This window comes from Streptomyces changchenzhani (assembly GCF_039766235.1).
Classification (GTDB): domain Bacteria; phylum Actinomycetota; class Actinomycetes; order Streptomycetales; family Streptomycetaceae; genus Streptomyces.
Genome location: NZ_JBDHNH010000004.1, coordinates 286,643 through 515,487, shown reverse-complemented (window position 1 = coordinate 515,487; position 228,845 = coordinate 286,643). Strand labels below are relative to the sequence as shown.

The 228,845-nt window shown below is 69.0% G+C and carries 191 protein-coding genes and 19 pseudogenes (2 of these 210 running past the window's edge); 99 read left to right on the top strand and 111 right to left on the bottom strand.

Going from position 1 to position 228,845, the window contains the following annotated elements; translation table 11 throughout:
• The 4 genes from ABCR94_RS16610 to ABCR94_RS16595 all read right to left on the bottom strand — a co-directional run.
• Positions 1-4,002: the beginning of an SDR family NAD(P)-dependent oxidoreductase gene (locus ABCR94_RS16610; RefSeq protein ID WP_347120060.1), read on the bottom strand. It extends 5,085 nt beyond the left edge of the window; only the first 4,002 of its 9,087 coding nucleotides appear in the window; it begins with the start codon at positions 4,000-4,002; the stop codon falls past the left edge of the window.
• Complete coding sequence (locus ABCR94_RS16605; RefSeq protein ID WP_347120059.1) at positions 3,999-13,298, bottom strand: amino acid adenylation domain-containing protein; 9,300 nt, start codon at positions 13,296-13,298, stop codon at positions 3,999-4,001. Before ABCR94_RS16605 ends, ABCR94_RS16610 begins: the two co-directional genes overlap by 4 nt.
• On the bottom strand, positions 13,295-14,494 hold the full coding sequence (locus tag ABCR94_RS16600; protein WP_347120058.1) for an aromatic ring-hydroxylating oxygenase subunit alpha: 1,200 nt from the start codon (positions 14,492-14,494) through the stop codon (positions 13,295-13,297). Before ABCR94_RS16600 ends, ABCR94_RS16605 begins: the two co-directional genes overlap by 4 nt.
• Before the next feature lie 390 nt (positions 14,495-14,884).
• Positions 14,885-16,129 (bottom strand): NAD(P)/FAD-dependent oxidoreductase, encoded by a 1,245-nt coding sequence (locus ABCR94_RS16595; protein ID WP_347120057.1) that lies wholly within the window; start codon positions 16,127-16,129, stop codon positions 14,885-14,887.
• A 451-nt stretch (positions 16,130-16,580) separates the two neighbouring features.
• Between ABCR94_RS16595 and ABCR94_RS16590 the strand changes: the two genes are divergently transcribed.
• A complete protein-coding gene (locus ABCR94_RS16590; RefSeq protein WP_347120056.1) occupies positions 16,581-17,015 on the top strand; it encodes a transposase in 435 nt (144 codons plus the stop codon).
• Between the two features lie 504 nt (positions 17,016-17,519).
• Positions 17,520-20,492: a CARDB domain-containing protein gene (locus ABCR94_RS16585; RefSeq protein WP_347120055.1), complete on the top strand. Its 2,973-nt coding sequence runs from the start codon at positions 17,520-17,522 to the stop codon at positions 20,490-20,492.
• Between the two features lie 179 nt (positions 20,493-20,671).
• On the opposite strand, the gene ABCR94_RS16580 is transcribed toward ABCR94_RS16585, so the two are convergent.
• From ABCR94_RS16580 to ABCR94_RS16555, 6 genes are all read right to left on the bottom strand, one after another.
• Entirely contained in the window at positions 20,672-21,748 is a 1,077-nt protein-coding gene (locus tag ABCR94_RS16580) for an aldose epimerase family protein (protein ID WP_347120054.1), read from the bottom strand.
• Positions 21,749-21,797: 49 nt separating this feature from the next.
• A complete protein-coding gene (locus ABCR94_RS16575; protein ID WP_347120053.1) occupies positions 21,798-22,820 on the bottom strand; it encodes a LacI family DNA-binding transcriptional regulator in 1,023 nt (340 codons plus the stop codon).
• A gap of 43 nt (positions 22,821-22,863) precedes the next feature.
• Entirely contained in the window at positions 22,864-23,913 is a 1,050-nt protein-coding gene (locus ABCR94_RS16570; RefSeq protein WP_347120052.1) for an ABC transporter permease, read from the bottom strand.
• Entirely contained in the window at positions 23,910-24,881 is a 972-nt protein-coding gene (locus ABCR94_RS16565; RefSeq protein WP_347120051.1) for an ABC transporter permease, read from the bottom strand. The genes ABCR94_RS16570 and ABCR94_RS16565 overlap by 4 nt, the downstream gene beginning before the upstream one ends.
• Positions 24,878-26,497 (bottom strand): sugar ABC transporter ATP-binding protein, encoded by a 1,620-nt coding sequence (locus ABCR94_RS16560; protein WP_347120050.1) that lies wholly within the window; start codon positions 26,495-26,497, stop codon positions 24,878-24,880. The genes ABCR94_RS16565 and ABCR94_RS16560 overlap by 4 nt, the downstream gene beginning before the upstream one ends.
• An 84-nt stretch (positions 26,498-26,581) precedes the next feature.
• A complete protein-coding gene (locus tag ABCR94_RS16555; protein WP_347120049.1) occupies positions 26,582-27,667 on the bottom strand; it encodes an ABC transporter substrate-binding protein in 1,086 nt (361 codons plus the stop codon).
• Between the two features lie 613 nt (positions 27,668-28,280).
• Here ABCR94_RS16555 and ABCR94_RS16550 point away from each other — a divergent pair.
• From ABCR94_RS16550 to ABCR94_RS16540, 3 genes are all read left to right on the top strand, one after another.
• Entirely contained in the window at positions 28,281-30,725 is a 2,445-nt protein-coding gene (locus ABCR94_RS16550) for an RICIN domain-containing protein (RefSeq protein ID WP_347120048.1), read from the top strand.
• A 75-nt stretch (positions 30,726-30,800) separates the two neighbouring features.
• The gene (locus ABCR94_RS16545; protein WP_347120047.1) at positions 30,801-33,152 is read left to right on the top strand and encodes an AbfB domain-containing protein; all 2,352 of its coding nucleotides are present in this window, start codon (positions 30,801-30,803) and stop codon (positions 33,150-33,152) included.
• Positions 33,153-33,390: 238 nt separating this feature from the next.
• Entirely contained in the window at positions 33,391-33,708 is a 318-nt protein-coding gene (locus ABCR94_RS16540; RefSeq protein WP_347120046.1) for a hypothetical protein, read from the top strand.
• 66 nt (positions 33,709-33,774) lie between these two features.
• Here ABCR94_RS16540 and ABCR94_RS16535 read toward each other — a convergent pair whose 3' ends face one another.
• Positions 33,775-37,155 (bottom strand): LamG-like jellyroll fold domain-containing protein, encoded by a 3,381-nt coding sequence (locus ABCR94_RS16535; RefSeq protein WP_347120045.1) that lies wholly within the window; start codon positions 37,153-37,155, stop codon positions 33,775-33,777.
• Between the two features lie 372 nt (positions 37,156-37,527).
• Between ABCR94_RS16535 and ABCR94_RS16530 the strand changes: the two are divergent.
• Positions 37,528-37,814: pseudogene (locus ABCR94_RS16530) on the top strand (DDE-type integrase/transposase/recombinase); the annotation flags it as partial.
• 120 nt (positions 37,815-37,934) lie between these two features.
• Here the strand turns inward: ABCR94_RS16530 and ABCR94_RS16525 are convergent.
• Positions 37,935-39,137, bottom strand: a complete 1,203-nt coding sequence (locus tag ABCR94_RS16525; RefSeq protein WP_347120044.1) for a globin domain-containing protein — start codon at positions 39,135-39,137, stop codon at positions 37,935-37,937.
• Positions 39,138-39,443: 306 nt separating this feature from the next.
• Positions 39,444-39,731: an IS3 family transposase gene (locus ABCR94_RS16520; RefSeq protein WP_347120043.1), complete on the bottom strand. Its 288-nt coding sequence runs from the start codon at positions 39,729-39,731 to the stop codon at positions 39,444-39,446.
• Between the two features lie 5 nt (positions 39,732-39,736).
• On the opposite strand from ABCR94_RS16520, the gene ABCR94_RS16515 reads away from it, so the two are divergent.
• Positions 39,737-40,297 carry a hypothetical protein gene (locus ABCR94_RS16515; protein WP_347120042.1) on the top strand — a complete coding sequence of 187 codons (561 nt, stop codon included), beginning with the start codon at positions 39,737-39,739 and terminating at the stop codon, positions 40,295-40,297.
• A gap of 233 nt (positions 40,298-40,530) precedes the next feature.
• Positions 40,531-41,316 carry an IS5 family transposase gene (locus tag ABCR94_RS16510; RefSeq protein WP_347117076.1) on the top strand — a complete coding sequence of 262 codons (786 nt, stop codon included), beginning with the start codon at positions 40,531-40,533 and terminating at the stop codon, positions 41,314-41,316.
• Here ABCR94_RS16510 and ABCR94_RS16505 read toward each other — a convergent pair.
• The gene (locus tag ABCR94_RS16505) at positions 41,279-41,797 is read right to left on the bottom strand and encodes a zinc ribbon domain-containing protein (RefSeq protein WP_347117077.1); all 519 of its coding nucleotides are present in this window, start codon (positions 41,795-41,797) and stop codon (positions 41,279-41,281) included. The two genes, ABCR94_RS16510 and ABCR94_RS16505, sit on opposite strands and share 38 nt — an antisense overlap.
• Before the next feature lie 204 nt (positions 41,798-42,001).
• On the opposite strand from ABCR94_RS16505, the gene ABCR94_RS16500 reads away from it, so the two are divergent.
• The 3 genes from ABCR94_RS16500 to ABCR94_RS16495 all read left to right on the top strand — a co-directional run bounded on the left by ABCR94_RS16500 (position 42,002) and on the right by ABCR94_RS16495 (position 44,103).
• Complete coding sequence (locus ABCR94_RS16500; RefSeq protein ID WP_347120041.1) at positions 42,002-42,682, top strand: cytochrome P450; 681 nt, start codon at positions 42,002-42,004, stop codon at positions 42,680-42,682.
• Between the two features lies 1 nt (position 42,683).
• Positions 42,684-42,776 (top strand): hyalucidin A family RiPP precursor, encoded by a 93-nt coding sequence (locus tag ABCR94_RS39095; RefSeq protein WP_521977100.1) that lies wholly within the window; start codon positions 42,684-42,686, stop codon positions 42,774-42,776.
• Between the two features lie 796 nt (positions 42,777-43,572).
• Positions 43,573-44,103 carry a cytochrome P450 gene (locus tag ABCR94_RS16495; RefSeq protein ID WP_347120040.1) on the top strand — a complete coding sequence of 177 codons (531 nt, stop codon included), beginning with the start codon at positions 43,573-43,575 and terminating at the stop codon, positions 44,101-44,103.
• A gap of 290 nt (positions 44,104-44,393) precedes the next feature.
• On the opposite strand, the gene ABCR94_RS16490 is transcribed toward ABCR94_RS16495, so the two are convergent.
• The 4 genes from ABCR94_RS16490 to ABCR94_RS16475 form a co-directional block, all read right to left on the bottom strand.
• Entirely contained in the window at positions 44,394-46,436 is a 2,043-nt protein-coding gene (locus tag ABCR94_RS16490; protein WP_347120039.1) for a beta-galactosidase, read from the bottom strand.
• A 51-nt stretch (positions 46,437-46,487) separates the two neighbouring features.
• On the bottom strand, positions 46,488-47,825 hold the full coding sequence (locus ABCR94_RS16485; protein WP_347120038.1) for an ABC transporter substrate-binding protein: 1,338 nt from the start codon (positions 47,823-47,825) through the stop codon (positions 46,488-46,490).
• A 76-nt stretch (positions 47,826-47,901) separates the two neighbouring features.
• On the bottom strand, positions 47,902-48,858 hold the full coding sequence (locus tag ABCR94_RS16480; protein ID WP_347120037.1) for a carbohydrate ABC transporter permease: 957 nt from the start codon (positions 48,856-48,858) through the stop codon (positions 47,902-47,904).
• A 4-nt stretch (positions 48,859-48,862) separates the two neighbouring features.
• Positions 48,863-49,789 carry a carbohydrate ABC transporter permease gene (locus tag ABCR94_RS16475; RefSeq protein ID WP_347120036.1) on the bottom strand — a complete coding sequence of 309 codons (927 nt, stop codon included), beginning with the start codon at positions 49,787-49,789 and terminating at the stop codon, positions 48,863-48,865.
• Between the two features lie 216 nt (positions 49,790-50,005).
• Here ABCR94_RS16475 and ABCR94_RS16470 point away from each other — a divergent pair, with 216 nt between their 5' ends.
• The 6 genes and pseudogenes from ABCR94_RS16470 to ABCR94_RS39090 form a co-directional block, all read left to right on the top strand.
• Positions 50,006-51,070, top strand: coding sequence for a LacI family DNA-binding transcriptional regulator (locus tag ABCR94_RS16470; RefSeq protein ID WP_347120161.1), 1,065 nt, complete (start codon positions 50,006-50,008; stop codon positions 51,068-51,070).
• Between the two features lie 157 nt (positions 51,071-51,227).
• A pseudogene (locus ABCR94_RS16465) lies at positions 51,228-51,353 on the top strand (TetR family transcriptional regulator); the annotation flags it as partial.
• A 119-nt stretch (positions 51,354-51,472) separates the two neighbouring features.
• Positions 51,473-51,709 carry a hypothetical protein gene (locus ABCR94_RS16460; RefSeq protein ID WP_347120035.1) on the top strand — a complete coding sequence of 79 codons (237 nt, stop codon included), beginning with the start codon at positions 51,473-51,475 and terminating at the stop codon, positions 51,707-51,709.
• Positions 51,709-52,080, top strand: a complete 372-nt coding sequence (locus tag ABCR94_RS16455) for a fic family toxin-antitoxin system, toxin component (protein ID WP_347120034.1) — start codon at positions 51,709-51,711, stop codon at positions 52,078-52,080. The genes ABCR94_RS16460 and ABCR94_RS16455 overlap by 1 nt, the downstream gene beginning before the upstream one ends.
• A 300-nt stretch (positions 52,081-52,380) precedes the next feature.
• Positions 52,381-53,133: a VOC family protein gene (locus ABCR94_RS16450; protein WP_347120160.1), complete on the top strand. Its 753-nt coding sequence runs from the start codon at positions 52,381-52,383 to the stop codon at positions 53,131-53,133.
• Between the two features lie 33 nt (positions 53,134-53,166).
• Positions 53,167-53,385, top strand: a pseudogene (locus ABCR94_RS39090) (hypothetical protein); the annotation flags it as partial.
• A 17-nt stretch (positions 53,386-53,402) separates the two neighbouring features.
• Here the strand turns inward: ABCR94_RS39090 and ABCR94_RS16440 are convergent.
• A complete protein-coding gene (locus ABCR94_RS16440; RefSeq protein ID WP_347120032.1) occupies positions 53,403-53,894 on the bottom strand; it encodes an ArsI/CadI family heavy metal resistance metalloenzyme in 492 nt (163 codons plus the stop codon).
• A gap of 80 nt (positions 53,895-53,974) precedes the next feature.
• Between ABCR94_RS16440 and ABCR94_RS16435 the strand changes: the two genes are divergently transcribed.
• From ABCR94_RS16435 to ABCR94_RS16425, 3 genes are read left to right on the top strand one after another with little or no spacing between them, the layout of a single operon-like run.
• A complete protein-coding gene (locus tag ABCR94_RS16435; protein ID WP_347120031.1) occupies positions 53,975-54,376 on the top strand; it encodes an ArsR/SmtB family transcription factor in 402 nt (133 codons plus the stop codon).
• A complete protein-coding gene (arsB, locus tag ABCR94_RS16430; protein ID WP_347120030.1) occupies positions 54,373-55,485 on the top strand; it encodes an ACR3 family arsenite efflux transporter in 1,113 nt (370 codons plus the stop codon). The genes ABCR94_RS16435 and arsB overlap by 4 nt, the downstream gene beginning before the upstream one ends.
• Positions 55,478-55,891: an arsenate reductase ArsC gene (locus ABCR94_RS16425; protein ID WP_347120029.1), complete on the top strand. Its 414-nt coding sequence runs from the start codon at positions 55,478-55,480 to the stop codon at positions 55,889-55,891. The genes arsB and ABCR94_RS16425 overlap by 8 nt, the downstream gene beginning before the upstream one ends.
• Positions 55,892-56,224: 333 nt before the next feature.
• On the opposite strand, the gene ABCR94_RS16420 is transcribed toward ABCR94_RS16425, so the two are convergent.
• On the bottom strand, positions 56,225-56,962 hold the full coding sequence (locus tag ABCR94_RS16420; RefSeq protein ID WP_347120028.1) for an SAM-dependent methyltransferase: 738 nt from the start codon (positions 56,960-56,962) through the stop codon (positions 56,225-56,227).
• 473 nt (positions 56,963-57,435) lie between these two features.
• On the bottom strand, positions 57,436-57,909 hold the full coding sequence (locus ABCR94_RS16415; RefSeq protein ID WP_347120027.1) for a carboxymuconolactone decarboxylase family protein: 474 nt from the start codon (positions 57,907-57,909) through the stop codon (positions 57,436-57,438).
• Between the two features lie 126 nt (positions 57,910-58,035).
• Here ABCR94_RS16415 and ABCR94_RS16410 point away from each other — a divergent pair, with 126 nt between their 5' ends.
• Positions 58,036-58,521 (top strand): MFS transporter, encoded by a 486-nt coding sequence (locus ABCR94_RS16410; protein WP_347120159.1) that lies wholly within the window; start codon positions 58,036-58,038, stop codon positions 58,519-58,521.
• Positions 58,522-58,853: 332 nt separating this feature from the next.
• On the opposite strand, the gene ABCR94_RS16405 is transcribed toward ABCR94_RS16410, so the two are convergent.
• Positions 58,854-59,426 carry a TIGR03086 family metal-binding protein gene (locus ABCR94_RS16405; RefSeq protein WP_347120026.1) on the bottom strand — a complete coding sequence of 191 codons (573 nt, stop codon included), beginning with the start codon at positions 59,424-59,426 and terminating at the stop codon, positions 58,854-58,856.
• Positions 59,427-59,489: 63 nt separating this feature from the next.
• Between ABCR94_RS16405 and ABCR94_RS16400 the strand changes: the two genes are divergently transcribed.
• Positions 59,490-60,317 carry a DUF6597 domain-containing transcriptional factor gene (locus tag ABCR94_RS16400; RefSeq protein WP_347120025.1) on the top strand — a complete coding sequence of 276 codons (828 nt, stop codon included), beginning with the start codon at positions 59,490-59,492 and terminating at the stop codon, positions 60,315-60,317.
• Between the two features lie 372 nt (positions 60,318-60,689).
• Complete coding sequence (locus ABCR94_RS16395; protein WP_347120024.1) at positions 60,690-61,172, top strand: peroxiredoxin; 483 nt, start codon at positions 60,690-60,692, stop codon at positions 61,170-61,172.
• Positions 61,173-61,522: 350 nt separating this feature from the next.
• Here ABCR94_RS16395 and ABCR94_RS16390 read toward each other — a convergent pair whose 3' ends face one another.
• Positions 61,523-62,941, bottom strand: coding sequence for a DEAD/DEAH box helicase (locus ABCR94_RS16390; protein WP_347120023.1), 1,419 nt, complete (start codon positions 62,939-62,941; stop codon positions 61,523-61,525).
• Positions 62,942-63,162: 221 nt separating this feature from the next.
• Between ABCR94_RS16390 and ABCR94_RS16385 the strand changes: the two genes are divergently transcribed.
• The 10 genes and pseudogenes from ABCR94_RS16385 to ABCR94_RS16340 all read left to right on the top strand — a co-directional run.
• Positions 63,163-63,315: a hypothetical protein gene (locus ABCR94_RS16385; RefSeq protein WP_347120022.1), complete on the top strand. Its 153-nt coding sequence runs from the start codon at positions 63,163-63,165 to the stop codon at positions 63,313-63,315.
• A 692-nt stretch (positions 63,316-64,007) separates the two neighbouring features.
• The gene (locus ABCR94_RS16380; RefSeq protein ID WP_347120021.1) at positions 64,008-64,919 is read left to right on the top strand and encodes an SAM-dependent methyltransferase; all 912 of its coding nucleotides are present in this window, start codon (positions 64,008-64,010) and stop codon (positions 64,917-64,919) included.
• On the top strand, positions 64,916-66,022 hold the full coding sequence (locus ABCR94_RS16375) for a terpene synthase family protein (RefSeq protein ID WP_347120020.1): 1,107 nt from the start codon (positions 64,916-64,918) through the stop codon (positions 66,020-66,022). The genes ABCR94_RS16380 and ABCR94_RS16375 overlap by 4 nt, the downstream gene beginning before the upstream one ends.
• A 498-nt stretch (positions 66,023-66,520) precedes the next feature.
• On the top strand, positions 66,521-66,709 hold the full coding sequence (locus tag ABCR94_RS16370; RefSeq protein WP_347120019.1) for a hypothetical protein: 189 nt from the start codon (positions 66,521-66,523) through the stop codon (positions 66,707-66,709).
• Positions 66,710-66,717: 8 nt separating this feature from the next.
• Positions 66,718-67,431, top strand: a complete 714-nt coding sequence (locus tag ABCR94_RS16365; protein ID WP_347120018.1) for a hypothetical protein — start codon at positions 66,718-66,720, stop codon at positions 67,429-67,431.
• Positions 67,428-68,414 (top strand): DUF6895 family protein, encoded by a 987-nt coding sequence (locus tag ABCR94_RS16360; RefSeq protein WP_347120017.1) that lies wholly within the window; start codon positions 67,428-67,430, stop codon positions 68,412-68,414. Before ABCR94_RS16365 ends, ABCR94_RS16360 begins: the two co-directional genes overlap by 4 nt.
• Positions 68,411-69,346, top strand: a complete 936-nt coding sequence (locus tag ABCR94_RS16355; RefSeq protein WP_347120016.1) for a DUF6895 family protein — start codon at positions 68,411-68,413, stop codon at positions 69,344-69,346. The genes ABCR94_RS16360 and ABCR94_RS16355 overlap by 4 nt, the downstream gene beginning before the upstream one ends.
• Entirely contained in the window at positions 69,343-70,452 is a 1,110-nt protein-coding gene (locus ABCR94_RS16350) for a serine hydrolase domain-containing protein (protein WP_347120015.1), read from the top strand. Before ABCR94_RS16355 ends, ABCR94_RS16350 begins: the two co-directional genes overlap by 4 nt.
• A 181-nt stretch (positions 70,453-70,633) precedes the next feature.
• Entirely contained in the window at positions 70,634-71,806 is a 1,173-nt protein-coding gene (locus ABCR94_RS16345; RefSeq protein ID WP_347120014.1) for a barstar family protein, read from the top strand.
• Positions 71,807-71,828: 22 nt separating this feature from the next.
• A pseudogene (locus ABCR94_RS16340) lies at positions 71,829-71,924 on the top strand (mycothiol transferase); the annotation flags it as partial.
• Between the two features lie 319 nt (positions 71,925-72,243).
• Here the strand turns inward: ABCR94_RS16340 and ABCR94_RS39085 are convergent.
• The 3 genes and pseudogenes from ABCR94_RS39085 to ABCR94_RS16325 form a co-directional block, all read right to left on the bottom strand.
• Positions 72,244-72,669, bottom strand: a pseudogene (locus ABCR94_RS39085) (sortase domain-containing protein); the annotation flags it as partial.
• Positions 72,666-73,016 carry a sortase-dependent protein gene (locus tag ABCR94_RS16330; RefSeq protein WP_347120012.1) on the bottom strand — a complete coding sequence of 117 codons (351 nt, stop codon included), beginning with the start codon at positions 73,014-73,016 and terminating at the stop codon, positions 72,666-72,668. The gene ABCR94_RS16330 and the pseudogene ABCR94_RS39085, both read right to left, overlap by 4 nt.
• Before the next feature lie 196 nt (positions 73,017-73,212).
• A pseudogene (locus ABCR94_RS16325) lies at positions 73,213-73,448 on the bottom strand (metal-sensing transcriptional repressor); the annotation flags it as partial.
• A 59-nt stretch (positions 73,449-73,507) separates the two neighbouring features.
• Here ABCR94_RS16325 and ABCR94_RS16320 point away from each other — a divergent pair.
• On the top strand, positions 73,508-74,077 hold the full coding sequence (locus tag ABCR94_RS16320; protein WP_347120011.1) for a rhodanese-like domain-containing protein: 570 nt from the start codon (positions 73,508-73,510) through the stop codon (positions 74,075-74,077).
• Positions 74,078-74,466: 389 nt separating this feature from the next.
• Here the strand turns inward: ABCR94_RS16320 and ABCR94_RS16315 are convergent, their stop codons facing one another.
• From ABCR94_RS16315 to ABCR94_RS16295, 5 genes and pseudogenes are all read right to left on the bottom strand, one after another.
• Positions 74,467-75,171, bottom strand: coding sequence for a restriction endonuclease (locus ABCR94_RS16315; protein WP_521977150.1), 705 nt, complete (start codon positions 75,169-75,171; stop codon positions 74,467-74,469).
• A 552-nt stretch (positions 75,172-75,723) separates the two neighbouring features.
• A pseudogene (locus ABCR94_RS39080) lies at positions 75,724-75,819 on the bottom strand (TerD family protein); the annotation flags it as partial.
• A 53-nt stretch (positions 75,820-75,872) separates the two neighbouring features.
• A pseudogene (locus tag ABCR94_RS16305) lies at positions 75,873-76,268 on the bottom strand (LysR substrate-binding domain-containing protein); the annotation flags it as partial.
• Positions 76,269-76,360: 92 nt separating this feature from the next.
• Positions 76,361-76,633, bottom strand: coding sequence for a hypothetical protein (locus ABCR94_RS16300; RefSeq protein ID WP_347120009.1), 273 nt, complete (start codon positions 76,631-76,633; stop codon positions 76,361-76,363).
• A gap of 522 nt (positions 76,634-77,155) precedes the next feature.
• Positions 77,156-77,761 carry a TetR/AcrR family transcriptional regulator gene (locus ABCR94_RS16295; protein WP_347120008.1) on the bottom strand — a complete coding sequence of 202 codons (606 nt, stop codon included), beginning with the start codon at positions 77,759-77,761 and terminating at the stop codon, positions 77,156-77,158.
• Positions 77,762-77,820: 59 nt separating this feature from the next.
• Between ABCR94_RS16295 and ABCR94_RS16290 the strand changes: the two genes are divergently transcribed.
• The gene (locus tag ABCR94_RS16290; RefSeq protein WP_347120007.1) at positions 77,821-79,272 is read left to right on the top strand and encodes an FAD-dependent monooxygenase; all 1,452 of its coding nucleotides are present in this window, start codon (positions 77,821-77,823) and stop codon (positions 79,270-79,272) included.
• A gap of 393 nt (positions 79,273-79,665) precedes the next feature.
• On the opposite strand, the gene ABCR94_RS16285 is transcribed toward ABCR94_RS16290, so the two are convergent.
• From ABCR94_RS16285 to ABCR94_RS16270, 4 genes are all read right to left on the bottom strand, one after another.
• Entirely contained in the window at positions 79,666-81,492 is a 1,827-nt protein-coding gene (locus tag ABCR94_RS16285) for an acyl-CoA dehydrogenase family protein (RefSeq protein WP_347120006.1), read from the bottom strand.
• 913 nt (positions 81,493-82,405) lie between these two features.
• A complete protein-coding gene (locus tag ABCR94_RS16280) occupies positions 82,406-84,814 on the bottom strand; it encodes an ATP-binding cassette domain-containing protein (protein WP_347120005.1) in 2,409 nt (802 codons plus the stop codon).
• A gap of 133 nt (positions 84,815-84,947) precedes the next feature.
• A complete protein-coding gene (locus ABCR94_RS16275; protein WP_347120004.1) occupies positions 84,948-85,364 on the bottom strand; it encodes a VOC family protein in 417 nt (138 codons plus the stop codon).
• A 10-nt stretch (positions 85,365-85,374) separates the two neighbouring features.
• The gene (locus ABCR94_RS16270) at positions 85,375-85,794 is read right to left on the bottom strand and encodes a helix-turn-helix transcriptional regulator (RefSeq protein WP_347120158.1); all 420 of its coding nucleotides are present in this window, start codon (positions 85,792-85,794) and stop codon (positions 85,375-85,377) included.
• 294 nt (positions 85,795-86,088) lie between these two features.
• Here ABCR94_RS16270 and ABCR94_RS16265 point away from each other — a divergent pair, with 294 nt between their 5' ends.
• Entirely contained in the window at positions 86,089-86,442 is a 354-nt protein-coding gene (locus ABCR94_RS16265; protein WP_347120003.1) for a DUF8825 domain-containing protein, read from the top strand.
• Between the two features lie 174 nt (positions 86,443-86,616).
• Here the strand turns inward: ABCR94_RS16265 and ABCR94_RS16260 are convergent, their stop codons facing one another.
• Positions 86,617-87,444, bottom strand: a complete 828-nt coding sequence (locus ABCR94_RS16260) for an EamA family transporter (protein WP_347120157.1) — start codon at positions 87,442-87,444, stop codon at positions 86,617-86,619.
• A gap of 166 nt (positions 87,445-87,610) precedes the next feature.
• On the opposite strand from ABCR94_RS16260, the gene ABCR94_RS16255 reads away from it, so the two are divergent.
• Together ABCR94_RS16255 and ABCR94_RS16250 are read left to right on the top strand one after the other, a co-directional pair.
• A complete protein-coding gene (locus tag ABCR94_RS16255) occupies positions 87,611-88,480 on the top strand; it encodes a LysR family transcriptional regulator (RefSeq protein WP_347120002.1) in 870 nt (289 codons plus the stop codon).
• Positions 88,481-88,710: 230 nt separating this feature from the next.
• Positions 88,711-89,166 carry an aromatic-ring hydroxylase C-terminal domain-containing protein gene (locus tag ABCR94_RS16250; protein WP_347120001.1) on the top strand — a complete coding sequence of 152 codons (456 nt, stop codon included), beginning with the start codon at positions 88,711-88,713 and terminating at the stop codon, positions 89,164-89,166.
• Between the two features lie 4 nt (positions 89,167-89,170).
• On the opposite strand, the gene ABCR94_RS16245 is transcribed toward ABCR94_RS16250, so the two are convergent.
• Complete coding sequence (locus ABCR94_RS16245; RefSeq protein WP_347120000.1) at positions 89,171-89,422, bottom strand: hypothetical protein; 252 nt, start codon at positions 89,420-89,422, stop codon at positions 89,171-89,173.
• 185 nt (positions 89,423-89,607) lie between these two features.
• Here ABCR94_RS16245 and ABCR94_RS16240 point away from each other — a divergent pair, with 185 nt between their 5' ends.
• The 3 genes from ABCR94_RS16240 to ABCR94_RS16230 all read left to right on the top strand — a co-directional run bounded on the left by ABCR94_RS16240 (position 89,608) and on the right by ABCR94_RS16230 (position 93,623).
• Positions 89,608-91,011, top strand: a complete 1,404-nt coding sequence (locus ABCR94_RS16240) for a hypothetical protein (RefSeq protein WP_347119999.1) — start codon at positions 89,608-89,610, stop codon at positions 91,009-91,011.
• Positions 91,012-91,101: 90 nt separating this feature from the next.
• Positions 91,102-92,385 (top strand): AAA family ATPase, encoded by a 1,284-nt coding sequence (locus tag ABCR94_RS16235; protein ID WP_347119998.1) that lies wholly within the window; start codon positions 91,102-91,104, stop codon positions 92,383-92,385.
• Positions 92,382-93,623: a vWA domain-containing protein gene (locus ABCR94_RS16230; protein WP_347119997.1), complete on the top strand. Its 1,242-nt coding sequence runs from the start codon at positions 92,382-92,384 to the stop codon at positions 93,621-93,623. Before ABCR94_RS16235 ends, ABCR94_RS16230 begins: the two co-directional genes overlap by 4 nt.
• A gap of 63 nt (positions 93,624-93,686) precedes the next feature.
• On the opposite strand, the gene ABCR94_RS16225 is transcribed toward ABCR94_RS16230, so the two are convergent.
• Both ABCR94_RS16225 and ABCR94_RS16220 read right to left on the bottom strand, forming a co-directional pair.
• Complete coding sequence (locus ABCR94_RS16225) at positions 93,687-93,962, bottom strand: alpha/beta fold hydrolase (RefSeq protein ID WP_347119996.1); 276 nt, start codon at positions 93,960-93,962, stop codon at positions 93,687-93,689.
• Between the two features lie 97 nt (positions 93,963-94,059).
• On the bottom strand, positions 94,060-94,479 hold the full coding sequence (locus ABCR94_RS16220) for a TOBE domain-containing protein (RefSeq protein ID WP_347119995.1): 420 nt from the start codon (positions 94,477-94,479) through the stop codon (positions 94,060-94,062).
• Positions 94,480-94,759: 280 nt separating this feature from the next.
• On the opposite strand from ABCR94_RS16220, the gene ABCR94_RS16215 reads away from it, so the two are divergent.
• The 3 genes from ABCR94_RS16215 to ABCR94_RS16205 all read left to right on the top strand — a co-directional run bounded on the left by ABCR94_RS16215 (position 94,760) and on the right by ABCR94_RS16205 (position 98,153).
• The gene (locus ABCR94_RS16215) at positions 94,760-95,155 is read left to right on the top strand and encodes a TOBE domain-containing protein (protein WP_347119994.1); all 396 of its coding nucleotides are present in this window, start codon (positions 94,760-94,762) and stop codon (positions 95,153-95,155) included.
• 139 nt (positions 95,156-95,294) lie between these two features.
• Positions 95,295-96,101 (top strand): molybdate ABC transporter substrate-binding protein, encoded by an 807-nt coding sequence (gene modA / locus ABCR94_RS16210; protein ID WP_347119993.1) that lies wholly within the window; start codon positions 95,295-95,297, stop codon positions 96,099-96,101.
• A gap of 81 nt (positions 96,102-96,182) precedes the next feature.
• Positions 96,183-98,153 carry an ABC transporter permease gene (locus ABCR94_RS16205; protein ID WP_347119992.1) on the top strand — a complete coding sequence of 657 codons (1,971 nt, stop codon included), beginning with the start codon at positions 96,183-96,185 and terminating at the stop codon, positions 98,151-98,153.
• A 116-nt stretch (positions 98,154-98,269) separates the two neighbouring features.
• On the opposite strand, the gene ABCR94_RS16200 is transcribed toward ABCR94_RS16205, so the two are convergent.
• The 5 genes and pseudogenes from ABCR94_RS16200 to ABCR94_RS16180 all read right to left on the bottom strand — a co-directional run.
• Positions 98,270-99,931 (bottom strand): nickel transporter, encoded by a 1,662-nt coding sequence (locus ABCR94_RS16200; protein WP_347119991.1) that lies wholly within the window; start codon positions 99,929-99,931, stop codon positions 98,270-98,272.
• Positions 99,928-101,292, bottom strand: a complete 1,365-nt coding sequence (locus ABCR94_RS16195) for a tetratricopeptide repeat protein (RefSeq protein ID WP_347119990.1) — start codon at positions 101,290-101,292, stop codon at positions 99,928-99,930. The genes ABCR94_RS16200 and ABCR94_RS16195 overlap by 4 nt, the downstream gene beginning before the upstream one ends.
• Before the next feature lie 99 nt (positions 101,293-101,391).
• A complete protein-coding gene (locus ABCR94_RS16190) occupies positions 101,392-102,948 on the bottom strand; it encodes a DUF4331 domain-containing protein (RefSeq protein ID WP_347120156.1) in 1,557 nt (518 codons plus the stop codon).
• A 952-nt stretch (positions 102,949-103,900) separates the two neighbouring features.
• Positions 103,901-104,104: an acyl-CoA carboxylase subunit epsilon gene (locus tag ABCR94_RS16185; RefSeq protein WP_347119989.1), complete on the bottom strand. Its 204-nt coding sequence runs from the start codon at positions 104,102-104,104 to the stop codon at positions 103,901-103,903.
• Positions 104,101-104,691, bottom strand: a pseudogene (locus ABCR94_RS16180) (3-oxoacyl-[acyl-carrier-protein] synthase III C-terminal domain-containing protein); the annotation flags it as partial. The pseudogene ABCR94_RS16180 and the gene ABCR94_RS16185, both read right to left, overlap by 4 nt.
• A gap of 175 nt (positions 104,692-104,866) precedes the next feature.
• On the opposite strand from ABCR94_RS16180, the gene ABCR94_RS16175 reads away from it, so the two are divergent.
• Positions 104,867-105,741 (top strand): IS5 family transposase gene (locus ABCR94_RS16175; protein ID WP_521976805.1). Its coding sequence is split into 2 segments (ribosomal slippage): positions 104,867-105,257 and positions 105,257-105,741, totalling 876 coding nucleotides; the frame shifts between segments, so codons are not numbered across the junction.
• A gap of 200 nt (positions 105,742-105,941) precedes the next feature.
• Here ABCR94_RS16175 and ABCR94_RS16170 read toward each other — a convergent pair.
• Positions 105,942-108,026: pseudogene (locus ABCR94_RS16170) on the bottom strand (alpha/beta hydrolase); the annotation flags it as partial.
• A 276-nt stretch (positions 108,027-108,302) separates the two neighbouring features.
• On the opposite strand from ABCR94_RS16170, the gene ABCR94_RS16165 reads away from it, so the two are divergent.
• Positions 108,303-109,088, top strand: coding sequence for an IS5 family transposase (locus tag ABCR94_RS16165; protein ID WP_347117076.1), 786 nt, complete (start codon positions 108,303-108,305; stop codon positions 109,086-109,088).
• Here the strand turns inward: ABCR94_RS16165 and ABCR94_RS16160 are convergent.
• Complete coding sequence (locus ABCR94_RS16160) at positions 109,051-109,569, bottom strand: zinc ribbon domain-containing protein (RefSeq protein WP_347117077.1); 519 nt, start codon at positions 109,567-109,569, stop codon at positions 109,051-109,053. The genes ABCR94_RS16165 and ABCR94_RS16160 overlap by 38 nt on opposite strands.
• 98 nt (positions 109,570-109,667) lie before the next feature.
• Positions 109,668-110,381, bottom strand: coding sequence for a hypothetical protein (locus ABCR94_RS16155; protein WP_347119988.1), 714 nt, complete (start codon positions 110,379-110,381; stop codon positions 109,668-109,670).
• Positions 110,382-110,702: 321 nt separating this feature from the next.
• On the opposite strand from ABCR94_RS16155, the gene ABCR94_RS16150 reads away from it, so the two are divergent.
• Together ABCR94_RS16150 and ABCR94_RS16145 are read left to right on the top strand one after the other, a co-directional pair.
• Positions 110,703-111,485 carry a DUF1963 domain-containing protein gene (locus tag ABCR94_RS16150; protein ID WP_347119987.1) on the top strand — a complete coding sequence of 261 codons (783 nt, stop codon included), beginning with the start codon at positions 110,703-110,705 and terminating at the stop codon, positions 111,483-111,485.
• A gap of 566 nt (positions 111,486-112,051) precedes the next feature.
• The gene (locus tag ABCR94_RS16145) at positions 112,052-112,261 is read left to right on the top strand and encodes a hypothetical protein (protein WP_347119986.1); all 210 of its coding nucleotides are present in this window, start codon (positions 112,052-112,054) and stop codon (positions 112,259-112,261) included.
• Positions 112,262-112,306: 45 nt separating this feature from the next.
• Here ABCR94_RS16145 and ABCR94_RS16140 read toward each other — a convergent pair whose 3' ends face one another.
• Together ABCR94_RS16140 and ABCR94_RS16135 are read right to left on the bottom strand one after the other, a co-directional pair.
• A complete protein-coding gene (locus ABCR94_RS16140; protein WP_347119985.1) occupies positions 112,307-112,951 on the bottom strand; it encodes a M23 family metallopeptidase in 645 nt (214 codons plus the stop codon).
• Between the two features lie 257 nt (positions 112,952-113,208).
• On the bottom strand, positions 113,209-114,030 hold the full coding sequence (locus tag ABCR94_RS16135) for an alpha/beta fold hydrolase (RefSeq protein WP_347120155.1): 822 nt from the start codon (positions 114,028-114,030) through the stop codon (positions 113,209-113,211).
• A 105-nt stretch (positions 114,031-114,135) separates the two neighbouring features.
• Here ABCR94_RS16135 and ABCR94_RS16130 point away from each other — a divergent pair, with 105 nt between their 5' ends.
• Together ABCR94_RS16130 and ABCR94_RS16125 are read left to right on the top strand one after the other, a co-directional pair.
• Positions 114,136-114,474, top strand: coding sequence for an ArsR/SmtB family transcription factor (locus tag ABCR94_RS16130; RefSeq protein WP_347119984.1), 339 nt, complete (start codon positions 114,136-114,138; stop codon positions 114,472-114,474).
• Complete coding sequence (locus tag ABCR94_RS16125; RefSeq protein ID WP_347119983.1) at positions 114,471-115,184, top strand: cation efflux transmembrane domain-containing protein; 714 nt, start codon at positions 114,471-114,473, stop codon at positions 115,182-115,184. Before ABCR94_RS16130 ends, ABCR94_RS16125 begins: the two co-directional genes overlap by 4 nt.
• Positions 115,185-115,330: 146 nt before the next feature.
• On the opposite strand, the pseudogene ABCR94_RS16120 reads toward ABCR94_RS16125, so the two are convergent.
• Positions 115,331-115,593, bottom strand: a pseudogene (locus tag ABCR94_RS16120) (response regulator); the annotation flags it as partial.
• Between the two features lie 103 nt (positions 115,594-115,696).
• On the opposite strand from ABCR94_RS16120, the pseudogene ABCR94_RS16115 reads away from it, so the two are divergent.
• Positions 115,697-116,898 (top strand): annotated as a pseudogene (locus ABCR94_RS16115) (PP2C family protein-serine/threonine phosphatase).
• Between the two features lie 176 nt (positions 116,899-117,074).
• Entirely contained in the window at positions 117,075-117,623 is a 549-nt protein-coding gene (locus ABCR94_RS16110) for an EF-hand domain-containing protein (protein ID WP_347119982.1), read from the top strand.
• 84 nt (positions 117,624-117,707) lie between these two features.
• Here ABCR94_RS16110 and ABCR94_RS16105 read toward each other — a convergent pair whose 3' ends face one another.
• On the bottom strand, positions 117,708-118,571 hold the full coding sequence (locus ABCR94_RS16105; protein ID WP_347119981.1) for an alpha/beta fold hydrolase: 864 nt from the start codon (positions 118,569-118,571) through the stop codon (positions 117,708-117,710).
• The gene (locus ABCR94_RS16100; protein ID WP_347119980.1) at positions 118,568-119,191 is read right to left on the bottom strand and encodes a TetR/AcrR family transcriptional regulator; all 624 of its coding nucleotides are present in this window, start codon (positions 119,189-119,191) and stop codon (positions 118,568-118,570) included. The genes ABCR94_RS16105 and ABCR94_RS16100 overlap by 4 nt, the downstream gene beginning before the upstream one ends.
• A 346-nt stretch (positions 119,192-119,537) precedes the next feature.
• Here ABCR94_RS16100 and ABCR94_RS16090 point away from each other — a divergent pair.
• Positions 119,538-119,705, top strand: a pseudogene (locus ABCR94_RS16090) (helix-turn-helix domain-containing protein); the annotation flags it as partial.
• 92 nt (positions 119,706-119,797) lie between these two features.
• Here ABCR94_RS16090 and ABCR94_RS16085 read toward each other — a convergent pair.
• On the bottom strand, positions 119,798-120,202 hold the full coding sequence (locus ABCR94_RS16085) for a MerR family transcriptional regulator (RefSeq protein ID WP_347119979.1): 405 nt from the start codon (positions 120,200-120,202) through the stop codon (positions 119,798-119,800).
• 60 nt (positions 120,203-120,262) lie between these two features.
• Here ABCR94_RS16085 and ABCR94_RS16080 point away from each other — a divergent pair, with 60 nt between their 5' ends.
• Both ABCR94_RS16080 and ABCR94_RS16075 read left to right on the top strand, forming a co-directional pair.
• Positions 120,263-121,165, top strand: a complete 903-nt coding sequence (locus ABCR94_RS16080) for an NAD(P)-dependent oxidoreductase (protein WP_347119978.1) — start codon at positions 120,263-120,265, stop codon at positions 121,163-121,165.
• Between the two features lie 125 nt (positions 121,166-121,290).
• Positions 121,291-121,656 (top strand): YybH family protein, encoded by a 366-nt coding sequence (locus ABCR94_RS16075; protein WP_347119977.1) that lies wholly within the window; start codon positions 121,291-121,293, stop codon positions 121,654-121,656.
• Between the two features lie 126 nt (positions 121,657-121,782).
• Here the strand turns inward: ABCR94_RS16075 and ABCR94_RS16070 are convergent, their stop codons facing one another.
• The 4 genes from ABCR94_RS16070 to ABCR94_RS16055 form a co-directional block, all read right to left on the bottom strand.
• Positions 121,783-122,817 carry an MBL fold metallo-hydrolase gene (locus ABCR94_RS16070; RefSeq protein ID WP_347119976.1) on the bottom strand — a complete coding sequence of 345 codons (1,035 nt, stop codon included), beginning with the start codon at positions 122,815-122,817 and terminating at the stop codon, positions 121,783-121,785.
• 69 nt (positions 122,818-122,886) lie between these two features.
• Positions 122,887-123,543 carry a TetR/AcrR family transcriptional regulator gene (locus ABCR94_RS16065; protein ID WP_347119975.1) on the bottom strand — a complete coding sequence of 219 codons (657 nt, stop codon included), beginning with the start codon at positions 123,541-123,543 and terminating at the stop codon, positions 122,887-122,889.
• Positions 123,544-123,601: 58 nt separating this feature from the next.
• The gene (locus ABCR94_RS16060; protein ID WP_347119974.1) at positions 123,602-125,134 is read right to left on the bottom strand and encodes a DHA2 family efflux MFS transporter permease subunit; all 1,533 of its coding nucleotides are present in this window, start codon (positions 125,132-125,134) and stop codon (positions 123,602-123,604) included.
• A 340-nt stretch (positions 125,135-125,474) separates the two neighbouring features.
• On the bottom strand, positions 125,475-127,871 hold the full coding sequence (locus tag ABCR94_RS16055; protein ID WP_521977076.1) for a ricin-type beta-trefoil lectin domain protein: 2,397 nt from the start codon (positions 127,869-127,871) through the stop codon (positions 125,475-125,477).
• Positions 127,872-128,479: 608 nt separating this feature from the next.
• On the opposite strand from ABCR94_RS16055, the pseudogene ABCR94_RS16050 reads away from it, so the two are divergent.
• Positions 128,480-131,302, top strand: a pseudogene (locus ABCR94_RS16050) (PQQ-dependent sugar dehydrogenase).
• Between the two features lie 332 nt (positions 131,303-131,634).
• Entirely contained in the window at positions 131,635-131,781 is a 147-nt protein-coding gene (locus tag ABCR94_RS16045; protein ID WP_347119973.1) for a hypothetical protein, read from the top strand.
• On the opposite strand, the gene ABCR94_RS16040 is transcribed toward ABCR94_RS16045, so the two are convergent.
• The 4 genes from ABCR94_RS16040 to ABCR94_RS16025 form a co-directional block, all read right to left on the bottom strand.
• Positions 131,762-132,553, bottom strand: coding sequence for an ABC transporter permease (locus tag ABCR94_RS16040; protein WP_347119972.1), 792 nt, complete (start codon positions 132,551-132,553; stop codon positions 131,762-131,764). The two genes, ABCR94_RS16045 and ABCR94_RS16040, sit on opposite strands and share 20 nt — an antisense overlap.
• Entirely contained in the window at positions 132,550-133,542 is a 993-nt protein-coding gene (locus tag ABCR94_RS16035; protein ID WP_521977146.1) for an ATP-binding cassette domain-containing protein, read from the bottom strand. The genes ABCR94_RS16040 and ABCR94_RS16035 overlap by 4 nt, the downstream gene beginning before the upstream one ends.
• A gap of 59 nt (positions 133,543-133,601) precedes the next feature.
• Entirely contained in the window at positions 133,602-134,447 is an 846-nt protein-coding gene (locus ABCR94_RS16030; protein WP_347119970.1) for a DUF4097 family beta strand repeat-containing protein, read from the bottom strand.
• 86 nt (positions 134,448-134,533) lie between these two features.
• The gene (locus ABCR94_RS16025; RefSeq protein ID WP_347119969.1) at positions 134,534-135,055 is read right to left on the bottom strand and encodes a toxin-antitoxin system HicB family antitoxin; all 522 of its coding nucleotides are present in this window, start codon (positions 135,053-135,055) and stop codon (positions 134,534-134,536) included.
• 568 nt (positions 135,056-135,623) lie between these two features.
• Between ABCR94_RS16025 and ABCR94_RS16020 the strand changes: the two genes are divergently transcribed.
• Together ABCR94_RS16020 and ABCR94_RS16015 are read left to right on the top strand one after the other, a co-directional pair.
• Positions 135,624-136,088, top strand: coding sequence for a hypothetical protein (locus tag ABCR94_RS16020; RefSeq protein WP_347119968.1), 465 nt, complete (start codon positions 135,624-135,626; stop codon positions 136,086-136,088).
• Between the two features lie 180 nt (positions 136,089-136,268).
• Positions 136,269-136,916: a dienelactone hydrolase family protein gene (locus ABCR94_RS16015; protein ID WP_347119967.1), complete on the top strand. Its 648-nt coding sequence runs from the start codon at positions 136,269-136,271 to the stop codon at positions 136,914-136,916.
• Between the two features lie 426 nt (positions 136,917-137,342).
• Here ABCR94_RS16015 and ABCR94_RS16010 read toward each other — a convergent pair whose 3' ends face one another.
• Complete coding sequence (locus ABCR94_RS16010) at positions 137,343-137,537, bottom strand: hypothetical protein (protein WP_347119966.1); 195 nt, start codon at positions 137,535-137,537, stop codon at positions 137,343-137,345.
• A 96-nt stretch (positions 137,538-137,633) separates the two neighbouring features.
• On the bottom strand, positions 137,634-137,840 hold the full coding sequence (locus ABCR94_RS16005) for a superinfection immunity protein (protein WP_347119965.1): 207 nt from the start codon (positions 137,838-137,840) through the stop codon (positions 137,634-137,636).
• A 231-nt stretch (positions 137,841-138,071) separates the two neighbouring features.
• Between ABCR94_RS16005 and ABCR94_RS16000 the strand changes: the two genes are divergently transcribed.
• A complete protein-coding gene (locus ABCR94_RS16000; protein WP_347120153.1) occupies positions 138,072-138,467 on the top strand; it encodes a CbrC family protein in 396 nt (131 codons plus the stop codon).
• On the opposite strand, the gene ABCR94_RS15995 is transcribed toward ABCR94_RS16000, so the two are convergent.
• Positions 138,400-138,774: a hypothetical protein gene (locus tag ABCR94_RS15995; RefSeq protein ID WP_347119964.1), complete on the bottom strand. Its 375-nt coding sequence runs from the start codon at positions 138,772-138,774 to the stop codon at positions 138,400-138,402. The genes ABCR94_RS16000 and ABCR94_RS15995 overlap by 68 nt on opposite strands.
• 663 nt (positions 138,775-139,437) lie before the next feature.
• On the opposite strand from ABCR94_RS15995, the gene ABCR94_RS15990 reads away from it, so the two are divergent.
• Positions 139,438-141,405, top strand: a complete 1,968-nt coding sequence (locus tag ABCR94_RS15990; RefSeq protein ID WP_347120152.1) for an ATP-binding cassette domain-containing protein — start codon at positions 139,438-139,440, stop codon at positions 141,403-141,405.
• 177 nt (positions 141,406-141,582) lie between these two features.
• Here the strand turns inward: ABCR94_RS15990 and ABCR94_RS15985 are convergent.
• A protein-coding gene (locus tag ABCR94_RS15985; RefSeq protein ID WP_347119963.1) for an IS3 family transposase occupies positions 141,583-142,823 on the bottom strand; the annotation gives its coding sequence in 2 pieces (ribosomal slippage) (positions 141,583-142,550 and positions 142,550-142,823; 1,242 coding nt in all).
• A gap of 147 nt (positions 142,824-142,970) precedes the next feature.
• On the opposite strand from ABCR94_RS15985, the gene ABCR94_RS15980 reads away from it, so the two are divergent.
• The gene (locus tag ABCR94_RS15980) at positions 142,971-145,589 is read left to right on the top strand and encodes a family 78 glycoside hydrolase catalytic domain (protein WP_347119962.1); all 2,619 of its coding nucleotides are present in this window, start codon (positions 142,971-142,973) and stop codon (positions 145,587-145,589) included.
• 514 nt (positions 145,590-146,103) lie between these two features.
• On the opposite strand, the gene ABCR94_RS15975 is transcribed toward ABCR94_RS15980, so the two are convergent.
• On the bottom strand, positions 146,104-146,700 hold the full coding sequence (locus ABCR94_RS15975) for an alpha/beta hydrolase (RefSeq protein WP_347119961.1): 597 nt from the start codon (positions 146,698-146,700) through the stop codon (positions 146,104-146,106).
• A gap of 482 nt (positions 146,701-147,182) precedes the next feature.
• On the opposite strand from ABCR94_RS15975, the gene ABCR94_RS15970 reads away from it, so the two are divergent.
• Positions 147,183-148,271 carry a DNA glycosylase AlkZ-like family protein gene (locus tag ABCR94_RS15970; RefSeq protein ID WP_347119960.1) on the top strand — a complete coding sequence of 363 codons (1,089 nt, stop codon included), beginning with the start codon at positions 147,183-147,185 and terminating at the stop codon, positions 148,269-148,271.
• A gap of 205 nt (positions 148,272-148,476) precedes the next feature.
• Here ABCR94_RS15970 and ABCR94_RS15965 read toward each other — a convergent pair whose 3' ends face one another.
• The 4 genes from ABCR94_RS15965 to ABCR94_RS15950 form a co-directional block, all read right to left on the bottom strand.
• Positions 148,477-150,792 carry an MMPL family transporter gene (locus tag ABCR94_RS15965; RefSeq protein ID WP_347119959.1) on the bottom strand — a complete coding sequence of 772 codons (2,316 nt, stop codon included), beginning with the start codon at positions 150,790-150,792 and terminating at the stop codon, positions 148,477-148,479.
• Between the two features lie 241 nt (positions 150,793-151,033).
• Positions 151,034-151,987, bottom strand: a complete 954-nt coding sequence (locus ABCR94_RS15960) for a YihY/virulence factor BrkB family protein (RefSeq protein ID WP_521977070.1) — start codon at positions 151,985-151,987, stop codon at positions 151,034-151,036.
• Between the two features lie 395 nt (positions 151,988-152,382).
• Positions 152,383-152,538, bottom strand: coding sequence for a hypothetical protein (locus ABCR94_RS15955; RefSeq protein ID WP_347119958.1), 156 nt, complete (start codon positions 152,536-152,538; stop codon positions 152,383-152,385).
• Positions 152,539-152,983: 445 nt separating this feature from the next.
• A complete protein-coding gene (locus ABCR94_RS15950) occupies positions 152,984-154,954 on the bottom strand; it encodes an AfsR/SARP family transcriptional regulator (protein WP_347119957.1) in 1,971 nt (656 codons plus the stop codon).
• A 115-nt stretch (positions 154,955-155,069) separates the two neighbouring features.
• Here ABCR94_RS15950 and ABCR94_RS15945 point away from each other — a divergent pair, with 115 nt between their 5' ends.
• Positions 155,070-155,948 (top strand): alpha/beta fold hydrolase, encoded by an 879-nt coding sequence (locus ABCR94_RS15945; protein ID WP_347119956.1) that lies wholly within the window; start codon positions 155,070-155,072, stop codon positions 155,946-155,948.
• 532 nt (positions 155,949-156,480) lie between these two features.
• Positions 156,481-157,152: a formylglycine-generating enzyme family protein gene (locus ABCR94_RS15940; protein WP_347119955.1), complete on the top strand. Its 672-nt coding sequence runs from the start codon at positions 156,481-156,483 to the stop codon at positions 157,150-157,152.
• Between the two features lie 87 nt (positions 157,153-157,239).
• On the opposite strand, the gene ABCR94_RS15935 is transcribed toward ABCR94_RS15940, so the two are convergent.
• From ABCR94_RS15935 to ABCR94_RS15915, 5 genes are all read right to left on the bottom strand, one after another.
• Positions 157,240-157,662: an SgcJ/EcaC family oxidoreductase gene (locus tag ABCR94_RS15935; protein ID WP_347119954.1), complete on the bottom strand. Its 423-nt coding sequence runs from the start codon at positions 157,660-157,662 to the stop codon at positions 157,240-157,242.
• A 121-nt stretch (positions 157,663-157,783) separates the two neighbouring features.
• Entirely contained in the window at positions 157,784-159,865 is a 2,082-nt protein-coding gene (ligA, locus tag ABCR94_RS15930; RefSeq protein WP_347119953.1) for an NAD-dependent DNA ligase LigA, read from the bottom strand.
• Positions 159,866-159,955: 90 nt separating this feature from the next.
• Complete coding sequence (locus ABCR94_RS15925; RefSeq protein WP_347119952.1) at positions 159,956-160,150, bottom strand: hypothetical protein; 195 nt, start codon at positions 160,148-160,150, stop codon at positions 159,956-159,958.
• Between the two features lie 179 nt (positions 160,151-160,329).
• Complete coding sequence (locus ABCR94_RS15920) at positions 160,330-160,623, bottom strand: hypothetical protein (RefSeq protein ID WP_347119951.1); 294 nt, start codon at positions 160,621-160,623, stop codon at positions 160,330-160,332.
• Between the two features lie 72 nt (positions 160,624-160,695).
• The gene (locus tag ABCR94_RS15915) at positions 160,696-161,874 is read right to left on the bottom strand and encodes a M1 family aminopeptidase (RefSeq protein WP_347119950.1); all 1,179 of its coding nucleotides are present in this window, start codon (positions 161,872-161,874) and stop codon (positions 160,696-160,698) included.
• Positions 161,875-162,391: 517 nt separating this feature from the next.
• Between ABCR94_RS15915 and ABCR94_RS15910 the strand changes: the two genes are divergently transcribed.
• Positions 162,392-162,796 carry a YunG family protein gene (locus tag ABCR94_RS15910; protein ID WP_347120150.1) on the top strand — a complete coding sequence of 135 codons (405 nt, stop codon included), beginning with the start codon at positions 162,392-162,394 and terminating at the stop codon, positions 162,794-162,796.
• Positions 162,797-162,808: 12 nt separating this feature from the next.
• Here the strand turns inward: ABCR94_RS15910 and istB are convergent, their stop codons facing one another.
• Together istB and ABCR94_RS15900 are read right to left on the bottom strand one after the other, a co-directional pair.
• Positions 162,809-163,453, bottom strand: a complete 645-nt coding sequence (istB, locus tag ABCR94_RS15905) for an IS21-like element helper ATPase IstB (RefSeq protein ID WP_347119949.1) — start codon at positions 163,451-163,453, stop codon at positions 162,809-162,811.
• Positions 163,454-164,353: 900 nt separating this feature from the next.
• Positions 164,354-164,635 (bottom strand): hypothetical protein, encoded by a 282-nt coding sequence (locus tag ABCR94_RS15900; RefSeq protein WP_347119948.1) that lies wholly within the window; start codon positions 164,633-164,635, stop codon positions 164,354-164,356.
• A gap of 1,112 nt (positions 164,636-165,747) precedes the next feature.
• Here ABCR94_RS15900 and ABCR94_RS15895 point away from each other — a divergent pair.
• Positions 165,748-167,193, top strand: a complete 1,446-nt coding sequence (locus ABCR94_RS15895) for a glyceraldehyde-3-phosphate dehydrogenase (RefSeq protein WP_347119947.1) — start codon at positions 165,748-165,750, stop codon at positions 167,191-167,193.
• Between the two features lie 184 nt (positions 167,194-167,377).
• Here the strand turns inward: ABCR94_RS15895 and ABCR94_RS15890 are convergent, their stop codons facing one another.
• The 4 genes from ABCR94_RS15890 to ABCR94_RS15875 all read right to left on the bottom strand — a co-directional run bounded on the left by ABCR94_RS15890 (position 167,378) and on the right by ABCR94_RS15875 (position 171,441).
• Positions 167,378-167,809 carry a PPOX class F420-dependent oxidoreductase gene (locus tag ABCR94_RS15890; RefSeq protein ID WP_347119946.1) on the bottom strand — a complete coding sequence of 144 codons (432 nt, stop codon included), beginning with the start codon at positions 167,807-167,809 and terminating at the stop codon, positions 167,378-167,380.
• A gap of 261 nt (positions 167,810-168,070) precedes the next feature.
• The gene (locus ABCR94_RS15885; RefSeq protein ID WP_347119945.1) at positions 168,071-168,880 is read right to left on the bottom strand and encodes an NPP1 family protein; all 810 of its coding nucleotides are present in this window, start codon (positions 168,878-168,880) and stop codon (positions 168,071-168,073) included.
• Between the two features lie 396 nt (positions 168,881-169,276).
• Entirely contained in the window at positions 169,277-169,942 is a 666-nt protein-coding gene (locus ABCR94_RS15880; RefSeq protein ID WP_521977065.1) for a TOPRIM nucleotidyl transferase/hydrolase domain-containing protein, read from the bottom strand.
• 485 nt (positions 169,943-170,427) lie between these two features.
• On the bottom strand, positions 170,428-171,441 hold the full coding sequence (locus ABCR94_RS15875; RefSeq protein WP_347119944.1) for a helix-turn-helix domain-containing protein: 1,014 nt from the start codon (positions 171,439-171,441) through the stop codon (positions 170,428-170,430).
• 70 nt (positions 171,442-171,511) lie between these two features.
• Here ABCR94_RS15875 and ABCR94_RS15870 point away from each other — a divergent pair, with 70 nt between their 5' ends.
• The 3 genes from ABCR94_RS15870 to ABCR94_RS15860 all read left to right on the top strand — a co-directional run bounded on the left by ABCR94_RS15870 (position 171,512) and on the right by ABCR94_RS15860 (position 175,160).
• Positions 171,512-172,555: a saccharopine dehydrogenase family protein gene (locus ABCR94_RS15870; protein ID WP_347119943.1), complete on the top strand. Its 1,044-nt coding sequence runs from the start codon at positions 171,512-171,514 to the stop codon at positions 172,553-172,555.
• Positions 172,556-173,082: 527 nt separating this feature from the next.
• Complete coding sequence (locus ABCR94_RS15865) at positions 173,083-174,252, top strand: amidase domain-containing protein (RefSeq protein ID WP_347119942.1); 1,170 nt, start codon at positions 173,083-173,085, stop codon at positions 174,250-174,252.
• A 641-nt stretch (positions 174,253-174,893) separates the two neighbouring features.
• A complete protein-coding gene (locus ABCR94_RS15860) occupies positions 174,894-175,160 on the top strand; it encodes a hypothetical protein (protein ID WP_347119941.1) in 267 nt (88 codons plus the stop codon).
• Between the two features lie 57 nt (positions 175,161-175,217).
• Here the strand turns inward: ABCR94_RS15860 and ABCR94_RS15855 are convergent, their stop codons facing one another.
• The gene (locus ABCR94_RS15855) at positions 175,218-175,556 is read right to left on the bottom strand and encodes a hypothetical protein (RefSeq protein WP_347119940.1); all 339 of its coding nucleotides are present in this window, start codon (positions 175,554-175,556) and stop codon (positions 175,218-175,220) included.
• 118 nt (positions 175,557-175,674) lie between these two features.
• Between ABCR94_RS15855 and ABCR94_RS15850 the strand changes: the two genes are divergently transcribed.
• Positions 175,675-176,058: a hypothetical protein gene (locus ABCR94_RS15850; protein ID WP_347118891.1), complete on the top strand. Its 384-nt coding sequence runs from the start codon at positions 175,675-175,677 to the stop codon at positions 176,056-176,058.
• The gene (locus ABCR94_RS15845; protein ID WP_347119138.1) at positions 176,055-177,083 is read left to right on the top strand and encodes an IS3 family transposase; all 1,029 of its coding nucleotides are present in this window, start codon (positions 176,055-176,057) and stop codon (positions 177,081-177,083) included. Before ABCR94_RS15850 ends, ABCR94_RS15845 begins: the two co-directional genes overlap by 4 nt.
• Before the next feature lie 120 nt (positions 177,084-177,203).
• Here ABCR94_RS15845 and ABCR94_RS15840 read toward each other — a convergent pair whose 3' ends face one another.
• Positions 177,204-177,797, bottom strand: a complete 594-nt coding sequence (locus ABCR94_RS15840; RefSeq protein ID WP_347119939.1) for a TetR/AcrR family transcriptional regulator — start codon at positions 177,795-177,797, stop codon at positions 177,204-177,206.
• A gap of 91 nt (positions 177,798-177,888) precedes the next feature.
• On the opposite strand from ABCR94_RS15840, the gene ABCR94_RS15835 reads away from it, so the two are divergent.
• The 3 genes from ABCR94_RS15835 (at position 177,889) to ABCR94_RS15825 (ending at position 179,638) form a co-directional block, all read left to right on the top strand.
• On the top strand, positions 177,889-178,311 hold the full coding sequence (locus tag ABCR94_RS15835; protein ID WP_347119938.1) for a nuclear transport factor 2 family protein: 423 nt from the start codon (positions 177,889-177,891) through the stop codon (positions 178,309-178,311).
• Positions 178,311-179,189, top strand: coding sequence for an NmrA family NAD(P)-binding protein (locus tag ABCR94_RS15830; protein ID WP_347119937.1), 879 nt, complete (start codon positions 178,311-178,313; stop codon positions 179,187-179,189). Before ABCR94_RS15835 ends, ABCR94_RS15830 begins: the two co-directional genes overlap by 1 nt.
• A 98-nt stretch (positions 179,190-179,287) precedes the next feature.
• On the top strand, positions 179,288-179,638 hold the full coding sequence (locus tag ABCR94_RS15825) for a hypothetical protein (protein WP_347119936.1): 351 nt from the start codon (positions 179,288-179,290) through the stop codon (positions 179,636-179,638).
• A 162-nt stretch (positions 179,639-179,800) separates the two neighbouring features.
• Here ABCR94_RS15825 and ABCR94_RS15820 read toward each other — a convergent pair whose 3' ends face one another.
• From ABCR94_RS15820 to ABCR94_RS15805, 4 genes and pseudogenes are all read right to left on the bottom strand, one after another.
• A complete protein-coding gene (locus ABCR94_RS15820) occupies positions 179,801-180,109 on the bottom strand; it encodes an SCO5918 family protein (protein WP_347119935.1) in 309 nt (102 codons plus the stop codon).
• Positions 180,110-180,365: 256 nt separating this feature from the next.
• Positions 180,366-180,536, bottom strand: a pseudogene (locus tag ABCR94_RS15815) (helicase-related protein); the annotation flags it as partial.
• Positions 180,537-180,954: 418 nt separating this feature from the next.
• On the bottom strand, positions 180,955-181,158 hold the full coding sequence (locus tag ABCR94_RS15810; RefSeq protein ID WP_006604711.1) for a cold-shock protein: 204 nt from the start codon (positions 181,156-181,158) through the stop codon (positions 180,955-180,957).
• Positions 181,159-181,503: 345 nt separating this feature from the next.
• Positions 181,504-181,728, bottom strand: a complete 225-nt coding sequence (locus ABCR94_RS15805) for a sensor histidine kinase (RefSeq protein WP_347119934.1) — start codon at positions 181,726-181,728, stop codon at positions 181,504-181,506.
• Positions 181,729-181,807: 79 nt separating this feature from the next.
• On the opposite strand from ABCR94_RS15805, the gene ABCR94_RS15800 reads away from it, so the two are divergent.
• On the top strand, positions 181,808-182,791 hold the full coding sequence (locus tag ABCR94_RS15800) for an aminoglycoside phosphotransferase family protein (protein WP_347120148.1): 984 nt from the start codon (positions 181,808-181,810) through the stop codon (positions 182,789-182,791).
• Between the two features lie 76 nt (positions 182,792-182,867).
• Here ABCR94_RS15800 and tgmB read toward each other — a convergent pair whose 3' ends face one another.
• Positions 182,868-183,797 (bottom strand): ATP-grasp ribosomal peptide maturase, encoded by a 930-nt coding sequence (gene tgmB, locus ABCR94_RS15795; protein ID WP_347119933.1) that lies wholly within the window; start codon positions 183,795-183,797, stop codon positions 182,868-182,870.
• A 15-nt stretch (positions 183,798-183,812) separates the two neighbouring features.
• Positions 183,813-184,004 (bottom strand): putative ATP-grasp-modified RiPP, encoded by a 192-nt coding sequence (gene tgmA, locus ABCR94_RS15790; RefSeq protein WP_347119932.1) that lies wholly within the window; start codon positions 184,002-184,004, stop codon positions 183,813-183,815.
• Positions 184,005-184,411: 407 nt separating this feature from the next.
• Here tgmA and ABCR94_RS15785 point away from each other — a divergent pair, with 407 nt between their 5' ends.
• Together ABCR94_RS15785 and ABCR94_RS15780 are read left to right on the top strand one after the other, a co-directional pair.
• A complete protein-coding gene (locus ABCR94_RS15785; RefSeq protein WP_347119931.1) occupies positions 184,412-184,606 on the top strand; it encodes a hypothetical protein in 195 nt (64 codons plus the stop codon).
• 280 nt (positions 184,607-184,886) lie between these two features.
• Complete coding sequence (locus ABCR94_RS15780; protein ID WP_347119930.1) at positions 184,887-185,519, top strand: DUF4383 domain-containing protein; 633 nt, start codon at positions 184,887-184,889, stop codon at positions 185,517-185,519.
• A gap of 110 nt (positions 185,520-185,629) precedes the next feature.
• Here the strand turns inward: ABCR94_RS15780 and ABCR94_RS15775 are convergent, their stop codons facing one another.
• Positions 185,630-186,142, bottom strand: a complete 513-nt coding sequence (locus ABCR94_RS15775) for an SRPBCC family protein (protein WP_347119929.1) — start codon at positions 186,140-186,142, stop codon at positions 185,630-185,632.
• A 221-nt stretch (positions 186,143-186,363) separates the two neighbouring features.
• Complete coding sequence (locus tag ABCR94_RS15770) at positions 186,364-186,993, bottom strand: flavodoxin family protein (RefSeq protein WP_347119928.1); 630 nt, start codon at positions 186,991-186,993, stop codon at positions 186,364-186,366.
• Positions 186,994-187,189: 196 nt separating this feature from the next.
• On the opposite strand from ABCR94_RS15770, the gene ABCR94_RS15765 reads away from it, so the two are divergent.
• Positions 187,190-187,534, top strand: coding sequence for a MerR family transcriptional regulator (locus ABCR94_RS15765; RefSeq protein WP_347119927.1), 345 nt, complete (start codon positions 187,190-187,192; stop codon positions 187,532-187,534).
• Positions 187,535-187,562: 28 nt separating this feature from the next.
• On the opposite strand, the gene ABCR94_RS15760 is transcribed toward ABCR94_RS15765, so the two are convergent.
• Both ABCR94_RS15760 and ABCR94_RS15755 read right to left on the bottom strand, forming a co-directional pair.
• Positions 187,563-188,405 (bottom strand): aldo/keto reductase, encoded by an 843-nt coding sequence (locus tag ABCR94_RS15760; protein WP_347119925.1) that lies wholly within the window; start codon positions 188,403-188,405, stop codon positions 187,563-187,565.
• Entirely contained in the window at positions 188,398-189,297 is a 900-nt protein-coding gene (locus tag ABCR94_RS15755; RefSeq protein WP_347120147.1) for an NAD-dependent epimerase/dehydratase family protein, read from the bottom strand. Before ABCR94_RS15755 ends, ABCR94_RS15760 begins: the two co-directional genes overlap by 8 nt.
• 86 nt (positions 189,298-189,383) lie before the next feature.
• On the opposite strand from ABCR94_RS15755, the gene ABCR94_RS15750 reads away from it, so the two are divergent.
• Positions 189,384-189,947 carry an Lrp/AsnC family transcriptional regulator gene (locus tag ABCR94_RS15750; protein WP_347119924.1) on the top strand — a complete coding sequence of 188 codons (564 nt, stop codon included), beginning with the start codon at positions 189,384-189,386 and terminating at the stop codon, positions 189,945-189,947.
• A 118-nt stretch (positions 189,948-190,065) separates the two neighbouring features.
• Here ABCR94_RS15750 and ABCR94_RS15745 read toward each other — a convergent pair whose 3' ends face one another.
• From ABCR94_RS15745 to ABCR94_RS15740, 3 genes are all read right to left on the bottom strand, one after another.
• Positions 190,066-191,253, bottom strand: a complete 1,188-nt coding sequence (locus ABCR94_RS15745; RefSeq protein WP_347119923.1) for a D-alanyl-D-alanine carboxypeptidase family protein — start codon at positions 191,251-191,253, stop codon at positions 190,066-190,068.
• A 204-nt stretch (positions 191,254-191,457) separates the two neighbouring features.
• On the bottom strand, positions 191,458-191,577 hold the full coding sequence (locus ABCR94_RS39075) for a polysaccharide lyase (protein ID WP_521977142.1): 120 nt from the start codon (positions 191,575-191,577) through the stop codon (positions 191,458-191,460).
• Positions 191,531-191,995 carry a polysaccharide lyase gene (locus ABCR94_RS15740; protein ID WP_347119922.1) on the bottom strand — a complete coding sequence of 155 codons (465 nt, stop codon included), beginning with the start codon at positions 191,993-191,995 and terminating at the stop codon, positions 191,531-191,533. The genes ABCR94_RS39075 and ABCR94_RS15740 overlap by 47 nt, the downstream gene beginning before the upstream one ends.
• A 23-nt stretch (positions 191,996-192,018) precedes the next feature.
• On the opposite strand from ABCR94_RS15740, the gene ABCR94_RS15735 reads away from it, so the two are divergent.
• From ABCR94_RS15735 to ligD, 4 genes are all read left to right on the top strand, one after another.
• The gene (locus tag ABCR94_RS15735; protein ID WP_347119921.1) at positions 192,019-193,131 is read left to right on the top strand and encodes a hypothetical protein; all 1,113 of its coding nucleotides are present in this window, start codon (positions 192,019-192,021) and stop codon (positions 193,129-193,131) included.
• A gap of 885 nt (positions 193,132-194,016) precedes the next feature.
• Positions 194,017-195,813 carry a S8 family serine peptidase gene (locus tag ABCR94_RS15730; protein ID WP_347119920.1) on the top strand — a complete coding sequence of 599 codons (1,797 nt, stop codon included), beginning with the start codon at positions 194,017-194,019 and terminating at the stop codon, positions 195,811-195,813.
• 180 nt (positions 195,814-195,993) lie between these two features.
• Positions 195,994-198,921 (top strand): helix-turn-helix transcriptional regulator, encoded by a 2,928-nt coding sequence (locus ABCR94_RS15725; RefSeq protein WP_347119919.1) that lies wholly within the window; start codon positions 195,994-195,996, stop codon positions 198,919-198,921.
• 98 nt (positions 198,922-199,019) lie between these two features.
• Positions 199,020-199,973, top strand: coding sequence for a non-homologous end-joining DNA ligase (gene ligD / locus ABCR94_RS15720; RefSeq protein ID WP_347119918.1), 954 nt, complete (start codon positions 199,020-199,022; stop codon positions 199,971-199,973).
• Positions 199,974-199,992: 19 nt separating this feature from the next.
• Here ligD and ABCR94_RS15715 read toward each other — a convergent pair whose 3' ends face one another.
• On the bottom strand, positions 199,993-200,589 hold the full coding sequence (locus ABCR94_RS15715; RefSeq protein ID WP_347119917.1) for a dihydrofolate reductase family protein: 597 nt from the start codon (positions 200,587-200,589) through the stop codon (positions 199,993-199,995).
• A gap of 513 nt (positions 200,590-201,102) precedes the next feature.
• Positions 201,103-201,696: a hypothetical protein gene (locus tag ABCR94_RS15710; protein ID WP_347119916.1), complete on the bottom strand. Its 594-nt coding sequence runs from the start codon at positions 201,694-201,696 to the stop codon at positions 201,103-201,105.
• A gap of 460 nt (positions 201,697-202,156) precedes the next feature.
• On the opposite strand from ABCR94_RS15710, the pseudogene ABCR94_RS39070 reads away from it, so the two are divergent.
• Positions 202,157-202,240 (top strand): annotated as a pseudogene (locus ABCR94_RS39070) (MarR family transcriptional regulator); the annotation flags it as partial.
• 235 nt (positions 202,241-202,475) lie between these two features.
• On the opposite strand, the gene ABCR94_RS15700 reads toward ABCR94_RS39070, so the two are convergent.
• On the bottom strand, positions 202,476-202,817 hold the full coding sequence (locus tag ABCR94_RS15700; RefSeq protein ID WP_347119915.1) for a DUF5713 family protein: 342 nt from the start codon (positions 202,815-202,817) through the stop codon (positions 202,476-202,478).
• A 355-nt stretch (positions 202,818-203,172) separates the two neighbouring features.
• Here ABCR94_RS15700 and ABCR94_RS15695 point away from each other — a divergent pair, with 355 nt between their 5' ends.
• The 3 genes from ABCR94_RS15695 to ABCR94_RS15685 all read left to right on the top strand — a co-directional run bounded on the left by ABCR94_RS15695 (position 203,173) and on the right by ABCR94_RS15685 (position 204,474).
• On the top strand, positions 203,173-203,706 hold the full coding sequence (locus tag ABCR94_RS15695; protein WP_347119914.1) for a GNAT family N-acetyltransferase: 534 nt from the start codon (positions 203,173-203,175) through the stop codon (positions 203,704-203,706).
• The gene (locus ABCR94_RS15690) at positions 203,703-203,852 is read left to right on the top strand and encodes a hypothetical protein (protein WP_347119913.1); all 150 of its coding nucleotides are present in this window, start codon (positions 203,703-203,705) and stop codon (positions 203,850-203,852) included. Before ABCR94_RS15695 ends, ABCR94_RS15690 begins: the two co-directional genes overlap by 4 nt.
• A 127-nt stretch (positions 203,853-203,979) precedes the next feature.
• Positions 203,980-204,474 (top strand): HIT family protein, encoded by a 495-nt coding sequence (locus ABCR94_RS15685; protein WP_347119912.1) that lies wholly within the window; start codon positions 203,980-203,982, stop codon positions 204,472-204,474.
• Positions 204,475-204,502: 28 nt separating this feature from the next.
• Here ABCR94_RS15685 and ABCR94_RS15680 read toward each other — a convergent pair whose 3' ends face one another.
• The 3 genes from ABCR94_RS15680 to ABCR94_RS15670 all read right to left on the bottom strand — a co-directional run bounded on the left by ABCR94_RS15680 (position 204,503) and on the right by ABCR94_RS15670 (position 210,132).
• Positions 204,503-205,381, bottom strand: coding sequence for an oxidoreductase (locus ABCR94_RS15680; RefSeq protein ID WP_347119911.1), 879 nt, complete (start codon positions 205,379-205,381; stop codon positions 204,503-204,505).
• A gap of 357 nt (positions 205,382-205,738) precedes the next feature.
• Entirely contained in the window at positions 205,739-209,341 is a 3,603-nt protein-coding gene (locus ABCR94_RS15675; RefSeq protein WP_347119910.1) for an NB-ARC domain-containing protein, read from the bottom strand.
• Between the two features lie 467 nt (positions 209,342-209,808).
• Positions 209,809-210,132: a hypothetical protein gene (locus ABCR94_RS15670; protein WP_347119909.1), complete on the bottom strand. Its 324-nt coding sequence runs from the start codon at positions 210,130-210,132 to the stop codon at positions 209,809-209,811.
• Positions 210,133-210,306: 174 nt separating this feature from the next.
• On the opposite strand from ABCR94_RS15670, the gene ABCR94_RS15665 reads away from it, so the two are divergent.
• From ABCR94_RS15665 to ABCR94_RS15650, 4 genes are all read left to right on the top strand, one after another.
• A complete protein-coding gene (locus ABCR94_RS15665) occupies positions 210,307-211,890 on the top strand; it encodes a molybdopterin-dependent oxidoreductase (RefSeq protein WP_347119908.1) in 1,584 nt (527 codons plus the stop codon).
• Positions 211,891-211,972: 82 nt separating this feature from the next.
• On the top strand, positions 211,973-212,617 hold the full coding sequence (locus ABCR94_RS15660) for a fasciclin domain-containing protein (protein WP_347119907.1): 645 nt from the start codon (positions 211,973-211,975) through the stop codon (positions 212,615-212,617).
• A gap of 452 nt (positions 212,618-213,069) precedes the next feature.
• Positions 213,070-213,636 carry a sigma-70 family RNA polymerase sigma factor gene (locus ABCR94_RS15655; RefSeq protein WP_347119906.1) on the top strand — a complete coding sequence of 189 codons (567 nt, stop codon included), beginning with the start codon at positions 213,070-213,072 and terminating at the stop codon, positions 213,634-213,636.
• Positions 213,633-214,379 carry an anti-sigma factor gene (locus ABCR94_RS15650; protein WP_347119905.1) on the top strand — a complete coding sequence of 249 codons (747 nt, stop codon included), beginning with the start codon at positions 213,633-213,635 and terminating at the stop codon, positions 214,377-214,379. Before ABCR94_RS15655 ends, ABCR94_RS15650 begins: the two co-directional genes overlap by 4 nt.
• Positions 214,380-214,558: 179 nt before the next feature.
• Here ABCR94_RS15650 and ABCR94_RS15645 read toward each other — a convergent pair whose 3' ends face one another.
• The 3 genes and pseudogenes from ABCR94_RS15645 to ABCR94_RS15635 form a co-directional block, all read right to left on the bottom strand.
• Complete coding sequence (locus tag ABCR94_RS15645; RefSeq protein WP_347119904.1) at positions 214,559-215,254, bottom strand: L,D-transpeptidase family protein; 696 nt, start codon at positions 215,252-215,254, stop codon at positions 214,559-214,561.
• Between the two features lie 183 nt (positions 215,255-215,437).
• Positions 215,438-215,704, bottom strand: coding sequence for a hypothetical protein (locus tag ABCR94_RS15640; protein ID WP_347119902.1), 267 nt, complete (start codon positions 215,702-215,704; stop codon positions 215,438-215,440).
• 62 nt (positions 215,705-215,766) lie between these two features.
• Positions 215,767-216,539 (bottom strand): annotated as a pseudogene (locus ABCR94_RS15635) (hypothetical protein); the annotation flags it as partial.
• A gap of 370 nt (positions 216,540-216,909) precedes the next feature.
• On the opposite strand from ABCR94_RS15635, the gene ABCR94_RS15630 reads away from it, so the two are divergent.
• Both ABCR94_RS15630 and ABCR94_RS15625 read left to right on the top strand, forming a co-directional pair.
• A complete protein-coding gene (locus ABCR94_RS15630; protein WP_347119900.1) occupies positions 216,910-218,925 on the top strand; it encodes a transglycosylase domain-containing protein in 2,016 nt (671 codons plus the stop codon).
• Positions 218,926-219,010: 85 nt separating this feature from the next.
• The gene (locus tag ABCR94_RS15625) at positions 219,011-220,276 is read left to right on the top strand and encodes a polysaccharide deacetylase family protein (RefSeq protein WP_347119899.1); all 1,266 of its coding nucleotides are present in this window, start codon (positions 219,011-219,013) and stop codon (positions 220,274-220,276) included.
• Positions 220,277-220,307: 31 nt separating this feature from the next.
• Here ABCR94_RS15625 and ABCR94_RS15620 read toward each other — a convergent pair whose 3' ends face one another.
• Both ABCR94_RS15620 and ABCR94_RS15615 read right to left on the bottom strand, forming a co-directional pair.
• Entirely contained in the window at positions 220,308-221,111 is an 804-nt protein-coding gene (locus ABCR94_RS15620; RefSeq protein WP_347119897.1) for a maleylpyruvate isomerase family mycothiol-dependent enzyme, read from the bottom strand.
• A 94-nt stretch (positions 221,112-221,205) separates the two neighbouring features.
• Positions 221,206-221,715: a MarR family winged helix-turn-helix transcriptional regulator gene (locus tag ABCR94_RS15615; protein WP_347119895.1), complete on the bottom strand. Its 510-nt coding sequence runs from the start codon at positions 221,713-221,715 to the stop codon at positions 221,206-221,208.
• A gap of 100 nt (positions 221,716-221,815) precedes the next feature.
• Here ABCR94_RS15615 and ABCR94_RS15610 point away from each other — a divergent pair, with 100 nt between their 5' ends.
• Positions 221,816-222,229, top strand: a complete 414-nt coding sequence (locus tag ABCR94_RS15610) for an organic hydroperoxide resistance protein (protein WP_347120146.1) — start codon at positions 221,816-221,818, stop codon at positions 222,227-222,229.
• 102 nt (positions 222,230-222,331) lie between these two features.
• On the opposite strand, the gene ABCR94_RS15605 is transcribed toward ABCR94_RS15610, so the two are convergent.
• Both ABCR94_RS15605 and ABCR94_RS15600 read right to left on the bottom strand, forming a co-directional pair.
• On the bottom strand, positions 222,332-222,670 hold the full coding sequence (locus tag ABCR94_RS15605) for a thioredoxin family protein (RefSeq protein ID WP_347119893.1): 339 nt from the start codon (positions 222,668-222,670) through the stop codon (positions 222,332-222,334).
• 125 nt (positions 222,671-222,795) lie between these two features.
• Positions 222,796-223,008: pseudogene (locus ABCR94_RS15600) on the bottom strand (RICIN domain-containing protein); the annotation flags it as partial.
• On the opposite strand from ABCR94_RS15600, the pseudogene ABCR94_RS15595 reads away from it, so the two are divergent.
• From ABCR94_RS15595 to ABCR94_RS15585, 3 genes and pseudogenes are all read left to right on the top strand, one after another.
• Positions 223,007-223,234, top strand: a pseudogene (locus ABCR94_RS15595) (substrate-binding domain-containing protein); the annotation flags it as partial. The pseudogenes ABCR94_RS15600 and ABCR94_RS15595 overlap by 2 nt on opposite strands.
• A gap of 89 nt (positions 223,235-223,323) precedes the next feature.
• Positions 223,324-226,395, top strand: a complete 3,072-nt coding sequence (locus ABCR94_RS15590; protein ID WP_347119891.1) for a glycoside hydrolase family 3 N-terminal domain-containing protein — start codon at positions 223,324-223,326, stop codon at positions 226,393-226,395.
• A 734-nt stretch (positions 226,396-227,129) separates the two neighbouring features.
• On the top strand, positions 227,130-227,303 hold the full coding sequence (locus ABCR94_RS15585) for a hypothetical protein (protein WP_347119890.1): 174 nt from the start codon (positions 227,130-227,132) through the stop codon (positions 227,301-227,303).
• 128 nt (positions 227,304-227,431) lie between these two features.
• On the opposite strand, the gene ABCR94_RS15580 is transcribed toward ABCR94_RS15585, so the two are convergent.
• Together ABCR94_RS15580 and ABCR94_RS15575 are read right to left on the bottom strand one after the other, a co-directional pair.
• On the bottom strand, positions 227,432-227,710 hold the full coding sequence (locus ABCR94_RS15580; protein WP_347119888.1) for a hypothetical protein: 279 nt from the start codon (positions 227,708-227,710) through the stop codon (positions 227,432-227,434).
• Positions 227,711-227,884: 174 nt separating this feature from the next.
• Positions 227,885-228,271 carry a DUF5997 family protein gene (locus tag ABCR94_RS15575; RefSeq protein ID WP_347119887.1) on the bottom strand — a complete coding sequence of 129 codons (387 nt, stop codon included), beginning with the start codon at positions 228,269-228,271 and terminating at the stop codon, positions 227,885-227,887.
• Between the two features lie 58 nt (positions 228,272-228,329).
• Between ABCR94_RS15575 and ABCR94_RS15570 the strand changes: the two genes are divergently transcribed.
• On the top strand, positions 228,330-228,845 hold the 5' portion of the coding sequence (locus tag ABCR94_RS15570) for a LysR family substrate-binding domain-containing protein (RefSeq protein ID WP_347119885.1). Its footprint extends 246 nt past the window's final position; the window shows 516 of its 762 coding nt (coding positions 1-516); its start codon is at positions 228,330-228,332; its stop codon lies off the right edge, out of view.

Below are 228,845 nucleotides of genomic sequence, written 5' to 3'. Positions count from 1 at the left end.
CTCCTCCACGACGATGTGCGCGTTGGTGCCGCCCATGCCGAAGGAGCTGACACCCGCCCGGCGCGGCCCGTCCGAGGGCCACGGCTGAGGCTCGACCGGGATCACGAACGGCCCGGCGGACAGGTCCAGGTGGCTGCTGGCGGTCTCGAAGCCGGCGACGGGCGGGATCTCCCGGTGCCGCAGGCACAGCAGGACCTTGAGCAGGCCGGCAAGTCCGGCCGCGGGCTCCAGGTGTCCGATGTTGCCCTTCACGGTCCCGATGTGGCACAGCTCGGTGCGGTCCGGGTCGCCGCCGAACACCTCGGTCAGCGCGGCGATCTCGATCGGGTCGCCGAGTCGCGTCGCGGTGCCGTGCGTCTCGATCAGGGAGATGTCCGCCGGGGCCAGTCCGGCGTCGTCCAGAGCCGCCCGGACGACCGCGGCCTGGGCTTCGCTGCGGGGCACCGGCAAGGCGCTGCCGCGGCCCCCGTGGTTGACGGCCGTACCGCGGATGACGCCCCAGATCGGGTCGCCGTCCCGCTCCGCGTCCGCCAGCGGCTTCAGCATCACGGCCAGCGCGCCCTCGCCGGGGAGGAAGCCGTCCGCCCGCTCGTCGAAGGGCCGCGGCCGGGTCTCGGACAGCGCGCCGAGCTGGCTCAGGCTGCGGTAGTACCACGGAGTCAGGCCGACCTGGCAGGCCGCCACGATGGCGGCGGCGCAGTGGCCCGAGCGCAGCGCGGCGACCGCCTGCTGGATGGCGACGAGGGACGACGAGCACAGAGTGTCGACGGTCTGCGACGGGCCGGTCAGGTCCAGCGCGTACGAGATCCGGTTGGCCAGTACCGCGTTCATGGAGCCGAGCGCGGTGTGCGGCCCGACGGTCTCCAGCCCCTGCGCGTCGCGGTGGTGGGTGTAGGTGGCACCGACGAAGACGCCGATGTCGTGGCGGTCGGCGAGACCGCTGTCGTCCCGCACCGCCCAGGCGTGCTCCAGCAGCAGCTTCTGCTGTACGTCCATCTCCTCGGCCTCGCGTACCGAGATGCCGAAGAAGGCCGGGTCGAAGCGGTCGATGTCGGAGACGAAGGCACCGCTGCGACAGTAGGTGCCCGTCATACGGGGGCCGCGCGGCTCGAAGTGGGCGTCGATGTCCCAGCGTTCGGCCGGGACCTCGGTGAACGCGTGACCGCCGGAGCGGAGCAGGGTCCACAGCTCCGCCGCACCGCCGGCCGCGCCCGGCAGATCACCGGAGACGGCAACGATCGCGACGTCCGCGTCACGGCCGGCTGCTGCCGTCTGCCGCGGAATCGGACGCGGGCGGTCCGGGGATGCGGCCGGGAGCGGGTCGGAAGACCGACCGGGCTCGGAAGACTGGCCGGGCTCGGAAGACTGGCCGGGCTCGATGGGCTCGGCGGTCTCCGGCGCCGCGACCGCGACGGCCACGCCGTAACGGTCGGTCAGGGCCTGGACCAGCTCGGCGAACTCCCCGTACTCCAGGAAGAGCGTCGCCGGGAGGTGGATGCCCCACCTGCGGGACAGTTCCTCCGACAGCTCGACACTCATGATCGAGCTCATGCCGTAGTCGGACAGCGAGGTGTTGCGGTCGAAGGAGGCGACGCCCAGCCGCTCGGCGAGGAACCGCTCCAGTGCGTCCGCGACGCGTTCCCCGGCGCCCGCGCCGGTCTCCCCGGTCTCACCGGCCGCGTCCCGTACGCCGTCACGAGCCTCGGCCCGTACGGCGGAAGGCTCTCCGGTCTCCGCGCCCTCGTCCTCGAGCGCGATGACCACGTCGCCGGCGTCCGGGTGGGCGACGACCACCTGGCGGGGGTCCTCCTCCGACCCCAGTACCGCGATCAGGGCGTCCAGGCCCTCCGCGGTGCCGAGCGGCCGGACACCGCGCCTCCGCAGCTGCTCCGCGACGGCCGTACCCATGCCCACCTCGCCCCACAGGCCCCAGCCGATGCTCAGCCACGGCGAGCCGTACGCGTGCGCGAAGGCGTCGAGGTAGGCGTTGGCCGCGGCGTACCCGCCCTGCCCGAGGTTGCCGAACGTGCCGGAGACCGACGCGAACAGCACGGCGAAGTCCAGGACCTGACCGGCCACCGCGGCCGCCAGCTCGCGGACCCCGTCGACCTTGGGCCGCATCACCGCGGCGATGTCCTCGGCGGTGGCGCTGCGGATCAGCCCGTCCTTGAGCGTGCCGGCCGCGTGGACCACGCCGTGCAGCTCGCCGAACTCCGCACGGGCGCGTTCCACCACGGCCGCCAGGGCGCCGGGGGTGGTGACGTCCGCGCTGTAGGAGACGACCTCGCATCCGTGTGCGCGGATCGCGGCCGTCCGGTCCTGGTCTGCGGCTGCCGCTCCGGAGCGGCTGACCAGCGCAACGACGCCGGCGCCCTCCCGTGCGAACCGGTCGGCGACCTCCAGGCCCAGACCGCCGTGCCCGCCGAGGATGAGGTAGCGGCCGCCCTGCCTGACGGGCCCCGGCCCGGGGCGGGGCGCGGCGTGTGCCGACCGGTCGCGGACCCGGACGGGTACCTGACGGACACCCTGCCGGTAGCCGGCCTCGGTCGGGCCGTCGCTGTCGCCGAGCTCCGCCAGGAGTGAGCGGAGCCCGTCGTCGGAGGACCGGTCGATGTCGACGAGGCGCGGGCGCAGGCCCGGGTACTCGATGGCGGCGGTGCGGAGGAAGCCCCACAGGGCGGCGCGCGCGGGCGCCGGCCGGTCTCCGTCCGCGACCGGCTGCCCGTCCCGGGTCACCACGAAGAAGCGGGACTTGCGCTGCCGCTCGCCGAGGGTCCGCAGGGCGGCCAGGCAGCCGTAGAGGCCGAGGCGGAGCTCCGTCTCCTCCCCCTGGGCGCCGTCGGCCGCGTCGCCGGCATTCCACAGGTGCACCACACCCGCGACCGGGTCCCCGACCTCCTCCCAGAGCCGCCGGAACGCCTCCTCGTCCGGCTGCGCCAGCATCCGCTGGTCGCGGTCGTGCGCCTGCGGCCCGGACGGGCCGATGCCGACCTCCACCACGCGGGCGCCCTCGGACCGCAGTTGCCCGGCGGCGCGCGCGCCAAGGCCACCCGTGCCGCCGTCGTGCAGCACCACCCAGGTGCCGGTCACCGGCTCGGGCCGGGCGGCATCCGCCGGCGCGGGACGCCAGACGATCCGGCTGATGGGCAGCGCGGCCGGTCGCGCCGGAGCCGCGGCGGCGGCCGGTCGCGAGACGGCGGCCGGTCGCCGCATGCGGAGCCCCTCGAACTCCGCGGCGATCTCGTTCGAGGGCCCCAGCAGAGCCGCGTCGGCGGTGGCGTACGCGCCGTCGACGCCAGTGCGGCGTACCAGGACGGTCGCACCGGCCGACAGCGCCGAGAGGTCGGCGAGGACCCGGAACCGGGCGACGCCGATCGGCAGCATGGGGTAGGGGCCGTCCGATCCCGTGAGGTCCTGGAGCGCGCAGCTGACGACCTGGAACACCCCGTCCACCAGGAGTGGATGGGCGTACCAGGGCATGGGCTCGGCGTCGGACCGCAGCGTTGCCCTGGCCACGCCGTCGTCTCCGACCGAGAGGTCCCGGACGGTGCGGAAGTCGGGCCCGTACTGGAGGCCCTCGCGTGCCCAGCTGTCGTACAGCCGCTCCGAGCTGATGGCCCGTGCGCCGGTGATCTGCCGACCGGTATCGGTGTCGGCGGTGCGGGCCGGGGCGTCGCCCGGGAGCAGCAGCCGGCCGGTACCGGTGGACAGCGGCTTGCGGTCGCCGGCCACGACAGTGCTCAGCTCGAAGCGGGTCCGCGGCCCGAAGGACACGTCGAGCCGGACGGTAGCCGCCGCGTCGTCGCTGATGGTGAGGGGTCGCAGGAACGTTACGTCGGTGAGCTCCAGCGGAGCGAACGGCCTGCGTCGGGCGACCCCCACCATCGCCATTTCCAGCTGCACCGCGGCGGGCAGGAGCCCGGTACCGGCGGAGCGGTGCTGGGCGATGAAGGGCTCCTGGCCCGTGAACGTCTTCTCGTAGGTCTCGGGCGGGTGCGTCACTGTCCCTCGCTCTGGTGATCGTAGTGACGGTCGAACAGCGGATGGCTGACGGCGCTCGTCGTGGTGCTGCTGCGGCGTGCAGCGGGCACGACCAGCTCCTGTCGGTTGAAGGGGTAGGTGGGGATGGTGATCGTCCGCTGCCCCTTGCCCTGATGCAGACCCGACCAGTCCAGATCGGCCGACGTCCCGTTCACAAACGCAGCCACCGCCGCATGCACCTCAACCTGATCCACACCATCCCGCCGCAGAGTGCTCAACCACACCGGCTGCGACTCACCCCACGAAGCCCGCGCCAACGACGTCAACTGCGGATGAGAACCGATCTCCCACACCGCCCCCGCACCCAACCCACCCAACGCCGCAACCGCCTCACCGAACCGCACCGGCTCACGAATCGCCCGACCCCAATACCCCGGATCCACCACCGACTCAGCCGAATGCCACCCACCCAACACCGACGACACAAACGCCACCACCGGAGCCGAAAGCACCACCCCCGCCACCGCCTCCGCGAACGGCACAACCGCACCCTCCATCAGAACCGAATGAAACGCATGACTCACCACCAACGGCGCAGTCCGCAACCCCGAACCCCCACAGAACCCCGCCACCGCCTCCACCGGCCCCGAAACCGTCACCACCCGCGGCGCATTGAACGCCGCAACCTCCACACCCGCAAACCCCGGCAAAACCGCCAGCACACTCCCCGCATCCGCATACACCACAGCCATAGCCCCCCGACCCGGCTGCGACTCCATCAACCCCCCACGCAACACCGCCAAACGCAACAGATCCGCCAGCCCCAGCACACCCGACGCCCACGCAGCCGTCAGCTCACCCAGACTGTGACCCACCACCACATCCGCACACACCCCCACCGACTCCAACCAGCGCACCAACCCCACCTGCACCGACACAATCCCCACCTGCGCATACCGCGTCCGGTCCAACCGCCCCCGCACATCACCGAACAACACATCCAGCAACGGCACATCAAGATGCGGCACCAACAACTCGGCACACTCATCCAACGCAGCCCGGAACACCGGCTCCGTCACATACAAACCACGACCCATACCCGCATACTGCGAACCCTGACCCGAAAACATGAACACATTCGGAGCCGAAACACCCCCCCTACGAGAAACCACACCCCCACCCGCCGCAACACCCCTCAAACCAGCAGCCAACTCCCCCCCATCAACACCCCGCACCACCGCACGGAAACGATGCCCAGCACGCCCCACATTCGCCGTGAAAGCAAAATCCCCCACCACCTCCCCGGACGCACCGACCAACTCATCCGCATACCCCCCGGCCAAAGACCGCAACGCCCCCTCATCAGCCGCACTCACCCGCACCACATACGAATCCTGAACCGGCACACCACGCGCCGCCACAACAGGAGGCTCCTCGACAATCACATGAGCATTCACCCCACCCATACCAAACGCACTCACCGCAGCCCGCCGCGGCCCACCACCCCGCGGCCACACCACCGCACGATCCGCCAGATAAAACGGCGTCTCCTCAAACCGAATATGATCATTCGGCCGCACCACATGCAACGACGGCGGAACCACCCCATGCTCCATCGCCAACAACACCTTCACCAACCCCGCCAAACCCGCAGCCGGCTCCAGATGACCCACATTCCCCTTCAACGAACCCACCGCACAAAACTGCGACCGCCCCGTCACCCCACGCCACGCACGCGACAAACCCTCAATCTCAATCGGATCACCCAACCCCGTCCCCGTCCCATGAGCCTCCACCAAACCAATCGACTCCACAGACACCCCCGCATCCCCCAACGCCGCAGAGATCACCTCCTGCTGCGCCGCACTGCTCGGAACCGTCAACCCACTCGTACGACCACCGTGATTGACCGCACTCCCCTTGATCACACCCCGAATCCGGTCACCGTCACGCAACGCAGCCCGCAACGGCTTCACCACCACCGTCACCACCCCCTCCCCCGGAACAAAACCATCCGCGCCCGCATCAAACGGCCGAGAGGCGTTGGACGGGGAGAACGAGCGGAGGCGCGAGCCCAGTTGGAAGTACTGTGGCGACAGGGCCAGGTGCACGCCGGCGACGATCGCCTGCTCGCACTCGCCGTTCCGGATGCTGCGCACCGCCGTGTGCAGGGCGACCAGCGACGACGAGCACAACGTGTCGATCGTCATGCTCGGCCCGTGCAGATCCATGAAATAGCTCACCCGGTTGGCCAGGATCGCGTTGTGGTTGCCCAGGCCGGCCGCCGTCTGTACGACGTCCCCGACAACCGTGTCGCGGTAGTGCTGGTAGCTGGCGCCCACGAACACGCCGGTCGAGCGCTGGGGCTTCCCCGCCAAGCCGGCGTCCTCCAGGGCCCGCCAGGCGGACTGGATGAGATGGCGCTGCTGGGGGTCGATCCACTCCGCCTCTGCGGGTGACAGCCGGAAGAACCCGGCGTCGAATTCGGTCAGTCCTTGGACGAAGCCGGCGCGCCTGAGGTAGACGGTGCCGGGCTTGCCGTCCGTCCCGTAGTACGAGTCGATGTCCCAGCGGGATGCCGGCACCTCGGTCAGGCAGTCCTCGCCATCCACCAGGACCCGCCACAACTCCTCGGGGCTCACGGCGTTCGGGAACACCCCGTCGAAACCGATGACGGCGATGTCGTGCAGATCCACGTCACCGGGTACCGGGGCGCCGGGCTGCTCGACCGTCGGCACCAGGGCCTGGATCGGCTCCGGAACCGGGGCAGGAACCGGAACCGGCTCCGCGCGCTCCTCGGGCACGGTCGTCTGCGGAACACCGTCCGCGACCGGAAGGCCCGCGTCGGCGGGTACCGCGGTGACTCCGTACTCGTCCCTCAACTCGGCGGCCAGCCGGTCGACCGTGCCGACCTCCAGGACCAGCGTCACGGGGACGTCCACGTCCAGCTTGGCCCGGATGTCCTGGGCCAGCGAGACCGCGAGCATCGAGTCGAGCCCCTGCTCCTGCAGCGGACGGTCCGTTTCCAGTTCGTCGATGTCCAGTTCCAGGGCGTCCGCCACCCACCGGGCCAGCGTCGCGTCGAGACCGCCGGCCACCGGGCGGCCGGGGGCTGGCGCGGGACGGTAGCCGTGGGAGACCGGACCCGGGGCCGGGACCTGGGCCGGGACCGGGACCGGCGCGGGACGGTGGCCGTTGCGCGCGTCGCCTCCCGCCCCTCCCGGCGACGGTGCCGGGGAGAGCCGCTTCCAGGTGATCCCGCGGGCCTCCAGTACGGGTTCGTCGCCGTCGAGGACCACCAGGCTCGCGGTCAGCAGACCGGAGTCCGGCCCGCTGTCCCGGTCGCGCCGGGCGTACACCTTGGCGGTGTCGGGAAGCGGGCCGAGGACGGTGAGCCGCTCGACGGTGAACGGAACGTAGAGTCCCTGTGCACCGCACGCGGCGAGCGCGATCTGGAAGGCGCCGTCCAGGAGCCGGGCGTCCACCGCGCCGGCGGTCCGCCCGGCGCCGCGCAGCACACCGGTAGCCTGCCCGGGCGCCACGGAGAGCGCGGTCACGGTCCGAAAGCCTGCGCCGTAGCTGAGCCCGGCGCGCTCGAAGGCGTCGTACATCGCGTCGAGTGCCACGGCGGTGAAGCCGTCGGCGGTGGCCGGAGCAGTGAGCGACGGCTGCTCGGGCGCGGTCACCTCGGTGTTGGCGACCAGGGCTCCGGTGCCGTCGCGGAAGGCGACCGTGTCGTTGTCACGCTCGGCCGTGAGGGTCGCGGGGGTCTCGACGGCCGCCCGGAAGGTGAGGTCCCGCAGGCCGAACCGGCTGCGGCCGAGGAGTTCGGCGACCTTACCGGGGTACCCGGCGCCAGGCAGCGTCGGCTTGCCGAGGACCAGGTGCTCGGCGGCCTCCGGGTGCTCCGTCCACGTTTTCCCCGTACGACCGGGCACGGCCTCCTGCACGGCGGCGTCCCGCTGCTCGGCGGGCTCCAGCCACAGGTACTTCTCGGCGTGCGGCCTGGTCGGGAAGCGCACGCCCGACCGGCGTCGCTGCCCGGCGGGCAGGTCGGCGCCGACGACGAACGCGCGGGCCGCCGCGTCGAGCGTCTCGCGGCTCGCTCCGGCACCGATGGGCTCGTCATGGGTACGCGCCGCCCGGGACGCCACCCCCACATGGAGGGAGCGGGTGTCCCCGACCCCGGCCAGGAACAGCTGCAGCTTGTCCTCCAGCTGCTCCACACTGTCCGCCACGCACGCCAGCCGGTGTGCCCCGGCCGGGCGCTGCCGGCTCGCCTCGCTCAGCGCGTCCAGGGACGGGCAGTAGGAGGAGCGCAGCATCAGCACGAGCCGGTGGGCCAGCGTGCGCAGCGCGTCGTCCGATCCCGCGGAGAGGATCAGCAGCCGCGGGCCGGGCTCATTGCCGTCCGGTGTCGTGGCGGGGCCGGCCTCGACCACCGCGTGGGCGTTCGTGCCGCCGAAGCCGAAGCTGCTGATTCCCGCGACGCGCGGGCCGCTGCCCCACGGCTGCAGCCGGTCGGCCACGAACAGGGGCGAGCCGTCGAAGTCGAAGGACTTGTTCGGGGTGCTGAAGTTCAACGACGGCGGGATGTGCCCCGCTTGGAGCGACAGGATCGTCTTGATCAGTCCGGCGATGCCCGCGGCGGGTTCCAGATGGCCGATGTTGGTCTTCACCGAGCCCAGCGCGACCGGCTGCCGGCCGGCCGGCTCGCCCAGGACCGCGTGCAGGGCTTCGAGTTCGATGAGGTCGCCGAGCTGGGTGCCGGTGCCGTGCGCCTCGATGTAACCGATGTCGGCCGCGGTACGCCCGGACCCGGCCAGTGCCCTGCGCAGCACGGCTTCCTGAGCCGGCCTGCTGGGTGCCGTGAGGAAGCCGGCGCTGCCCCCGGTGTGGTTGACGGCGGTGCCGCGGATCACGGCGAGGACGGGATCGCCGTCGCGTTCGGCGTCGGCGAGCCGCTTGAGGATGACGGCGCCTGCGCCCTCTCCTCGTACGTAGCCGTCGGCCCCGTCGTCGAAGGCGCGGCACGTCCCCTGCGGTGACAGCATCCCGTTGCGGACGAAGGAGCGCGTCTTGGCCGGGGTGAGGACCAGATTCGCGGCCCCGACCACGGCGGCGTCCACCTCGCCCGCCCGCAGGTGCATGGCCGCCTGGTGCAGGGCGACGAGGGAGGAGGAGCAGGCCGTGTCGACGGCGAAGCTCGGACCCGACCAGTCGAAGACGTGCGACAGCCGGTTGGCGACCATGGCGGGGGCGGTGCCCGTCGCCACGTGCGGGTCGCCGTACCCGATGCTCCGCGCCACGATCTCCGGGAAGTCACTCGCGATGGCGCCGACGAAGACGCCGGTGGCGGCACCGAGGGAGGTGTGGTCGTGGCCGCAACTCTCCAGGGCCTCCGCCGTCACGCTGAGCAGGATCCGCTGCAGGGGGTCCATGCGGCGGGCCTCGCGGTCGGTGAGTCCGAAGCGGGCGGCGTCGAAGTACTCGACACCGTCCACCCAGCCCATCCGTATGTCGTCGGCATCGGGCTCGGACCACAGGTGGGCCCAGCCGCGCTTGCCGTCCGGGGCGTGCCCGACGCTGGACACCCCATCGACGAGGTTCTGCCAGAACTCGTCCGGTGTGGCGGCTCCGGGGAACCGGCACGCCATGCCGATGACGGCCAGGGCGCCGTCGTCGGCGACCGGCCGGGCGGGCTCCGCGGGCGCCGGTACCGCCGGGGCGGACGCCACCTGCGCGGTCACGACGGGCTCGGTCACGGGCGCGGTCACCACCGGTGCGGTCGCGACGAGCTCGGTCACGGGCGCGGTCACGACGGGCGCGGGCTCCGTCGACTCCCGCACGGTCACGGCGGCGCCCTCGGTCTCCGGGCCAGCGAGCAGCCGTACCACGCCCTCCGCGCCCAGCAGCCGGGCCAGCTTGAGCGGGGTACCGGAGGCGAAGACCGAAGGGGCGGTGATGTCGGCGCCCAGCTCACGACTGAGCCGGACAGCGGCGTATACGACGTTGACCGAGTCGCCGCCCAGGTCGAAGAAGTTGGCGTGCACGTCGAAGGCGGGGTGGTCCAGCGTGGCCGCGAACACCCCGGCGATCGACTCCGCGAGCGCTTCCGCCGTCACACCGGTCGCCGCCGGTTGTGCGGTCTCCACGGACTCCGCCGGTGTCTCGGCGGACCCGTCGGCGGCGCGGATGATGGTGTCGCGCGTCGGCAGCGGCAGCCGGGCGCGCGCCACCTTGCCGTTGTCGGTCAGTGGCATGGCGTCGAGGTTGACGTAGGCGTCGGGCACCATGTAGCCGGGCAGGCAGCTGCCGACGAACGCGTCGAGCCGGGACTTGGTCGGCGTACCGTCGCCCACCAGGTAGGCAGTCAGCCTCGGTTCGCCGCGTCCCTCGAACCGCGCCGCGACGACCACGGCGGCGGTGATCCCGTCGGACTTCTCCAGCACCCGCTCGATCTCCGCGGGCTCGATGCGGTGGCCGCGCACCTTCACCTGGGCATCGGTGCGGCCGAGCCACTCGATCGCACCGTCCGCGTGCAGATGTACCTCGTCGCCGGTCCGGTAGAGCCGCACACCGGTCACGGGGTGGACGGTGAAGACGTCGTTCGTCAGGTCCGGCCGGCCGGTGTAGCCGCGGGCGAGTCCGGTGCCGGAGAGGTACAGCTCACCGGTCGCTCCGGCCGCACACGGCTGCAACTCCCCGTTCAGGACGTGGAGTTCCATGTTCGGCAGGGGTTCGCCCAGCGGCAGGAAGGAGCCCACCGAGGTGACCCGGTGGCACGAGGTCCAGATGGTCGCCTCGGTCGGGCCGTACAGGTTCCACAGGGCACGGGCCGGCGCGTGCAGGCGCTCGGCGGTGGCCGGCGGCAGGGCCTCGCCGCCGGAGAGGACGGTGAGTTCCGCGTTCGGAGTCCAACCGGTGCCCAGCAGCAGGCGCCACATGCTCGGCGTCGCCTGAGCCATGGTCACATCGTTGGTGAGTTCGGCCAGGCGGTACGGGTCTCCTGCGGTCTCCCGGGAGGCCAGGACCACGGTCGCGCCGGTCGTGAGCGGGAGGAAGAGCTCCAGCAGGGAGATGTCGAAGGCCACGGTGGTGTGCGCGAGCACGGTGTCGTCGGGCGACACTCCCAGACGTTCGCCGATGCCGGTGAGGAAGTTGGCCAGCGCCCCGTGCTCGACCTCCACGCCCTTCGGGTTGCCGGTCGAGCCGCTGGTGAAGAGGAGGTAGGCCAGGTCGGGGGCGGTGACCTGCGGCGGCACGGCCTGTGCCGAGCCGTCCGCCTCGGGCACGCGCCGCGCGGGGCCCAGGGACGCACCCAGGGCGTGGGTGCGGTCGTCGGTGACGATGAGGTCGCACTGCGAGACCTCCACGTACCGCTGGAGCCGCTCCACGGGATATCCGGGGTCCAGGGGCAGGAAGGCCGCACCGGCGCGCAGGATTCCGAGCATGGCCGGGAGCAGCGCGATGTCCCGCTCCATGAGGACGCCGACCACCGAGCCGGACTCGATGCCCTCGTCGTGCAGGCGGGCGGCGACGGCGTCGGCCCAGGCGTCCAGGCCGGCGTAGTCCAGCGTGCGGGCGCCGCTGCGGACAGCGGTGGCTCCCGGCCGGTCGGCCGCCGTGGCCGCGAACAGTTCCAGTACCGTTCCGGCCTCCGACGGGGCGGTGGAACCGTCCGGCTGTGCCGCAAGCGGCTCGGCGGGCTGTGCCTCGGGCCGTGCTCCGGGGTCGGGCTCCTCGCCGTGGAGCAGGGCGGTCAGGACCAGGTCCTCGACCTGCTCGGTGAAGTCCAGCGCCTCGTCCTCGCCCATCGCGGTCTCGCGGACGAAGATCGTGGGCGGGCCGTCCTGCAGGCACAGCAGCGCGATCTCGGTGTGCGGTTCGGCGGACGCCTCTTCGCCCGCGCTGCGGTCCAGCACCATGACGCGGGTGAAGCTCGGCTCGTCGGAGCCGAGCGGCCGCCCGGCCAGGCCGAGCCGGAGTTCGAGGTCGCCGGCGTAGCCCTGGTGGGCCGCCGCCTCGTCCAGCTTGTCCTGCAGGGACCGGGTGGTGTCGCTGTCGAACCGTATGGGGAAGCGTGCGGCGGCGATGCCGTGGGTCCGCTCCGCGAGGACCCGCGCGGCCGAGGGCGACCAGGCGAAGTCGAAGACGTACTCGCCGGTGCGCTCGGCGACGACGGTGAGGAAGGCGCGGACGACCGCGACCGCCTCCTCCCGCGAGGCGGGGGTGAAGGCCAGCTCGTGGCGGCCGTAGTGGGCCGCGGCGGCGGAGAAGTCGTCGGCGGGCAGCGGGGCGGGGCGCAGCTGCTCCAGCCGTGCGCGCCACCACGGTTCGTGGGGCCGCAGCGCCTTCTGTGCGGCGGCGATGTCCGCCAGCCGCTCCGCCGAGGCCGCCGGCAGCGGCGCCCCCGGGGCGATGCCGAGCCGCTGCGCGGCCGCCTGGCCGCTCAGGGCGCTCCCGTCGACGGCGGTGCAGTCGCTCAGCACGAGGTCGGCGTCCGGGGCGGCCAGGGTGATGGCGGACGTGGTCACCGACAGCACGGTGGTCTGGCTACGGGTGTCGTCGCGCGGGATCAGCCTGACCTGCCGGGTGAAGACCGCGCCCTGTTCGGTGACGAGGATCGGTACGCCGAGCGGGTTCGGGAAGGAGCCGTAGTCCAGGGCCTTGGCGAGCCTTGCTGCCTCGGAGGCGGGCGTGCCGGCGTGGATGATGCCACCGGACGCCATGCGGTCGGACCGCCGGTAGAACCGCCGCTCGCGGTCGCCCGTGTCGAGCGGCTTCGGCAGGGTGCGCGCCACCACGTGCGGAACGAGATCGGCGAAGAGCTCTATGCCCACCTCAGCCGTCTCGTACGTCAGCGACAGGGCGGTGGAGTGTTCGCGGACCGGGAACCAGCGCTCCAGCAGCACGCCGCCGGCGTCCACGGCCTCCGTCATCCGGTGCCAGGTGGCCGCGTGCCGGGACGCGCCCTCGTACAGGGCCCAGGCGGGGACGTGGCTGCCTGAGTAGCGGGGCAGCGGCCCGTCGTGGAAGTTGATCGCGGCGATCTTCGGGAGGTCGAGGACCGGGGCGGTCAGGATCCGGAAGTTGACCATGCTGAACAGGTAGTCGAACGGCTGTGCCGAGAGGGTCTCCGCCAGGTCGCCGTGCGGGTCGAGCACCGGGATCGCGTGCGCGCCGGCCCATGCGGATACGGCGGGGTCGTCGCTGAGGACTCCCTCGATCCGCACGCCCGCGTCGAGGAGCTGGGCGGCGCACTGGGTGAGGACCCGGGTGCCGCCGATGATGTAGCAGTTGGCTGTCGCGTTCACTCTGCGGCCTTCCCGGGCTCGGCGGCGTCCTCGCCGTGCACGGCGGTGTCCGGAGCTTCGGCGCACTCGCGGGCGACCCAGGAGTCGATCTGGGAGACGACCTCCTCGTCGAGCGAGAGCTGCCCGGGCGTCCACAGCGGGTTCGACAGGCCGCGGTGTGTCCGCTCGCACATCCCCCAGTCCTCGTAGTTCGCCTTGTCCCACAGCGCGAACACGGCCTCGTGGGAGAAGTCGCTCTTGGCGGTCTCGGAGGGGTGGAAGAGCCAGAAGTGCCGGACGAAGCAGGTGCCGGGGCTCTCGGGCCAGACCCACTGCATCATCACGTAGTCGGCCGTGAACCCGAACAGGAGGTTGGGCAGGATGGTGATCCAGTTGATCTTCTGGCGGTCCCCTTCGGGAACCAGCTCCATGGGCGTCCGGCCGCTGCGTCCGGTCATGGAAACGGAGTTGTAGCCGCTGCGGATCGACTGCCACGCCCCGACGATGTCGCCCTTGAGGTCGTAAGTGCCCGCGTCGTCGAAGTCGGTGATGCGGTGCAGGTCCTTGTGGGCTGTCGGGAAGTGCAGGCTCTCGTTGACGTTGTGCGCGACGAGCTTCCAGTTCGAGGCGACCGGGTAGTCCTTCGCCTCGACGCACTCCAGGTCGGCAAGCTCGTAGACCTTCGCGAACTCGCCGAACTCGCCGAGCGAGGCGTCGAGGTCGGGAGCGTCGTCGGAGAGGGCGATGAACACGACCCCGAAGCGCACCTCGGTCCGCACCGGCAGCAGACCGTTCTTCTCCTTCTCGAAGAAGTGGTCCAGGTAGGTGCCGTTGAGGCTCTTGAGCTTGCCGTTGCGGTCGTACACCCAGCAGTGGTAGAGGCAGACCAGGCTCTGCCGCTTGCCGGTGGCCTCCTCCACGAGCTTGTAGCCGCGGTGCCGACAGTAGTTGTGGTACGCCTGGATCCCGTCGTCCCCGTGGATGATGAGGACGGAGCCGGTGCCGATGTTCAGGGTGCTGTAGGCGCCCTTCTCCTTCAACCGGGAGACGTGGTCCACCGGGAGCCAGCGCCGGCCGTAGATGCGGGACATCTCCTGCCGGTACTGCTCCTCGCCGGTGTAGAACTCGTGCGACCTGCCGATGCCGCCTGTTTCGAAGTAGGGTCTTTCCTCGTCCTGGTCACTGATGAGATCGAACATGCTGGACGCACGCGTCATCTGCTGGCTCCCTCAGAGGGTAAAGCGCACGGAATGCAGTGCCGGAATGCCATGGGACCGGGGCCTGCGAGAGGGCCGCACCGGGCCCCGCGAATGGTGGGACGGCATGGTGGCTGAACGGTGATGGGTGAGAAGTGGTGCCGGGCCGGCCGGGTAGGGCGCAGCGGGCGCGGCAGGCGGGCACACACAGAGAGCCTGGCCGGCGGGCGGCTGCCGGGGGTACCGGCTGGCGGGCGAGCCAACCATCTTCGAAAAGAAGCCACCTGGGCACGCACGGCTGCCTGTTGTGCAAGGGGGGGCGTGAAGCACCGGCGTGAGCGCCGGTAACGGCACACTCAACGCACGGCGCTTGGCATGCGTGCCTGGTCGGGACTGATGCGGCGAAGGTCGTCAGCCGGCCGGATCGTAGATCCGCTCCTCCTGCGGCGTGCCGGCGGCGTCGTAGAGCTGCTCAAGAGCGTCCGGCGCGTAGACCTCGTAGTCCGGGACGACTCCGCCGATCAGGCCGAGCATCTTGTTGGTCCACTCCTGCGTCTTGCCCATCGCAGCCATCGTCGCCCGGAAGAACGGGGGGAGTTCGGTGAGTTCGCCGAGCGTCGTCGTGAAGTCGTAGACGCCGGCGCTCTCCTCGTCGCGCAGCTTGTTGTACTCGGCCAGCGCCTCGTCCATCGGTCGCTCGCCGGTCAGGCCCTGGTGGACGCGCTCGGCGAGGAGCTCGCCGTGCACGAAGCCGTCGGTGATGCCCCACCCGGTGTAGGGGTCCTTGTGGTAGCCGGCGTCGCCGACCAGCGCCCAGCCGGGGCCGTACGCGCGGCGGTAGTAGTTGTCCGGGTAGCGCATGGGCCTGAAGTCCTCTTCGCGCCTGCCCTGGTCGCGCAGTTGTACGCCCATCTCCGGGGACACGTCGTCGAACACGCCCTGGAAGCCCGCCTCGACGTCCTGGCGGAACTCCTTCAGCTGACGCCGCGTGCAGATGACAGCCAGCATGTTCACGCCGTCGTTCGTCGGCCAGGTGCCGAACCACTTCTCGTTGAAGCCGGTCTTGTGGTGCAGGCCCCAGTCGTCGAGCCCGCTGTAGTACGAGTAGTAGATGAAGCCCGCCGCGGGGCGCACGTTGTACAGCTCCGCGCCGACCTTCTTGGCGACCGTGGAGTGGAAGCCGTCGGCGCCGATGACCACGGTGGCGCGGAACTCCCGCTCCGGCCCCTCCCCTTCACGTCCTCGGATGCCCGTCACGCGGCCGTCGGTGAAGACGAGGTCGGATACCGTGAACCCTTCGATGACCTCAGCGCCGGCCCGGCGGGCGGCGTTGACGAGGATCTCGTCCAGCACGGTGCGCCGCGGGCAGTAGACGGCATCGATGCCGTCCACCGGCTCGGCGAACCCGTTGAGCTCGATGCCCCGGTAGGAGTAGTGCATCTTCCGAAGCGCCGGGGTCTTGGCCGCGATGATCTCGTCGAGCAGGCCCCAGTCCTGGAGCCGCAGCAGCCCCGCCTGGTGGATGTAGTGGGTCGACACCGTGTCGCTGGGAAATGAGGCCCGGTCCACCACGAGGACCCGGTGGCCCTGTCGGGCCAGCAGCATCGCAACCGGTGATCCGGCGCAGCGGCCGCCCACAACAATGACGTCGTACATACCATCCCCCGTCAATCGGTTTGAGGTGCTGACGCACCGTTGGTCAGCGGCGCAAGCACGGGGCGAAGGCTATGAACATCGATAGTTGAAGGTCAAGCATCGGTAATGGCCGAGTAATGACCAGGCGTCAGGTTTTCGCCAATTGAATGTTCCATTCCGCTCGGACGACGCACGACATGCCCCTCTTTACGCCACTTCGAAGGGCGAGAATGTGCCATGCATCACACTCCCGCGCGAGGCGGGAACGAGCCAGTCATGGTGAAGGGTTCAATCAATCACACACAATGAAAGTTCTTCTATCTTGAACGAATGCGTTTGGCGTGAGCGGCGGTTGGATAATCCAGCAAGCCCGGCCGGCTACCCCTTCCGGGCGATCACCCGTCCCCGGGAGATCCCGGCATTCGCACATACCGATAACCCCAGTAGCCGCAGGGCGACGTGAGCGGTGTTCATGCAGAGCTTGCGCGGATCCACCAGTTCTTCGGGTCCGCGAAGCCGTGCCCGATCGGCGCTCACTCGCTGCCGAACAGCAGGTTTCCTGTGGGCGTGCCGCGCCGACCTCCTCGACACCACCCCCGGCTTCAACCAGGCCACCGCTGAAGTGACCGCCGCGGAGACCGGCGGGAGCATGACCCGGTTCGCGACGGCAAAGCACCTCGCGTCCTGGGCCGGGGCCTGCCCCGGGCATCACGAGTCCGCCGGCCGCACCAAGAACACGAAGGCCCGGTCCGGCAACCCCTGCCCCAAAGGCACCCTCGGCCTCGCCGCGTTCGGCACGGCGAGAGCCAAGGAAACACCTACCTCGCCGCCCGCCACGGCCCTCGTACCCGGCGACACCGACGCGGCCTGGGCTGATTCACTCCCGGTTCCCCGCCCCGGAAGTTGATGCGACTGAAGGTGTGGTCGGTATCCCGCATTTTCGACCCCGCCGACACCTCCTCGCCACACCCGAACACCCCACCCGACTGCTGCCGCGCGATGCCCAACGTTTTCACCAACTGGAGGCACATGATCACGGGTACGGACCTGCCCTCGACCGCCTCAATCAGAGCGACCCGACGACCGGACACGCTCCGTTCCGGAGCACACCGCCCGGAGTCCAGCAAAGTGACGACGCCCCCGGAAGTGAATCCCTGTCCCGTGACAGCTGCACTGACCTGCCGCAATGCACACGGGTAGTTGGTCGCGATGCGAGAAGCGTTGACAATCCCGTGACCCGAGGGAAACCTGCGATGCCAAGCGCGTAAAACTCTTACAGTTTTACTCAAAAGTTGTAGTCAGATCACGCAAGTTTGCGGCTCCTCAAGCGAGCCGCTCAGGACGCCCCGCTCCTCCCGGTCCGGTGCGCCGACAGGCGCACTCCCCCCTTACCGCGGAACAGAAGGACGCCATGAGATGGAAGCAATGCAGTCAACGGCTGCTCACCGCCGCACTCTTCACCGGACTGGCGGCGATCGGGCTCCAGCCCGTCCCCGCCAACGCAACCACTGCACGCCCCGCAGCCGCATCGGCGAACCTCGCGCTCAACAAACCGATCGAGGCCTCCTCCTCGACGCAGAACTACTTCGCCACGAACGCCAACGACGGCAGCACCAGCACCTATTGGGAGGCGGGCAGCAACCCGTCGACGCTGAGGGTGAAGATCGGCGCCAACGCCGATCTCGACTCAGTGGTGGTCAAGCTCAATCCTGACGCAGCCTGGTCGACGCGTACGCAGAGCATCGAGGTGCTCGGACGCGAGCAGTCCGCTCAGGGCTTCACCTCGCTGAAGGCGCGGGCCGACTACACCTTCAACCCCTCAAGCAATCAGAACTCCGTGACCATTCCGGTCACCGGGCGCTACGCCGACGTACAGCTGAAGATCTCCAGCAACAGCTCGGGATACGCCGGTCAGGTCGCCGAGCTCCAGATCATGGGCGCCGGGGCACCCAACCCGGACCTGACCCTCAACGACCTCTCCTGGGATCCCGCACAACCCTCGGAGAGCGACACGATCAAGGTGAACGCCACGGTGCGCAACGCCGGTTCGGCGGCCGCGGGCGCAACGACGGTGAACGTCAGCCTGGACGGCACGGTCACAGGAAGTGCCCCGGTGGCCGCGCTCGGCGCTGGTGCGTCGGCGACCGTCCCGGTCACCATCGGCAAGCGGGCACAGGGCAGCTACACCGTGTCCGCGGCGGTCGACCCGACAGACACGATTCCCGAGCAGGACAACGGCAACAACAGCCGCACCGCCGCCACGAAACTGACCGTGGGCCAGAGCCCGGGCCCCGACCTGGAGATCACCGGCATCACATCCAGCCCGGCCAATCCTGCCGTCGGGGCGAACGTCACGTTCGCGGTGAAGGTGCACAACCGCGGGACCAGCTCAGTAAGCGCCGGCTCGGTCACGAGGCTGACCGTGGGCAGCGCCACCCTGAACGGCACCGCACCCGCGATACCCGCCGGCCAGACGGCGACCGTGGGCATCAATGGCAGCTGGACCGCGACCAGCGGCGGAGCCACCCTGACCGCGACCGCCGACGCCACCGACGTGGTGGACGAGACGAACGAGGACAACAACGTCTTCGCGCGATCCGTCGTGGTCGGGCGCGGCGCGGCCGTGCCGTACGTCGAGTACGAGGCGGAGGACGGCACATACGAGGGCACGCTCCTTGAGACCGACGTCAAGCGCACCTTCGGACACACCAACTTCGCCACCGAGTCCTCGGGGCGGAAGTCGGTACGCCTCAACTCGACCGGCCAGCACGTGGAGTTCACCTCCAACAGTGCGTCCAACTCGATCGTCATACGCAACTCCATCCCGGACGCGGCGGGTGGCGGAGGCAGGGAGGCCACACTCAGCCTCTACGCCGACGGAAAGTTCGTACAGAAGGTGCCCCTCTCCTCAAAACACAGCTGGTTGTACGGCACCACCGATCAGCCCGAGGGACTGACCAACACCCCGGGCGGCGACGCACATCGGCTGTTCGACGAGTCGCACGCGCTCCTCGCGCAGACGTACCCGCAGGGCACCAAGTTCCGGCTGCAACGCGACGCCGGTGACAACGCCGCCTTCTACATCGTCGATCTGATCGATCTGGAGCAGGTGGCACCGGCCGCGAGCAAGCCGGCCGCGTGCACCTCGATCACTCAGTACGGTGCGATCCCGAACGACGGGATCGACGACACCGGCGCCATCCAGCGTGCCGTGACCGCCGACCAGAGGGGCCAGATCGAGTGCGTGTGGATCCCGGCCGGGCAGTGGCGGCAGGAACAGAAGATCCTCACCGACGACCCGGAGAACCGCGGCCAGTACAACCAGGTGGGCATCAAGGACGTCACCATCCGAGGCGCGGGCATGTGGCACTCCCAGCTCTACACGCTGACCCCGCCGCATGAGGCGGGCGGTATCAACCACCCGCACGAGGGCAACTTCGGCTTCGACATCGACGACAACACCAAGATCTCCGACATCGCCGTCTTCGGCTCGGGCACCATCCGCGGCGGGGACGGCAACCAGGAAGGCGGGGTCGGGCTCAACGGCCGTTTCGGCGAGGACACCAAGATCACGAATGTGTGGATCGAGCACGCCAACGTGGGCGCCTGGGTCGGCCGCGACTACGACAACATCCCGGCCCTGTGGGGCCCGGGCGACGTGGAGTTCAGCGGCATGCGGATTCGCAACACCTATGCCGACGGGGTGAACTTCTCCAACGGAACCCGCAACTCAACCGTGTTCAACTCCTCGCTGCGCAACACCGGTGACGATGCCCTCGCGGTTTGGGCCAACAAGTACGTGAAGGACCAGGCGGTGGACACAGGCCACGACAACGCCTTCCGCAACAACACCATCCAGCTCCCATGGCGCGCCAACGGCATCGCGGTGTACGGAGGTTACGGCAATAGGATCGAGAACAACCTGATCTCCGACACCATGAACTACCCAGGCATCATGCTCGCGACGGACCACGACCCGCTGCCCTTCTCCGGGCAGACACTGATCGCAAACAACGGTCTGTACCGCACGGGCGGCGCGTTCTGGAACGAGGATCAGGAGTTCGGCGCCATCACGCTGTTCGCGCAGGGTCAGGGCATCCCCGGTGTGACGATCCGCGACACCGACATCCACGACTCGACGTACGACGGCATCCAGTTCAAGACCGGCGGTGGCGCCATGCCGGACGTGAAGATCACGGACGTAACGATCTCCAAGTCCAACAACGGCTCCGGCATCCTCGCCATGGGCGGAGCGCGCGGCAGCGCGACGCTCTCGAACGTGACGATCACCGACTCGGCGGACGGGAACATCCTGGTCGAACCCGGCTCGCAGTTCGTGATCAACGGCGGGGGTGCGAGGGCCTCGCTGCCATCTCACCGGTAACTCGGCAGGGGAGGCAACTGGCCACTCCCTGAGGTTGCCGCCGTACCGCCCGGACGCCTCGAAACGGGTCCGGGCGGTACGGCGGCCCGTTACGTGGAGAGGCGCGCCGCCTGTTGAACCTGGGAATTCTGGCGACCGGGGAACTGCAGCAGGGCGCCGTCGGGACGGGAACCGTTTCCCTACGGCCGTTCCGGATTCCGGTCCAGGTGTGGGAAGCGCCATTCCGTGCGGCTGCGCAGCGTCACTCCGGGGCGCAGCACGGTGCTGGGGTGGTCGGGGCGGTTGGGCGAGTCGGGCAGGTGCTGGGTCTCCAGGCAGAGCGAGCCGTGGCGCTGGTGGCGGCGGCCCGTGCCGTCGGTGAACGCGCCGTCGAGCTGGTTGGCGGTGTAGACCTGGAGGCCGGGTTCGGTGGTCCAGAGCTCCAGGGTCCGCCGGTCGCCGGGGGCGGTGAGGCGGGCCGCCCGGCGCAGGGTGGCGGGAGCGGCGGGGCGCAGTACCCAGCAGTGGTCGAAGCCTCCGGCGCGGCCCAGTTGGATGTCCGGGCGGGCGAGGGGCTCGCCGATGGGCTGCGGGGCTGTGAGGTCGAACGGGGTGCCGTTCACCGGGGCCGGCGGGCCTTCGGGGATGCCGTCGTGGTCGATGGGGAGGTAGTGGTCGGCGTCGACCTGGAGGGTGTGGCCGAGGACGTCGTCGGCGCCGAGGTTGAGGTAGGCGTGGTGGGTGAGGTTCACGATGGTGGGCCGGTCGGTGACGGCCGTGTAGTCGACGGCGAGGGTCCCGGTGGTGTCCAGGGTGTAGGTGACAGTGACGTCGAGCGCTCCGGGGAAGCCCATGTCGCCGTCGGGGCTGCGCAGGGTGAGCCGGAGGACGGCGGTGGTGTCGGTACGGTGTCCTGCCGCCTCCCAGACCTTGGTGTGGAAGCCGTCGGGGCCTCCGTGCAGAGCGTGGCTCCGGTCGTTGGCGGGGATGTGGTGGGTGGTGCCGTCGAGGGTGAAGCGGCCGTGGGCGATGCGGTTGGCGTACCGGCCCACGACAGCCCCGAAGTACGGGTTCTTGTCGGTGTAGTCGTCGAGGGCGGGCAGGGAGCGGACGACCGGGCCGGGGTCGCCGGCGGTGTCCGGCACGGTGAGGCTGTGCAGGACACCGCCGTACGTGAGGATCTCGGCCCGGACGCCGGTTCCCGAGTCGAGGGTCCAGAGGCCGACCTCCGTCTGCCCGTGGACACGGCCGAACGGTTTGCGGTGCACGGTGGGCATGAGGAGTTTCCTTGGAGAGTGCGGTCCGCCCGGCGGGAGGCGCGGAGCGTCAGCGGGCGGCCTGTCCGGGGGTGGTGGATTCGCGGACGACGAGACGGTAGCCGGGCCGGGGCCGCCGGGGTTCGGCGACGGGGGTGCCGGCAAGGCGTTCGATGAGGCTGTCGACGGCGAGCTGGGCGATGGCCGCCTTGTCCGGCGCGATGGTGGTGAGGGTGGTGGCCCCGTACCGGCTCTCCTCGATGTCGTCGAAGCCGACGACCGCGATGTCGGACGGGATGAGGAGACCGCGTTCGGTGATGGTGCGCATCGCCCCGATCGCGATGAGGTCGTTGTACGCGAAGACGGCGTCGGGCCGTTCGCCCCGGTCGAGGAGCGAGCCCATGGCCGCCGCGCCGTCCTCGCGGCCGTAGCCGTCGGTGACGACGACCAGGGACTCGTCGGGTTCGATGCCGGAGGCCGCCAGCTCCTCGCGCCAGCCGCGCAGCCGCAGATGGGCGGGTTGGCGTTCGCGGCCGGTGCGGGAGCCGAGGAAGGCGATCCTGCGGTGGCCGAGGGCAATGAGGTGGGCGACGGCCTCGCGGGCGGCGGCCACGTTGTCGATGGCGATGTGGTCGTACGGGGCCTCGTACTCGCGCTCGCCGAGCAGTACCAGCGGTGCCGTCTCGGTGCGGGCCATCAGGTCCTCGGTCTCCAGGTGGATGGGGCTGAGGATGAGGCCGTCGATGACGTGGGACCGGAACCCCTGGCTGACGAGCAGCTCCTTCTCGCGGAGGCCGCCGGTGTGGTCGACCAGGACGGTGTAGTCGTGCCGGGCGGCGGCGTCGACGACCGCGCCGGCCAGCTCCGCGAAGTACGGGTTGCCGAATTCGGGGACGGCGAGGGCGATGATGCCGGTGCGGCCCTTGCGCAGGTGGCGGGCGGTGAGATTCGGCCGGTAGCCGAGCTCGTCGATCGCCTGCTGGACCTTGGCTCGCATCTTGGGGGTGATGTGCTGGTAGTTGTTCACCACGTTCGACACGGTCTTGATGGACACGCCCGCCCGTTGAGCTACGTCCTTGAGGCTGACGCCCACGGCACTCCTTGTACTTGGTTCGACTCGGCCCGATCCGTGCGGTTCAGGTGGTTCTTCGGCTGCGCGCGAGGTAACGCTGCGCCACCACGACAACGATGAGGAAGCCGCCGCTGACCACCGATTGGTACGAGGAGTTGAGCGAGCCGATCTGGTTGATCAGGTTCTGGATCACGGCGAGCAGCAGGACGCCCCAGAGGGTGCCGCTGATCGAGCCCGCGCCGCCGATGAGGAGGGTGCCGCCGATGACGACGGCGGAGATCGCATCGAGTTCCATACCGACGCCGACGATGGTGACGCCGGAGGAGAGGCGGGCGGCGTTCAGCGCTCCGGCGAGTCCGGCGAGCAGTCCGCTGAGGGTGTAGACGAGGATCTTCGTCCGCGCGACGGGCAGGCCCATCAGGGTGGCCGCGTCGCTGCTGCCTCCGACGGCGAAGAGGGTCTGCCCGAACGAGGTCCGCTGGAGCAGCAGCCCGCCCGCCCCGAAGAGGGCGAGGGCGATGAGGATCGGGTAGCCGAAGCCCCAGACGCTGCCCTGGCCGAGCTCGGCGAAGGCGGAGTCCTTGGGCACCAGGTAGGTGGTGGCCCCTTCGTCGGTGAAGGCGAGCAGCATGCCGCGCGCGGCGAGCAGCGTGGCGAGCGTGACGATGAAGGGAGCCATGTTCGCGCGGGCGATGAGCAGCCCGTTGAGGAGTCCGATCGCGCCGCAGACTGCCAGGGGCACCAGCAGCGCGGCGAAGAAGCCCCATTGCGAGGCCCAGGCCGCCAGCACGCCGCCGAGGGCGAAGACGGAGCCGACGGAGAGGTCGATGCCGCCGGTGATGATGACCAGGGTCATGCCGAGGGCGACGACGGCGAGGAAGGACGCCTGGACGGTGACGCCGCGGGCGTTGTCGAGGCTGGCGAACGTCGGGTAGACGAACGAGGCGATGAGGATCACGGTCAGCAGGACCGCGAGCACGCCCTGCCGCTGGACGAGTTCGCCGATACGGGAGCCGGTGGTGCGATCGGGGCGGGGTTCGGGCCGTGAGGGGGCGTTCTTGAGCGGCGCCGGGGCCTCGGCCGCGGACACGGGAGCGGGTGTGGTGTTGTTCATCGGGACCTACGCTCCCGGGCGACGTAGACGGCGGCGATGATGATGGCCGCCTGGGCGATCTGTGCGGTGGAGTCGGGCAGGTCGTGCTTGACGAGGGTGGCGCGCAGGAGCTGCATCAGCAGGGCGCCCGCGACGGTGCCGAGCACCCGGATGGAGCCGCCGCCCAGCGGGGTGCCGCCCACGACGACGGCCGTAATGGCGGAGAGTTCCATGAGGGTGCCGAGCGAGGACGGGTCGCTGGCGGTGAGCCTGGCTGTGGCGAGGATGCCGGCGAGGGCCGCCATCACCCCGCACAGGATGTAGACGCCGATCAGGACCCGCTTGACGGGCAGTCCGGACAGTGCGGAGGCCGAGCGGTTGCCGCCGATGGCGACGATCTGCCGCCCGAAGGTGGTGCGCTGCACCAGGAACGCGACGGCCAGCGCGAGCACGCCGGCGATGAGGACGACCAGGGGGATGCCGAGGAAGGATCCGGTGCCGAGCGCGAGGATGTCCGGGTTGACGATCTGCTTGAGCTGACCGTCCGCCATTACGAGGGCGAGGCCCCGGCCGCCGACGAACAGGGCGAGGGTCGCGACAATGGGTTGCAGCCCCACGAGGGAGACGAGCGCGCCGTTGATCGCGCCGACCACCGCTCCGGCGAGCAGCGCGATCAGCAGCGCGGGCACCAGACCGTAGCCGAGGTAGAGCGGCAGCAGGGCGGCGGCGAGCGCCATGGTGGAGCCGACGGAGAGGTCGATGCCCTCGGTGCCGATGACCAGGGCCATGCCGAGCGCGACGATCACGATGGGCGCGACCTGGACGAGCTGGGTGCGCAGGTTGTCCGCCGTCATGAAGTGCTCGGTGAACAGCGCGTTGAACAGCAGCACGACGGCGACGGCCGCGTACACCCCGTACTCCTGGTACCAGGCTGGGTCGCGCAGCCGGGCCAGCGGCTTCGCGGGGCGGGTCAGGGTGGCCTGGGTCATCTGGGGTCCTCCTGGGCGGCCTGGACCTTGCCACCGGAATCGGGCGTGTGGTCGGCGAGCACTTCGAGGAGGCGGCTCTCGTCCACCTCGTCGCCGGCGAGTTCACCGGCGACCGCTCCGCCGCGCAGGACGACGATGCGGTCGGCGCCCTCGATGAGCTCCTCGATGTCGGAGGAGATCAGCAGGACGGCGAGCCCCTCCCGGGCGAGGTCGTCGATGAGGCTCTGCACCTCGGCCTTGGCGCCGACGTCGATGCCGCGGGTGGGCTCGTCGAGCAGCAGCACCTTGGGTTCCAGGCAGAGCCAGCGGGCGAGCAGCACCTTCTGCTGGTTGCCGCCGGAGAGTTCGCCGACCTTCTGCTCGGGGCTGGAGGCCTTGATGCGCAGCCGTTTCATGAAGATGTCGACGATCCGGTCCTGCCGGTCGCGGGAGACGATCCCGCCCCTGGAGAGCCGGGGCATCGCGGCGAGCACGATGTTCTCGCGGACGGAGAGTCCGGGGACGATGCCATCGGCCTTGCGGTCCTCGGGGAGCATGCTGATGCCCGCGCGAATGGCGGCGGCGGGGGTGGGGCGGCCGAGGCGCTTGCCGTCGACGGTGATCTCCCCGCCGTCCAGGGGCAGCGCGCCGGTCAGCGCCTTCGCGGTCTCGCTGCGGCCGGAGCCGAGGAGTCCGCCCAGTCCCAGGACCTCACCGGCGTACAGCGACAGCGAGATGTCGTGCAGTTGGTGGCGGCGGGCGAGGCCGGTGGCCGTGAGGACGGGGGTGCGGGCCGCGTCGTGGCCCCCGGCGTCGAAGCCGGTGAGGCCGTCGCGCCGGACCTCGGCCATGTCGCGGCCGAGCATCATCGACACGAGCTGCATGCGTTCCAGTCCGGCCAGGTCGCCGGTGTGGATGTGGCGGCCGTCGCGCAGGACGGTGACCCGGTCGCAGATGCGGTAGAGCTCGTCCATGCGGTGGCTGACGTAGAGGACGGCGATGCCCTGGCCGCGCAGGCTCTCGATGACCCGGAAGAGGGTCTCGACCTCGCGAGGCTCCAGCGACGAGGTGGGTTCGTCCATGATGACGACCTGGGCCTGTACGGAGACGGCGCGGGCGAGCGCGACCATCTGCTGGGTGCCGATGCCCAGGGTGTGCAGGGGCCGCCGGGGGTCGACGCGGACGCCGAACCCGTCGAGGAGTTCGGTGGTCTCGCGGTTCATCCGGGCGAAGTCGATGAGCCCGAAACGATTCTTTGGCTCCCGGCCCAGGAAGATGTTGCGCGCCACGCTCATCAGCGGGACGAGGTTCACCTCCTGGTAGATGGTGGAGATCCCGGCCTGCTGCGCCTCGAACGGGCGGGAGAAGCGGACCGGTTCGCCTGCCACCCGCACCTCGCCCTCGTCGCTCTGGTAGACGCCGGTGAGCACCTTGATGAGGGTGGACTTGCCGGCCCCGTTCTCGCCGACGAGCGCGTGGACCTCCCCCGCGTGCAGCGAGAAGGAGACGCCGTCCAGGGCGACGACGCCCGGGAACCGCTTGCTCACCGAGCGCGCTTCGAGCACGGTCGCTGCCGCGGCGGGGTCGCCCGCCCCGGCGGTCACCGAATGCTGGGGTGTCGCTTCGGTTGGTGCCATGAATCCTGGCCTTTCGGTGTTACGGGAGTGGGGCCGGGCCGCCGCAAGCGCCGGGACGGTCACAGCGGCCGGCCTCCGGTGGGGTCAGTACGCTCCGCCGAGCGAGTCCTTGGCGTTGGCCTCGTCGTACTCCCGGTCGGTGATGATCACGTTCTTCGCGATCTCCTCACCGGCGTAGAACTTCTGCGCGGTGGCGAAGGCCAGCGGGCCGAAGCGCGGGTTGGACTCGATGACCGCGTTGTACTCCCCGTCGACCAGGGCCTGGACGGCGTTGCGGGTGCCGTCGATAGAAACGATCTTGACGTCCTTGCCGGGCTTCTTCCCGGCGGCCTTCAGGGCGGTGATCGCGCCAAGGCCCATCTCGTCGTTCTCCGCGTAGACGGCGGTGATGTCGGGCTTGGACTGGATGAGCTGCTCCATAACCTGCTGGCCCTTGTCGCGGGCGAACTCGCCGGTCTGCTGGGCGACGATCTCCAGGCCGGGCGCCTCGGCCTTGACCTGGTCCACGAAGCCCTTGGTGCGGTCGGTGGTGACGGTGTTACCGGAGGCGCCGAGCAGGATGGCGACCTTGCCCTTGCCGCCGGTGGCCTTGATCATCGCATCGGCGGCGCGCTTGCCCTGCTCGACGAAGTCGGAGCCGAGGAAGGCCACGTAGTCCTTGCAGGCGGTGGAGTTGACCGTACGGTCAATGGTGAGGACGGGGACCTTCTTGGCGGCCGCCGCCTTCAACGCGGGCTCCAGGCCGTCGGAGTTGAGCGGGGCGACGATGAGGAACTGCGCGCCCTGGGACAGCATGTCCTGGATGTCGCTGATCTGCTTGGACAGCTGGGACTGGGCGTTGGTGGTGAGCAGCTTCTTGACGCCGATCTTCTTGGCCTCGTCCTTGATGGACTGGGTCTCGGCGATCCGGAACGGATTGGCCTCCTTCTCCGACTGGGAGAAGCCGACCACCGCGTCCTTCAGGTCCAGCTTCGGTGCGCCGTAGGTCTTCAGCGAGCAGCCCGAACCGGACGAGGAATCGGGGGTCTTGACCTCCTGGGCCCCCTGGCTGCTGTCGCCGCCCGCATTGCTGGAGGTCTCCGACTTGGCGCAGCCGGCGGCGGCCAGCGTGGCGGTGGCGGCGAGGAGGCAGGCCACGGCGAGGGTACGGGATCGACGCTGGATCATCATGCGCGGAACGCTCCTTGGCGGGTTGACGGCACGCTGATCGGCGTGCGGTCGGGCATGCGGGACGAGGCATCGGCCGCTCGGTGGCTGATGTCATTGCATTGCTCACGCCCCTGCTCCGTACTGCGGGAACAGCGGTCGTGAGAGCCTGCGCGGCCTGTCGGCGGCTCGTTTTACAACGTTATATATGCGGTGTGGCACGGGCGGCAAGAGCGATGGCGATGCGTTTCCAAAATGTGTCGGACGACCGCCGGGGCTCGCGCGGGGGAATCTGTCCGCCGTACGGCAACGGGCCCTGCGCAGAGTCTGGACACCGGCCCGACACCGTGCTGTCATACCGCCGGACGCCCTTTTCCAACGTTGAAAGAACGGCAGCCGTCCGACGCCACGCCACGCGACGGCGACCTTCGGCATGCACCCCGCAGACCGCCCCACCGCTCCCCGGGCCGGACAGCCCGCCCCACGCCCGGCAGCAGCCCGCTCACCGCTCAGCCGCACGTCAGGTCACTCCGCACCGCCCAGCAGCCCCGCACTGCCCGGCCACGGTGCCGCGCAGCCACCCCCACCGAGCCGGCCGCGGCACAGCGGCCGGTCCGCAAGAGCAGGAGCCGCACCGATGCCCCTGAACCGAAGGCAGCTCATGACCACCGCAGTGGCCACCGCCGTCGCCACGGGCGCGACGAGCCGGTGGGCGACCGCCGCGACGCCCGACCACAGCCGGGCCCCGGCCGCCCCGGGCGGCCACTACCACCCCAACGCGGCTCCGCTGCACCCCACCGCCTTCCTGAAGCTTCCGCCGGGCGCGGTGCGGGCGCGGGGCTGGCTGGCCGGTCAGCTCCGGCTCCAGCTGGAGGGCCTGTGCGGCCGGTACGAGGAGTTCTCGCACTTCCTCGACTTCACGGCCACCGGCTGGGTACGCCCGGAGCGTGGCGGCTGGGAGGAGGTGCCGTACTGGCTGCGGGGTTACACCGACCTCGCGATCGTCACCGGTGACACGACCGCACTCGCCGCCACCCGCCGCTGGCTGGACGCGATCCTCGCCACCCAGCAGTCCGACGGCTTCTTCGGCCCGAAGGCGCTGCGGACCTCCCTCAACGGCGGGCCCGACTTCTGGCCGTTCCTCCCGCTGATCCAGGCCCTGCGCTCCTGGCAGGAGTACAGCGGCGACACCCGCGTCATCCCGTTCCTCAGCAGGTTCTTCCGCTACATGAACGCCCAGGGCCGGGGCGCGTTCGACACCAGCTGGATCGCGCTGCGCTGGGGCGACGGCCTGGACAGCGTCATGTGGCTCTACAACCGCACCGGCGACGCGTTCCTCCTGGACCTCGTCGACAAGATCCACCGGTACGGGGCCAACTGGGGCGACAATCTGGTCGACCCGCACAACGTGAACATCGCGCAGGGCTTCCGCGAGCCCGCTCAGTTCGCGCTGCGCAGCGGCTCGGCCACCGACACCCGCAACACCTATGGCACGTACGCCAGAGCCATGGACGCCTACGGGCAGTTCCCCGGCGGCGGATTCGCCGGGGACGAGAACGCCCGGCCCGGGCACGGCGACCCCCGCCAGGGCTTCGAAACCTGTGGCATCGTCGAGTTCATGGCGAGCCACCAGTTGCTCACCCGGATCACCGGGGACCCGCTGTGGGCGGACCGCTGCGAGGAGCTGGCCTTCAACTCGCTCCCGGCCTCGCTCGACCCGTCGGGCAAGGCGGCGCACTACGTCACCTGCGCCAACAGCGTGGACCTGGACAACGTGCCCAAGCGGGACCGCCAGTTTCAGAACGGCTTCGCCATGCTGGCGTTCCTGCCGGGGGTGGACCAGTACCGCTGCTGCCCGCACAACTACGGCATGGGCTGGCCGTACTTCACAGAGGAGCTGTGGCTCGCCACCCCGGACGGCGGTCTCGCGGCGGCGATGTACGCGCCGAGCGAGGTGAGGGCGAAGGTCGCGGACGGCACGGAGGTGACGTTCACCGAGGAGACCGGCTACCCCTTCACGGACACCGTCACGCTCTCCCTGGCCTCGCCGAAGCCGCTGCGCTTCCCGCTGGTGCTGCGGGTCCCCGCCTGGTGCGCGGACCCGGAGATCCGGGTCAACGGGCAGCGGGTCGCCGCCCCGGCCGGGCCTGCCTTCACCCGGATCGAACGGACCTGGTCGAGCGGTGACAAGGTCACCCTGCGCCTGCCGCAGCGGACCGCCGTACGCACCTGGGCGGACAACCACGACTCCGTCAGCGTCGACCACGGGCCGCTCACATACTCGCTGCGCATCGGGGAGCGCTACGAGCGGATCGGCGGCAGCGACACGTTCCCGCAGTACGCGGTCCACGCCACGAGCCCCTGGAACTACGGCCTCGTCCTGGACAGCGCCCGCCCCACGGCATCCCTGCGCCACCGCTCCACGGGCCGCGCCCCCGGCGACAACCCGTTCACCCTGGAGGGCACCCCGCTGACCATCACCGCCCGCGCCCGGCGCATCCCCGAGTGGACGGCGGACGACGAGCACGTGGTCGCCCCCCTCCAGCCGAGCCCCGCGCGCTCCGACGAGCCGGTCCAGGAGGTCACGCTCGTGCCGATGGGCGCGGCGCGGCTGCGGATCACGTCCTTCCCGACGGCCGCCCCGGACGCCGAACCATGGCTCGCGGACCGCTGGTACCGGATCGGTAACCGCCACTCCGGCAAGGTGCTGGGCGTCGACGGCATGTCCACCGCCAACAGCGCCCACGTCGTGCAGTTCGGCGACACGGGGACGGCCGACCACCTGTGGCGGCTGGTGGCCAACGGCGACGGCTGGTACCGGATCCGCAACCGGCATTCCGGCAAGGTGCTGGGCGTCGACCTGATGTCCACCGCGAACAGCGCGCACATCGTGCAGTACGACGACAACGACACCGCCGACCACCTGTGGCGGCTCGTCCCGGACGGGGACGGCTGGTACCGGATCCGCAACCGGCACGCGGACAAGGTGCTCGGGGTGGACGCGATGTCCACCGGCGACAGCGCTCATATCGTCCAGTACGACGACAGCGGAACGGCCGACCACCTGTGGCGGCTCCTCTGAGCGACGGACCGCCGCTCTCCCCGCGCCACCCCGGCGCGGGGAGTTCTTCGGTATGACCGAGAAAGGAATTCCCACATGCGGCCAGCCCCCGCACCGCGCCACCGCACCTGGTGGCGGAGATTAACGGCCACCACCGGCCTGCTCGCCCTGGTGGCCACCGCACTCGTGGGCGGCGCCGCCGCTCCGGTCGCCGCCGCGCCCGCCGCATGGACGCCGAAGCCGGCGCCCATGACGACGCCCTGGACGAACCAGGTTCCGGTCGACAAGCCGCTGCCCGAGTACCCCCGCCCGCAGCTCACCCGCCCGGACTGGACGAACCTCAACGGCATCTGGGACTTCGCGGTCACCGGCCGTGATGCCGGGCAGCCCACAGCCTTCCCGGAGCAGATCCGGGTCCCGTTCGTCGCCGAATCCGCGCTCTCCGGCATCCAGCGCCGGATCACCGAGAACGACAAGCTCTGGTACAAGCGGACCTTCACCGTCCCCGCCAACTGGAACAACCGCCGGGTGAAGCTCCACTTCGGCGCGTCCGACTGGCAGACGACGGTATGGGTCAACGGCACCCAGGTCGGGGCCCACAAGGGTGGCTTCGACGCGTTCTCGTACGACATCACCCCGCGGCTCAACGGCGGGACCAACACGGTCGTGGTATCGGTTTACGACCCGAGCCAGACCGGCGGCCAGGCGGTCGGCAAGCAGCGCATCAACGACGTGAAGCCGCATCCGGGCGGCGGAATCTTCTACACCGCGGCCTCCGGCATCTGGCAGACCGTCTGGCTGGAGCCCGTGGCGGCCGCCCACATCACCCGCCTCGACATGACGCCGAACCTGGGCAACAGCACCGTGCGGGTGAAGGTCGAGACGGCGGGCGCGGCAGGCCGGATCGCCCGGGTCACCGTCTCCAGCGGCGGCAGCGCCGTGGGGACGGCGACCGGCGCGGTGGGCGGGGAGATCTCCGTCCCCGTTCCGAACCCGCGGCTGTGGAACCCCGAGGACCCGTTCCTGTACGACGTGCGGGCCGACCTCCTCGACGGCTCGGCCGTCACCGACACCGTGGGCAGCTACACCGGCATGCGGTCCGTGGGGATCGCCAAGGTCGACAACATCCTGCGACCGGTGCTCAACGGGAAGTTCGTGTTCCAGACCGGCACTCTGGACCAGGGCTACTGGCCGGACGGCATCTACACCGCGCCGAGCGACGAGGCGCTCAAGTACGACCTACAGGCACACAAGGACCTCGGCTTCAACATGGTCCGCAAGCACATCAAGGTGGAGCCGCAGCGGTGGTTCTACTGGGCGGACAGGCTGGGCCTGCTGGTGTGGCAGGACATGCCGTCGATGGATACCGGCAAGGTCCCGGACGGTCCCGCCCGCACCCAGTGGGAGGCGGAGTACCGGGCCGTCATCGACCAGCACCGGAGCTCGCCGTCGGTGGTCATGTGGGTCAACCAGAACGAGGGCTGGGGACAGTACGACCAGGCCAGGATCGCCGACGAGGTAAAGGCCCAGGACCCCTCACGGCTGGTCAACAATATGAGCGGGGTCAACTGCTGCGGCTCGGTCGACGGGGGCAACGGCGACGTGGTGGACAACCACATCTACGTCGGCCCCGGGAACACCGCCCCGACCGCGACCCGGGCCGCCGTCCTCGGCGAGTTCGGCGGGCTCGGCTACAAGGTGCCGGGCCACGAGTGGTATCCGGGCGGCGGCTTCAGCTATGAGGACCAGCCGAGCATCGCGGCGCTGAACAACCGGTTCGTCGGCCTCCTCGACAGCATCCGGGTCGGCCAACTGGCCGCCGGGCTTTCCGCGTCGGTCTACACGGAGATCACCGATGTCGAGAACGAGGCGAACGGGCTCCTCACCTATGACCGCCAGGTGGTAAAGGTGGACGCGGCGCGGGTGAAGGCCGCCAACCAGGCCCTGATCAACGCGTCCCGAAACCCCGCTCCCCCGGTGACGCTGCCCACCGGGCAGTACACATCGCTACGGGTCACCACGCCAGGGCACGCGACGAAGCACCTGCGCCACTTCGACTCACTGGCCCTCACCGAGGTGGTAAACAGCGGCAGTTCCGGTGTGCTGAAGGCGGACGCGACCTGGAAGACCGTCACCGGTCTCGCCAACAGCAACTGCTACTCCTTCGAGTCCCGGAACTACCCCGGCGAGTTCCTCCGCCACCGGGACTTCCGGGTCCGCCGCGACGCCAACGACAACTCCGCGCTGTTCAAGGCGGATGCCACCTGGTGCGCGGTCGCCGGGAACGGCGGGGTGCGGTTCACCAGCGCCAACCTCCCCGGCAGCTATCTACGTCACATCGACTCCGAGGTGTGGCTCGCCACCCCGGGCGGCGGGCGGGCGTTCGACAACGCGGCCATGTTCGCCGAGGACACCACCTGGGCGGTGGACGCCCCCTGGGCCCCGTGATCCCCCCGTGATCCCCGGGGGCCAATGAGGCGGTGACCGGTCGGCCCGGCGACGACGGAGAAGCTCTCCCGTTCGTCGCCGGGCCGGCCCCTGTGCTGTCCACCGTGGAAGCGCTCACTTCCGGCGCGCGATCCGCCGGGCCCGGCGGGGCTGCCCTGGAGGAAGCGGCGCCCGGCCGGTTCCTCGCGTACCGCCATGACCAGCGGATGTACCACCACGTCCGCCGGGCGGAAGGGCCGTGGCAGGGCTGGGCGCGTGTGAACGGCGACGCGACGGACAAGAGGCCGGGCGGCGGAATTCGGGCTGGGGCAATCCGCTGTCGGGAGGAACGCCCCTGCGCGGCTCAGCCGTCTCGCCGGCAGGTCTGCCCGACGGGTCCGCACAGCTCCTCGCCGTGGGCACGGACGGCGACATCCGGCACGCAGCCCGCGCGGCCGGCGGCTCGTGGACCGCGTTCGAGGCACTCAGCGGCCCGGGGAGCCGCCCGCTGGGCGCAACCGTCGTGATCGCCGGCCTGCCGGACGGCCGCACGTACACCCTCGTCAGCGCACGCTGATCACCGCAGGGGTCCGCTCCCGGCACCGGGGTTTCCGGCACCGGGAACGGACCCCTGTACTGCCCGCTACGGCTTCTGACGGCCGTGCAGCGCGCTCACCTCATCGGCGGTCAGAGCCGTGTCGTAGACCCCGACCTGGTCGATGGAGCCGTTCCAGAAGTCGCCCTTCGCACCGGCGTACTGGGCCCGCCCGACGGAGAGCGGACCGGTGCTCACATCGGCCGGTCCGGCCGCGGAGGTGGCGACGGCCTTCCCGTCGACGTACAGCGTGCTCTCGTCGCCCTTCCGGACGCCGACCAGGTGGTACCACTTCCCGGTCTCCGGCGTGATCTCCAGGCGGGCGCGCTTGCCGCCCGGGGTGGAGAAGGCGAACGCCCCCTGCCCGTACTGGAGATAGAAGGGGTTCTCGGTGCGCCGGCCGTCCTGGCTGACGACGGTGGCGTAGTTGCCGGGCAGGGTGTCCAGCGAGGCCCAGGCGGAGACGGTGTAGTCCTTCATGGTGTCCACGACCGGACCGGCGCTCTGCGCGTACTGCCCCTCGCCGTTGAACTTCAGCGCCGAGCCCTTCGCGCCCGGCGTCCAGGACGCGCCACCCTCCAGGGCGAGGTGTGCCTTGTTGGGACCACTGTCGCGGGCGGTGGTGCCCGTGTTCTCGTCGAGCGACCAGGAACCGCCGCCCTTCAGCTCGTCCCGCTCACCGGCGTTGGCCCCCGCGGCGATCACCTGGCGGTTGATCTCCCGGACCTTCTTCGGGTCGACCTTGATCTCACGGCGGTCGTACGTCCAGAGCCCGTTCAGCTCGTTCTCCAGGTCGCTGACCTGCGTGTATACGGAGCCGGACAGCTCGGCGCCGGCGGCGGCGAGATAGTACTGACGGGTGTTGTCGACGTACTTCGCGGTGAGAGCGGCCTTGTCCGCGACCCCGCTGTAGATGTTGGCGGGGGCGCCCGGCCACATGTGCCCGGGGGTACGGAGCGTGAAGCCGCCGTGCTCGCCGTCCATCGCGGCGCGGTGGTCCGGGGACGGCGCGTCGTTGTTCACGTAGTCGTGATGGTCGATGATCTCGCCCTTGCCAGAATCACCCTTGGACGAGCAGCAGTTGACGCCGCTGTGCGCGTTGACCACACGGGACGGGTCCAGCGCCTTGACGTCCTCGGCGATCTTGCCGGTCTCGGCCCGGTCCCACTCGCCCCAGCCCTCGTTGAAGACGATCCAGCCGCCGATCGAGGGGTAGTTGTGGAACTGCTTCATCATCTCCTTCCCCTGGGAGAGGAAGGCGTTCTTGCCGGTGTCGTTGTCGATGTCGCCGGACACGAAGTCCTGCCACACCAGCAGCCCGAGCCGGTCGGCGTGGTAGTACCAGCGCGGCGACTCCACCTTGATGTGCTTGCGGACCGCGTTGAAGCCGAGGTCCTTCTGCGCCTTCAGGTCGAAGGTGAGGGCCGCGTCGCTGGGCTGGGTGTACAGCCCGTCGGGCCAGAAGCCCTGGTCGAGCATGGCGAGCGAGAAGAACGGCTTGCCGTTGAGGACGAGCTTCTGGTAGCCGCCGACCTTGGCGATCTTCAACTGGCGCATCCCGAAGTAGCTCTCGACGCCGTCCTTGGAGCGGCCGTCGGTGAGCTGGACGTCGAGGTCGTACAGGTAGGGGTCGTCCGGCGACCACAGGCGCGGGTTCTTGACCTGCAGGCTCAGGGCGCGATTGGCCGGTCCGGTGACCGTGCCGACAACCTTGCCCTTACGGTCGCGGGCGACGGCGGTGATCCGGGCGTCGGCGGACGCCTTGGCGGAGTTGACAGTGACGGCGAGGCGGCCCGTGTCGATGTCTGGGGTGGCGGTCAGGGAGTCGATGGCGGCGGGCGCGACCGGCTCCATCCACACGGTCTGCCAGATGCCGGAGGACGGGGTGTAGACGATGCCGCCGGGGTTGGTGGACTGCTTACCCTTGGGCTGGTTCGGCCCCGTTCTGTCGGTGACGGCGACGACGATCTCCTGGGGGCCGCTGCCCTTGAGCGCGTCGGTGATGTCGGCGCTGAACCCGGTGTAACCACCGGTGTGTGCGGCGACCTTGGTGCCGTTGACCCAGACGGTGGACTGGTAGTCGACAGCGTCGAAGTTGAGCTTCAACCGCTTGTCCGAGGAGCCCTTGCCCGTCTTGTCGTCCTTACCGCTCTTGCCGCTCTTGCCGACCGACCAGTTCTTCGGCACGGTGACGAGCTTGCGGTAGAACATGTGGTCCTCGTCGCGCTCCAGACCGGAGAGCTGGGACTCGACCGGGAACGGCACGATGATCCGCTCGTCGAGCTTCTTGCCGAAGACCGGCTGCTCGCCCTCGGTGGCCCCGGCGAACTCCCAAGGCCCGTTGAGGTTCTTCCACTGATCGCGGACCTGCTGCGGCCGGGGGTACTCGGGCAGCGGGTTGTTGACGTCCAGCTTGTCGCCCCACGTGGTGGTGAGCCGGTGCGTGGAGAGGTTCTTGGCCGTGCGGCCGATCTCCGGGACCGTTTCGGTACCCGACTTCAGTCCGCCCTTGCCGTCGTAGACGACCTTGACCCGCTGGTCCTTCTGGACCGGAGCGGCGAGATCGATGATCAGCGCCCGCGGGTTGTTCGAGGCCCGGGTCACCGACTTCACCGGCATCGGGGAGGTGTCGACCTCGATCTTGAGGTGGTCCTTCACCGTCCGGTAGTCCGAGACGCGGTCCCTGAAGGTGGCCTGGAGGCGTTTGCCGTTGGCAGCGACGCTCAGGGCGACCGGGTAGACCTCGAAGCCGGCGGGCGGGGTGAACGCGGATTCGGGCACGATCTGCTTCTTGACCGTGTCGCTCTGCCAGCGCAGGAACATGCTGGCGCCGCCGATGTCCTGGAACATCTCCAGCTTGAAGTCGTGCTTCTGGCCTGCCTTCAGGGTGATCGGCTCGCTGCGCTGCTCCTTGTCCCAGTCCGGTTCCCAGTGGTCGATGACAACGTTGCCGTCGAGGAAGAGGCGGAACCCGTTGTCGCCGATGGCCGAGAAGGTGTACTCGCCGGTCTCGGGGGCTTCGAGCTGTCCGGTCCACCGAGCCGTCGTGTGCTCGGTCTTTCCGGTTGCCGACTCGAACGTACCGGTGAGGCCGGGGAGGTTGATCTCCGGGTCCAGGGCCGTAGCGCCGAGCTCGGCGAAGTCACGGGCGCCCGGGGCGGACATACTGAAGTACTCCCCCTTCAGCCCGTGGACGTCGGTGACCGGATCGTCGGCGTTGAAGGCGTTCGCGGTGGCTCCGGCCGGCGCGACGGGTGCGGCAGCCGCCGTCGGAACCAGGGTGGCACCGACCGGTATCAGCAGCGCGGCTGCGCAGGTCAGGGCCCTAAACAGGGCGCGGGGGCGTGGGCGTTGTCGTCTCAAGGCGTCGTCCTCGTCGATGAGCCGGGGGTGCCTCGAACCTGTGAGGCACTGCACATAGTCGAACATTGAGCCACAACATCGAACGCTGCACAACGGTCGTGCACGCAGAATTTTCAACGATAGAAAACCTGCGACTCAAGCAGTTGGTTCCGGTGTGTGCGCATGCGGCCCCGCACCGAAGGGCGGAGCCGTGCTGTCGCTCGTCATTCAGGTCAGGTGCACCAGTGTCCGTCTCCGGACAGTTGGGCCACTTTGCCCCACCCATCAGGACGAGGAGAGCGCTGCTGCGCTGCCCATCGGCCGTCCGGAGGACCAGATCGTCGTCCAGGTCGCCGAGCTCCATGGCCGGGCCGCTCGTGTGAGTGAGCATCGTCCAGACGTAGACGGGGGTCTGCGGCCCCTCCTGCCCCTGCTCCAACCCGCCTCTGTCGCAGACACCGCACCACGGTTCCCGATCCGGCCGCCGCCAAGGCGCCTGATCTGGTCGGACGTGACTTCACCGCAGCCGCGGTGAACACCAAGTACGTCGGTGACATCGCCTACCTCCCGGTCGCCAGCGCGAAGCCGCTCCATCTCGCGACCGTGATCGATCTGGCGTCACGGCGTCTGGCGGGCTGGACGATCGCATGCGCACCGAGCTCGTCACCGACGCCCTCGCAGCCGCGATCCGCACCCGGGGCAGCCTGGCCGAATCGGCCAGGTACACCGATCACGGCTCGCAATACACACACCAGCGCCCGGTCGGACCGCTCCGGCCTGGTGCACCCAGCTGGCGTGGACATGACCGCCTGGGAGCGCACCCGCAACCAAGGAGCGACGCGCCCCGGGCGCGGCACGCTTCCGGGTCAGGAGGTGTCGTCGGCCAGCCACAGGTCGGGGCCGAAGACCTCGTAGTGGATGTTCCGGGCGAGGATCCCGGCGTGGAGCAGTTGGCCGCGCACCGCGCGCATGAAGGGCAGCGGTCCGCACAGGTACGCGGTTGCGCCACCGGGGATGTCCGTGGCGCTCAAGTCCATCAGGCCGACACGGGCACCCTGCTCCTCCGCTCCGGGGTGCTCGTACCAGAACACGGCACGAGCCCGGGGCAAGTGGTCGACGAGCCGGTTGGCGTCGGCGCGCAGCGCGTGCTCGGCGGGCGAGCGGTCGGCGTGCAGCACCAGGACGGGGCGGGTGGAGCCAGTGGCGGCCAGGTGTTCGAGCATGCCGACCATCGGGGTGGTTCCGATGCCGGCCGAGACCAGCACGAGCGGGGTACCGGCGTCGTCCAGCACCACATCGCCGAACGGCGCGGAGCAGGTGAGTTCATCGCCGGGGCGCCCCTGGGCGTACAGGAAGTTGGACACCTCGCCGTCGGGGACGCCATCTCCGTGGACCCGTTTGACGGTGATGCGGCGCAGGTCCTCGCACGGGGCCGAGGACAGACTGTACTGGCGCAGTTGGTGCACGCCGTCGGGCATCTGTATCCGCACGCTCACGTACTGGCCCGCGCGGGCCCGCGGCGCGGGGGCACCGTCGGCGGGGCGCAGCAGGAACGAGACCGTGTCCGGAGTTTCCTCGCGGCGCTCGACGATGGTCCACTGGCGCCAAGTGCGGCCGGGCTCGACCTGAGCGTCCTGGTAGAGGCGGGCCTCCTGGGCGATGAGGGCGCCGGCCATCAGCCAGTAGACCTCGTCCCACGCGGCAGCCACATCAGGGGTCACGGCGTCGCCGAGGACCTCGGCTATAGCGGCGAACAAGTACTTGTGGACGATCGTGTACTGGTCGTCGGTGACGCCGACCGAGGCGTGCTTGTGTGTGATGCGGGCCAGCAGGGCATCCGGTCGTGTGTCAGGGTCGGCGAGCAGAGCACCGGCGTAGGCTGCGATGGCGCCGGCCAGAGCCCGGCGTTGGGCGCCGCTGGCCTGGTTGCCCCGATTGAACATCCCATCCAGGAGTTCGGGCCGCTCGGCGAACATCGTGTTGTAGAAGCGGGTGGTGATTTCGTCCAGCGCGCCGCCCACGGCGGGCAGGGTGGCACGGATCAAAGCAGCGGACTCGGCGGAGAGCACGGGGTCCTCCCAGGAGGTTCGAGGGTGAACGAGAGGCCGGGCCCATTTTGGGGCGGCAGGGATGTGTCTAGCAGCCGAAAACCCTGATCTCGGGGGCGAAGCGACGTCTCGGGGTAAGAAGGGCCACAAGGACCACCAGAAAGGGCCTTGTGGTCCCGGTAGTGGTCCCTCGAATAGGGCCGGACCGCGCGATCCCAGGCGGGTGCGGCCCTATTCGAGGGACCAGCGCACACTCTCGTACCTGCGGCTTCACAAAAGAGTGCTGATCCCTCCGGGGTATTGCCCCGTGATCGTGGACACCTATTGCTATGCGGCGATGGCCAGCGTAGTTGATCTCTGTTCGTAGGTGGCTGGGCTGAGTCGGCCGAGGTGGGAGAGCCGCCGCCGGTCGTTGTAGAAGGTCAGCCGGCGGAAGACATCCAGCCGGGCCTGGTGCTTGGTCGGCCACCGTTTCGAGACAGGCAAGATCTCTCGTTTCAGGGACGCGAAGAAGCTCTCCGCAGCAGTGTCAATCCCCCGGTTTCGTGGAGACCTTCCTATGGCGCCACACCTGTTCGGCGCCCGTGGCGAGTCGTCGGGCAGACTGGCCGACATGGGGCGTGACAGACCGCACCCCGCAGAGGACGCTGTCTCTCGACGGCCTGAAGAACGCGCCTACGGCCTTGGCCGCCTGCTGGATCGAGGAGGATGCCATGGCCTGGTCGGCCGACGGCGCAACGAGCGGCGGGACAGCTCGCCGGCACCGCAGTGCCGCCTCCTATCGGCACGACCCATTGGCTTTTCTGGCCGCGGAGTTCGACGACACCCGTGATATCTGGCACTCCGCATCGGGCCGTCTGTGCGTGGCCGACCCAGTGGCCGCCCGCGAGGTGATGGGCAACCGGCGCGGCGCATTCGTGGAGACCTCCGACTTCTTCCACGTGCATAGCGGGGTCTTCGGCCCCAGATCCGCGCAGATCGAAATCGGCCGCGCGGCACGCTCCCTGATACGCCACCGGCTCGATGCGCACCGGGCGGACCTGCCCCGCCTGGTGGCCGAGCGGCTTGTGCCCACGAGCACTTGGCCGGATGCGGGCAACCTGCTGGTCCGCGAGCACCTGCGGGACGTGCTGCTGAGAAGCCGTAGTTCAATCGATCATGTGGCCTGGCGGTCGATCTGATGTTCCTCGCGTCGATCCCGGATAGGTGATCTTCATGGGGCGGGGCATGAAAGCAGGGCCTCTTGGAAGCGAGTGGTTGTCGAGATCACCGTTTCCAGGAGGCCCTGTTGTTCCAGTTCACCGCATCGATGGGGCCGGTGGCCAGTGGTTCGGCGCGGTCGTGTGACTGTCTCGCGCACGTGTACGGAAACGCGGCCGATCAGCCCGGCCGTGAGCGTCGGTACCCGACGGACATGACGGACGCGGAGTGGGCGCGGGTGCGCCCGTTGCTGCCGGTCCCGGCGTGGCTGGGCAAGCAGGCGGGCCGGCCGGAGTCTTATTGCCACCGGCAGATGGTCGACGCGGTGCGCTACGTCGTCGACAACGGTGTCAAGTGGCGGGCGATGCCCGCAGACTTCCCCTGCTGGGAGCGGGTGTACGCGTTCTTCCGCCGGTGGCGGGAGCAGGGGTTGATCGCGGAGTTCCACGACCGGCTGCGCGAGCAGGTGAGGGCGCGGGCGGGCAGGAACGTGGAGCCGAGCGCGGGAATCGTGGACTCACAGTCGGTGAAGGCCGCCGCCAACGTTCCGGCCGCCTCACGGGGTTACGACGGAAACAAGAAGATCAACGGGAGGCGTCGGCACATTGTGACCGACGTCCTGGGTCTGCTGCTGAGCGTCCACGTCGCCCCTGCTGACATCGGTGACCGTGACGCGTTCCAGGCCCTCCTGCCCTTCCTGAGCAAGAGATTTCACCGGCTCCGTCTCATCTGGGCCGACGGCGGCTATACCGGCCCTGTCCTCGCCGGTGCGGCGAAGGCGCTGAACATCGTGCTGGAGGTCGTCAAGCGCAGTGACGACACCAAGGGCTTCAAGATCCTTCCCCGCCGCTGGGTGGTGGAACGGTCTTTCGGCTGGCTGATGCGCTCGCGCCGTCTGGCCCGCGACTTCGAGACCACGACCGTCAGCGCCGAAGCGATGATCCTGTGGTCGATGACCATGGTCATGAGCCGTCGCCTCGCTGGCCGTCCGCGAGCGTGAACCGTCCCGCCCGCACCTCGGTCAGCCATCCACGGGCCACCATCTTCTTCGCCTTCGACCGCACCCCCTCCACCTTCGCCGGCACCAACTCCAGGCCCAGCCCACCGGCGATCTCCCTGCAGATCATCGACCGGTCACCATCCGCCCCGCCGGCCTCCCGGCCGACCAGAACACCGATGATGCGCTGATAGTCCGGCGGGAGCGCGGAGGCCGACAGGTCCGCCCGCCATTGCGGCACCATCGAACCCGACACCGTCACCGACGGGTCGGGCCGCGACTCCCCTCCCACCTCGACCGCCACGGACCCGTGGTCCACGCTCAAGGCGTCATCGAGCTCTTCCAACGCGACGACCTTCCGTTCCCAGAACGTCTCGGCCTCCCGCAGCGCGGCCAGGACCCGCTCGGCCTCCTCGCGCAGCAGTTCCACCCGCTGCCTCGCCGCACGTTCCCGCTCCTCGAACAGCCCTTTCACCGACGGCATCCCCGCACCTCCACGCTCGGACAATCATGACGCCCGAACCCTTCCGCGCTCAGCCCACTTCATACCTGACCAGCGGAAACGCAACCCTCAAGACCCTTTTAGCAACAGCTTCTGAGTCCGGATGCCCCGGCGGAACTCCACAAGGCAGTTGACGGCATCATCACCCGCGCGGTGCTGGCCGGTGCGCGGCAACGCCATGGGGTGATGTCGCGGTTCCTGTTCCGCCGCCGGGCGATGCGCGTCCTCGCACAGGAGGTCCAGGCGCGCCGCCGTGCCGGTGTTGCTGAGCCACGGGATCTGCTCGATGTGGCCGTGACCGGGGCCGGGATTTCGGTGGATCCCGGTGAGGTGGCCGAGGTCTATCTGTCGTTCCTGTTCGCCACGGTCGGCTCGCTCGGCTTTGCCCTCGGCTGGTCGGTCTATCTCGCCGGCACGCACCCGGACACCGGCACAGATGAGCCGTCGTGGATCGTCCGGGAGTCGCTACGACTGTGGCCGGTGGCCTGGCTGTTCGCCCGTACGCCGAGCCGCGAGCACGAGCTGGCCGGATTCACAGTCGGTCCGCAGGACGAGGTGAACGTGTGCCTGTACCTTGTGCACCGCCACCCACGGCACTGGGAGCGCCCTGACGCGTTCGAGCCGCGCCGCTGGGCGGCACCTCGCCACGATCCGGCTTTCATGCCTTTCGGATTCGGGCCGCACACGTGCGCCGGGGCGACCGTGACGATGACGCTCCTTGAGGACCTGATCCGCATCATCACCCGTGATTGGCACCTGTCGGTCAGCGCTGCCGGCAGCGGGCCCCATCTGGGCCCAGCGCTTGCTCCGCCACAGTTCACCGCAGAGCTGCACGACCGGGTCGCCGCCCCGAGAGGAGGTGAATGACATGAGGAAGCTCTTCCGCACGGCCAAGTCGGTCCTCAACATCCGGTCCGGCTACGGCGGGCACCACTTCTGGTACGTGTACCACCACATCTGATCGGTACCGGGCTGGGGAGCCGCCGATCGGCGGCTCCCACGTCGGCCGTGAAAGGCAGCGCTATGACGACTCCGCACCACGGCGACGATTTCCTGCACGATCTGCGGCTGCGCAGCGCGGCCGAGGGCGGCGTCTTCTGGCTGGACGACGGGCAGCTCGGCGTCTTCGAACCGGCCGCCGCACGTTTGGTGAGCCGTGCGAACTGGAACGGCCTCGTCATGACCGATCGCCTCGTCGATATGATCCGGCGCCGCCACAGCACACCGGTGCGGTGGTCCCGTATCCGCACCGCCTGGCTCACCCAACTGCACGCACTCACCACCGGCGACCACAACATCGACATGATCACACGGATGGAGCAGGTCATCGATGCCCGGCTCGGCGACGACGTCGATCTCGTCCTGCTCGCTCAGGACATCGCAGTGCAGTCCATCCTGCCGGTCGCACTCTCAGGTCTCACAGCCCGCGAATCGGCGTGGATCACAAAGGACTTGAACCAGAAGCTGCTGCGCCTGATCGACCGTCACCCCGGCCGCGGCCTACGCCATCACCTGCATTTCGTCGCCGTGCAGATCAGGGCCGGACTTGTTGTACGACGGGTGCTGAGCGAGCGCGCCTCCGGACGCCGCGCCCGGGAACTGGACCTCACCGACCCGATCGTCGACATGCTGCCCGAGTTGGGCATGGACCGTGCGCTCGATGTCGTCACTGCGGTACTCACCGCGATCGGCGCCCCCCCCCCCCCCCCCCCCCCCCCCCCCCCCCCCCCCCCCCCCCCGGCTCTGCGGCCGCGAGCGTGCTGTACGAGTTCGTCCGCAACCCGCAGTGGGCGCAGCGGCTTACCCGCGAGCTGGGGAGCGTGGACCCGGTCGAGTTCTACGCCGCACCGGCCAAGGCAGCGCCGGTCACCCACCGTTTCGTCAAGGAAGTGCTGCGCATGTGGAGCCCACCGCTGCTGCTGGTGCGGCGCGCTCGCGCCACGTTCGACCTCGGTGCCACCCGGCTGGAGAAAGGGCAGAGCTACCTGGTGAGCCCGCACATGATCCACCGTGATCCCCGGTTCTGGCAGGAGGCCGACACCTTCGATCCCGACCGGTTCTTGCCCGGCGCGCCGCACGGGCCGGCCGACCGGGCGTGTTACGTACCGTTCGGCTGGGCTCCGAAGAAGTGCATCGGCGCCGACATCGGCACCACCCAGCTGATGGCGCTGTGCTACCTGATATGCACCCGCTACCGCCTCACCGTCCCGAACGCCGACACGATCACGATGGCCTGCCGCTTCGCCCCCGTACCCCAGCAATTCCGTGGACACCTCGCCCTCGCATGACCGGCGGCCTCGCGTTCGCCTCTCGGCCGCGGCTGGGGCTCTGTCTGTCGACGCCCAGCGTGCGAAATGGCACCCTCCTGCAAACGACGGTCTGTGATCCCTCCCACCAGTACTACAGGTGGCACCAGCAGTAGGAGTCGGCAGGACGGGAAGTGAAACCGACGAGAGGTCCTCGGTCGGCTCACCGCCCAATCTCCTTGGGGTAGTCGCCGGTGGCGTTGGCGAACCAGACCAGGCCGGTGCCCCAACCCTCGGATGCCCTCGAACGGGTGCGGTCCGGTTCGCGGGAGTCAGGGGGCGGGCTGTCGCAGTACGGCGACTTCCCTGGGCGCCAGAACGAGCACGCCCTCGGCGTCCGCCGGGCCGGTCAGGATGTCCCCGGTCAGCCCGGGCAGCGGTACCGGCTCGTCGGTCCGGTTGACCAGGAACAGATAGCGGCTGTCGGCGTCACGGCGTACGGCCTGCTCGACACGTCCTCGTGCGGATACGGGCAGTTCACTTTCCACACCGGCGGTGGCGAGCAACTCGGGCAGCAGACCGGCGAGGCCGCCTGCTCCCAGCCGGGTGGAGACGTACGCGGCCGAGCCCTGGCCCACCGCACGGCGGGTGACCGCGGGCCGGCCGGCGTACATCCCGGTGCGGTACTGGGCCAGTACCTCCACCGCGGGGTCGGTGACGGTGATCCGGTCGGTCCACAGGGTGCCCGTACCGGCACCGTCCAGTTCGACGGCGTCACCGTCGCGCAGCGGACCGAACTCCTCGATGCGGATGCCCAGCAGCTCGCGCAGTGCTCCGGGGTGGCCGCCGAGCCAGATGTGGTCGTTCTCGTCGACCACACCGGAGAAGTACGTGGTGACCAGGTGCCCGCCGCTCTCGACGTACCGCGTGAGTTCCTTGGCCAGCGGCGCGGGGATCACATGCAGTACCGGGGCGATCAGGAGGTCGTAGCGGTCGAGGCCGGTCGTGGCGGTGATGACATCGGCCCGTACGCCGAGGGCGAGGAGCGCCGAGTACCAGTCGAGTGCTTCCTGGTGGTAGTCGAGCCGGGAGGTGGGGTGGGAATCCTGCTCGCTGGCCCACCACGAGTCCCAGTCGAAGACGATGCCCACCCGCGCCGGTTCCCGCTCGGCCCCCGCGACCTGCGAGAGCGCCCGCAGCGTCTGCCCCAGATTGGTGACCGCGCGGAAGACCTCACTGTCGGAACCGGCGTGCGGCACCATCGCGGAGTGGTACTTCTCGGCGCCGGCCGCCGACTGGCGCCACTGGAAGAAGCAGACGGCGTCGGCGCCGTGCGCGACGTGCAGCAGCGCGTCGCGGGCCAGTTCACCCGGCTGCTTGGGCACGTTGACGGGCTGCCAGTTGACGGCGCTGGTGGAGTGCTCCATGAGAAACCACGGGCGGCCGCCCGAGATGCCGCTGGTGAGGTTGGCGGAGAAGGACAGCTCGTCGCGGTCCTGGGGCCCGGGGCGGACGTAGTGGTCGTTGGAGACGAAGTCGATCTCGCCTGCCCAGTCGGGGTAGTTCATGCCTTTGGTGCCGCCCATCACCATGAAGTTCGTGGTGACCGGCACACCGGGCGTGATCTCCCGCAAGACCTCCCGCTCCGTGCGCAGATACTCCTTGAGCGCGTCGGAGGAGAACCGCTTGAAGTCCAGCTGCTGCGTGGGGTTCGGGTGGGAGGCGGCCAGCCTCGGCGGCAGGATCTGCGCCCAGTCGCTGTAGCGCTGGGACCAGAATGCCGTGCCCCAGGCGTGGTTGAGGGCGTCGAGAGTGGTGTAGCGCACGCGCAGCCAGCCGCGGAAGGCACGGGCGGCGTCGTCCGAGTAGTCGTAGATGTTGTGGCAGCCCAGTTCGTTGGAGACATGCCAGGCCACCAGCGCGGGATGGTCCGCGTACCGCTCGGCCATCGCCCGCACCAGGCGCAGCGCATGGGCGCGGAAAACCGGCGAGGTGGGGCGCCAGTGCTGCCGCGCCCCCGGCCACACCGTCTCGCCGGAGGCGGTCACCGGGAGGATCTCCGGGTGCACCGTGGTGAGCCAGGGCGGCGGAGACGCGGTGGCGGTGGCGAGGTCGACCCCGATGCCGCCCGCGTGCAGCAGGCCCATGATCTCGTCGAGCCAGCCGAAGTCCCACTCGTCCTGGGCCGGCTGGATGCGGGCCCAGGAGAAGATCCCCACGGAGACCAGGTTGACGCCGGCCTCACGCATCAGCCGGACGTCCTCCTCCCACACCTCGCGAGGCCACTGCTCGGGGTTGTAGTCGGCGCCGTACGCGAGGCGTGGACCGGGGTCACCGTCCGGCCCGTGCAGCTGGGACAGGAGGGTGGAGATCATAACGGTCCTTCCGGTGTGTCACAGGGGGTGTGGTGCGGGGGCTCGCCTCGACTACTCGACGGTGAAGCCCTGTTCCTTGCCGTACTTGACCGTGGCGTCCTGCCACGACTTCAGGCCGTCGGCCAGCTCGGTGTTCGAGACGTACGCCTTGCCGACGGTGTCATTGAAGATCGAGTTGGCGTACTGCTGAAAGGGCAGGTACGACCAGTCGTCGGCGACGTTGGCGGCGGAGTCGGCGAAGATCTCGTTGGCCTTCTGCCCGCCGAAGTACTTGAACTCGGTGTTGCGGAACTCGTCGGACTGCAGCTCCGCGGTCGTCGCCGGGAAGGCGCCCTGCTTGACGCGGCTCTGCACGCCGTCGCCGGCGTTCGCGTACTCGACGAAGGCGTAGGCGAGTTCCTTCTTCTTGCCCAGCGCGGGCAGGGCCAGGGAGCTGCCGCCGTTCTCGGCGCTTGCTTTGTCGCCCTTGGTCCACGCCGGCATCGGTGCCGCTCGCCAGTCACCGGAGGCGTTCGGCACACCGGTGACGAAGTTGGCGGGCATCCAGGCGCCGGTGGCCAGGGTGGCTATGGTGCCGTCGCCCAGGCCCTTGTACCAGTCGTCGGTCCAGCCGTTGATGGGCGCGAGGAGCTTCTCGTCGAGGAGCTGTTGCCAGGTGTCGGTGTACGTCTTGGCGCCCGCGTCGGAGAAGTCGGTCTTCACCTTGGTCCCGTCGACGTCGTAGGGACGCGAACCGGCCTGCCACAGCATGCTGGTGGTGAAGCCGGCGTCGCCGGCGTCGTTGGCGATGTAGACCTTGGGGTCGGACTTGTGCAGCTTGCGGGCCGCCTCGACGTACTCGTCCCAGGTGGTCGGCACCGCGATCTTGTACTTGTCGAAGATCTTCTTGTTGTAGAACAACGCCATGGGGCCGGAGTCCATCGGCAGACCGTGGATCTTGTCACCGTCGCTCACGGCGTTCCACGGACCCGGGGTGTACTTGGCGGCGAGCTTGTCGGCTCCGAAGGGATTCAGCTCGGTGAGGCCCTTGGTGAGGGAGTACTGCCCGAGCGCGAAGTACTCGACCTGCGCGACGTCGGGAACGCCCTTCCCTGCCGAGATGGCGTTCGACAGGGCGGTGTAGTGCTTGTCACCGGACCGCTCGCCGACAAGGTCGATCTTGACCTTGGGGTACTTCTTCTCGAAGTCGGCGGCGACCGTCTTGAGCGTGGGCTCCCAGGCCCAGACCTTGACCGTGCCGCCCTTCTTCAGGGCAGCCTGAATGTCCTCGGCGGCGACCGGCTTCCGACCGGGGCTGTCGTCTTCGGAGCCTCCGCAGGCGGTCGCCCCCAGGGCGAGGACGGAGAGGAGAGCCATGCCGCGCAGCAGGCGGCGGGGGGTTCTGTGCATGAGGTCGCTTCCACTTCTTTGTGGGTGGGGCAGGGTGAGGGTGAAAGAGGTGACGCCGAGAGGGGCTGAGTGCGGGTTATTCCTTGACGCTTCCGGCGGCGAGCCCGGACTGCCAGTACTTCTGCAACAGCAGGAACGCGGCGATCAGCGGCACGATGGTGAGCAGCGAACCGGTGATCACCAGGTTGAAGATCACGTCGCCCCCGATCGTCTCGGCCTGGGAGTTCCAGGCGCTCAGGCCCAGGGTCAGGGGGTACCAGTCCGGGTCCTTGAGCATGATCAGCGGCAGGAAGTAGTTGTTCCAGGTCGCGACCGTGGTGAACAACAGGACGGTCACGATGCCGGGGGCGAGCAGCGGCAGGGCGACCTGGAAAAAGGTACGGACCTCACTGGCTCCGTCGATGCGGGCGGCTTCCATCAGTTCGGCAGGGATGGCCTCGGTCGCGAAGACCCACATCAGATACAGGCCGAAGGGCGAGACGAGCGAGGGGATGATCACCGCCCACGGGGTGTCGGTCAGCCCCATCTTGCTGAACATCAGGAAGGTGGGCACCGCAAGAGCGGTTCCCGGGACGGCGACGGCACCGATGACCACGGCGAAGACGCCGCGCTTTCCGGGGAAGTTGAACTTCGCCAGCGCGTAACCGCCCAGAATCGCCAGGAAGGTGGCGCCGCCGGCACCGAGCACGACGTACAGCAGAGTGTTCAGAAGCCAGCGGGAGAAGATGCCGTCGTTGTACGTGAACGTCTGGCTGATGTTGTCCCACAGGGCGAAGTCGTCGCCGAACCACAGTCCGGACGAGTCGGCCAGCCCCTCCTGGGTCTTGGTGGCGCTGATGACCAGCCACACCAACGGCACCACGGTGTACAGCAGCACCAGGGAGGTGAGCCCGGTCAGCAGCACGCTGCGCTTGGGGCGTCCGGGAACGTGCCGGCGGCGCGTGCGCAGACGGGGCGCACCATTGGCCGGGCCGGCGGCCTTGACGGATGCGGACGGGGAGGCGGTGGTGACGGGGCTGCTCGTGCTGCTCATCGGGTCACGCTTCCTTGCGCATGCCGCGGAGCTGCACGACATAGGCGATGACCATGGTGATCAGCCCCATGATGATGGCGACCGCCGCGGAGTAGTTGTGCTGCTGGCCGTTGAAGGACAGCGAGTAGGTGTAGAAGTTCGGGGTGTAGTCCGTCGTGATGGCATTGCGCGCCAACTGCCGCAGAATGTTCGGCTCGTTGAAGAGCTGGAAACTGCCGATGATCGAGAAGATCGTCGCGATGACAAGGGCGCCGCGAATGGCGGGGAGCTTGATGGCGGTGATGACGCGGACCTGCCCGGCACCGTCAATCTCCGCAGCCTCGTAGAGCGAGTTCGGGACGACCCGCAGCGCGGAGAAGAAGATCAGCATGTTGTAGCCGACGAACTCCCAGGTGACGATGTTGCCGATCGACGCCAGGACCAGGTCGGTCGAGAGCGGGTCGGGCAGGGTGACGCCGAAGGCCTCGTTGATGTCACCCACCAGGCCGAAGCGGATGCCGTACATGAAACCCCACATCAGGGTGGCGACCACGGCGGGCACGGCGTACGGCAGGAAGATCGCGATGCGGAAGAAGTCCCTGCCGTAGAGGCGTCCGCTGTCCAGGGCGAGGGCGATCAGCAGGGCGATGCCGAGCATGACCGGCACCTGTACAGCCAGGAACACCGAGACCCGTCCGAGCGAGGCCCAGAACTGGTCGTCATCCAGAGCCTGTTGGTAGTTGTCCAGGCCGACGAAGTTGGTGCCGCCGATCAGCTGGTCCCGGAACAGACTGAGGTAGATCGAGTACACCATCGGCGCCAGGAAGACGAGGGCGAAAACGGCGACGAAGGGACCGATGAACCCCCACCCCGTCCACGAGCGGCGGCTCCGTTTCGCCGGCGACGGAGTCCGGCGCCGTCTCGCAGCCACCGGCGGTTGTAGCGTCGTCATGTCGTCCCTCGCTCGTCCATCCGGGAACCGGCGTTCGCGCCGCGATGTTTACGTGAACATCCCGCCTCGCAAAGGTCCGGGGCTGTTATGTTTACGTAAACATCCGACGGCGGCATGTCTACACTGCCCCGTTGAAGGTGGTCAAGAGTCGTCGGGGAACTGCGACTCGGGCAGCGAGGGAGACGGGTGGACACGGTGGGCAGCACCTCGGCGACCATGCCGCAGGAACCGGTACGTACCAAAAAGCGGGCCGCCCGTGGCACACCGGGCGCATCCATGGCGGATGTCGCCCGTCTGGTGGGTGTCTCCTCGCAGACCGTGTCCCGTGTCTCCAACGGCTATGCGGGCGTGAACGAAGAGACCCGGCAGCAGGTCCTTGCGGCCATGAAGGAGCTGGGCTACCGGCCCAACAGCGCCGCCCGGGCGCTCAGGCGCGGGGAATTTCGCACCATCGGCGTCATCACCTTCGACCTCTCCACGACAGGAAACGTACGCACCCTGGAGGCGATCGCCACCTCCGCGGCGCGCGAGGGCTACGCGGTCACGCTCCTGCCCGTCGCCGTCCCCACGCAGGACGAGGTGCGCGGCGCGTTCTCCCGTCTGGGGGAACTGGCCGTGGACGCCGTCATCATCATCCAGGAGGTGCACCTGCTCGATGCGGTGACCCTCTCTCTGCCACCGAGCGTCCAGGTCGTCGTGGCCGACTCGGACGCAGGCGACCGGTACACCGTAGTCGACACCGACCAGGCGGGCGGAACGCGCACCGCGGTGCGCCATCTGCTCGACCTCGGCCATCGCACGGTCTGGCACCTCGCGGGTCCCGAGCAGTCCTACGCGGCGCAGCGCCGCACCGATGCCTGGCGCGCCGAACTCACCAAGGCAGGCCACACCTCGCCACCCCTGGTACGGGGCGACTGGTCGGCAGAGTCCGGCTACCGAGCCGGCCTGGAACTCGCGTCCCAGGAGGACTGCACTGCGGTGTTCGCCGCCAACGACCAGATGGCACTGGGGCTCCTGCGAGCCCTGCACGAGCGGGGCCGGAGAGTACCGGAAGACGTCAGCGTCATCGGTTTCGACGACATCCCCGAAGCGGCCTCTTTCCAGCCTCCCCTGACCACCGTTCACCAGGACTTCGCCGAAGTGGGACGACGCTGCGTCGAGGGCGTCCTGCGGCAGATGCGTCGCGACACGACAGAGCACGGCCTCACGCTCGTCCCCACGCAACTCGTAGTGCGCGACAGCACTGCACCGCCGCCTTCGCCCGAGCCGCCACAGCCATAAACCGTCCGCAGCCGAGACGCCCCAGGACCAGCCCGGCGGGCGCACTCAGCGGAGTCCCCCGGGGCTGCTATCGCGTCAAGTTGATTGGCGTGATCCGTGAGGCTGGACGACCGTGGTCGGCGGCGGCCTGGGTGGAGTCACCGCGTGGCACCACTGTATCGAAGGCCTCTCGATCCACCGCGCCCTGGACACCGACCCCCACGACCGGGCCCTCACCGTCGAGGCCATCGCCTGGATCACCACCGCGGCACCAGGACCAGCCGGCCGCACCAACAGCAACTGACCCACGCAAGACGTCCGGCCGCCACGGAGAGCCGCCGCACTCGCTCCGCGCCTTCTCCGATACCGGCATGCACCACCTCACCCTGGCACCAGCTGTTACCAGCTGTTACCATGCAAGGTATGGCAAAGACACAGCTCGGAGCGCGAGTGGATGAGGAAGTCGCGGAGCTTGCCCGAGGGCGTGCGAAGGACCGCGGTCTGAACGTCGGGGACTATCTTGCCCAGCTGGTGCTCGACGACGTGAGCGGTCTGCGCGCCCGCGGCCTGGACGCAGCCCGCCGCTTCCTCGACGACCATCAGGCCGTCTTCGATGACGCCGAAAAGACCCAGCCCACCCCGGGAGCGCACGCCGCATAATGGAACTGCACATCGACGTTCCCTGGATCCTGCAGGTCGCCCAGATCGCCGGAGCCTCTGACCCCGCCCCCGACGACTACGGAATTCCCGTCGCCGCCGTTGCCTGTCACCGCGCCCAGCTCCTTGAGCGCCCCGTCTATGACGGCCCCTACGCACGGGCGGCCGCCCTCGTGCATGTCCTGGGCCGTTGCCGCTGGCTGGAGCGCTCCAACATGGCCGTCGCGGCAGCCACCGGCGTCATGTACCTGGAAGCCTCGGGCATCACGATCAAGCCGAGCCACGACGATGCCACCGCCCTGCGCGACCTACTCCTGGACCCGACCTGCTCAGCTGCCGGGATCGCGGAATTGCTGCGTTCCTGGCCGACCTGACCGGATCCTCCGTCTTGGCGGGCCACAGTCAGCGCGCGCAGGCGCAGGCAAGCGCGCGGATCGTCCAGGTCGGCCTGGTCCCCCTCCGGGCCGTCGTCGCCACCATCCGTACCGCGACCGCACGCACCGGCACAGTGCGCCCACCGACCAAGTGCCCCCTACGATCGCGTGCGCGACCGTCGCCGTCCAACTTATCTGCGTTGCGTGGCAGTTCCCGAGCATTTAGCGTTGCGTTCCTCATGGGCAGGGAGGAACGGGCCTTCTGCGGCCGTGAGTCAGCGGATCGGGGATACCGAAGGTATGACTTCTCACCTCCACGCGCTCTGCGTCGATGCGAACGACCCACTCCGTCTCGCGCGCTTCTGGGGCGGCGTCCTGGGCTGGGAGATGGCCGACGACCCCTGCGACGGCATCGCGCTCCTGCCGAGCGATGACACCGGGTTCCGGATCCGTTTTCTTTCGACCCAGGCGCAGAAGTCCGGCCAGAACCCGATGCACTTCGATCTGACGAGCACATCTCTTGATGACCAGCAGCAGGTTGTGGCGAGGTCGCTCGGACTGGGCGCCCGGCACATCGACATCGGTCAACGCCCGGACGAGGGGCACGTGGTACTCGCCGACCCCGAAGGCAATGAGTTCTGTGTCATCGAGCCGGGCAACAACTTCCTTGCCGACTGCGGATTCATCGGAGCGCTTGCGTGCGACGGTTCGCAGGACGTTGGGTACTTCTGGAGCAAGGCGCTGGGCTGGCCCTTGGTCTGGGACCAGGACCAAGAGACCGCGATCCGCTCGCCGCGCGGCGGTCCGAAGGTCACGTGGGGCGGGCCGCCGCTGATGCCGAAGGCCGGGAAGAACCGGCTGCATTTCGACCTCGCTCCGCCTGTCCACGGTGATCAGCAAGCGGAGGTCGACCGCCTCGCCTCCCTCGGGGCGACTCGAATCGACATCGGCCAGGGCGAGGTCAGCTGGGTGGTGATGGCCGATCCCGATGGCCGCGAGTTCTGTGTGTTGCCCCCCCCCGATAGCGCGACTGGGGGTGTCAACACCGAGTGAGGTACGTGGCCGGGATGGCGCGTCCGGACGTACGCGTACCGCGACGGCCAGGAGGACCAGCTCAGCGCGCTCGACCTGGAGCTGAACGCCGCGGCGCTGTGGACGACCCGCTACCCGGACGCGGCCGTGGCCCACCTGCGGGAGAACCCGCCGGGGGGCCACGAAGTGCTCGACGAGGATGCCGCCCGCCCGGAGGGGGCACCGCGTCGGCTGCGCGACCCGGACATCGCCCAGGAGGACGAGCGGGACTAAGCGTTGAGGCGCCCGGTTCAGCTGCCGCAGGCACAGCCCGCAGCCACCGGCGTGAACCCTGCGGTCTCGGCGGACTCCGCGGTATCGCTCTGCCCAGTGCAGCAGGCGTCGCCGTCCGGAGCAGCGCTCTTGCCCAGCTGGTCGGCGTCAGCCTTGACGACGTAGACCTCCCAGGGCTCCTTGCCGGGGCCGTGGACCCACACCTTGTCCTGGAGGGCGTAACAGCAGGATGTGTCGTTCTCCTCGAAGGTGGCGAGTCCGGCGTCCTTGAGGCGGGTGGTGGCGGTGGTGACTTCCTCGGTGGTGTCGACCTCGACGCCAAGGTGGTCCAGGCGGGTGTCCTGGCCCGGCTCGCCCTCGATGAGGACGAGCTTGAGCGGTGGGGTGGTGATCGCGAAGTTCGCGTAGCCGGGGCGGCGCTTGGCGGGCTCGACGCCGAACAACTTGGAGTAGAAGGCGACCGATGCTTCGAGGTCGGCAACGTTGAGGGCGAGCTGGGCACGGGACATGACGGTCTCCCTAATCAGGTTGCATTGATGCCTGTCGATTCAAGGTTGCGCCTTGGATCGAAAAATGTCAACATAGAAGAATGTCGAAACAAGAGTTTGTGGTGCTCGGCCAGGACGGCGTTGACGGATGCTGCCCCGCCCTGCTGACCGCCCCGCTGGATGAGGACCAGGCCACCGATCTGGCCAGGGTGTTCAAGGCCCTGGGCGACCCCGTGCGGCTGCGGCTGCTGTCGATGATCGCCTCGCGCGCGGGCGGGGAGGTTTGCGTCTGCGACCTCACCCCGGCCTTCGAGCTGTCGCAGCCGACGATCTCCCACCACCTCAAGCTGCTGAAGCAGGCCGGGCTCATCGACTCCGAGCGGCGCGGAACGTGGGTCTACTACCGGCTGCTGCCGCAGATGACCGACCGCCTCGCCGCGATCCTCACCCGCCCCACCGGGCAGCCGCTGGCCGAGAGCCCTTCTGCTGGAGCCGCCTTGTGACTCCCGTAGCCCCCACCGCGGGGCCGGTGGCCGGGCGACTGTCGTTCTTGGACCGGCTCCTCGCCGTGTGGATTCTGCTCGCGATGGCCGCAGGCCTCGGCCTGGGCAGCCTCGTTCCCGGCCTGGGGGACGCTCTCGCGAAGGTCACCATCACCGGCGTCTCGCTGCCGATCGCGCTCGGCCTGCTCGTGATGATGTACCCGGTCCTGGCGAAGGTCCGCTACGACCGCCTGGATACGGTCACCCGTGACCGGCGCCTGCTCACCTTGTCCCTGGTCCTGAACTGGATCGTGGGCCCGGCCCTGATGTTCGCCCTCGCCTGGCTCTTCCTGCCGGACCTGCCCGAGTACCGCACCGGCCTGATCATCGTCGGTCTCGCCCGCTGCATCGCGATGGTCATCATCTGGAACGACCTCGCCTGTGGCGACCGCGAAGCCGCCGCCGTCCTCGTCGCGGTGAACTCGGTGTTCCAGGTGATCGCGTTCGCCGCATTGGGCTGGTTCTACCTGAGCGTGCTGCCCGGCTGGCTCGGCCTGGAGCAGACCGCGCTCGATGTGTCGGTGTGGGAGATCGCCCGCGCCGTCCTCATATTCCTCGGCATCCCCCTGCTGGCGGGGTTCCTCACCCGCCGCCTGGGCGAGAAGGCCAAGGGGCGTACCTGGTACGAGACGAAGCTGATCCCGCGCATCGGCCCGTTCGCCCTGTACGGGCTGTTGTTCACCATCGTCGTGCTCTTCGCGCTGCAGGGTGACGCCATCACCTCCAAGCCCCTGGACGTCGCACGGATCGCGCTGCCGCTGCTGGTGTACTTCGCCGTGATGTGGGTCGGGTCCATGGCCGCCGGTCGCGCGGTCGGACTCGGTTACCCGAAGGCGACGACGCTGGCATTCACTGCCGCCGGCAACAACTTCGAACTCGCCATCGCGGTTGCCATCGCCACTTTCGGCGCCACCTCCGGCCAGGCCCTCGCCGGAGTGGTCGGCCCGCTCATCGAGGTCCCCGTCCTCATCGGCCTCGTCTACGTCGCTCTCGCCGCGCGACGCTTCTTCCCCCAGCCCGCGCCGACGGCCCCACCGGCCCTCTCCCCGGAAGGTTCCGCCCGTGTCTGAGTCCAGGCCGTCCGTGCTGTTCGTGTGCATCCACAACGCCGGCCGCTCACAGATGGCCGCCGCCTTCCTCACTCACCTCTCCGCAGGCCGGGTCGAGGTCCGCTCCGCCGGGTCCGCGCCAGCCGACGCCGTGAACCCTGCCGCCGTGCAGGCCATGGCGGAATCCGGCATCGACCTGTCCGCCGAGACGCCGAAGGTGCTGACCGTCGAGGCCGTGCAGGCGTCCGACGTGGTGATCACCATGGGCTGCGGCGACACCTGCCCGGTCTTCCCCGGCAAGCAGTACCTCGACTGGCAGCTCGACGACCCCGCCGGGCAGGGCGTCGAGGCGGTCCGCCCGATCCGGGACGAGATCGAGCGGCGCATCCGCCGCCTGCTCGTCGAACTCGGCACCGAGACGCCGTGACCGCCGCCCCGAACTGGAAGAGGTTCAACGCGGCCAAGCTGCCCACAACCTCAACTGCCTGACCCGCTAACGATTCGCCACCGCTCCGCGCGTTGGACTGCGGCCCCTGCTGGACCCCGCCACGGTCCAACTCGGCGAGGACGACGAGCAGCGCGGAAATCGTGGAGCAGCCAGGTGAGGGTGATGGCACCCCATCGACACCAGGATCGCGTATCAGGAGGAGAGTCCCATGGCCACGACCGAGCGTTTCGCCCGCACACCTGCCCCCGCGCAATACCCTCGCGGCCGTGGCCGCTGTATGCGCTCCGCACCCCTGGCCTGCCGCCGCGGTGGTCACTCGGAGGTTCGGCGCAGTACCAGGGTGAGGAAGCCGAAGCTGTCGCGATAGCTGTGCAGCCATTGCGAGCGGTGGGTGGAGGCAACGGCGAGAGCTTCGGCACTGTCGGGGTCCTCGGGGTGGTCCAGCGCCCACGTCGCCAGGGATCCGGTGTAGCACCACTCGAAGTCGTCGAGTTCCTGGCGTGTGCTGATGTGCCCGAAGACAGGGGTCCATCCGTGGGCGACGACACGGTCCATGGTGGTCGCCAGGTCCTCGTATTCACCCAGCATCTCGCGGGCGGCCGTGGTGGGCTCGCACTCCCAGTAGGCATCGCCTACCAGGACGCGGCCACCGGGAGCGAGGTGCTGATGTGCAGCATCGAGGGTGGGCAGGAGACCGCCGAAGGCATGAGTGGCACCGACGCTGAGTACGGCGTCGAAGGGGCGGGGAGACACGAACTCCGTGGCGTCCTGGTGGTGAAGTACGAGTCGTTGCTCGACCCCCAGATCGGCGGCCTCCTTCCGGGCCTTGGCCAGGAGTGGGGCTGAGTTGTCGACGCCCTCGGCGGTCGCATGCGGATGAGCGGCCAGGGTCCGTAGAAGCCAAACCGCCTCACCGCAGCCGAGGTCGAGGACGCGTTCATCGCCTCGGTCCACGGTGCGGTGAAGCAGTCGGCGCACCGACTCATCGTCAAGAGGACTGTTGATGGGGTGATCAGTGTGTGACAGCTGAGAGATCTTTTCGCGGTTCATGGCGCGCAGCCTGACAGCGTCGGACGCCCATCGCATCTGCTTTACCCCGGCGATGAACGAGTACTGGACAGCCAGATGGTCGCCGGCGCTGCAACACAGCGTTACTGGTAGCGAGTGCACTCAGGCCGGACCGGTCGGGTTCGCACAGGATTGAAGGCATGCTCAAGTGGACCGTGGACGTCATCTCGGGAGTCTTGCTCGCCGTATTGGACGTGGCAGCCCTTGTCGCGTTCTGGTGTGCTGCGGCCTGCGGTGCACACGTGGCCCGAACACCCTGCGTCCTGCGGATCATGGTGAGCGCACCATGCCTACCTCAGTGGCAGCTGCCTTCAGCTCAGCCGGCGCGGTGATTCATCGCCGCAGTCGGACGGCCGGGACCGGGACACCGCCCCGGGGCCCCGGTGAGGGGCGCCCGGAGTGATGTGATGCTGGGGCCGCAGGGACATCAGCAGTTGTGGCCAGGTGCTGCTGGTTTATGCGAACTGGCCGGACTGGTAGGTGCCGGCAGGCTGCTGGATGAGGACATTCGCCCGGTTGAAAGCGTTAATGAGGGCGATCGCGCACACCAGGGCAGCCAACTGCTCCCCGTCGTAGTGCTTGGCGGCGTTCGCCCACGCCTCATCCGTGACCCCGCCGGCCGCATCCGCGATGCGGGTGCCCTGCTCCGTCAGCTCCAGCGCGGCCCGCTCAGCCTCGGTGAAGACCGTGGCCTCCCGCCACGCCGCCACCAGGTTCAGCCGAACCGACGTCTCACCCGCTGCGGCGGCATCCTTACTGTGCATGTCGGTGCAGAAACCACACCCGTTGATCTGACTGGCGCGCAGCTTCACCAGCTCCTGCGTCACGGCCGGCAGCGTCGAGTCCTCAAGCGCCTTGCCCGCCGCAATGATGTGCCTGAAAACCTTGCCAATCGTCGGGCTGCTGAAGGCGTCCAAACGGGCACTCATGGTGATCTCCTCCGGAGTTGTCGGTGCTTACACACCTACGACGACACAGCCCGGCCGAATGTGACATGAGCGCCTGAGACCTGCCCCCCACCCCACCACCACAGCAAGGACCACCCCGCCAGCGTCCTGACCATCGCTTTCGCGGCGTACGCCCTTGCCTTGCTGGTGGCGCTGCTGGTGGCCGGATCCTTGTCGGACCACATCGGGCGGCGGCTGGTCCTGATCAGCTCCATGGTCGTTGAGCTCGCCTCGATGGCGATGTTCCTGATCGCGCCGGACATCGGGTGGGTGATCGATGTCCGGGTCGTCCATGGGCTGGCGTCCGGTGCCGCGACGAGCGCGTTCACCGCCTCGATCGTCGAGCTGGCGCCGTCCACGCACAAGATAGCCACCACCGCGAACACCATCGTCTTCATCGTTTTCACGGCCTTGGGCGGGGTCATGGTCCTGGGCACAGCCGCGGTGATCTTCTCGTCCGAGACGGCCAGCCAAAGGCCCGGCGCGCCGCGCTCCCTCATCCCCAGGGTCTCGATCCCACACAGGGCGCGCCGCGAGTTCCTGGCGCCGTTCCGGTCCACATCGCCGCCTGGATGCTCGCGGGACTGTTCATGAGGCTCGCCCCCACCATCATCCGAAGCATCTTCCACATCGACAGCGGCCTGGTCAACGGCCTGAGCGGGTTCGTCGCGCCGGGCGCAGCCGCCCTTACTGGCGTGTTCCTGGCCCGGTTCACCGCACGTCGCACAACGTTCCTCGGCGGATGGGCCACGCTGCTGGGGAGCCTGGTCATCGGCGCAGGGCCGCCCCATCCGGCCCCCGCCCCATGGGCGTCGCAGTTCGCCACGGTGACGACAGGCGAGGTCTCTGCCGGATGCTTCAAGGAAGGCTCGGCCCACGTACTGGGCCGCCCGCAAGGCCGGTCGCCCGCACCGGGCTGTCCTCGGTCAGGGGTTCGGCGTCCAGTACGGATCGCGGCCGGTCGACGCCAACAGCTCCTCGAACGGCGTTGCCCCGCCCGGCGTCGGGCACGGGTCCGCGAACACCTTCATCTGCCGGGCCGTCGGACCCATCTCCGCCACCAATGCGCCGAGCGCACGGATACCCTCCTCGTCCGGCGTGAAGTCCTGGCCGGTCGCGCGGGCGAGATCCCAGGGATGCACGGTCAGGTCCAGGAGCGCCATCGAGCCAACCGTGCGGGCGGGAAGGTTCATGCCTCCCGTGGTGCCCTCTTCGGCGCCGGGCGCCGCCCATGCCTCCACCAACAGTCCGGTCTCCACGGCAAACCGGTCGCGCCAGTTGCCCTCCAGATAGTCCGGTGTCTGTGAGAAATCCGCTTCCTTCCCGGCCGCGAGCGCCTGGAAGCCGACCACAACGTGAAACAGGTGGTTGAGAAGGTCCCGTACGTCGTAGTCGGCGCACGGTGTTCTCACCCCGAGCTGCAGGTCGTCCACGCCTCGTACTACGGGCTCCGCCAGCGCGGCGGCCTTTTCGAGCAGGTCACTGATCTTGTCGGTCATGCATCCGACGGTAAGCTCGCGCAGCGCCCGGCGGCTTGAAGAAACGCGACATAGGATCAGTTCATGCCAGGTTCGCGGAGTGACAGCCGGGGCATCGTCGACGCCCCGGAACTCTTCGCGCGCGTCCACTTCCGCCGCCGCGAGCCAGCCGAACCGCTGCGACCGTATCTGGAGCACTACTGGCTGATCGACTGGGATCTGACGGAGCCGTTCGCGTCGCACGTCGTGCCGCACCCGTCCGTGAACATCGTCTTTCAACGGTACGAGCGGACACGGGACTTCGGCGAGGTCGCCGGCATCGGCCTGGGCCTCTTCACCCACAGGCTCGAAGGACGCGGACGGGTGTGCGGAGTCCAGTTCCGGCCGGGCGGCTTCCGGCCGTTCCTCCCGGGCCGTCCGGTCTCGGAGCTGACCGGCCGACGCGTCCCCCTCGCTGAGGTGTTCCCCGGCCGCTCCGCCGCACCGCCCGCGATACTCGAACCGGAAGCTGAAAACGCCCGCGTTGCCGCGCTCGACGCCTTCTTCCTCGCCCTCACCCCACAACCCGACCCGCAGGCGGAGCGCGCGATGGACATGGCCGACCGTATCCGCAAGGACCGGACGATCCGCCGTGTCGACGAACTCGCCGAGGCCTCGGGCCTATCGGTGCGCTCCGCCCAACGGCTGTTCGCCGCATACGTGGGCGTCAGCCCGAAGTGGGTCATCCTGCGCTACCGCATTCACGAAGCCCTGGAACACGCAGAGACCGGCGCCGCGACCGACTGGGCCGCCCTGGCAGCCGAGCTCGGCTACAGCGACCAGGCTCATCTCGTCCGTGACTTCACCGCCCGGGTAGGCGTGCCGCCGACGGCATACGCGCAAGCGCGGCCCGTTGGCGGAGCCTCCCCCTGAATTCGGTCCACTGAGTGACAGTTGCGCCGCATCAGAATCCAGGACGACCGGTCGGCAGCGAGTTGGCGGCGGCAGTGACTGGCGGTCAGGAGACCGCAGCTCGGTCCCGCGGCCGGCCGGATACCGACCCTCTTGCCGCGTTCGGCGAGGGCATACGGCTGTTGTGGGCGCTTCCCCTGCTGGCGCCGGCATCGGATAGCGTGCTGGCGGGCGCGCTCCTCGCGGATCTCCTGGGTGGTCCCGGTGTGAGCCTGACGCACCAATCCGCGGCGGCGTCCGCACCGAACTGTTGTGGGGGACGGCGACGGGTGCGCGCCGGGGGCCGTAGGGCCCTCCGCACCCCTCGACCTTACGAACCGATCGGAGCTATTCATGGCGGCAGGTCCTGCGGTAGGTGACGCGGTGGGAGACTTCACTCTCCCCGGCGGCGTCCTTTCGGGAGAAGCGTTCGAGCGGCGGGACTACCTGCTGAGCGAGCAGCGCGGTAAGCCCCTGGTGCTGGCCTTCTATCCGGGGGACGACACCAGTGTGTGCACCAAGCAGCTGTGCTCGTACTCCAGTGGCCTGGAGGAGTTCACCGCGCTGGGAGCCGAGGTGTGGGGCATCAGCCCTCAGGGGGTGGACAGCCATGCGACGTTCGCCCGCAAGCACAATCTGAGGATGCCGTTGCTGGCGGACACCGACCGGGAAGTCGCGCGGTCGTTCGGGGTGTCCGCCGCGGGTATCGGCGTTCGACGTGCGGTCTTCCTGATCTCTCCGGACTCCACTCTCCACTGGAAGCATGTCGCGGTCCTGGGCCTGACCTTCCAGAGCCTCGGCTCCCTGTCGAAGCACCTGACCGCCATGCGCGCCTGAAGGGCCTGTCTTCCCCCGCTTTCTGCCCGACGACATCGGAACAGGGCGCCCCGGCATGGAAGCCCGTGTGCACGCCACGCTGAACCCCGGCCCGGCCGTCGGCTGGAGCGACCAGCTGTCCCGGGCGGGCTTCGTCCTGGAAGCCGGACGCCCCTTCGCCATCGACCTGTCCGCCCCGCTGTCGGCCACCGCGGGGCGCTATGCCCAGATCTGCTTGGAGAGGCTGCGCTCCCACCTCGACGGGCAACTGCCCGCCGAGGACCTGGCCGCACTCGACGCGGTCCTGGACAGCGAAGGCCCCAGAGCATCCTGCGGCACGCCACGCCCCGTGCCGGCAGGCCCGTCCGGCGTCAGCGGCCCTTGCGCACCCGGGCCGCCGCGCGGGCTTCCGCTGTCTTACGGGCATCGGCGGCTTTACGGGACTCCTTCGCGGGGCGCCCCGGACGGGTGCCGATGCCGCGGAAGGCGGCATTCCCGCCGCTGGTCTTCGTCCCGACCGGCGGCGGCTTCGCCCCGGTGATGGTGGTCAGCTCCTCCCCGCCGGAGCGCACCTGGGTGGCAGTCGGCCGGATCCCGGCCTCGGACATCATCCGGTTCGCATCGCGCCGCTGGTTGGGGGTGACCAGGGTGACCACGCTCCCGGACTCCCCGGCGCGCGCCGTGCGCCCGGCACGGTGCAGATAGTCCTTGGCGTCGGCCGGCGGGTCGACGTTGACGACGAGGTCGAGCGCGTCGATGTGGATGCCCCGCGCCGCGACATTGGTGGCCACCAGCACCGTGATCTCGCCCTCCTTGAACTGGGCGAGCGTGTGCGTGCGCTGCGGCTGCGACTTCCCGCTGTGCAGGGCGGCGGCCCGTACGCCGCTGGCCCGCAGGTGACGGGTGAACTGATCCACTCCGGCCTTCGTGTCCAGGAACATCAGCACCCGGCCGTCACGTGCGGCGATCTCGGTCGCGGTCGCGAGCTTGTCGGCGGCGTGAATGTTCAGCACATGGTGTTCCATCGTGGTGATCGAGGCCGCCACCCGGTCGACCGAGGCGAGCACCGGGTCGTGCAGGTAGCTCCGCACCAGCTGGTCGACGTTGCGGTCGAGCGTGGCCGAGAACAGCATCCGCTGCCCGTCGGGGCGGACCTGGTCCAGGATTTCCGAAACCTGCGGCAGGAACCCCAGGTCGCACATCTGGTCCGCCTCGTCCAGCACCGTGATCCGCACCTGGTTCAGCAGGCAGTCGCGGCGCGACACCAAGTCGGTCAGCCGCCCCGGTGTTGCGACGAGCACGTCGACGCCGGTTCGCAGCAGCGCCACCTGACGGTTGATCGACAGCCCGCCGACCACCGTCGCCAGTCGCACATTCAGCGCCTGCGCGTACGGCGCCAGCGCGTCGCTCACCTGCTGCGCGAGCTCCCGGGTCGGCACCAGCACCAATCCGAGCGGCCGCTTCGCCTCCGCTCGTACGCCTGCCGTCCGGACGAGCAACGCAAGCCCGAAAGCGAGCGTTTTGCCCGAGCCGGTCCGCGCGCGGCCAAGAACATCACGGCCGGCCAGCGCGTCGGGCAGGGTGGCCGCCTGGATCGGGAAGGGCTCCTTCACCCCGAGGCCGATCAGCGTGTTCATCAGCTCCGGCGGCAGCCCGAGCGCGTCAAAGGACTCGGCCGGCGGCAGGCCAGGGACCACCGTCTGCGGCGTTGCGATCTCGCCCCGCGGCGCTGTCGCCCGCTGGGACTTGCCGGCACGGGAGAGCCCAGGGGCCGGCGGCTTCGCGTTCATGGGGAACCTTCCTCGATCTGGCGCCCGGAACGCGCCGGGGCCCGTACCCCTTGGTACGGGCCCCGGCGGTATCGAAGCGTTCTGCCATTTTACCAGCGGACGCAGCGGCGCCGGATCGCCGTCCACCTGTCCGCCGGGCAACCTCCGGATGTCAGGCCTTCCTGGACCAGCGGTGGTACGGGAGTGAGGAAGCTCCCGAAGCCGGGGGCATCGGCGACACGGTGGTGCGCGAGGCCACCGAGGATCTGATGGAGATCGCGATGCCCGCCGCGGCGATCGGCTCGGCGATCGGCTCGGCGATCGCCTACGCCATCGGCCAGCCCGCCGAGGTCGACGTCAGTGAGATCGTCGTCCGGCCCACCGCCCGGGGCTGAGCGCTGGGACGGTGGAGCCGGGCAGCGCCCCTGCCTGGCCTCACTGAGCCGCACGGCATCGTTCAACTCATCTGGTTTATCGATCATTAAACATCAGCATTGTTGACCACCGAGCCGGGTATACGAACAACTGCCCGGCCGGTTGCATCCCGCGGCTTCCTGGCGCACCGCGAAGGACGTGCCGAACTCTTCATGTCTACGCCCCACTGGGAGCTGCCATGATCATGAGCGTGTTCAGCGCCCCGCAGGACCACGGCAAAAGGCCTGCCTGGGGCGTTCCGGGCCCCGAAAGCGAAGGCTTCCATGAGGTCCGGAGACAAGTGGGTCACCCGGCGCTGGTAAGCCCTGTGCCAGGGCCAGCCGCGAACGCCGACCGGGTACGTACCCACGCCCGGCGGCAGCGAAGTACACCTGATGCCGGCTCCCCTGCTCCGTCCTGGGGCGTGGCCGGTCCGGCGCAGCGACTGAGCACGCGGCCGCGTCCCACTGTCAGCACGGCACTTTCCGTCTGAAGGCACCGTCCCGGGCGATTGCCCCCGAGGTCCTCATCTCGTGGGCGGCCGCATGCGCGGAGGCCTCGCCATCTCCTCCGGAACATCCAGCGCCGCCGCACTCCTGCACGCGCTCTCCCCACCTCCACGGCCTCTGAACCGGCACCCCTCCCTCACGCTGCAGAGCACAGGAGAACCCTGATGAATACCCTGCCGCGCCCTACGGCCACCGCCGCTCGTTCATCGCTCCCCACTGCTCAGATACCGCACTACTACACGCAGAAGACCGCAGCGATTCTCCACAAGTACGGTCCGGGTCCACGCGTCCACTTTCACGTCGGGCTCTTCCCTGTTGGTACCTTCCCGGACTCCGCGGTCCCTCAGCGTGTGCTCAAGGATCGGATTCTCATCTCCCAGGAAGCCGCGCTCAGTTACTCGGCAAAGACCTGGGACGTGTACGCCGCGCCGCCGGCATCGCTCCTCGACATCGGATGCGGACTGGGCGGCGGCGCCATCTACTGGGCACAGGAACACGGCGCGAGCGTCACCGCAATCACCGTCGCCGCCGCACACATCCCTCTCATCGAGGAATTTACACACCGGGCCGGCGTGAGCAATCAAGTCACTCCGCTGCACGTCGACATACACGGCTACGTGCCCGACCGCCTCTACGACGCGGCGTACGCGAACGAGAGTTCCGGATATATGGATCGTGGGCGGCTCTTCAAAACCGTGGCCAAGTCCCTTAAGCCCGGCGGCTGGTTCGGCATTCAGGAGCACTTCATTTGCCGTCCCGAATGGGCGGAGTTCATCGACGGCTACTACAAGACCCGCCTCGGCGCACTCGGCGAGTACATCTCCGCCGCCGAAGCTGCGGGATTCAGCCTTGAGCGGGACGAGGACGTCACCGACCGGGTCGCCGAATTCTGGATGCAGTCCCTGGCCTGGACGACCGCCGAGCTCGACACGATGGAACAAACGAGGCGAGCCTCTCCCATTCCCCGAGAACGCCTGCAGGAATCGGCTCTCACCCACGGCAAGCTGTTCCGTATCTGGCGCGATCACGCCCTGGAGACCCGCCTGCTGCTCTTCCGGCTGAAGGCGCACCCATGACAGCCGTCCGGCCGCCTGCGATCGGCTGGGACCTGCCGTCTTTTTACTGCCCGCTCGATGACTTCGGGCGCCATCCTCTGGTGGATGTCCTGGACGAGCAGGCCTTTGCCTGGGCCGACTCCTTCGGGCTGTACCCGAACAACACGGAACGGTCCTGGGCCCGGGCCATCCACAATGCGGATTTCGTCGGACGCATGATGCCCCGCGGTAGCGCGGAGACGCTCCTGCTGTTCCTCAAGTGGAATTACTGGGCCTGGTCACTCGACGACTGGCACGATTCGGCGGTTGAAGCCGGCCGCACCTCACAAGTCGTGGACCACAGCGTCCGGGTACTGCGGACTCTGGAGTGCGCCGACTCCACCCTGCTGGGACCGGGCTCCGCCAGTGCCGCGCTCATCGACCTCGCACAGGACACCCGGGCGACGCTCACCCCGTACCAGATGCACCGGCTGTGCAACGGAACGCGCGACTGGCTCATGGGGGCCTGCTGGCAGACCCGTAACACCGAGCAACGCGTGATGCCTACGCTCAACGACTTCGCAGCGGTGCGGATGTCCGTCAATGGCACTTTCTTCTCACTCGCCTTCAGTGAAGTAGCCAACGACATCCACGTCCCACCGGCCGCCCAGCATGCGGCGCCGGTCCGCGCGCTGACGGACTCCGCGGGCTTCATCGTCGGCTGTGACAACGATCTGTTCTCCTACGCCCAGGACGACCACCACAATCCCTGCGCCCAGAACCTCGTCAACGTCATCGCCCACCACACCGGCAGCACCCCCCGAGAGGCCCTGAGGCCCGCCGTGGCCCTACGCGATCGCGCCATGACACTCTTCACCACGCTGCGCGAGCAAGTGGGCCGTGACGCCGACGAACCCCTCCAGCGTTACCTCGACGCCCTGGGCCAGTACATCGCGGGCTGCATCCGCTGGATGTCCGCCGCACCCCGCTACGCGAGCCCGCGCAATCGGCATCCCCTTCCCGTCGTGGGAGCCAGATACGACATCACCATCACCGACCACCCCAGCGACCCCAGCACTGCCGCACCCCCCATCCCCTCCATCGCGTGGTGGTGGACCCAACTCGACGCGTCCGCGGCCGAGTAGCACAGAGAGAGCGACCGGGCGGCGACAGCGCGCCGGACAGCGCTGGGCGAACCACAGCCCGCTTGCGCCCAGTGGGTGAATCCGGCGCCGTCCGCGTGACCCGACCGGCCCCTTCACGATGGCCCGGATAACGCGTACATGACATGCGCCCCAACACCTGCCCCCACCCGCCCAGGGGCACCACATACCCCATGGGGGTGAGGGCCGGATCGCCGGCCAGACACTTGGTTGGCGGCCGCTCGTTTCGCAAGTCGCACTCACAGTGCGACGCGGGTTTCCTTTGCGCTGACGCTAGTTGAAGTTTTGTACGCTTTTGTCGCAATGATTCGCTTTGAAACTTTTGGGGTACATGGTGACTAGCGCGCACGACCTGGCGGAGTATCGCCCGCTCACGTTCTCCAGAAAACCTGAGCAGTGAGGCTGCGCGGTTGTGCACGGCTTGCATTCCCACCAACAGCGCATGCGGCACCGCAGCGCTTTCCAGAAGGAGATGGTGGCATGTCTTCCACTGATTCCACCCTCCAGGGCCTCACTGAGGCCCTGGACATCGAGGTCGAGGCGGCACTCGATCCCGGAGAGACCGAGGGTGTCTACCGCGATACCCGCGAGAGCCTGGCCCTGGCCCTCATCGCAGGCGCCGGCGGCCTTCTGCTATCGCCGCCGGCCCCGCGGCCCAAGAAGGTCTGACCATCACGATGCAGGAGCAGTCTGACACCTCCACCCGCCTGACGGGTGCGGTGCAGGAACTCGCTTCGGAGGTGGTCGCCGCCCTGCAGGGCGGCGACCACCGCTTCGCACTGCCCCGGGCCGACAACCCGGGGCACGACGAGAGGCTCACGCTGGCAGCGCTGCGTGTCCTGGGCGCCGACGCCCTGCTGCCAGCCGCACTCTCTCCCCACAAACCGGTCGATGAAGCCGATGAAGCCGGACTGGCTCTGATGGACAGATCCCTGCTTGTCCATACCCCGTCCGCCGCAGCACCGGCGGCGCTGTGGAGCCACTGGGCCATGGACCGCGCGGTCAGGCGATCGCGCTCCCCCTCCCCTGCGCTCACAACCGGCGCGCCGGAGCCGGACACTCAATGGCTCCACGGCACGTCCTGGCAGGCGCTGACGCATCAGCTGGCCGTACTCAGCGCGCTGGCCGTACCCGGTGCCGCCTGCGGGGTAAGTCTCCTGGCCGCGAGCCGGCCGGTCGATGTGGCCCGCGGATTCGTCAGGGCGGTACGCCGCCGGGACTGGCTGCAGGCTGCCGGAGCCGGACGATGGCTGGCACTGCTCGACGGCGTTCCTCCGTCCCTGGGGCTGGATACGGGCCTGGAGTTCGTCGCCCAAATGGGCGCTCCCGATACCCGGGTCGCGTTGCAGGTGCAGGCGGCCCGGATGCTGCGATCGGGAGCAGCACAGTGACGTCCGTGGTCTCCCGGGGCGTGGCCGAGGCGGCGGTGACCTGGCTCTGGGAGCACCGCGAAGGCTTTCGTCTGGGCCAGGACGCCCTGGCAGCGGACGGGAATGTGAACCGGACGTGGAAGCCGCTGGGTGAGCTGGCCCAGGTGTGCGTACCGGTGCTGCATCACACCCTGGCGGGCACCGTGCTCCATGAGAGTGCGGCCAGGCTGCTGGCCTTCGCGTGGCAGGAGACCGAACAGGGCGCCGTACTGCACGAGTTGCAGCGCCTGGAGCCGTTCGCGACCTACCCCCTGGAGATCTACGCGGCCTTCGCGTCGGGGGGCCTGCGGCACGCCGGATTCGAGCAGGCCACAGCTCTGACAGCCGCTACTCGCGGGTGGCGGGCCTGGGAGCAGGTTCCCACGCGCAAGCTCGGTGTGCTCAACAGCGAGCGTCGGGCCGGGCTGGCGCAGCATGACGCGGTGGCGGCCGCGCTGGGGCGTACCTGGCTCGCCAGTCTCGCCGAGCCCTGGGTGTTCGACCGGGAGGTGGGGTACACGCTGACGCACACCGTCTTTCACCTCACCGACTGGGGCCACGATGCGCGGGGCATCCCGCCGCATCTCGCCGACTACCTGGAGCTGTGGCTGCCTGCCTGGCTGGCCACCTGCCTGGAGGACGACCAGTGGGACTTGAGCTGTGAACTTCTGGCAGTGGCCGCCAGCCTGCCGCGTCCCTTCTCGCAACTCTCCCAACCGGACGCGAACACCGCCTGGGAGACCATCGCCGCAGCGCAGACGGACGGCGCCCTGCCCGAGGTGGGCCCCGGGCCACTCGGCCGGGCCGTGTCCCAGGACTTCACACACTGCTACCACTCGACGCTGATGGCCCTGTTCGCCGGCGCTCTCACCAGCGCCCGCACCTCCATGGAGAACACGCACGATCCAGTCGGCGGCGGTCGGCCGAGTTGGGAAGAAGCCCGCGGCCAGGGAGTTGCGACATGACCAGTACGCGGCTTGTGCACGCCGTGGGTGCCGGTGCCATCGAGTGGCTGCATGCCCACCGTGACGGGTTTCGCCTGGAGCTGGATGTCGACCCCGAGGTCGGTTTCCTGGACCGCTTCAAACCGGTCGGGGAACTGGCACTGATCTGCGCGGTCCTGTTCCGCGAGGGGGTGTCCGGGTCCCGGCAGACCGCCCTCGCACGCCAACTGATCGACCACTCCTGGCGGGAGGTCCTGGACGGCGGGAACATGCTGATGCGCGGCCACCGCACCGAACCGACCTCTCCCATCCCCTTCGAGGTGTATCTGCCGTTCAGGGAACTCGGCTACACCCACCCCGACGTGGAACGGGCCGCCGCACTCCACCACCGCCTGATCAGCTCGGCGACGCTGGAGACAACAGCGGTACGCCGCCTTGGGCTGTCCGCCTTCGAGAGCCGCTTCGGCCTGGAGCCGCGCACATCGATCGAGGACGCCACCGCCCGGACCTGGCTGGCCCACGCCCCCGAACCGTGGACGGTCGGGGCCCGTATCGGCTACGACATCACCCACACCGTCTTCCACCTCACCAACTGGGGGGAAAACGCGCAGGGTCTGCCCCGTCCGATCGCCGACTACCTCGCCCTGTGGCTACCGGTCTGGCTGGACGACTGGCTGGACCTGGGGCGCTGGGACCTGCTGGGCGAACTGCTGGTCGTCGACGCGTGCATGCCGCAACCGACCCTCGACGAACGCGTCTGGGAAGGATTCGCCGCCGCCCAGCAAACCGACGGAGCCATGCCCGCCATGCTCGAAATGCCTCAAGGCGACCCTCAGGACATCTTCGACCTCGTCTACCACCCCACACTTGTCGCGGCCTTCGCCTCCGTACTGGCGACCTCACGCACGTTGACCCGGCTGTCCTCCCAGGCGCAGACACAGACACAGGCATGACCTCTCCCGCCCCTTGGCCCACTCCGCGCACCACCGCGCTGCCCGGCCCCACACCGAGCAGCGTCCCGGCAACAGGCCTCGATACGGACCCCGAGGAACTCGCCGCGAAGCTGTTCACCGCAGTGGCCGCCGTGGACGCCCCCGATGTTGTCTTCGCCCTCTCCCGAAACGGCCATCGGCTCGTCCACAGCGGTGGCACCGGCACACCCCCGCCTCTGCCCCGCGACCAGATGCGTTACGAACTCGGCTCGGCCTCCAAAACCTTCACCGGACTGCTGCTGGCCCACCTCGTCCAGAGCGGTCGCCTCACCGGCGGGGAGAACGCGATCTCCTGCCTGGAGCCCGCCCGCGCGGCCACGGAACACCCCATCACTCTGGCGCACCTCATCACCCACACCTCCGGATTGCCTCCCCTGCCGGCCGACTTCTACCTCCAGGCACTCCCCCGCTGGTCCACCAGTCCCTACGCCCACTATTCGCGCGACCAGGCCATCACCGCGTTCTTGCGGGCCCGCCCCCGCCACCGCCCCGGCCACCGCTGGCGATACTCCAACTTCGGTGTCGCCACGCTCGGACACGCCCTCGCCGCAGCAACGGCCACCCCCTGGGAGACCCTGCTCACCTCCCTGGTCCTGCACCCCCTCGACCTGACGGACGTCACACTGCAACCCACCCCCGACGGCCTCGACGCCACAGGTCACCGCGTCGACGGCATCACCCCCACCCCACCCCTGCTCATCCCCGGCTTCCTGGCGGCAGGCACCGTACGCGCCACCCCTCACGACCTGCTCACCTATCTCGAAGCCCACCTCCGACCCGACAACCACCCCTTGGCACAAGCGTTGAACGCAGTACGCGAGCCCGTCCTGCGCCGTGGCCTCAGCCACCGCCACACCCACACCCTGACGTGGTTCCGCCACCCCACTTCTGACGGGCACATGTACTTCCACAGTGGCGCCACCAGCGGCCAGCAAGCCTTCCTCGGCTTTCACCCCCACACCAACACGGCACTCGCCGCGTTCGCCACCCGCCGCTTCCGCCGGGCCGACACCTTCACCTCCACCGCCTACAACCTCCTCGCCCAAGAGGCCGCGCCGGCGAAGTAGGCCGACGAGATCCGGTGGCGGGTGCGGGTGCGGAACCGTGTGTGCTCCGTGCATTACGCATTACCATCACCGAATTCCCTGGGGGAATCGCCGACTTCAAACTGATGCCGGTCCCGCCGATGCCGTTCGGCACATCGCTTCCCCCGACGGACACACCCTTCGCAACGAGGTGAAGCCACAAGTGCCGTTCCGGATAACCGGCGAGAGCGAGAACGGGGACGAGCCCGAGGAGACGCTGGCCCTGTGCGCCGAGGCGGAGGCGTACTACGTGGACCTGCCGCCCCCCGTACGCGACCACTACGAACTCCGCGACTGCGCCCCTGAAGGAGAACTGGCGCGCGCAGCGGCCCAGGCGCAGAAGGACGGCACCGCGCCGCTCGGGCTGCTGACCGTGCACGCCCTGGCCCACAACGGGGAACCCGTCGAACCCCTCTGGGACGTGTGGTGTTTGGGGAACGCGCGGGTACTGAGCGTCCGCCCCAGCTTCGCAGACCCGACCCTGGTCGACATCACCGTCGAGGGAAGCCTGGACCATTGGGCGGCTGGGGTGGACGAGCAGCCGGAGGTTCCCGAAGTGCCGCCGCTCACCCAGGGCTTCCATCTGTACGGCAGGGACGAAGAGTCCTGGGGGTCGTGCAAGCAGGTGGCACTGGTCCACAAGCAGCCTGAGCCCGACCCGATACCGCTACGACTGCGGGGGTGCGAGCCGAGCGGACGGCTGCTTGCCGCACTGGAACAGGGTGAAGACCAGTTCGACCTGGGCGGGGTCTATCTGGGCCCGCTCGACCGCACCGGCCGCACCATCGACGAGCACTGGATCTTCCTGCACGTCGAGTCGTGGTCCTATTCCACTCCCGGAGCCGGCCGGGTCGACCTCACGCTGGACATCTCCTGCGACGACTTCCGCACCGCAGGAGCGCGCAAGGCCCACGAGCTCTGGTCGGCAGGGCCGCCGAGCGAACCCAATCTCTGGGCCGCACTGGACTCGACCGGCCGCGCCGCGTGGTCCAGAGCCACGGAGCGCAATCTGTCGGCCCGCCGCACGCCCGACGCACCCCCGGGCGCCACGTACCACCTCGACGGCAGGCACACCACCGACGTGATCGGCTTCTGCCTTGCCCTCGGCGAGGCCATGAACGGACCGGGCGGGTACTTCGGCACAAGTTTCGACACCATCGCATACCACCTCGAACAAGCCCACGCGGTCCAGAGGCCGTTCACCCTGGTCTGGCACGACCACCACATCGCCCGCACGTGCCTCGGCCGAACCCCCCTCCTGTACGCCAGGTCCCCTTCCTTCAAGGAGATCCTCGGCTTCTTCGCCGGGCGTGAGATCGAAGTCCTCCTGGCCTGACTGTCGATGCCGTGGCCAAAGGCGCCGGGTCTACATGCTGATGGTCCAGGAGTACGCCCGCCCCAACGGCCACGCCGACCTCCTGCGGGAGCGCGCCGACGGGGCAACGGGGGACTGAGCTTTTGCCGCGGACCTCACCCTCATCACCGGGCCTACGGGCGGGTGCCGCCCTCGGCGCCGGCGTCGGCTCCTGGCCGAACCGGCGGCTCGACGGACTGCGGGGTCGGTGGCGTCGCCGGCACGGTGCGGGTGGAGACGGCCGGGTTGCCCGGGGTAGCCGGTCCTTCGCTCCGGGGCCTCTCGCTGGGGCGGGGGTTGACGGGTTCCGGTGACGCCGACGGGGTGGGCGCAGTCCAAGGACTGCTCGCCGGTGGCGGGGCGAGGGGGACCGTCGGGGACACGGGTGCGCCGGGTGTCGCCAGGTGCAGCGGCAGCTTGCCGTTCTCCAGGCGCGCCACGATCCGCTCGCCCCGCCGCAACCGCGCGAGGTCCCGGAAGACCCCGTCGCCGTAAGCGCCGACCGTGACATGGCCGAGGATCACCGACGGGCCGATCTGGCCCGGCGTCGGCGAGTGCCGGTACCAGCCCGCCCGGTCGTCCGCCGCGATCGGGGGCACCTGCACCGTGCCGTCCGGGGCCAGCCCCAGCCGCATCAGCGGGGTGTCGACCTCTATGGCCGGCACCTGCAACCTGACCGGGACCGAACGCCCCAGAGCATGCGCCGCCTTCGCGGGGGGCCGTGTGGACGACGGGGTGCCCCGAGGGCGTTCGGCCGTGGCCCGGCCGGTCCGGTGACCGCCGCAGCCCACGAGCAACGAGGCCATCGCCGCGGTGGCGAACGCGCGCCTGGAGGGCAAGGTCATGCCCCGTTCGCCCGCCGGCGACGTACGAGAAGGACCGTCGCACCGCCGGCGGCGAACACCGCGACAGCACCCCCGCCGATCAGCCCGCCCTCGGCTCCGGACTGCGCGGACACCGGTGTAACACCGGTGTCCGGCGCTCCCTTCGGTACGACGGCGACCTCCCTCGGGACCGTTACCCGGGGCGGTGCGGCGCTCGGGGTCGGTGCGGTCCTCTCGGACGGTGCGACGCTCGGGGGCGCGGCAGTAGGGGCCGGGGACGGCGTTTTCCCGTCGGCGAACGCGGGCACCGTGCTCGCCAGCACGGCGGTGCACGCGAGTGCCATGGCGCTGAGGACAGTTCGGCGCATGAATCGCTCTCTTTCGTCGGTTCGCCCGCCCGATGACGCAGCGGGTGAGTTATTGATCGAGAACAGAGACGACGCAGCAACAGAACGCGTTGCAAAGAGATGGCAAAGGCGTCAGGAGCTGCCGCCTCACGCGCAGGAAGAGCACAGCGGCCCGGCGCAGCTGCCGGACAAGCAAGCCGGCCACCGCTCCTCGGACCAGGGAGAGGAACAGCTTCTCCAGCCGGGCCCGCATCAGGGCTCGGTCCCGCGGCACATGCCCCCTTCGGTCATGCGGTGCTGCAGCCCGGTCGCGGCGATCACGAAACCGGCCCGGTCGGGTACGCGCGGGACAGCGGTCGGCTGCGTGATGACGTCCTCACTGTCCCGGCCCTCCCTGATCACCTTGATGATCCCGGCAATCCGCCCCTGCGAGCGGCGCAGCCGGTTGAGCACCGACGTACGGTGGGACGGGACGAACCACGCCTGCCCCGCGAGAGGACATCACCCCCCTCATGAGCACCCCCACCGCCGTCGTTCCCGCCCAGGCCGCCACCCGGCTGGAGCGGTACACCGTCATCGACGTCCGTGGCCCCGGCGAATACGCCGCCGGCCACGTCCCCGGCGCCCACAACATCCCCCTCGACCGCCTTCACACCGCGCTGCCCGCGCTCAAGGCCGCAGCCGTCTCCGGCGACCTCCTCGTGGTCTGCGCATCGGGCAATCGCTCCGCCACCGCCTGCCGGCAGCTCGCCGCCGCCGACATCCCCGCCGCCACCCTCACCGGCGGCACCACCGCCTGGGCCCAGCAAGGGCACCACCTGGCCCAGCCCGAAGGTGCGCGCACGGTGTGGCCGATGGAGCGCCAGGTCCGCCTCGCCGCCGGCTCCCTCGTCGTCCTCGGGCTCGCCGCCGGCACCCGCTACAAGCCCGCCCGCTGGCTCTCCGCCGCCATCGGCGGCGGCCTGATCTTCTCCGCCGCCACCAACACCTGCGGCATGGCAGCCGTCCTGGCCAAACTCCCCCACAACCAGCCCCGCCATGACGACCTCCACACGACCCTGCTGGCCCTGCAGAACTTGTAGTACTTCGTCAGGTTCCGGCTGTTCCTTACGTAGTTGGTGGGTTGGTTCCGGTCGCTCGCAGGATCGGAAGACCCGGGGATGCCTGCCGTGATTGTTCAGCCCAGTGGTGGCTTCGAGGGCTCGTTGGGATGCGGGCGGCAAGATCGCTCAGCAAGGACGCGCCGGCGAGGCTGTCCGCTGCGGAGGCCTCCGCAGATAGTGCAGGTGCCGAGACCGAAGGCCAGGACGTAGGGGGCTCCTGCCGAGGGGAGCAGCCGTTTGACCACCTCCGCCGGGACCGCAGCAGATACATCGCGGACCGCGAGCGCCAATTCGGCCCGCCGCCCGCCCGGTGGACCGCCGCCAAGCGAAACGGGGCCGGCGCGTCTACCTGGCTGGCGGACGACGGTTCACGACAGGGCAGTCGGGCGCCCTGGTGGCGGAACCGCCCGGACCAGATCCCACAACGGCCGCCCGCTCGCAGCCCAGTCCCCGAGCAGGCCACGGTCGACCAGGTGCAGCCTCTGCGACGTGGCCAGTGGCGCACAGCCGGCGGTGAAGCGGCCGTTGGTCACCAGGACCACGACGTCGGCACCGTGGAGCTGACGGGCCGTGCCGTTGAGCACATGAAGATCCGGAGTTCCGACCGGTGATCCGGCAAGGCCGTTGCGACGGTGCTTGCACTGGATCACCCAGCGACGCCCGAACGGGTCGGTCGCCTTCACGTCCGCTCCGTTGTCGCCCGTCCCACCCACCTGCACCGCATCCGCGCAGCCGTCGCGCTTCATCAAGTCCCGTATCGCGTACTCGAACTCCCGATGATGCAGCGCGTCCAGCTGGCTCATCGCGTACCGCAGGCTGCGAGCCCTGACCTTCTCCCACTCCGCCCGCTGCCGGCGCTGATACAGCCAGTGCCCCATCACGGCTCCACCGATGACGAGAGCGATCAGGAACACCCACAGGTGGTCACCGATCCAGTTGACCACTGCAACGAACGCGGCGATGGCCACGCCGGTCACCACGGTATACGTGATGGCCCGCGCCTCAGCCTGCTGCTGCCGTCTGCTCCTGCGTGACGTGCGGCGCCGCGCCGGCGACCGACGGCGGCTCACCAACCGCTCCCACTGGTCTCGAACCGAATCGGGCACGAAGCGGAACGCCGCTGCACCGGCTTCCGCTCCGCCTTGGGAAAGCGGATCGGGTACGTCACCGACTTCTGCGGACGGGGCCGCACCGCTCGACCGCTGTCCCCGAACGTGATCGGTTGAGCCGCCGTCTTCGGCGATCGTGGCGGCTGGCTGTTCCCCGTCTCACTGTCGACCTTGCCATTTCCCATACCGAGGATCGCTACCGCAGCGACGGCCAGCAGTGCCATCTCGCGGCGCGCTCCCGCTGCCCATCGAGAATGCTCACGGACATGGGTACCGTCCGCCTTCGTATAGGACTGGATGTGAGGCATCGTCGGCTTCCCCCCTCTTGCTCTGGTCACTGAACGCCCCAGCAAAGCAGATGCCACTGACACTGGGTCAGGCAGCGATCACTGCACGTGTTGCTTCTGAGGTGCAAGCGACAGAACGGGCGTTGCGTCGAGAAGATCCTCCGGTGGCGTACGACAGTCTTGCCTCGCGTTTCGCGGCAACGCGACGCTGCGGGCCGCAGTCCTGACTGCGGGCCAGGGAGGCCAGTCCGTGGTCGTATCCCTGGCCCACCGCCCTCGCACGCCAGATGGGGCCTCGCCGGTACAGCTCGGCGAGAATCAGGACCGCGGGCTCGCGCCTCGCCCGGTCGGCGGATGCGAGCTTCCCACTCGCCGTGGCTATTCCTGCGCGAGAGAGGTTGAGGGTGAGGCCGGCCGTCTTGCCGACTCAACGGCGTCGCGCAGCAGATCCATCAGTTTCAGTGCCGCCGGTAGCGGGGCAGCAGGCAGCGCCACATATACGGTCCGGCGCAGGGCCGGGTCGGCGAGGCGGCACAGGACGAGTTGCTCGGGGACCGCCCAGGCGGCCAACGAGGGCACCAGTGCCACCCCCAGCCCGGCGGCCGCGTGGCCGAACTTCCCGGTCCACTCCGCGATTCGAATGATCTTCCTCGGGGTGAAACCCGCCCGCGCACACGCCTCGTCGAGCATGGTGGGACGGTCGCCGTACGCGTTATGGAGCCAGGCCTCGTCGCGCAGTTCACGCAGGTCCACCGTCCCGGTTGCGGCCCGTCGCCGTCGCACCCGCTGCCGGAGCGCCCGTACTCTCCTGGAGGGGCGACGAGAAATCGTCGGCTGACCTGATCCAGAACTGGTGGTTGCGGGTCTCAGCGTTGGGCGACCTTGAGCGTGAGTTCCGAGGCACTCACAGGGAGCCGGGGGCTCGGTCCGGTGTCGCCCTTCTTGACGGCGCGGACCACGGTGACGGAGACGATGCTCTCTGCCCCTCGGCGTGTCCAGGCACGCTGAGCGTGAGTGACGTTGTAGTCGTCCTGACGCGTGGTGTCGTACCCGGTGGACGCTGTCGGCGGGTTCTTGAGCACCGCGTATCCGCCATTGACGTCATCCGGCGCGCCTTTTTGGGCAGCGGTTGCTGCCACTGCGGAGAAAGGAATCTCACGGCCGCGGCGGAAGGGACTCCGCGGGCCTCGGGCACACCCAGGGAATGTCGTACACCCCTCTGTCGAAACACCGGTCTTTGCCTTGAATGCCGCCACAACGACCGTTACCGACCGACCGGTTCGTCGTTGGGGCGGTCATGGACAGTTCGGGCGACGGCGCACCGGTGGTCTTCGTCGGGCTGCCAGGTGCGTACTGGCTCGAAGGTGAGGGCGATGGCTGTCCGGGGTGCTGCTCACTCCTTGTCTCCGGCAGCCGGGCGACGGAGTCGGAGGCAGTCGTGGTACGAGGTTGTTCTGGCGTTGCCAAGGTGGTGCGGGCCTGGCCACGGGGTCCTGGGCGGGCCCGGTCGGCCATGCTGATGGTGGCGGTGGCTACGGTGGTGGCCGCACTGCTTGTGGCCGTGTTGCCCTGACCGTGAATGAGCTACCGCGGGGCGAGGTGGTGCGGGGCGCCCGGCCGGCACCGGCGCCCGCTCCCCGGCAAAGACCCTGGCTCAGGGATTACGGTTTCCCGGCGCCGATGCCGGCGTAGAGGAACGAGGTCAGCGTCTCGATCGCCTCCTCGTCGGACAGCACCCGGCCGAGCTGCGGGCCGCGCCCGGAGAGCCACAGGTCGGCGCAGGTCGACAGCAGCGTGGTGAACATCGAGGCCACCAGGAGCGGATCGCCAGGCAGGTTCAGATTCCCCAGGTGGTCGGCGATGTGCCGGAGGTCCGGCTCCATCAGCTCCCGGCTGCGCTGCGCGAACGACTCGTCCACCGTGGCGGCCTGCTGCAGGGCCACCACGGTGGTCCGGTATCGCCGGTAGAAGCTCCAGTAGGTGGCTACATGCCAGCGCACCGCGTCGCGGTCGCGGAAGTCGTCGTCATGACCGGGCGTCACCACGGTTCTGTCGCCCTCGGCCAGCAGGTCGGCCAGTAGAGCCTCCAGCAGGGTCTCCTTGTTAGCGAAGTGGGTGTAGAAGGACCCGGCTGCCCGGCCGGCCTCCGCGGTGATGTCGGTGATCTTGGTGTTCAGGTAGCCGAGGCGTGCGAACGCGCGGACTGCCGCTGCCTTCAGCTCCGCCTCGGTCTGCGCCGCCTGCTGTTTGCGCACGCCAACCGCCATGCCCGACCTCCGAAATGTGTGTCTTGACAGCAGGCTAACAGCACTTCTATGGTGAATTCATGTTCACTGAATCTGCATTCACCGTACTGATCGCGGGTGCCGGGCCGACCGGGCTCGCCCTGGCCATCGACCTGACACGGCGAGGGGTCCCGTTCCGGATCGTCGAGAAGTCGCCGAATCCTTACTACGGCTCGCGCGGCAAGGGGATCCAGCCTCGAACCCAGGAGGTCCTTGAGGACCTGGGTGTGCTCGACCAGTTCCGGGCGTTCGGCGCCGACTATCCCGAGCTGCTGATCCACCTGCCGGACGGCGCCACGATGACCCGACGGATGGACGAGCTGCACGCGCCGACGCCCTCGGTGCCGTACCCGAACACGCTGATGTTGCCGCAGTGGCGCACGGGGGAACTGCTGGCCGCACGGCTGGCCGAGCTGGGCGGGCAGGTCGAACTGGGAGTCGAGGTCACCGGCTTCACTCAGGACGAGAGCGGTGTACACATCACGCTCAGCACCGGCGAGAGCGTCACCACCCGCTACCTCGTCGCGGCGGACGGCGGTCGCAGCATCATCCGGCGGCAGCTCGGGGTCGGGTTCATCGGCGACACGTACGAAACCGATCGCATGCTGATCGCCGACGTCCGTCTGACCGGCCTGGACCGCGACCACTGGCACGTGTGGCCCGGCGCCGGGCCGAACTCCATGCGCCTCGCGCTGTGCCCGCTGCCGAGCACCGAAGACTTCCAGCTCACCGCCCCCCTGGCGGAGAACTCCGCAGCGACCCAGCCCGGCATCACGCTCACCCATGCCGGATGGACCTCACTGTTCCGGGCCAACATACGAATGGTGGACCGCTACCGGGTCGGCATCGTCTTCCTGGCCGGAGACGCCGCCCATGTGCACTCACCGGCCGGCGGACAAGGGATGAACACCGGGATCCAGGACGCCTACAACTTGGGGTGGAAGCTGGCCGGCGGAGACGACACACTGCTCGACACGTACGAGGCCGAGCGCCTGCCGGTCGCGGCCGGCGTGCTCGGCATCAGCACACGGCTGCACCAGGCGCACAGGGAGAATACCGAGGACGCGATGCGCCGCGACGATCCCATGCTGCGCCAGCTGTCCCTGAACTACCGCGGTGGGCCGCTGGCCGACGAATCGGGCACGGAACTGGGCCGGCTGCGCGCGGGCGACCGGGCACCCGACGCGCCGTGCGGCCCGACCCGCGTCTTCGACCTGCTCCGCGGTCCGCAATGGACGCTGCTGGTCTTCGACGCACCCGATGCCGATCTCCCGGCGGAGACTCCGGGCCTGCACATCCACCACATCGTCCGGCTGGGCGCGCCGTCCGCTCCAGGCGCCCTCGTCGACACCGACGGTCACGCCCACGACGCGTACGACGTCACCGCCCCGACTCTGTTCCTGGTACGGCCGGACAACTACCTCAAGAACGTCACCACCCTGTCCGGCACGCCGGACCTCGCCGCGTACCTGAAGCACCACACGGTGGCCTGACCACCAGCCTTACGCCCAACCACCGTTCGATTCATTGCGTGTTGCGCGTCATCATCGCAAGGAGTGCACCATGTCAGTCCTGGGTTCGTCGGGCCTGGAGGTCTTCCCTCTGGCTCTCGGTACCAACACATTCGGGTGGACCCAGTCCCTCGTCGGACAGCGGCCCGCGCGCGTCCGGATGGACACCGCCGTCGCCGCAATGCGCACCCGAGAAGCAGTCGACCGACTCGTATCGGTCAGCGGATCCGGGGCGGGACCTCGGCGCCGCCTCCCGCCGCGGTGTTGTCAACCCCGGCCTCGGCGAGCCGGTCTGTTTACGTCGCAGTACGGCCCGGGCTTGACCAGGGCCGATACCGGCAGGGGACGGCTCGCAGCGAAACGTCGGGCTTCGAGTCAACGGGAGGAGAGCAGGTCACCTGCTGCGACGTAACCTTCCAGGCCTTCAGGCTGGTTGATGGGGTGGTCAAGGAGGACATCCTCCGCGATGGCGAAACCCTCGGTGAGGATCATGGCGTGCTGTTCGAGGTCGGTAACGAGGTCTTCGGCCGCTTCGGGGAGTTGCCTGACCTGCGCCGCGGTGAGGTGCCCCTCGGCCAGCAGGTCTCCGCTGTGGGCGGCGATACGGCGCAGCGCGAAGAGGCGGTGAAGGGAGTGCAGAAGGAGCTGGGCACCGGGGTCGACGGAGTCGGCGGCGGCCGTGAGCAGGGCCTGTGAGGCCTGGCGGTGGGCGTGGGCGTCGACGAGTTCGAGTGCGGGTGTGACTGCGGTGTTCCACCTGCCCAGGGGGTTGCCCGGATTGGCGGAGCGCAGGCGGGTGCGGGCGCGCTGATGCCAGATGCGTTCGATGTCTGCCAGCAGGCCGTGGAGGAAGGAGGGGTCGGTGAGGTCGCGGTCGTCGGGTGTGCGGTCGTCGGCAGGGGTCGGGGTGAAGTGGCCGAGTAGCATTTCTCCGGCGGCTTTGACCCAGATGACGAGGTTGTCGCCTTCTGCCGTGATGGTCCCTTCATTGGCTGCCGTCTGGGAGGCAATACCGTTGGCCAGGAAGAGTCCCTGCGCCCCGCAGCGTTCGCGGCACTCGGTCATGACGTCACGGGCCCGCCAGGTGATCCAGCCCTTGGCGATGGCGACGAGGCGTTCGGCGTCTTCGCGTTCGGGGCCCGTTGCCTGCGTCCACTGGCGCACGGCGGTGCGGTGCAACAGGGTCGCCGCGTACGTGGTCGCGATGGCGTCGAGGAGCGAGGTGTGGTGGCTGCGGTGGGCCCACAGAGGAACGCTGCCCTTCGCGGTCACGCCGGAGGTGTGCCGGGTGTGGGCATGGCGTACGGCGACGGCGACGGCATGGCGGGTGACCCCGAGACTGTAGGCACTCATGCAGAGTTTTCCGCTCGTCACCCGCCCTATGGAGTGCAGGAATCGTCGGCGCGGACTGCCGATCATGCTGGTGAAGACACCCTGGGGTGTGAGGCGCCCGTGGTCGGACTGCAAGAGCGCGGCGTGCGGCAGGCGAACGTGGTCGAAGGCGGTGAGGCAGTGGTCCACGGGGCTGGTGACTGTCTGCGGCAGCCTGCGTATCTCCACTCCTGGCAAGGGCTGGCCGGTGTCGTCACTGAGCGGGGTGAGGAAGAGGAAGACTCCCTGGTCCTTGGTGTCCGCGATCAGGCGGGCCGCGACGACGCCCGTCTTGGGGCCGCCGGTGGAAGAGGTGTTCGGCATGAACTTGCACGCGGCCGCCGTCGGCGTGTTCAGGACGAAGCCGCCGCTGATCGGGTCGTGCGTGGCGGTGGTTTCCATCCGGGAGGCACCGTTGCCGTGCCCAGTCTCGGTGCACAGGAAGGTGCCTGTACGCCGCAACTCCGTGAAGTCACGAAGGTTGCGCTCACCGTCCGGGTCGTGGTCGAGCACACTGCCGAGGAAGAGGTTGTAGTGAATGCTCGCCAGCGTCGCCATCCCCGCATCGACGGGTCCCGCCCACTCGTGCAGTGCGGTGAGCCGCTCCACGTCGGCCACCAGATTTTCGGGACTGTCGAGAGCCTCGTTGACCAGACGCAAACGCTCGTAGGACAGCGCCGCACGCTCCTGAGGTGTCAGCCCCTCCCGGAAGCGAAACGGCTCAGTTGCAAATAACTTGCGCCACGGCTCGTGGAGTTCCAGCCGGTCGCCGAAGAGCGCCTGGGTGAGGGCGGCAGAGACTGAGGCCGAGAGCACAGGGGAGGAGATCACGCACCGGACGGTAGTCGTGCGGTAGCCCGTATGATCAGTCCGCTCAGGGTGACGATCAACACGATTAAGATCCCTAAACGCCGGTATCTGCCTATCTCCGCGCATGGGCAATCACGGAGTCCCGCTGGACTTCGGGTGAGCGTGTCCCCCGAGGAAACCTGCCTGGGCAACTGCCGTGGGCCCACCCCCTCAGCCGTAACCGCGTCGACGCTCCAGCGCGCTGCCGTTTGCGCACGGTTGCGGACCTTGAGGAGCCTGGAGCATGGAGACGCACTGAGTCGGCACTTGAGAGCCGCGCAGCATCATGGACCGGAGGCTTGAGCCGCTTCGGTCGCTGTTTGTGTTCCCCAGGCCTTGGGCCTGCGCATTGTTCAGGAAGCCAACAGCGACCGAAGGGGGCTCGGCCGTGGTCAGTTGTAGCAGGTGACCTTCATCTGGGCCGCCGCGTGGTGGGCCAGGTTCCAGCCCGCGGAATCGTCGTCACCCCGGCCCAGGAGCTTGACGCCGATCGTGCCGGACTTCACGGCGACACCAGAGCGCGATCAGCGTGGCGAGGAAGCCCAGGAGGATCAGCCACGAATCGCGGTCGGGCATGCCGATGGCGAGAGCAGCGCCCTGAACGACGCTTCCCCCGCTCACACGCACCTCCACGGCGGTCCGGCCGAGTGCTGTCGGCCGCGCTGCTGGCCGTGGGGCAGTCGCGGCGGGAGTTCAGTACCTACGTGGAACTCCCCCCCTCCGCGACCGCGGGAGATGGAGACGGCACAGCGCGCTTCGTGCCGATCAGGACGCCCATGTCGTCCCCGCGCAGGCGGGGGTTTCTCCTCGGCCTGCGCGGGGGATCTCCTGCGTGAAATCGCCCTCGCGCAGGCGAGGTTGTTTTCTCGCCCCACGGTGTCCGCGAGAGCCCCGGTCAGGTGCCGACGTAGGCTGCGAGGTGCTCGCCGGTGAGGGTGGAGCGGTCGGCAATGAGGTCGGCGGGTGCGCCCTCGAAGACGATCCGGCCACCGTCGTGGCCGGCGCCGGGACCGAGATCGATGATCCAGTCGGCGTGCGCCATGACCGCCTGGTGGTGCTCGATGACGATGACCGACTTTCCGGAGTCAACGAGTCGGTCGAGGAGCCCGAGCAGCTGCTCGACGTCGGCGAGGTGGAGGCCGGTGGTCGGCTCGTCGAGGAGATAGACGCCACCCTTCTCGGCCATGTGCGTGGCCAGCTTCAACCGCTGCCGCTCGCCGCCGGACAGCGTGGTGAGCGGCTGACCGAGACTGAGGTAGCCGAGTCCGACGTCGGCGAGGCGGCCGAGGATGGCGTGCGCGGCCGGGGTGCGGGCCTCACCGGCGCCGAAGAACTCCTCGGCCTCGGTCACCGACATCGCGAGCACCTCGCTGATGTCGCGGCCACCGAAGTGGTAGTCAAGCACCGATGCCTCGAACCGTTTCCCCTCGCACTCCTCGCAGGTGGTGGCGACACCGGCCATCATCCCCAGGTCGGTGAAGATGACGCCCGCACCGTTGCAGTTGGGGCAGGCGCCCTCTGAATTGGCGCTGAACAGCGCCGGCTTCACGCCGTTGGCCTTCGCGAACGCCTTACGGATCGGGTCGAGCAGCCCGGTGTACGTCGCCGGGTTGCTCCGTCGCGAGCCGCGGATCGCGCCCTGGTCGATCGACACCACACCCTCGCCGGCGGGGATCGACCCGTGCACGAGCGAGCTCTTGCCGGATCCCGCCACGCCGGTGATCACGCACAGCACTCCGAGCGGGACGTCGACGTCGACGTCCCGCAGGTTGTGACTCGCCGCGCCACGGATCTCCAGCATCCCGGTGGGCTTCCGCACCGTCTCCTTGAGGGTGGCCCGGTCGTCGAAGTGGCGGCCGGTGATGGTGCCGCCGACCCGCAGCCCCTCGACGGTGCCCTCGAAGCAGACGGTGCCGCCCGCCGTACCGGCGCCGGGGCCCAGATCGACGACATGGTCGGCGATCGCGATCGTCTCCGGTTTGTGCTCCACGACGAGCACCGTGTTGCCCTTGTCCCGCAGCCGCAGGAGCAGGTCGTTCATCCGCTGGATGTCATGGGGGTGCAAGCCGATGGTGGGCTCGTCGAAGACGTAGGTGACGTCGGTGAGCGAGGAGCCTAGGTGACGGATCATCTTGACGCGCTGTGCCTCGCCGCCCGACAGCGTGCCCGATGCCCGGTCGAGCGAGAGATAGCCCAGCCCGATGTTCACGAACGAATCGAGGGTCTGCTGCAGTGTGGTGAGCAGCGGCGCCACCGACGGCTCTTCGAGGCCGCGGACCCATGTGGCCAGGTCGCTGATCTGCATCGCGCAGGCTTCGGCGATGTTGATCCCGCCGATCCGTGAGGAGCGGGCCGCCTCGCTGAGCCGGGTGCCATCGCACTCGGGGCACGTGGTAAAGGTGACCGCCCGGTCCACGAACGCCCGGATATGCGGCTGCATCGCCTCCCGGTCCTTGGAGAGAAACGACTTCTGGATCTTCGGGATCAGCCCCTCGTAGGTGAGGTTGACGCCCTCGACCTTCACCTTGGTCGGCTCCCGGTAGAGGAAGTCCTGCATCTCCTTCTTGGTGAACTTGCGAATCGGCTTCTCCGGGTCGAGAAATCCCGACTCGGCGTAGGTCCGCACGGTCCACCAGCTGTCCGACTTCCAGCCGGGGATGGTGAACGCACCCTCGGCGATCGACTTGGAGTCGTCGTAGAGCTGGGTCAGGTCGATGTCGGAGACCGCGCCGCGGCCTTCGCAGCGCGTACACATGCCGCCGGTGCGGGTGAAGGTCTGCTTCACGGTCTTGGTGCCGGCGCCGCGTTCGACCGTGATCGCACCGCTCGCCCGGACGGAGGCGACATTGAAGGAGAACGCGTTGGGCGAGCCGACGTGCGGCTGCCCCTGCCGGCTGAAGAGAATGCGCAGCATCGCGTTGGCATCGGTGGCCGTGCCGACCGTGGAGCGGGGGTCGGCGCCCATCCGCTGCTGGTCGACGATGATCGCCGTCGTCAGCCCTTCAAGTACGTCGACCTCGGGCCGTGCCAGCGTCGGCATGAAGCCCTGCACGAAGGTGCTGTAGGTCTCGTTGATCAGCCGCTGCGACTCCGCGGCGATCGTATTGAACACCAGCGAGCTCTTGCCCGAGCCGGAGACGCCGGTGAACACCGTCAGCCGGCGCTTCGGGATCTCGATACTGACGTCCTTGAGGTTGTTCACACGCGCACCGTGCACGCGGATCGAACCGTGCACGCCGATCAGATCGTGGCTTTCGGCACCGCGCGGCGCAGGCGACTGCGTCGTCCTCTTCGCCTTGCTCATCGTGTCTCCATCGGTTGGGCCGGGCCGCGTGCGCGGTCGCCATCAGTGTTGCCCGGCTCGATCTGACCAGCTGCGATCAGTGCTTCTGGTTCTGCAGTACGTCTGGTTCTGCGTCGGCCCGTGCAAACGGTCGCTACCGCTTGCGGGGCTGGTTGAAGCGGAGCATGTTGCCGGCCGGGTCGCGGAAGGCGCAGTCGCGGACGCCGTACGGCTGGTCGATCGGTTCTTGCAGTACCTCTCCACCGGCGGCCTGGATGCGCTCGAAGGTGGCGTCGACGTCGTCGGTGGAGAAGATCACGCCGCGCAGCATGCCCTTGGCCAGCAGCTCCGCCATCGCCTGCTGGTCGGCCGGGGAGGCGTTGGGGTTGGCGAGCGGCGGTTCGAGGACGATCTCCACGTCCGGCTGCGCGGCTGAGCCGACGGTCACCCAGCGCATCCCCTCGAACGCGACGTCGTTGTGTACCTGCAGGCCGAGGACATCGCGGTAGAAGGCGAGCGCCTTGTCGTGGTCGTCGACCGCGATGAAGCACTGAGAGAGCTTGATATTCATGCCTTTGACGCTACGAGGCCGCGCCGGATTTCGCTTCTCCGATCCTGACCGGTCTTGTAAGGATCTTGGCTACACACGCCGGGATCGCGGCGCCGGCTTCGTGACTGCGGGCCCGGTAGGCGCTGGGGCTCTCGCCGACCAGCTCGGTGAAGCGCGAGCTGAACGACCCGAGCGAGGTGCATCCGACCGCGAAGCAGACGTCGGTCACGCTCATGTCGCCTCGTCGCAGCAGCGCCTTCGCACGCTCGACGCGGCGGGTCATCAGGTACCTGTAGGGCGTCTCCCCGAAGGCGGCGCGGAAACTGCGGGAGAAGTGCCCGGGCGACATGAGGGCGACGTTCGCCAGCGCCGGAACGTCCAGTGGCTGCGCGTAGTCGCGGTCCATCCTGTCCCGGGCTCGGCGCAGCCGTACGAGGTCCTCCAGGGTCATGCGTACCAGCATCGCACGGTGGCGGTGGCCCGTCCCTGCTTTGTCTGTGCTCATGGGCCCATGAGCTGTCGGGCTCATGAGCTGTCGGGCTGTCGGGCTGTCGGGCGCATGATCTCGTTGACCGCGGCGGCGTGGGCGGGCCGAGCGCCCATGAAGGCCGTGGGGTGGGCGACGCCCCGGACGGGCGGCCCGGACTCCCCCGCACCAGCGCTGTCGAAGCTGGCGCAGGCCAATCAGGTGACCTTGGGCGCGCCCGACCGCCGAATCAATTCGAACACACGTATCATTTTGAGGGTGACGACGTACGACTTCCCCCGAGACCTTCATGCCGCCCAGATGCGCCTGCACCAGCTGCGGGCCGAGCAGTACGCGCTGGGCCTGGCCCTGCCCTGGTCCGTCGAGCCGGCCGACGGCTGGACCGCGCCCAAGACCGTTCAGGGTGGTGAGCCCCGGAGCCTGCCGCCCAGCCCCGGCTACACCGAAGCCCAGACACGCGAGATCGCCCGGCTGCGCAGCGAGGTGCTCACTGTGGCCATCACGGTGACCACCCACCCGTACTGGGGCACCTGCTCAGAGGGCCTGGTCGATCTACGGACGGCGCTCAAGCACTTCCACGGACCGGCCTGCGAGTACGACGCGGCGGCGTAGGTCGGCGTGGAGGAGAAACGGCCGTCCTGGGACGGGGAGATACCCGACGCACCGACGAAGCTCGGACCCCTTGGCCAAGGCCGTCATCCCCCTCGGCGGCCAGAGCTACCGCGGCACTGCCGTGCGGCGCGACCCCTCGGCCGTGAGGCAGCGCGGGCGGGTCCGTCGCTCTCTTCAGTAGGCGGTCTTCGCCAGGGAGCGGCTCGCGGTGACGCCCACGGCAACGGCGTTGGCGGTGACGATCATGGCGATGGCGAGCCACGATGCCGGGGCGAGGTGCTGCCCGAGGATGAGCAGGCCGATCAGCGCGGCGAATACCGGGTTGACGCTCATGAAGATCCCGAAAAAGCGAGCGGGCACCCGGCGCAGCGCCAGCAGGTCGGCGAGAAACGGCACCGCGGAGGACAACACACCTGCGGCCACCGCGCACAGGAGGGCGACGACGCTCGGCTGATGGAGCCACAAGGCCACGGCGCCCACAGGAAGGTAGAGCAGGCCGGAGACGGCCGCGGCGGCGGCCGATCCCTGCACCCCGGGCAGGCGCTCACCGACGGTGCGGTTGAGCAGGATGTAGCAGCCCCAGCAGACAGCGGCGATCAGCGCCAAGCCGATACCGAGGTAGTCGGTGCTGGGCTGGGGGCGGGTCAGGACCACCACACCCGCCGCGGCGGCGAGGGCGCAGGCCAGATCGGTACGGCGGCGCGAGCCCGCCAGTGCCACGGCGAGGGGGCCGAGGAACTCCAGGGTGACAGCGAGGCCGAGCCCGATCCGGTCGATCGCCATGTACAGCGTCAGGTTCATGGCCGCGAACACCGCGGCCAGCGCCAGTACCGGCCTCCACTGGGCGGCGGTGAACGAACGCAGCTTCGGCCGCCCCGCGCTCAGCAGCACGAAGGCGGCGACCCACTGGCGCACGGCCACCACTCCGACCGGACCGAGGACCGGGAAGGCGAGCGCGGCGATTGATGCTCCGACCTGGTTGGACAGGCCGCTGCCCACCATCAGCGCGATGCCCGGCCACCGCGGTGACTTCGGCTGCGTCGCGGCGGCCGACGTCATGTCTGTACGGACTTCGAGTGCCATGGCACGACCATCGGCCGGGCCGACCTATGCGCAAAATGCATGCGATACGCCATCTATACCCAGGCCGCATGAATACCCTGGACGCATGAATGCTCATCCCCAGCTGGAGCTGCGGCATCTGCGCTGCCTGGTCACGATCGTCGACACGGGCAGCTTCACCGACGCCGCGATCGAGCTGGGTGTCTCCCAGGCAGCGGTCTCGCGCACGCTCCTCGCCCTGGAGGGGATCCTCGGCGTGCGGCTGCTGCACCGCACCAGCCGCACCCTCACCCCCAGCACCGCCGGAGTAGAGGTGCTCGCCCGCGCCCGCCACCTGCTCGCCGAGACCGACGAACTGGTCCGCCAGGCAACCACCGGCCACACCCGGCTGCGCGTCGGCCACGCCTGGTCCGCCATGGGCCGCCACACCACCGAGTTCCAGCGCCGCTGGCACGAGCGCTACCCCGACGTGGAACTCCACCTGATCCGCCACAACGCCCCCACCGCCGGCCTCGCCGAGGGCCTGTGCGACCTCGCTGTCCTGCGCACCGCCATCGACACCCGCCGCTACGCCCACGCCCTGGTCGGCCACGAACCCCGCTGCCTCGCCCTCGCCTCCGACGACCCCTGGACCAAGCGCCGCAGCATCCGCCTGGAAGAGATCCGCCGGCGCACCCTGGTGGTGGACCGCCGCACCGGTACCACCACCTTGGACCTGTGGCCCGAAGGCATACGCCCCACGGTGGAGTACACGCACGACATCGACGACTGGCTCGCGGCCATCGCCACCGGACGCTGCGTCGGCATCACACCTCAGGCCACCGCCACCCAGTACCGCCGCGACGGCATCACCTACCGCCCTCTGCGTGACGCCGATCCCGTCCCGGTCCAGCTCATTTGGCGCCGCCACGACCCCCACCCGGCTACCCACGCCGCCGTCGCCCTACTCTCCGACCTCTACCGCGAAGACGCCTGACAGCCGACGCCTGACACCCGACGTCCGACACCCGACGTCCGAATCCGACGTCCGAATGAACGGCCCTCACCTCAAGGGATGGTGAGCAAGACGCGGCCACCTCCGCCGGCATCCACGCGGTCGTGTGCCCGAGCGATCTTGTCGGGTGCCCGCGTCGGTATCGAAGCCCTCTCGCGGGTGAGGGCATTCGAGCTGCTCCCTGGCACGCTCCCCGAGTTGTTCACCGAGGCGTGGCGGCTGGTCCGCAGGGGCGTGGGACCGACGGCGAACCGGTCAACCGGCTGCTGGCCCGGCGCGTCTCCGCCCTCGACACCACCTACCCACCGTCGGTCCGGGACTCCCACCCCCTGGTGGGCCAACGGATGCCGGACATCGGCCTGACCGCCGCCGGTACGGATGAGAAGCGGGCGTACGAACTCTTCCGCGAAGGGCAGTTCGTCCTGTTCGACCTCGCCCCTGAAGTTCCCGCAACGGGCGCTTCACCGGGCAGAGTTGGTACGGAATGCGCTCCCCACGTCCGTACCGTCGTCGTCACCGACCACGAGACGCACACCGCCCTCGACGGGCTCGCCGATCTCCTGGTCCGCCCCGACGGCCACATCGCCTGGGCCGCCGGCCATCTTGACCCCGAAACACGCCAGGCCGAGCGCGCCGCAGCCCTGGCCGCCTGGACCGGCAAGTCCTAAGGAGTCATTGGACCGTGGCCGCCGCGCGGTTGATGCCGGAGCTGTCGAGTACGTGAGGGCCGGCTCCTTCGAGTCGCGTGACGGCGAGCATGGCGCGGCCGATGGCATCGGTGGTGGTCACGTGGCGCGGGAGAATCCAGCGTAGGAGGGGGTAGAGGGGCGTGCTCACCACATTCATGGCCCGCTGAGCGCGGGCGGACGGCTTCGCGCCGTTCAGCGGTTGGATGTATCCGGGCCGGAGGATGTATGTCCGCATGTCCATGGCCAGCAGAGCGTCGCGCAGGGAGCGTGGAGCCGAGGCGTCAGGTCGCCGGCGGGCTCGTCGAGGCGCTCCCACCGGGAAAAGATCTGGCGGACCACGGTGCGGAGCAATATGCTCGCCGCGATGATGACTCACGGTGTTCACAGAATGGGGGTCCCGTCCGCGCAAGGTGAGTGCTGATGCTCACTCAGAACGCGAACAGGGATGCCCGTCTTTCCTTTTGGCTGCGCGTGCGGGAGTACGCCGTGCCGCCGTCCATGATCGAGCTTGCGACCGCCCGCCGTGGTGCTGGGGACTGGGCGGGGGCGTGCGCCGCCGCAGGCATCGATGTCGAATTCAATCTTCGGGCCATGGCGCGTACCCATGGCCAGGAACTCGCGGCCCAAGTACGGGCCGATCTGCGTCATCTCGCGCCCGACCTGTTGCGCTGGCACATGCCCAGGATCGCCCCGGACGGGCTGTTGCGCCCAGGTCTGACCGTCGCTCTGGCTCGGTACGACGATGCGGGGCGTGACGGCGTCTGCCCGGTGCTCCTGGTGGCCCGCACTGCGCCGAGTTGGGCCGATGCCGGACAGCGGATCAGTCTCGCGCTGTGGGACAGATCCCACCCCGACGCCGGCGCCTGCCGCCATCCACATCCCCGCCCCCATCAGCGGTTTCGCATCGACCTGCATCGCCACCTGTGGGATGCGCGCAGGAGCGGGGAACTGCGTATCCGGTCCGGGGCCGATCGGCTGCCCGCAGAGGGCCACCTGGGAGGGGACCCGAGATTTCTGGCAGCAGTGCCACGGGGATATCTCTGTGCCGTCGATCGCTGGGCGGCCGAGGCAGGGGTCCTGCTCCACGACGAAGGCCGGTCCACCGGGGCCGTCACGGTGCGATTGGACACTCGACATCGGGTCGATGTGGATCTCGTCGCGGACCGGGACGGTGCAGGGCCGCCCACCTTGCGCATCGCGGCGCCCTCTGCCGACGGCGGCGCCTGCGCACTGCCGGTCCTACCCAATGCGGCGACCTGGGTGCTGCCCGACCTGGAACTGCTCCGCGCCGGCGCGATCGAGGCCGATCAGCTGCACCCGCTCGTGGCGTCCGCACTCGTACCGGAGCATGCGCCGACAGGTCCGCCTCGGACTGCGGACGGGGCAAGCCGGCCTCGCGTGGTGGAGTGCCGGGGCGCTCAGCACCGGATCGGCCTGGTCGAGGGGGTACTCGCCTCGCTGGACCACGACCCCGCCGAGATTCGGCGGGAAGAACTGCTGGCCGCGCTGACCGGTAGTCCGCTTCCCTGTCTGCAGGCCATCGACGACGCGCACCGCCACCCGGATTGCCTCACCGGCGTCCGCGAACGGCTGGACCATGGCGACGCGGCCGGTGCACTGGCCGTCGTCGAGGGTCTGCTGGGCCCCGAAGCGCTGCTGCGCACCGGCGCTCTGCGCGACGAACTGACGGCGGCCGCACAGCAGCGCATCACCTACGGGCTCTACCGGGCAGGTCTGATCGGACCTGGGCCCGAGCATATCCGCCCCGAACGTCGCCGCCCCCGTGGCCACCGCTCGCGCCCACGCCACACGACCGGCCGCTGACCCACCACCGTTGACCCACCACCGCTGCTCCGCCACCGCTGTCCCGCCGGCTCCCTCGCGGCTCCTCTCGAACCCAAAAGGTGATCAAGCATGCCCCTGTGCAGCCCGCCCATTGCCACCGACCTCACCGATACCGCCTTCGCCTCTGCCTCCGACCCGGCCGACGACTCCCCGCTCGATGTCGCCGGTGCGTTGCTGACTTTGCTGCGCGACACCACCACCGAACCGCGCCCAGACGCACAGTTGGAAGCCCTCACCCTGACCGTGGCCGCCGACCTGCCCGTACTGCTGTGGGGTGAGCCGGGCATCGGCAAAACTGCCGCGCTGACACAGTTGGCCGCATCCCTGGACCTTCCGCTGACCACAGTGATCGCCAGCGTGCACGAGCCGTCCGACTTCTCCGGACTGCCCGTCGTCGGAGACGACCCCGCGCAGCAGGGTGTGCCGATGGCGCCGCCGGACTGGGCCGTGCGACTGGTGCGGGCCGGCCGGGGGCTACTGTTCCTCGACGAACTGTCCACCGCTCCCCCGGCCGTTCAGGCCGCCCTGCTGCGCCTCGTGCTTGAGCGGCGGATCGGCGCCCTGCAACTGCCGCCCGGCATAAGGATCGTGGCCGCCGCCAATCCGCGTTCCTCGGCGGCCGACGGCTGGGAGCTGAGCCCTCCGTTGGCCAACCGCTTCGTACATCTGCAGTGGACCCACGACCACGAGGTCGTCGTACGCGGACTCGGCGGGACCTGGCCCCGGGCGACCCTGCCCCGGCTCGACCCACAACAGCTGCCCCAGGCCGTGGCGTTCGCCCGCCGGGCGGTGTGCACACTGCTCACCGCGCGCCCCGGGCTCGTCCACCGGCTGCCCAGCAATGAAACGCGCCGGGGCGGACCGTGGCCCTCCCCGCGAAGCTGGGAGATGACTCTGACTCTGATCGCCTTCGCGACGGCGGCCGGCGCCTCCCGCGAAGTGCTTTCCCTCCTGGTCAGAGGAACCGTGGGGGACGGTCCGGGGCTGGAGCTGCTGGCCGGCCTGGATCGGATGGACCTCCCGGACCCCGAGACGCTGCTCGCCGACCCCACCGGTGCCGCCCTGCCCGAGCGGGGCGATCTACGTCAAGCCGTTCTCGACGCAGTGGTGGACGCGGTCCGCCATCGCCCGGACAAGGCCCGCTGGGACGCCGCATGGGCGCTCTTGGCCCGAGCCCTGGAGACCGGAGCCCCGGACCTGGTGGTCGTCCCGGCGACCACCCTCGCCACCCTGCGCCAAGGGGACTGGGACGTACCGGCAACGATCGAACGGCTGGCCGGAGCGGTGTCCCTGTCCCGGCGAGCAGACGACGCGGCGGCCCGAGCCACCCTCGCCGGCAAGGCCCGCCGATGACTCCAGATGTAGAGCGGACCCTTGACCGCGACAAGCTCTTCGCCGCCCGACTGCACGCCGCCCGCGTGAGGCCCTACCTGGCGACGGCCCTGTTCGCCCTCCACACCGTCGAGTCACGGCGGGTACCGACAATGGCCGTCGACCGGCACTGGCGGTGCTATGTCTCACCGGTCTTCGTGGACCGCACCCCGGTGGAGGAACTGGCCGGGGTCTGGGTGCACGAGGTGTCCCACCTGCTGCGCGACCACCACGGGCGCAGTGACCGCGTCGCGCGGCAGCGCGGGTTGACCGGCCCGGCGGAGCGGCTGCGTATGAACATCGCCGCGGACTGCGAGATCAACGACGACGTGTACGGCGACGGGCTGATCCGACCCGAAGGCGCCGTCCACCCGGCATCCCTGCTGCTGCCCGAGGGCGAACTGATGGAGGACTACCTGCGTCAGTTCCGCCTCGGCCCGCGCACCGAGGCCATGGCCTGGCTGGATTGCGGCAGCGGCGCAGATGGACGCGAACGGGAGTGGGAGCTGGGACCGGACGGCGCGCACGGGCTCAGCGAGCAAGAACGTGACGCCGTCCGGTTCCGGGTGGCGCAGGGCATCACCGGCCGCCCGGGCAGCGCCTCGCGAGGGTGGCAGCGGTGGGCGCAGGAGGCCTTTCACCCTCCGCAGCCGTGGCGGGAGTTGCTGGGAGCGGCGGTCCGCTCGGCGGCCTCCGGCTCCGGTGCGGGCGAGGACTACTCCTACGGCCGGCCGTCGCGACGCTCGGCCGGACTACCCGGCGTCATTCTGCCGAGTCTGCGGCGCAGGCCCCCTCGGGTCTGCGTGGTCATCGACACCTCCGGCTCCGTCAGCGACACCGAACTGGGCAGCGCACTCCTGGAAGTTGCCGCGATCTCCCAGGCCGTGGGCGGTCGCCGCGACCTCGTCTCCGTACTGCCGTGCGACGCGGCGGCGCGGATCGTGCACCCGCTGTGCCGCGGCGAGGGAATTCCGTTGGTGGGCGGCGGCGGTACGGATCTTCGTACGGGCTTCGCCAAGGCGCTCCGCGTGCAGCCCCGCCCTGATGTCATCGTGGTCCTGACCGACGGCCAGACCCCCTGGCCGGACACACGACCACCGTGTCGCACCGTGGTGGGCCTCTTCCCTCGGCAAGGACCGTCGTGGGACGAGGGCGATCCCGATTACGCGCCGGACTTGCCGCCCGCTTGGGCGCGAGTGGTTGACATCGGGGCCTCTTGAAGAGGTTGGGCGCCTGGCGCCGTAGTCGGCCAAGGGCACCGCGGCCGGTTGATCAACTGTTGGTCAGGTGTGGTCGAGGGCCCAGGCCAGGGCGCGATCGGCGATCTTCTCCCAGCCCTTCTGGTCGGGCATCAGATGGGACCGTCCCGAATACTCGGTGACGTCGGTGACGGTGTTCGACTTGCAGTGCTTGGCGTTGGACTGCTGGATCTTCGGCGGCATCAGGTGGTTGTTCTCGCCCGAGATGAACAGCAGCGGGGCCCGGTCGTTGTTGCGGTAGTTCACGTACGAGTCGGCGCGGCCGGGGTGGATGTTGGCCGGCGCGCCGCCCCAGAACACCTGGCCGCAGGCGGGGATGCGGTAGCGCTCGTACAGGGCGCGGGACTCAGCGACCCGGCCGAGACGGCCGACCAGGTCGGCTGCGCGGCGCCGCCGATCAGACTGCGGCCAGCGAGATCTCCGTCGACTTGATCAGCGCGGTGACGGCTGTACCCGGGGCGAGTTCAAGATCGGTCACAGCGTCCTTGGTGATCGCGGCGGTCAGCTCGCCGCCCTCGACGGAAATCTTGACGCTCGCCATGGCACCGCCGGTAGCGACGTCGGTGATGGTGCCGGGGATCTGATTGCGGATGCTCAGTCCCTGGACGACACCGGTGGCCACGGACACCTCGGTGGACTTCATCAGTGTGCGGACCGATGCGCCCTCGGCGAGACCGAGTTCCTTGACGGCTTCAAGGGTGATCGCAGCCGTAATCTCCTGACCGCCCGTCAGACGGACCTTGACGGCCGCCATCACCTCGCCCGCGGTGACGGCGGTGACAGTGCCGGGGATCTGGTTACGGATGCTCAGGTTCATGAGGAAGCGCCTCGAATTCGTGCTGGAATGCCAGGTATTTCCTGGTCTGCATTCCTCACTGTAAACAGCCCACGCCCAGCGGGCAGCCCGCCCGTCGCAAGCACAAGGCTGATTGGGCGAATCGCCTCGCGAAGCGGCGGCATCCAGTTCACGCCCACGCCCCCACCGCGACGCACCCCGCGCGGGCTTTTCGGACGTTCCTCTAACTCTTTGCGCATCTGCCATGGATATTCGCATCAGGCTTTGTGAATGCGATCCCAGAGTGGCTACGATGTTGCACATGCAGTCCTACACCATTGGGCAGGCAGCTCGTCTGCTCGGCGTCAGCCCCGACACCGCCCGCCGCTGGGCCGATGCCGGGCGGGTCGCCACCCACCGCGAGGAGAGCGGGCGCCGCCTCATCGACGGCCGCGACCTGGCCGCGTTCTCCATCGAGGTGGCTCAGGGCGGTGCCGGGGAGGACGAAACGTCCTACACCTCGGCCCGCAACGCGTTCCCCGGCATCGTCACCGCCATCAAGCTCGGCGACGTCGCAGCCCAGGTCGACATCCAGGCCGGCCCGCACCGGCTCGTCTCGCTCCTGACCCGGGAAGCGGTCGAGGAGTTGGGACTGGAGGTCGGCATGCAGGCCACCGCCCGCGTGAAGTCCACCAGCGTGCACATCGACCGCACCTGATCCACTTCCCCACCCAGCGGCGTCGCCCTTCCCCAAGCTCTCGAACGGACTCAAGCAGGGGAGGCCCCATTCGGCGCGGCTCACCACCATCCACTCGGACGGCACCAGCCGACCGCGTCCCCCAAGGAGTGCCGCCCTCATGTTCCTCACCCTCACCGGACGCCGCACCGCAGCCGCTCTCGTCGCCGCGGGCCTCCTCCTTCCGCTGACCGCCTGCGGCAGCGACGACGATACGAAGGACTCGGCGACCAAGCCCAGCGCGTCGGCGACCGGCGCGCCGAAGGCCGACCTGACGGTTCTGGCCGCCTCCTCGCTCACCGACGTCTTCAAGACGGCGGGGGCCGCGTACGAGAAGAAGAACCCCGGCACGAAGGTGAAGTTCTCCTTCGCCGGATCTCAGGAGCTGGCCGCCCAGGTCAAGCAGGGCGCGCCCGCGGACGCGCTGGTGACCGCGGACACCAAGACGATGGACGGGCTGAAGTCCGACACCGGAGCACCGACCGTCATCGCCAAGAACCGCCTGGTGATCGCCACCGGCAAGGGCAACCCGGAGAAGGTCGAGAACCTCAAGGATCTCGCCGACACCAAACTCAAGGTGGTGCTTGCCGCGCCCGAGGTGCCGGTCGGCCGCTACAGCAAGGAGATCCTCGACGCCCAGAAGATCGACGTGAAGCCGGTCTCCCAGGAGCCGAACGTCCGCGCCGTACTCAGCAAGGTCGAGCTCGGCGAGGCCGACGCCGGGCTCGTCTACAAGACCGACGCGGCCACGGCCACCGACAAGGTCGAGGCGATCGACATCCCCGACGCCCAGAACGCCGTCGCCTCCTACCCGGCCGCCACCCTCAAGACGTCCAAGCACAGCGACGCCGCGACCGCTTTCGTAGCATGGCTGTCCACCCCCGAGGCGCAGAAGATCCTCGCGGACGCCGGCTTCCAGCAGCCGTAACCGACAGGTGTTCGTGTGCGTGGCCCCGGCTTCCTGAAACCCGGGCCACGCACACCGCTCTTCCAGCCTCAGGAACCGCCGATGAAACGCCTCCCCAACCGCACCACGGGCCCCCGCGCACCGATCGCCCTGGCGATCCCCGCGCTCCTGGCCATCGCCTTCCTGCTACTGCCCCTGATCGGGATCCTCGCCCGTACCTCCTGGGGCGAACTCGGCTCCCACCTGACCGGTGAAGGCACGACGCAAGCGCTGACGTTGTCGCTGGTCGTTTCCGGATGGGCGCTGGGCCTTTCCATCGTCTTCGGGGTCCCGCTGGCCTGGCTGCTGGCCCGCGTCGACTTTCCCGGCAAGGTGTTCGTCCGTTCCCTGGTCCTGCTGCCGATGGTGCTGCCCCCCACCGTCGGCGGCGTCGCCCTCCTCCTCGCCTTCGGTCGCCGCGGCCTCCTCGGGCCGTGGATGGAGGACACCTTCGGCATCACGCTGCCCTTCCACACCTCCGGCGCCGTCCTCGCCGCCACGTTCGTCGCGATGCCCTTCCTGGTCATCAGCCTCGAAGGGGCGCTGGGCGGACTCCACCCCCGGTACGAGGAAACGGCAGCCTCTCTGGGGGCCTCGCCGGTACGGGTGTTCTTCACCGTCACCCTGCCCATGGTCGCCCCCGGCCTCGCAGCGGGCGCAGCCCTCACCTGGGCGCGAGCCCTCGGCGAGTTCGGCGCGACCATCACCTTCGCCGGCAACCTCCCCGGCACCACCCAAACCCTCCCGCTCCAGGTCTACTTGCTGCTCCAGAACAACCCGGAAGCCGCCACCTCAGTCTCCCTGCTCCTGCTGGCCATCGCCATGGTCGTACTCATCGCACTGCGCGGACGCTGGACGGGCACCCCGCGCACCCCGCGCATCCCGCGCACCACTGCGGACGGTCCGCGCGCGAAGGTCGAGGAAGCAGAATCCGGCCCGCCGAAGGACCTGCACACCGACCGCCCAATTCCCAGCGCCGACACCGGACCCGTGCGGGAGCGCTGGCCGCTGCGTGCTGAGGTCAGCGGTTTCAACCAGCTCACCCTCGACGCCGAGCCCGGCACCACCATCGCCGTCGTCGGCCCCAACGGCGCGGGCAAGACCACACTGCTGCGCGCCCTCCTCGGCCTCACCCCCCGCGCCCACGCCACCCTGCGCCTCGGAGACCTCGACGTCAGCGCCCTGCCCCCGCACCGGCGCGGCGTCGCCTGGGTCCCGCAGGACGGCGCGCTCTTCCCTCACCTGACGGCACTGACGAACACGGCGTACGGGCTGCGCGCCCACGGAGTACCCCGTGCCGAGGCCCGCCGCAGCGCCCAGGAGTGGCTCGACCGCCTCGGTGTCGGCCACCTGGCCGCCCGTAAGCCCTCGCAACTGTCCGGCGGCCAAGCCCAGCGTGTGGCCCTGGCGCGAGCCCTGGCCGCTCGCCCCCGCCTGCTGCTCCTCGACGAGCCGCTGGCCGCCCTGGATCAGACCACCCGCGGGCGGGTACGCCACACGCTGCGTCGCCACCTGGACAGCTTCGGCGGGGTCTGCCTGATCGTCACCCACGACCCGGTAGAAGCCGTCTCCCTGGCCGACCGGGTCCTTGTGCTCGAAGACGGCCGCACCCTCCAGGACGCCCCGCCCGCCGAAGTCACCCGCCACCCCCGCTCCCCCTGGGTCGCCCGCATGCTCGGCAGCAACGCCTGGCCCGGCACCGCAACCGACGACGGCCTCCAGCTCTCCGGCGGAGGACACCTCGTCATCGCCGACCCCCTCCCTGCCGGCACCCCGGCCCTCGCGGTGATCGCCCCCGAAGCCGTCTCCGTGCACCGCCACAAGCCGGGCGGCAGCCCCCGCAACATTTGGCAGGGCACCATCCGCGAGATCACCACCAGCGGCAGCCGCCTGCGGATCCTCATCACCTCGCACACGGCACCCGACCTCGTCGCAGAGATCACTCCGCAGGCCGCCGCCGAACTCGGCCTGGCCGACGGCGTTCCGGTATGGACAAGCATCAAGGCCACCGAAGCCACCGTCGTTCCTCTGTGAGAGCGCCAGGCTCTGCAGGACCAAACCTGTGCGCCCCACCGAGGTGCTCGCCGGCAGCGCCTCAGAGGGAACGCTCACGTCCTCCCACCCCCGGCAACGGCACCGCTATGGCCCGGTCACCATGGGCCTGCGGCGGAGCGAATGGTGAGTCCTGCGCCGACGAGCAGGACGAGTGCGGAGGTGGCGACGGGGCCGTAGCGGGCCAGGCGCTTCGCGAGGGCGCGATGAGCCGGCGAGGCGATGCGCGCGCTCGTTGTGAACTTGTCGCGCAGACGGACAAGCAGAAGCCCGGCGAGGGTGAGGGTGCCGGCCATGCCGATGCCGTAGGCGACGACGAGGAGCACGCCGAAGGCTGTGCGGCCCAGGGCGATCGCTCCGAGCAGTACGACGATCGCAGAGGGGCTCGGTACAAGTCCTCCGGCAACGCCCACACCAATCAGTGCGGTGCGCTTGGACCTGCGGGACGGACGGATCAGCGGATCGGGCTCGGGCTCGGGGTGAGGGTGGGTGTGGGTGTGATGGGTGGGCGCTTTGGTCAGCACAGTTCCTGTGCCGGCGGACTCGTTCTCCGTACCGTCGTGGGGAGACCGGCCGGCCGGAAGTCGCACCGGTGGCTCGTGGCCGGTCTCCTGGCCATCGTGGGTGTGATGGTGACCAGGACCGTGATGGTGACCGTGGTGGTGGTGACCGTGGTGACCGTGGTGGTGATGGTGGGTGGGCCGGTTGAGAAGGGCTGAGCGCAGGAGCCATAGCCCGATGGCCGTGACGATCAGTCCGCTCGCGGTCCCGAGCCAGGTGAGGACGGTTTCCCCGGCCAGGTGGGTCGCAACCGGCAGGGCGAGTCCAAGGACGAGGACGCCTGAGGTGTGGGTAAGGGTGACGGTGGCCCCGATGGTGACCGCGTCTTTGGGGGTGCCGTGTCGACCCGCCAGGTAGGCGGCCATGATGGTCTTGCCGTGTCCGGGCATGGCGGCATGGGAAGCGCCGAGGACCACGGCGAGCAGGAGCGCCAAGAGTCCTACGGGGAGAGTGAGTTCACGCGACCCGACGAGTGAGTCGAATACGTCGGAGACCTTGCTCAGTGCGGCGCCGACGGGGCCCGTCCCGGGTAGGGAGTCGCGGACTGCGGACGCGGCGTTGCCCTGCCCCGGTTCGACGCGAAGCGTCGCCGCGCGTTGGTCGAGTGGCGTGGCGAGCGGGTCTTGCGGGTATCGGCGGAGCTCGTTGGTTACGGAGCGGGTGGGCACGTCGGAGTCGGTGAGGGAGATCCCTTCGCCGCGGGCGGTGATCTCGCGCCAGCCGATGCGCCGGCTGTCGTAGCTGGTGTGGGCCTCGATGTCCGACGGGTTGCGCAAGTCGCTCTGGGCGGTGAGCGCGCACTGGAGTCTGCTGGTCTTGAGTCCCGCTTCGCCGGGGTGGTGGGTCAGCGCGCTGGTGGCGGGTTTCCAGGTGACGGGGCGGCTTTGCACGGTGACCCGCAGTTGGGCGGCGAGTTCCGTGCAGGCGCGTGAGGCGTATGCGCCGGCCTCCCCTGTGTCGATGCGTCCGTTGTGGTCCTGGTCAACGCGCGGTTGCTCCTGCGCGGCGGCGATCTCGGCCCGGTCGACGACCACCAGGGCGTCGATCCGGCCGGGGTGGAGGGTCAGCCCGGTGTAGTGGTTGACCGTGAAGTTTCCCAAGGGGTGAGCGGTGGCGGTGGGAGCCGCGACCACCGCGGACGTGCAGACAAGCAAGGCCGTTACGAGGCCGGACGCGGCGCGGCGAAGGGTCAGGTTCATCGGGTGCCGTCGATTCTGCGGAGCATGGTGCGTGCTTCGGTGGCCTGCAACGGGTGGAAGCGCGGGTCGATGGCCATTGCCTGGCCAAGGTCCTTGCGGGTGGCGTTCAAATCCCCCAGCGCGTAATGGATTTTGGCTCGGTGGTAGTGGAACGGAGCGCTGCGGGTGCCCAGCGCGAGTGCCTGGTCGGCGTGGACCAGTGCTTGCCTGTCACGGCCGGCGCGGTGCAGGGCCCAGGCGCAGGCATCGTGCACGGCGATGAAGGACCTGGCGCGCACTGCACGGCGGCACAGGGTGACCGCTGTGCCCGGGTCGCCGTGGTCGGCCTCGAAGAGGATCACGTCGACGTCCGCAGCGGCCCCGCTCGCGGTCCGCAGCCGGTCCTGGGCGCGCAGCAGCCCGTACTGCGTCTCGGCCTGTTCCGTACGGCCGAGGGACTGATGGAGTTCGCCCAGGCCGAGGAGGTACTGGGGCAGCGGTGTGATCGCGATGGCCGTGTTGTAGTCGTCGACGGCCTGGCGTGGTTTCCCCAGAGCCGCGTGGGTGCGGGCCCTGGCTTCCAGGAGTGCGGAGTCGTGCGGAGCGGCGCGGAGCCCGGTATTCGCTTCGCGCAGCGCGGTGACGGGATCGCCGGTCTCCAGGGCCATCAGGGCCAGATGCGCGCGCGCGAACCCCCTGTCAGTTTCGGTCGATGCCGCACCGAGGGATCTGGTCATCAGCTCCTGCGCGCGGCGTGTGTCGCCTCGTAGCTCCCAGGTGTAGGAGGCGCGGGCCAAGGACGCGGCGTCCGGGCGCAGGTCGGTCATGCGTTGAACTGCCTTGTAGGAGTCCTCGTAGCGTCCGAGCTGGGTGTAGGCGTCGGCCAGTACGCCGTGGGCGGCCGCGTTCGAGGGGTTGGTGGTGGTGGCTTTTGTGGCCCAGGCCAGGGCGCGGGGGAAGTCGTGGCGGGCGGCGGCCAGTGCGCCCATGCCTGTTTCGGCCTGGAAGTTGTCAGCCGGCTGAAGCTTGAGTGACTTACGCAGAGCGCTCTCGCCTCGGGCGTAGGTCGCGGGATCCGCAGTTGTACGGGCCTGCTGGACGTAGGCCATACCCAGTGTGGCCCAGCCGACATGATCCTGCGGGAGCCGTCGTAGCCGCGCGCTGAGGGCCTCGACGGACCCCTTGGCGGCTGGATCGTCGGCGCGGCGTACGGGCGTGGAGGTGTCTTCGGCTGCAGGCAGGGGTGGTGACGGTGTGAGACCCAGTGCGCCCACGGTGAACAGGACCGCCCCGAGCCCGAGCGTGATCAGCGCGCTGCGCAGATGTCTGCGGCGGCCGGTGCGCGCGATGCGGGGTTCAGCGGTCGTGTCTGACGGTGGCACGCAGGCCTCCTCGGTAGTTCGGTCGGATCAGTGGCCGGGCGGAGCCACAGGGCTCCGCCCGGCCGCAGGCGCATGGCCTGGATGTGTCTGCCGGGGCTGTCAGCTGTTGGTGCGGCGTCGCCGCAGCCGGTATCCGCCCGCGCCGAGCAGGAGTGCACCTGCTGCTCCGAGTGCGGAGGCTTGGGAGGTGTTCATCGCGGTCTGGCGCATGCCGTTGCCCTGCGGTCCGCTGTTGACGCTTTTGGTGTGCGGCACAGCGAGGTAGGGGAACTTCGCTGCGAACGGCACCTCGTTGGCGTCGACCTTGTCACCCTCGGCAAGGGCGGGGACCAGCGTGCCGGTCTGGGCGGCGCCTTCGACGGCCTGCAGGGAGATGTCGATGACGTCGTCAGTCAGACGTCGGCCATTGGGGAAGCCCGCCAGGTCACCGGCGAGTACGCCCAGCCGCTGCGGCTTGCCGGTCGGTGCGACGCCCATGTTCAGCCGCAGTTCCTCGGCCGGCACGATCGCACGGCGGGGTGCGTCCTTGTTGAGGCTGTGGGCATTGAGGTCGGCCTTGATGGGGCCGCAGGCCTTGCAGATTCCCGTGAGGTAGATCTCGGCCAGGTCGTTGCGCGGGGTGGCCGGCGCCGGGACCCCGTAGACCTTCTGGATCAGCTTCGGCAGGATCGGGTTGTAGACCTTGTCGACGACCGGCTGCACGGTGCGGTCCTGGTCCGGGGAGATGGAGTTGAAGGCGTCCTTGAACTTCAGCGGTACGACGACTTCGTTGACCAGCGGGTTGCCCAGCCGCGACACCTGACGCCAGCCGGTGTTCGTCTTCTTGTTGCGGCTGTCGTAGACGTTGGCCCCGCGTCGCTCGGTCGTCGACCACACTCCGACGACCGGGTTGCGCGAGCTGTTGCCGCGCAGCGCCAGATCCTTCTTGGGGATCTGCAGCGCCACGGAGTTGACGTTGTAGCCGGCCAGGGTGTCCTGGCCGCGCTTGCTCAGGTCCCCGCCGTACAGCAGGTCGAAGACTCGCAGGTCGGCGAAGAAGGGGTCTTCGGACTGTCCGGCGAATGCCTTGGCACCCCGGGGCGCCTTGCGCACGGCCTCGGCGCGCAGGGCGCCGTAGTTGGGCATCGACGCCTCGCCGGTGCGTGAGGGTGCGACGGGCGCGTCGCGCAGCAGCGTGCGGGTGCGGCCACGGGAGTCGGTGACGGTCAGGTTGTAGACCTGACGGAAATTGAGGTCCGGGTCGCTGAGTGAGGTGACCGGTCCCGTGTTGTAGAGGAACTGGTTGGCCGCATCGCGGGTTTTGTTCTTGAAGCGCCAGGTGTAGGTGACGTCGGCGCGCCCGTCCCCGGTGTTGTCGATCTTGATGTGGTAGCGGGCGTCGTCGGCGAAGGCGTAGAAGTTCGGGCCGCCGTTGGGCTCCTGGAAGGGAATCCAGTTGGCGAGCAGAGTCACCGTGTCCGCCCGGTCGGGGCTGGTGAACGCGTACACGTCCGTGTTGTCCGCCCGCGGGTCGCCTGCGATCAGCGGAGCCTCGCGGTGGCTGGAGGCGGCGCTGGTTCCCGGCGCGAGGGTGAGCACGGCCAGGCCGGTGGCCAGCGCGCCGGCCCCCAGGACAAGAAGCGACTGGTCAAGGACTCGCCGCTTGCGGGGCCTCATGGAAAGGGACGTCAAGACTGATCCTCTCGGCTGCGAAACCGTCGTTCGCCACCCGCACGGGATGCGGGCGGGACGGATTCGTTACGGGGCAGAGGCGATGGATCGACCCAGCGGGCGGGACATCAGAACGTGTCCGGGCGGCTTCCACGAGGACAGAGCCCTCGCCGGTCATGCACATCACCTCGCATCAAGTGCGCAAGCGGCAGGAAACCATGAAAAAGCCGCACTCTGGCAGTAATTCCGCGCCCGACCACCGACCTGGCGCGGCATCCTCCCGTAAAGCCGCAGGTGGCGGCAGGCAGCCAACACCTGCGGAGTTCCGATATTCGGCGACGACACGCCATGTAATCGTTAGCCCATACGGGAGTTGACCCCCTTATTGCATGCTGTGCGCAACAAGGGGCGTGTGGTCGGGATGGTCTGGAACCACTCGTGCGAGCGCAAGCAATACGCATGGCGCAGAGCGATGTCCCACTGCCTGCGCGCGGTGGCACTGGCTTGCGGTCGGACCGCATCGGGGTCCGACGGCGCAGGGCGCAAGACTCAGCGGCCCCCCGTCGGCGCCCTGTGCGGGCAGGAGGCCGCCAGCGCGTCACTCCAACTCGCCCGCGCGTTCCTTGCCGTGCCGTCCATGAACGGAGCCTCCCAGGAGGAACCCTGCCCCCTGACCAAACCTCTGCTTTGGAGAGCGACCACACGCGAAAGAGTGCCTGATCGCGGGTGCGGTGAAGCCCGCCGCAGTGGGCCGCCCCGCTGTCAGATGGGTCCACCCCGGCACGGAGGCCAACGGAGCAGGGGCTTTCCCCACGCGCTGGGCGCCCTGGGTCCGGCCGTGAACTCCCCTACAGCCAGGGCCCGCTGAAGTTCCACCTACTCAGCGCCGGTCACGCCGCCAACGCACCGGACAGCAGCACAGCCACACGGGCGCCACGGGATCACCCCTGCGTCCTCCTCAACAGGCCCAGCAGCCGGCCCAGCACACGGACCGTCTCCGATGCCCTTTCCGGGCGTGCAAGGGCCCGGAGACGGGGAGGTGTCTGGCCGAGGAGTCTCCGCGGCTCCGCAGTCGAGCGAGAATGAGTGTCTTGATCGCGGCGAGTTCCTCGGGCTCGGCGTGGCCCTTTTCGATGCGCAGTCCGATTTCGTCCGGGTTCACCCCGCAGGCGCGGCAGCCGGGTGAGCCGCCGTTCCACCGTCCAGGTCACCGCCCAGGTCACCGTCCGTCTTCGTCCGGAACTCTCGGCGCAGGACGATTCTGTCCCGCTCACCGCCGATAGGCGCTGACCCCGTCCAGCGGCCCAGCGTGACCTCCGCGGTGATTCCGGGCCCGAACCCCGCGATCAGCCCGGTGCCAAGGGCCGCGGTGCTGCCCTCCTCGAAGAGCCGGTCCAGCGCGTCGAAGACGACCGCACTGGCGATATTGCCCCGCTCGGTGAGCGTCGCCCTGCTGAACCTGAAGGTCTCGGCGGGCAGGCGCAGGATGCTGGAGAGGTCGTCCAGAATGCGCGGACCTCCCGCATGCACGATGTAGAAATCCAGTTCGGACACGTTCCACCACTGCTGCTCGGTGAGTGTGTGCAGAGCCGGGGCCAGCATCCCCATGGTGGTCGGTACGCGCTTGTCCAGCAGGAAGTGGAAGCCGGTGGCCCGCACGCTGTACGAGATCCAGTCCTCCGTATCCGGTACCAGGTACGAGCCGTTGCGCTCCAGCCGTACGCCCCGGCCGCCCTCGCCGCGCACGATAGTCAAACGGACAGTCATGGACCTCGGCGGAGGCAGTCACGGTACTCCTAGCTCTCGGGGCGAGGAGATGTAGACCCGCTGAACACCCCGGCCCGCCCCGTCACGCCGCTCTGCAACCCACGCGGCCCCTAGGGCCTGTTGCGAAAGTGGATCTTGACTGTGAAACGATCACGGTGTGGCGCGTGGAGATCTGACAGACGAACAGTGGGTACGGCTGGAACCGCTCTTGCCGAAGGGCAGTAAGTCCGGCCGACCGCCGATATGGCCCAGGCGGCAGCTGATCAACGGCATACGGTGGCGGACCCGGGCCGGCACGCCGTGGCGGGATGTGCCCGAGCGGTACGGGCCGTGGGACCGGGTCTACGATCTGTTCCGGCGCTGGCAGCGGGACGGCACCTGGAAGCGGATCTTCACCGAACTGCAGGCCCAGGCCGACGCGAAGGACCTGATCACCTGGGATGTGAGTGTCGACTCAACGGTGTGCCGAGCCCATCAGCACGCCGCCGGTGCGGTGAAAAGGGGGATCTCCAGAAGGAGCCGCCCGGAGGTGTCGAGACCGAGCCGGACGACCACGGGCTCGGGCGCTCACGCGGTGGGCTGACCACCAAGATTCACCTCGCGGTCGAGCAGGGGCAAAAACCCATGTCCATCGTGATCACGGCCGGGCAGCGCGGCGATTCCCCGCAGTTCGAACCGGTACTTGAGCGCATCCGGGTACCCCGCAAGGGGCTGGGGCGTCCCCGCAAACGGCCCGCCAAAGTCCGCGCCGACAAGGCGTACGGCTCCCGGAAGAATCGCGCCTACCTGCGCAGACGCGGGATCCGCTGCACGATCCCGGAGAAGAAGGACCAGATCCGCAACCGCAGGAAGCTTGGTTCCCGTGGCGGCCGACCGCCGAAGTTCGACAAGGCCGACTACCGCGAACGCCACGCAGTCGAGTGCGGGATCAACCGCCTCAAACGTCACCGGGCCGTCGCCACGAGATACGACAAACTCGCCGTCCGCTACGAAGCCACCATCCTCGTCGCAGCCATCAATGAGTGGCTGTGACCAGCACTTTCGCAACAGGCCCTAGAACCGACCCGATCAGCCCCACTCCGGTTGGTCCCCGAGGCCCGCGGGAAACGGTCTGCGACGGCTCGACCCTGGAATCCGACCCTTACGCCGAAGTGTTCTACCTGCGTGCCGGTCAGCTACGAAGAGCCGGACCCAGCGAAACTGAGTCCGGCTCTCTCCGTTGTGGATGTCCGCTACGAGACGTCCCGAACCGTGCCGGTCAGCACCGGGCCCGGTTGTGGTTCCCCGGACTGGTCGAAGGTGGTCACCCGGAGCTTGATCGACTCCTCCGGCTCGCTGACCCCGTCCGCGATGGTGGGTACGCTGATTTCGGCGCTCCGTGCCCCGGGGGGTACGGAGGCGTAGACGACCGTACCTCCTTCAGTGATCCTTGACAGTGGTCGAGCCGGGCTGGGCGACTCACCGAAGGTCTCCTCCAGCCAGCGCGGGTCGACGTCCAGGGTGGACAACTCCACGCCGTTCGTTACTGGTTGGAAGGCGAACTCGGCCATGACGTCCGCGTCGGCGGCCTGCGAGAGTGACATCCGCCAGGTCAGCTTCCCGCCCTCGGTGACCCGGTCCTTGACCGCCGTCACGCTGATCTTGGGCATCGGGTCGTCGTTCAGCGCCGTCACCCCGCCGCGGTGGGAGCCGACCGCCGCACCGCGTACCGCCTTGACGAACGCGTCGTGCGGGATGTCGTAGCCGTAGCGGGTGTTGCCCTTGACCGTGACGGGCAGGTCGATGGCATTGCTGCCGGGACGTACCGTCACCACCCGGGAGGTGACCTCGTCGGTGCCCGGCTTGGGCACGAACAGCCGGACCTGGCCGCTGCCCTTCCCGGAGACGCGGACCGGAATGCGATACGTCCGTTGCCCGGCGTTGCCCTCCTTGACCGCCAGGCGGCCGATGTCGACGCGGGGCAGCGCCGCTGCCCGTACCGCGGGGGTGCCCGGCCGCCAGCCCCATGCGTCCATCAGCCAGGCCCGCCCGGAGCCGGTGCGCGGGGTCAGCTCCAGGGTCTTTACGTGCTTCAGGTCCAGCTTCGCAGGAGCGGCGGCGGACAGCGGTACGCGGATTTCGCGCGCCCAGAAGGAGGCGGTCCGCTCACTGCCCGGCAGGCCGTCGACGCGGGCCCGGCCGAGGGTCGCTCGGCGGCCCTCGGTGTCGACGAGCGTGACGTCCAGCTGCGTGCCGGTGGTGTTGGGCGGCACGATCACTCGCAGCGCCAACGCTTTGGCCCCCGCCAGGGAGATCGGCTTCGCGGGGCGCATCCGGACCGGGGTGCCTGGCTGGGACCAGCTCATCGCGACCGCGTCGCGGCCCGGCTCCGGTGAAGCCTCCCAGGAGGCGAAGTGCGGTGACACCTCGGCCTTCTCGGCGTTGAGGCAGCCGCGGGCCGGGTCGGGGTGCACCTGTGCGCACAGCCGGCCACCAGTGACGGCGAGCGAGGCGTCCGGCAGGAAGGCCGCAGTGCGGTTCGCACCGACGGCGTGGGTCAGTACCCGCGCGGGGTCCGCGGACGGTGCGCGCCGGTCGGAGCCGTCGAGGAGCGGGCGCACCCGGTCGTCCCCCGCGACGAACAGCCGGGCCGCCGCAGCGATGTACGTGGCGCCGGCGGCCTGCTGCTGGGTGGCGGTCAGGCGGGTCTTCGTGCCCGGTGTGCACACCGGGTCCGGTGTGTCGTCGGAGTAGAAGTCGTCGTCGGCGGGCGCCTTCGCCTGCCCCGGGGTCCACTCGCTGTTGAAGAAGTTGTGGTTGGCGCCGACCATGTACACCGCGCTCTGCAGGGCGGCGCCGCTGCTCACCCCGCGTGTGCCGTCGGCGTAGATCTCCCCCTGCAGGTCGGAGACGTCGCCGTCACAGCCCGGCAGGATCGTGGAGGAGGGCACGTCGGGGGCCGGGTTCTGCCCGAAGATGGTGGGGCCGATGAGGACGTTGCCGCGGATCTTCCAGCGTGCCGGGCCCTTGTACCCGTCCTGATCGGCGGGTGGCCGGCTGAGGCTGTCGAGCGCGGCTCGGTTGACGCCCTCCCCACCCCGGGAGTGCCCGACCAGCAGCACGCGGGACAAGTCCGCGGGCGAGACCGCACGTACTGCCGGCGGTGCTGTGGAGCGCTTCGCTGCCCAGTCCGCCCACTGGGCGAGGTGCAGTCGCACCAGCGACGAGCGGGCCTGCGCGCCGCCGTCCTGCGCGAAGTGGTCCTGCGCGTTGATGCCGTTGGCGGCGATGGACACCGTCACATAGCCCTGAGATGCCAGAAGTTTCTGGGCCCTCAGAAGCCGTAGTTCAATCGATCATGTGGCCTGGCGGTCGATCTGATGTTCCTCGCGTCGATCCCGGATAGGTGATCTTCATGGGGCGGGGCATGAAAGCAGGGCCTCTTGGAAGCGAGTGGTTGTCGAGATCACCGTTTCCAGGAGGCCCTGTTGTTCCAGTTCACCGCATCGATGGGGCCGGTGGCCAGTGGTTCGGCGCGGTCGTGTGACTGTCTCGCGCACGTGTACGGAAACGCGGCCGATCAGCCCGGCCGTGAGCGTCGGTACCCGACGGACATGACGGACGCGGAGTGGGCGCGGGTGCGCCCGTTGCTGCCGGTCCCGGCGTGGCTGGGCAAGCAGGCGGGCCGGCCGGAGTCTTATTGCCACCGGCAGATGGTCGACGCGGTGCGCTACGTCGTCGACAACGGTGTCAAGTGGCGGGCGATGCCCGCAGACTTCCCCTGCTGGGAGCGGGTGTACGCGTTCTTCCGCCGGTGGCGGGAGCAGGGGTTGATCGCGGAGTTCCACGACCGGCTGCGCGAGCAGGTGAGGGCGCGGGCGGGCAGGAACGTGGAGCCGAGCGCGGGAATCGTGGACTCACAGTCGGTGAAGGCCGCCGCCAACGTTCCGGCCGCCTCACGGGGTTACGACGGAAACAAGAAGATCAACGGGAGGCGTCGGCACATTGTGACCGACGTCCTGGGTCTGCTGCTGAGCGTCCACGTCGCCCCTGCTGACATCGGTGACCGTGACGCGTTCCAGGCCCTCCTGCCCTTCCTGAGCAAGAGATTTCACCGGCTCCGTCTCATCTGGGCCGACGGCGGCTATACCGGCCCTGTCCTCGCCGGTGCGGCGAAGGCGCTGAACATCGTGCTGGAGGTCGTCAAGCGCAGTGACGACACCAAGGGCTTCAAGATCCTTCCCCGCCGCTGGGTGGTGGAACGGTCTTTCGGCTGGCTGATGCGCTCGCGCCGTCTGGCCCGCGACTTCGAGACCACGACCGTCAGCGCCGAAGCGATGATCCTGTGGTCGATGACCATGGTCATGAGCCGTCGCCTCGCTGGCCGTCCGCGAGCGTGAACCGTCCCGCCCGCACCTCGGTCAGCCATCCACGGGCCACCATCTTCTTCGCCTTCGACCGCACCCCCTCCACCTTCGCCGGCACCAACTCCAGGCCCAGCCCACCGGCGATCTCCCTGCAGATCATCGACCGGTCACCATCCGCCCCGCCGGCCTCCCGGCCGACCAGAACACCGATGATGCGCTGATAGTCCGGCGGGAGCGCGGAGGCCGACAGGTCCGCCCGCCATTGCGGCACCATCGAACCCGACACCGTCACCGACGGGTCGGGCCGCGACTCCCCTCCCACCTCGACCGCCACGGACCCGTGGTCCACGCTCAAGGCGTCATCGAGCTCTTCCAACGCGACGACCTTCCGTTCCCAGAACGTCTCGGCCTCCCGCAGCGCGGCCAGGACCCGCTCGGCCTCCTCGCGCAGCAGTTCCACCCGCTGCCTCGCCGCACGTTCCCGCTCCTCGAACAGCCCTTTCACCGACGGCATCCCCGCACCTCCACGCTCGGACAATCATGACGCCCGAACCCTTCCGCGCTCAGCCCACTTCATACCTGACCAGCGGAAACGCAACCCTCAAGACCCTTTTAGCAACAGCTTCTCAGATAGCCCTGATGGCTCGGCACCGGCTGGGTGCCGGGCCGGCAGGGCCATGCGATGTCGATATCACCTGCGGCGTCGAAGCAGGTGTAGTGGCGGCCGTGCAGGAACAAGGCCAGCGGCCGTTTCCCCGGGGCACCGACAGGTCCCACCACGGTCGCACGCATCTCCACCGGTGCCGGGAAGCCGGGCAGTCGTACCGACTTCAGGGCGTACTCGCCCTTGATGCTGCGGTAGGGACCCTGCACTCCGGGGTCAACCTTGTTCGCGGGCAACGGAGTGGAAGGCTGCGCGGGGGCGGCGCGGCGCGGGGGCGGCGCGGGAGAAGCGGCCGCGTCGAGGCGGCGTCCGCCCGCCAGCACCCGAAGATCCTCCGTCGTATCGATCCGCGCGTCGTCGAGCGCCAGCCGGAACGACCGCCCGTCCTTGGCGGCCAACGGCCTGCCCAGGAGCGTGTCCCCGGCGTAGAACTCGACCCGGGCATTCCCCATGGGCACCAAGTCGGGCGACGTCCAGACCAGAGTCTTCCCGCCTCCCGTACCCGTGAGCTGCCAATCCGCCGGAAGGTCGTCGTCGGTACTCGTCGATGGCGCGGACGGTATGGAATCAGCGGACGGCCGCGCGTGCGCCGGGCCCGGCGACACCGCGGCCAGCGCGAGTATCGCCATGGCCGACGTCGCCACTCGTAGAACACGTCTCAAAACGTTGCTCCTCGTCATCCTTCGTGCCGCAGCACCCCAATGGCTTCTGGGGTCTCTCTCGTCACGGGAGGATGCCAATTAACGGCTCGGGGTTGCCTCGTGGCATGCATCGGAGGTCCGCAGCAGGTGTGGCTCCAACCGGGCCACCGCGCATCGGAACGCTCAACGCACCCCGGACGACCGTCAACGATCCGCGGTGCAACACCATGGCGACCGGTCGGACAAGGCCCCAAACCGTACGTCGGGCCGCGCCGGCGGGTGCTCGGCATCTTGTCTCAGCGGGCGCTGCCCAGGTTCCGGTCGGCGTCGGCACCTTCGAGCATGAGGGCTACTTCCTCGATGGGGAGTGTCGCGACGCTGGCCCCGGAAGGCGACGGGCCGGTCGTAGGCCAGTTCGGCGGTCCCCTGAAACTTCCGGCCGACACCTCAAGCCCCCTTTTCCCCTTCGTGGCCTCCATCGACCTCGCGGCTCTCCCCGATGACGCGACGGATCTCCCTCTGCCCCCCGACGGGCACCTGCTGTTGTTCGCCTTCCTGGAGGACGATGGTGACTTCGCCAACATGGGCGAAGTGCTGTACGTCCCTGCCGGTGCGCCCACCGAGGAGCGGGACCAAAGCTCTTCGGCCTGGTTCGAGATCGACGAGTTCCGGGAGATCGTCGAGGCGTATCCGCAGAGTCAACTGCGGGCGACGACCAACATCTCCCTGCCCTACCACTGCGCGGTCGAGCTCCCCGAACGCCCCTACAGCGCGCCGCTCCCGGGCCATCCCCACTCCAAGGAACTGGTCCAGGTGTGGGAGGACACCCGCAAGGACATCACCACCGGAGGGTCTTTGCAGATAGGCGGATACGCCTCGGAGGAGGCCATCCATCTGGACCCGGTCCAAGGCGTCGTGTCGTGCGCGGTGAGGGCGGCGGAAGCGGGACATTGGGGCGGGGGTGCAGTGGTGTCAGATGCCGTCGAGGACTGGGTGCTGCTCGCCGACTGGAATCCCGGTATCGCGGGCATGGAGGGTGCCACCGTCCACTGGGCGATTCCACGCGAGGATCTGGCCGCACGACGCTTCGACCGTACGTTCACCACCGTGTTCTGGAACCCCTAACCGCGGCTCCACCCGCGCCGACCACGGCGCCTCGTGGCTGGTAGCTGGGTAGCTGGTGGCGCTGTGTGTACGCGAAGGTCCCTCGACTGCGAGCTGTCCACGCGCGGTCGTGCGGCCAAGGTGTTGGTGTCACTGCAACACCTTGGCCCGCAAGGCCCTCTGTTGCAGCCGTACCGTTGTGAGCGCTCCTTCCTGCGGGTGCTGTGATCTGGGGGGGGGCGACGCGTCGTCGTGGCGTCGGGGTGCGGTGAGCGCTCCAGGGGTTTCCTCCAGTTCCGTACGGCGTCGCCGGGAGGGCTGCCCTCATGAGGCGCGGGCAGGCGCTGGCCCGGCGTACGACCTGAGATTCATGGCTTGGCGGTCCATCGGCACCCCAACACCCTCTCCACGGAACGCTTGTTGTGCTGCAGCCACTCCATCTGAAAAGCGACTCGGCCAACCCGTCGCCCCCAGCCTCCTCGGCTTCAAGGAACTCAGCGTCCCCCTCAGCGGATTTGGCCTGAAGCCGATCGCGATCCCCAGTGCAGTTGTTTCGTGCTGGGCTCTGGCTCAGCTTCTGGACGACCATGTCGCGGACCTTCGCGTACACCGTCTGGTTCAGTCTCAGCTTCGGGCGGGGCTTTCCGGCTGGCTTCGCAGGCTTCCTCGGCACACTCGAAGTCATCGCCACCAGCCGGTTCCCGGACTGGGAACCGGCCTCGATCACCCGGGTCGACGACATCGGCGTACGGAAGTTCACCGGGAATCTCCACGTCACTACGCGGGACTCTCAATAGCTGACAGAAGCGTTCCGGCAGGTCAGCGAATTCCCTCGGGTGGCCTCACAGCAGTCTGACACCCCGCCGGGCCAGGTACGTGACGGGATCCACGTCTGAGCCGTAGGGGCGCCTGACCCGGATCTCAAGATGAAGGTGCGGGCCAGTGGCGCGCCCGGTGCTGCCGCTGTCCGCGATGCGCGCACCTGCGGATATGCGGGCACCGCTGCGGGTGCGGATCCGGTTGAGGTGTCCGTAGACCGCGTAGTGCCCCTCTGGCATACGGACGGTCACCGCGTTGCCGTAGTCCCCCGACCGCTGAGCGAGGACCACAGTGCCCGCACTGACTGCGTAGACCGGTGTTCCCCGGGGCACCGCGAGGTCGATGCCGGTGTGGTGTCCGGCGAGCCAGTTGCCGCGTACCCCGTAGCGCGCGGTGACCCGGTAGCCGCGCCGCAGTGGCAGCGCGAATACTCCGGGAAGCCCGGCTTGCCCCAGACGGCCTCCGCCGGCCGGTGTCCGTGCGTCCGCCTCGGCGAGTGCGTCCTCGAACGCGGCGTCGTAGCCGATCAGGCAGGTATCGCCGGTGCGGGTGGAGGCGCCGGGCGCCATCCCCACGGAGAGGGCGCCGCCCAGGAGTGCCATGGCGACGCCGAGGGCGTCACGTCGTGTGGTGCCTGTTTCGATTGGGCGGTCTATGTGGGAGGTCATGCCCGTCAGGACACCTGGGGCGGGCGCGGTGCGCACGCCTGACTGGGCCGTTTGGGGGCACACGGGTGCCCCCGGATGGAAAGCATCGTCAGCTTCCTTCCGGTCCGGAAGGAAGCTGACGACCCGCTGTCTCGACGCCGCCCATTAGCAGGCGCTGCCTCCGCAGGAGCGGGAGTAGCCGGTCCTGGACGAGGACATGGCCCGCGTATCGCTGCTCAAGCACGTCTGCCTTCGGTCCGGTACCGGTCGGATCCGGGTCAATGGCGGGTCAGGAACGTCCGGAGGGCGGCACTGGTCTCCTTCGGGTGGGTCAGGAGCCCGCCGTGTGCGGCGCCGGCGATGACCGTGAGCTCCCCGCGGGGCAGTGCGTCGGCGGCGGCCCTGCCCGTGCGGGGCGGGAAGTACAGGTCGTGCTCGAAGGCCAGAACCAGTACCGGGACGGTGATGTCCGCGAGCGCGGCCATGCGGTGCGGGTCGCGCAACCACGTGTCGGCCGCCGTGGCCTGGCCCACCTCGCCGTCGGCGGACGTCCAGAGGTCCTTTTGGGCGCCGAGGAGTTCCAGCCAGGTGCGGGTCTGTTCCTCGTCGTCGCGCAGGACTGCGGGCGGCAGGCTCGACAGCAGGGTCTGCAGGCGTATGAAGGCGGCAGGCATTCGGCCGGTCGTGGCGATCAGCTCGGCCTCCGCGGCCAGCACGGCATCGAGGACGGCGGTCACGGGGCCGGCCCCCGCCATGAGGACCGCGGAGGCGACCAGGTCGGGCCGGGTGCGGGCCAGCAGCTCGACGGTGAAGCTCCCCAGCGAGTACCCGACCATCGCCGCGGCGGTGAGGCCCAGGGCGTCCATCAGCCCCGTCAGATCCGCCGCCATGTCCGCCATCGAATACGGGGCCGCGGGGGCGTCGGAGGGGGCGACGCCCCGTGCGGCGTAGGTGATCACCTCGAAGCCCGCGCGCACCAACTCCTCGCGCAGCCCGCACAACTCCCAGGCCACCGGCGGCATCCCGGTGCCGCCCGCCAGTACCACCGGCCGCCCCCGTCCCGTCCGCTCGTACGCGATCCGCACCCCGTCAACAACCATCGACTCCACGCGCGCCCCCTGGTCCGTTGTGTCGGGGAAGGATGCCCGCCGGAAACAGAAAAGTCCACGGTTTCCTGAATTCAGAGTTCGCTGTACTGTCGGATGGTGCTCACCGTCGCCCCTGACATCGAGGTGCTGGCCCGCTTCGGCCGCGCGCTCGCCGACCCCATCCGCTGCCGCATCCTCCTCGCCCTGCGCCAGGCACCGGCCTACCCTTCCGACCTCGCCGACGCCCTCGGCGTCTCCCGCACCCGCCTGTCCAACCACCTGGCCTGCCTGCGTGACTGCGGAATGGTCGTCGCCGTCCCGGACGGGCGCCGTACCCGCTACGAGCTCGCCGACGCACGCCTCGGCCACGCCCTGGACCACCTCCTCGCCGCCGTGGTCGCGGTCGAGAGCGACAAGGCCTGCCCCGACGCCGCCGAGAAGGGGTGCTGCGGATGACCGCCATATCCATCGGAACGTCCCCGGCCCGCCGCGACGCGCTCGCCAAGCGAATACGGCTGCTGGTCGCCGCGACGATCACCTACAACGTGATCGAGGCGGTCGTCGCGATCACCGCGGGCACCCTCGCCTCGTCGACCGCGCTGGTCGGCTTCGGCCTCGACTCGGTCATCGAGGTTTCCTCGGCCGCCGCGGTCGCCTGGCAGTTCTCCGCCCGCGACCACGCGGTGCGCGAGGCACGCGAGAAGACAGCCCTGCGGATCATCGCCGTCTCCTTCTTCATCCTCGCCGCCTACGTCACCTTCGACGCCGTACGCGCCCTGGCCGGCACCGGCGAGGCCGACCGCTCGATCCCCGGCATCGTCATCGCCGCCCTCTCGCTCGCGGTCATGCCGTTCCTCTCCGCCGCCCAGCGCCGCGCGGGACGAGAACTCGGCTCCGCCTCCGCGGTCGCGGACTCCAAGCAGACCCTGCTGTGTACCTACCTCTCCGCCGTCCTGCTCATCGGCCTGGTCCTCAACGCCACCCTTGGCTGGTCCTGGGCCGACCCCATCGCCGCCCTGGTCATCGCCGCCATCGCGCTCAAGGAAGGCCGCAACACCTGGCAGGGCAAAGGCTGTTGCGCATCCGCCGGTGCGTCGGCACCGCCCACTCCCGATGCCGGTGGCGGCGCGGGCGAATGCCGACCTGGATGCGACTGCTGCAACTGACCTCCACACGCCATGGATGAGGGCCCCGGCGGTGCCGGGACCTCCACCAGGTGACCGCTCGACTCGGCTGGTTCCGGGCCGAGGACCTGGATGCTGACGCGGTTCCCGTGTGCCCGCAGGCAGACCCCGGGCGGTTCAGGGGCAGTTCAGGGGCGGGGTCGGGTGGCGGTGTCGAGGTAGAAGGCGTCGATGCTCTGGACGGCCCGCTCGAATTCCTCCAGGTTGACCGGCTTGGTCACATAAGCGTTCGCGTGACTGCTGTACGCGCCGGTCACGTCGTCCGGCGCGGTGGACGTGGTGAGGACGACACGGGGATGGTCTGCAGGTCTTCATTGGTCTTCAGGACCTTCAGCAGCTCGCGGCCGTTCATCCGAGGCATGTTCAGGTCGAGGACGATGAGGTCGGGTCGCGCGGTGGCCACGCATCACCTTCACCCTGGCACCCCAACCGCCGGAAAGCCCCGGCCCATCCACCCTGCCCAAGGCCACCCGTTCCGACGCGGAGTCGGCACGATGACCGCAGCCTTGACAGCCTCCCCGAAAGCGCCCTCCGACGAGCCGATGTACCGCATCCTTCTGATCGAGGACGACCAGGGTGACGCCCTGCTCGTGGAGGAGCTCCTCCACGACACGGGGCTGCGGTTCGAGCTGACCACCCGGACCACTCTGGCCGCAGCCCGCATTGAACTCGCCGGCACCCCGATCGACTGCGTCCTCCTCGACCTGCACCTGCCCGATGTGTCGGGCATCGACGCGGTCGCCGCCGTGCGGGGCCTGGCCCCGCACGCCGCGATAGTCGTCCTGACCGGGCTGTCCGAGGCCCAGGCGGGTACCAACGCCATGGCCGCCGGAGCCCAGGACTACCTCGTCAAAGGGAAGGTCGAAGCGGATCTGCTGCACCGGACGGTGCGCTACGCCGTCTACCGGAGCCAGACCGAACGCGCGAGTGTCGAAGCTCAGGCCGTCCGGCTGCGGGCGGAGGAAAACGCTCGCCTGGAACCCGGCCTGCTGCCCCAGCCGATCCTCGACACCTCCACGGTGAAAGTCACCTCCCGCTACCTGCCCGGCGCCGCGATGGCCCTGCTCGGCGGGGACTTCCTCGATGTGGTGGAGGGGGACGACGGGCTGCTGCACGCCGTCGTCGGCGACGTCAGCGGACACGGCCCCGACGCCGCCGCACTCGGCGTCTGCCTGCGGATCGCCTGGCGCTTCCTCGTGCTCGGCGGGCACCGCGGCGACGATCTGCTGCACCTGATGGAGCGCATCCTGGTCGCCGAACGCGGCAGCCAACTGTTCGCCACCTGCACCCTCCTGACCCTCGACCAGAACGCCGCCACCGCCACTCTCCACCTCGCCGCCACCACGAACCCCTCCTCACCACAGCAGGCGGGACCCGGGAACTGACCGCCGCGCACGGCATCGCGCTGGGTATCGTTCCCGGGCTGCGCAGCTGGCCTTCCACAGTCATCCCGCTCCCGGCCATCGGAGCCCTGACCCTCTACACCGACGGCCTCACCGAAGGCCACAACAGGGCAGCGAACGAGCGCCTCGGCGTCGAAGGGCTGCTCGCGCTGATCGGGACACTGCCGCCGGCAGACCCGGCCGCGCATGTCGACCGCCTCATCAAGGAAACCCATCAGCTGAACGCAGGACGGCATTCCGACGACCTCGCCGTGCTCCGCCTCGACTGGGGCAGCCGGCCCACCCACCTCTGAGACCTGGCACGGACGACGACCCCGTTGACGGAAATCTCGCGCCGATCCTCGTCGAGGGATGAACCTCTGGCAGCCTTTGGACGTCTGCTACGTCGAGGCCTCGCTCACAGCCCGGACCGTATGCAGCAGGCATGGAGCATCATCAACTAGATCTAGCGAAAGGACACGGAACGCACATGGCGACGTCCGATCCGATCACCCGTCGGCTGCAGCGGCTCTTCGCAGCCCTTGACACCGCTGAAGAAGGATTCGTGACCTGGAGCAACTACCAGCAGATCGTGGACAGGTACGCGACCGGTTACGCCTTGGCGAAGAGCGAGCCCAGGATCAAGCATCTGGAGAGGGCGTACTGGGCGCAGTGGCTGGGACTCCTGTCGCAGGCGACCCCCGGGCAGGATCGTCTGTCCCAGGGCGAGTTCGTCGCGGCGCACCGCGCTGTGGATTACGGCACGCATGCGGCGCAGCTGCTGGAGGACCTCGCGCAGGCCGTTTTCAATGTCCTGGACGCCGACGCCGACAAGCGGATCAACAGGGACGAGTTCGCCAGGTATCTCGACTTCTGCAACATTTCCAGCTCTGACGCCGCGGTCATCTTCCGCCGACTGGACCTGGACGGCGACGCCTTCATCTCCCAGCGAGAGGTTGCCAGGTCCATCCGGGCCTTCCACCTGTACAACGACGACCTCAACACGCCGGGCGGTATCTTCCTCGGGCTCTACCACTGACCCGAATCACCTCGCCCCTCGAACAGCGACATGAACGAGCCGCGACACCTCGCTCCGAGGCGCCACCCTGCTGCCAGCCGAGTCTCACGCTCCCTCGATCCCTTCCAGGAACGGGACGATCGCATCGATGAAGTGCTCGTTCCGATCACCGGCCACCATGTGCCCCGCGTCGGCCACATCAACGCGCCGCGCGTTGGGAACGCGGTCACAGAACTGCTGGGCGACGTCTTCGCGCACCACGTCGCTGAGCCCGCCGCGGACGAGCAGGATCGGCACGTCGGTGTGGCGCGCAGCGTCCAGGAGACGCTCCGCCATGCCGGGCGGGTCCATCCGGCCCTCGAAGCTGTCCAGCATCCGGGGGTCCCAGTGCCAGACCCAGCGATCGCCGTGGCGTCGCAGGTTGTTCCATATCCCCTCGGGGTCGTCCGGAGGTGGGCGATGCGGCAGGTGGGCGGACACCGCCGCGGCCGCTTCCTGCACGCCGGCGAATCCGTCCGGCCGGCGACGCATGAACTCGACGATCCGGCGGAACCCGCGCGGATCCGGTCGATGGGCGACGTCGACAAGGACCAGAGCGCGAATCGCCGCCCTGGGTGCCTCTCCGGCGGCGAGCAGCGCACTCAGGCCTCCGAGCGAGGCACCAATGAGTACCGGCCGGTCGTCGAGTTCAGCGACGAGCGCCCGGACATCATCGGCGAACAGGTCGAGGTCGTAGTCACCATCGGCTGACCACTCGCTGGTGCCATGCCCACGCAGGTCCGGGGCGATGACCCGCCACCCCAGCGCGGCCAGTCGCGGGCCGGCCCGATCCCAGGCGTGTCGCGTCTGGCCGCCGCCGTGCAGCAGGACAAGTGGTGGCGAGGACGCCTCGCCCCACACATCCGCCGTGAGCAGGGTCCCACCGCGGCCCATGAAGTTTCGGGGCTGTGGCAGTGCGCCGGCCGTCATACCGCGCCTCGGGTTCGCAGCGGCGCCAGCAGCTGATCGCGGTAGGGATCCGCAGCCGCCGCCGCGAGCGCGACGTCCAGCGCGAACAGAGCCCGCGCGAGGAACTGGTCGTCATCGATCAGGGTGGCGACCCACTGATGCAGCGCGCCCAGGCACGAGGTGGCGACAACGGCGGCCAACGCGTCGGTGTCGATGTCGGCGCGCAGAAGGCCCTGTGTCCGTGCATCCGCCATCGCCTGGCGGAGCTGGGTGAGCGGACTGCGGTCGAGTACGAGGCCGCTTTCCACCCACTCACGCACCATGCGACGCGACACGACCGGATCGCCCACGAACAGCCGGACGGTCGACCTGACGACCTCCCGCGGGTCACCGGCTCCCGGCGCCGCCAGGCGGCGCTCAAGTTCCTCCATGAACCCGGCGGCGAGCGCCTCCCAGATCTTGTCGCGCGGTCCGATCAGGTTGTACACGGTGGCCGGGGCGACCTCCGCTCGCTCGGCGATCCGCTCGGTACTGATCACCGATTCCGGGCTGTCCCGCAGGAGTTCACGTGTCGCCTCAAGGATCCGGAACCGTCGCTGAGCCTTGTGCTGCTCACGCAGCCCCCCTTCGACCGTCTGCATACGCACACACCCCTCGGCGAATTTTAGAGAGGTTTCTAATTTTAGAGGTGCCTCTGGATTCCGCAAGGCTCTGTTCTCAACCTCCGACGCATTCCGGCCGCCCTCCAGGCAGGCACCGGCGGTACGAGCCCGCCCTGCCACTCCGAACGGGTGCGGGCCTGCCGGACAGCTCGGCAGCCGAACGGAGAACGCCGCTGACCGGCTGCCTGCCGGTCAGCGGCGTGACGTGGAGGCGGCGGCGTGGCGGACGGTGGCGCGGGGAGCGGCGGACTCTGCCGCCGGAGATCGAGCTGTCCGCGTACCGGATCATCCAAGAGGCGATCACCAACGTGGTCCGCCACTCGGGCGCCCACGCCTGCCAGGTCAGCATCGACCGCGCCCCGTGGAGGGCATCACCGCGCGCGAACGGGAGGTACTCGTCCTTGTTGGACGCGGGCTGTCCAAACTGGACGCGCGCGATCGGGTGCAGCTGGTCATCCTGGCGTACGAGCTGGGGCTGGTGACGGCACCACGGGGACAGGGGCACCTGCCGAGATGTGACTCCGGTGCTCGGCTCGGATGCCACAACGCGTTGCCTTCCTCAGCGCGGAGGCGTCGTCGCGGCTTTCAGAAGCCGGGCTGCAGCGCGGCGACTTCGTCCCAGGGCCGGTCGCCCGCCGCGTGGTTCTTGGTCCGGTCGATGTAGTCGCCCAGCGCCTCGCGGGAGTGTGCGAGCGTCTCGATCTGGGCGTCCAACCGCTGCCGGCGCGTCCGCATCAGCGTCTGCATCTCTGGGCAATCGACGAAGTCGGGGGCTTCGCCGAGCACGCAGGGCAGCAGCGAGGCGATGTCCTTGGTCGACAAGCCCGCGCCCAGCAGGTTTCTGATCTGCCGCACCTTCACCGCTGCGTCGGAGGCATACTCGCGATATCCGTTCGTGCCTCGCGCCGGTTCCAACAGTCCCTGCGCTTCGTAGTAACGCAACTGGTGGGTGCCAACGCCGGTACGGCGACTCAGCTCGCCAATTTGCATGCGGACTCCTGACCCAACGCGCTTGACCTTCACACTGGTATGAACCTTCACCATCGTGCCATGGACAACGACTTCACCTCTCAAGCGGCTCCCGTCACGGTCATCGGACTCGGACTGATGGGACGGGCACTGGCCGGCGAATTCCTGCGAGCCGGGCATCCGACCACGGTGTGGAACCGTACGCCGGCAAAGGCTGACCCACTGGTGGCCGAAGGTGCGCGACTCGCGCCGACAGTCGCAGACGCGCTCCGGGCCGGACCGCTCACCATCATCTGCGTCACGGACTACCGGGCCATGTACGAGCTGATCGATCCCATCGGCGCAGAACTGCGCGGTCGGACACTGGTCAATCTGACCTCGGGCACCTCTACTCAGGCGCGGGAAGCCGGCGAATGGGCGCAGCAACGAGGTGCCGGCTACCTCGATGGCGCCATCATGGCCATCCCATCGGCGATAGGCACCGACGAGGCGGTCCTCCTGCACAGCGGTCCGCAGTCGGACTTCGAGTCTCACCGGACAACACTCGAATCGCTCGGCACCGTCACCTACGTAGGTGCTGATCATGGTCTGGCGTCGCTGTACGACGTCGCCGGCCTCGGCATCATGTGGAGTGTCCTGAACGCCTGGCTCCACGGCGCCGCCCTGCTGGGCGTCGCCGGCGTCGACGCAGCAACGTATACGCCGTTTGCACAGCAGATGGTCACGGGGGTGGCCCAGTGGCTGCCCGGATACGCCGAGCAGCTCGACAGCGGCTCCTATCCAGCCGACGATGCGACCCTCGATACCCACACGGCCTCGATGAGCCACCTCATCGAGGAGTCCGAAGCGCAAGGTGTCAACGCGGAGCTCCCGAAGTTGATCAAGGCACTGGCTGACCGGTCGATCAGAGCCGGACACGGCGGGGAGGGCTACGCAGCACTGATCAAGGAGTTCGGCAAGGCCAACGGCGCTGATCAAGGCTGATCGGTTGGTGAACCACGGAGCGCTACCCGGTTCGGGCCCCACGTTCTCTACCATTCGCCGAGCCATCACCACCGCCTCGCGGCGAGCCGAGCGGTGGACGAAATCAGCAAGGAGCACACATTCCCATGAACAACGACAATGCCGACACCAGCGCCGTCAGCCGGCTGCTGGCCGCGTACATCTCGATCTGGAATGAGCGGGATCAGCAAGTCCGCCGCGCAATCCTTGCCGACGTATTCACTCCGGACGCCGTGTACGTGGATCCCACCATCACGGCTGAGGGCCGGACGGCCATCGACACCTACGTCGCAGGATGGCAGAAGCAGTCGCCAGGCATGCGCTTCAACCTTGGCGAGGTGCGCAGCCACCACGACCTCGCGCACTTCCGCTGGAGCTTCGGTCAGTCGACCGGATCGCCAGTGGCCAGCGGCTGGGACGCCGTGGTCCTGGTGCACGGCCAAATCAGCAGGGTCTACGGATTCTTCGACTAGGCAGGCGGGTCCGGACGTTTCGGCACCCGCCGTATTGCGCCTCGTCAGTCTGCATTGGACCGACTGGAGAGCGTCTGCATCCGATCGGGATATGGCCTGGTCGGCTCTCCAAAGGCTGCGGAAGGGTCAACTCCGGCCCAGCACCCGGGATCCGCCGACAGGAAGATCCCAGAGATCATCGGCGGGGCTCCCGGCTGCTTTCCAGGCAGCTCGCACCCGGTGCAGGGGTTCAAGTGGTGGCTCGGCGGAGAGCAGGAACGTCGCCCAGTGCATGGGCGACATGATCCGCGCGCCGAGATCCGCACAGGCCTGGACCGCCTCCTCCGGAGACGTATGAACAGGCGCCAGCATCCAGCGTGGCTCGTACGCGCCGATCGGCAGGAGCGCCACGTCGATTCCGGGGTATCGGCTGCCGATCTCCCCGAACCAGTGGCCGTAACCGGTGTCTCCGGCGAAGTACAGACGCTGCCCGCCGGGCACGGTAAGCACCCAACCGCCCCACAGGCTGCGGCAGGTGTCGGTCAGGCCACGCCGGCTCCAGTGGTGGGAGGGCACGAAGTCGAAGCGGACCGGTCCGGCTTCGCCCTCCAGCTCCACCGCCTCCCACCAATCGAGTTCGGTGACCCGGGTGAAGCCTCTGCGACGTACCCAGGCAGCAAGACCGGCCGGCACGAACACGGGGGTGTCGCGCGGCAGCCTGTCCATGGTGGGGGCGTCCAGGTGGTCGTAGTGGTTGTGACTGATGACCACGGCGTCGATCGGCGGGAGGTCGTCCCAGGCGAGGCCGACCGGTGTCACCCGCTCGGGGGTTCCCGCGATCCGCTGCGACCAGACCGGGTCCGTCAGGACGGTGAGACCGCCGATGCGCAGCAGGTAGCTGGCGTGGCCGATCCAGGTCAGGGCCAGTTCCCCGGGGCCCGCTTCGGGCAGCGGGCCGGGCTCGAAGGGCAGGTCACCGATCTGGGCCCGCCCGGCGATCGAGGGACGCAGGCGTTCACCGCGCAGCGCCAGCCGAACGAAGTCGGAGACGCCGGGTAGGGGCGAGGTCAGGCGATCGGCGAAGGAACTCGGCCAGGTACGGATCTCGCCGAGCGGTCGAGGTTCGGACAGCGAAGGGCGCGCATGAGCAGTCATCGGGACTCCTTGGGTGGCAGAGCGCATCCGGGCCCGGGCCGACCCCAGTCGCACGGATGCGGTGGGGTCGGCCCGGGCCCGGATACCAAGTGGTCTTTAGGCGGTTGGGTGTTGCTTTCCGCGTGCCTGGAGGATGGGCTCGTTGCGGACGAGCGCACCGTTGAGTACACCGTCGATCATGTCCCGGATCTGGTCGTCGACGAGCGGCCGCCCCTGCCCGAGAAAGAGACGGAGGATCACCACCCCGCCCAACATGTCCACGATCCCGGTGATGTTCACGTCCTGTCGTACGCGGCCCTCGTCGCGGCCGTGGACCAGGACGGCCTCCACCGCGTCACGCCACGGGCACACCCACGATTCCATGTGGCTGGAGGGGAAGTTGGGATCGCTGACCGCCTGGGCCGCCCGGTGCGGCAGCAGCCGCCCTTCCGGGGCCGTCAGCAACCCGTTGCGAAGCCAGCAGGTCATGGCGAACAAGTCGCCGCGAAGGTCGCCGGTCGCCGTGACGTCGAAGTCTGCCATCAGCGTGTCGAGCGCGCTGATGATCATTTCTTCCTTCGTCTTCCAGCGCCGGTAGACGGTCGCCCGACCGACGCCGGCCCGCCGGGCCACCTGTTCCATCGTGAGGCCCTGGAAACCCGACTCGCCGAGCAGCGAGACCGTAGCCCTGAGGATCGCGGTGTCCGCCTGACGGTTGCGCGGGCGTCCGATACGTCGTTGATCAGGCTGTGGACCTTCACGGGTGTCCTGCATCTGTACCGTCAGCTCCTCCGTATGCGTGGCACCACAGTCCCTGTACGCCACGAAGCACTCATCGTACGGGCCCCGTTGCCGACTCGGAGAGTTCGTCCGCAGGCTCGACCGAAGCGTGAACGACGGCCTTGGAGGGCATCCAGGCGAACACCACAGCGGCGAGAGCGAACAGCACGACGGCCCCCCCGATGAGTGCCAGGTCCATGCTGTCCACGTAGGCCTGCCGGGCTGCCGAGGCAAGTCCCTCACCCTGCGGACCGAGCTGCTGAGCGACGCGCAGAGCCGCGCCGACCGTGTCGCCTGCGGCTTCCGCCGCCTGCTCAGGAAGCCCCCGAGTCGCCGATTTCATGTCATCGCGGTACGCGGTGCCCAGCACACTGCCCAGTACGGCGACCCCGATGACACCGCCGACCTGCCGGAAGGCGCTCCTCGACCCGGATGCCTCGCCCGACTTCTCGTCGGGCACGGTGGACAGGGCGGTGTGCATCGCGATGGCCAGGGTGAGACCGATGCCGATGCCGAGCATCACCTGGCAGAGCGCCACTTGGGTGTCTCCCGAATCGACGTTTGTCGTGGAAAAGAGCAGCAGTCCACCGGCCATCAGCAGCAGTCCCACCGTCACTGGACCGCGCGGCCCCACCCGCGGGGCAAGCCGCTCGGCAGCGCCCGCACCGACCATGACGGCCAACACCACGGGCAGCATGCGCACGCCGGTCCCGAGAGACGAGTTGCTGAGCACCCCCTGGAGGTAGGGGCTGAGCATGAACAGGAAACCCGTCATCGCGAAGTGGACGAAGAGCAGGGCCACCACGGAGGCACCGAAGTGCCGCACGCGAAACGCCAGGACGTCGAGCAGCGGGTTGGCGATGGTCCGCTCACGCTGCACGAACAAACCGAGAAGGGCGAGCCCTGCGGCGGAACCGCCCAAGGTCTCCGTACTCAGCCAGCCCTCCTCCGGCGCCCGAGTCAGGGCGAAGGTGAGCGAGGCCAGACCGAGCACGGACAGCACGGCCCCCTGCCAGTCGAAGGCATGCTCCCGCTGGCCCTTGTGCTCGGGAAACAGCACCAGGCCGGCCACCATGGCCACGATGAGGATCGGAATGTTGATCAGGAACACCGAACCCCACCAGAAGTGCTCCAGCAGCCAGCCGCCCGCGAGCGGGCCGATCGGCAGCCCGAGCGCCACACCGGCCGACCAGATCGCCAGGGCTCGTGCACGCTCCTTGGCAGCGAAGAGCACCGGCAGCATCGCGAGTGATACCGGCGTGACGATCGCCGCGCCGAGGCCCATCAGCGCCCGGCCGAAGATCAGTTCCCCGGGGGTGTCCACGGACATCGCGTAGGCGGATGCCAGCCCGAACACCGCCAGACCGGCCATCAGGAGACGCTTGCGACCGATCCGGTCCGCGAACACTCCGAAGGGCAGCATCAGGCTGGCGAAGACCAGCAGGTAGGCGTTGTGGAACCACTGGAGGTCAGAGTTCGTGGCGCCCAGCGACTCGACGAGTTGCGGCATCGCCACATAGAGGATCGTCGCGTCAAGACCGTTCACCAGTACGCAGATGACGAGGACGCCAAGCGCCCCCCGCACCCCCTACTCGACCAAGCAGGCCTAGAAATAAGCCAGTTGGCCCGGTGGTCAGCCCGGTCAGCTACCTCATGCGCCCACCGATAAGGCGCCCCTCCCCGCCCTGACCTAACGTCAGCTGGCGGGGAGGGGCGCCGCATGGCCTCGGTCCTCGGTGAGCGGCCCGGTGCTCGACGGGCCGCCCGACTACGGCGGGCTCGGCGAGGTGCTCGCCGACACGGCCGCCTTGCTCATACTCTCGCCGCCGTCGCCTCCGCATCCGCTCATCAACAGGGCCGAGGCGACGACAGCGCCCAGAGAACCGGTGCGATGTATCACGACCGATGCATCACGGCCCGATGCATCACGGCAGAACCCATTTCTGGTTGGGACCGTTGTGACAGGCCCACAGATGGACAGGGGTGCCGTCGTTCCACACGCTCCCGGACGCTTCGAGGCACTTGCCGGACTGCGGGTTGCGTACCGTGCCGTCGGGCTGAGGCTGCCAGGTCTGGGCCGCTGTGCCGTTGCAGCCGTACAGCTGGATCTTTGTGCCGTCGGCGGTGCCGGCGTTGTCGATGTCCAGGCACTTGCCCAGGGCGCGCACGGTTCCGTCACCGGGCAGCGTCCACGTCTGGGCGCCGGTGCTGTTGCAGTTCCACACCTGAATCTTCGTACCGTTGGCGGTGCCGCTGTTGTCCACGTCCAGGCACTTGCCGCCTGCCCCCTTCACCTCACCGGTGCGAGACGGCACGCCGGGCAGCTGGTTCATTGTGTACCAGGCCTCGGTGCTCCACAGCTGCTTGCCGTCGGTCGCGCTGAAGGGGCGGGCCGAGCGTACGTGGATCACCCGGTCGGCCTTGAGCCCGGGGATGGCCAGGGTGACCGTCTTGCGGTCGGTGGAGAGGGTGGCCGACTGCGCCGTGAGGGTCTCCTCGTCGACCTTGGGGCCGCCGTACGCAGCGGTCGGCACGTAGCGCCATTGCTTGATCTTGTAGCGTCCGGCCAGGTTGGCTGCGGTTTCCGTCGACACCGGCTGGGTGTATTCCAGCGCGAAGCCGCCCGGCACGGCGCGCATGGTGCGGATGTCGAAGGCGTTGGTGCCGTTCGGCGTCAGCTTCTGCAGGCCGTGCTTGAGTTTGCCTTCCTGACCCCAGTTGCCGCCCGCGCCCAGTCCGCCGGCGTAGAGGGCACCGTCCGGGCCGACGCTGATCCGGGTGATCCCGGCCTCCAGCCCTTGTGTGAGACGGAAGACCGCTCCTTGGTATTCACCGCCGATCTTCTCCAGGAACCCGCGCTGGATGCCGCCGTAGGTCACGTCGCCGAACAGCATCTGGCCGGCGAAGGGGCCGTCCTTCAACTGGAGGGGGGTGCTTGGCGAGTTGGCAATCTCGTTCTGTGGCAGCCACAGCACCGGCTTGGTCACCGGCTTGGAGTCGAAGGGCCCGTCCGGGTTGGTGTAGTGGTTGAAGAAGCGGTCCTGCTTGATGTGCACCAGCTTGGACGAGGGCAGCCAGCCGCCCTGGTTGTCGGTGACGAACATGTCGCCGTCCGGACCCCACCCGATGCCGTTGGGGGTGCGCAGTCCACCGGCGACGTAACTGACCGCGCCGGTGGTCTTGTTCACCTTGATGGTGCTGCCGCGGTTGGCAGCGGGCTGCGGGTCCGTCGTCGCGCCGCCGTAGTTGATCGAGACCGACAGGTTCAGGTAGAAGAACCCGTCCTTGTACAGCAGGCCGAAGGCGAACTCGTGGAAGTTGTTCCCGAAGGGCCACGTCGCGATCCGCTTGTACTGGTCGGTGACCCCGTCGCCGTTGGTGTCGTTCAATTCGGTCAGCTCATGCTTCTGCGACACGTACAACTTGCCGTCCACGTACTTGACGCCCATCGGCTCCTTCAGGCCGCTCGCGATCTTCTTGTACGTCACCTTGTCGGGCCCGGTGGCCCCCGTGACGTTGCTCAGCAAATACACCTCGCCCGTGCTGTTGTCAGTGCCGCCCCAGGTGGTCACGGCGAGGCGGCCGTCGGGCAGCCAGTCCATGGCGGAGACCTGCGGCTCGAAGCCGCTGGGCCTGAGGTCGGTCAGGGTGTAGTTCGGGTGGACTTCGGTCAGCGGCAGTCCGTCGCCCGGCGAGTCGGCGATGCCTTCGCACTCTTTGCGGCCGGGTGAGGTGACGCGCACGACATCCGCGTCCGTGCTGAGGACGGAGTTGGGTACGACGGTGAAGCCGGAGACACCCGGCGGTTTCCAGGCCAAGGTGACCTGCTGGCCGCCGGCGCGCTCGAAGTGCTCGATGCGCAGCGAGTGGTAACCGGCCGTCAGGTTGATCGTGCCGTCCTTGGGCTCGGGTCCATGGAGGCCGTCGTGGCTGATGACGAGTGTGTCGTCGATCCACAGTCGGGAGCCGTCGTCGCTGGTGAGCCGAAAGGTGTAGCTCCCGGCGGAGGCGGCGTTGAGATTGCCGATGGCCTGCGAGACGAAGTTGGAAGCCAGCCCGAAGTCACCGTCCGTGGACCAGTCGATCACCGGCATCAGCTTGTCGACGTTCGGCGTCTGTCCGGGCTTCAGGTCGCAGATCGTGTTGAGCGGCACCTGTAGATCGAAGACGCGCAGGGTGACGCCGGGCTCCTGCGGGGGAAGAGGAGCGGCTTCCGGTGCGCCCGCGGCTACGGGGGACGACAGCCCAAGAGCCAGTAACGAAGCGGCGAGCGTAGCGGCCAGGCGTCTGCCGAGCCGGTGGGAGGACAGCCGTGGATACACGTAACCTCCTGTCGGCTCCCCGCGGTTGGGGAGCACAAGCGGGCAGAGGGAGATTCCACCGCTGCCGGAGCGCGCCGCCGTTCCGGATACGGAGAGTTGCGAACGGCGACGCATGAGGTTCGTACCGTCGCGTCGGACACAGTAGGGACTTCTCCCGAAGCAGTCCATGCTTTGTCATCCAAGAGTGCAAAGTTCCGCGGCCACCCCTGGCCGCCCCTGGCCACCCATCGAAGGCCGTACGGCAGCAACGGAGTGCGGCTATCGAGTGGATGGACTGCCACGAAGGCCCCGGAGGTTCTGTTGGGCATCGCAGCCGCGTGGCCGCTGGGCCGGTGCGTGCCGCCAACTCGCCTAATGGCGTGCGTATTTGCCCGCCACCCCCTGGGCCCCCTCACCCGGGCCGCTTTGTCTCGTCAATAGAGAAAGTTGTGGCGCGGTACGTCAAAAGGCTTTCTGGTCGGCGGAAAAGCCACTACCTTCCTGACCTGTACCGGACAACAAGGACCGAGTGCCCCTCCTCTCCCTCCCCCGGGGCACCCGTCTCCCCCGGCGCGACGGCGCGCGCCTGTGCTCCAGACCCACACCCCGTCACCACACGGAGGACGCGCGTGCACAGGAGACTTACCCGACCTCTCGCGGCGCTCGCCTGCACCTTGCTCGCCGCCGCGGGCGCCCTCACCGTCCAGCAGAGACCGGCCGAAGCCGCACCGGCGGCAGACGAGTTCCAGCAGGTCACTCTCGCCAAGGGGGTGGCCGAGACCGGTGAGCCCATGACGCTCGCCGTCCTGCCCGACAGGTCTGTCCTGCACACCTCACGCGACGGCACCCTGCGCCTCACCGACGCCGCCGGCACCACCAAGGTCGCCGGTAAGCTCGACGTCTACTCGCATGACGAAGAGGGCCTCCAGGGCGTCGGCGTGGACCCGGGCTTCACCGCCAACCGCTTCGTCTACCTCTACTACGCCCCGAAGCTCTCGACTCCGTCGGGGGACGCCCCGGCGAACGGTTCGGCAGCCGACTTCGCACCGTTCGACGGCGTCAACCGGCTCTCCCGGTTCGTCCTCAAGGCCGACGGCACGCTGGACAGCGCCTCCGAGAAGAAGGTCCTCGACGTCCCGGCCAGCCGCGGTCTCTGCTGTCACGTCGGCGGCGACATCGACTTCGACGCCTAGGGGAACCTGTACCTTTCCACGGGCGACGACAGCAATCCCTTCGCCTCCGACGGATACACCCCCCTCGACGAGCGGCCGACCCGCAACCCCGCCTACGACGCCCAGCGTTCGGCGGGCAACACCAACGACCTGCGCGGCAAGGTGTTGCGTATCAAGGTCAACGCCGACGGCGGCTACTCCGTCCCGTCGGGCAACCTGTTCGCGCCGGGAACCGCGAAGACCAGGCCCGAGATCTACGCCATGGGTTTCCGCAACCCCTTCCGGATGTCCGTCGACAAGCCCACCGGCACCGTCTACCTCGGTGACTACGGCCCCGACGCGGGCACCGCGAACGCGGGCCGGGGGCCGGCCGGGCAGGTCGAGTTCAACCGGATCACGAAGGCCGGCAACTACGGCTGGCCCTACTGCACCGGCAAGAACAGTGCTTACGTCGACTACGACTTCGCCACCTCGACGTCCGGCGCCGCCTTCTCCTGCGCCGCACCCAAGAACACCTCGCCGAACAACACCGGCCTGACGGACCTGCCTGCGGCCCAGTCCGCCTGGATCCCGTACGACGGCGGCTCGGTCCCCGAGTTCGGCAGCGGCTCGGAGTCGCCCATGGCCGGGCCCGTCTACCGCTACGACGCGGCGTCGACCTCCACGGTCAAGTTCCCCGAGAGCTTCAACGGCGACTTCTTCGCCGGCGAGTTCGGCCGTAAGTGGATCAAACGTGTCGAGCAGGGCGCCGACGGGACCGTGCAGTCGATCAACGCCTTCCCCTGGCAGGGCACCCAGGTCATGGATATGGCCTTCGGCCCGGACGGCGCGCTGTACGTACTCGACTACGGCACCGGCTACTTCAACGGTGACGCCAACAGCGCGGTCTATCGCATCGAGAACATCAGCGGCGGGCGCTCCCCGCTGGCCAAGGCCGCGGCCGACCGCACGTCGGGCAAGGCCCCACTCACTGTGCAGTTCTCCTCGGCGGGCACCACCGATCCTGACGGCGATCCGCTCACCTACGCCTGGAAGTTCGGTGACGGCGCCACCTCGACGGCGGTCGGACCCTCGCACACCTACACCGCCAACGGCCGCTACACCGCGGAACTCACCGTCTCCGACGGCACGGGAAGGACCGCCACCGCCTCCGTCACGGTGACCGTCGGCAACACCGCGCCCACCGTCACCCTTGATCTGCCCGTCGACGGCGCCATCGTCGACCCGGGCGCCGACGTTCCCTTCAAGGTGACCGTCACCGATCCCGAGGACGGCACGATCGACTGCTCCAAGGTCAAGATCACGTTCATCGTCGGCCACGACAGCCACGGCCATCCGCAAACCTCCGGCACCGGCTGCTCGGGGACCCTGCAGACCATCGCCGACGGCGAGCACGATCCGAACGCGAACATCTTCGGAGTCTGGGACGCCGAGTACACCGACAAGGGTGCGAACGGACAGCCCGCCCTGACCACCCACGACCAGCACATCAGCCAGTCCAGCCAGCGCCAGGCCGAACACCATGGCGGCTCGTCCGGCGTCCAGGTCGTCGACCACGCCACCGCACACGGCGGCAAGACGGTCGGTCACATCGAGAACGGCGACTGGATCTCGTTCAAGCCCTACGCCCTCGCCAACGCCACCAAACTGACCGCTCGCGTCGCCTCCGCCGGAGCGGGAGGCACCCTGGAAGTACGAGCCGGCTCCCCCACCGGCACGCTGCTCGGTTCGGCGGCCGTCCCCGTCACCGGTGGCTGGCAAACCTTCCAGAACGTGTCGGCGAACCTCACCAACCGCCCCGCCGGTACCACCACGCTCCACCTCGTCTTCAAGGGTGGCAGCGGCTCCCTCTTCGACATCGACGACTTCACCTTCACCATCACGGGAACCGTCGTACAGGGGAAGGAGATCAAGGGAATCGGTGGCAAGTGCGTCGACGTCGCGAACAGCGGAAGTGCCGACGGCACACAGATCCAGTTGTGGACGTGCAACCAGTCAGCGGCCCAGAAGTGGACGGCCGCCACCGACAACACCCTTCGGGCACTGGGCAAGTGCATGGACATCAGCGGCGGCGGCACAGCCGACGGAACCAAGGTGCAGCTCTACGGCTGCAACGCCACCGGCGCCCAAAAATGGGTACCGCAAACAGGCGGCACACTGAAGAACCCAGCGACCGGCAAATGCCTCGATGCAGCCGGCGCCTCGACGACGGACGGCACCAAGCTCCACCTCTGGTCGTGCAACACCGCCGCCAACCAGAAGTGGGCTCTCCCCGGCTGAGCAACCCCTTTGACTCCGTCGTCACCGCGGGAGGCGGTGACGGCGGAACCGGCCGCGGTACCGGGCCGATGACGGCGGCGGGGCGCAACGCCGAAGCGTCCCGCCGCCGTTACGTTCACGGCATGCCGAGACCTCGATCCTCGCCTCGGCCGTGTGGGCTCTGTTGTGTACGAACTTGAGCCAGTTCCTACGTGTGGCAGTACGGCGGCGTGCGGTCTGGGCGGTACGGCGGCATACGCGGTGCGGTTGCTCGCGTCCGGTGACGCCGCGCCGCCGTACGGCTGATCGCGCCGGCCGAACAGCTGCGGGCGCAGGGCAAGTTCGAGCCGACCATGTCTGCGGCTCTGGCCCGGCGGGCGGTCGAGGACGCCGACAGGGCGGCGTACGCCGACGCCGTGTCGGAGTACGCCGCCCTGGGGCGGGACGAGTTGCGGGAGGTGGCCCGCACTGTCATGGCTGCTACTTCGGGTCGCGGTTGAACTTCGAGGTCGACCAGAAGTATCCGAGCACCGCGAGGCCAAGGCACCAGGCGATGGCGAGCCACCCGTTGTTGCCGATCTCGCTGCCGAGCAGCAGGCCCCGCAGGGTTTCGATGGCCGGGGTGAACGGCTGGTATTCGGCGATCGGCTGGAACCAGCCCGGCATGGTGTCAACGGGGATGAAGGCGCTGGAGAGGAGTGGCAGCAGAATCATCGGCAGCGCGTTGTTGCTGGCGGCCTCGACGTTCGGGCTGATCAGGCCCATGCCGACCGCGACCCAGGTGAGTGCCATGGCGAAGAGCACGAGCAGCCCGAACGCCGCCAGCCACTCGAGGACCGTGGCGTCCGTGGACCGGAAGCCGATGGCCACGGCGACGGCGCCCACAAGGACTACGCTGGCGATCGACTGCAGCACGCTGCCGATGACGTGCCCGACGAGCACGGAGCCGCGGTGGATGGCCATGGTACGGAAGCGGGCGATGATCCCCTCGGTCATGTCGTTGGAGACGGACACCGCGGTCCCGATCACGGTGCTGCCGATGGTCATCAGCAGGAGGCCGGGGACGATATAGGCGATGTACTCGGAGCGGTCGGCGCCGCCGCCGCCGATACCTGCGCTCATCACGTCGCCGAAGATGTAGACGAAGAGCAGCAGCAGCATGATCGGGGTGAGCAGCAGGTTCAGGGTGAGGGACGGGTAGCGCCGCGCATGCAGGAGGTTGCGGCGCAGCATCGTGGACGAGTCGCGTACGGCGGGGGAGAGGGCGCTCATCGGAGGTTCTCCTTGGGCTGGTTGGGGACGTTGGTGCTGCTGGTCAGGGCGAAGAAGACGTCGTCGAGGTCGGGGGTGTGTACGGTCAGTTCGTCCGCCTCGATGTCGGCCGAGTCCAGCCAGTCGAGGATGGAGCGCAGCTCGCGCTGACTGCCGTCGCTGGGGATCTGCAGCGCCAGCGCCTCGTCGTCCCTGGTGACCTCGCGCAGGGCGACGGCGGCGGACTGGTACGCGGACGGGTCAGCGAAGCGGAGCCGGACGTGCCCGCCGGGGATCAGCCGCTTCAGCTCCTCCGCGGTGCCCTGGGCGGCGATCTTGCCGTCGTTGAGCACGGCGATGCGGTCGGCGAGCTCGTCGGCCTCCTCCAGGTGCTGGGTGGTGAGGAAGACGGTGACGCCGTCGGAGACGAGCTCGCGGATGATGTTCCACATGTTGTGGCGGCTGCGCGGGTCGAGGCCGGTGGTCGGCTCGTCGAGGAAGATGATCCGCGGGCTGCCGACCAGCGTCATGGCGAGGTCGAGGCGCCGCTTCATGCCGCCGGAGTAGGTGGAGCCCGGCTTCTTCGCGGCCTCCGTCAGGTCGAACCGTTCCAACAGCTCGGCGGCGGTGCGGCGGCCCTCGCTGCGGGAGAGGTGGTGCAGGTCGGCCATGAGGAGCATGTTCTCCTCGCCGGTGATCAGGCCGTCGACGGCGGAGAACTGGCCGGTGACGCCGATCGCGGCGCGCACCGCCTGCGGGTCGGCGGCCAGGTCGTGGCCGCCGACGCGGATGTCGCCGGAGCCCGCGTCGGCGGAGATCAACGTGGAGAGGATCTTGACGACGGTGGTCTTGCCGGCGCCGTTCGGGCCGAGCAGCGCGAAGACGGTGCCTGCCGGGATGCGCAGGTCGATCCCGTCGAGGACGAGCTTGTCGCCGTAGGACTTGCGCAGGCCGGCGGTGGAGACGGCGACGGGCGGCTCCTGGCCGTTACCGCGCTTGGACGTGGACATGACAGACGAAGGCATGAGGTCCTCCCGATCGAAGGCTGGTGTGGAGTGAAGGTGGACTGTCAGGCGCGGGCGCGGCGGACGTCGATGTTTCCGTAGCGCGTACGGGCGCGGACCTCGACGGTCTCCTCGGACTTCTCCGGGCTCTCGGAGGCGGCGAGCGTGTTGCGCACCTGCCCGCGTCCGGAGCTGACGTCGAGCCAGGCGGCGGTGCCCTCGCGGATGCCGACGTCGATGGCTCCGTAGCTGGTCTCCAACTGGACGGTGCCGCGGGCGACATCGGCGACGCGCAGAGTGCCGTGGGCGGTGGTGGCGGTGACCGAGTTCTCGGCACGCTCGATGCTGATGTCGCCGTTGGCGCCGCTGACCCGCAGGTCGCCGGTCGCGGTGCCGACGGTCGTGGCGCCGTGCGAGTTCTTCAGGACGGCGGAGCCGTCGACGGTGCCGACGCGCAGGCTGCCGGAGCTGGTGGTGATCTCGGCCGCGCCCTCGACCCGGTCGACGGTGATCGAGCCGTGAGAGGCGGTCAGCTTCAGCGGCCCGGTCGTGTCGAGGCGGACGTCACCGGACGACGTCTTCACCTGCACCTCGCCGAGCCGGCCCTCGCCGAGCACCTGGGTCCAGGCGCCGGTCATGTCGACGCGTGAGCCCGTGGGCAGTTCGACCGTCACGTCGACGGCGCCGGTGGGTCCGACGAGGTAGCGCCCCTTGGGTGTCCCGATGTGCAGCGTGCCGCCCGAGTAAGCGACTTCGGTCTGCTCGGCGGCCCGCACGTCCCGGTCCTTCTTCGGGTCGCGGGGAGCTACATCCACAACAGTGTCGGTGCGGTCGGCCGCGACGAACTGGATGGATCCCGCGGCCACGTGGGCGGTGACCGAGATCGGCTGGGGAGTATCGAAAGAAGGCATGGCTGTCCCGTCCTCTTGGGTCCTCTGATGTTCGTGGCGTCCCCGCTGGTGGGCGAGGTGTGGGTGGATTCGCTGTGCGGGGCTGGTCAGTGCACCCAGCCCGTGAAGTTCTGGCCGATGGTCCTGGTCATCACGGGGGTACGGGGGGCGGCGGCGCCGCCCCCCGTGTCGACCGCGGCCGACACGGCCCGCACCAGCCACGCGTTGACCGACAGACCCTCGCGGCTCGCGGCCTCCTCGGCGCGCGCCTTGAGGTGGGCCGGCAGGCGCAGATTGACGCGGGCGGTGCTGCCCTCGTCCGTGTCGGCGGAGACCGGGGCCGGTGCGGGCGCCGGTGCGTCGAGCGGTTCGGTTCGGTCCTCGCGCTGCGGCAGCACCACCACGAAGTCGGGGTCGAGGCCACGCAGTCGTACGTCGACCGAGCCGGGGGCGAGTTCACGGGTGATCTCGCCCATGGCGTCGGACAGCACATTGAGCAGGGTCAGGCGTGCGGCCGACTCCAGCGGCGCGGTGAGCCGCTCGGCGAGCTCGCGGGCTTCGTCACCCCCGGCTTCGGCGGCCACCGCCAGTTCCCTGCGGAGTGTTTCGACGTACGGCGTGAGGTCCATGACGCCATAGTGGCACCACCATGGCGCTACTGGCAAGCCCGAAGATGCAATACGTGACACGGGGTGGGGTTTCGGGATGACAGACAGGCCAATCGTTGCAGGTCAGGAGCGGGCAAGGGATCGGCGAGGTCACGGAGCCAAGTTGACGCGGGGTGGCGTCACACGGGGCCAGCCGGATCGACCGCGCACCCTCTCACCGTTCACGATCAAGTGCTTGGCGTTAACGGCTGCACCAGCCCAAGGCTGTGGAAGCAGAGCCCGGCACCCATCGCAGTGCCCACGCAGCGCAGCGCGAAAGCCGATCAGCATCAGATACTGAGCCTCGTCGGGACGGGTCAGGATCTCGATGTGTCCGGCGCCGAGCCGGGTCGCGATCTCGACGACCTCGCACTGAGCGGACGATGACGCGACGGAAAACGGAGCGTCGTCGACAGCGGGCCCGAAACTGGGAACTTACGGCCAAAGTTTGATCGATCCGTCTATTTCAAGACATTTAATCATCTTCCAGGGTGCACAGTGCGTCGTACCTCCCTACGTTGTGGGCTGTACGAACCGAAGGACGTACCTCATGCGCTTCATGCGCACCACGGCCACTGCCCGGACCTTCCTGGTCGCCGCGATCGCCGTAGCTGGCCTCACCGCCACTCCCGCCCTCGCCTCCGCCCAGACCGGTGCGGGCAACGCCCGGGCCCACGCCGGCTTCGGCCTCCTCAGCCTCCCCGGCAGCAACGGTGCCAACGGCGTAGGGAGCAACGGCGGCCTCGGCGGCACCGGTGACAACGCCAACGGCAGTGCGAGCGTCGGCGGGGCCGGGGGCGCGGGTGGTTCCAGCGGTGCCAACGGCAACGGCGGCAACGGCGGCCTTGGCGGTGGCGCCACTCTCGGCGGCACCGGCGGCAAGGGCGGCGTCGGCGGCGCCGCCAGTACGGTGTGCCCGGGCAAGCCCGGCGGCAACGGCACCGCCGCCACGTTCACCGCGGACGGCGCCACCGGCGCCACCGGCGCTGCCGGCAATTCCACTCTTCCCTGCTGAACCCCCCTGGTGAGCGAATCACCGCGGCATAACAGGAGCCCATCCGGAACACCGCACTACGTAAAGGGGTGAGGCTCAGATCTGGCGGTCGTTTCGGTGGCGGCCGAGGGCCCGGCCGAAACGCTCTGAGATGTCCGGCATCAGGCTCTCGCCGTCAGCCGGCCGGTCGAGGCCGAAAACATGGACGCCTTCGGCGCGCGCCCCGTGCTGGAGGAGATGGCCCGCGAACTGGCCGCGCACGGGTACTACGTGCTCGTCCCCAACCTCTGCTACCGGCACGGCCCGACACCGGTGGTCGAACTTCCCGAGGACATCGGAGAAGAGCTCCGGCCCGCGGTCTTCGCCCAGTTGATGCCTTTGATCGAGGCGCACACCACCGAACGTGCCCTGCGCGACGCAGACGCCTACCTCAGGTTCCTCACCACCCAGCCCGAGGTCAGCGCCGGACCGGTCGCCGTGATCGGCTACTGCATGGGCGCCGCCATGGCGATGCGCACCGCAGCGGCCCACCCCGACCAGGTGGCCGCCGTCGCTGGATTCCACCCCGCCTTCCTGGTCACCGACGCGCCCGACAGCCCGCACCGCCTCGTCCCCAAACTCACCGCCCAGGTCCACCTCGGCCTCGCCGAAAACGACATGACGTCCGAGGCCATCAGCGAGCTCAACCAGGCCCTGGATGCCGCAGGCGTCGGCTACACCACCGAGATCTACCCCGGCATCGTCCACGGCTTCACCATGTCCGACACCGACGCCTTCAACCCCTCCGCGCTGCAGCGCCACTGGGACCGCCTACTCCCCCTCCTCGACCGCACCCTGGCCAACGGCTGAGAGGCAACCAGGCGTGGCGTGGCGCGCGCGATGGGCAGGCGGATCGTACGGCCGGGATGGGCGCCGCCCTGACAGGCGGCGCACCTCGGCGGCCCTGCGGTCACTTCGCACGTGCGCGGGGCCGCCGCTGATGTGACATAGCGGCTTTCCCCCGGTCAGAAGCAGCCTGGTTGCCCTGGTAGTCGATCCAGCATTCGGCGATCTTGCGGAATTCGAATACCAGCGCGCCATGAGGGCCGCCACGACCAACGCGCGTTCCCCCGCGGTGCGGGAGCAGCCCGGCGGTGGCATCGGCTTCGGGAGATGGGCACCGCCGGGCTTCCACCCAGGATGCCAGGGAGCACTGACATCGCACGGCGACCGGTCCGACCGTCCGCGCGTCGGATCGCTGCCGAGGGTGAAACTGCGATGCGGAAGCCAGCAGGCTCACCGTTGACACCGTGGCAGCAACGACGGCAGGCCCAGCGGCTTTGAGCCGGCACGCCATACCCGTACGAACGAAGTAGTGCGGCTGATCAACCGGCTGATGATCAGCCGGGCCGTGGCCTGGACGCGCGAGCGGTCTGCGTCGCTCATGGCGTAGAGCTCGGCCCCGGTGGTCAGCAGAGCAAGAGTGTCCACCGGGGCCCGTCGCCCTGTTCGATCGACTCGGCCCGTCGCGGGTAGCCGGGGAAGAATCGTGACCGGCCCCCCGCCCTGATCGCTGAAACCGTCGCGCTATTGGGCGAGCGGCTGTGTCCTCTTCGGCGTGCGCGTGGCCAGGTAAAGGGCCACGCCCCACCCGATGAGCGATGCGCCGAAGGCAACGTTGATGACGAGAATCAGCCACCGGTCTTTCGAACCGCGCGCGAACGCCAGGTACGAGGGCAGCAGATAGATCACCGCAATGACCACTCCGAGCAACACTGTGAGCAGGCTGTCCATTTTTCGATGCACTCCAATGATCTTCAGCTTGTCAGTGCGCACTGTACGGGGGCGAGGCGCGCCGGTGCAGACGGGAGCCCTTCCACCGCCGCGTGCACCACGGCTTCTGGGCCTGTCGCATACTCCGATGCGGCAGCAGCCGTCGGGCCCACCACCACGATCGCCGACGGCGGCCATGCGGCTGGCGCGGAGCGGGCACGTGTCGACTGATACGGTCCCGGCCCGTGACAGATCTCCCGTCTTTCCCTATCGCCCGGATCCCGTGGCCACCGGTGCTGTCGTGCGCTCGGAAGCGGCCTGCGCCTGCACCTGCACTACGGAGACGGCGCAGCGTTCCTCGGGGCAGTTGGCGCCGCCGAACTCACGAGCCACCCGGAGGCCCTGACTGGCCTCCGGGAGAACCTCGCACAGTCGTGGCCTCTGGCCCAGGTCGAGAAGTACGTCAGTGCCTTGGCCAAGGACGGCTGGCCGATCGCGCACCTCTTCAGGTGCCGCTCTTGGGGAACCCACCTCGCGTACTCGGACGCCACATGGCGCAGCCGGCGGCAGTCCGGCGTGCTTAGGGCTTCGACGGTGTCTGGGGTTCCGACAGTCTGCGGTAGACGGCGTCGGGGTCTTCCTGTGTGAAGTAGCGGAAATGCCAGCGCACCTCGCCGCGGTCTGGGTCAGCGAGTGAGACCAGAGGTCCGTGGCCGGTGGCCAACAGGCGCGGTTTTTCCCATTGTTGGGCCACGACGGCCAGCGAGACGGTCCCGCTCGTCGTGAGAACCCAGGTGGCGCAGCCGCCGGCGATCCGTGGGAGGTAGCCGTCCGCAACGACCGTAGCGATCACCTCACCGATGGCGAGGGCGTCGGGGAACTCTTCCTGCCGCTCGTGGGGCGCGTTCACGTCGTCGCCCATGGAGACGCTCTCCCGGGTCAGCAGCAACTTCATGCCGTGGAGCATAGACCGCTCCTGGCAGCCACCACACACTTCATCGCCCGGGCCGATCGATGCCCGACAGGCACGACATGGCCTCCGCAAGGCGTGGGCGCGAGTCCGGTCTGCGTGATCTTGCTGGTGAGGTGGGACGGGACGCGGTCCTGGGGACAGAGCGATATCGGATCGCGTGAGGCGGTCGAGTCAGCGACGGCCTGCTCCCGGAGCCGGCCGCATACCGGGCTCGTCCGCCAAGGCGCCGGCGAGTATCTACGGAGTGCCGTGTGCGGGGGGCCTCTCCGTAAGTCCCATCTGCCGCAGGCGCATCGACCGCGGCGTTTCGGCCATCAGCGCGTTGGAGCCGCCCCGCACGCCCCAAGGGTGGATGCACCCCACACTTGGCGCGCCTCGCGCTCCTCCGCGGAATCCACTCTGTCTCAAATACGTGTGTTCGATACGACTGTGCCCGCCGTTGACCCCAGTGACACCCAGCGACACCCACATTGAGCCCAACAACCGTGTAACGGGAGTGCAGTTGACTTCAGCCGACGCCACGGACCTGCACGTCTTGACACCCCCACCACCGCCGCCCGCCGCGGGCTTCTCGTACCTGCTGCTGAACTGGCCGACTCCGGTCCATGGAGGCGCCGCGTGAAGAGGTATTTCCGGCGGGTGACTATGGGCGAACCGGCTGTCTCCGCAGCAGAGGACGAACTGTTCGGCGGGCCCCTGCGCTATGACACGGGCTGGGCCGAACATGAGCGAGCCCGCCTCGACTTGACGATGGTCTCCGCCATCCGTGCCATGCCGCGGCTGGTCTGCGGAACGCTGCGCCGGGCCTGGGACGCCGACCGGTCGGCGCTGCTGGCCGTCGGTATCAGTGAGATCGGGCAGGGCATCGCGGCGGCCGTCAGCCTGCTCGCGGTCAACGCCGTGATGCATGCCCTGCTCGGCGGTGGCACGCCCGTGGAGCGGCTCCACGCCGCCTTACCCGCTCTGATCGCCGGTGCCGTCGTCGCTGTGGTCAACGCAGGTCTCGCCGGCTGGTCCACGTCCCGAGCAGGGCGCCTGGAGCCGCTGGTGGAGCGCATCGCCACCACCGAGTACCTGGCGGCGTCCACCGCGGTGGAACTGGAGGCCATCGAAGACCCCGCCTTCCGCCGCCTGATCGACGTCGCGCAACAGGGCGCAGCCTCCGCCCGCCGCATGATCGGCGCTTGCGTCGCCGCCCTGAACGGCACGATCTCTCTCATCGCGACCGCAGGCGTCCTCACCGTCCTGCACCCCGCGCTGTTGCCGATGCTGCTGCTGATTGCAGCGCCCCGGGGCTGGGGAGCGATGCGGGTGGCTCAGGAGCGCTATGTGTCCGTGATGACCTGGGTCGAGCATCTGCGCGCCAGCCGTTTGATCGGGAGTCTTCTCACCGAGCGCGGCGCGGCCCAGGAAGTGCGGATCCACGCGGTCGGCCCATTCTTGCTGGAGAAGTACCGGGACATGGCCGCGAGCGCCGAGGCTGAGCAGACCCGGCTCGCCAACGGCAAAGCTGTCACCGAGCTGGTGGCCGCTGCCCTCTCCGGCCTGGCGATGGTCGGTACGTATGCCGTGATGGTCTGGCTGGTCCTAGCCGGGCACATGAGTCTGGCCGTCGCCGGCACTGCTGTGATCGCAGTGCGGTCCGGTTCGGCCAGCCTGGGCGCTCTGGTCATGAACATCAACCAGCTGCATGAGGAGTCCTTGTACGTCCAGGACCACGAGCGGTTCCTGGCCGAGGCGGCGAGGCGAGCCATTCCTACGGGCGGGAAGCAGCTCCCGGCACAGATCGACCGGGTCGTCCTCGACAAGGTCACCTACCGCTACCCGGACCGTGACGCTCCGGCCCTGGACGGGATTTCGATCACTCTTCCGATGGGCTCGGTGACAGCGGTGGTCGGCGAGAACGGTTCGGGCAAGAGCACCCTGATGAAGGTCCTCGCCGGCCTGCTGCTGCCGCACAGCGGCACCGTGCACTGGGGTGAAGCCGAGCTGTCCGGCTTGGACCGGTCCCAAGTGTTCAGTCGCGTCGCCCTGCTGACCCAGGACTTCGAGCGCTGGCCGGTGACCGCCGCCCTCAACATCCGCATTGGCCGACCCGACCGGGCAGCCGAACACGAGGAGCTGCAGCCGTCAGTCGACTACGCCGGAGCGTCTCCCCTCATCGCGAAGCTGCCCCATGGGCTACGAACCCTGCTGGCCAGGATGTTCCGCGGGGCCTCGGAACTCTCCGGTGGTGAGTGGCAGAAGGTCGGACTGGCCCGCACGCACTGGCGTACCGCGACCTGCCCCGCAGACAGCGTACTGATCGTCGACGAGCCCACCTCTGCCCTGGACCCCGAAGCCGAAATCGCCGCCTTCGACAGGATCCGCCGGCTCGCCGACGCGCACCGGGCGGTCGTACTGGTCACCCATCGCATGTCCGGCGTCCGCCATGCCGACACCATCTACGTCCTCAACCAGGGCCGCCTCACCGAGCACGGCAGCCACGACGAACTGATCGCCGTCGGCGGACGCTACGCGGCCATGTTCCACACACAAGCCGCCCAGTACGCAACGGACTTCCGCGCCGCGGTACCGCACCCCAGCGCCCCGCCTGTCCCCGAACGTTCATGACAGAGCCCAGCGAGAGGACCACCGTATTGTCCAGCTCCACCGCCGCTGCCACCTCACCCAGGCGGAGACGGCCGATGGCACCCGAGGCGAGGCAGTCGCGCCGCGGGGCCTGGACGATCTTCAAAGAAGCGATCCAGGCACCGCCCAGGCTGAACCGCTCCGGGTTCGGTAGAGACTCTAGATTGTGGCTGTGACCTGCGGTTCTTGGGTGTTCTGTTGGTAGTAGGTGGTTTCGTATTCGGCTGGTGGTACGTGGCCTATTTCACCGTGGAGTCGTCGGTGGTTGTACCAGTCGACCCATTCGGCTGTGGCCAACTCGACGTTGCTGAGGGCCTTCCAGGGATGCTGCGGTTTGATCAGCTCGGTTTTGTACAGACCGATGGTCGATTCCATCAGGGCGTTGTCGAGGGCGTCTCCGACGGTGCCGATGGACGCCGCGATCTGTTCAGATGCCAGGTGCGCGGCGAGCCGGAAGCTGGTGTATTGCGAGCCGGCATCGGAGTGGTGGATCAACTGCCGTGCGATGACGGGGGTGTTCGCGCGGTCGCGTTGCCACAGGCCCATCTCGAGTGCGGACAGCACCAGCGGGGTCTGCTTGTTCGTCGACGCCGACCAGCCGACGATCCGGCGGGAGAAGGTGTCCACGACGAAGGCGACGTAGACGGTGCCGGACCAGGTGGCCACGTAGGTGAAGTCGGCGACCCACACCCGGTTGGGGGCGCTGGCCACGAACTGCCGGCCCAGCCGGTCCGGGGCCCGGTCGGCTTCCCTGTCCGCCCCGGTGGTGATGATCTTCTTCCCGCGCACCGCCCCCGTGAGACCCTCGGCCTTCATCAGGCGCTCGACGGTGCACCGCGCCACCTGATGGCCTCGGCGCTTCAGCTCGGCCCAGATCTTGCGGGCCCCGTAGACGCTGTAGTTGTCCCGGAATATCTCCACGATCAACGGAGCCAGTTCCGCGTCCCGCAGGGCACGGGCCGACAGTGGGCGCTTCTTGTGGGCGTAGTAGGTGGACGGGTGGATGCTGCAGTCATGCTCGGTGAGCGTCCTGCAGATCGGCTCGACTCCGCCGAAGCGGTCCCGGTGCTCGTCGACGAACGCTACGAGCGTGTGTGTGGCCGGTCGAGCTCGGCCGCGAAGAAACTTGCCGCAGCCTTCAAGATCTCGTTCGCCCGCTTCAGCTCGGCGACCTCCCTTTTGAGGGCCTTGAGCTGGGCGGATTCCTCGGTCGTGGTCCCCATCCGGGCACCGGCGTCGACCTCGGCCCGACGCACCCAGTTCCGCAGGGACTCCGGCCCGATGTCGAGCTTCGCCCCGATCGAGCGGATCGCCGCGGACTCCGTCTTGTACTGATCACGAGTCTCCAGGACCAGACGCACGGCCCGCTCCTTGATCTCCTTCGGATACTGCTTCGCCATAACGCACTCGATCCTTCCAAAAGATCGAGCCTCGATCAAACCCGGAACGGTTCACCCGGCCCGCCCCTGTGGAGCACCCCGGTCGGCCCACGCTGGTTCCGGGCCACTCTCGACCTGCCCGCGGGGGCCGAGGTCACCGGGGCGCATGTGTCGGTCACCGCCGACGACGACTTCACGCTCTACATCGACGGCAAGCAAGTGCTGAACCAACCCCAGCGCACGGACAGTTGGCGCACGGCGCACACCGCCGATGTGACCGACCCGGTCCGCGCGGCGGGCGGACAGGTCGTAGTGGCGGTGCTCGCAACCAACCGGGGCGCCGCCCCCAACCCGGCCGGTCTGCTGCTGCGGCTCAAGGTGGACACCAGCACCGGGCTTCGGGAACTGGTCTCCGGGCCGGGGTGGCGCGCTGCCGCGGCGGAGGAGAGCGGGTGGCAGCGGCCTGAGCACGACGACAGCGGTTGGTCTGCGGCCACCGCCATCGGCCCGTACGGCACGGATCCCTGGGGCAAGGGCGCGACCGTAGCGACCCCCGAACTGCCCGCGCCGCTGCTGCGCAAGGAGTTCTCCTTCCGCCGGCCCGTTGCCCGCGCCCGCCTGTACATCAGCGGACTCGCCTACTACGACGCGGAGATCAACGGCCGACGGGTCGGCCGGCAAGTGCTCGACCCTGGTTTCACCGACTACGACGAGACCGTCCTGTACACCGTCCACGATGTCACCGAGCACGTGGAACGCGGTGTCAACGCCATCGGTGTGACCCTCGGCCGCGGCTTCTACGGCATGACAACGCCCAACGTCTGGAACTGGCACACCCCGCCCTGGCACGGCGAGCCCCGCCTGCTGGCCCAGCTTGAGATCGACCACCCCGACGGCAGCCGCACCACGATCGTCTCGGGCCCGGACTGGCGCATCACAGAGGGCCCGACGCTCAGCAACTCCCTTTACGCGGGCGAGACTTACGATGCACGGCGGGCCCCGCGCGGCTGGACACATCCCGGTTTCGACGACAAGTCCTGGCGGGCGGCTCCTCTCCAGAGCGCCCCCAAGGGGACCGTACGGGTCCAGCCGCACGACCCCATCGAAATCATCGAGACCGTACGCCCCACGGCCGTCACCGAGCTGCGGCCCGGGGTCCACATCGTCGACATGGGGCGCACCCTGGCCGGCTGGACCCGTCTGACCGTCACAGCCGAGGCCGGGACGACGGTACGGCTGGTGCACGGTGAAAAGCTCAAGGCCGACGGCAGTGTGCACGCCGAGACAGGTCATGTTCCCGGGCGGTTCCAGGCGGACGAGTACATCTGCGCCGGCAGCGGCGAGGAGGTGTGGGAGCCCAAGTTCTCGTACAAGGGCTTCCGTTACGTGGAGGTGAGCGGGCTGCCCCGGCGGCCCGAGCCGGCCGAGGTCCTCGGACGGGTGGTGCACACCAAGGTCGAGGAGGTCAGTGACTTCCACTGCTCGGAGCCCTTCTACGAGCAGCTGGACCACGCCATGCGCCGCACCCTGCTCAACAACCTGCACGGCATTCCCACCGACACCCCGATGTACGAGAAGAACGGCTGGACCGGGGACGCCCAGCTCGGGGCCCCCGTCATGGCGTACGCCTTCGGGGTGCACCGCTTCCTGTCCAAGTGGCTCGGCGACCTCGCGGACAGCCAGCTCGCCGACGGGCATCTGCCCGTCATCGTCCCGAGCTCCGGCTGGGGCTACCACCAGCTCGGGCCTTCCCCGGAGTGGACGACCGTCTATCCGTTCCTGGTCCGCGAGATGTACCGGGTGTACGGCGACGAACGGGTGGCCCAGGAGCACTGGCCGACACTCACGCTCTATCTCGACTGGGAACTGTCGCGACTGCGTGACGGCCTGGCCGTGACCGCGCTCGGGGACTTCCTGCCGCCCGGCTCCGACGGGCTGCCGCCCGAGGACACTCGGCTGACGGCCACCGCCTATCTGTACCGGGCCCTGCTGCACACCGCCGAGATGGGCGAGGTACTCGGGGAAGGCGCGACCGCCAAGCGCTACCGCGCCGCGGCGGCGGACCTCAAGTCGGCGTTCAACGCCGCCTTCCTCGACACGAAGGCAGGCCACTACCGGACCGCGAAGGACCCCGAGTACCGGCAGACGAGCAACGCGATCCCGTTGGCGTTCGGGCTGGTCCCCGACTCCGCCCGCGCGAGCGTGGCCGCCAGCCTGGTCGCCGATGTCGTGGCCCGGGACAACCACCTCAACACGGGCGCACTCGGCACCAGCGTCCTCCTGCGGGCGCTGAGCGCCGAAGGCAGCCCCGAGGTGGCCCACGCCATAGCGACCCAGCGGTCGTATCCCAGCTGGGGGTACTGGTTCGACCAGGGCGCGGACACCATGTGGGAGATGTGGCAGCTGGACTCCCGCTCGCGCGATCACTACTTCCACGGCACGGTCGTCCAGTGGCTCCACGAGAACGTCGCCGGTCTGCGACCGGGGGACGCGGGCTGGCGTACGTTCACCGTGCGCCCCGACTCGCGTACGGGGGTCGACTGGGCGCGCACCTCGATCCGTACGGTTCGGGGCCGGGCCGCAGTGGCATGGTCCCGCTCGGACGACCGGCTGCGCCTCCATGTCGAGGTGCCGGTAGGGGCGGACGCCGAAGTGCACGTCCCGGCGCCCAGCCGTTCGGCCGCCACCGCACCCCGAGGAGCACGTTACCTACGGTCGGAGCCCGGCCATGTCGTCTACCAAGTGCCGCACGGCCAATGGGACTTCACCTCACGGCCGGGTCGCTGACCGCCTGAACAATCTCCGCCCGTAGGGGCAGCCGGGAAGCCTCCTCGCCCTGCGCACCAGGACGGGGAGGCTCCTCCGCCCGCCCTCTCACATCCCCAGCCACACGGCGGCATCAACGGGCAGCCTGCGGTCGTCCCCTGCACCGGCGGGCGGAAGCGCCACGCTGGAGAGCAGAATCTCCGCCCCCTCGGGCAGCGCCACCGGCGCGTCTCCCGCATTGACCAGGCAGGGGGAAGCCCCCCGCCCGGTCGAAACGGACCGTCCCCGGTCCTGCGCCGGGGGCCTCCGGTGGTGCGGCCGCAACCGCCTTGGCTGTCCGGGGCGTACGGCAGAATGGCGCGCCATGGACCTTGCAGGGATCGGCGCTGTCGCGGCGCCCGTCGTCGCTCTGATCGCGATACCTGCCACCGTGTTCGCGGTGCGCCGGCAGGTGAAGGCCACCCTGCGACCCAGCCCACACGCCCGGCCCGGCCTGCGACTCCTTCTAAGGAGTCTGCTTCTACGGGGTCTGCTTCTACGGGGTCTGCGGAAAGACGATCTCCGGGTAGTGCGTGGTGGGCCCGTTCAGGAGAGGTGCGGCGTGACCGTGCAGGTGCAGGCCGAAGAAGGCCCGTAGAATGTCGCGCTGCACGGTGAGAGAGCGACGCGACTCCAACGGGCCTATGAAATCGTCGAGTTGGGCCCGGGTCACACCGAGGCCGGCGGCGGCCTGGGGCAGCAGCGTCTCGTAGTCGGTGAAGGAAAAATGCCGGGATCCGGTCAGCCGCAGGCTGCGGCGCCAGCCGCGCAGGTGGGGCCAGGCGGCCTGCCAGGTCGCGTCGTCTTCACCGTCCGCCCCGAGCAGCAGGAGCGGCTTGTCCAAGCCGCGCATGACTTCTTCGCCGAACAGGCTCCCGTCGAGGTCCGCCCCGGCCGCGATCGGCAGACCGGCACACATCGACTCCGCTGCGGTGGCGCCGCCGAGGGAGTGGCCGAACATGGCGGTACGCGACAGGTCCAGGATGTCCGGCAGCCCGGCGGGGAGGCTGGGGCCAGCGTGCCGGACCGCCCTCTCCAGCGCGGCCCGGCCACCCTGGCGCGCACTGCCTGCGGGGGCTTCCGGAGGTGGCACGGCGACTGGCGCAAGCTGGCCGCTGACGGCCATCCCGCCATGAGTTCGAACCCGTCCGGCAGACGGGCGAGCTGGTCCTCCGCAGCCGTCAACCGCAGCGCAGCCGACCGGCCGCCGCATGCCTCGGTGTTGAGGCGAGGACGGTCCTCCCCCTTCCGAACAGAACGGCCGGATGGCCGCCGCCGCCCAGGCGGGCGGAGTGGGCGGTTCTAGCAGCTACCGCTTCCGGTGCCCCCCGTGCTGTCGGCACCGGTGCTGACAGGGCCTGTGCCATGCCCCGCCAACGCCGCCTGCCCCGCCGCCGAACCCAGGCCCGCCGTGCCCGCCGTTGCCTCCGGCACAGTTCGGGCCGCACCGAGAGCATGAAGCTGCCGGCGTGTCCCCCAGTCGCGCCAGCGGTCGATCTCGATCACGGGCCGCCCGCCCGGCACCACCGGACGGTGGAGGTACGGTTCGGGCACGCGTGGAGGAAGGGTGTGATCGTGGGCGGTACGCACCGGATCGAAGTGAGCCGGGAACAGGTGATGGCCTACCGGGTCGCGGTACACGGGTTCGAGCGCTCTGTGTCCGACCCTGATGTGCTGGCCATGGGCGTGCAGGACACCCCGAGCGGGTCGGCCCGTCAGGCCCTTGCGGCCCGGCGCTCGTCACTGGTCGGCCTGGAGCGCGTCTGGTCGTTCCGCGGCGCGCCGCATCTCCACCGCCGTACGGAACTCCCCGTGCTCGCCGCCGCCCTGTGGCCGGTGGACGACGCGGACGCGACGGCGAGGATCAGCACCACCCTGATCAAGGAGGGTGCGCAACTCGGTGTCCGGGCCTTCCAGGTCACCGCCGAGGCGTTGCGCTCAGTGGTGACGGGGCCGATGAGCAAGGGCGAGGTCAGTACCGCGGTCAGTGCGGCCGTACCGGAGTCACTGACGCACTGGTGTGCGCCCTGCGGGGCGCGGCACATTTCCGGGCTCCTGTTCCAGCAGGCCGGGATCTTCGCGGGGGTCGCGGTCGGCGCGGAGGCCGGCCGGACTGTCCTGAGCCCGGTGGGCGAACGGTTTCCCGTCCCGACCGCTGCCGCCGAAACTTCCGCGGTGATCCGCGCGTACCTGAGTTTCCTCGGCCCTGCCACGCCGGCCGACGTGGCGAAGTACCTCGGTACCAAACCCGCTGTGGTGAAGGCGGTGTGGCCGGACGACGTGACCGAGGTGGGAGTGGACGGCAAGAAGGCGTGGCTCCCCACGTCCGCTGTCGAGGCCCTGCTGTCGGCGAAGAGCGCGGGGCTCGTACGGCTACTTCCGCCGGGTGATCCGTTCCTGCAGGCGCGTGACCGGGGCCTGGTCGTACCGGTCAAGAGCCGGGAGAGAGAGATCTGGCGCGCGATCGGCGGCCCCGGCGCGCTGCTCGTCGGCTCGGAGATCCTGGGCACCTGGCGCGCCAGAGCAGCGGGCCGACGGCTCGATCTGACCGTCACTCCCTTCGCTGCTCTGCCCTCCGGCGTCGGAGCCGGACTCGACGCGGAGGCCGCGGTCGTGGCCTCGGCCCGCGGCGCGGCCGACGTGCTTCTGCGTATCAGCCAGTGAACCTGAGTGTGAGGTTCGCCGTAGGTTCCTCGCCCTGCTCCAACTCATCGGCGCCACAGCCTGCTTGAGGCGACTCGGGACTCCTGCCGGAATAATCGTTCAGCAGGAGCAATACTCCCCGCCTCGGGCGAGGGGGTCTGAGAGCGGCTGCGGGCGCCCCGGTCGGGGCGCCCGCGCGGCCGAACTGCCCGCCCCCCGGGCGGCGTTACGGTCCCGTCCCGGTCGCGGGTTCACCCTGCCGGGGGTCCGGGTCGCTGCCCTCGGCGTCCAGGTGCGGCAGGATCCGGTCCAGCCATCGCGGCGTCCACCAGGCCGACTTGTCGAGCAGCGTCATCACGGCGGGCACCAGCAGCAGCCGGACGATGGTGGCATCGATGAGCACGCTGGCGGCCAGGCCCAGGCCCAGCATCTTCACCACGATGTTGTCGCTGAGGATGAAGGCCGCGAAGACGCTGACCATGATGAGCGCGGCGCAGGTGATGACCCGTGCCGTGATCTCCAGGGCGTGGGCCACACTGGCCTTCGGGTCCTTGGTGCGCAGCCATGCCTCGTGGATCCGGGACAGCAGAAAGATCTCGTAGTCCATGCTGAGCCCGAAGACGATGGCGAACATCATCATCGGTACGTAGCTCTCGATCGGTACGTCGCCCGACACGCCCAGCGCCGGGCCGCCCCAGCCCCACTGGAAGACGGCCACCACGACCCCGTAGGAGGCCGCGATCGACAGCACGTTGAGCACGGCCGCCTTGACCGCGACGAGAAGCCCGCGGAAGACGACCAGGATGACGAGGAAGGCGAGCCCTACGACCACCGCGATGATCAGGGGCAGCCTGCTGGAGACGATGTCGAGGAAGTCGACCTGGGCGGCGGTCGTGCCCGTCACATAGGTGTCGGCGGCGGTCCCGGACACCGCCTTGGGCAGGACGTCGTCGGTGAGGTGGTTGACCAGACCGGTGGTCTTCTCGTCCTGCGGTGCGGCCGCGGAGTAGGCGGTACCGATCAGCACATCGCCGTCCGAGGTGGCTTTCAGGGGGGTGATGGTGGCGGCGTCCGGCACACCGGTGAGGGCCTTCTGCGCCTGGGTCGCCAGCGCCGAACGGTCGCTCTGGGGTACGGCGCTCTGGTCGATCACGATGGTCAGCGGGCCGTTCGACCCCGGGCCGAAGGCGGAGGACATCAGGTCGAAGGCGCGCCGGTCGGTGAAGGACCTGGGGTCGGCGCCGTCCCCGATGTGCCCGAGCTGGATGAAGAAGACGGGGAACGCCAGGATGACCAGTGCGATCACGCCGCCGCCCAGGAACCACCACGGCCGCCGCTCCACCCGCTGCGCGTACCGGTGCCAGCTGCCGTGCGCCTCCTCACCGGGTTCGGCCGCAGTCTCGGCGATGGGGGTCCGTACCCGGATCCGATCGATGCGGCGGCCGATCAGTCCCAGCATCGCGGGCACCAGGGTGAGCGCCCCGATCACCGCCGTGACGACGGTGACCGCAGCTGCCAGGCCGAGCTTGCCGATGAAGCTGATCCCGGAGACCCACAGACCGGACAGCGCGATGATCACGGTGCATCCGGAGAGCAGCACGGCCCGGCCGCTGGTGGCGGCGGCCCGGCCGGCGGCGGTCACCGGATCGTTTCCGTCGATGAGGTTCTGGCGGTGCCGGGTGACCAGGAACAGCGCGTAGTCGATCCCGACCCCGAGCCCGATCATCGTGGCGAGTGTCGGAGAGACGGTGGCGAATGTGGACGCGGCGGCGAGGAGCCCCAGCAGGGCCAGTCCGCAGATGGCGCAGACCAAGGCGGTCACCAGGGGCAGTACGGCGGCAAGTGCGCTGCCGAAGCCGATCAGCAGCACCAGGATAGCCACCCCGAACCCGATGGCCTCGCTCGTCCGGTCGTCCGGTTCGGGCCGGGCCAGTTCGCCCAGCGGGCCGCCGTACTCCACGTCCACACCCGCGGCGCGCAGCGGCTGGACGGCCTTGTCGACGCCGTCCAGGTAGTCGGGGTCCAGGGTGGACGGCTGGACGCTGAACCGGACGGTGATGTACGCCGTCCTGCCGTCGGTGGAGAGCGGGCCCACGTTCGCGGTGCCGGTGGGCGGCGGTGGCTGCGTCGTCCCGGTCGGCGGCAACGGATTCTGGGCGGAGAGTACGTCCGGCAGCTTCTGCAGATCGGCTACGGCGGTCGAGACCTGGCTGCCCACATCGGTGAGCGGTTTGTCCGCGTCGTGGAGCACCACCTGGCTGCTGTAGCCGCCGGCCGCCGGCTCGTGCGCCTGGAGAATGTCGAGGCCGTCCTGCGACTGTGTGCCGGGGAGCGAGAAGTCGTCGGAGTACTCGCCGCCGTACGCGTGATGCAGCACCTGAAGCCCGACCAGCGCGGCCAGCCACAGGGCGAGGACGACGACGAAGTGCCGGGCACACCACTCGCCGAGCGGACGCAGCAGTCCCTTGCGCCGCCGCGATACGTGGGCCGGGGTCCGGGCGGGGCCCGCGCCGGAGTCCTTCGGGGGGTGCGGCAAAGGCATGGCGTACTCCCGGTCTGGCCGGCGGCCCGCTCCCCTACGGGAGCGAAGCCTGGGGGCGGGGTGATCTCTCGCGTCGCTCCCGCTGTCGGAGACGGCCACCTCGGTCACTGCGGTCTGCGGTCACTCCGTATTGAATGTCCGTTCCACCGCCGGGGCACGCCGGTGCGGGAGAACGGGTGACACGGCGGCCCGCCGGGCAGAGTCGGGCCGGAGTTTTCCCGCGAGGCTGAGCCGCCGCCGCTCAGCCGACGGCGGGTGTGCGACTCTCCGGCAGGGACGCCAGGGCCACCGGGGCCACATCGGAGGGTCCCCGGTCGTGGCTGTGCAGTTCCACGTTGAACTGCGCCCCGGCCAACAGCGCGAGATTGGTGAACCAGACCCAGATCAGGAAGACGACCAGCCCCGCAAGCGAACCGTAGAGCCGGCTGTAGCTGCCGATCTGGGTCGCGTACAGGGCAAAACCCGCCGAGGCGACCAGCCACAGGAACGCGGCCAGGATTCCGCCGGGCAGCCCCGCGCGGATCCCGCGCGCCGATCGCGGGCCGGTACGAAAGAGCACCAGGATCAGACAGGCGACGAGGCAGAGCAGGACCGGCCATTTGAGGATCGCCCACAGCGTTTCACTGGCGTGGGCCAGGCCGATACGGCGACCGAGCCACCGGGCCAACGGGCCTGTCAGGACCAAGGCAAGAGCTGTGGTCATCAGCAGGACGAGCAGTCCGATCGCCGAGGCCACGATGATGTGGGCCTTGCGCAGGGCGGGGCGGACGTCCTGCACATGGTGCATGGCGTGCAGTGCCCGGCGGAACACCGCCAGATAGCTGGAGGCGGACCATACGGCGCTCACGGTTCCGCTGGCGACGAGCAGCCACACGGCGGTGCGCTCCTGGGTCGCCGCCTCCAGCGGACGGCGCAGCGCCTCCCCGGACTCCGCGGGAGCGAAGGCGGTGATGTCGGCGATCAGCGCGGTCGTCGCCCTCGGGTTGGCCAGGCCGATCACGGACACGGTGACGAGGAGCGCCGGAAGCAGCGCGAGGATGGCGTAGTACGTCAGGGCGGCTGCCCAGTCGGAGATGTCGTCGTTCCAGATCGCGAGAGGCGTACGGCGTAGGGCGGAGATCCAGCGACGCGGCCCCCGGGTGCGCCCGCGCACGCAGGGGATCGGATCCACGGATGCGGCGGTCTGGGTGGGCAAGCTCGTGCTCCGGGAACCTGGGTGGTGGATACGGGGGGGGATTCCTCGATCGTTCGTGGACCTCCCCAGCTGCCATCATCCCTCTCCCGTCCCCGCCACATGGACACGGGCGGGCTGGGACAGGTGGCCCGGCGGGTCTTCGGCCCCACCGGAGTCAGCACCCAGCACCCTCTTCAGCCCCGGTCACTGAACCGCCCGGCACGCGAGCACAACGGCCAGTACGAGGGCGGACATGGCAGCGGGGCCCCGGCGGAGGGCTTCTCCACGAGACCCCGAGCCATACAAAGGGGGTGCACCGATCCGGTGACGGCTTCCTTACACGACCTGATCCGATCGCCTCATTCTTCTCAACAGCGGCCCATCCGCGCCGCGTTGTGCCCGCAGAGGTTGCGGGACTAGAAGAAATGCTTGCGCCCGCCGACCTGGCGACCCATCGCGCCGAGGATCCACAGAACCGCGCCGACCACGACGAGAATGCCGCCGACCGTCGTCAGGAGGGAGATACCGGCCAGCACGCCGATGATGAGCAGAATGACACCAAGGACAATCATGTGCGTTTCCCATCTTCTGGTTTCGTCAGGGTGTACGGTCCTCGCCTCGTCAGAGGCACCAACCTTTGCCCTGCCCGCGCCGTCGTGGCCCGGGTTTGGTGAGATCCGTGGCAGCCGCCCGGTCGACGGCCGCCGGATCCCTGTCGCTCGATCACCGTGTGCCCCGCTCTTGGCGACCAATGCATGCGCGGATCATCGGCTGCGCACTGTGGACAAATGATTACGATGGGTTGCCGGCCGCCCAGCAGACCGGCCAGGATCGCGTCTACGTCGTCAGATACGCGCCCACGCAGAACCCCGCCCAGCCGCCCGATGAAGAATCCGCGCGACACCCGACAATCCGTGGTGGCCAGGTCTCCAGTGCTCACACCGGCGAATCGGGCTGGTCAGGCCCAATCGACAGCGGGCTCAACAGGCACTCGGCCCCCGCCCCGCTTCGCACGCGTCATGGCACATTCCGCAGTGCGGTGGCGAGCTCGTTGAGATGTCGTGAGACAGGACCGACGGTCAGCAGGCCACTGGCCGCACCGCCCAGTTCCGCCGCCGCAGGCGAGAGCGCGCTGACAGCTCGTTCCATCGTGGCCCGGTCGGCGACAGCGATCGCCGCCTGTGCCGCCAGGCACCACAGAGCTTCGTACAACAGGCCGGGGGAAGCGTCGGGCAGTCGGCGCAACATCGTCGCGGTCTCCGTGCGGGAGCCTTGCGCGAGGAGGACCAAAGGCCTGGCCCACGGTTCGTGCGGTCCCCAGTCGGTCCGCTCGTCCATCTGGGCTGGCCGGCCATTCTGCACGCGCAGGCACAGCAGAGCCAGTGGCAGCAGCCCACGTTCGAGACCGGGCATGCCGACGCCGTCGAGCTGGGCCGCGGCAGCCTGATAGGCCGCCTCCGCCGCTGGTGCCGGGCCCGTCGTAGCCAGCCGCAGAGCCCGGAACCACTGGGTGAACACACTGGCCAGCGGCAGCTCGTTGCGTTCGGCCAGCCGGTCCACCGCCTTCGCGTGTCCTTCGGCTCCCGAGAAGTCCATGAGGGCACTGCGTGACTGGATGCGGATGAGGTGTCCGAGGATCTGGTAGGTGACCAGGCCGTGCCGCTCGGACACAGCGATCAGTTCCGCACCTGTCCTGTCCCGGCGTGCGGACAGGCCCGCCCGGTAGAACGTCTGCATGAACACACCGTTGAGGGCGAACGTCAGCAGCGCCGGGTCGTCCAGACGGCGCGCGATCTGCTCCGCCTGCTGGGCAGCCTGCAGCCCACGAGCCGAACGCGTCCCCCGTGATTCCAGGGCGATCGTGGCCAGCAGCCGGGCACGCGCGGTCTCGTGCTCCCCCGGTTGAAGGGCCCTCAGTGTTCGCTCCGCCGCCGCGACAACGCTCACCGAGTGCTGCGGGTCATCGACGCGGGTCCAGATCGCCGGGACGTCGTACGTACCGATCACGCGGGCGGTCAATTCCACATCACCGAGACCTTCGGCCGCCATGATGGCGGCCGAGCGGTGACAGCGGGCGGCCTCAAGGCCGCCACCGCCGGTCACCGCGAGGTTGCGCAGCAGACCTACCGTCGACTCCAGCCGCGCGCGGGCGCCGTGGACCACGGTCCGGTCGTAGTCGGCGGCGGCTTCCGCCCATACTTTCTCCGCCGCACCGCTCGGCTCGCGGGCCGGTTCGAGGTGGTGTTCCTGGGCGAGGATGTCTGCCTCCAGGCGGCGCAGCGCCGTGCCGGGTTCCACCCCGAGCTGGTCGACCAGAAGCCGTCGTGCCCGGCGCAGTACCGCGAGCGCGTCGCCCTGACGGCCGGTGCGGTACAGCGCCAGGGCCAGCAGCCGCCACCCCTCCTCCCGCCACGGATGCTCGGCCACGTGCGCGTCCAGATCTGCCACCGCCTGCGCGGCCTGCCCCAGGGCCAGCCGCGCCTCGCCCTGGCGTTCCACGGCGTACAGCCGCAGCTCACCGAGGCGGGAAATCTCGGTGCGCGCCCATCTCTCCTCGGAGAAATCGGCCAAGGCGGGCCCACGCCAGCACTCCAGCGCTTCCTCCAGCCGGGGAAGCGCCTCCCGGGGCGTCAGCGTGGCAGCATCGGCGAGCGCCTGCTCGAAACGCCACCCGTCGACGGCGCTGTGGTCGGCGCGCAGCGCGTATCCGGGGCCTTCGGTGACCAGGAGACGGGCCGGGGTGCGGGGCGGGCGCTGCGGCTCGACGGCCCGCCGCAGCGCGGACACGAAGGTGCGCACCGCGCCGACCGCGCCCGCGGGCGGCTCCACCCACAGATCCTCGACCAGGCGTGCGACCGGCACGACACGGCCGCGGGCGACGATCAGCCGAGCCAGTACCGCGCGGTGCCGGGGTCCCTTCAGGCCGACGGAGCCGCCGTCACGGTCCCACGCGACCACCGGCCCGAGAATCCCGAACGTGACGCTCACACCCGTGACCTGCTCTCTTCGCTGGTACGGATCCAAGTTATCGCTCGCTCACTCGATGCTCATCCGCGGCCGTCAGGGTTGCGGTACCTGCTCACCGAGGGAAAAGAGGCTGATCATGGCGCCTGTCGTCGCCAACTTCGACCACCAGCGGATCACCGTAGAGGACGGGGTGGCCCTGAACGCGGCCGTCGTCGGCTCGGGTCCTCCGATCGTGCTGCTGCACGGGTTCCCGCAGACCCACCTGATGTGGCGGTACGTCGCCGCCGACCTCGCGGCCGACCACACCGTGATCTGCCCCGATCTGCGCGGCTACGGAGACAGTGACAAGCCCGTCGACACCGATGGCACGGTCTATTCGAAGCGCACCATGGCCGCGGACATCGTCGCGCTGGCCGGAGCCCTGGGGCACGACCGTTTCGCCCTGGCCGGGCACGACCGCGGCGCCCTGGTGGCTTTCCGTACCGGCCTCGATCACCCCGACCACATCACGCGGCTCGCCATCCTCGACGTTCTTCCCACCGTCGACATGTGGGATGTGATGCACGGGGTGAGCGCGGCCGTCGGCTTCCACCTGTACTTGATGGCCCAGCCGCCAGGTCTGCCCGAGCGGATGATCGCGGCCTGCCCGGATGCCTTCTTCGGCCACTTCCTCGACATCTGGGCCAACGACGCGCAGGCGATCCCCGCCGACATCCGCGCCGCGTACTTGAAAGCCTGCCGCGAAGCGGTGCCCTCCATCGTCGCCGACTATCGCGCCTCGGCCGGTATCGATATCGAGCACGACCAGTCCGACCGAGCGGCCGGCAACCAGCTGGCCATGCCGGTCACCGTGCTCCAGCAGGACTGGGGCGCGGCCCTCGGTTTCGACGCCGCCGCCCTGTGGGGGTCCTGGGCCCCTGATCTGCACCACAACACGGTCGCCTCCGGCCACTTCATGGCCGAAGAGGCTCCCGCCGACATCGCCAAGGCCCTCCGGGCTCTTCTGCGCCGCTGAGCGATGGGCGCGCTCGGGCTCGGGCTCGGGCTCGGCAGCCGCGGTTGCCCACTTAGCCCCCACCCGAACGGCGAGGGCTCCCTGCAACTCGACCCCAACCAGCAGACGATCAGACCCCGTTGGTACGCTCGGCACACGATTTGAACCCGTTCAAAACAAGAGGACAGGTCATGCCGGAGCCGACGTACCCCGACCGTACCGACACACCCGCCGTCGCCCTGGGCACTACCGCGCTGGTCCTCGGATCCTTCTCCGATCGACATCGCCACAGCTCCCCGCACCCGGCGAGTGCCGTTCGCGGTGAGCGAGTCCTTCGGTTCCGGCGGACACAACGCCGCCCTTGTCATCGGCGCGATGTAGCACCGGACCCCTCGGCCGTACCGCTCCGATCACCCGGTGGCTCGGTCCGTCCTCCGACACCGGCCGGAGGGCGGACCGAGGAACGTACGGCTGCCGCGCTCGGCCTGGCGGGACTTGGCGCACGACTGGCCGTACGGGCGCCTGGATCAGGCCCGGGTAGGGTCGCCACATCATGAACACGAGTGCAACGACGATGATCACCATCCCGCCGGGGCAGGTGACCCTGTCGGACCGGCGCACACAGCGCAGTTGGTCGGTTGAGGTCGCGCCCTACCGACTTGCGGCGTTCCCGGTCACCCAGGAGCTGTACGCGCAGGTCACCGGAGCGCGACCGAGTACAGCCCATGGCGACCAACTGCCCGTCGAGGGCGTTTCCTGGTGGGACGCGGTCCGCTTCTGCAACGCGCTGTCCGGGCGCGACGGACTCGCGCCCGCCTACCACCTCCCTGCTGACGGCGAAAGCATCGAGTGGGACGCGTCCGCTGACGGATACCGGCTGCCGACCGAAGCCGAGTGGGAGCACGCCTGCCGGGCCGGCACGACTGGACCGCACTACGGGCCGCTCGACGACATCGCCTGGTACCGCGACAACTCGGACGAGCGCATCCACGAGGTGGGTGGCAGGCAGGCCAATCCGTGGGGCCTGTACGACATGCTCGGTAACGTCTGGGACTGGTGCTGGGACATCTACGACGTCGAGATCTACGGCGCCTACCGGGTGCTGCGTGGTGGGGGTTGGTTCGACGAGCACTGGAGCTGCCGGGCTTCGGCGCGGCGCCGCAGCCACCCCAGCTTCCAGGTCGACGACGTAGGTTTCCGCATCGCGCGTTCCATCATGCGCTGAGATTCGTACGTCGGACGGTACGTCGGACGGGCGGCCTTCCTGCGTCGGGACGCAGCGCCTTGCTCGCCCGGTGCTGTCGGCGGGCCTTCACTGAATCGGTGTCGTCTGCGCCACAGCGATACGCCAGTCGTCACCCTGGCGGGTCATGACGTAGGTCATGGCACCGGCGATGGGCAGCTCGGTCGAGCCTTCTGTCTCGGACCGTTCGTCATGGATGGTCTTGGTCAGGCTCACGATGGCGACGTCAGGGGTGGCGAACCGGATGTCGTTGACCTCCAGCTCGGTCCGGATGTCCTTGAGCGGCGAGGAGATCGCTTCGGCCATGGCCGAAGCGAAGGTCTCACGACCGAAGAGACGCCGCCCGGCCACATTGATGAGCACCAGGTCCGAGGTGTGCAGCCCCGGCAGCACGTCCGGATCGATCTGCGCCGCCTGGCTCCGCGCGACAAGCTCGCGGATCCGCTTCTCGTCGACGTCGTTGGTGGGGTGAGCGGAGTCGGTAGTTTCCATGAGCAAAACCTAGGACCTGAAGCCGAGTTGAGGTCAACGCCCATCCTTCCACTGTCAGCGGCGTCGGCCTGCGTCCGGCGCCGCTTACGCCCGCAGGAAGCCTGCGGGCGTCTCCGCCGGGTCAGTCGGTCTGGTCGAGGAGGCTTTTCACCAGGTCGGCGAACTCGTCCGGAGTGACGATTCGGGTGCCCAACTGCTCGGCCTTCTCTCTCTTCGACCCCGAGCCCTCCCCTGCCACGAGCAGCGAGGTGCGCTTGGAGACGCTGGATGACGACTTGCCGCCGGCCCGCTCGATCAGTTCGTTCATCTGGTTGCGGGACAGCTTCTCCAGTGGTCCGGTCATGGCGCCCGTGACCACAACAGTCATCCCGTCGAGCGGACCCGCGTCCGCGGCGAGCCCGCCCTCAGCCTCCGCTCCGGGGGCGGGCGGGGTCGCGCCCGGTTCGGTCATGTTGACTCCGGCGGTGATGAGCTTGTCGATGAGTGGAGCAAGCTCGGCAAGTTCCGCCACGATCACCGGTGCCTTCTCCACGCCGATGCCCTCCACCTGCTGGACTGCCTCGGCGTCCGCGGCGCGCAGCAACTCCATGGTGGCGAAGTGGCGGGCGATACGGCGCGACATGGAGCGGCCGGTGCCCCGTACACCGAGGCCGGCCAGGACACGGGACAACGGCTGTGCCTTGGCCTGCTCGATCGCGGCCAGGAGGTTGTCGGTGCTGGTGCGGCCCATCCGGTCCAGGGCAAGGAGCTGGTCGGCCCGCAGGGTGAACAGGTCGGCGAAGTCGGCGATGAGTCCCATGTCGACCAGCTGGATGACGCGGGTGGCGCCGAGGCCCTCGATGTCGAGCTGGTCGCGCCCGACCGCGTAGGAGATGGACGCAACGATGTGGCAATTGCGGCCGCGGACGCATCGCCAGCGCTGTTCCGATGTGTCGATGTCGGAGCCGCACTGTGGACACAGCTCGGGGAAGGCGATGGGCTCTTCCTCGCCCGTGCGCAAGTGGGCGACGGGACCTTCGACGCGGGGAATGATGTCGCCCGCTTTGTAGACCATCACCTGGTCGCCGATGCGCAGGTCGCGGCGGGCGATGTCGGCAGGGTTGTGCAGGGTGGCATAGGTGACGGTCGACCCGTCGATCACCACCGGTTCGAGCACGGCACGCGGCGCGATCGTGCCGGTACGGCCGACGTTCCACTCCACAGCCAGCAGCCGGGTGACCTTCTCGACCGCCGGAAGCTTCCATGCGATGGCCCACCGGGGCGCCCGGGAACCGGAGCCGGCCGCCGCCTGATCCGCCGCGCTGTCCGCCTTGATGACGATGCCATCGATACCGAACGGCAACTCCGTTCGCAGCGACGCGATCTCGTCCACGCGTACCTGTACCGCATCGACGGCGGTCACCGTGCGGGGTGGGACCGCGGTCTCGGCCGCGGTGTGCACCCCAAGACGCCCCACCAGCTCAAGAACCTGACTGTGCGGCAACTCGACCATCGAGCCCGCCAGGTCACCGGAGTCGGCCGGAGGAAGGGCGCCGTACGCGAAGAACGTCATCTCCACCCGGTACTGGCGGTCCTTCGCCCGCACGCTGCCGGCAGCCGCACTGCGCGGGTTGGCGAACGGCGCCCCACCGTGCTGTGTGCGCTCGGTGTTTGCGTGCTCGAACTGCTCGGTGGTCATCAGGACCTCGCCCCGCACTTCGAGGGTCACGGGCTCGCTCAGCCGGTCGGGCAGGCCCACGATGGTGCCGATCGCGTGGGAGACGTCTTCACCCGCCACACCGTCCCCGCGGGTGATCAGCCGGGTCAGACGGCCTTGGTCGTACCGGGCGGCGACTGCGAGGCCGTCGAGCTTCGGCTCCACACTCCACGCCTCGACCGGCCGACCGATCCGCCGCTCCACCGACGCGACCCAGGTGGTGAACTCTTCGGTGCCGAACACGTTGTCCAGCGACAGCATCGGAACCGTGTGCAGCACATCTCCGACCACGGCTCCGCCCGCGACCTTCCCCGTGGGAGAGTCGGCGGACACCTCGTCGGGGTGTGCCGTCTCGTATGCGGCGATGCCGCGCACCAGGCGGTCGTACGCATCGTCGTCCAGGGCGCTGTCGCCCGTCGCGTAGTACGCGGCGGCAGCCTTCACGGCGGTCTCGATCGCCTCGGCGTACGCGGCGGGATCGGCGAGGTCAGCGGCAGGTGTCGTCATGCCCTCATCCTGCCGCCCACCACTGACAATCGACGGTGGCCCCGCGGTGGGGGCGCGTCCCGCCCTCGGATCGCGACCCAGGTCAGAGAGTCATCCCGCGCCGCCCGTCCCGAGGGTCCGCCGCCCCTCGGGATGCTGAGCGGCGGCTGCGCGCGAGGTCTCCGGGTCTTCCGGTCTGGCATCGCCCGCCCGCTCGGCGACGGTCCGGCCGTTGGGAAACAGTTGCTCATGGTCGCGGCTGACGGGGCGCGGCCCGGTGCCCAGGTCGCGGCGCTTGGTACTCATTGACGCAGTCTGCCGCACTCGTGCGAGCGGTGCTCCGCTGGGGCGTCGGACGCCGCCGGTGGTGAAAGGAGATGGGCACAATCACTGTCGTCACGCGTGACCACTCAAGAGCAAAGCGAATCGGCTCCGGAATGGGACCGGAGCCAACCGCGGGCGGTGTTCGGTACGCCGGGTGGAGGTCAGAGGGTCGCGCTCGCCTTGTCCTTCGGGGTGTTCAGTTGGTCGCGTCGTGTTGCGGAAGGCTTCGGCGGGGTGACGGTCCAGTCCGGGTGGCCGGGCATCCGTGGCGTCTTCGTGCCGTACAGCCACTCGTTGAGGAATCCGGACAGGTCCTGGCCGGAGATCTCGGAGGCCACTGCGATGTAGTCCTGGGTGGAGGCGTGGGAGTTGCGGTGCCGGGCGAGAAAGGTGTGCTCGATCCGGCGGAAGACGTCCTGGCCGACCAGGTTCCACAGGGCGTAGAGGACCAGCACGCCACCGGTGTACCGCTGGCCGTGGAAAAGGTTGGCCGCCGTCGGGGAAGCGACCGGGCCGGCGTCGAGCCGTCACTGGTCGCCCCGGGAGTAGACGTCCTTCATCCGGGCTTCCAGGGTGACCAGGCCGAGGTTGTCGGTCCAGCCGCGCTCGTAGCGGTAGAGCAGGCCGTAGTAGTCCGCGTGGCCCTCGTTGAGCCACAGGTCGGCCCAGGCGGCCGGTGAGACAAGGTTGCCGAACCAGGTGTGGACCAGCTCGTGCATCATGTGCGAGCCGATCAAGTGCTCTTTCTGGAGCAGGTAGTTCGGCTTGTAGATGGTGAGTGTCTGCGTCTCCAGGCCAGTGAAGTCGAAGGCGTCCGGAGCGTCGGTATTGGCGGGCAGGATGCCATAGGCCTCGAAGGGGTAGCGGCCCAGGTGCTGTTCCAGCCAAGTGAGGTGATGGGGCGTCAGGGCGAGGGCGGGTTCCAGCGCGGCGGCCCTGGCGGTCGGTACGACGTCACGCAGCCGCATGCCACTCGGTCCCGGTCGCTCGACGATCTGGTAGTCACCGACGGTGACTTGGATGACCTCGGTCGCGATCGGGTCGGACGAGCGGTACGTGACGGTGGTGGTGCCGTCGGTGTGCGGCTTCGTGGAGATCAATGTGCCGCTGGCGACAGCTGTCAGCTCGCTCGGCGCGGTGATGCGGAAGGTGAAGTCCGCCTTGTCGGTGGGGTGGTCGTTGCACGGGAAGATGTTGCGCGCCAGGTCGGGTTGCGGGGCGACCGCGAACCCGTCGAGGGTCGGGACCCACCCGTTGTAGGGCGCCTTCAGCTTGCGCGGGTCGGCGGTGTAGGTGACCCGTACGACCAACTGCGAGCGATCCGGGACGCAGAACGGCGGAGTGACGACGAGCTTCTCGGCAAGCTGCTCGAAGACCGCCTCACGGCCGCCCACCCACACGCCGTGGACCTCGGGGCCGAGGAGGTCCAGGGAGAAGCGGGAAAGGTCCTGTGTGGCCGTCGCGGTGATCGTCGCGATCGCGTCGACCAGCTTCACATCGGCGCGGTAGGTGAAGTTGAGGTGGTAGAAGGAGACCTGGTATCCGGTGTTGCCGAGCACCGGGTATACCGGATCGCCGAGGCTGTCTCCACCTGGCGTGCCGCCGCGTCTCGTGCGCTGTGGCTGCGCGCTGCCCAGGGCCTGGGCGGGTGAGGAGGAGAAGGCAAGTGCTGCTGTTCCGAGGAGCGCTGCTGCCGGCGCTGTCACTCGAGTGCGGTATCGCATGTTCGCCTTTCAGATGGTTCATGAGAGCAAGGGACGTCCCACTGGCACTGAGCATTCTCGGCGACACACGGTTCCGCCGGGACGTGTGTCGGGTTGGCCAACCCTCTTCTACGACACTGCCCGTTCCACCCGCTACCTCCATGCCGTCGCCCGGGGTAAGAAGCGCTTCCCGCCGCAGAATGTCGACGAACTGCGGCGTCTCCTCGAAGAGGACCTGAGGCTGAACCGGGCAGAGATGCCCGGGAGCTACCGGAAGGCCTACGACGAGATCAGCCGTGGCCTCGACGTTCCCTCGAACGTGACCACCACCGCATCTGCATCTGTTACGGCGCGCCCCCGCGCGCCAGATTGTCCACGGACAGCGGGCCGTCCGGGTGAGCGGACTTTTCAGGTCCCTTTGGGCGGACAGTTGATCTCCTCTGTCCGGTATTACTTTTCGTCCCCCAGGTGGGGGTTCGTGCGGGGCCTCGATGTCAGTGGTGGCTGCGATGCTGCTGGCATGATCCCTTGGAACCTGCTCGACCTTGACCGTGCCTTGCGTGCCAGCTGGGCGGCTGACACCTGTTCACCCGACGATCTCGCTCGTGCCGGCTGGCAGCCGGAAAACCCGGCCTGGGGCCACTGTGACATCACGGCCTTGATCGTCAATGACATCTTCGGTGGCGACCTTATGGCTGGCGAGGTGCATTTCAAGGGGGTCCAGCACGGCTTCCACATGTGGAACCGACTGCCCGGCGGCATCGAAATGGACCTGACGCGCGAGCAGTTCCAGCGAGGCCAGACTGTCACCGAGGGCCGTGTCGTCGAGCGCCCACCGGGTCCCCTGCGCCGCTGGGACGAGTACCTTCTCCTGCGCAAGCGGGTCACCGGGCACCTCGGGTATCTGCCGGAGCCTGCCGCGTGAGTTGCCCGGAGATCATCCCGGCTGGTTCAGTGGGACGACGCCCTGGCCGGTGGTGGCCTGGGTCAGCCGCAGCGAAGATCCCTCGGTGAGAACGATGTGCGCGTGGTGCAGGAGCCTGTCGACGGCGGCGGTGGCCAGCGTTTTGGGCATGATCGAGTCGAAACCTGACGGGTGCAGGTTCGAGGTAACGATCACGGACCGGCGTTCGTAGGCGGCGTCGATGACGCGGTAGAACGCTTCGGCGGCGGCTTGTCCCGAGGGCAGCATGCCGATGTCGTCGACGACGATGAGGTCGCATCGGGTGATCTTCGCGACGGCCTTGGAGACGGTGTTGTCCACGGTCGCCCGCCCGAGGTGGGCGGTGAGTGATTCGAGGGTGAACCAGCAGACCTTCATGCCCTCGTCGATCGCCTTGTTCGCCAGGGCTTCCGCCAGGTGACTTTTGCCCGTGCCGGACGGCCCCGCGCAGGCCAAGTTCTCCGCGCGGGTGATCCATTCCAGCGTCATCAGGGCCTGCTGGGTCGGGGCCGGGATCGAGGAGTCGGCCTCGCGCCAGGATTCGAAGGTCTTGCCCGATGGGAGCTGGGCCTGCTGGCGGTGGTTGCGGCGGGTCGCTTCGTCACGACCCTTGATCTCTTCCTCCAGCAGGATTCGCACGACCTCGGCCGGGATCGGTGGCGGCGCCGGGGACGCGGGAACGGGCGAGGGAGCCGGAACCACCTAGGGCGGATCAGCAACAACGGTCGTGGTCATAATCAACTTCCTTTCCGTAGCGAACGGTTCGTGCTGGCCCCCTCCCGGGCCGCAAAGCGGCTCGGGAGGGGAGGATCAGGTGGCCTTGCGGCCGAAGTCGGACCAGGCGGAGGTGCCTGGCTGGACGGAATGGGCCTCGTCCGCGAGGACGAGGTCGGCGGTCCCTCCGGAAATGGGTTGGTTCGCTGCCAGGCAACACCGAGCCAACTCCCGGAGGGATCACCTGTTCGGAATCGACACGAATGGGTCCGCGGAAAGGGAGATCAGCTGTCCGCAGATCAGGATCCGACTTGTCCGCCTACAAGGATCTTGAGCTGTCCGCTCTCACAGATCCAGCGCGACCGGCTCAGGGGCGATGCGTAAACCCTGAGGCGGAGGGCGCGGGCAGGCCGGCCGACAGGTGGGCGCAGGCGCGACCCTCGCTGGGGCAGGAGAGGCTGGTTGTGCCTGGGGACGGCTTCTATGCTGCGTGCGTACAGAAGTGCGCAGCGGGGGGGCGTGCGACGTGCGTGGCAATGGAGGCGGCGGAGCGTGGGGTCCGTATCCGGGACCGGGGCAGCCGTACCGCCGCTGCTGGCCACCGCGCTGGTGTGGGAGCTCGCGATCATCGACTTGTTCGCCGGCTCCTACGAAGCAGTCCCGTTCGGCACCCGGCTGCTGTTCACCCTGGGCGCCCCGATCTCCGTCACCGCGGTCACCCTGTGGGAGATCCGCCGCCTGCGCACCCGCCACGGCATCACCCTGCGCAGCGCCCTGTGGCGCCGATCCGGCCGCTTGCCCTCCCCCTTCAGAGAGGGCGAGGAGTCAATCCTGGAATCGCGCTACTGCGGCCCTGACCTCGATGTCGTAGCCTCCGTCGGCTTCCGCGGCGTGGAACTGGGGAACCTGGAGCAGACTCCTCTGCACCTGGTAAGCGCCCAGGCCGGTGTCTCCCTGGCTCGGCGCCCTCTCTCCTCGCTCCTCAGCGCCGGGGGTGGGTACGTCGCCTTCGGGGGCCGACCGGTCCGCTTGCGCGGAGAGCCAGGGCGCAACAGCCTCCACACAGTCGTTGCTCAGCATCGAGGAAGCGGCGATGAGCCCGCTCACCGCGCTCACCCCCAACGTCCCGGTGAAGCGGCCCGATTTGATGAGGAGACGCGGCCGGCCACGGCCTTTCGCCCATGCGTGGGAGCGTCCGGCGGCAGGAGGGCGTTGGGCGCCAGACTGCTGTGCCTCGGACGTATCGTCCGGCCATTGTGCTGTGCCTGGTCTGTGTGTGTGCACGCCCGTTTGGGCCGGGGGGCCGGCCGGACTCTGCCAGGGGCCAAGGTGGGCGCCGACGTTGTGGTCCATGTCCGTGTCCCGGGTGACCATGGACAATGGCAGGGGTATGCCCTGTTCCCCCGACACTTCGTTCGCGGCCTGCGTCTTGGTCGGGTCCGCACCCCGTGCCCACAGTGGCTCCACGGCAACAGCCTCTCTGGCCGGCTGCCGCGCCCACTCGGTTCGGGAGGAGCCGGCATCCTCCAGAACGACTCCCGTCTCCTGCGACGCGAGCGGAGGCCGGGACGCGAAAGGGCTCAGAAGGTCGGCGGTCGCGTCCATGTGCGGTGTGCGCGGGGAGCGGCCGAACCAGGACGCCCTCTCGGCCCCTGCCTGTTCCTGAGCCGCATCCGGTAGACCTGGGACACTCTCGCGGAGCTCGGTACGGGCAGCATCCAGGGAATCCAACAGCTGCTGGAACGACTCCGTGATCGAAGAATCCGCTGCGGGCGCCCGACGCGGAGCTCGCTGAGGTACAGCACCGTCGATACTCACCATCAATCCTCCTCAACCGACTTTTCCGGGATATCCAGGAGCGGGCGGACGGAGAGCATCCGTCCGTGGACGGACAAGCATCAGAGAGACGAAGCACGGATTCCGACCGGCCCCGCCCGGGCCGCTCGGATCCGGATGAGCTGCTGATCCATACGCACGGCAGGGGAACTTGTCTCAAGTGGGTCTTGAGACCCACAGCACAATCCGGCGTCCGGCCCGGCACCGCTCAGGGTCTCCGCCAGTCTCCCGGCCTGCGTTCGGGCGCGCCGGGAGAGGGGCGATCACGCCCGCGGATATCCGTACTGGACGAGAACTGTCAAGCCGCTCGGGAGGCACCGCTTTAATGATCAAAGCTATGTCGGGTTAGCATATGAGCGCCCCCTAGCTCGAAAGATGAACCTGTGACTGTCAATGACGACTCGTTCACCAACTGGAAAAACCGCGAGGAGATCGCGGAGTCGATGATTCCCATCATCGGCAAGTTGCACCGGGAGCGGGACGTCACCGTCCTGCTCCACAGCCGCTCCTTGGTGAACAAGTCAGTGGTCAGCATCCTCAAGACCCACCGCTTCGCCCGGCAGATCGCCGGTGTGGAACTCTCGGTCACCGAGACACTGCCGTTCGTGCAGGCACTCACCACACTCGATCTCGGCCCTTCCCAGATCGACATCGGCATGCTCGCCGCGACGTACAGGACCGATGACCGCGGTCTCTCGGTGCAGGAGTTCACCGCCGGAGCCGTCGTCGGCGCGACGGGTGCCAACAAGATCGACCGCCGCGAGCCGCGCGACGTCGTCCTCTACGGCTTCGGCCGCATCGGCCGCCTCCTCGCCCGTCTGCTCATCGAGAAGGCCGGCTCCGGCAACGGGCTGCGCCTGCGCGCCATCGTCGTCCGCAAGGGCGCCGGCCAGGACATCGTCAAGCGCGCCTCGTTGCTGCGCCGTGACTCCATCCATGGCCAGTTCCAGGGCACGATCACCGTCGACGAGGCGAACAGCAAGATCATCGCCAACGGCAACGAGATCAAGGTGATCTACTCCGACGACCCGACGGCGGTGGACTACACGGCGTACGGCATCAAGGACGCCATCCTCATCGACAACACCGGCAGGTGGCGCGACCGCGAAGGCCTGTCGAAGCACCTGCGCCCCGGCATCGCCAAGGTCGTCCTGACCGCGCCGGGCAAGGGCGACGTCCCCAACATCGTGCATGGTGTCAACCACGACACCATCAAGCCGGACGAGCAGATCCTGTCCTGCGCGTCCTGCACCACCAACGCGATCGTCCCGCCGCTGAAGGCGATGGCGGACGAGTACGGCGTCCTGCGCGGTCACGTGGAGACCATCCACTCGTTCACCAATGACCAGAACCTGCTGGACAACTACCACGAGTCCGACCGCCGCGGCCGCTCGGCGCCCCTCAACATGGTCATCACCGAGACCGGTGCGGCCTCCGCCGTCGCCAAGGCGCTGCCCGACCTCAAGGCCAGGATCACCGGCAGCTCGATCCGCGTCCCGGTCCCGAACGTCTCGATCGCGATCCTCAATCTGCGGCTCGCGCGCGAAACCACTCGCGAGGAGGTTCTCGACTACCTCCGCCACGTGTCGCTGGCCTCGCCGCTCAAGCGCCAGATCGACTTCATCAGCGCCCCCGACGCGGTTTCGAGCGACTTCATCGGCTCGCGCCACGCCTCGATCGTCGACGCCGGTGCCACCAAGGTCGAGGGCGACGACGCGATCCTCTACCTGTGGTACGACAACGAGTTCGGCTACTCCAGCCAGGTCGTCCGCGTTGTTCAGCACGTATCCGGGGTGGAGTACCCGACCTACCCGGCCCCGGTGGTCTGAGCCGGGCACACCGTCGGATCGGGTGACCTGCCAGGCAACACGGCCCGGCGGATCACCTGCCTGGCCAGGGTGATCCTCTGCGCGCCCCGCGTGGGCGCCACGGCAATCGGGTCGGCGGCAGCTGTGCGGATCACTCACCGTCGGTGGCGTGGACCTGAGCGTACGAGGCTGCGCCGATCCGCTGTCAGCCGATCCTGGCGCCGTACACGTGCTCGACCGTCATCGCCATGAGCACCCGGCGGTCGGCCACCATCGCCGACCGGTACTCGTCCCAGTCGGGGTGCTCCCCGGCGGCGGTGCGGTAGTAGTCCACCAGGGACTCGACCTCGGGACCGTGGGGGTCGGTTCCCGGCCCGGTGAGTGTCGCTGTGCCCTCGGCGGTCGCCCATGCCAAGCCGTCGGGGCCGGTGACCTCCAGCGTGGCTCGTGGGTCCCGGCGCAGATTCGCCGTCTTGGCACGTCCCTCGGTCATCGATACGTAGATGACACCGGCCTCGGGGTCGTAGAAGGGCATGACGGGGGACAGTTGGGGGCGGCCGTCCGACTTGATCGTTGCCAGGACGCCGAGCCGGCTCTCCGCGAGCAGTGTGCGTGGGTCGAATGGTGTGAGGGTCATGTCGAGTACCAAGTCGCCACCGGGTGCGGACTATTCCCGGCGATGCGCTGCCGACGGCCGGTCATGGCCGCACCCCTGAAGGTTTGGCGCGGAGCAGGGCGATCCCCGGCAGGAAGCCGTTTGACGCGGTGCGGTTCGTGGACCGCACCGCGCCCCCATGGAGTCGCGGCTGTCCGGACAGTTTCGCCCGGCTTCGTGACCTTCGGGTCGGCCCCGACCGGTCGACGGTCACCACGGTGGGTGCCGCCGTACACGTACCTGTCAGGCGTTGGGGTCGAAGGGGATGTTCGCCGGCTTGGCCTTGGCGAGATGGGAGTTGAAGCTGCCGTCCCTGATGCCGAGCTGGGCACTGCCGAAGTCCGCCGATGTCAGCTTGTCGCGGAGGCCCGCGGGATAGCCTTCCCAGCCGACCAGCGTGGGGTACTGCCAGGCGCCCTTGTGGTTCTCCGGAGGCTCGTCGTTGGAGCCCGCGACACGGAAGGTGTGCGTGCTCACGCCGTCCTTGTGGTAGACGATCTTGGCGTGGGTTCCGTCGAAGCGGATGTTGGAACGGTTGTGAACGGTGAATCCTCCGTGGGCGGACGTCGAGACGTACTCGACCTGGTTGTTCTGCACCCACACCACGACGTGTTCCCAGTCGTGCCGGTGTCCGAGGCTTCCGCCGCCCAGAGACACCTGATCCTTCTCGAAGTAGAGGGCGTACACGATGGCGCACCACCCGTTGTTGCACTTCTCGCGGGAGTAGCCGTTGGTGTTGTTCAGGTCGGAGAGGTCGCGGCAGCTGCCGTTGACGTCTCCACCGAGCTTCAGTCCCTCGGCGATGGCACCGTTGGGGCCGACGGCGGGGGTGGAGTAACACCCGTCCTTGTCATAGTCGAAGGTAGGCTGGAACGTCTGCTCCAGGCCATTCGCGTTGCCGGGCAGGGCTTGCGGCGGGGCGGCGAAGGCCGTGCCGGGTACGGCGATGACCAGTGCGAAAGCCGCACTGAAGCCTGTGAGCAACCTCCTGCGTATCCGCTTCGACCGACCGCTCCTCGCGGGCGCGCCGCTCGTCGGAGTGGAGGAGCGCATGTGCTGACCGAAGGGCTTCAACGACCGTTTCTTGTACACAGCATCCTCTGGGTCGGTCCGGGCCGGCAGGCAGCCCTACTTGGCATGTCCGCCACATGCTTCCCCGCGGGCTTCCCAAAGAGGCGTTGGACAGATGTAACTCTGGTGAAGATCGGTCCAACACCGACAACACCGCTACCGGCAGGGGGCCTTGGCGTGGCGAGGGTGGTGAGGGCGGTGAATAGGACGCACCGTGCGCGTCGCTCCAGGAAGGCCGTCCGGCACGGTCACATACATGCCGAACCGGCACGGGCGCAGTCCGGCGAACGGGATTTCCCAGCACGGTTTCGGCGCCGTGATCGCGCCGGCCGCGTCAAGATCGTCCTACTGGTGCCGGACCATGGGCCCGGCGACGCATCAGACGTGCGCGAGCAACCGGTCCAGAGGGCGCGGCAGGCGCGCGAGATCCAAGTCGTTGACGAGCGCGCGGGCGTAGTGCGCCTTCCGGCCGCTGATGGTTCCCATGAAACGCTGAAGTTGCTGCTCAACGGTTCGTTCCCGCTGCGCGGGTTGGCGCTGGAAGGTCCGGAAGGTCCGCAGATCCCCCTGGCCGTCGAAGACCTCTTGAACCCGGGCGGTACCCAGCGCCCGGATCAACTCGTCCTCAAGGTCCGCCTCGCACACATAGAAACCGAGCGACTCCATATCGGCGCGGGTGATACGGGAGCCGAGACCGGCCCGCTCCAGGCCGCGCCGGAAGTGGTGCTCCTCCCCGACGTCACACAGGCCCGCCAGTCCCACGTCGAGCCCTTCGGGGCCGACCAGGTTCAGGAATCTTCCGATGCTTGTCGCACCCCCGAGCGGTACGACCGCGATGCCCTCGGCGGCAAGGTTTCGGTGCTGGCGCTCAGCCAGCGCTTCGAGCGCCGCCTGGTCGCTGACCCCTTCGACGAGTACGACCGTACGCAACCCGGCGTCGGCGGCCAGTTCGCGTGCGGCTGCGGCCGCGGTCGTCGCTGAGACACCTCGGCCGTCGGCCGCCCACTCGATAACCGCCGACCGGAAGCGCTTCGTCTTTTCCACCGGCCCAGTGTCACACCTCCTCCCTCGCCCATCCGGCGAGGTGAGGCTGTGCGGGCCGGTGACCGGCGACATCGCTCAACCGCGTGTGGGACAGATGCGACAGGTCGGACTTCGACCAGGCGCTACCGTTCCACACCATGGCCATGGCCCGTCCCTGCGACGGCCCGGCGCGGCCCTTCTCCCCGACGGCTCAGGCCAGTTGGGGCCCGGCAGCGGCGATTCGGCGCAGCTGCGCGGCCGGGGTACTGCCGGGCGCCGGCACGGCCTGCCAGCTCTGCGTACGGGGTGCGCGCGCGTCGGCCCGGAGCGCGCCCGCACTCGTACCCGTACCCGTACCCGTACCCGTACCCGTACCCGTACCCGTACCCGTACCCGTACCCGTACCGAGCGTGATCCCCGAAAGGGCGCCGATCGTACTTCCCGCGAATCGCCTTCTTCGCCCTGCTGGACCCCTTCACGCGGGTGGCAATATGGCGCTCAGCCACTCAGCCACTCAGCCGCTTTGGCACCTCCGAGCCCGTACTTTCCGTCGGCGGTCCGTCAGGTCGCTGCGCTGGGGTGTGGTGATGGCGAAAGGTGCGCCGGTAGGTGTCCGGGGGCACGCCGAGGGCGCGGTGGAAGTGTCGGCGCAAAGTGGCAGCGGTGCCCATGCCGGTGCGGGTGGCGATCTGTTCGATGCTGTCGTTGGTGGTTTCGAGGAGTTCCTGGGCGCGGTGGATGCGCTGGGTGTGCAGCCAGCGCAGGGGAGTGACGCCGGTTGTGGCGGTGAATCGCCGGGTCAGATTGCGGGTGCTCATGTTCGCCTGGCGGGCCAGGTCGGGTACGGTCAGCGGCTGCTGGAGCCGCTCACCCACCCAGTGCTGCAGGGCGGCGAGCGCGTGACCTGCGTCGGCGGCTTCCGGGACCACGGCGAACTGGGCCTGGCCGCCGGCGCGGTGGGCAGGGAGTACCAGGCGGCGGGCCAGCGCGTTGGCGACCGCCGCGCCGTGGTCGGCGGTGACGATGTGCAGGCACAGATCCATCCCGGCGGCCTTGCCGGCCGAGGTCAGCACCGTTCCCTCGTCGACGTAGAGAACGCCCGGGTCGACCTGGACGAGGGGATAGCGGGCTGCGAGTGCGGCAGTGTGCTCCCAGTGCGTCGTGGCGCGGCGGCCGTCCAGCACCCCGGCGGCGGCCAGCACGAACGCGCCGGTGCACAGCGATACGAGCCGGGCGCCGCGATCATGGGCCGCGCGCACGGCGTCCACCAAGTCGGCCGACAGGTCGGCCTCGATGTCACCGCAGGCCGGGACGATGACGGTGTCCGCGTCCGCGAGGACATCGAGCCCGTGGGGTGTGTCGATGCGCAGCCAGTCGCCGAGCCGGGCCTGGCGCGGGCCGCAGACGCGGAAGTCGTACCAAGGATCGGCCAGGCCGCGGTCGACACCGAACACCTCGCACGCCGCGGCGGCCTCGAACAGCAGGGCCCCGTCGTAGAGCGCCAGCACTACAGATGTCATGTCCGAAAGTGTACGCATCTCGTCGTTTCAGCCACTCGAAGTCGGAGGTCACAGCAGTGATCATGGCTGCATGGACAGACAACACCAGGTCATCGCGGTCTTCGGCGCCTACGGACACACTGCCGCCTTCGTCCTTGACGAACTGCGCCAGCGCGGCTTCATGCCTCTCCTTGTCGGCCGGGACGCCGTCAAGCTGCACTCCACCGCCCAGACACACCCGGGAGCACAGGTCCGCGTCGCGTCCGTCGCGGATCCCACGTCCTTGGATGGCGCGCTTTCAGGCGCGGCGGCGGTGATCAACTGTGCCGGCCCTTTCGCCGACACCGTATCGCCCGTGGTCGAGGCCGCGCTGCGCGCCGGTATCCCCTATCTGGACGTGGCCGCGGAGCAGGCGGTCACCCTGGAGACGTTCCAGCAGCACGACCAACAGGCTCGCGACGCCGGAGTGGTGGTTGCCCCGTCGATGGCGTTCTACGGCGGGCTTGGCGATTTGCTGGCCGGCGCGGCGATGGGCGACTGGCCGGCCGCGGACGACATCACTGTCGCGATCGCCCTCGACAGCTGGCATCCGACGCAAGGCACCCGCAAGACCGTGCAGCGCAACGCCGGCCAGCACCTGGTCTTCACCGGCAACAGGCTCACCCCGCCCACAGGCCCAGCGCAGACCGACACCTGGCAGTTCCCGCCCCCGCTGGGCGATCAGGAGGTTGTCGAGCTGTCCACGGCCGACCAGGTCACCATCTCCCGCCACCTGCGGGTACCGGAGATCCGCGTCTTCATCAATCAGACGCCGCTGCGCGATCTGAGCGACCCCACGACGCCCCCGCCCACGCCGGCCGACGCCGGCGGACGCTCGGCGCAGACCTTCGTCGTCGAGGTGGTCGCGCGCCGGGCCGGTGCGCAGCGCCGCGCGACAGCGTCCGGCCGTGACATCTACGCCGTCACCGCACCCATCGTTGTGGAAGCGGCGGCACGCGTCCTCGACGGCCGGGTCAGCAGGGCCGGGGTCGGCGCCGCGGGCGAGCTCTTCGACGCCTCGGACTTCCTGCGGGCGCTCGATCCCGCGCACCTGACGTTCACCGCACCCGACCACGGGCGGACGGGCGGCAACTGACGGCCCTCTCGTACGAGTTGGGAGGCACACTCAGGCGGGGGGCTTCCGCCGACCGCACGGCGGCCCCCGGCCCCCAGCGCTTCCATACGTCACGTCCAGGGCTCCGCCGTCCCGTACTGCCCGGGCCCCGGACCCGGCCCGGGCTCGCGACCGTCGGACGAGGTGCCCCCGAACACGGCCAACCCGAAGCCCAGCACGGCGAACAAGAGCCCCATGCAGGTGAAGACGACCAGCGTCCCCCCGCCCAGGCGGGCGGGCGACAAGCACAACTTCCACATCGGCATCCGGCTTCCCCAGAAGGGGGTTGGAGCGTCGCCCCAGTGGGGCGGCGATGCTCCGGACGCAGGACCATCGAAACTGTCGGTGCCAGAACGTGACCGCAGCGTACTCGCCCGTGGCGGTGGTTGTCCGCCACTGAATCTTGTGGCAATTCCGCAACGCACACAGGCTCTTCACATCGCGCCTGTTCATGCGAAGATTCCGTCCCCCGGTCCGTGCGCAGACCAGGGTGACAAGGGAGAGTCTTCGTGAAGAGATCGACGTTCAGGGCCACTGTCGGCGGCGTGTTGGCGGTCGCAGCCGCGGCTGTCGTGCTGCCCACCACAGCGGGCGCCTCGTGGTACGAGCCTGCCGCTCCGACCGCCACCGGCACGGTCGACCGTGCCACCACCGAGTCCTTCGGCCGGCTTGCCGATGCTGTGCTGACGGACCGCACGTCGGCCCTGCTGGACAACCGGCAGACCCTGCGGTCGACGCCGCCCGCCGAGCGTCACGTCCACCTGTCCTCCGGCCTGTTCCGGTCGGAGGACGGCGCCCGGTCCTCCTTGCGCGACCGCAAGGAGCGGCTCCGTGATCTGGGTGAGGCGTACAGCGCCGCCGACACCAAGGTGACGGTGAACAACACCAAGGTGCGCAACGACAAGGCCACGGTCCGGGTGACCGAGACGACCACGCTCACCTACAAGAAAATACGTGGCAACGAGCCGCGTACCACCGGACTCCAGGCCCACCACGAGCTCACCTTCGCCCAGGCCGCAGGCGGCACCTGGGCGCTGACCGGCATCCGCTCCACCGACACCGGCCTGGCGGCGGTCAACGCACCGCTGAAGGCACCGAAGGTCAAGACGTCTGCCGCCGGCGATCTGCCGGTCGCCACCAAAGCCGCCACCGGGCGGCCCCCGCGGGTGCCGCCGGCGAAGCCGACGACGAACCCCAACGGCTACAACTACGCGGCCATGGCGGCGTACTCGGAGAAGTACTGGAGGAACTACAACCCCGCCTATCCGTCGTACGACGGTGCCGGCGCCGGCGGTGACTGCACCAACTTCGTCAGCCAGGCGCTGAAGGCGGGCGGCTGGAAGCACGCGCCCGGCTCGTGGGACGACTACCGCAAGTGGTGGAGCGACCCGACCCTCGGCAACACCCTCTCCTGGGTGGGCGTCAACGAGTGGTCCTGGTTCGCCCTCTCAAGCAAGCGGACGACCAACCTCTCCAACGTCTGGGAGATGGGTGTCGGCGACGTACTCCAGGTGGACTTCGACCGGAACGGTTCGAAGGACCACACCATGATGGTCTCGTACCGGAACCAGTCGGGTACGCCGTACCTGACGTACCACTCCAACAACACCTACCGGAAGTCGGTAGCGAGTCTCGTCGCGTCCTACCCGACCGCGAACTACTACGCCTACCGCACCTGACAGGTCGCGGGTCTCGCACCCGCGACCTGTCGGCCTCCGGCCGTGCACCCGGATCCGTCGAGCGCCACCCGGCCCTTGACGGATCCGGACGTGTGCCTCGGGACTGCGCGTCCGGGGACCGGGGCCGGCCTGCGGCACACGACGCCGCTCCGGCCCCGAGGGCAACCGGAGCGGCGTGGCAGGTGCAAGGTGCGGGCCCGTGGGTCAGCCTCGGCGACTTCCGCCGATGCCCGTGATTTCCATCCAAGCGGTGGACCCGCGCTCGTCACCGAATGTGGCGTGCTCAGATACGGGAAACCCTGGGCGGGGCCGAGCCTGCCGCCCCGGCCACCGGCCAAGCGCCGGCGGAAGTCGAGCGTGCTCTCGGTCAATCCCCGCAGTAGATCCTGGACCGCCACGTGCAGGACTGCTCACGCGCGGAGTTTGACGGGCTGGAGGAGTGCGAAGACTGAATATGCCGGTACTCGCCGGCGAAGACGACTCCAGTAGGTGCCCGGGGCGCCTCACCACCCCGATCGCCAGGTTCTGATCAGCAACCGTCGAATTGGAGAGCCGTGACCGAGGAGCCGCTGCGCAGCGCCCCCGTAGGGGCCCGTCCCCCGGGTTTCCTTCCCGCCTGGGCTGCCCCTGAGGAGCCGTAGATGGACCCCGTATCCGCAACCGGGCTTCTCCTGCTGATCGCCGCAGAACCGGAGCTGCTCGCCGCGGCACCGACCGATGCGAGCGGGAGCGAGCTGACCGACCGCGTCCGCGACGAGGAACATTCATGCCTCGGCTGCGGCGCGCCGGCCGTCTGCGCCGTGATCGTCAATTCCTCCACGGCGGGACCGCGCTGGCTCGACCTGTGCTCAGGCTGCTGGTTCACCGTACGACTCGCCAACGACTCCCCGGAGTGGCCACCGGGCTGATCCGACCGACACGCCCGAGACCTGACCCGGTGGATCTGTGCGTCGGCCATGAGCAGGTCAAAATACGCCCCTCGCCGACTCTCGCTCCGCGAGGAATTCATCAAGCAGCGCGAAGAGCACCTTGATGACTCTCTCTTCCTGCCCCGGCGTCAGCCGGCGATGATCCCAGCCATGAGGGAGGGCGATGTGGCGCACCAGGCCCCACCAGACGTGGTTGCAGTCGCTGCCGCGGCGGAGCACCAGCCACTCGCGCCAGCCATCAAGTCCTGGACCGCCGTGGCGCCGAGCGTGAGCGTCGTACCCGTCCACATACGCTTGTACGGCGACGAGCGAAATCCGCTCAAGATACATGCCCTGCCGCTTGGCAAGGTTGGCCCAGTACTCACGCTCGCTCATGCCTATGAGATCCACGCGCCAATCATCCCGTCCCTCGTCGCCCTCTCTGCCAGCCTTGGGTGAGACATCCCGCTTTGTCGGGTTAGCCTGAGAGGGCATCGACAGGAGTTCCACCCTTATGACCAGCACGAAGCCGTCCGGATCGGATCCGGCAGCGAAGCCGAAGCGCCGCAGTTTCAGTCCCGAGTACAAGCTGCGGATCGTGGCCGAGTACGACGCCGCGGCCAAGAACGAGAAGGGCTCGGTCCTGCGCCGCGAGCGGCTGTACCACTCGCACATCAAGGAGTGGCGGGCCGCCCGGGATGCCGGGGCCCTGGAGAAGCTGGCCGACAGGCGCACCGGCCCGGCGAGGCCGAAGAGGTCGCCCGCCGAGGTGGAGAACGAGAAACTGCGCCGCCAAGTGGAACGGCTGGAGAAGGAACTGGCCCGCAACAAGGCCGCGTTGGAGGTCATGGGAAAAGCTTCCGCGCTCTTGGAAATGATCTCCGAGAGCGCGGACTGACCCAGAACGCCGCCCCGGTCCTCGACGACGCCTTCGCCGGTGTCGAGCCCGCACTGGGTATCACCACCGCGTGCCGGCTGACCGGACGCTCGCGGGCCACCCACTACCGCAGGCTGCGGCCCGCAGCCGAGCGGAAACCGAGGAAGCCGCAGGTCCAGCCCTCGGCCCTGAGCGCGCCGGAGCGATCTGCGGTACTGGAGCTGATGAACCGCGAGGAGTACGCCGAACTCCCGCCCGCCCAGATCTGGGCCCGTGAGCTGGATGCCGGGCGCTACCGCTGCTCCGTCTCCACGATGTACCGGATCCTGCGCGAAAAGGGCCAGAGCGGCGAGCGCCGCCGACAGGCCACCCACCCTGCCAAGGCGGTGCCCGAACTCCTCGCCACCGCCCCCTCGCAGGTGTTCACCTGGGACATCACCAAGGCCGCCGGACCCGAGAAGGGCATCTGGTACCACGCCTACGTGATCATCGACATCTACTCCCGCTATATCGTCGGCCACACTGTCGAGAAGGCCGAATCGGCCGAGCGGGCCGAGGAGTTGATCCGCGAGACCATCACCCGCAACGGCATCGTGCCCGAGACCGTGCACGCGGACCGCGGGACCTCGATGACCAGCAAGAAGGTCTCCCAGATGCTGATCGACCTCGGAGTGACCCGGTCGCACTCGCGGCCCAAGGTCTCCAACGACAACCCCTACAGCGAGGCCCAGTTCAAGACCACGAAGTACATGTCGGACTACCCCGACCGCTTCGATTCCCTGGCCCATGCCCGCGAGTGGTTCGACACGTTCATCGCGTACTACAACCACGAACACCGCCACTCCGGCATCGGCTGGCACACCCCGGCCTCCGTCCACTTCGGGACCGCCGAGGAGGTCCGCGACCAACGAGCCGTCACTCTCGCCCAGGCATACGCCCGCCACCCCGAACGCTTCGCCCGCCGCCCCCGACCACCCCGAATACCCGAGAAAGCCTGGATCAACGACCCGGCCAAGCGCCGCGAACCCGCACCACAAACCTCATAGCGTCCCGACCGTCTCACTGGACTTGAAATCTTCCGTCGCGACCGGATGACCGCAGCTCAATCGGCCCAGTTCAATCCACCCCGCGCCGCTGCGGCGCGGGGGCGGGGGCGGCCCTGATTCTCAATCCCGCGCTACAGGGGATTGAAGGACTCTGGCGGTGAAGGCTGCCAAGTGTGCCCGCATCCGCTCACGGGTCATCCCCTTCGCGCCGACGAGGTGTTCGACGAGGTCGGCGCGTGTGGCGGCGAGCAGAGCATGCGCAATGAAATCGCTGTGAGTGAGTCCGGGGATCTGCTCCAGCGCAGCCTGGAGCGTGCTGTGCCACCGCTCGTAGTGGTCTGCCTCATATGGGCTGTCACTGCCGGTCCCCTCCAGCGCCAGGGCGAGGTGGCGGTTGTCGAGCTTGAAGCACAGGACGGCGTCGAGGAGCGCGGGTACGCGTTGGAGTGGCGGGGTGGTGGGGCCCAGAGGTGGCGCCCCCTCTTCGGTAGCGATCCTGATCGGCGCGAGCCGCGTCTCGTACAGCGCGTGGATCAGGCCGGTGCGGTCACCGAATCCGCGGAACAGTGTCGCCTTACCGACGCCGGCTGCCGCCGCGATGTCGGCCATGGTGACCGTCCCCGGGCTCGCGCGACCGGCGAAGAGCTTGTCGGCGGCGGCGAGGACGGCCTCTCGGTTACGAGCGGCGTCCGCGCGCGGCTTGCGTTCGGGCATACGACTCCTCCTTGCAAAACGGACCGGGGGTCCGTATCGTCAATCGGGTGAAGCGGACCCAGGGTCCGTATCCTACGGGACGGAGTAATCCATGACCACGAACACCACATCGGCAGACTTGTACCGCCACGGCCTGCAACTGCTGCTGGAGAAGAACATCCCCGCCTGGGTCGAGCTGTGGGACGAGGACGGCGTCCTTGAGTTCCCCTTCGCGCCGGACGGCTGGCCCAAGCGCCTGGAGGGCAAGGCGGCGGTCGCCGAGTACATGAGCGGCTACCTCGACCACATAGACCTGCACGACTTCCCGCACGTCGAGATTCACCAGACAGTCACCCCGGGGACCATCGTGGTCGAGATGCGCGGCGTGGGCCTGCTGGTGGAGACCGGCAGCCCCTTCGACATGTCCTACATCGCCGTTGTCACCGTCAAGAACGGCCGCATCACCGGCTACCGCGACTACTGGAACCCGCTCGCCGTGCAGAACCCCGCCACCAACTTCGCAGGGAGCAACTGATGAACGACTCGCAGAAGTTCACCTTGGTCATCGGCGCCACCGGCACCACAGGCAGCCGAGTCGCCGCCCAACTGGCCGCCGCGGGGCGGCGCGTCAAGGCCGCTGGCCGGCACGCCACCCCCGTCGACGGCGCCCATGCAGTGCGGTTCGACTGGGACGACCCCAGCTCCTTCGAAGGCGCCCTCGAAGGCGCCCTCGAAGGCGTGGACCGTGTCTATCTCATCCCCCCGATCGGCTCTTCGGACCCGGCAGCGGTCATGCTGCCCTTCCTCCGGCAGGCCCGCTCCGCGGGAGTGCACCGCGCGGTGCTGCTCAGCTCGTCGGCGATCCCCGTCGGCGGCCCCGCAGTGGGGCAGGTTCATCAGGCACTGCCCGACCTGTTCCCCCAGTGGGCGGTGCTGCGGCCCTCATGGTTCATGCAGAACTTCACCGGCGACCACGCGCACGCCCAGACCGTACGAGCGGACGGGACCATCCGGACGGCAACCGGCAAGGGCCGCGTGGGGTTCGTGGACGCCGATGACATCGCCGCCGTCGCCGTGCGCGCGCTGACCGACGAACAGGCCCCGAACACCGACCTGCTCCTCACCGGTCCGCAAGCACTGAGCTACGACGACATCGCCGCCATCCTCACCCGGATCACCGGCCGGACCATTACCCACCACCGACTGACCCACGAGCAGATGCGCCAACGCCTGGCCCTCGACATTCCCGCCCAGTTCGCCGCGATGCTCGCCGACATGGACCACACCATCGCCGGAGGCGCCGAGGACCGCACCACCGACACCGTCCAGCGCCTCACCGGCCGCGCGCCGCGCAGCTTCCGTGCTTTCGCGGAACAGGAGCTGCGTCCGCGGGGACGCGCTGGCACGAACTGATCGGCGCCGAGGATCCGCTCCTCTACCGCAACGACGACACCCCGGCCGTCGACGGCGTCTGGGACGAACACCCGCAGGAGGGCCCAGCCCCTGCCGATGTGGCCCGCACCCTGATCTCCGTACTGTCCGCTGAGCGCTGCTGGTACGGCCTGTGGGACGGCTACGGCCACTACGACTGGAACGACGTCCCTGTCTTCCTCACGCCCGGCCGCGACGAGATCCTCCTCGCCGGTCCTCTCGACGATGCCGACTCGCCCGCGCAAGGCACCCGGGAGGTGCCGGTCGAGATCCCCGACCTGTGGTGGCCACAGGATCGCGCCTGGTGTGTGGGCGGCGACGTGGACCTGGTGAGCACCTACGTCGGCGGTTCCGCGGCCTGCGTCACCGACCTCCTCGCGCACCTGGGCCTGGAGGCATACGCGGTCGTCGAAGCGTCCACGGTCAACTGATACGCGGCAGCTTCAAGCCCATTGGCGGTTACGTCGAGGGTGCGCAATCCGGAGCCGACGCTCACCGCATCTCCCCCACCCCCGAACGCACCGAGGGCCCCGACCGGATGCACTGGTCGGGGCCCTCAACGCTGTCTCGCCTCAGCTGAGACTTTCTTCCGGTTACACCGGTGTCGGCGCGCCGAGCAGGGCCGAAGCCGCCTCAAGCGGAGCCGGCTCAGCCACGGGGGCAGCACTGGCGGCAGCGCGGCAGGTGAAGCCGAGACGGGTCAGCGCCCTGGTCACTTCACTGGCAGTGAAGTCGCGGCGGTCCTGCCGGGTGATGACTTCCCCCACCTGCTTGACGGGGTAGTGCCGACGGCCGATGATCACGGACTCGCCCTCGATGGGTTCGGGCTTGATGCCCTTCATCGACTCCTGCACGCCGGCCTTGACCAGATCGAAGGGGAAACGGGCGATGACGCAGCGCATAATGCCTCAGCAGGGTTGAGAGGACGGGCAAAGGGGTGCCGGCCGATGGGGGCCCGACAACTGACGGTAGTCCTACACGGCCGCTGCCAGAAGGGGCTACGGCCAGGAGGTTCCGGGCACCGCCCGGATATTCGAGTCCGTACGCCGTGTCCGAGCGGGACGACGGCGTCGGCGTGACAACACTGCCCGACTCAACGACACGGGCCGTACGGCCGTCACGACGCAGGTGGTTCTTGCGATCACCGGGCGGATCGGCGTTCGCCACCAGGTGGAGATCGTCGATGTGCATGGCGCGTGCCGCGGCATCGACCGCCACCGGCACAGCCGCATGACCGGTCTTGAACTGGGCCGGAGTCCGGCCGCGCCGCGACTGGGACTTGCCACCGTGCAGCACGGCAGCTCGTGCGCCGCTGCTCAGCGGGCACATCTCAGGTCCGCGAAGGCGTCGTTCGTGCGAGCTGTGCGGTTCACGCAGAACCCTCCTCGATACGGCACGTACCAAGGAAGTACCGGCGCGATCGGACAGCGCGGGGATCCACAGGAACGAGCCGAAGTGAAGATGAAATCGCAGCCGGGCCGACGGGTCCATCTGGGGCCGGGTGCGTCGAGAAATGATCGACATGCCCGAACATGGGCCGGGTTGCCGGATCACGGGGGCTCGGGCGGACCTACGTGCCGGAGCCATCGGCGGAGCGCCCGCCATACGGTGGGGCAACCAGCGCACAGTCAACCGGCGTCGCTCGCGCAACGTACACGACGCGGTAGGCAGACAGACGCTGGGAAAAGCAACGAGCTGGGGACCGCACCCCAAGGTGCGGGCCCCAGCTCCGTCGTACGCTTCAGCGTCAGGCGGGAACGATGTTCTCCGCCTGCGGGCCCTTCTGGCCCTGCGTGACGTCGAAGTTCACCTTCTGGCCCTCCTGCAGCTCGCGGAAGCCCTGGGCTGCGATGTTCGAGTAGTGGGCGAAGACGTCAGCGCCGCCGCCCTCCTGCTCGATGAAGCCGAAACCCTTTTCCGCGTTGAACCACTTCACGGTGCCAGTAGCCATGTCATATCTCCTTCGGGGCAATGCCCAGGGCTCGCACTGTGCGAGCCTCGAGTTGCCGCAATGATCGCCCCGACCGGAAACCAACTCCGGCACACAAAAATGCACCTACTGGCATATCGGGCCAGTAAATGCACTTGAAGTCTTTGGGAACCACAACTGCAACTGAGATCAACAGTAGCACGGGGAATGGGTCGAGTGTGGAAAGTGACACCACTCCTTCCGACAGTACATAAACCTTCACCGCGCATTTCGCTAATTTCTGTGCCTGCCACAATAGGTATTCACTTGCGTGGACCGCAGCGTCTGGCCGCCCAGCCAGGTCTGCCCAGCGGTCCACCCGGCGGTTCAGTAGCCGGGCATGGATGCACGGACGGTGAGTCCCCCGCCGGGGTTGGGGGTCAGGGTCAGGTCGCCGTGGTGGACGCTGACGATGCTCGCGACAATGGCCAGGCCCAGCCCGTGCCCTGCGGGGTTTTTGTCGGCCACGCGGCCCTTGCCGCGCAGGAACGGCTCGGTGAGGTCGCCGACCGTGTCGGGCAGGAGTGTTCCGGTGTTGCTGACGGTCAGCACACCGCGGCTGGGACGTGCGGGGTCGGGCCCGGTGGTGCCGGGTGATGGCCGACACCGCAAGGAGTTGGGGATTTCGTACATGGACAGTCTCGTGATCGACGAAAGTTTCGTTCGAGCCCTTCTCTATGAGCAACACCCGGACCTCGCCGAACTGAGCCTTCGACAGGTAGCCGGTGGATGGGACAACCAACTGTGGCGCCTCGGCGACGACTTGGCCGTACGCCTGCCTCGCACGCCCCGCGCCCCGTCACTGCTGCGCCAAGAGCAGAAGTGGCTGCCCGTCCTGGCGCCGCGCCTCCCGCTCCCCGTACCGACTCCCGTGCGCATCGGTGAACCGTCCACACGCTTCCCGACGCCCTGGAGCATCGCGACATGGGTTCCCGGCGAACCGGGCGACCGTGCTCCGATCCTTCGAGCTCAGCACGCGGCCGACAGTCTGGCGGGGTTCCTCAGGGCTCTCCATCGGGAGGCGCCCGCGGATGCACCGGCCAATCCCCATCGCGGTGTTCCCCTCGAAACGCTCGCGCAGGAATTTGATCACCGGCTCCAGGCCATTGCCTCCAGCGGTGTCGCCGCCGACGTGCAAGGCATCTGGGACGAGGCCGTATCGGCTCCCGAGTGGGGAGGCCCGCCCGTATGGCTTCACGGTGACCTGCATCCCGCCAATGTCGTCGTCTCGGGCGGAACGCTCGCAGGCGTGATCGACTTCGGTGAACTCTGTGCCGGTGATCCGGCGACGGATCTCGCGGCCGCGTGGCTGCTTCTTCCGGCAGGCGCGGCCTCCCGATTCTTCGACGCATACGCATACGGAGACGGAGACGTGGGCGCGGATACGGATGCGGATACGGGCCACGATGTGGGCGCGAGCCCGGCGCCGGACCAGCACTTGCACCTGGACGCGGCGATGATCCGGCGCGCGCGGGGATGGGCCGTCGTGCGTGCGGTTTCCCTCATCGGGATTGGGCAGGCCTGGGAACGGGGTCTCCCCGGTGGCCAACCCACCTGGGGGCTCGCAGGCCAAACGGCCCTCGACCGAGTGCTGGCACCTCACGCAAACAGGTGATCACCCGACGCGCGACCGTTCCGTTCCTGGCGCATCCGGCAGTCGTCAGGTGGCGTGCCGTGCCGTGCCTGCGGCCCTACGCCACTGAGGAGGCCAGCCAAGAGGCGACGGCCGCCGCGATCGGCTGGCCGGTCTCCAACTCGATGAAGCCGAACTGGCCCCCCTGATTGCACTCCAGGAACCACCACACCCCTTCGGCGTCCTCGGCGAAGTCGAAAGCTCCGTAGGCGAGACCGGCGAGGCTGGTGTACTCGTGGACGGCCCGGCTGATCCGGTGCGACACCGCGACAGCCTCCCAGACGTGGTCGGTGTCCCCGTAACGCCCGTCCACCTGGCCGGACGCGGCGATCTTCCGAGCGGCGAACAGGGTCCCGCCGACAAACGTCAGCCGGATGTCCGCCCGTTTGGCGATGTACTCCTGGAGGAGCGTGGGGGCGGCCGCGACACCGGCGAAGTCCGTCTCAGGGCCGATGCGGGTGGTGGGCAGGATGACCGGAGGGTCTCCGGGCGGCGGGCCGGAGGCTGACTTCACCACAACGTCCCGATACTGCGCCGCGAACTCGCGGGCCACCCGCGGGAAAGTGGTGACGAGCGTGGCGGGCACCGCGAAGCCGCTGCGGTGGGCGATACGCAACTGCCATGGCTTGCAGCGTGCTTGCGTGGCCATGGACGGGTGGTTCATCCAACGGGCCTCGGTGGAGAGCAGCATCCCGTACAGGGCCTGCCCGGTCTCGCGTGTGAGCCAGGGCGAGGCCTCGGGAGCATGTGCGGCGGGCTCGCCCGGCCTGCGTACCCATATAGAGCGCAGGCTGTCCATGCTCAGCAGACGGCCGTCCGTCGCGAGATAACCGTGAAGGTCCCCCTTGAGGTACTCGGCCGACAGATCGGCCTCATCGGGGAGATCCGCGGGATCGAAGCGCAACAGGGGGACATCCCGCTCATGCAACCCGGCCACCACCATGTCCGCCGTCACATCCTGACGGCAGGTCAGGATCAGCACAGTCATCGCTGTCCCTGCCGTTCAGTCGTCGAAGTGTGTCTTGGAACCGGCGGTGGACGTGGTGGTTCCGGTCGCCCGAAGCACCGCCCGGTCCGTGATGGCGGGACGCCCGTCGAACAGGACGTTCATCTGCAGGTAGGAGTCGTAGGTGTACGGAATGTCGCCCGCGGGATTCTCAGCCGGAAGTGCGTACTTCAACACGAACGGTCGCATGACTCTCCTCAGCGCACCGTGGGAACCTTTGCCCCACGCGTAGCAGTACGTAGCAAACAGGTAAAGGTTTCGACACGTTCCGTCACCTGACCTCCTCCGGAGGTGAAGACCGTCACATCGACTCCCCCCTCCGGTCGCAGAACCGTCCCGGAACCCCCGGTCCGGCGTGAGGCTCCGATCGCGGTGCATGCATAACGGAAGAGGATCGATCGCACGTGCCCCAGGCAGTCCGCCGGAGGTGATCTGCGCAACGTTCTGGAGGCGGACACCTCACCGAAGCCGGGGCCACCACCGCTCTTCTCCCCCTGCACAGACCGCTGAAGGGCGGTCCATGCCCGCCGCGCGCCGCCGGGGACATCTCTGTCTGCACCTGACAGATCACCGAAGAACGGGCAGGATCAACTGTCATGAGTACTGCAGAGATATCCGAGCATCCGCCGATCTACGACCGCTTGATACAGGAGCGCGGCGACATCCCTGCCGAGACCCGCGAGGCGGCCGAGCAGGCCAAGCACCGGATGCAGCAGGCCTTGGACTGGAGCAGCGTGCACCCTGCAATGCGGGAGAGCGGGGACGGGCGCTCCTTCTCCGCCTTCGGCTGAGACGCTCGATGGAACATTGACGCCTACCGACGCGGTAACGGCGTCCTACACAGCTGGGAACCCGCCCGGCTCGCCCAGGCCCCCCGAGGCTCTGGTCGAGCCGGGCGACGCTGTTTGCGGCCCGACGGCTCGTGGCACGTCCCCGTCCCCGGTCGGCCGGACTGGACCAATCCCCCTGCGCCTTCGCACCGAATAGGGAGTAAAACCAACGCATAGGTGGAGCAGCGGGGCCATTGCGCCCGCTCCTCCCCCGGGCACTCCCTATCGCAGGAGGCCGGACATGGCTGCAAGCCATTCTCTACGGGCACAGGTGGGACACAGCCCGCGCGTTCATCTCGACGAACATCTCCCCGTTGATCATCACCTCAGTCGCGTCTACCGCTGGGGCGCCGGCCTGATGGGGTTGTTCCTGCTGGTCTTCGGGATCCTGGGCCTGAGCGACCACATCGGCTTCTTCAGCACCGGAGGCGACACGGTCGCGGGACTGAACACCAACGGCGCCCTCAGCGTGCTGTCCGTCGTCACCGGAGGGGCGCTCCTCGTGGGCGCGTTCGTCGGGGGCAACGCCGCATCGACGGTGAACATGGTCCTCGGGGCGGCCTTCATCCTCAGCGGGTTCGCCAACCTCGCCCTGCTGGAGACGGACTACAACTTTCTGGCCTTCCGCATGCAGAACGTCTTGTTCAGCTTCGTACTCGGCCTACTGCTGATGACCTGTGGCATGTACGGCAGAGTCAGTGGCGGCCTCCCGCACGACAACCCCTACTGGCTGGCGCGCCACACCGAACCGGATGACGCCGTCCACAACCGATCGCATATCGCCGTCAACGACCGGAAGGTGCCGGCCGGGGCGACCGCCCCGGAGCAGCCGACACCCCTGGAGGATCCGCAGGGCGTGAGGCATGACCGGTGAAATGCCCCAGCGACCCGCGTCACCTGCCCAGAGTGCCGGGCAGGTGACGTACGTACGAGGAGTCGCCCGTGCCCGAGCAGGCACGGGCCGGGGCTCCGGAGGCCCCTTGGTCAGGGCGTCACGGACGGAGCTTCGAGCGCCGCTTTGAGATTGCGCAGGGTTGTACGGATGTTTCCGCCCTGGAAGCGGGCGAAGGTGTGGCCGCCCGTCGCGAGCTTGTCGAACGCGTTGGCCACGAAGTCGGGCCACGACCGCCGGTCGTCAGTCCAGGTCTCCGTCACCTTGACGCCCTCGCCGACCGGCTCGAACCGGTACTCCCAGGTGGCGATGGGGCCCGGCAGCCTCGGCCGCTTCAGGCCGATGGCATGGACCCGGAACCGGAACAGCTCGCCCTCGTCGGCCGCGGTCACCGTGCAGCGGGTGGTCCATCGGATGGACCCCCGCTTGTTGTGGCCGTCGAAGACCATGCCGACGCGCGCCGGTCGCTTCTCACCGCTCAGGGTGGCGCCCAGATTCTCCGGGCTCCAGCGGCCCATGAGATCCGGGCTGGAGACCTGTGCGTAGACCGTCGACGGGTCGGTGTCGATGATGATGCTGTCGGAAACAGTGAATGTGCGAGCCATGGAACTCCGATCCTCGGCCCATGACGTTAGTCCCCGGCTCCCGCGGCACACTGTCTGCCCCCGCCTCCGGCCCGCATACTGCTCGGCGTGGCTCACAACGCCGGTTTGCCCGCACGCCATTCCGGCGTGAGCACCGACCAGATCTCCTCGTAGTGCCGCTGTCGTTGCCCCGGCCATGGGGCGCGATCTCCGGGCCGGAGCGTGCTCGTCCTGTGCGTCGGCTACCGCTCCGCGTCCTCCTCTCCATGGGGGAAGCGGGCAAGCGGGGCCTCACGCTGGAAGAACGTCTTGGCACGGATCGCCGCCCGCTCGTCGTCGCGCACCTGGCCGGGGCGGGAACCGTTGCCCAGCAGCACCCCGCCGAATCGCATCCGCAGATACGCCGCCGAGTGGCTGAGGGTGGTCACCAGCGCGTCGGCGACGAGCTCGTCGCGGTCCGACATGACCGTCACCCCCCACAGGGTCCGGCCCGCCATGCGCTCCTTGAAGTCCAGTCCGGGCACCGCCAGCCAGCCCGACCAGTAGTCGAGGTAGCGCTTGGTCTGCGCGGAGAGGGTGTACCAGTACAGGGGCGAGGCGATGACGATGTCGGTGGCCTCCAGGGTGGCCTGCCGCAAAGCTTGCTCGTTGTCCCCGACCGGCCAGCCATCGGTCTCGTGACGCCCGTCCTGGAAGTCGGGCAACGGCACTTGGCTCAGGTCCACCCATCGCTGAGGGACATCGGTGGGCAGCTGCTCGGCGGCGGCGCGGGCGAGGGCCTCGGTGTTGCCCTCGGGGCGGGAGCTGCCGAGGACAAAGAGGAAGGAGCGGTCGGCCGCCGCCCCGTTGCGTTCAACACCCGTGGTGGTCATGCATCACTCCAGCAGTAAGAAGTCAAGCGGAACGGGCTTAAGCGGATCAGATTCACGCTGATCAGGTTCACGCGGACGAAGCACATGGTGCTAACGGCTCCGGGGGGATCCGGCCCGGCCACGGAATGCTTGTCCACGGCGTGACGTTAAGGCTTCACATCAGTGGCAAGGTCAAGCGCGGACAGGGTGGGGTCGCATGCTGATCGGAGAGTTGTCCCGACGTACCGGCGTCAGCGCGCGGCTGTTGCGGTACTACGAGGCCCAGGGACTGCTGGACGCCGGGCGTGGTGCGAACGGCTATCGCGACTACGACGAGGAGGCGGTGCTCGTCGTACGGCAGGTGCGTGCCTTGCTGCATGCGGGCCTGTCGACCGAGGTGATCCGTTCTGTGCTGCCGTGTGCCCGGGGCGAGCAACCGGAGTTCGACTGGTGCGCGGAACTGCGGGCCGTCCTGGACCGGGAGTTGGCGGCCACGGACGAGCGCATCAGCGCCCTCCGGCGCAACCGCACCGCTCTCGTCGGCTACCTCGCGCACCCCTGAGCCGGCGCTCCCGGACGGGGCTTCGGTCTTATCCGGCGTCGAGCAGCGCCCGCTCCTCCGCGTCCAGCGTGAATTCGGCCGCGGCCGCCGAGTCGCGGATCGTCGACGGGCGGCTCGAACCCGGAATGGGGATGGAGACGGGCGACCCGGCCAGGTGCCATGCGAGAGCGACCCGCTGCGGACCGACCCCGCGGCGTTCCGCGATCGCCTCGAACGCGGCGCCCAGGCTGCCGGTGTTCCCGATGCCGCCGAGCGGGCTCCAGGGCAGGAACGCCAGCCGCAGCTCCTCGCAGAGCCGCAGCACTGCCTCCGAGCCCCGCTCCGTGGGCGAGTACTCGTTCTGTACGGAGACGAGACGGCCACCCAGGATCTCGTAGGCCTCCCGCACCTGCGGCACATCCGCGTTGGAGACTCCGGCGCGCTGGATCTTGCCGGCGTCCAGGAGGTCCCGCAGAGCGCCGACCGATTCGGCCCAAGGGACGGCGGGATCGGGCTTGTGCAGCTGGTACAGGCCGATCGCCTCGACGCCGAGGCGGCGCAGCGAGGCTTCACAGGCCCGCTGCAGATGCGCGGGGTCGCCGTTGACCGTCCAGGAGCCGTCGGCCGGGCGGCCTCGGCCGCCCTTGGTGGCGACCAGTACGTCCTCGCGGCGGCCGGCGAGCGCACGGGCGACGAGGAGTTCGTTGTGTCCGGGCTCGGCGCCGGGACGATGGTAGGAATCGGCGGTGTCCAGCAGGGTCACCCCGGCGTCCAGGGCCGCGTGCACGGTGGCGATGGCTCGTGCCTTGTCGGGTCGGCCCTCGATGGAGAGAGGCATCGTGCCGAGGCCGATGCTGCCGACCAGGATGTCGCCGAGGGTGCGTTCACGCATGTCGGGATTCCTCCACTGTGGCCGGCAGCCATTCGGTGACCCGGGAGAAATGAAAACCAAGGGATTCCGCACGGCTGTTGCTCATCGGGTAGTAGCGGTCGAAGGAGAACGGTGAGGCGTTTTCGGCATCCGTTTCGACGTAGGTGGCCGCGCCTCCGCAACCGAGGGCCACTATGTCGCTCAGCTCGATGACGTTCAGAGGAGTGTGCGAGGCCGCGTTGACCGGCCCGGTGAAATCGGCTCGGGCCGCCCAGTCGAGGAATTCCACGATCTCGTGGTGAGAGATGAACGTGGTCGGGTATATCTCGCGGTGCACCGCGATCGGTTCGCCCGCGCGGACGCGCCCGATGTAGTGGGAGAGCCGGTCGGTGAAGTCGTCGGCGCCGCCGATGACATGGGCGCTGCGTACCGACACGTACGGGAAGGCCGGATCCTGGGTGAAGACCGCCTCCGCCTGGCGCTTGCCCTCCGCGTACCGGTACTCGTACGACTGGTCCAGGTCCACGGGCCAGCCGGCCGGGTCGACGGCACTTTCGGTGAGTGGCAGGCCGGGCCGGGCAGGCCGGATCGCCTGCGAGGTGGCGGGGTCGTACACCTCCATGGTGGAGGTCATCACATAGCGCCCGGTGCGGCCGGCGAACACCCGCTTGGCGATGGCCGCCTGCTGCGGCGTATAGCAGATCTGGTCGATTACGACGTCAAATTCACGGTCGCCGAGAACCATGTTCAGCGCGGCCTCGTCATTACGGTCGGCGACGAGATGGGTAACGCCGTCCGGCACGTCGCGAGAGCCCCGATTGATCACCGTTACCTTTACCCCGGATTCAATCAGCCGCACAACCAGCCGCTTACCGAAATACCGGCTCCCGCCGATGACGCAGGTTTCGCGCATTTCCCCAACCCCTGTGATTACGGATGCACTTCTGTGGCCGTGCACACCAGTGTTACGGTTCAGCCCGGAGCAATGAAGGGGAGATCATGGGAGCTTCGGCAGCCGCACCGAAAGAACCTCGGCATCTGCGCGGGATCGCCCACGAATCCTCAGCGGGTCTCGACACGGTGGACATCCAGCTCCTCGAACTCCTCCAGGAGGAGGGCCGGATCACACTCAGCGAGCTGGGCCGGCGGGTGAGCCTCAGCCCCGCCGCGGTCGGTGAGCGGATCAAGCGCCTGGAAAGCAGCGGCACGATCACCGGCTACCACGCGCGGGTCAGCCCGGAGCGGCTCGGCTACGGCATTCAGGCGTTCATCCGGGTGGCCCCGCATGCGGGGTATTCACTGCGTCACCCGCGCACGAAGGAACTCGTGGACCGCCCCGAAATCCTGGAGGCGCACCACATCGTGGGTGAGGACTGCTGGATGCTGAAGGTGGGCGTGAGCAGTACGGCGCATCTGGAGGAGCTCCTGGACGCGGTGTCCGCGCTGGGCTCGACGACGACCTCGATCGTGCTGACGTCACCCCGTGGGACGCAAGGTCATGCGGCCACTCGCTTAGACGGTGTGCTGTGCTGCGAGAGTCCGCTGCCCGGCGGCCGGCTCTGACCGCGCACCACGTCCATGGTCGTGCCCGGTGGCGTCGAGACGACAGCACCGGGCACGACTCTGATCATGACTGCGCACCCTGGTCCGGCCGGTCCGCGAATCCGGTCAGCAAATCCGGTCAGCGCAGGCTGCGTCCGCGCCGACCCCGCACAATGACCACTGCCGCAAGACATGCCGCGCCGACGACGGCACCGAGCAAGGCGTACGGCATCCCGGAGCCGGGGTTCTCAGGCAGTACGGCTGCCTGCGCCACGGGCTCCGGCCCAGGCTGTGGAGCCTTGCGCACCGGAGTCGGCGGCGCGAGAGAGCCCACGGGCTCCACTAGTCCGGCGGCGGCGAAGCCCCAGTCGAGGAGGGAGCGTGCGTTCTCGTACACCTCGTACCCTCCGCCCCGCTGAGGGTTCATCACCGTGACCAGCAGAGTGCGCCCGCCGCGGCGGGCGGCGGCGATCAAGGTGTTGCCCGCGCCGGAGGTGTAGCCGTTCTTGACGCCGATCAGCCCGGGGTAGCGTCCGACCCCGCCCGCTCCGGTCAGCAGCCGGTTGGTGCTTTGGATGCCGTACGTCCAGGTGGGTGTTCCGTCGCTGCGGGTCCCGCCGGGAAACGGAGCGTCAACGGTCGCCGCGTACTGGGCGAACTGGGGGTTCGCGAGCCCGGCTCGGCCGAAGACCGCCAGGTCGTACGCGGAGGAGACCTGGCCCGGGGTGTCGTAGCCGTCCGGGGACATCACCTTCGTATCGTGTGCGCCCAGGGCGCGGGCCCTGGACTGCATCTGACGGGCCGTGGCCCTCCAGCCGCCGTTCATTTCTGCCAGTACATGGACGGCGTCGTTGCCGGAACTCAGGAAGACACCGCGCCACAGGTCCGCCACACGGTAGGTGTTGCCCGGGGCGACGCCCACCAGGCTGCTGCCCTCCCCCACTCCGGCAAGTTCGGCTTCGGTGACCGTGTGCAGGGTTCTGCCGGCCAGCCGAGGCAGTGCGGTGACAGCGAAGAGAGTCTTGAGAGTGCTGGCCGGCGGCAGTCGGCGGTGGGCCTGGTGAGCGGCGAGAACCTCACCCGTGCGGGCGTCGGCCACCAGCCACGACAGGGCGGACACATCACCCGGAAGCGGGGGGACCCCGCGGTGTTGCCGCACATGGGTTCCCGGACGGTGGAGTGGTGACAGGTCGGCGGACACGGGCTGCGGCGGCAGCGGATCGGCCTGTGGGACGGCTGCGGCCGTCGGCGCGAGGGTGCCCAGCGCACCGATGGCGAGGGCAGCCGCGCCGGAAATCACCCCGCGAACAGAAACTCTGATGATCATTCAGCCAGCGTAGGAAGGGACGCGGTCCGGCGCAGTGTCGCCTGCTCCGACCGGCCGTATCCAGGCCGGTGGCCGGCTCCGCCCGATGGCCCAATTCCACCGGCGGCCGGTCCCCTGCCTCTGCTCCCGGGCGCCGGTTCCCTCCCCGGTTTCCCCGCCCGCTACGCGCGGGGAAACCGGCCGTATTGCCACCCGGGCGTGGTTTCAGAACTTGCTCGTGCCCACGGCGAAGTTGGAGAAGTACGCGTGTTCGTCGTGGTCGGGGCCCCAGCTCGTGTCATGGCCGCCGAAGAAGGTGGAGAAGAAGACACTCTTGAAAGGAATGCCGCCGATGCCCGGCGCCGTTCTGCGACAGGACCTGCTGGTTGTCGTACCAGACCGTGATCTTGCCTGTGGAGCGGTTCACCGACTGCTGGATGGTGTGGGTCTTGTTGTCGGGCGAGAAGCTCCAGGAGCCGAGGCCTATGTCCTTGCCATAACCGTCACCGTCAGGGGTGTAGACGTAGACCTCGCCCTTGTTGCCGTTGCGGAACATGAAGCGGGTGGACCATGCGTTGCCATGGTTGCCGCCGCTGGCCTCGCCCGGGTTGCCGCCGTACAGGCCGGGCAGCTTGCCGCCCTTGCCGTAGTCGAAACCGGCGGGGAACCGGATGTCGTAGCGCAGGTAGAGCGTGGTGGCGTTCCGCAGGTCACCGTGACCGTTCTTGTCCAGGTTCTGGTAGAAAGGTCTTCCGGCGGTCATCCGCACGGGACACAATCGCTCGCATGACGATCACCCAGAGCGCGCGGCCCACCCACAACGGTCCGGTCGCCCTCGCGCGAGGGTTCCTCACCGGTGGCGTGATCGGCACATCACTGGCCGCTCTTGTCGTCGGCGGCGTCATCGAGAGCGTGCCGCTGTTCCTCACGGGCATGGGCCTGCCCGTGATTTACGGCGCGCTCCTCTTCATCAGCGGTAGGCCGCGGCGCGCCCGAGAGGCAGCCGTCACGCCCCGTACGGCGCTCGCGATGATCGAGAGCCTGCGCGCCATCGGGGGCGAATCGGCTGACATACCCATCCAGTTCATTCTCTCGGTCGCGCCGGACGACGCCCCGGCCTATCGCGCAGACATCACCCAGAGCATCAACCTGGTTGATGTCCCCCACTACCGGCCGCGCGACGTTCTGGTCGTCGAGTACCCGCCGGACCGACCGTGGCGGGTACGGATAGTCGAGCGGCCGAAGCCGGAATGGGAGCGTCGGGCGGCCGAGGCGCGTATCGACTCCGCATCCGAGTCCACCGTGGCGCAACGCCCGCCTGAGGGCTGCGCGTTCGGGGCCATCGGTCTCATTGGACTGCTGCTCGGCGCAGCCGCCCTGACCCTGGCGTTCCGCGCGGATCTGCTCGGCCCGGAGAGCGCCACGCAGCCGCCCGATTCCGCGAAACCCTCCGTCTCCTCGACGTCGTCCACCTCGGTGACCTCGTCGTCGGGGATGGCCACAGTCACCGTCGGGCCGAACCAGTCACTGCTCGACCGGGGCGAATTGCGCCAGGCGGTCGAGTCCCTGACAGAAGCCCAGCCGCAGGCCCAGAGCAAGGGCAAGCGTCCGGCGCTGTCCGTCGTCGTCCAAGAACAGCTGATGACAGTGGTGTTGGCCCCCACCGATGTCCCGGCGCCGCAGTTCGACCCGGGATCCTTGCCGTACGAGCGCATTCCCGCCCTGGTCAAGGAAGCCAGAACCACCCTCGGCGTCCGCTCACCGCAGACCTGGCAGCTCAGCGCCGACCATTTCACCGGCTCCCTCACGATCCGGATCACCGTGACCGGACCCGGCGGTGGGGCCTCGCTCCACGCGGACGGAAAAGGCAAAGTGACCCGGCGCAGCCCGGCGCTCTGACCACCACACCCCAAAGTCCGGTAGCTCGCCACGGTGAGTTCCAGCTGAAGGCCGGGCGCGTGGCCGGCACTGTAAGGAGCTGTGCAGGGGGCTGCTCGTGCTGGGCGAGGCCTTGGAGGAACCGTTGGGTACGCCGTCCGGCGGCGGCCGGTCGGGGCGGTGCGACCGGCTTCCCAGGAGCACACCGTCGCAGGTGTCACACCGAAGGCTCCCGCGACCTGGTGGGTTGCCAGGCCCCACTGCTTGCGAAGCCGACGACGCTCCCGCAGTGCCGAAAGGTCGTTCTTGGCTCGGGTGGTGGATGGCCTGCGGGGCGCGGTCTCCTGAGCTGTCATACCCATGGGACAAGCTGTACTTGGCGTTGTTCCGGGGCAACGGGAACGATCACCCGTCCAGCGTGCAGCGTGGCAGGCGTACGGCGTTGCGGGCATGCGGCCGACCAGCCGACCACTCTACGTACTCGGGACATTCTCGGGCCTACGTACTCGACGCGGGCCGCCTTCCGCCGCACGGCGCGCCCATACCGCTCCCCATACCGCTCCCCTTTCCGAAGCCCCGCCCGGCCCTCGCGGGGGTGACAAGGGTTTTCCCCGTATCGAGTTCATCTCGCCGTTCCCTACTGTCTGCCGCACCGGCGAATTCCGAATCCCAGATCCTGGCGCCTGACTCTCGAATGTCAGGTCCATGCAAGGGGCGGGTATGCCGGGGACGGCCTTGACCAGGGTCGTAGCGCCGGCGGCGGCGCTCGGGCTCACCCGGCCCAGCAACCGCGTACACGTGGCCCCACACCACTCGCGGTTGTCGCGCCGCCGCCTTCGCTCCGCACGTACGTACGTCATGAAAGGGAACACCTTGAACGGTTCCAGGCGGAGACTCATATCCGCCGTGGCCGCAAGTGCCACGATCGCCGGGCTCGTTGCCACGTCATCCGTGGCGTCCGCCGCCGCGGGCCCCTCCCCTCAGCCCGTTCCGGCTTCGCAGTCGATGTCCCCGCCGGCGGCCGCGCCCGTCGAGAAGGTCATCGTCACCTACAAGTCCAAGGCCGCCGAGGCCGGTTCCAACACCGCAGCCAAGAGCGACGCGGACGCCAAGGGCAGGGCAACCGGCGAGGACCTGTCGTTCGAGCGCCGCCTCGCCGGCGGCGCCGCCCTGGTCGACCTGGGCGGCGAGGCGTCCAAGAAGGACCTGGGCGAGGTCATCGACGCCTTCCGTGCCGACACCTCGGTCGCGTCCGCGGAGCCCGACATCCGCGCCTACCCGCTGGCCGTCACCCCGAACGACACCGACTACGCCAAGCAGTGGGACCTGTTCGAGACCACCGGCGGCATGAACGTCCCCGGCGCCTGGGACAAGACCACCGGCACCGGCGTCACCGTCGCCGTCATCGACACGGGTTACGCCACCCACACGGACCTGGCCGACAAGGTCGTCGCCGGGTACGACTTCATCTCCGCGTCGGCGGACGCCCGTGACGGCAACGGCCGTGACAACAACGCCAAGGACGAGGGCGACTGGAACGCCACCGACGGCGAGTGCGGCGCGACCTCCAAGGCGAGCAACTCCTCCTGGCACGGTACGCATGTCGCCGGCACCATCGGCGCCACGGCCAACAACACCAAGGGCATCGCCGGTATCGCGTACAACGCGAAGATCCAGCCCGTGCGTGTCCTCGGCAAGTGCGGCGGCTCCTCCTCGGACATCGCCGAGGCCATCACCTGGGCCTCCGGCGGCAGTGTCCCCGGTGTCACCGCGAACGCGACCCCGGCCAAGGTCATCAACCTGAGCCTTGGCGGCCCCAGCGCCACCTGCCCCAGCGTCTATCAGAACGCCATCAACGGTGCCGTCTCGCGCGGCACCACCGTGGTCGTCGCAGCGGGCAACAACAACACCAATGCCTCCGGCTTCACGCCCGCCAACTGCAACAACATCATCAACGTGGCGTCGACCAGCCGTGAAGGCAACCGCTCCTTCTACTCGAACTACGGCACCATCGTCGATGTCGCGGCGCCCGGTGGCGAGACCCGCCGCGCCACGGACACGCCCGGTACCGTCACCACCCCCGAGAACGGCATTCTCTCGACGCTGAACTCCGGCACCACCACGCAGTCCGGTGAGAACTACAAGCCCTACCAGGGCACTTCGATGGCCGCCCCGCACATCGCCGGGCTCGCCGCGCTGCTGAAGTCCGCCAAGAGCACCCTCACCCCGGCCGACATCGAGTCCGCGATCAAGAGCAACGCCCGGCCCGTGCCCGGCACCTGCACCGGCGGCTGCGGCTCCGGTATCGCCGACACGACGAAGACCGTGAACGCCGTCACCGGCACCACCGCCCCCGGCGGCGCCACCTTCGCCAACGCGGACGACGTGACGATCGGCGACAACGCGACCGTCACGTCGTCCGTCGCAGTGACCGGCCGCGCCGGCAACGCCCCCGCCGCCCTCAAGGTCGACGTGGACATCAAGCACACCTACCGCGGGGACCTGGTCGTCGACCTGGTCGCTCCGGACGGCACCGTCCGCAACCTGAAGGCCTCGTCGTCCTCGGACAGCGCCGACAACGTGCTCTCCACGTACACGGTCGACGCGTCCAGCGAGGTCGCCAACGGCACCTGGAAGCTCCAGGTGCGCGATGTGGCATCAGGTGACACCGGCTACATCGACAGCTGGAATCTCACCTTCTGAGACAGTTGGTGAATCGCATTACTGCTGTTCAGGGGCGTCGTCCGCGGCTATTCCGCGGGCGCGCCCCGCACCAGGTCTGTCCATATGCCGGATGGTCGGCCTGGACGGCGGCTGCCGACTTCGTATTCTCTGCTCGCACGGGCAGAGGGCTCGCGCACGCCGGAAGGTGGTGGTGGGGTCGTGACGTCGGCGGTGTACAGACCCGCGCCCGTCGGACGCACGGAGCTTCTCGGACGGCTCGACCGCGTCCTGCACACCCGCGGCCGGGCCCTGCTGACCGGCCCCGCCGGGGTAGGCAAGACCGAGCTCGCCCTGGCCTCCGCGGCGCACGCCGAATCCCTCGGCGAGTCGGTGATCTGGCTCGCCACACTCCCCGCCGACCGCGACATACCGGGTGCGGCCGCGGCCGCCCTCGTCGCATCCGTCGCCGCCTGTGTGTCCTGGCCCTCGCCGGGCACAGCCCACAGTCGTCCCGGCGGACCGGGAGAACCCGGCGGCCCCGGAACGTACGACATCCTCGGCGGGCTGCCAGGACCGCAGCGCACCGCCGTCGCCATGCTGTGCCGTGAGGCGCCCATACCCGCCGACGGCTGGGACCCCATCGCCCTGCGGCTCGCCCTCGCCCAGATCCTGCGCACCCTCGCCGCGCGCGACCCGGTCCTGCTGGTTGTCGACAGCGTGCAGCACATCGACGAGACCAGCGCCGACCTGCTGCGTTTCGCTCTGCACCTGGCGCCGCCCGCGCTGCGCGTGATCGCCGTGGAAACCCCGGCGGCGTACGGATCGGACCCTCCCCACGGCTGTACGCCACGCACCGGCCCGGCCGGCCCTGTGCCCCTCTGGGTGCCCTCCGAGGCCGACGTGCTGTTCGTGCCACCCCTGCAGGCCGACCAGATCGCCGAACTGCTCATCCACCACCGGCTGCCGTCCCGGATGGCCGGGCGCATCCACAAGGCCAGCGGCGGCAATCCGCGGCTGGCGCTGGCCGTCGGCCGGTCCATCGCCGACGCACGGACCCCAGTGCACCACGCCGAGACGCTGTCCCTGTCCGGACGGGCCCGTGACCTCGCCCGCCAGCTCCTGGGCGCCGTATCCCCCGACGTACGCGCCACACTGCTGCTGGCCGCACTGGCGCTGCGCCCCACGACCGCGCTGATACGCCGCGCGGGCCGCCCCTCCGCCGAGGCCGACCTCGCCGCCGCCGAACGCGCGCATCTGGTCTCCCTCGACGAGGACGGGAAGGTCGCCTTCACCGCCGGAGTGCTGCCGTCCACGCTCGTGCACGACGCCGGCTGGACCGAGCGCAGCGCGGGGCACGCGGCGCTCGCCCAGGTCGTGGACGACCCGGTCGAAGCGGTACGCCACCGGGCGCTGGCCACCGACATCCCCGCCGAGGCGCTGGCCACCGAGGTCGCCGCGTCCGCCGACACAGCGCGGCGCCGCGGCAACAGCGCCCTGGCCGCCGAACTCGCCCTGCTCGCCGCCGAGTCCACCCCCGTGCAGCATGGCGCCAAGCGGATAGCCCGGCTCGTCGAGGCGGCCGAGGAGGCGGCCCGCGCCGCCCGCGCGGACCTGACCATGCGCGCGGCCACCGACCTGCTGGCCCGGGACGCGGCCCCGGCCGACCGCGTCCGCGCGCGGCTCGCGGTGCTCGACACGGCGGGCCAGGGGCTGTGCAACCTCGACGAGATCTACGTACACGCCATGGAGGACTCCGAAGGCGATACGTTGCTGCGCGCGGCCGTATCGCTGCGCCTCGCGGTGAAGTACGTCCTGGCCGACGGCGACCCGGTACGCGCCCGAACCGCCGCTGTGGAATCCGCCACGCTCGCCGACTCGATGGGCGACCGCAGGACCGCCGCGAGGGCCCTGACCCTGCAAGCACGCATGGACCGGGTCCTCGGCTCGCCGCACGCGGAGCGGGTACTGGCCGAGGCACGGGCCCTTGAAGTGTCCGAACGCCCGCTGGGCATCCACAACGACGCGCAGATACTGACGATCCGCCACGCCATGTTCGACGGCCGGCTCACCGACGCCCGCGATCAGCTCAACGCGCTGCTGCCGCTGGTCGAGCGCCGCGGCCCGGTGGAGGACTCCATCGAACTGCTCAGCACGCTCGCGGAAATCGAATCCCGCCAGGGGCAGTGCGCCGCGGCACTCACGCACGCCGGCCGGTCGCTCGCGCTGACGCTGGAGGCCGGCCTCTCCCCCGGGCCCGCCTGGTACGCCCTGGCGCTCGCGGAAACCGCCGGCGGCAGCTTCCAGCGCGCCACGAGCTACGCCCGGCGCAGTGTCCGGGCCTCCGAGGAGGAGGGCGACCACGTCTTCCTCTCCCGCGGCCTGTACGCCCTCGGCCGGGTCCAGCTGATCAATGGAGACGTGGCCTCGGCCCTGGAAAGCCTGCGCCGCGTCCAGGCCGACGAGCGCGCCCAGTCGACCGTTGACCCCTCGGTGCTGCGGTGGCACGAGGAACTGGCAGAGGCCCTGCTGGCGAACGACACCCCGAAGGAAGCCGTGGCCCTGCTCGACGGCGTACGGCCGGTCGCCGAACGCCTGGGCCGCAGCACGGTACTCCTCGGCTGTGACAGGGCGTACGCCCTGTGCCTGGCCGCGGCAGGGAAGGCGGACGAAGCGGCGGTCCTCCTCGCGCGCACGGCGGAGAGTTTCGCCCTGGCCGGTCTGCCATTGGAGGGCGGCCGGGCGCTGGTCGCACTCGCCCGCGTGGAGCGCCGCCGGCGCAGACGGTCGGCCGCACAGGGCGCGTTGCAGGCGGCGGCCGCCGTCTTCGAACGAGCGGGCGCGCTCCCCTGGCTGGGACTGACCACGGAAACGTCCTCGCGTACGACCGAACCCGCCCCGGCCCGCGGTGACATCCTGCCCTCCCTCACGGACGCGGAACTGCGCCTCGCGCGGCTGGTCGGACAGGGCGCCAGCAATCAGGAAGCGGCGTCGAAGCTGTACTTGAGTGTCAAGACGGTCGAGGCCAGGCTGACCCGCATCTACCAGAAGCTGGACGTCCGCTCGCGCGCCCAGCTCGCGACCGCCCTGACGGCCTGGCCGAGCCACCGGACGACGCCGACCGCCACGGAGAACCCTGCGGCCGGCTGATTCCCCGTCCCGCCCAGGTGAAGAGGCGGGGCAGGGACAGATTGTGTTCCCTGGGGCGTCGTCACGGGAAGACCGACCTGCCCGGTGAGAGTGGTGTCATGACACTCCCTCGGATCGCTCCGATGCTCGCGACACCGGGCGCTCTGCCCACCGCTCAGGAGGGGTGGGCGTACGAAGTCAAGCAGGACGGCCAGCGGGCCCTGCTGTATCTGCCGGGCGACGGCTCGGTGCTGCTGCGTGCCCGGTCGGGTGCGGACATCACGGCCGCCTATCCCGAGCTCCATGCCCTGGGAGCCGTCCTCGGCGAAGAGGTGTCCGGGGTTCTGGACGGGGAGATCGTCGCCCTTGACCAGGAGGGGCGCAGCGACTTCGAACTGCTGCAGTCCCGGATGGGCCTGTCCGGAAACCCGGCGAAAGCCGCCCGACTGGCACGCGAGGACCCGGCCCACCTGATCCTGTTCGACGCCCTGCACCTGCGCGGCGAGAGCCTCATGCACCTGCCGTATGCCGAGCGCCGCCGGCACTTGGAGAGTCTCGGGCTCTCAGGGGCGCACTGGTCGACACCGACCGCGCTCGTCGGACACGGCGCGCAGGCACTCGAAGCAAGCCGGGAACACGGCCTGGAGGGCCTGATCTGCAAACGGCTCGACTCCGTCTACGTCCCTGGGGTGCGCTCCCGGAACTGGATCAAGGTCCGCAATATCGTGACGGCGGACGCGATCGTCGGCGGCTGGGTCCCCGGCCGCGGCCGGCTCACCGGGCTCTTCGGAGCCCTGCTCCTGGGGCGGCGCGAGGAGGGTGCGCTGCGGTACATCGGGAGCGTGGGGACGGGGTGGAGCGAACATGAACGCGCGGTCATCGCCGACCTGTTGCGGGTGGCCGCCGTCGACTACTGCCCCTTCAGCACCGAGCCGCCGGTCGCGGGCGCGCACTGGGTGCTGCCGCGGCTGGTGGGCGAAGTCAGCTATGCCACCCGGACCAGGGCCGGGCTTCTGCGCCACCCCTCATGGCACCGGCTGCGCCCCGACCTGGCCGCGGAAGACACCGACTGACCAGGACGGGGCCACGGACCTACCCCGCAGGGACCGGCCGGTACGTACACACCTGCACGCCCGTGGAGCTGGTGACCGTCGCGACCAACTCAAGGGTGCGCAGCCCACCGTCGTCCGGGAAGATCGTCTTGCCGCCGCCCAGGAGCACCGGCATGATCATCAACCGCAGCTCGTCGACCAGGCCTTCGCGCAGGAGCGTACGTACGAGGGTGGGGCTTCCCATGACCACCAAGTCACCGCCGTCGGCGCCGTGCAACTCCCGGATGCGGGCAACAGCCTCGTCCCCGGGGATGCGCGTGGTGTTGTCCCACGTCAGCTTGTCGTCGCCCAGCGTCTGGGACACGACGTACTTCGGGAGGCTGTTCATCCGGTCGGCGAAGGGGTCACCGGCCCGCTCGGGCCACGCCGCGGCCATCGACTGCCACGTCCGGCGCCCGAACAGCAGCGCCCCCGCCGCGCTCACCACCTCGTCGAAGGCACCGCCCACCACCTCCGGGTCGAAGAACGGGTGCGACCAGCCACCATGGGAAAACCCACCCTCGGTGTCCTCTCCGGGCCCGCCCGGCGCCTGCACGACACCGTCCAAGCTGATGAACTCACTGATGACGATCCGCATGAGACCCGCCCCTCTTCCTCGCTTACGGCTTACGGCTTACGGCTTACGGCTTACGGCTTACGGCAATGGAGACTCCCGTACCTTCCAGAAGTCATCGCGCTCACCCATGACGCAACAATGGCGCAGACCGCACGGCGGGACCACTCCAGCGGCACGCACACGGTAGGCAACCTGCGTCACACGGGTCACGCGTCAGCGGGAGCCACACGGGTAAACCTGGAGCACTCACCACACGTACTCAGCGGACAGGCTTCGGCCGACCTGGATGCCACACCGTCCGAACATGGCCGCGGCCATTTCGGCGCGGCCTGCCAGCGCCGCACAGGAAGCGCGGTTCGATGGGCAGGGTGATCCCAGTCGGTCTGGTCAGCCTGGTCGGCCTCCGTACGGGGCGACGGTACGGAACCCCATGGCCGCGACCACTCTCGCCCCATGCCACCCGGCCTGGGCAAGAAGCGCCAAGAGTTGGCACTGCTCAGCCACGCCGGAGGAGCAATACGTGTCAGGCCTCGGCTACGCGTTCGCGTCGCTCTTCGCCACACCCGCCTGTGCCGTTGCCGAATCTTCCTGGAGAGCCGTGTAGTACACGAACTTTCCCTGCTTGGTACGCGTGCTCTGGTTCTTGGCGACCGAAGCTTCGAGGGCATTGCGTACCAGCGTGACGTTCACCGCGCGCTCCGGCTGCGCCTTCGCCAGTTCGGCGGACACTTCGGCTGCCGAACGCGGCTCATGGTGCTGCCCCAGCAACGTAACGACGACTTCACGCAGGGACGGAGTCGCGCCACGGGTCGGCGCCTCGGTGTTCGCCTTCACCGACTTCTTGGTGTTCTTGGGGCTCTTGCTGGCGTCGGCACTCACACTGCCCTTGGCGCGTCGCGCCTTCGGCACAGCTGCTGTCTTGGTGGGCTTCGCTGCCGGGGCGGCAATGCCTCCCAGGGCCGACTGCATGCCTCCCAGCAGTTCACCGTCCCGCTTGAGCACCTCAAGCCGATTCTGCAGCGAGGCAATCTCTGCGTTGACGCGCTCCTGCTCACTCACGTTTCGCTTCAGGTCGGCGGCGACCTGCTGGGCGTACTGGGTTTGCAGGGTCTGTGTCTTGTCGGACATGGCGGCTCCTTTGCCTCGGATCTCTGTTGGTGGCGGATGCTACCCACAATCCCGCTGTTCACAGAATGCTGAGGACGGATCCTGTAGATGAGTTCCATCGAGGAGTTGTCTCGTGGGGCTCACGGCGACTGGCGCTTGAGACCGTCCGCAGGGTCTGGTCCCGACAGCAGTCGGCCCACGGTGTGTGGCGGATGACTACCAACGTCTGGGCTGGTCAGCGGTTATCCGACCCTTGGGCCAGTGTGCCACGCCGCCGATGTTGACCGGCGCCCGTACGTCGTCCGACTCGGGCCTCGCATGTGCGTGTGTGGCGGCTCGGAGCTACTTTCGGGCTAACACCCGAACACCAGAGAGATATTGCACGCCCAAGGCCCCTCAGACCGCCGACACCACCGACACCACCGACCGAGCGCCGGCCGATCCCGCCGTCACCGACGACATACTGGCCTCGCAGCCCATCGGCGAAGCCGCAAGGATGCAACTGCGCGAGCTGGCCACTGGTCTGCGCACCGAGGTCCACCAGGGCATCAGCGACGAAGAGTAAGTCGCCACACTGAAAGTGTTGCGCACCATGCTCGCCAACATCGGTGACGAGCTGGGCGTCCAGGGGGGTCGTTTGGATCCGGCCGGATCAGGGAGCGAGACTCGGTGCGAGACGCGGTGCGAGGCCCGGTGCCAAGTCGAACCGCACGGAGCGAATGCCGGCTCGGCCTTGCCGGCGACGGCGCACAGCCGGTCGCTTCAGTGACGCCCGGCGGTGCCGTACGGTGCCGACTGCATCACCAATCCCGAGCGGCGATCAGCACTTCCACGTCCGCCTCCGCGAACCCGTACGCCGACGCCACGAACCAGAAGTCCTCGGCTATCTCTTCCCGTGCAACGGTCTCGATCCCACTGTCGGCTGCTTCGAACTCCGCCTCCAGGGCGTTGAATTCCTCCGTCGCCACTGCCGTGAGCACATAGAGCGCCGCCAGGTCGGACGGCTGCTCGGCCTCGATGCGCTCGCACAGCCTCAGCAGAATCGCCTTGCCCTTGTCGAGGACATGATCCGGAAAGTACGCGTCCGCGTACAGACCTCGCAGAAACACATGACCTGCCACCTGCTGGCTTGTGACCGACACCGCAACTCCCTGTTCCCGTCGCTGAACTGGTGGTGCGATCCTGCCTCACGCCACTGACAACGCGCCGCTCATGCGGGTTGGATGTCTCCGAATTTCCAGGTGCGGTCGAAGTACGGCTGGAGGGGGCCGTAGAAGCGCGGCCCCTGAGCGACCACCGTCGACCCTCGTGCGGTTCCTGGCCGATGCCGGTCAGGAAACGTACGACCGGTTCTGCGCGCCAGTCGTACGCATGAGGCAACCCTTTCGCTCCGCGGATCCATCCACTCCGACCCGCTCGGTTCGACGGCTCACTCCAAGACGGCTCATTCCGAGACGGCTCACCCTCTCGCGACGCGGCGATGGCAGGATGTGAATCATGCGCCTCGATGTGACCCTGCAGCCGCTCGACGAGACCCTGCTGAGAAGTTTGTTGGACACCGCGACAGCCGACGCCGACCCCGAGGACGTGATGCCCAAGGTTGCCGGGCCCGCGGGATGGACCCCGGTACGACAGGCGGCGTTCTCACGGTTCCACCGGTCGAGGACGCTGACAGCGGAGCCGGAGGAGCGCACCTACGTCATCGTCGTCGGCGAACAGGTGGTGGGAGCAGCACGCCTGTGCCCGCTCCGGGACAGGCCGGGCACGGCCGAAGCCGGGGTATGGATCGGACGCTCCCACCGCGGCGGCGGAGTCGGGGGAACCGTCCTGGAACAGCTCCTGGGCCTTGCACGCACAGCCGGATTCGCGTCCATGTTCGTCAGTACGACCGCGAGCAACACCGCCGTCCACCGCATCCTCACCGCAAGGGGCGTCCCATTCGCCCGTGACGGGGACGAGGTCACCGCATGGGTGAGCCTCGACGGGTCCCACCGCCGTCGGGGATTGGCGACCGGTAAGGGAGCTTCTTGAGGCTTTCCACGGTGGGGGACGAGGGGCTTCGTGACTCGCTCTACAACATGCAGGAGGAGAACAGTGAGCAGATCCAGCAGGAGTACGGCGGCCCGTCACCGGAGCTGATCGCGTACGTCCTTCGGGCCCGTAGCAGCGCCGCCTGATTCCTGGCAGGAGGGTGTGAGGGGCAGAAGACCTCGCCCCCCACACCCTCGGGCCCGATCACAGGACAGAGCGGCGCTGCCCTGCCGATGCTCCATGGCGGCCTTGGGCCCGCGATACGTTCCGCTGATGACTACTGACTGGCGTACGGACCGGATCGGGAGCGCACTGAGGGGCGAAAACCCAGCTGTGTTACGTCGCCTGGACGCAGGGTTCGCGGTGATGGGGGACGTTCAGTTCCTGCCGGGATACTCGGTGCTTCTGGTGGATCAACCCGAGGTGCGGAGACTGTCGGATCTGCCACGGGAGAAGCGGCGCTCCTTCCTGTCCGACATGGACACACTGGGCGAAGCGGTGGAGCGGGCCTGTGGCCGTCTGGACTCCGCTTTCCGCCGGGTCAACCTGGAGATCCTCGGCAACACCGACGGATTCCTGCACGCACATGTGTGGCCACGGTTCGAGTGGGAGCCACCGGGTCTTGCGGGATTGCCGGTGTGGCTCTATCCGCGTGACAGATGGACCAGCGAGCAGTTCGCGCTCGGGCCCCAACATGGCCCGCTGCGGGGGGCGATCGGTGACGAACTCGACCAGCTGCGCCGGACACCGTCCACCGGGTTGAACTGAGGGCTGCCGGGCCGGGCGCGGGCCGCTCTCACCGCCGACGCGCCGGGCGGGAGGCGAAGGCATCGACCCCGGTGAGTTCGGCGGAGAGCGTCCAGAGTCGGGCGGCCCGCTCCGGGTCGGTGGCCCAGGCGTTCACTCCGCTTCCCAGCACCGTGTCCGGGTCGGCGGGCTCGGCTATGTCACAGTCCTCGCAGTACACGCCGCCCACGCCGGTCAGCTGTGCGGAGGTCGCTGCCCACACCTGGGTGGCCGCGCCCTGCTCGGGTGTCTTCCAGCCGCCGTTCGTCGGACTGGCGCTGATCATCTCCACCAGGTCTGTCACTTCCTGCTGGGACATATGACGGGCGAGCTGCGTGGCGATCGTGCCCGGGTGCACCGAGAACGCCCTCACTCCGGCGTCGCGGCCCAGCGTGTCCAGGTGCAGGGCAAACAGAGCGTTGGCCGATTTCGCCTGGCCGTACGCCTGCCACTTGTCGTAATCACGCTCGAAGTGCACGTCGTCCCAGTGGATGTCGGAGAGCTGGTGTCCGTTGGACGACACCGACACCACTCGTGCGCCTCCTCGCTCGATCGCCGGCCACAACCGGTTCACCAGTGCGTAGTGACCGAGGTGATTGGTGGCGAACTGGGCCTCCCAGCCCGGACCGACCCGCGTTTCCGGGCAGCCCATGATCCCAGCGTTGTTGATCATCAAGTCGATGGTGCGGTTCGTGGCGAGGAACCGCTCGCTGAAGGCCCGCACACTCTCCAGGTCCGCCAGGTCCAGCTCCTCCACCTCCACTCCCCCGATCCCGTCCACCGCCTGGTGGGCCGTGGAGGGGCGCCGGGCGGGGACGACGACGCGGGCTCCCGCGCCGACGAGGGCCCGTGTCGTCTCCAGGCCGAGTCCCGAACTGCCGCCGGTCATCTGATGGTGACCCGCCAGACCAAGGCCGGCAGGGGAACGGCGTCCACCGCCTATGTCAGTCACGTCCTCGACGCCTGCGGATTCCCACCTCGCATGATCCGCTGCACTCGGTTGCTCGACCTCGTCAACACAATGGACCCCAAGCTTGGTTGCCGCCGCGTTCGGCATGGACCCCGAAGCAACCATGATCTATCTCGCCGACTATGTCGACCCGGGCCGCCTGCCCGACCCAGACCCTCCAGCCACACGACAGTCTTCAGCAACTAAGACGAGACGGAATGCTCCTGGTCCCATTCCCTGACCGCCCTCACTGAGTCCAGCAGGTCGCTCACCTCCATGCCCTCGCTTCGATCGGCGTCAGGCAGGCCGGAGTTCGTAGACGTAGAGACCGCGGTCGCCGCCGACGGCGAGCCCCTTGCTGTCCGGCCGCCAGCTGCAGGACCGGAGCGGGCCCTCGGTGCGCTGAGCGGCCACCACCTGTCCGTTGGCGCTGTTCCACACTCGTACCGTGGCGTCCTCGCCCGCCGAGGCGATCCAGCGTCCGTCCGGGGAAGCGGCCACCGCGTGCAGCGGGCTGCCGCTGCCGGCGCGCAAGCCACGATGGGCGCCGGTCCGCGGGTTCCACAGGTGTACGGTCCCGTCCCTGCCCGCGCCGAAGAGCCAGCATCCGTCCGGTGAGACGGACAGTGCGAGCACCGCGCCGTTCCCGCCGGTCAGCCGGGTCGACCGGGTGAGAGTGGCCACGTCCCAGACGGTTACCGCCCCGTCGCTGCCGCCGCTCGCCAGCCAGGCCGCGTCCGGGGACACCACGACCGAGCACACCGGGCCGTCGCAGGTCAGGACAGCCTGGGACTCGCCCGATTCGGGGTCCCAGAGCCGTACCGTGCCGTCATGGCCCGCGCTGGCCAGCCAGGAGCCGTCCGGAGCTGCCGCCACTCCGTTCACGAGGCCGCTGTGGCCGTCCCCAGTGGCCTTGACGCGCCCGGCGGCGAGGTCCCACACAGCGATCGTGCCCCAAGGCCCGGGGCTGGCCAGCCAGGAGCCGTCGGGAGCGAAGGCCAACCGTTGCCCGCCGTGCGCTGCCCAGAGCTCTTCGTTGCTTTCGAGCGTCGGAGAGGCGGCACCGTCCTCCGCCCCGTAGAGCCGAACAGTGGCGGCGTGGCCCAGCGTGGCCACGCGCGACCCGTCCGGTGTGTACGCCACGGCTGTTACGGGCAAGGCTCGGGTGTCGACCGGCGCCACCTCCCGCTCGGGCGGGGTCTCCCACAGCCTTGCCACGCCGTCGCGGCCGACCGTGGCCAGCCAGGAGCCATCCGGGGCGACGACTAGGTCGATGACGGCATGCGTGTGCCCCGTCACCACCGCACGGCAGCGTCCGTCGGACAGGTCGAGCAAGCGCACGAGCCCATCTTGGCTGCCCACGGCGCACCAAGTGCCGCAAGGAGCGATGGCCACCGCCGTAACGGTGCCGGGGTTGCGGGTGAGGAGCGTGGAGGACTCCTGGGACCTTATGGGGGCCTGGTCGCCGAGGTCCCACCGGCGGACTTCACAGCCGATGTCCGCGGTGACAAGGAAGTCCTCACCCGGGGAGAAGGCCACGGCACACGCGGCGCCCGAGGTCACGAACGTCTGCGCCGCCGTTGTGTGCGCAGCCGTATCCCACAGGCGAACGCCGCTACCGGGCCCGGCAGTTGCCAGTCGGCGACCGCCCGACGCGACAGCCAGCGGTCGCCAGGCCGCCGCATGCCACTGGTGAACCTGGTCGCCGGGCCCGTCGGACGGCGGCGGGCGGCCGTCGGGCCCGACAGGCAGCGGGTCCCGCACGCTGCTGAGGAAACCGGGCTCCTGGCCCAGGGTGACGACGGATGTGCCGTTCTCCACGTGCACGAACCCGCGCGCGTCCGCCGCCGCGCACCAGCTCCCGTCAGGTGCGGCTGCCACATCCCGCACCTGGCCAAGGGCGGTGAACAGTGTCTCGGCCGGGGGTCGGCCGAGCGGGTCGAGGCGACGGACGGAGCGGCCGACACCGACGATCAGCGAACTGCCGTCAGGGCCGGGAACCATGGCCCGGACGATTCCCGGACCGGCCCGCTCCCGCGCGAGTACGGCGCCTGTCCCGGGGTCTCGGACGACGACTTCGCCGCCGGAGTCGCCTGTGGCCACCCATGTTCCGTCCGGTGCGATTGCCACCGACCGCACCGCTTTTCGCGGGGCGGTGAGGGTGCGGAGCAGTGCGGGGTCCGGCAGGTCGGGCAGCGGCCAGTGGTTGGCGAGCAGCGGGCGGAGGGCCGGGTGCGCGGCCTGGCGAACGGCGATCTGCCGGTCCCAGTGGGGGAGTTCGGCCAGACGACTGTGCAGGACGGCGGTCAGGACCCTGTCGGATTCCATGGGGGCGAGCAGGTGGGCGACGCGGGCGAGGTCGCGGGCCAGGGCGGCCGCGGTGGCGGTGGCGGTCGGGATACGGGCGAGGTCGCTCAAGGGGGCGGTGGGGCCGCGCTGATGGAGGCGTGCCTCGACCCAGCGGATATCGCCTGCGATCTGTTCGGCTCGGCCGGTCTGCCCGGCGGCCAGCAGATGTTCGATCACGTGGTCCAGAAGGTAGCCGTGGTCAACGGCGAACCAGTCGGCCGGGAGGGCGGCGTCCACCAGGACAGCGTTCAGACGTTGCAGCTCGGTTGCCCCCAACTCCTCGCGCAGGTAGTCGCGGAGTACGTCGTGGAGAGTGATCCGCCCGCCGTCCTCCGGGCTGAGGGCGACGAGGGAGAGGCGGTCCAGCTGGGCGCACAGGTCTCGTGCCTGCACCTCGGCGAGGCCGCCCGTGGCCTGCCACAGGTGTACGACGATCGGTACGGGGACGGATTCGTCCTCCACGAACACGGCCAGCTCCGCCAGGCGCCGGGCACCGCCGTCCGGGAGGAGAGTGGTGCCGGCCTCGATGGTCGCCCGGACGGCACGGGACCGGCGGGCGGGGTCGTCCAGGTCGAGCGGCTGGGGCGGGGCCTCCCCGGTGGCAGGGCCCTCTGTCCGTAGCCCTTCCAAGGCCGCCCGGGCGGCGACCGCCGCATCGGCTCCGGTGGCGATCTGCCGGGTGATCAGGCGGTTCGTCAGCCGCAGCAGCAGTGCCCATCGGCCGGTGGCCCACAGCAGACCGGCCACGGTCTCGTCCGGCAGCTCGGGCAGGTCCCAGGTGAGAACCGACCGGGCCTGCTCGGGAGACATCTCGTCCACCCGAACCCGCCCGGCGCCGTCCGGCAGGAGGTCCGGCACCCGTGTTGTCACCAGCCGCACGCAGTTCCGGCCACCCCGCAGGAAGGGTGCCAGCTGTTCGGGCTCCCACACATCGTCCAGCACGAGCAGAGTTCGTGGCCGCCGTTCCAGCAGCCGCCCCAGATGTTCACCGGCCCGGTCCGGGTCCTCGAAGGCGGTGGCGTCCCCGGTAATGAAGGCCGTGGCCTCCGCCACCTTGGCCGCGATCGCCGACCTTCCCCGTACGTCCCGGCCAATGGTGACCGTATAGACCCGTCCCCGGAACCGGCGCCGTACCCGCCGGTGTGCGCAGACGAGCGTGGCGAGCGTGGTCTTGCCGAAACCGCCCGCACCCTCCAGGGCGGTGGTGATGCCCACCGCCTCGGCCCTGCGTCCGCACACGGCGGCCACGGCCAGGCGGCTCTCCGCGCGGTCCACCACCCAGGCGGGGACGGCGGGCGCGCCGGGTGGGGGCGGGTCCTGAGCGGATGCCGAGGGGCCGCCACTGATCAGCGCCGCGATCACGGACAGCGCCACGGCCCCGGCGCCGAGCGCGCCCACCCAGGGCCAGGGGTCGGCCCGGAGTACATCGAGGACGCCCGGCCAACGGTCTTGCGCGGTCGCGGCGTTGGCTGCGAGTGAAGCCAGCACGGCGACTACGGCGGTCAGCGCGGCCGCCAGGCATACTGCCGCCGACTTCACTGCGCGCCGCATGTCCCACCCCCTGACGCAGGAGGCTACCGCTTGCAGTGCACTGTCCTGGTGGGTGGTCGGCTCGTCGGCGATTGCTGTGCCGTGGTGAGAGCGCTTGCTGTAGGGCGGGTCGACGGCCGGTGCGACAAGTGGTTCCAAAGCGTCGGCCACAAGTAGTGGCTCGCCTCCCGGTCGATGTTCGTGGCCAGCCATTCGAGCGGGAGCCGCTGATTGAGCTCCAGATCTGATACTGCCGCTTCCCGCCCCAGCAGCGTCGTCGAGTCGACGACGACCGCGTGATGGTCAGCCGGCCGGAACCCATGACCTTTCGGCGCCACCTCGCACAGGTTCGCCGGAACATGTGCGCTTTGCCGAACGACTCGTTCGAAGCGATCGCCACGGAGTTCTTCTCCTCACGCTCGGTCAGCACACGAACACCGAGTCCGGGCCCACCCCGGCCTGCCGCCGGATCTCGGGTCGATGCTCCTTCACATAGACACGGACCATGGGATACGAGATGTCGTCCGCCCCGTGCCCTCGACCAGCCGGTCGAAGATCCTCTGCGCGGTGTGCCGCTGCTTCCGCGGGGAGTCCAGGTCGGCACACAGCATCCCGTCGATCAACGGCCGGCAAGAGTCGAGCCGGGACTCCTTGCGCCGCTGCTTCTTCCGCGGCTCAGGCCACTGCCCGTCCAGGGCCCGTCGCACGGTTCTCCAGGACACGTTGTGCGTCGGCTGAAGAGAACGCTGCGACAGACCCAGCACATGGTCACGTCGGATCGCAGCGTACAACTCGACCTTGGACTGCGGCATACCCATCAGGCCCCAGCGGCAGAAGCACGCCCCAGCGTCCCACCGCAAGCCCTCAACTGACATCACAATCTCGGTCAGACGCCGACTTCCACAGTCACGTCGAAACGACTCCCTCAGTCATCGCCATAACCATCTTCCCGACCGGGGACCAATCCGCCGAGCCGGTGGCTCCGAATGAAGGGCGTGAGGATCTCAGGTTCAAATCTGGTGCGCGGCGGTCTTGCCGCGCTGAGCGGTCTGCTTTCCGGCTTCACCGCGCTCGCCGTAGCCGAATTGGCCTCGGCGGCCGTCCGGCCGGAGGCAGGCCCTATTACGGCGGTGGGCGGAGCAGCGATCGACCGTACGCCGGCCGCCGTGAAGGACTGGGCGATCCGTAATTTCGGTGAGGACGACAAGCTCATCCTCCAGCTCGGCATCCTTGCGACGCTTGCCGTCCTGGCGCTTGTGCTGGGCGTGGTGGCGCTGCGCTATCGGCGGATCGGTTCGGCCGGTGTCCTGATGTTCGGTGTGGTGGGTGCGGCGGCGGCAGTGAGCCGCCCCGATTCGACGGGTTTCACGGACGGGCTGCCGTCCCTGGCCGGCGCGGTCGCGGCGGCCGCCCTGCTCTACGTTCTGATCGGCAGGCTCACCGCGCCGCGACGCCCGGTCGTGGAGGGCGAGGAGAGCGGCTGGGACAGGCGAGGCTTCCTGATCGCGGCCACGGCTGCGGCGGTGGCGTCCGCCGGCGCCGGTGTTCTGGGCCGGACTCTGAACGGCCGGCGCAGTGAGAACGCGGTCGCCTCGCGGGCCGGGGTGTTGCTGCCGCAGCCCGCTTCGGCTGCCGCCCCCATTCCGTCAGGCGCCCAGCTGCGCGTCCCCGGCATCAGCTCCTTCACCACCCCCAGCAAGACGTTCTACCGGGTCGACACGGCCCTGGTGGTGCCGAAGGTCGATGCCAACAGCTGGCGGCTTCGTATCCACGGCAAGGGTGTGAAGCGTCCGCTGACCGTCACCTTCCAGGATCTGCTGGACCGTGAGCTGATCGAGCGGGACATCACTTTGACCTGTGTCTCCAACGAGGTCGGCGGGCCGTATGTGGGCAACGCGCGCTGGATCGGCGTGCGGCTGTCGGATCTGCTGAAGGAGGCGGGAGTCAAGCCGCCGTCCAGGGGTGGACCGGCCGATCAGCTGGTGGCCAGGTCGGTGGACGGCATGGCGCTCGGCACCCCGGTCGACGACGTCATGGACGGCCGCGACGCGATGCTCGCGGTCGGCATGAACGGCGAACCGCTGTCCTTCGTCCACGGCTTCCCTGTCCGGATGCTCGTCCCCGGCCTCTACGGATATGTCTCCGCCTGCAAGTGGATCGAAGACATCGAACTGACCAACTTCGACGACTACGACGCCTACTGGGTCAAGCGCAAGTGGGCCCGCAAGGCCCCGATCAAGACCCAGTCGCGCATCGACACTCCCAAGCCCTTCGGCCGGCCCAAGGCGGGCACCGTCATGGTCGGCGGCGTGGCCTGGGCCCAGCACCGTGGCATCGACCGGGTCGAGATCCGTGTCGACGACGGCCCCTGGCGACCGGCCGACCTCGCCGCCCAGGACACCGTCGACACCTGGCGGCAGTGGTCCTTCCCCTGGAAGGCAACCCCCGGTGGCCACACGCTCACCGTACGAGCCACGGACCGTATGGGAGAGGTCCAGACCGAAAAGCGCACCAAGACCGTCCCGGACGGGGCGAGCGGCTGGCACTCGGTGGTCGTGACCGTCGACTGACCTGCCCCACCCGGGCCCGACCCGGGCTCCTCAGACCTTCATTCCGTTACGCATTGTTATGACGTCACAACAAGGAGATACCATGAACACTCTTCGCATCCGCCGCGCCGCCATCGCGGTTGCCGCCGCCGCAGTCCTTCCGCTGTCGCTGACGGCCTGCTCAAGCGACGACGGCTCCGACACCAAGGCCGACTCGACGCCGACCGCCGCCGAGGAGAAGACGACTCCGCCCGCCGACGACGCCACCATGACGGACAAGCCCTTCGGCGCCGCCTGCGCCGGCGTCCCGGCCGACGGCGCGGGCAGCTTCGACGGCATGGCCAAGGACCCCGTCGCCACCGCCGCATCGAACAACCCCGAGCTGTCCACCCTGGTCACCGCCGTCAAGAAGGCCGGCCTCGTCGACACACTCAACAACGCCGAGAACATCACCGTGTTCGCGCCGACCAACGCCGCCTTCGCGAAGATCCCGAAGGCCGACCTCGACAAGGTCCTCGCCGACAAGGCCACCCTCACCAAGATCCTCACCTACCACGTCGTCGGTGAGAAGCTCGCCCCCAAGCAGCTCGAAAAGGGCACCTACCCCACCCTCCAGAAGAGCACCCTCACCACCGCGGGCTCCGGCGAGTCCTACACCGTCAACGACACCTCCAAGGTCGTCTGCGGCAACGTCCCCACCGCCAACGCCACCGTCTACATCGTCGACACCGTCCTGATGCCCAAGTAGTCATGGGTTTCCGGGGGTGGCATGGACAGCACGCCACCCCCGGAGTTCAGGTCCGGCCCTCCGGCACCCCTGGTGCCGGCCAGACCGCTGGGTGGCCCGAGACGGGTCACCCAGCGGTCTGGCTGTGTTTCCCCTCCGGAGCAGTGAGTGCTCGCGCGGGTGCGGCTTCGAGGCTGCCCTCACAGCCTCGAAGCCGCCGCTTCCCTCACGTAGTTGATTCGTCGCGAAGGCGTATACGGATTGGTGGTCCGGCTCCTCGCATTCCATGAAATGGGTCGGCCGACCCATCCGCGAAGCCATCGGCTACGAAGAACGTAGGAGAACAACTTTCAAAGGTCGGCATTCGCTCACCTTTATCGCTCGGAAGGGTTCCGCATGGGTGACCAATACCGCCCGCCTCTCCCCCTGTTCTCAGCCCAACTGAAAGGCGATCGGTGATCGGGATCGCACGTATGGGAGACCCGCCGCGGGGCGGGCCCGAGATGGCCGATGTCATGGCCCGCGTCGCGGGCGGTGACCAGGAAGCCTTTTCCACCCTCTACGACTCGATCGCCGGACCCGTTTACGGTCTGGTACTCAAAGTTCTGCGTAATCCGTCCCAGTCCGAGGAAGTGGCGCAGGAAGTCCTGGTCGAGGTATGGCGTACGGCTTCCCGATTCCGTCCGGAACAGGGCAGCGTCACATCCTGGGTGATGACAATGGCACATCGCCGTGCCGTCGACCGCGTCCGCTCCGAACAGGCGGCCACGGACCGAGAGCAGCGCAACGCGCATCGCGAGCACACCCCCGACTACGACACGGTCAGCGAAGAGGTGACGATCCGGCTGGAGAGCGAACAGGTCCGCCGGTGCCTACGTACCCTGACCGAACTGCAGCGTCAGGCCGTGACACTCGCCTACTACCAGGGCTACACCTACCGGGAGGTCGCAGCCTCTCTGTCGACACCCCTGGGAACCGTCAAGACACGTCTGCGCGACGGGCTGATCCGGCTTCGCGACTGCATGGGAGTGGACGCATGATCGAGGAACACATGCAGGCGGCCACCGGCGCCTACGCCGTGGACGCGCTCCCGGACGACGAACGTGAGGCATTCGAACGCCACCTGCTGGACTGCCCGGAATGCGTACAGGAGGTACGGGAGCTGACGGCCACCGCCGCCCGTCTGGCAGCAGCCGTCGCCGCCACGCCGCCCCCCGAGATGAAGACACAGGTCATCACCTGGATCCAGAACGTACGCCAGCTCCCCCCTCATGTGACCTACGCCGATGCCACGCACCGCGTGGCGAACGCCCGCGGAAGACATGCGCCCCGCCTCATCCTGGCGGCGTGCGTCGCGGCAGCCACCCTGCTGGCGGGCGGGGCCGCCTGGCAGTTCCAGGAGGCGCAGCAAGCCGAACAGCGGGCCCAGCAGGTCTCCGCGAAGGCAGCGGACATGACGCGGGTGCTGACCGCTTCGGACGCCCGTAGCGCGACCGGCAGTGTCAAGGGCGGGGCACGGGCCACGGTGATACTGTCCCGCAGCCACAACAGCGCCGTCTTCCTGGCGTCCGGCCTTCCCGAACTCCCCCACGACCAGACGTATCAACTGTGGTTCGACGACGCCGGCTCAATGCGGACGGCAGGCCTTGTCGGACACGACGGCGGCCGGATGATGGAGGGGGACGTAGGGGCGGCCACCGGAATAGGAGTCACGGTCGAACCCGCGGGCGGCTCCCCCGAGCCCACCACCACACCCCTGACACTCATCACGCTGCCCGCCTGATGCGACCCGGGCCGCCGTCGGGCGGCGATGCCCGCAATCCGCGCACCACCGGACAACACCGGTCCGGGGCCCGCATTGCTGGGCCACGGACCGGATGGAACTGCCGAGGTACGTGCACGTCACCTCGTGGCGCCGGTACGGAGTGCCGAGGCCATGCCCCCGGCACCCCTTATCTCATGTCAGGTGCCGGACTTCCGCCCGTAGACGAACACGTCGTCCCCGTTCTTCAGCCTGTCCCAGTACGCCTTGGCGTCAGCGGTCCGCATGTTGACGCAACCGTGCGAGCCGGGCTGCGACCACACGCTCACACCGACCGAGTGGAAGGCCTGGCCCCCGTCGAAGAACTGGCTGTACGGCATGCTCACGTGGTAGATCGACGACACGTGGTTCTTGTGGCGCCAGTAGACCTTCTTGGCGCCGGTACGGGTCTCGTAACCGTTGCGGCCGGTACGCACCGGCACCGGGCCGTACTTCAGCGTGGCGCCGTCCTGGATCCAGCTGATCTGCAGCGTGAGATCGACGCAGGCGATGCGGCCCTTGTTCGTGGGGCACCTACCGCTGCGGTTCGGCTTGTTGCCGACGGCCTTCTGCCGATTCATCAGGTCCATCACCTTCCAGGTGACGGGCCCGGCGTAGCCGATGTTCGGGCTGATCCCGTGCTTGGTCTGGAAGGCCTTGGTCGCCTTGCAGTCGGCGGCGGACTGCCGCCCGTCAACCGGCCGGCCCAGGAACCGCTCCACCTGCTTCTGGTTCGGACCAGTCTGCGTCGTACATGAGGCTGCCGCGGCGCTCCCCCCGCCGGCCACCACCGCTGCGGGCGCCAGCAGTCCCACGACTGCTGCCCCCACGACCATTCTGCGCCGTCTGTCCCCCATGACATTTCCTTTCGGTTCTGTGTCATGGGAGACAGTAATCGGGCCGCAATGGTTGCACCGCGGACCGCGCGCGTTCGGACCGTAGGCGTTCGGGCCGCACGGCCCGCTGCCGTCCCGCGCGGGACGGGGCCGGGCGCGAGAAGCCCTGGACATCCCGCCGAACCAGGTGAATTACGCCCGGCGTCAGCGCGTATCGCCGTCCCAGTCCCACCTCCGGGGGTCCGTCGCGCGTGGTAGGTACAGCGCATGGCCGCCCGGCCCGAAAGCTCCGATCTCGGTGCTCAGCGCGGCCCCCTCGCGCATCTGCGCATCTGTCCAGTCGGTGACGTCCAGCAGCAGACCGTCGAGCGGCCCGGCGACCAGCTCGCGATATTGACGCCCCGGTTGCGGCCCGGGGTCCGGGTCGTCGTGGTCCGCGCCGTACACCCGGCCCCGCATCAGCTCATCCATGCCTGCCAGCATCCCAGCCACCACTGACACTCACCCGGCGGCGACGGACTGTCATACCGTTCCTAATCAGTGAGCAGGAGTGAGTGTTGGACCCACGCCCCGGCACTGCGCGCATCCCGAACGGTTTTGGATGCACTGGTCCCCCGCGTTCCCTCTTCTATCCCCGCTCGGCAGCGTGCATCGTGTGCACGCAGCGTGACGGGTGGGCGGGTTCCCCCACGCCCTCGGTTATCCGGTCTGGCCTGGACGGTCCGATGCCCGTGCCGATCACTCTGGTCGTCGCGGGGCGGTGCCGTCCGTCGCCGGATCGGGTACCCGAGGGCGCGCCTGCCAATGGCGAGTCGTGGTTCGGTGCGGGGTGGTCAGCGGCTTGCGCCCGTGCTGGTCTCCCCACATCGAGGTGTAGGCCGGGTCCACGGCCACGATGCTGGAACGCGATCTTGGAGACCAGGACGTAGCGTCCGTGCTTGGCGTTCGCCAGGTCGGCGAGCGGGGCCGGGAACTTGATGGACACCTCGCCGTCGGGGGTGACGCGGATCGTCTCGTTCCCGTAACGCTTCCCCGACTCCCGGTCGCCGGCGAGGAACCAGCGCTCGGCCTCCCAGCGTTCCCGCCACTCAGCCTCGGTGAGCTGCGCGGCTTCGAGGTTGTGCCGGTTGCCCAGCAGCTTCCGGCCGCCACGCACGACATGCACGACACCCGCCTCCCGGTCGGCACGCGCCACGTCGAGGCGGTGTTCCAGGACCGCCAGTCGGCGGGACTTGTTGAACCACTCGCCCTTCGAGCGGTAGCCGCCCACAGCGGAGCGAACTGACTCACGCCCACTTCCCACGCTAGCTTCCCGCACCCTGCGCCCCGTCGGCCGGCGCCCGGAACGCTCCCGAACAGCTGCTGCCCCGGGCTCCGGCCACCAGCTGCCGAAAGCTGTCATTTCGACCCGCTCGACGATAGGTTCGGTGCTTTTGTGCGGCTCAATTGCTGAGCAAATCGCGACATCTGTTCACTTTGCCGCGCTTCGAACTGCTGTTATCTTTGCGTCACTTCGCAGCGCGACTCTCCGTAACACTTACACCCGAGATTCTGCTGCGTCGTCACAGGGGGAATCGGGGGGATCCGACTGTCGCCCTCAAGCAATGACCACTATCTGTGCGAGGGCGCGACCACAGCATTACGGAACCGCCCCCGCCCGTCACCGCCGGACAGGGATGACCCAGCACAACAAGCTCAGGAGAACCGCGCACGCGGCGCGCACCGCGCTGGCACCGGGGCGAGGCACCAAGAGGCGGCCGAGGAAGCTGTGGCCTCCGCGACTGCCGGACTATCCGCGGCCGGGGCGGCAGGGCTGGCGCCGGTGGATTCCCTCGTGGCGACAGGCCCTGGGCTCGTTCCTGACGGCCATGGGCACGCTGACGGCGCTGGTGACCATCGCGTACGCACAAACAGAGATACCCAAGGACCTGAACTCGTTCGCCACCCAGCAGGACAACGTCTACTACTGGGCGGACGGCACGCCGATGGCCCGTACTGGCTGGGTGAGCAGGCAGGAAATGCCCCTGTCGAAGATCCCCGAGCACGTCCGATGGGCCGTACTGTCCGCGGAGAACAACAGCTTCTACTCGGATCCCGGCATTTCGGCCCAGGGCGTCACCCGCGCGTTCTGGAAGACGGTCGGCGGTGGGAACACCCAGGGCGGCTCCACCATCACCCAGCAGTATGTGAAGAACGTCTATCTCACGCAGGACCGGTCCTTCTCGCGCAAGTTCACCGAGATGCTGATGGCGATCAAGCTGGACCGTCAGCTGAGCAAGGACAAGATCCTTCAGGGGTACCTCAACACCAGCTGGTTCGGGCGCGGTTCCTACGGACTGCAGCGGGCCTCCCAGGCCTACTACGGCAAGGAAGTCACGGAGCTCAACGCCAGTGAGGGCGCCTTCCTCGCCTCCCTGCTCAAGGGGGCATCGCTCTACGACCCCACGCTCGGCCCCCACAATCGCGAGCGTGCCGTCGAGCGGTGGAAGTGGACGCTGGACCGCATGGTGGAAACCGGCAGGCTGACCCCTGCCGAGCGGGCCAATTACACCAAGTTCCCCGAGCCGAAGGCGGCGCCCAAGACGAACACGAACAACGCCGGCGGCCAGAACGGCTACCTCGTGGCGCTCGCCGAGTCGTACGCGAAGCGATCCGGGAAGATCCCCGAGGCGCGCTTCGCCCTGGGCGGCTTCCAGATCTACACCACCTTCGAGAAGCCGCGGATGACCGCGCTCACCAAGGCGGTGAAGGACACCCGCGCCACACTGGATCCCAAGCGGCGCCCCACCGACCGGCACGCCAGGTTCGGGGCCGCTTCGGTCGCCGCGGACGGGCGGATCCTCGCGGTGTACGGCGGACCGGACTTCCAGCGGCAGGCCTTCAACGAGTCCAACGCGTCGACGGTCCCGGCGGGCTCGGCCTTCACCCCCTTCGTGTACGCCGCCGCACTCGAGCACGGTGTCCAGCTCGAACGCGAGGGCTCCCGTACTCCTGTCACTCCGTCGACCCTGTACAACGGGGACGACAATGTGCCGTTGGTGACACCGGAGGGCCCCTACTGGGACCGCGGCGGAAAAATGGTCAAGGGGCAGAACACCGACGACCGTTCCTACGGCCGGATCGCCCTGGGCGACGCCATGACACAGGGCGTGGACGCCCCGTTCCTCCAGCTCGGCACGGACGTGGGCCTTGACCTCGTACGGCGTACGGCCGAGGACTCGGGAATGCTCGCCTCCAACTTCGGGCCGCCCGTGCCCGCCTTCGCGATGGGCACGTCCACGCCCAGCGCCATCCGCATGGCCGGGGCGTACGGCGTGTTCGCGGCCCGCGGCATGCACACCGACCCGTACTCGGTCCGCAAGGTCACCCGCAACGGCGAGCTGGTCCCCCTGCCCCGTCCCCGACGGGCCCGTGCGCTGACGCCCGACGTGGCCGACCGGGTCACCGAGGCGCTCACCCCTGCGGGTCGGCAAGCCTCCCGCAAGGCCGGAACCACGCAGGACGACACCGCGCGCTGGTACGTCGGCTATACGAAGGAGGAGTCCACCGCGGTGGTCGTGTACCGCATGGACCTCTCCAGCAGTCTCGCGCCGCTGCCGCTCGAAGACTTCGGCGAGGACCCGGCCGCGGGCGAGAAGTATCCGGCCGAGATCTGGAGCCAGTACACGGACGCTCTGAAAAAAGAGCACTGAACAAGTGCCGCGTCCGCCACTGCCCACGCCCCCTTCTGCCCGTCTGCTCGTCTACCCGTCTACCCGTCTGCCTGGAGTCGTCGTGATGATCTGGAAGAAGTCCGCCGCGCTCCGCGCACGGGTCAACAAGATGCCCGGCATCAGTCTCGGTATAGCCGCCGTTCTGCTCACCTCGCTCTCCGCGACCGTTGCCATGTCCACTTCCGACAGCCCCACGGAGAACGTGGTCGCGCCGGAGGCCACGGCTGCCGCCCCGAAACCCAAGGGCGGCAAGGACGAGGAGAAGTGGGACGGGCAGGTCAAGGTGCTGGGAGACGGCTCCACGTCCTATACGGGGCCACAGCCTGGCCGGCTGAAGGCGAAGCGGCTCAAACCGGGTGAGAAACCACCCCAGTTCGTGGTGTTCTCCTGGGACGGCGCGCTTGAGGGCGACGACCGCCTGTTCTCGCGCTTCCGCCGGGTGGCGAAGGAGAACGACGCGCATATGACGTTCTTCCTCACTGGCATGTACCTGCTCCCGAAGGATCAGAAGAACCTCTATCAGCCGCCCCAGCACGAGACCGGGGCAGCAGCGATCTCGTACCCGACCGACGAGCACATCCGCACGACCCTGGAGCAGCTCGGCGGGGCCTGGCTGGAGGGCAACGAGATCGGCTCCCACTTCAACGGCCACTTCTGCGGCGAGAAGGGGGGCGGCGACTGGAGTACGGCGGAGTGGACCAAGGAGATCGACCAGTTCTACTCCTTCGTGCAGAACTGGAAGACGAACACGGGCATGACGGACCTCGATCCGCTGCCCTTCGACCCGACACGCGAGGTCGTCGGCGGCCGGGCCCCCTGTCTGGAAGGGCAGAAGACCCTCATACCGGCGACCAAGCCCTTCGGCTGGCGTTACGACGCGAGTTCCGCCGGGGACTTCCAGATCTGGCCCTCCAAAAAGGAGGGGGTCTGGGACCTCCCGCTGCAGATGCTTCCCTTCCCCGGCAAGGATTTCCAGGTGCTCTCCATGGACTTCAACTACCTGTACAACCAGTCGAAGGACAGCACCGAGGGCGATCCGGCGAAGTACAGCGCCTGGCGCCAGCAGACCCGTGACTCCTACCTCTCGGGCTTCCAGCGGGTGTTCCACGGCAGCCGGGCCCCGATGTTCATCGGGAACCACTTCGAGGACTGGAACGGCGGTATCTATATGGACGCCGTCGAGGACGTGATGAAGGACGTCTGCCCCCGCAAGGAGGTGCGCTGCGTCTCCTTCCGGGAACTGACCGACTGGCTCGACGCGCAGGACCCCAAGGTCCTGGCCCACTGGCGCACCCTGGATCCCGCGCAGCCGTCGGGCTGGAAGCGCTAGCCGACGGTCGGTGCGGGTACGCGGACCCGGGTCAGAACGCGGAGTTGGCGAACCACCGCAGCAACAGGTCGTCGTCACCGGAGGTCTCGAAGGCGTCCGAGGTCCGGTCGAGGCGCCCGTACAGAAGCAGCAGCAGGTCGGCGGCGGCCCCATGCACAGCCGCGCCCACTGCTGCCACCGCGCCCGTGCCCTCACCTGCTTCGGTAAGCCGCTCGACCGCGAAGCCGTCGGGACGCAGCCACACCAGCCAGCCGACGTCCCGGTCGGTGCAACGGAAGCGAATGGTCTCGTCATCGCCGCGCAAGTGCGCCGTCATGGGGGCGAAGGACGCGGCGAAGGGCAGATTGACCAGGAACTCGTCCACGCCGTCGACGGCGAGGCCGGGGTCGATCACGGGCCGCTGCCCGAGGGCCAGTTGTACGTCGACGTGGTGCACCAGCGTCTCGAACAGCATGCGCCGCACCCAGAACCTGGCGTGCTGATCGGCGCCCCACGCCCACATCGGGGCGTCCGGGTCGGTGTCGGCGAACGCGGCTGCGGCCTCGGCCGAACTCGCCGTCAGCCACTCGGCATAACCGTCCTCGTGCGCCGGTAGCCGCAGCTCCACCTCACGGCTCCGGGGCGGCACCTGAACGCGTTGGCGCAGCAGCACGGAGAACCAGCGCTGCACGCTCCCGGTGTGTCTGACGAGGTCGAGGAGGGTCCAGCCCGGACAGCTGGGCACGGGCGTGGCCAGGTCCGCGCCCCGGAGGAGGGCGACGAGCCCGGCGGTCTCCGCCAGCACGGCGTCGAGGTGGGCCGACGGTGTGGATACCCAACGGGAGTCATCTGACATGTCTGTGCGGCTTCGCCTTCTCGGTTGTTCGTTCCAACGGTGTCGCCCGAACAGTGTCGCCCCAACGCTGTCACCGCTCGGGCGACCACATGTTTCAGTCGCTGTTCACACAGTCCCCGGCGGCCGTGTCGGTTCCCGTGCTCCCGTCCAGCCAGGCCGTCAGGGTGTTGAGCCGGGCGCGCAGGTCGACGATCTCATCCAGGGAAAGTCCGGTGGACTCAGCGATCGCACGGGGCACGGCGAGCGCCCTGTCACGCAGGGCGGTGCCCGCCTCGGTAGGGCGGGCGGTGACGGAGCGCTCGTCGTCGACGCTGCGCCTGCGCTCCACATGGCCCGCGGACTCCAGCCGCTTCAGCAGCGGCGAGAGGGTGCCCGAGTCCAGCCGCAGCCGTTCGCCGATCTTCTTGACCGGCAGTTCGCCGTCCTCCCAGAGCACCAGCATCACCAGGTACTGGGGGTAGGTCAGGCCCAGATCCTTCAGAGCCGTCCGGTAGACGCCGTTGAAAGCGCGTGAGGCAGCGTGCAGCGAGAAGCAGATCTGGTGTTCGAGGCGCAGGAAGTCCTCGTCCCGTACGTCCGTCATGTTCATCAGCGCCTTCTCCATGAAGCCAGGATACCGCACACGATTCAGTTGTGCACAACTTAATTGTGTGCTCTAGTCCTCCCAGGACGTTTCCCCCAGAACGACGAGGATGGACAACACCATGGACGCGCTGTACACCGCTGTCGCCACCGCCAACGGCCGCGAGGGCCGCACCGTCAGCTCCGACGGCCAGATCGACCTGCCGCTCGGCTTCCCCGCAGCCATGGGCGGCAACGGCAAGGGCACCAACCCCGAGCAGCTTTTCGCCGCCGGGTACGCGGCGTGCTTCGCCAGTGCGATGGGCTCCATCGGACGCCAGGAGAAGCTCGACGTGAAGGACGTCTCGGTGACGGCCGAGGTCAGCATAGGCAAGGACACCGACGGCGGCTTCGGGCTGTCGGTCGTCATGCGGGTCGAGCTGCCCGAGCACCTTGAGGGCGCAGCCGGGCAGGACCTGCTGGAGAAGACCCACGCCTACTGCCCGTACTCGAAGGCCACCCGCGGCAACATCCCGGTCGAGCTCGTCATCGAATAGACGTCATGGGCGCCACTGCGCGCCGGACATGGCAGGGGGTGGGGCACAGACTCGATCGAGTCTGTGCCCCACCCCCTGCCATGTCCGGCGCGCAGTCGGCGCTCAGAGATTCGAGTCCAGGAATTCCCGCAACCTGGCCCGGTCCATGGGACCGGTCTCCGCAGCCGCCGTCTCACCGTTCCTGATCAGTACGATCGAGGGGGCGCCGGTGACGTCGTACCTCTTCGTCGGACCGGGGCACCGCGTCATATCGGTCCTGACGACGGTCAACCGCTCCGCGTAGACGCGCGCCATCTCTTCCACGACGGCGTCCATCTCCTTGCACGCCTCGACCGCCTTGGGCCAGGTCCCGCAGAAGTACGCGAGCACCGGGCCGTCCGTCATCGCAAGGATGAAATCGAACTCGGCACTCTCCAAGGGTTGATGAACCCTGCTCACCACGGGCGCTCCTCATGTTCTGGTCTGCGTGCTCTGATCTTCGCGTTCCAACCCGCACTCCGGCAATTCTGCCGGTTCACCAGTGTTGCCGTCGGGCGCGCAGGACGGAGCACAGACCCGCGGCCGCCCTACTGCAGCCGCCACTTCTGGTTGGCCGCGCCCGTGCACGCCCAGATCTGGGCCCGCGTCCCGTTGGCGGAGGAGTTGTCCGACGCGTCCAGGCACTTGTCCGCCGCCAGGTTCACCACGTCCGCGCTGCTGCCCGCCTCGTGACGCCACTGTTGTGCGCCCGAACCGTTGCAGCTGTAAAGCTGGGTCTTCGCGCCGTCCGTCGTCGACGCCGCCGGCCGCAGCGTCCCGCAGGACATCGCCGTCGTCGGTTTCGACGACATTCCCATGGCCCAGCACACCGAGCCGCCGCTGACCACCGTCCGCCAGCGCATGCGGCAGATGGGCGAGACCGCGGCACGGCTACTGCTCACGCGGCTCGGCGGCGAGACAATCCCAGACGAACCGGTCGTCCTGCCCACCGAACTCGTCGTCCGCCGCTCCGCACCCGCCCACTGACCCACCCGCGGCCACCGGACGGCCCGCCACCACGCCTGTCCCCCGCCCGGCACACCTCTGTCCCGCCCCGCCCCGCCGAAGGAGCCGCAATGCCACGACCTCGCCTCAGAAGCAGAACCGGTACGGCGGTGATCGCAGCCACCGCCGTACTCGGCAGTCTGCTCACCGGCGCCCTGCCCAGCGCCGCCGCCGACGGGCCCGCCCCCGTGGCCGTCGACCGCTTCGAGGGTGAGGTCCCCTTCGCGAACCCGCCCGCGGACGGCATTTTCACCCGGGGTGGTGACGCCGACGACCAGCCCAAGCTGGCGATCAAGGAGCGCGCCGACGCCCCCGAGGGCAGCAAGGTCCTCGAAGGCAGCTACGACATCAGCGGCTGGGGCGGTATGAGCCACGACTTCGCCTTCGACAAGCCCGCCCACGACTGGACCGCCCACAAAGGGGTCCGATTCTGGTGGTACGGCCAGAACACCGCTCCCCTGCCGCCCGGTTCGGGCAAGCGCATCAACTTCGAGATCAAGGACGGCGGCGCCAACGGCGAGGCGTCCGAGCTGTGGACCACGTCGTTCACCGACGACTGGGAGGGCTGGCATCTCGTCGAGATCCCGTTCTCCGAGTTCAAGTACCGGACCGACTACCAGCCCGTCGGCGGTATCGACCAGGTCCTGGGGCTGAAGGAGATGTGGGGTTACGCGCTCACGCTGCCGACCGGCGCCCCCGGCTCCTTCGCCCTGGACGGCATGGAGCTGTACGGCAAGGCCGAACCGGCCCTGAACGCCAAGGTCATCACCGACGCCGCCGTGTACCCGGTCGCCGAGGGGGCCACCGCCCAGGTGAAGCTCTCCGTCGCCACCACCGGCTCAGGACCGATCGACGAGCCGGTCACCGTCGAGTACACCACCGAGGGCGGCAGCGCCGAGTCCGGCAAGGACTACGCGCCGGTCACCGGCAGCGTCACCTTCCCGGCCGGCACGGCATCGGGTGACAGCCACTCAATCGCCGTAGCCACCAAGAAGGACCGCTCGGCCGAGTCCGCGGAGACCAGCCCGCTCAAGCTCACCGTCACCGGCGCCAAGGCTCCCGCCGAGACCCCTCAGGTCGTCGTGAACGCCCACGACCTGCCGTATCTCGACAAGAAGCTCCCGCTCAAGAAGCGCGTCGCCGATCTGCTGTCGAGGATGTCCCTCGCCGAGAAGGCCGGCCAGATGACGCAGGCCGAGCGCAACGCCCTCAAGTCGCAGGGCGACATCGCCTCCTACGAGCTGGGCTCGCTGCTCTCCGGCGGCGGCTCGGTGCCGACCCCGAACGCGCCCGAGGCCTGGGCGAAGATGGTCGACTCGTACCAACTGCGCGCCCAGGCCACCCGCCTGCAGATCCCCCTGCTCTACGGCGTGGACGCGGTGCACGGCCACAACAACGTCATCGGGTCGACGATCATGCCGCACAACATCGGCATCGGAGCGGGCCGTGACCCGAAGGTCTCCGAGAAGACGGGCGCCGTCACCGCCAAGGAGGTGCGCGCCACCGGCATCCCGTGGGACTTCGCGCCCTGCCTCTGCGTGACCCGCGACGAGCGCTGGGGACGCTCCTACGAGGCGTTCGGTGAAGACCCGGCGCTGGTCACCGCCATGGACACGGTGATCAACGGTATGCAGGGCGCCCGTAACGGCAAGGACCTCGACCGCAACGACAAGGTGCTCACCAGCGCCAAGCACTTCGTCGGTGACGGCGGCACCGAGTTCGGGTCCTCGACCACCGGCTCGTACACGATCGACCAGGGCATCACCAAGGTCACCCGTGCGGAGCTGGAGGCGGTACATCTCGCGCCGTTCGCGGACGCGGTCGAGCGCGGCGCCGGCACGGTCATGCCGTCGTACTCCTCGCTGGACATCCTGGGCGACGTCCAAGGCCCCGTGAAGATGCACGCCAACGCCGAGATGATCAATGGGGTCCTCAAGGACCGCATGGGCTTCGACGGTTTCGTGATCAGCGACTGGAAGGCCATCGACCAGATCCCCGGCGACTATCCGAGCGACGTACGCACGTCGATCAACGCCGGTCTCGACATGATCATGGTGCCGACCGACTACCAGGACTTCACCAGTACGCTGAAGGACGAGGTGACGGCCGGCCGCATCAGCCAGGCCCGTGTCGACGACGCGGTGGCCCGGATCCTGACCCAGAAGTTCAAGCTGGGCCTGTTCGAGCAGCCGTACGCCGACACCACGAACCTGAACCAGATCGGCTCCGCCGAGCACCGCGCGGTGGCCCGCGAGGCCGTCGCCAAGTCCCAGGTGCTCTTGAAGAACGGCGGCGCCGTGCTCCCGCTGAAGAAGTCCCAGAAGGTGTACGTCGCCGGGTCCAACGCCGACGACCTCGGCAACCAGGCCGGCGGCTGGACCGTCAGCTGGCAGGGCTCGTCCGGCAAGATCACCACGGGCACCACCGTCCTCGAAGGCATGAAGAAGGCCGCCCCCGGCGCGGAGATCTCCTACTCCAAGGACGCCTCCGCCCCCACCGACGGCCATGACATCGGCGTGGTCGTCGTCGGCGAGACCCCCTACGCCGAGGGCATCGGTGACGTGGGCAACGGCAACGACCTGGAGCTGACGGCCGCCGACAAGGCCGCGGTCGACAAGGTCTGTGCCGCGATGAAGTGCGCGGTCCTGGTCGTCTCAGGGCGCCCGCAGCTCATCGGTGACCGGCTCGGCGACATCGACGCGCTCGTCGCGTCCTGGCTGCCCGGCACCGAGGGCGACGGCGTTGCCGACGTCCTCTACGGCAAGCGCCCCTTCACCGGGCAGCTTCCGGTCACCTGGCCGAAGTCGGAGGCCCAGCTGCCGATCAACGTCGGTGACGCCTCGTACGCCCCGCAATTCCCGTACGGCTGGGGGCTGACCACCCTCGGCAAGGCTCCCGCGGGCGGGGAGACCGCCCTGAAGGCCATCGGCCTCGCGGCCGAGCTCCTCCAGGCGACGGGTCAGGGCAAGTCCGTGCAGGGCAGGGAACTGGTCGCCAAGGCGCGGCTGATCGTCCAGCAGAAGATCGGCCAGAACGTCACCGAAGCCTCGGCGAAGCCGTTCGCGAACGCGGACCATCTGCTGCTCACCGGGGACCTGTCGGGCGCGGTCACCGAACTGACCGCCGCCTACCGGGCCGCCTGAGCGAAGTGCGGGGTGAGGGCGCAGCTGCCCCTCACCCCGCACCGAGCGGCCGTCGGGCCGTGCCTCTCACCGCTTCAGTCATATCGGTATCCGGCCATCGCCCGGACGCTCGGGCGTGTCGGTGCCGAGCTCACGCGCCTGCGCCCGCCCCCACGCACAGAAAACCGCGTGCGCCGCGGGGCGTCAACCGCGTATCGCCCGCTTTCCCGGTCGGTACCGTCGAATTTCCGGCCGCCCGACGCCCCTCATCTGCCGCTTCCCGACGCGGTGTTCCGCGTTTTCAGCGGTCTGCGGGCGGGGGACGCACCCGACTCGTAACCCATTCCCGCGCCGCAATCGCGGTGTTCATGACCCCTTCGGCACCGCCTGATGGGATGCGCGGGCGTACATGGCCGTATCCTCATCATCGGATGCCGAACCTGGCCCGGAAGGCGACGCCGATGGAAACGGGCAGTTCGCTCAGCACGAGCCAGTGGCAACGGTGTTCCGTAGGTGATCCACGACGCTGCCCGGACCGGGAATTCTCGCCGGGCTCCCGACGCGGACACGATGTGAACCGAACGGTGGGCGACTGCCGGCCGACTGCCTGTCGCTGTCGCAATCAGTAGAGGTCGAGCTCGAAGCTGATCTGTGCAACGCCCCAGCGACATTCGATTCGACCGGTCACCGCCGCCGTCCAAAGCCAGCCGCTGCGGACATTCTGCTCGCCGTACCACAGCCAACATGGAGCCTTCATGACCGCACAGCCGCACCAGCGCCCTGACGAGGCAGCTGGTCTTCCCCACCCGATCAAGCCGGACTACACCTCGGTGTTCCTCCAGCCGGACCTCGCCAGCACGCGTCCGCACGCGGATGACGCCATCGAGGACGAGCCCCAGATCCCGAGCATTTCCAAGACCCGGTACTGACAGACCTTCCGGGAGCGGGCCGGGGGGCCCGCTCCTGACCGACGCTCCGCACGGCTTGCTGTGCGGAGCGTCGCCACGTCCGGGAGCGGGCGCCCCGCGAGCGAGGGCCCGTCCCCGACGACCGGCCGCTACTCGACGGCGGGGAGCAGCCCGGTGACGGGCTGCACGAGGTCGGTGACCTGGTGCAGCTCGTTGAGCTTGTTCAGCTTGCCCAGCTGGTGGGAAACGGTGGGCACCTGGTGCCTGCGGTCCGCCGGCAGAGCGCTCGTACCGAAGTCGTCGAGCTCGTCGGAGATGGACAGTTCGTACGGGCCGGAGGATTCGGCCGCACTCGCGAGGGGTGCCGCGAGTGCTGAGACGCCGGTGGCGAGGGCCACGACGGCGAGGACGCTCTTTGCTTTGATCATGCCTGGAGCAACGGTCAGGACCGTCCGACGGACACGGCCGCCCGGCCGCCCTCACCCACAAGGCGGAGTGGGCATTACCGGGGGTTCGAGAGTCCGCGGCACGCATCTCCCACGAACCGCTGCGTCGCCGGGTCGCTCGCCTGTGGCGTGGTCACTGAGCGCTCCCGGCGTGGCTCAGCGCGCCTCGCGCTCGGCGTTCTTCGCCTTGATGCGCTCAGCTTCCTTGCGGACCTCGGCCTGGGTGGCGCGCTCCTTCTCCAGCCACTCGGGACGCTCGGCCCGCAGCGTGTTGATCTGCTCGGTGGTGAGTGCCTCGGTGACTCCGCCGCGGGCGAGGCCCGCGATGGAGATGTCCAGCCGCTCCGCGACCACCGGGCGGGGGTGCGGGCCGTTGTGCCGCAGGTCAAGCAGCCACTGGGGCGGGTCGGCCTGCAGTGCGCTCAGCTCGGTGCGCGAAACGACCCCCTCCTGGAACTCGGCGGGGGTGGCTTCGAGGTACACACCCAGCTTCTTGGCCGCGGTTGCGGGTTTCATCATCTGGGTGGTCTTGTTCGAGGTCATGGGGTCAAGAGTATCGAGCGTGTGCGGTACCTCCGACCAGGACCGGTAACCTGGTGGAGTGACAGGCTCGGAAGCACCCCCATCGTTCAGGCTCGCGTACGTCCCGGGGGTGACCCCCACCAAGTGGGTGCGGATCTGGAACGAGCGGTTGCCCGACGTTCCCCTGACCCTGATCGCGGTGTCCGCCGCCGAAGCCCCCGACGTACTGCGGGCCGGTGGCGCCGATGTGGGTCTCGTGCGGCTCCCGATCGACCGGGATGTTCTGAGCGCGATCCCCCTGTACACCGAGACGAGTGTCGTCATGGTCCCGAAGGATCATGTCGTGGCCGCGGTCGACGAGGTGTCCGCCGAGGATCTGGCCGACGACATCGTGCTGAGTCCCCTCGACGACACCCTCGGCTGGGAGAGCCTGCCGGGGCGGCCCGCGAACGAGCGCCCCGCCACGACGACGGACGCCGTCGAGCTCGTGGCGGCAGGGATCGGGCTCCTCGTCGTACCGCAGTCGATCGCCCGCCTGCACCACCGCAAGGACCTGACGTACCGGCCGGTGTCGGACGCTCCCGAGTCGCGCATC

What these genes read in the sequence shown, in the direction of transcription:
- ABCR94_RS16330 (WP_347120012.1), bottom strand. Translation starts at nt 73,016, where the DNA reads ATGCGCCGAACTGTCCTCAGCGCCATGGCACTCGCGTGCACCGCCGTG.
- ABCR94_RS16450 (WP_347120160.1), top strand. Translation starts at nt 52,381, where the DNA reads ATGACTTCTCACCTCCACGCGCTCTGCGTCGATGCGAACGACCCACTC.
- ABCR94_RS15990 (WP_347120152.1), top strand. Translation starts at nt 139,438, where the DNA reads ATGGGCGAACCGGCTGTCTCCGCAGCAGAGGACGAACTGTTCGGCGGG.
- ABCR94_RS15965 (WP_347119959.1), bottom strand. Translation starts at nt 150,792, where the DNA reads ATGCCTTTGCCGCACCCCCCGAAGGACTCCGGCGCGGGCCCCGCCCGG.
- ABCR94_RS15940 (WP_347119955.1), top strand. Translation starts at nt 156,481, where the DNA reads ATGAACACGAGTGCAACGACGATGATCACCATCCCGCCGGGGCAGGTG.
- ABCR94_RS15575 (WP_347119887.1), bottom strand. Translation starts at nt 228,271, where the DNA reads ATGACCTCGAACAAGACCACCCAGATGATGAAACCCGCAACCGCGGCC.
- ligD (WP_347119918.1), top strand. Translation starts at nt 199,020, where the DNA reads ATGACACTCCCTCGGATCGCTCCGATGCTCGCGACACCGGGCGCTCTG.
- ABCR94_RS16215 (WP_347119994.1), top strand. Translation starts at nt 94,760, where the DNA reads ATGCAGTCCTACACCATTGGGCAGGCAGCTCGTCTGCTCGGCGTCAGC.
- ABCR94_RS16190 (WP_347120156.1), bottom strand. Translation starts at nt 102,948, where the DNA reads ATGAGGCCCCGCAAGCGGCGAGTCCTTGACCAGTCGCTTCTTGTCCTG.
- ABCR94_RS15750 (WP_347119924.1), top strand. Translation starts at nt 189,384, where the DNA reads ATGGGAGCTTCGGCAGCCGCACCGAAAGAACCTCGGCATCTGCGCGGG.
- ABCR94_RS16435 (WP_347120031.1), top strand. Translation starts at nt 53,975, where the DNA reads ATGTCGAAACAAGAGTTTGTGGTGCTCGGCCAGGACGGCGTTGACGGA.
- ABCR94_RS15660 (WP_347119907.1), top strand. Translation starts at nt 211,973, where the DNA reads ATGAACACTCTTCGCATCCGCCGCGCCGCCATCGCGGTTGCCGCCGCC.
- ABCR94_RS16145 (WP_347119986.1), top strand. Translation starts at nt 112,052, where the DNA reads ATGTCGCGGACCTTCGCGTACACCGTCTGGTTCAGTCTCAGCTTCGGG.
- ABCR94_RS16165 (WP_347117076.1), top strand. Translation starts at nt 108,303, where the DNA reads ATGACGGACGCGGAGTGGGCGCGGGTGCGCCCGTTGCTGCCGGTCCCG.
- ABCR94_RS15735 (WP_347119921.1), top strand. Translation starts at nt 192,019, where the DNA reads ATGACGATCACCCAGAGCGCGCGGCCCACCCACAACGGTCCGGTCGCC.
- ABCR94_RS15765 (WP_347119927.1), top strand. Translation starts at nt 187,190, where the DNA reads ATGCTGATCGGAGAGTTGTCCCGACGTACCGGCGTCAGCGCGCGGCTG.
- ABCR94_RS15685 (WP_347119912.1), top strand. Translation starts at nt 203,980, where the DNA reads ATGACTACTGACTGGCGTACGGACCGGATCGGGAGCGCACTGAGGGGC.
- ABCR94_RS15925 (WP_347119952.1), bottom strand. Translation starts at nt 160,150, where the DNA reads ATGAGTACCAAGCGCCGCGACCTGGGCACCGGGCCGCGCCCCGTCAGC.
- ABCR94_RS16550 (WP_347120048.1), top strand. Translation starts at nt 28,281, where the DNA reads ATGCCCCTGAACCGAAGGCAGCTCATGACCACCGCAGTGGCCACCGCC.
- ABCR94_RS15670 (WP_347119909.1), bottom strand. Translation starts at nt 210,132, where the DNA reads ATGCCGCAGTCCAAGGTCGAGTTGTACGCTGCGATCCGACGTGACCAT.
- ABCR94_RS15665 (WP_347119908.1), top strand. Translation starts at nt 210,307, where the DNA reads ATGAAGGGCGTGAGGATCTCAGGTTCAAATCTGGTGCGCGGCGGTCTT.
- ABCR94_RS16025 (WP_347119969.1), bottom strand. Translation starts at nt 135,055, where the DNA reads ATGGACCTCACGCCGTACGTCGAAACACTCCGCAGGGAACTGGCGGTG.
- ABCR94_RS16365 (WP_347120018.1), top strand. Translation starts at nt 66,718, where the DNA reads ATGCAGGAGCAGTCTGACACCTCCACCCGCCTGACGGGTGCGGTGCAG.
- ABCR94_RS16160 (WP_347117077.1), bottom strand. Translation starts at nt 109,569, where the DNA reads ATGCCGTCGGTGAAAGGGCTGTTCGAGGAGCGGGAACGTGCGGCGAGG.
- ABCR94_RS16405 (WP_347120026.1), bottom strand. Translation starts at nt 59,426, where the DNA reads ATGACCGACAAGATCAGTGACCTGCTCGAAAAGGCCGCCGCGCTGGCG.
- ABCR94_RS15695 (WP_347119914.1), top strand. Translation starts at nt 203,173, where the DNA reads ATGCGCCTCGATGTGACCCTGCAGCCGCTCGACGAGACCCTGCTGAGA.
- ABCR94_RS15610 (WP_347120146.1), top strand. Translation starts at nt 221,816, where the DNA reads ATGGACGCGCTGTACACCGCTGTCGCCACCGCCAACGGCCGCGAGGGC.
- ABCR94_RS16555 (WP_347120049.1), bottom strand. Translation starts at nt 27,667, where the DNA reads ATGATGATCCAGCGTCGATCCCGTACCCTCGCCGTGGCCTGCCTCCTC.
- ABCR94_RS16580 (WP_347120054.1), bottom strand. Translation starts at nt 21,748, where the DNA reads ATGCCCACCGTGCACCGCAAACCGTTCGGCCGTGTCCACGGGCAGACG.
- ABCR94_RS16380 (WP_347120021.1), top strand. Translation starts at nt 64,008, where the DNA reads ATGAATACCCTGCCGCGCCCTACGGCCACCGCCGCTCGTTCATCGCTC.
- ABCR94_RS16400 (WP_347120025.1), top strand. Translation starts at nt 59,490, where the DNA reads ATGCCAGGTTCGCGGAGTGACAGCCGGGGCATCGTCGACGCCCCGGAA.
- ABCR94_RS16500 (WP_347120041.1), top strand. Translation starts at nt 42,002, where the DNA reads ATGTCGCGGTTCCTGTTCCGCCGCCGGGCGATGCGCGTCCTCGCACAG.
- ABCR94_RS15745 (WP_347119923.1), bottom strand. Translation starts at nt 191,253, where the DNA reads ATGATCATCAGAGTTTCTGTTCGCGGGGTGATTTCCGGCGCGGCTGCC.
- ABCR94_RS16205 (WP_347119992.1), top strand. Translation starts at nt 96,183, where the DNA reads ATGAAACGCCTCCCCAACCGCACCACGGGCCCCCGCGCACCGATCGCC.
- ABCR94_RS16245 (WP_347120000.1), bottom strand. Translation starts at nt 89,422, where the DNA reads ATGCGGACATACATCCTCCGGCCCGGATACATCCAACCGCTGAACGGC.
- ABCR94_RS16395 (WP_347120024.1), top strand. Translation starts at nt 60,690, where the DNA reads ATGGCGGCAGGTCCTGCGGTAGGTGACGCGGTGGGAGACTTCACTCTC.
- ABCR94_RS15860 (WP_347119941.1), top strand. Translation starts at nt 174,894, where the DNA reads ATGGACCCCGTATCCGCAACCGGGCTTCTCCTGCTGATCGCCGCAGAA.
- ABCR94_RS15590 (WP_347119891.1), top strand. Translation starts at nt 223,324, where the DNA reads ATGCCACGACCTCGCCTCAGAAGCAGAACCGGTACGGCGGTGATCGCA.
- ABCR94_RS15850 (WP_347118891.1), top strand. Translation starts at nt 175,675, where the DNA reads ATGACCAGCACGAAGCCGTCCGGATCGGATCCGGCAGCGAAGCCGAAG.
- ABCR94_RS16590 (WP_347120056.1), top strand. Translation starts at nt 16,581, where the DNA reads ATGCAGAGCTTGCGCGGATCCACCAGTTCTTCGGGTCCGCGAAGCCGT.
- ABCR94_RS15760 (WP_347119925.1), bottom strand. Translation starts at nt 188,405, where the DNA reads ATGCGTGAACGCACCCTCGGCGACATCCTGGTCGGCAGCATCGGCCTC.
- ABCR94_RS15810 (WP_006604711.1), bottom strand. Translation starts at nt 181,158, where the DNA reads ATGGCTACTGGCACCGTGAAGTGGTTCAACGCGGAAAAGGGTTTCGGC.
- ABCR94_RS15620 (WP_347119897.1), bottom strand. Translation starts at nt 221,111, where the DNA reads ATGTCAGATGACTCCCGTTGGGTATCCACACCGTCGGCCCACCTCGAC.
- ABCR94_RS16135 (WP_347120155.1), bottom strand. Translation starts at nt 114,030, where the DNA reads ATGGTTGTTGACGGGGTGCGGATCGCGTACGAGCGGACGGGACGGGGG.
- ABCR94_RS15955 (WP_347119958.1), bottom strand. Translation starts at nt 152,538, where the DNA reads ATGATTGTCCTTGGTGTCATTCTGCTCATCATCGGCGTGCTGGCCGGT.
- ABCR94_RS16080 (WP_347119978.1), top strand. Translation starts at nt 120,263, where the DNA reads ATGGACAACGACTTCACCTCTCAAGCGGCTCCCGTCACGGTCATCGGA.
- ABCR94_RS15945 (WP_347119956.1), top strand. Translation starts at nt 155,070, where the DNA reads ATGGCGCCTGTCGTCGCCAACTTCGACCACCAGCGGATCACCGTAGAG.
- ABCR94_RS16235 (WP_347119998.1), top strand. Translation starts at nt 91,102, where the DNA reads ATGCCCCTGTGCAGCCCGCCCATTGCCACCGACCTCACCGATACCGCC.
- ABCR94_RS15585 (WP_347119890.1), top strand. Translation starts at nt 227,130, where the DNA reads ATGACCGCACAGCCGCACCAGCGCCCTGACGAGGCAGCTGGTCTTCCC.
- ABCR94_RS16415 (WP_347120027.1), bottom strand. Translation starts at nt 57,909, where the DNA reads ATGAGTGCCCGTTTGGACGCCTTCAGCAGCCCGACGATTGGCAAGGTT.
- ABCR94_RS16280 (WP_347120005.1), bottom strand. Translation starts at nt 84,814, where the DNA reads ATGAGCAAGGCGAAGAGGACGACGCAGTCGCCTGCGCCGCGCGGTGCC.
- ABCR94_RS16020 (WP_347119968.1), top strand. Translation starts at nt 135,624, where the DNA reads ATGCGCTTCATGCGCACCACGGCCACTGCCCGGACCTTCCTGGTCGCC.
- ABCR94_RS15835 (WP_347119938.1), top strand. Translation starts at nt 177,889, where the DNA reads ATGACCACGAACACCACATCGGCAGACTTGTACCGCCACGGCCTGCAA.
- ABCR94_RS16075 (WP_347119977.1), top strand. Translation starts at nt 121,291, where the DNA reads ATGAACAACGACAATGCCGACACCAGCGCCGTCAGCCGGCTGCTGGCC.
- ABCR94_RS15855 (WP_347119940.1), bottom strand. Translation starts at nt 175,556, where the DNA reads ATGAGCGAGCGTGAGTACTGGGCCAACCTTGCCAAGCGGCAGGGCATG.
- ABCR94_RS15625 (WP_347119899.1), top strand. Translation starts at nt 219,011, where the DNA reads ATGATCTGGAAGAAGTCCGCCGCGCTCCGCGCACGGGTCAACAAGATG.
- ABCR94_RS16125 (WP_347119983.1), top strand. Translation starts at nt 114,471, where the DNA reads ATGACCGCCATATCCATCGGAACGTCCCCGGCCCGCCGCGACGCGCTC.
- ABCR94_RS16510 (WP_347117076.1), top strand. Translation starts at nt 40,531, where the DNA reads ATGACGGACGCGGAGTGGGCGCGGGTGCGCCCGTTGCTGCCGGTCCCG.
- ABCR94_RS16255 (WP_347120002.1), top strand. Translation starts at nt 87,611, where the DNA reads ATGAATGCTCATCCCCAGCTGGAGCTGCGGCATCTGCGCTGCCTGGTC.
- ABCR94_RS16065 (WP_347119975.1), bottom strand. Translation starts at nt 123,543, where the DNA reads ATGCAGGACACCCGTGAAGGTCCACAGCCTGATCAACGACGTATCGGA.
- ABCR94_RS16440 (WP_347120032.1), bottom strand. Translation starts at nt 53,894, where the DNA reads ATGTCCCGTGCCCAGCTCGCCCTCAACGTTGCCGACCTCGAAGCATCG.
- ABCR94_RS15785 (WP_347119931.1), top strand. Translation starts at nt 184,412, where the DNA reads ATGAGTACTGCAGAGATATCCGAGCATCCGCCGATCTACGACCGCTTG.
- ABCR94_RS16220 (WP_347119995.1), bottom strand. Translation starts at nt 94,479, where the DNA reads ATGAACCTGAGCATCCGTAACCAGATCCCCGGCACTGTCACCGCCGTC.
- ABCR94_RS16475 (WP_347120036.1), bottom strand. Translation starts at nt 49,789, where the DNA reads ATGACGACGCTACAACCGCCGGTGGCTGCGAGACGGCGCCGGACTCCG.
- ABCR94_RS15615 (WP_347119895.1), bottom strand. Translation starts at nt 221,715, where the DNA reads ATGGAGAAGGCGCTGATGAACATGACGGACGTACGGGACGAGGACTTC.
- ABCR94_RS16295 (WP_347120008.1), bottom strand. Translation starts at nt 77,761, where the DNA reads ATGGCGGTTGGCGTGCGCAAACAGCAGGCGGCGCAGACCGAGGCGGAG.
- ABCR94_RS15780 (WP_347119930.1), top strand. Translation starts at nt 184,887, where the DNA reads ATGGCTGCAAGCCATTCTCTACGGGCACAGGTGGGACACAGCCCGCGC.
- ABCR94_RS16350 (WP_347120015.1), top strand. Translation starts at nt 69,343, where the DNA reads ATGACCTCTCCCGCCCCTTGGCCCACTCCGCGCACCACCGCGCTGCCC.
- ABCR94_RS16230 (WP_347119997.1), top strand. Translation starts at nt 92,382, where the DNA reads ATGACTCCAGATGTAGAGCGGACCCTTGACCGCGACAAGCTCTTCGCC.
- ABCR94_RS15640 (WP_347119902.1), bottom strand. Translation starts at nt 215,704, where the DNA reads ATGGATGAGCTGATGCGGGGCCGGGTGTACGGCGCGGACCACGACGAC.
- ABCR94_RS16390 (WP_347120023.1), bottom strand. Translation starts at nt 62,941, where the DNA reads ATGAACGCGAAGCCGCCGGCCCCTGGGCTCTCCCGTGCCGGCAAGTCC.
- ABCR94_RS16015 (WP_347119967.1), top strand. Translation starts at nt 136,269, where the DNA reads ATGGACGCCTTCGGCGCGCGCCCCGTGCTGGAGGAGATGGCCCGCGAA.
- ABCR94_RS16420 (WP_347120028.1), bottom strand. Translation starts at nt 56,962, where the DNA reads ATGAACCGCGAAAAGATCTCTCAGCTGTCACACACTGATCACCCCATC.
- ABCR94_RS15830 (WP_347119937.1), top strand. Translation starts at nt 178,311, where the DNA reads ATGAACGACTCGCAGAAGTTCACCTTGGTCATCGGCGCCACCGGCACC.
- ABCR94_RS16460 (WP_347120035.1), top strand. Translation starts at nt 51,473, where the DNA reads ATGGCAAAGACACAGCTCGGAGCGCGAGTGGATGAGGAAGTCGCGGAG.
- ABCR94_RS16570 (WP_347120052.1), bottom strand. Translation starts at nt 23,913, where the DNA reads ATGAACAACACCACACCCGCTCCCGTGTCCGCGGCCGAGGCCCCGGCG.
- ABCR94_RS16270 (WP_347120158.1), bottom strand. Translation starts at nt 85,794, where the DNA reads ATGACCCTGGAGGACCTCGTACGGCTGCGCCGAGCCCGGGACAGGATG.
- ABCR94_RS16240 (WP_347119999.1), top strand. Translation starts at nt 89,608, where the DNA reads ATGCTCACTCAGAACGCGAACAGGGATGCCCGTCTTTCCTTTTGGCTG.
- ABCR94_RS16275 (WP_347120004.1), bottom strand. Translation starts at nt 85,364, where the DNA reads ATGAATATCAAGCTCTCTCAGTGCTTCATCGCGGTCGACGACCACGAC.
- ABCR94_RS16035 (WP_521977146.1), bottom strand. Translation starts at nt 133,542, where the DNA reads ATGTCCACGTCCAAGCGCGGTAACGGCCAGGAGCCGCCCGTCGCCGTC.
- ABCR94_RS15680 (WP_347119911.1), bottom strand. Translation starts at nt 205,381, where the DNA reads ATGACCGGCGGCAGTTCGGGACTCGGCCTGGAGACGACACGGGCCCTC.
- ABCR94_RS16150 (WP_347119987.1), top strand. Translation starts at nt 110,703, where the DNA reads ATGAGGGCTACTTCCTCGATGGGGAGTGTCGCGACGCTGGCCCCGGAA.
- ABCR94_RS16485 (WP_347120038.1), bottom strand. Translation starts at nt 47,825, where the DNA reads ATGCACAGAACCCCCCGCCGCCTGCTGCGCGGCATGGCTCTCCTCTCC.
- ABCR94_RS16070 (WP_347119976.1), bottom strand. Translation starts at nt 122,817, where the DNA reads ATGCGCTCTGCCACCCAAGGAGTCCCGATGACTGCTCATGCGCGCCCT.
- ABCR94_RS16585 (WP_347120055.1), top strand. Translation starts at nt 17,520, where the DNA reads ATGAGATGGAAGCAATGCAGTCAACGGCTGCTCACCGCCGCACTCTTC.
- ABCR94_RS15840 (WP_347119939.1), bottom strand. Translation starts at nt 177,797, where the DNA reads ATGCCCGAACGCAAGCCGCGCGCGGACGCCGCTCGTAACCGAGAGGCC.
- ABCR94_RS16200 (WP_347119991.1), bottom strand. Translation starts at nt 99,931, where the DNA reads ATGAACCTGACCCTTCGCCGCGCCGCGTCCGGCCTCGTAACGGCCTTG.
- tgmA (WP_347119932.1), bottom strand. Translation starts at nt 184,004, where the DNA reads ATGCGACCGTTCGTGTTGAAGTACGCACTTCCGGCTGAGAATCCCGCG.
- ABCR94_RS16105 (WP_347119981.1), bottom strand. Translation starts at nt 118,571, where the DNA reads ATGACGGCCGGCGCACTGCCACAGCCCCGAAACTTCATGGGCCGCGGT.
- ABCR94_RS15645 (WP_347119904.1), bottom strand. Translation starts at nt 215,254, where the DNA reads ATGGGGGACAGACGGCGCAGAATGGTCGTGGGGGCAGCAGTCGTGGGA.
- ABCR94_RS16045 (WP_347119973.1), top strand. Translation starts at nt 131,635, where the DNA reads ATGTCTGCGGCTCTGGCCCGGCGGGCGGTCGAGGACGCCGACAGGGCG.
- ABCR94_RS16375 (WP_347120020.1), top strand. Translation starts at nt 64,916, where the DNA reads ATGACAGCCGTCCGGCCGCCTGCGATCGGCTGGGACCTGCCGTCTTTT.
- ABCR94_RS16100 (WP_347119980.1), bottom strand. Translation starts at nt 119,191, where the DNA reads ATGCAGACGGTCGAAGGGGGGCTGCGTGAGCAGCACAAGGCTCAGCGA.
- ABCR94_RS15820 (WP_347119935.1), bottom strand. Translation starts at nt 180,109, where the DNA reads ATGCGCTGCGTCATCGCCCGTTTCCCCTTCGATCTGGTCAAGGCCGGC.
- ABCR94_RS16490 (WP_347120039.1), bottom strand. Translation starts at nt 46,436, where the DNA reads ATGATCTCCACCCTCCTGTCCCAGCTGCACGGGCCGGACGGTGACCCC.
- ABCR94_RS15770 (WP_347119928.1), bottom strand. Translation starts at nt 186,993, where the DNA reads ATGACCACCACGGGTGTTGAACGCAACGGGGCGGCGGCCGACCGCTCC.
- ABCR94_RS15715 (WP_347119917.1), bottom strand. Translation starts at nt 200,589, where the DNA reads ATGCGGATCGTCATCAGTGAGTTCATCAGCTTGGACGGTGTCGTGCAG.
- ABCR94_RS16040 (WP_347119972.1), bottom strand. Translation starts at nt 132,553, where the DNA reads ATGAGCGCCCTCTCCCCCGCCGTACGCGACTCGTCCACGATGCTGCGC.
- ABCR94_RS15995 (WP_347119964.1), bottom strand. Translation starts at nt 138,774, where the DNA reads ATGAAGTTGCTGCTGACCCGGGAGAGCGTCTCCATGGGCGACGACGTG.
- ABCR94_RS15580 (WP_347119888.1), bottom strand. Translation starts at nt 227,710, where the DNA reads ATGATCAAAGCAAAGAGCGTCCTCGCCGTCGTGGCCCTCGCCACCGGC.
- ABCR94_RS15655 (WP_347119906.1), top strand. Translation starts at nt 213,070, where the DNA reads ATGGGAGACCCGCCGCGGGGCGGGCCCGAGATGGCCGATGTCATGGCC.
- ABCR94_RS16595 (WP_347120057.1), bottom strand. Translation starts at nt 16,129, where the DNA reads ATGTACGACGTCATTGTTGTGGGCGGCCGCTGCGCCGGATCACCGGTT.
- ABCR94_RS16030 (WP_347119970.1), bottom strand. Translation starts at nt 134,447, where the DNA reads ATGCCTTCTTTCGATACTCCCCAGCCGATCTCGGTCACCGCCCACGTG.
- ABCR94_RS15800 (WP_347120148.1), top strand. Translation starts at nt 181,808, where the DNA reads ATGGACAGTCTCGTGATCGACGAAAGTTTCGTTCGAGCCCTTCTCTAT.
- ABCR94_RS16370 (WP_347120019.1), top strand. Translation starts at nt 66,521, where the DNA reads ATGTCTTCCACTGATTCCACCCTCCAGGGCCTCACTGAGGCCCTGGAC.
- ABCR94_RS16480 (WP_347120037.1), bottom strand. Translation starts at nt 48,858, where the DNA reads ATGAGCAGCACGAGCAGCCCCGTCACCACCGCCTCCCCGTCCGCATCC.
- ABCR94_RS16260 (WP_347120157.1), bottom strand. Translation starts at nt 87,444, where the DNA reads ATGGTGGGCAGCGGCCTGTCCAACCAGGTCGGAGCATCAATCGCCGCG.
- ABCR94_RS15875 (WP_347119944.1), bottom strand. Translation starts at nt 171,441, where the DNA reads ATGACATCTGTAGTGCTGGCGCTCTACGACGGGGCCCTGCTGTTCGAG.
- ABCR94_RS15675 (WP_347119910.1), bottom strand. Translation starts at nt 209,341, where the DNA reads ATGCGGCGCGCAGTGAAGTCGGCGGCAGTATGCCTGGCGGCCGCGCTG.
- ABCR94_RS16455 (WP_347120034.1), top strand. Translation starts at nt 51,709, where the DNA reads ATGGAACTGCACATCGACGTTCCCTGGATCCTGCAGGTCGCCCAGATC.
- ABCR94_RS15910 (WP_347120150.1), top strand. Translation starts at nt 162,392, where the DNA reads ATGATCCCTTGGAACCTGCTCGACCTTGACCGTGCCTTGCGTGCCAGC.
- ABCR94_RS16520 (WP_347120043.1), bottom strand. Translation starts at nt 39,731, where the DNA reads ATGTCGGCCAGTCTGCCCGACGACTCGCCACGGGCGCCGAACAGGTGT.
- ABCR94_RS15710 (WP_347119916.1), bottom strand. Translation starts at nt 201,696, where the DNA reads ATGTCCGACAAGACACAGACCCTGCAAACCCAGTACGCCCAGCAGGTC.
- ABCR94_RS16470 (WP_347120161.1), top strand. Translation starts at nt 50,006, where the DNA reads ATGCCGCAGGAACCGGTACGTACCAAAAAGCGGGCCGCCCGTGGCACA.
- tgmB (WP_347119933.1), bottom strand. Translation starts at nt 183,797, where the DNA reads ATGACTGTGCTGATCCTGACCTGCCGTCAGGATGTGACGGCGGACATG.
- ligA (WP_347119953.1), bottom strand. Translation starts at nt 159,865, where the DNA reads ATGACGACACCTGCCGCTGACCTCGCCGATCCCGCCGCGTACGCCGAG.
- ABCR94_RS16505 (WP_347117077.1), bottom strand. Translation starts at nt 41,797, where the DNA reads ATGCCGTCGGTGAAAGGGCTGTTCGAGGAGCGGGAACGTGCGGCGAGG.
- ABCR94_RS16085 (WP_347119979.1), bottom strand. Translation starts at nt 120,202, where the DNA reads ATGCAAATTGGCGAGCTGAGTCGCCGTACCGGCGTTGGCACCCACCAG.
- ABCR94_RS15890 (WP_347119946.1), bottom strand. Translation starts at nt 167,809, where the DNA reads ATGACCCTCACACCATTCGACCCACGCACACTGCTCGCGGAGAGCCGG.
- ABCR94_RS16320 (WP_347120011.1), top strand. Translation starts at nt 73,508, where the DNA reads ATGAGCACCCCCACCGCCGTCGTTCCCGCCCAGGCCGCCACCCGGCTG.
- ABCR94_RS16140 (WP_347119985.1), bottom strand. Translation starts at nt 112,951, where the DNA reads ATGACCTCCCACATAGACCGCCCAATCGAAACAGGCACCACACGACGT.
- ABCR94_RS15885 (WP_347119945.1), bottom strand. Translation starts at nt 168,880, where the DNA reads ATGCGCTCCTCCACTCCGACGAGCGGCGCGCCCGCGAGGAGCGGTCGG.
- ABCR94_RS15775 (WP_347119929.1), bottom strand. Translation starts at nt 186,142, where the DNA reads ATGGCTCGCACATTCACTGTTTCCGACAGCATCATCATCGACACCGAC.
- ABCR94_RS16355 (WP_347120016.1), top strand. Translation starts at nt 68,411, where the DNA reads ATGACCAGTACGCGGCTTGTGCACGCCGTGGGTGCCGGTGCCATCGAG.
- ABCR94_RS15870 (WP_347119943.1), top strand. Translation starts at nt 171,512, where the DNA reads ATGGACAGACAACACCAGGTCATCGCGGTCTTCGGCGCCTACGGACAC.
- ABCR94_RS16290 (WP_347120007.1), top strand. Translation starts at nt 77,821, where the DNA reads ATGTTCACTGAATCTGCATTCACCGTACTGATCGCGGGTGCCGGGCCG.
- modA (WP_347119993.1), top strand. Translation starts at nt 95,295, where the DNA reads ATGTTCCTCACCCTCACCGGACGCCGCACCGCAGCCGCTCTCGTCGCC.
- ABCR94_RS16535 (WP_347120045.1), bottom strand. Translation starts at nt 37,155, where the DNA reads ATGTTCGACTATGTGCAGTGCCTCACAGGTTCGAGGCACCCCCGGCTC.
- ABCR94_RS15630 (WP_347119900.1), top strand. Translation starts at nt 216,910, where the DNA reads ATGACCCAGCACAACAAGCTCAGGAGAACCGCGCACGCGGCGCGCACC.
- ABCR94_RS16545 (WP_347120047.1), top strand. Translation starts at nt 30,801, where the DNA reads ATGCGGCCAGCCCCCGCACCGCGCCACCGCACCTGGTGGCGGAGATTA.
- ABCR94_RS15935 (WP_347119954.1), bottom strand. Translation starts at nt 157,662, where the DNA reads ATGGAAACTACCGACTCCGCTCACCCCACCAACGACGTCGACGAGAAG.
- ABCR94_RS16565 (WP_347120051.1), bottom strand. Translation starts at nt 24,881, where the DNA reads ATGACCCAGGCCACCCTGACCCGCCCCGCGAAGCCGCTGGCCCGGCTG.
- ABCR94_RS16005 (WP_347119965.1), bottom strand. Translation starts at nt 137,840, where the DNA reads ATGGACAGCCTGCTCACAGTGTTGCTCGGAGTGGTCATTGCGGTGATC.
- ABCR94_RS15740 (WP_347119922.1), bottom strand. Translation starts at nt 191,995, where the DNA reads ATGACCGCCGGAAGACCTTTCTACCAGAACCTGGACAAGAACGGTCAC.
- ABCR94_RS16560 (WP_347120050.1), bottom strand. Translation starts at nt 26,497, where the DNA reads ATGGCACCAACCGAAGCGACACCCCAGCATTCGGTGACCGCCGGGGCG.
- ABCR94_RS16600 (WP_347120058.1), bottom strand. Translation starts at nt 14,494, where the DNA reads ATGACGCGTGCGTCCAGCATGTTCGATCTCATCAGTGACCAGGACGAG.
- ABCR94_RS16110 (WP_347119982.1), top strand. Translation starts at nt 117,075, where the DNA reads ATGGCGACGTCCGATCCGATCACCCGTCGGCTGCAGCGGCTCTTCGCA.
- ABCR94_RS39095 (WP_521977100.1), top strand. Translation starts at nt 42,684, where the DNA reads ATGAGGAAGCTCTTCCGCACGGCCAAGTCGGTCCTCAACATCCGGTCC.
- ABCR94_RS15755 (WP_347120147.1), bottom strand. Translation starts at nt 189,297, where the DNA reads ATGCGCGAAACCTGCGTCATCGGCGGGAGCCGGTATTTCGGTAAGCGG.
- ABCR94_RS15650 (WP_347119905.1), top strand. Translation starts at nt 213,633, where the DNA reads ATGATCGAGGAACACATGCAGGCGGCCACCGGCGCCTACGCCGTGGAC.